Genomic DNA, 230686 nt, shown 5'->3' on the forward strand with positions numbered 1-230686 from the left:
TGCGACGAGCCGACATCGAGGTGCCAAACCTCCCCGTCGATGTGAACTCTTGGGGGAGATAAGCCTGTTATCCCCAGGGTAGCTTTTATCCGTTGAGCGATGGCCCTTCCATGCGGAACCACCGGATCACTAAGCCCGACTTTCGTCCCTGCTCGAGTTGTAACTCTCGCAGTCAAGCTCCCTTCTGCCTTTGCACTCTACGAATGATTTCCAACCATTCTGAGGGAACCTTTGGGCGCCTCCGTTACCTTTTGGGAGGCGACCGCCCCAGTCAAACTGTCCATCTGACACTGTCTCCCACCACGATAAGTGGTGCGGGTTAGAATGGTCATAACACAAGGGTAGTATCCCACCAGCGCCTCCATCGAAACTAGCGTTCCGATTTCTACGGCTCCTACCTATCCTGTACATGTGTCACAAACATTCAATATCAAACTACAGTAAAGCTCCATGGGGTCTTTCCGTCCTGTCGCGGGTAACCTGCATCTTCACAGGTACTAAAATTTCACCGAGTCTCTCGTTGAGACAGTGCCCAAATCGTTACGCCTTTCGTGCGGGTCGGAACTTACCCGACAAGGAATTTCGCTACCTTAGGACCGTTATAGTTACGGCCGCCGTTTACTGGGGCTTCAATTTTGAGCTTCGCTATTGCTAACCCATCCTCTTAACCTTCCAGCACCGGGCAGGCGTCAGCCCCTATACGTCATCTTTCGATTTTGCAGAGACCTGTGTTTTTGATAAACAGTCGCTTGGGCCTATTCACTGCGGCTGAACTTGCGTTCAGCACCCCTTCTCCCGAAGTTACGGGGTCATTTTGCCGAGTTCCTTAACGAGAGTTCTCTCGCTCACCTTAGGATTCTCTCCTCGACTACCTGTGTCGGTTTGCGGTACGGGTCATTTGTTTCTAACTAGAAGCTTTTCTTGACAGTGTGACATTGAGACTTCGGTACTTTATTTCCCTACTCATCACAACTTGTTCTTAAAGATAAAAGCATTTGACTCTTATCAAAACTCGTTGCTTGAACGTGCACTTCCAGTCGCACGATCTCATAGCCTCCTGTGTCCCTCCATTGTTCAAACAAAACAAACGAGTACAGGAATCTCAACCTGTTGTCCATCGCCTACGCCTATCGGCCTCAGCTTAGGTCCCGACTAACCCTGGGAGGACGAGCCTTCCCCAGGAAACCTTAGTCATTCGGTGGACAGGATTCTCACCTGTCTTTCGCTACTCATACCGGCATTCTCACTTCTAAGCGCTCCACCAGTCCTTACGATCCAGCTTCAACGCCCTTAGAACGCTCTCCTACCATAGAACCAAAGGTTCTATCCACAGCTTCGGTAACATGTTTAGCCCCGGTACATTTTCGGCGCAAGGGCACTCGACTAGTGAGCTATTACGCACTCTTTAAATGGTGGCTGCTTCTGAGCCAACATCCTAGTTGTTTGTGCACCCTCACATCCTTTTCCACTTAACATGTATTTTGGGACCTTAGCTGGTGGTCTGGGCTGTTTCCCTTTCGACAATGGATCTTATCACTCACTGTCTGACTCCCGGATATAAATGAATGGCATTCGGAGTTTATCTGAATTCGGTAACCCAAGACGGGCCCCTAGTCCAAACAGTGCTCTACCTCCATCATTCTCAAATCCGAGGCTAGCCCTAAAGCTATTTCGGAGAGAACCAGCTATCTCCAAGTTCGTTTGGAATTTCTCCGCTACCCACACCTCATCCCCGCACTTTTCAACGTACGTGGGTTCGGTCCTCCAGTGCGTTTTACCACACCTTCAACCTGGACATGGGTAGGTCACATGGTTTCGGGTCTACGACAACATACTCATTCGCCCTATTCAGACTCGCTTTCGCTACGGCTCCGCTTCTTCAGCTTAACCTCGCATGCTATCGTAACTCGCCGGTTCATTCTGCAAAAGGCACGCTATCACCCATTAACGGGCTCTAACTTCTTGTAGGCACACGGTTTCAGGTTCTATTTCACTCCCCTTCCGGGGTGCTTTTCACCTTTCCCTCACGGTACTGGTTCACTATCGGTCACTAGAGAGTATTTAGCCTTGGGAGATGGTCCTCCCGGATTCCGACGGAATTTCTCGTGTTCCGCCGTACTCAGGATACTCATAGGTGTGTTGTCAATTTCATCTACGGGGCTTTTACCCGCTACGGCTGACCTTTCCAGGTCGATTCGACTATCCACAACAGCTACCACAGCTGAGTCCTACAACCCCAATAAGCAAGCTTATTGGTTTGGGCTGTTTCCGTTTCGCTCGCCGCTACTAAGGAAATCGATTTTTCTTTCTCTTCCTGCAGGTACTTAGATGTTTCAGTTCTCTGCGTCTACCTTCTAATAGCTATGTATTCACTACTAGATAATATCCTATAAAAGATACTGGGTTCCCCCATTCGGAAATCTCCGGATCATAGCTTACTTACAGCTCCCCGAAGCATATCGGTGTTAGTCCCGTCCTTCATCGGCTTCTAGTGCCAAGGCATCCACCGTGCGCCCTTATTCACTTAACCTTTTCTAACCTTACGGTTAGCTTGTTTTTTCATTAACTATTAACTAGCGATAGATAATAGTTAATACATTTCACAGTTCTTTAAAAGAAACTGTTCAACGCGGTGTTCTCGGTTTATGTTGATGTCTAACTTCAACTATCCAGTTTTCAATGAACAATCTATTTGAGAGTAGACCTCTCAAAACTGAACAAAGTAAAAACGTAATGTGTTTTCCGTAATTATCCTTAGAAAGGAGGTGATCCAGCCGCACCTTCCGATACGGCTACCTTGTTACGACTTCACCCCAATCATCTATCCCACCTTAGGCGGCTGGCTCCAAAAGGTTACCTCACCGACTTTGGGTGTTACAAACTCTCGTGGTGTGACGGGCGGTGTGTACAAGGCCCGGGAACGTATTCACCGTGGCATGCTGATCCACGATTACTAGCGATTCCGGCTTCATGTAGGCGAGTTGCAGCCTACAATCCGAACTGAGAACAGCTTTAAGAGATTAGCTAAACCTCGCGGTCTCGCAACTCATTGTACTGTCCATTGTAGCACGTGTGTAGCCCAGGTCATAAGGGGCATGATGATTTGACGTCATCCCCACCTTCCTCCGGTTTGTCACCGGCAGTCTCGCTAGAGTGCCCAACTAAATGATGGCAACTAACAATAAGGGTTGCGCTCGTTGCGGGACTTAACCCAACATCTCACGACACGAGCTGACGACAACCATGCACCACCTGTCACTTTGTCCCCGAAGGGAAAGCTCTATCTCTAGAGTGGTCAAAGGATGTCAAGACCTGGTAAGGTTCTTCGCGTTGCTTCGAATTAAACCACATGCTCCACCGCTTGTGCGGGCCCCCGTCAATTCCTTTGAGTTTCAGCCTTGCGGCCGTACTCCCCAGGCGGAGTGCTTAATGCGTTAACTGCAGCACTGAAGGGCGGAAACCCTCCAACACTTAGCACTCATCGTTTACGGCGTGGACTACCAGGGTATCTAATCCTGTTTGCTCCCCACGCTTTCGAGCCTCAGCGTCAGTTACAGACCAGAGAGTCGCCTTCGCCACTGGTGTTCCTCCATATATCTACGCATTTCACCGCTACACATGGAATTCCACTCTCCTCTTCTGCACTCAAGTCCTCCAGTTTCCAATGACCTTCCTCGGTTGAGCCGAGGGCTTTCACATCAGACTTAAAAGACCGCCTGCGCTCGCTTTACGCCCAATAAATCCGGACAACGCTTGCCACCTACGTATTACCGCGGCTGCTGGCACGTAGTTAGCCGTGGCTTTCTGGTTAGATACCGTCAAGGTGATAACAGTTACTCTATCACTTGTTCTTCTCTAACAACAGAGTTTTACGATCCGAAAACCTTCTTCACTCACGCGGCGTTGCTCGGTCAGACTTTCGTCCATTGCCGAAGATTCCCTACTGCTGCCTCCCGTAGGAGTCTGGGCCGTGTCTCAGTCCCAGTGTGGCCGATCACCCTCTCAGGTCGGCTATGCATCATGGTCTTGGTAGGCTGTTACCCCACCAACTAACTAATGCACCGCGGGCCCATCCACCAGTGACACCGAAGCGTCTTTTATACTTTTGCCATGCGGCAAAAGCAATTATGCGGTATTAGCACCTGTTTCCAAGTGTTATCCCCCTCTGATGGGCAGGTTGCCCACGTGTTACTCACCCGTCCGCCACTCACTTCTTCTCGGTGGAGCAAGCTCCGGTGAGAAGAAGTGCGTTCGACTTGCATGTATTAGGCACGCCGCCAGCGTTCGTCCTGAGCCAGGATCAAACTCTCAATAAAAAGTTGATAACATCTTACGATGTTTAGCTCATTTGTTTTAAAACTTGCTAGCGAATTGTATTCACTAAATATGGTTTGTTTCTACATAGTAGAAACGCCCTACACATTTGGTTCGTCTTACTTTGTTCAGTTTTCAAAGGTCTAAACTTTGTTGCCGTAACAACTTTTATATCATAACAAGTTTATAACAACTTGTCAACACTTTTTAAAATTATTTTTTGAATTTTCTGAAAATTCGTTCGCTAGAAGAAAAATCCTATTAGCTAAACTTTAAAAGTTGTATTTTTTAAAAGCTGTGTCTCAAGGACATGTATTAATATAACAAGATTATAGAGAAAGGTCAACCTTTTTTTTAAAAAAAAATTCACAAACTTTAAATCAAAATTTTATAATTTTCATTCGGTATAAAAAATAATTTTTTAAATAAATCACTTTGAATTATCATTCATTTCTTTTATACCGAACTTTAAACATTTAATTATAGTTTTATAAACTATAAACAAAATAAAAAAGTGAAGAAATTCTTCACTTTTTTATCTCATTGTTGGAAATAACAGCACATCTCTAATAGATTGAGAGTTTGTTAATAGCATAACCAAACGATCTATCCCTATACCTAAACCGCCAGTTGGAGGCATTCCGTACTCTAGCGCTTCAATAAAGTCTTCATCTATTCCATGAGCTTCATCATTTCCTAAATCTTTTTCTTTCATTTGCGCTTCAAATCGTTCTCTTTGATCAATTGGGTCATTTAACTCTGTAAAGGCATTTCCATATTCTTTTCCTACTATAAAAACTTCAAAGCGATCTGTAAAACGTTCGTCACCTGGATTTTTCTTCGCTAATGGAGAAATTGAAACTGGATGACCATAAATGAAAGTAGGTTGAATTAATGTATCTTCAACAAATGCTTCAAAGAATTCGTTAATAACGTGGCCATAGTCCATATGTTCTTCTATCGTAACATTATGCTCTTTAGCAATTGAGCGAGCCTCTTCGTCTGATGTTACGTTCCAGAAATCAACACCTGTGACTTCTTTAATTGCATCAACCATATGAATTCTTTTCCATGGTCCTTCTAAGTTAACATCAATGTCGCCATATTGAATCTGCAATGTTCCTAATACTTTTTGAGCGACTGTTGTAATAATACCTTCTGTTAAATCCATAATATCTTTGTAATCTGTATAAGCAGTATATACTTCTAACATGGTAAATTCAGGATTATGTGTAGCATCTATCCCTTCATTACGGAATACACGACCAATTTCATAAACTTTTTCCATTCCACCAACGATTAATCGTTTTAAATGTAATTCTAATGCGATACGTAAATATAATTCCATATCTAGTGCATTATGGTGTGTAATGAATGGTCTTGCCGCTGCTCCACCTGCCATATTATGTAGAGTTGGTGTTTCAACTTCTAAATAACCATGGTCATTTAAATAGTTACGTACTTCGCGGATAATTTCGCTTCGTTTAACAAATTTATCAAAGCTATCGCGGTTACTGATTAAATCTAAATAGCGTTGACGATATTTTTGCTCCACATTTGTTAAACCATGATATTTATCAGGTAATGGTCGAAGTGCTTTTGTTAAAAATGTAAATTCTGTTGGTTTAATGGTCATTTCACCCATATCAGTTTTCATGACTTGACCTGTTACACCAACAAAATCTCCTAAATCTGCTTGTTTAAATAAATCATAAGCTTCTTCACCAATTGCATCTTTACGAACGTAAATTTGGATTTGTCCTTCTCTATCTTGTAAATGAGCAAACCCTACTTTACCTTTTCCACGCTTGGTCATAATACGGCCTGCAACTGTTGCTGTAAGATTTAACTCTTGTAATTCTTCTTTTGTTTTATCATCATATTTTTCATGCAATTCTTTTGCATTGGTTGTGCGCTCAAAACGTGTTCCAAATGGATCGAGTCCCTTATCACGTAAGTCCGCCATTTTTTCTCGTCTGACGATGAGTTGGTCATTCATTTCTTGATGCGCTTGATTATCTTTTGACACGCTACTTCCTCCTATACTTTTTTTGCCATTCTACTCTCTCTTATAATGCCACAAATAGCAAAAAAAAGGCAAGTTAATTTGCCTTTTTTATCCGACTAAACCTTTTTCTTTCACAACTAATACATACTCATCTAGTAATTGGTTCATTTCTTCTTGTGTTGTTGCTTTATTAACGGCTAATCTTGTTTTAGTGGCTCTTGGAGCCCCTTTTAAATAATAAGCGGCATGTTGGCGAAACTCTAAACAACCAATTTTTTCACCCTTCAGGCGAATCAAACGATCTAAATGCAACTTAGCCGTTTCAATTTTTTCAGCTGGATGTGGTTCTTCCAATAACTCACCTGTCTCTAAGAAATGTTGTGTGCGATAAATCATCCACGGATTACCCAATGCTGCCCGACCTATCATCACACCATCGCATCCAACATAATCAATCATGCGTTTTGCATCTTCTGGGGTTCTCACATCTCCATTTCCCATAAAAGGAATCGTCAAATGCTTTTTAACTTCTCTTAAGACATCCCAATTGGCTTTGCCTTCATACATCTGCACGCGTGTTCGGCCATGCATTGCAACCGCACTAGCTCCTGCTTTTTCCGCGGCTAATGCATTTTCAACAGCATACACATGGTCCTCATCCCAACCAATACGTTGTTTAACTGTCACCGGAACACTGACAGAACTCGCCACAGCTTCGACCATTTCGTATACTTTATCTGGATCAAGCAACCATCTTGCTCCTGCTTCTGCTTTAATAACTTTATTTACTGGACAGCCCATATTAATATCAATAATATCTGCTGTTGTATATTCTTCAACAAATTTAGCAGCTTCAACGAGATTTTCTTTATTACCACCAAAAATTTGTAAACTAAGTGGGTGTTCTGTTTCATCAATATAAAGCATTTCTAGTGTTTTTTTATTTCGTTGTTGAATGCCTTTGTCACTAATCATTTCACATACAACAAGTCCTGCACCAAACTCTTTGACTGTCACGCGAAAAGCAGAGTTACTCACTCCAGCCATTGGTGCGACAACCACTCGATTAGGAATCTCGACGTTCCCTATTTTCCACATCGGGTTTCCTCCTTTTAAGACTGCATAGCCTCGTCTCTTAATACGGATAACTCATCTGCGGAATAATGGTATTTCTCTCCGCAGAAATGACAAACTGCCTCAGCTCCATTATCTTCTTCTATCATTTGAGTCAACTCCTCTACCCCTAGAGTAATCAACGCTGAAGAAAAACGTTCTTTAGAACAGTCACATTGAAACTCGACTGGCATCGTATCTAAAATTTCAACATTCTCTTCCCCTAATAAACGGTAAAGAATTTCTTCTGGTGTTTCACCTTGATCTAATAAATTAGACACTTGCGGAATATCAGCTAAACGTTTTTCAATCTCAACGAGCGTTTCTTCTGACGCAAACGGCATCACTTGAATCATAAATCCACCTGCCGCTTTTACAACGTCATCATTTTCATTATCAACTAATACACTTAACCCGACTGCTGAAGGAACTTGTTCCGATGTGGCTAAATAATAAGTAAAATCTTCGGCCAACTCACCTGAAACTAATGGCACTTGTCCTGTAAATGGTTCTCTTAAACCTAAATCTTTCACAACACTTAAAGAGCCATTTGTTCCCACTCCGCCACGTACATCAATTTTTCCTAGTGCATTTGCAGGTAAATTAACTTGTGGGTTTTTAACGTATCCTTTAACATGACCCTTAGCATCGGCATCTACTACGATAGCACCGATTGGCCCATCGCCTTGAATACGAACTGTTAGTGTTTCATCACCTTTATGCATTGAACCTAGCATCAACGCACCTGTCAATGAACGACCTAATGCTGCAGTAGAAGTGCGCCATGTGTCATGACGTTGTTGCGCTTCACTTACTAACTCGGTTGTGCGTGTTGCCATTGCTCGTATTTCTCCATTAAAGCATAATGCTTTCACTAAATAATCTGTTGTTTGTTTACTCATTTTTCTTGCCTACTTTCTTTCTTTTATTCTTCCCAATTAAAAAGTGGGCTATACTTTCGTATATCCCACTTATCATAACGTATTTGATTAAATCTTAAAACTATTTTTACTCAGATTTATCGTCTTTCACAGCTTCTTCATCTTCTTTAATCGAATGTGATAATTCTTCATCACGTTCTTTTAAATCATGTTCCGCTTCTTTTTCTTCAGTAAATTCAGCTTTTTGTTTTTCTGCATCTTTTCTTTCCAAAGCTTCTTTTACTTCTTCAAAAGAACCATCTTTTTCACTTGGATACTCTTCAGGTTTATCATCACTTGGCATTTTACCTTCTTCAAACAATGATTTAATTTGTTTCGCATCAAGTGTTTCATATTTAAGTAATGACTCTGCGATTAACTTGTGTTCATCACGATGTGCTTCAATAATTTCAACCGCTTTTTGATGAGCACGATTCAAGATATTACGAACTTCTTCATCGATTTGGAACGCAATTTGTTCTGAATAAGTTTTTGTTTGTCCATAATCACGGCCAACAAAGACTTGATGGTTTCCTTCATATTGTACAGGACCTAGTGAATCACTCATACCATATTCAGTCACCATTGAACGAGCTAAGTTAGTCGCTTGTTCAAAGTCATTACTTGCCCCAGTAGATTTCACACCAAAGATAATTTCTTCAGCAACACGTCCACCAAGCAACCCAACGATTTGTTCGAACATTTCGTTTTGAGTCATTAAGAAACGATCTTCTTTTGGTAAAGCAATCATGTATCCACCAGCACGTCCGCGTGGAACGATTGTTACTTTATGGACAATTCTTGCATCACTTAACACCAATCCACAGATTGTATGACCTGCTTCATGGTAAGCAACCATTGAACGTTCTTTTTTACTAATCATGCGGTCTTTCTTAGCAGGACCAGCAATGACTCTATCCTGTGCTTCATCAATATCTGATGCATCAATTTTCTTTTTATTACGTCGAGCCGCTACAAGGGCAGCTTCGTTTAATACGTTTTCTAAGTCTGCACCGGCAAATCCTGGTGTTTGTTGTGCGACAACTTTTAAATCAACATCGCTTGCTAAAGGTTTGTTACGAGAATGAACTCGCAAAATTTGTTCACGACCTTTAACATCAGGTGTTCCAACAAGAACTTGTCTGTCAAAACGTCCTGGACGAAGTAACGCAGGGTCTAACACGTCTGAACGGTTTGTTGCGGCAATAACGATAACTCCTTCATTACCATTGAAACCATCCATTTCAACAAGCAATTGGTTAAGGGTTTGTTCACGTTCATCGTGTCCTCCGCCCATACCGGCACCACGTTGACGACCAACTGCATCAATTTCATCAATGAAGATAATCGCTGGCGCTGATTTTTTCGCTGTTTCAAATAAATCACGTACACGACTTGCCCCAACCCCGACAAACATCTCAACAAAGTCTGAACCCGAAATAGAGAAGAATGGTACGCCAGCTTCTCCGGCAACAGCTTTTGCTAGTAATGTTTTACCAGTTCCGGGAGGTCCTTCAAGTAACACACCTGCAGGAATTCTTGCCCCAAGTTCCACAAAACGACGTGGGTCTTTTAAAAACTCAACAACTTCAACCAATTCTTGTTTTTCTTCTTCAGCTCCTGCTACGTCAGAAAAACGAACGTTGATTGATTTTTTATCTGCTTCTTTTGTTTTAGATTTCCCAAAGTTCATGACACGGCCATTTCCACCGCCTTGCCCACCTTGTCCCATCATCATATAAAATAGGAATACCATTAGTAAAACTGGTAAGAAACTAAACAATAGTGATACCCAAACGCTGTTGTTAGATTGCTCTTTCACAACAAATTTGGTTCCTGATTCACTCGCTGTATCACTAATGTTGGCAATCGTTGCATCATTCGGTAAAACAGAGGTAGTAAATCGTTTTGATTTTACTTTTGTTTTACCAAATACTGGTAAGCCACCTGAATCAGTGATTTTTTGTTCTTCACGATACTCACCTGTAATTTTGTAAACGCCATTTGCTGGCTGTACGGTGAAATCTTTGACTTGATCATCTTTTAATTGTTGATAGAACGTTGAATAATTTATAGTAGGAGATTGGTCGCCGCCTTGTCCAAAGAAGAAGTATACTATTGTAATCATTGATAAAAATACAATAATATAATAAAGCGAGTTACGCATCCCTGAATTCTTTTTATTCATACATGTCCTCCTTCTCTATATTAAATTTTTAGTTTGTAATCATTACTAAGAAATTATTGTAACACTAAATGTTCGAAAAATTAAGCATTTTCGTATATTTCTGGTTTTAATACACCGATATATGGAAGATTACGATAATCTTCAGCATAATCTAAACCATATCCTACAACAAATTCGTTTGGCACTTCAAAACCAACATAGTCAGCTGCCATATCAACAACACGACCTTCTGGTTTATCAAGCATCGTTACAATTTTAACAGAAGCTGCTTTACGGTGTTTCAATAAGTCAACAAGGTATTTTAATGTACGGCCACTATCGATAATATCTTCTACTAAGATAATATGACGACCTTCAACTACCGTACTTAAATCTTTCAAAATACGAACTTCACCAGATGAGACAGTCGCATTGCCATAACTTGACACATCCATAAAATCCATTTCCATGTGAATTGGCATAGCACGAACTAAATCCGATAAAAACGGAACCGCTCCTTTTAAAATACCAACAACTAAAGGAAACTTATCCTGGTACTCACGACTAATCTCTTCACCTAAAACAGCAACTCGTTCTTGAATTTGTTGTTCTGAATAAAATGTTTTTTCGATATCTTTTTCTAACATTGGGTTCTCCTTCCAAACTTACTCATCCCTTTGATATAAGTAGACGAGCTTATACTGTATTTTATCAGTTTCATGATGAATACTCAAATAAGATTCTCTAAATGGTAAAAGCCATAGAAGATACCCTTTTTCATCGAAAACAAGCCAACTTAAATCACGTAATTTAGTTGGTATTTTTTCATCAATAAAATATCGTGATACTTTCTTAGTCTGACCTTTATAATTATATACGAATCTGTCGCCAGCTTCACGTTTTCTGACTCGAATCGTATGATTTTTTCCATGTGTGTAAATCATCTCTTTTAAGTGCCAGTTAATCAATTCAATTGGAATGTCCTCTTTACCCAATTCAAAAAATCCTAACCATTGATTATTAGACAAAAATACTCCCTGATTTTTTACCAAATCAAATACATCATATTTATTTAGTGACTCTTTTTTTTGATAGATAGTAAGTATTTCATAATTTTTTTCAACAATCCAATTGTTTCCTAATAATAATTGTTGATTTGGTTTATCATTATTAATCAGTTGTTGTATCTGATTCATATGCTCGTATCCTACAACCAGGCTAGTTTTTTCTTGAATATCTGTTAATATATATCGAATTACTTCAGATTGTATCGCTAAATTGTGTCTTTTTAACGAAATATAATCTAATTGCCATGTATTATTTTGATAACAAACCAGTAACTCAATTAAAGGCTGCAACAATTCATCAATGACTTGCCTTTGATTGGAAATTTCTTGAGATAAGCGTAATATTCCGTTACCAAAATTAGGGTTTTCTTTTTCTAGCATAGGACGGATGTGGTGACGAATACGATTTCGAAAATAATTATCGGAAAGATTACTACTATCTTCATAATACGGTATATTTTTTGCTTTAGCGTATGCATAAAGTTCTTTTTTAGAAAAACTTAATAACGGGCGAATAACTTCATTTACTCCTAGTGAGCGTGTTTTTTCAATCCCAACCAACTTTCTTAATTGACTTCCTTGAATCCATCGCATCAAAATCGTTTCGACAGCATCATCTTTATGATGAGCCGTTAATAAATACGTGCTATTGGTTTCTTGCATCACTTTTTCAAAAAAGGCATAGCGAAATGTTCTTGCTTGTTGCTCTACATTTGTGTCAACGGTTTTTCCTTCGTCCCATATACCGACAAAACAGGGTGTTTGGTACGTTTGGGCATAATTTTCTACAAATAATTGCTCCTCTTTTGACTCAGGTCTTAATTGATGGTTAATATGCGCTACATAAATCACCGGTCGCTTATCTTTAGGTAATTGACACAATAGATAAAGCAACACCATGGAGTCAACTCCTCCAGACACTCCTACCACAATATTGGTTTGCGGCGTCAACTGATACTCTGACTGAATAATCTTTTCAAATTTTTGATACACAAACTTTCCTCCACTTTTCCATATAAAAAAAGGATAAGAGAACTCTCTTACCCTTCTATCTATTTAGTTACGACGTCCGCCACGTCCGCCACGTTTTCCTTCAGTACTGCGTTTTAATGTACTTAATCTATCATCACTATCTTTTAAGAAGTTAGTCATTAATGAATCAAAACTTTCTTTTTGTGGAGTAGCTACTGCTGCAGGTTTACGATTATTTCTACCACGGTCATTTCCACCTCGGTTGTTACGATCAGACTGGTAATTATTTGATGAACGTTTGTATTCTTTACGCTCACGCTGTGCTGGGCGTTCTTCTTCGTTGGCACGCTTGATTGATAACCCAATTTTTCCGTCATCTCCAACGCTCATTACTTTTACTTCAACTTCATCATTCATCTTTAAAACATCGTTGATATCTTTTACAAAGCTATTAGATACCTCACTAATATGTACCAATCCTGTTTTTCCATCGCCTAAATCTACAAACGCTCCAAAATTAGTAATACCTGACACTTTACCAGATAACTTTGTCCCCACTTCGATTGACATAAAAAAATTTTTCCTCCTTGAATCCTCTTTATATATTATTTTTTTATTAACTTAATACTCGATTACCGCTGTTTTAATTTGCACCACTCAGTCCTGGAATACTGTATACTTGTTCGCCTTCTTTAGAGTAAAAATATTTGGCACGTGCAACTTTCTCAACATATTCGGGATCCTTTAACAATTTTACTTCGTTTTCCAAATCCTTCTTTTCTGTTTTTACTTTTGCATATTCCTTTTTTACCTCTGTGTGATTTTGTTGTAGTGATAACAGATGTTGTCCATTGCGAAATAAGTTAATTCCCATGAACGTAAATAAACCAAAGGCTAATACAAACATAACCGTTAAGCGTCGACGTTTGTAAATCATTTGTTTTTGTTCACGTTGAGCTTTCGCCATTTGCGACGAAGGTTTTTTTTCACTTGTCTCAAGGGCCAATAACGTTTTTTTCTCACTCATGATACACTAGACTCCATTTCTGTTTATACTTGTGTTCATTATACCAACTAGCCTCATTAATGTCTAATACTTATCGCTGATTTTAGTCTTGATTTTTGGTTTCGCTAATAATTTCGTATAAATCTTTTGCTTCATCTTTTTTAGTTGTGTCTTTTAAGTCTAATACTTTAACTTCTAATGTTTTATTACCAAACATGATTGTAATCACATCTCCTATTTTAACAGAAGTCGATGATTTAGCTAATTTGTGATTCACTTGAATCCGACCTTTATCAGCTATTTCTTTTGCAATTGTTCGACGTTTTATAATTCTTGAAATTTTTAAAAATTTATCTAATCTCATCATTGTCCTCCTAAATCTATTAATAAAAATGTTTATATATTTTTTGGCCAAATGGCAACATGTTCCATTCATCATAACTAAATAATTTTAATTTCACAATACTTATTAGATAGATAGTAACTCCAATACAGACACCTACTAGTGTTAAAGCAAACGTCACTCCTCGATGGGTCATGAGTAAACCGTTAGCTAAACAGATAACTCTAAATCCATAGACTCCAATAGTCATCAACCCTAAACTAATCAATAATTTCATTAAAAAAAGTTTGCCAACCGCTACGTCGAATTCCTTACGGATCAGGTAATGATGCAAGACAAGTAAACAACCTAACAACCCTAGTAACGTACTCACACTTGAACCCATTGTTCCAAAATAATAGGTTAAAGATGGTGTCAAAACACTCTTCAATAACACACCAAATATTGCAGCGACAAATTGATAATGTACTCGGTTTTGACTTTGATAAATTGTTTGATACGTTTGAATCATTGAGGCAATACTAACAGACAGTACAAATAGCGACAATGTTGATGCTCCATCATTGTTACTAAAAAGTGTCACATTAACAAATGGAATCATGATGGCTAATCCAATACCTGCTGCCATAGAAATACTCAATGACACTTTTAAATAGGATAACACCATTGATTGATAATCTGATTTCTTTTTACTTTTATAGTAATGAGTTAACGTTGGCATGAATGTAGCAGTCATTGCGATGGCCACAACCAATCCTAATTGTACCAATGGCTGACCTCTATCAAAGACTCCCTTTGCTATCTTAGCCGACAAATCGGGTAGTCCTGAAAAGACTAAATATTTTTTTATCGTAAATGAATCAATCAATTGAAAAATAACGAGATAAGCACTAAAAAAGCAAATCGTCCCACCTTCTAATACTAATCGTCTTAGCAACCCATTATCACGCTGCTCCTTTGAGGAAATTGGATAAAAAGATAACGGCTGCTTTCTTGCATAGTATATTAACACCACAATCGCACATATTCCACCCACAATCGCACCAGATGTGGCAATACTTCCTATTTGGTAAACATTTAAACTTTGCGTATAAAACAACCAACCAGAAAGTAAAATAATCCCCACACGAATCCCCTGTTCCACTAACTGAGACGTTGCAGTTGGTAACATATTCACCTCTCCTTGAAAATAACCTCTAAAAGTAGATAAAAATGGTACCAGTAAAAATACCAACGATACAACACGAATAAGTGGTATGAGCTCTTTGTCTCCCATCATCATGGCAATGAGTGGTGACCCAACAAATAACCCTAAAAACAAACAGATAGACAAGAAACTAACATAATAAAAAAATTGGGTGAGAATTTTCTTTCTTTCAATCAAAGACTCTTCACTAGCTAAAATTTTTGATAAAAATACAGGCATACCAGATAACGAAAATGTCATCGCAATACCATAGATAGGGTACACTTGTTGATACACATAAAACCCTTCGTCTCCCACTAAATTTTGAAATGGCACGCGATACACAGCGCTCAGTATCTTCACCACAAAAGAAGTAATCGTTAAAATCAACGTTCCTTTTAAAACAGTTTTTTCTACTTTAATTTTTTCCATCCGCATCATCCTGTACATCTTTTTTAGCATATCGCTCTTGCCTTAATGCTTCAATAAATGTAGACACTTCATGTAACCATGTTGCAATGGTTGTGTCTTTACCTAGTTTGAATGTCACAGCCAAATGCTCATCTGTACTAATTTCTGCTTTTAAAGTTGTTTTTGATAAAGCTTTAAACAATTGTTCGATTGTGTAAGCAGATGTCCCTTCTTTGCTTAATTCAATATAAATCGATTGCTTTTTCTTTTGAATTTTATCAATTAAGGCAAAATCAGCATTCATTTTTATCAACCCAATAGTTAATAAATTTGCGACTTCATCAGGGTATTCACCAAATCGGTCTAATAGATCAGCTTCTAATTCATCATACATCTCTTGATTTTCAAGTTGTCTAATTCGCTTATACATTTCAATTTTTTGACGTTCATCTTCTATGTAATCATTTGGAATATACGCATCAATGCCCAAGTCAATTTCAGTCATCGTTTTTGTCTCTTTACTATCGACACCACGCTTACGATTAACTGCTTCATTTAACATATGGGTATACATGTCAAATCCGACTGAGTCAATAAAGCCGTGTTGTTGAGCCCCTAGTAAGTTTCCAGCACCTCGAATTGATAGATCTCGCATCGCAATTTTAAATCCAGAACCTAGTTCAGTAAAATCTTTAATCGCTTGAAGTCGTTTCTCGCTCACTTCATTTAATACTTTTTGTGGTTCATACATAAAATAAGCATACGCCACACGGTTACTTCGACCAACGCGACCTCTTAACTGATAAAGCTGAGATAAGCCCATGTGATCGGCATTTTCCACAAACAATGTATTCACATTAGGAATATCCACGCCTGTTTCAATAATGGTAGTCGTCACTAAAATATCGTACTCTCCATTGATAAATTCCATCAACGCATTTTCTAATTGCACTTCAGTCATTTGCCCATGAGCATAAGAAATACGTGCATCTGGTAATAGCATTTTCAACTCATCGACTTTTTGTTCAATTGTATCCACACGATTGTACAAGTAAAAAATTTGCCCACCACGAGCAATTTCTCGTTCACACGCCTCACGTATCGCTCCTGGATTTTTTTCCATCACATATGTTTGTACTGGATAACGATTGGCTGGAGGGGTTTCAATCACAGATAAATCTCGCACACCCAACATGGACATGTGCAATGTTCTTGGAATCGGTGTAGCTGTCAGTGTCAACACATCAACTTGCGCACGTAATTGTTTTAATCGCTCTTTATGCTTCACTCCAAAACGTTGTTCTTCATCAATAATCAATAACCCTAAATCCATAAATTCTAAATCTTTTGACAAAATACGATGTGTGCCGACAATAATATCCACTTGACCTTTTTTTAATTGATCAATCGTTTCTTCTTGTTGTTTTTTCGTTCTAAATCGACTCATTAACCCAATACTGACTGGGAAATTTTTAAATCGGTCTAACATTGTTTCATAATGCTGTTGAGCTAAGATAGTCGTTGGGACTAAGAATGCAACTTGCTTGCCATCTCTTACCGCCTTAAACGCCGCACGCAACGCTACTTCGGTTTTCCCATAACCCACGTCCCCTACAAGCAAACGGTCCATTGGTCGTTTTTTCTCCATGTCTTTCTTAATTTCTTGGATACTTCGCAATTGGTCGTCCGTTTCTGCGTACGGGAAGGCATTGTCGAACTCATGCTGGTAATCGTCATCTGGTGAAAAAGCATATCCTACTTCAGCTTCTCTTGCTGCATATAATTGAATTAAATCATCCGCGATATCTTCAACTTTAGCCGATACTTTTTTCTTTGTCTTCGTCCACTCACTACCACCTAATTTATTAATACGTGGCGTCTTAGACTCAGATGCGACATATTTTTGAATCAAATCTAACTGGGTCACCGGAATAAATAATTTATCATTATTTTGATACAAAATGGTCATGTAATCTTGATGCGTGCCACCACTAAGCAATGTTTCCATTCCGATATATTTCCCAATACCATGATTAGCATGAACCACATAATCACCAGGACTTAATTCATTATAACTCTTTAATCGTTCCGCATTGGATATGGTTTGTTTACGTGCTTGGCGTTTAGTTCTGGTATGTAGAATTTCTTTTTCTACTAACACGATTAAGTTATCTTGTGGCAACTCAAACCCTGATTCTAATAAGCCAACTTGGATTTGTGCTTGCCCTTTTAATAACTCTTTTTTGTTATTGACGACAACAGAAATGTCTGCATCAATAAACAAGCGTTCTACCGTTTTACTACGTTCGTCATTTTCGACTAGTACCACGACCGTTTGTTTTTGTTTTGCCCAACGGTCCATCTCTGCTTTTAAGAGTGGCAATTGTCCAAAGAACTGTTGCATCGCTCGATATTCAAACGGATAAATTGAAGAAAAACGTAAATTCCCCATTCCTTTTTGAAATAGAGAGAAAAATGTCCGATTTTGAGGCATTTTTTTCATAATCTGTCTGAAATCACCACCCAATGTCCGATCTTCAAACACTGGATTGTCTTCTAACTTGATGGTTAACCATTCTGATTCTTCTCGTAAAATCTCTTTTTCAGTATCAATCATGCGACTGTAATCATCAACTAATACCAAATCATCATGAGATAAATAGTCACTTAAATGATATTTTTCCTCATAAATCATATCAATATATTGACTAATATCATCAGTCGGGTGACCACTACCCCACTCACCCACTGTATAATTTTTATAAGCAGTTAACTGATTTTTTCTATCAATATCTTTTATACCATCAATTTTTTTACTTAACGCATCGTCTAAAACACTAGCGGCGTTGGCTAATTCCTCTTTTGTTACCACTTGATCCATAGCCGGTGGAATTAATAACTGATTCACATCTGATAGGGAACGTTGGGTTTCTACATCAAACAAACGCAGTGAATCAATCTCATCATCAAACAAATCGATACGTACAGGATATTCACTAGTTAAAGGATAAATATCAATGATACTTCCTCTAATACTAAATTCACCTGGTTTACCTATCATTTGTTCTCTAACATACCCTAAAGAGACCAGGGTTTCAGGTAAAGAAGTTAAATCTATCGTGCCTCCTACTTCAACTGACCATACATTATCTTTCCAATTATTAGGAGCTGGTAAAAATCGACGTAATCCAGCTAAGGGTGTCACTAAAATACCCGGTTCATCATTATTTAAAAACACCATACTATTAATTCTCTCAGCCAAAGCTTCTGGAGAAGAGAACGACATTTCAACTGCTGCCACTTCATCAACAGGAAAGAAATGCAAATAAGACTCGTCAACAATGTGTTGCAAGTCATCCATCAATTTTGTCCCATAATATAAATTAGGGGTTACAATCATTATTTTTTTATTTTTTTTCAGTAATGTCGACATCACTAGTGTTTTAGCTGAACCAGCTAAACCTGTAATCAACTGTGATTTTTGTGTTTCACTATTATCAAGCCACTCTTTTACTTGTTTATCTTGTTCTATTATGGTCATTATACTTTGATTGAGGTACATATAATCATCCGACCTCCTTTATTTCTTACTATTGTATTGATTCATCGTGTCAACAAATGAATGCCCTTGTGCCCAATACAAACTTGCATCTGCCGCTAATTTCACTGCAGACAGCATGTCTTCATGTGTGTTTTTAGGAAAATCACCTAAAACATGAGCTATCACTTCTCCTCCGCGATTAGGACGATCAATCCCTATTCGTACACGATTAAACTCTGGTGTTCCAATATGTGAAATTAAGCTTTTAATACCATTATGTCCACCAGCACTTCCTTTTTGACGCAATCTTACTTTTCCTACTGGTAAATCTAAATCATCATAAATGACTAAAACATCTTCAGGTGAAATGTTATAGTAGGTCATCAACGGTCCTACACTACGACCAGATTCATTCATAAATGTTTGAGGCTTCACTAATAACACCTTTTCACCATCTACAAAAAACTCTGCAATGTCTGCTTCAAATTGCGATTTATTAAATTCAATATTTTCTTGATAGGCAATCTCATCCAATGTAATAAATCCAATATTATGTCGAGTTGTTCGATACTTCGCTCCAGGATTTCCCAATCCAACAATTAATTTCATAATCTATATCTCCTATAACATCAAAAAACACGGGTTAGAAGACACGTGTTTTCTCATTGTATTTAAACTAAAAAGCTCTAAAATAGTATACCATACCTTTTTATATTCTATGAATAAGAAACTATTAAGACTTTTAATTAACGTTTGATTAATAGACTATTATTTGTGAAATGACCTTTTTCATAGGTTTTTTCATAATTTAGTGTTATAATCTAACACGGAGTAAATAAAAAACAAGGAGCGATTGTAATGGAACACACAAGTATTGATCATCAAAAAATTATCGTTGTCGGCAATGGGGCTGTTGGTTCAAGCTATATTTTTTCCCTTGTGACACAAAACATCGCACAAGAAATTGGTATTATTGATATTGATGTAAAAAAAGCAGAAGGTGATGCCCTTGATTTATCTCACGCTCTAGCATTCACTTCTCCTAAAAAAATCTATGCTGCAACTTACGCTGATTGTAAAGATGCTGACATAGTGGTTATTACTGCAGGTGCTGCACAAAAACCTGGTGAAACACGTCTAGATTTAGTTAATAAAAATTTAAAAATTTTCAAATCCATTGTTGATGATATCGTTTCTTCAGGATTTAATGGTATCTTCTTAATCGCAACTAATCCTGTTGATATTTTAACTTATGCTACATGGAAATTCTCTGGATTTCCAAAACACAAAGTCATTGGTAGTGGGACTTCTCTTGACTCTGCTCGTTTTAGACAAACAATTGCTGAATTAGTAGACGTTGATGCAAGAAATGTTCATGGATATATTTTAGGTGAACACGGTGACACAGAATTCCCAGTTTGGTCTCATGCTAATATTGCTGGATTACAAATTTACGAATGGGTTTCAGATCATCCTGAAATTGATGAAGAAGAATTGGTTAATATTTTCTTTAAAGTTCGTGATGCAGCTTATACCATCATCGATAAGAAAGGTGCCACTTTCTATGGGATTGCTGTTGCTTTAGCTCGTATCACTAAAGCCATTCTTTATGATGAAAATGCCGTATTACCTTTATCTGTTTACTTAGATGGACAATATGGATTAAACGATATTTATATCGGTGCTCCAGCTGTGGTAAATCGCCAAGGAATCAGCCATGTTATTGAACTTCCCTTAACAGATGCTGAACAAGAAAAATTTGACTTATCTGCAGAACGTTTACAAGAAATACTAGATGAAGCATTTGAATAAATAATGTTCTTATTAATTAAAATAATGAAAGACTAGAATGATAAATTCTAGTCTTTTCTCATTATATAGGTGTTTTTAAAGCACTTATATTGTTTTTAGAAAAGAATATGTTACAATAATATTACAATTTTTATTATAGGAAGGGGCTTCACATGAAACGTAAGTCGTTGTTATTAGTGCCTTTAATTATGGTACTAGTTATTGTTAGTATCTATTCGTATTTTGCTATTACTTATCAGAATAAATTTTTGCCCAATACAAAGATTGGACAAATAGACGTCAGCCAATTATCTAGAAAAGAAGCAGAAAAAAAACTTGAGGATAATATTCATGAGGATGAATTCGTTGTACTAGACAATAATAAAACTTGGAAAGCCATTCCTAAACAACAACTAGGAATCACTTTTGATGTTAATAAAACTGTCTCAGATACTATTTCAAAACAAAATCCTTGGTTGTGGTTCATAAATTACATCAATCAACCTAAAAATGTGCCCATTGTGATGACAGATTATAACAAAGACGAACTAACTAAACAATCTAACGCTTTAAAAACAGCCTTAACTGAATTTAATAAAGAGCGCACACCCACAAAAAATGCAAAAATCGAAATGAAAGATGGTTCATTCCAAATTACGGATGAAGTAGCTGGAAATTCTATTGATGTTGATAAATTTATTTCAGCATTTGAATCTCATGTCAAAGAAGGTGAGGGATCTATAAACTTAGAATCCTATGTCCAAAAACCGACTGTTCTAGCAACAGATACTCAATTAAAAAAGGAATTAACGGACATAAATAAGTTGACAGAGGTCAATGCTACGTACCTTATTAATGGTCAAGAGGTCGCAATCCCTAAAGAGACAATTGCTAGTTGGTTAACAACAAATGATAAAGGTGATGTTACTTTAAATCAAGACCTAGTAAAAGAATATGTCACTCAACTTGGACAACAGTACAATACTAGTACTAATCCAACAAAATTTAATAGTACTAAACGTGGAGAAGTGAGTGTTCCAGCTGGGTCTTATAGTTGGACAATTGCAACTGATAGCGAAACAGAGCAACTGACAGAACTAATTTTATCTGGAAAAGGTTTCACTGATCGTGTTCCTGCCTATCAAGGAAGTGCCTCTCCTGGATCTGCCCTTCTATCAAATACCTATATTGAAGTGGACTTACAAGCCCAACACATGTGGTACTACAAAGATGGAAAAGTTGCTTTAGATACAGACATTATTTCTGGAAAACCAAGCACACCTACTCCTGCTGGGGTGTTCTATGTTTGGAACAAAAAGCGAAATGAAACTCTTCGCGGTGAAGATTACGCTAGTCCAGTTGATTATTGGATGCCAATAGATTGGACGGGAGTAGGAATTCATGATTCGCCTTGGCAAAACGCCAATGCTTACGGCGGCACATCGTATACAACTGTAGGTTCTCATGGCTGTATTAACACACCCCCTGATGTGTGTGCTAAATTATTTAACATGATAGATGTTGGTGTTCCTGTAGTTATCTTTTAGACAATAAATAAAAAACAAGATTAGAATAAAGGTCTAATCTTGTTTTTTATTTTTATAGTATCAACAATGTTAATACGCTTTTTTAAACAGCTCTCATATAACAAAATAAAAAAAACAAACTAACTACTACTATTAAATAGCCAGTTTGTTTTTTACTATATTATTCTGTGTAGGTATAATATTTTTCGATACATCATAGATAACAACCCTATTTTGTCGTTTAGTGCTATGCTATAGAGTTATATCTTTACTATAAAATCTCACCCCCTTTATTTCTAAGTATTTTAATAAATACTTGGTTTTTCTTGAAGCATAACTTTTATTTTTTCACCTTTATTTGTTGATTCCGTTCCTGCTGTTGTGATAACAGAAGCTACATACCCATCCCATGAAGATGGTCCTTCTAATTTATGATTCAATACGCCATTAACCCATAATTGAAACTCTGTATCATACGCTTCTTTAAAACGTGTCTGCCAATCAGGCGATATTGGTGTCTGATTAGAAAAATTATGTTTGACATAAGTATAGTGTGGATCAACTAATCCTAACTCTCCATTTTCGCATACTACTTCACATTTAATATCATAACCAAATTGACAATTAACGAAAATTTCTAACTGAATCACCACACCATTTTTTGTCTCTAATACTAAAATTTGTGGATCATGTAAATTGGTATGTGTCATTTTAGTTTGTTTTTTAGGCAGTATACTTTCAACTGAAACATAGTCGTCTTGTAATAACCAATGTAGTACATCAATTTCATGTACTGCCGTTTGGATAATAGACATTGGAGTTGTGTAGTGTAAGCCAGATTCTGGATTTCTATGCGCACAATGTAGCATTAATACTTCCCCATATGATTTAGATTCAATTAATTTTTTTAACTCCATATAACCTTTATCATAACGTCTCATAAAACCTACTTGTACCAGACGTCGACCGCATTTCACTTCTGCTTCAACAATTTTAGCGCATGATTGACTATCTATAGCTAAAGGTTTTTCACAGAATACATACTTTTCTTGTGCTAATGCTTTTAATACATAATCTGCATGTGTTTCATCAATGGAAGTAATCAATATGGCATCTACATCATCTGACGAAATTAAGTCCTCTCCACTGCCATAAAACATGATTCCCATTTCATCTGCTAATTGTTTTTTTTCTTCTTCTAAAACATCATAAATGCCAACGACCCTAGCACCTTTTATTTTATGATTAATCCTTTTTATATGCTCTGTTCCAATAGCTCCAACACCTATTACACCGATTCTTAATTCTTTATTTATCATTTTTTCACCCTTCTTCTAAGAAAAATTTTCATTATAAACCAGTAGTTAAATTAATATAATTACGAGCAGCTTTTGCATAAATAAACGGATTAGCTTTTGCTGGATCTTGTTCTGCCTCTACGACAATCCATCCTTCATAACCATCTTTTTCAATTTCTTTCCAAATTGGTGCAAAATCAATCATGCCATCTCCTGGAACAGTGAATACGCCTTTTTTTACGCCCTGTAAGAAACTATAAGATTCATGCTTCACATCACTCATTTTTTCTTTACGAATATCTTTAAAATGAATATGTTTAATACGGTCTTTGTGTGTTTGATACACTTCAATTGGATCTTCACCTGAGAAAACTAAGTGACCCGTATCATATAATAGTGATACTTTTTTAGGATCTGTCTCAGCCATCAAACGATTGATTTCATCAGTTGTTTGAACACCAGTCCCCATGTGATGATGATAAACAATGGACATATCTTTTTCATTTGCCAACTCGCCTAATTTATCTAACCCACTTGTTAATTTTTCCCATTCTTCTTCTGTAAATTCAGGTTTTTTATCAAAAACAGGTGTCTCCATTTGACCTTGTACACTATGTCCTTGTTCTGACACAACGATGACTTTTGCTCCCATTGCATGTAAAAAGTCACGATGTAACATAAAGGCTTCTTTTGTCTCTTCAAATGGTTTCGTTGTTAAAAAGGCACTAAACCATGCACTGGCTACTGATAATCCTCGTGGCTCTAAAAAGCTTTTCAATTCTTCTGGATTTTTTGGATATTTGTTTCCAATTTCTGTTCCTGTGTACCCTGCTAATGCCATTTCACTGATACATTGTTCAAACGTATTTTCCTTACCTAATTCCGGCATATCATCATTTGTCCAAGCGATTGGTGCAATCCCTAACTTAATTGTCATTTGTATTTCCTCCATTTATTATTAATTTTTTAAATTTTTGGATAAGTTGTATCTACTGCCACAGGTTTACCGGTAGCAATAGATTTTTGTGCTGCAACAGCTACTCTTTGCGCCATGATAACATCCATACCTGTTGCGACTAATGGTTGATTATTTAAAATAGCTTCTACAAATAAACGTACCTCAGTATCATATGCTTGATGATAACGTTCCATAAAGATTGGTAATGGATTTTCCATCTCTAACGACTGTTCTCCATACAACTCAACAGTTGAATCGCTTACATTTTCTGCTTTAAGCATTCCTTTAGAACCAAATACTTCTACCCGTTGGTCATAACCATACACGGCACGACGGCTATTATCAATTAAGCCAAATGAACCATTTTCAAATTCTAATACTATTGCTAATGTATCAATATCGTTTATATCTTTTAAAGTTGGATCAATAAGCGTGTTTCCTCTAGCATAAACTTCTTTAATGTTACTTCCAGCCATATATCTAGCCATATCAAAATCATGCATGGTAAAATCGAATAACAATCCTCCGATACGTTTTATTAACTCATGTGGTAATAAATCAGGATCTCTCGAAGTAATTTTTATTATTTGAGGATCACCTATTTTACCATCTCTAACATCTTGATAGATTTTTCTAAATTGACGATCCACTCGTCGATTGAATGCAATCTGCATTTTAACATTATTTTCCTTCACCGCACGTAATACTTTTAAACTTGATTCTTCATTTGTATCCATACTTAAAGGTTTTTCGCAAAAAATATGTTTTTTTGCTTTTGCTGCATCAATTGCTATTTTTTCATGTGAGTCTGTCGAAGAGAAAATGAATAACGCTTCTAATTCTTCATTACATAATAACTCTTGATAATCTTTGTAACAATGCTCAATACCTAACATATTCAATTCGTCTTCAACATTCTCAATAAACAAATCAGATACACCTAAGATATTTATACTTGGAATGTTCAGAAGATTCTTAATATGCATCATTCCTACCCTTCCAACACCTACTACACCACAATTTAATTTTTTCATTTACGTACTCCTTCATCAATATTTTTAACTAACATTATTTTATTTAAAACAATAGAAATTGTGTTTGTATTCACAATAAACTATTTAATGAAATGGCTTTCAATTTCTTCCAACGTTTTTCCCTTTGTTTCTGGTATTTTAAAATGTACCACTAAAATCCCTAATAATGCACAACCAGCAAATCCATAAAATGTAGCATTAATACCTACTGAATTGACAAGAACAGGGAAAAATAGCCCAACGAGAAAATTAGCTATCCATAAAACAAACACTGCAATCCCAGAAAAAGTCCCTCTATACTTAGCTGGAAATATTTCAGAGATTAAAATCCAGGTAACTGGTCCAATAGCTCCTTGAAAAGAAAATATATAAATAAAAATAATGATCATAATAATATATGGTGCTATTTGTGTTCCTGACAACAAATTAGATAGAACACCTACAGAAATTAACGATACTGCACAAATTGTTAATCCACTAATTTCCAATTTTTTTCGTCCCATTTTATCAACAATTGTCATTCCTACGATTGATGCAATAACTGAAACAACACCATTTAAAACATTGAATATCAATGCTGCACTAGCACCAAATCCATACATTGTTAAAATTTCAGACCCATAATACATAACTGAATTAATTCCCGAAAATTGTTGTATTATACCTAATAAACACCCTAACAAAAGAATCTTTATCGTCCAAGTTGGTATTTTTTCTTTATTTTTTTTATTTGTAACTACTTTAACAGGTATTTCTTTTATCTCTTGTATTTCTTTTTTCACCATCTCGTCATCATCTAGATAGATTTCTTTAATTATATGAATTGCACGATCTAACATACCATTTCTAGCATACCACTTAGGTGACTCTAATACTTTTGTCATACCAATTAACATAATAATTGCTGGTATAGCGGCTAACCCCATCATCACTTTCCAAATATGATTATTTTGAATAAACATATTACCTAAAATAGCATTTAATAAAAAGGCTAAGAACTGTCCACCCACAATCATTACCTGATTTAAACCAACCATTTTCCCTCTATGCTCAGCCGAAGAAATTTCACCTAAATATAATGGCACAACAGCTGATGATGCTCCTACAGCAAGTCCCAATAAGAACCGAAAAGAGACTAGAAAAGCAAAATTAAAAGATCCGCTACAACCTATTGCTCCAACCAGATAAATCCAAGCAATAATACGCAATGTCTTTTTTCGCCCAATCATATCACTTATTTTCCCACCAAAAACTGCCCCAAATGCTGCAGATAATGTTAAGGATGATGATACCCAACCTTTTTGTATAGGAGTTAACATAAAATCTTTACCGATAAAATTCAACGCGCCATTTACAACACCTGTATTATAGCCAAATAGCAACCCCCCGATAGTCACAATTAACGATATAGTGATAATCTTTTTATTAACTTTTGTCACACAAACACCTTCCCTTCTTCTTTACTAATTACTAAACATCAACATACCCAATAATAGATAAGATGTTACCAAATTCACAATAACAACTTACACACGAATTATACAACTCTTACTCTTTTTTTACAAGTAATTTTTTAAAAAAATATAAAAATCATAAAAAATCTTTATTTTAAAAGGTTTTTAAAATAAGCACATAAATAAAAAACAATAAAGTTACTCATTTTAAAAAATAAAATGAGTAACTTTATTGTTTTTTGTTTTTCATTGTTAAAAAAAGCACAAGTTTTTATATGATTAAAATTATCTATTCTTTTTTTTCGACTTTTTTTTATGCTTACTTTTCTTTTTTTGTAAATCAATTGCCTTTAATTGATTTGAAGCTTGAAACGAGAATATGATAGCTAATATTTTTAAAATCCATGCTGGAAGTCTAAAAATGTAGCTTACTATCGATCCCCCTATAAACGACCCCAATACAGCTCCTGTTTTATATGCACTATCTCCTTTTATCATCGATAGATTTCCTACTGATCCAAGAACTATTAATCCTCCTATTAAAGATAAAGTACATGAGATAATCATTAAAATAGCTCCACTTTTTTTTACTTTTTTTGGCTGTTTTGCTAAAACATAAATAGAAAAACTCAACAATAATATCGTTAATACTTTAAAGACATCAATCATACCACCTAATACTGGAACTGCTGTAATAATACCAATAATAGCCATTGTTACATAAAAACTAGCTAACCTTTTGTTCATAAAAACACTCTCCTTTTACATATATAATATAAGTGTCTTATAATTACATATTTTTTTCAAGTTATAAAAAATTAAATATTCAGTATCTTTATAAAAAAAGAGCCTTTATAAAGGCTCTAAAAATCATTTGATTATGTCAGTAAATTAAGCAAAATTACTTTTATAAATATCTGATGCCAAATCTGATAAGCTGTCTAGTTCATGACCATTACTAATTAACACAATAATATTTTCACCATCATCGTCAAGAAAAACTGAAGATTCATAATCTCCCAAACTACCGTTCGTTTGCATCAATCCATCAGTCTGCCAAAATGCTCCACTATAATCATTATCGGATTTTACCATATTAGAAAAGTCTTCTTTCGTTATTAATGTACCATCAGTCAATGCTTGAACAAAAGTCACTAAATCGTTTGCGGACATCAAAACATTTCCAGCCCCAATCAAACTAGAATATAAAGCTTTTGAACGAGAAAAATCTGAAGCACTCTCTGTATAATCTCCATACAATAATGAACTATTATAAGCTGTTGCAACATCCTCTTCAGCTACATTATCCCAAAAAAATGTATGAGATAGATTTAATGGTTCTATGATTTCTTTTGTGAATAATTCTTCATAACTTTCTCCTGTGACAGTTGATAGAATACCAGCTAATAAAGAATAATTAGCATTAGTATAATTAAATCCTGTTTCTCCAGTACTTTCCAGTGTATCTAATACATAATTAATTTGATCTTCTTGTGTTGTTAATACCTTTTCTGGTGCTACTTCATCCATTTTGATACCTGATGTTTGATCAATCAAATCACGTATGGTTATATCTGAACTTCCCTTAATATCTGGATAAAAATCTGATAGAGGCGTTTCATAGGTTAAATCTCCATTTGAAATAGATTTAGCAACCAATGCTGCTGTCATCATTTTTTGTAAAGAAGCAACTGGAAAAAGAGTATCCAAATTATTTACCTCATTAGCTTCATAATTACTATAGCCATATACAGCTGTTGAAGTAACCTTATCTCCCTCAACCAAGATAGCTACCCCATTGTAATTTTCTTCAGGAAAATAATCTTCAATAGTTTTATCAGAAGAGTCACTGTTAGTATTTCCTGCTGCGAAAACCTCATCATCAATCATATGTTTGTTTAAAAAGTATCCCAATCCTAATACAATAATGACTGTTGTTATACCTATCCACACGATTTTTGTTATTTTAACTTTTTTCTTTATCACAATCATACCTCCTTATTGCACTAACACTACTTAAATTTACTTATAGTATAAAATGTGATACTTAAACTAACCTTAAAACCATTTATTATTTCATATTAAATTATCTATTTCATAGTTTTTAATTATAAATAAAAAACCACACGAATCATGATAAACGTTACGTTGGTTTAAAAAAGCCTATTTACTTAACTACCAATACTGTATAATCATGGTGTTGTAACAAAAAACACGTCATTAATTGATAAATTTATATAGAATCTTCATTTTTTATAATACCACGATTATTTAATTTAGTATAATCATTCGCAATATTAAAATAGTATAATAAATAAAAATGGAGATGAATTAAAAGTGAAATATATTTACCATACGTCATCACTCGATTATTCATTGCTTGGTTCATTTATTTGATATACGACTTATACACCAAGTTCCAAGAAAGTATGGTCCTTGGATTGATTCAGTTAACTTTTATTATTGTCTTATTGGCCATCATTATTTTTGAACATAAAAAAATAAGTCAAAGATACACATCTCTTCGACTTATCAATGTAACTAAAATTCCTTGTAAAAAGCAACTGTACTCCCTCTATCACACGATTCAAATCCAAAACTTTCATAAAATCCTCTAACGTCTGGAGCATCTACGGTTAACAATACTTTTTGACGAACATGTTTGAATGTTTCTAATACATCACGCATTAATACTGTTCCTATTTTTTCTCGTTGAAAATCTGGATGAATCAAAATATCTTGTATATACAAAATCGTGTAGCCATCACCGACCACTCTAATTAATCCAACCAACTGATCTTTATACCAAGCACTCACTACATAAAGTGAATGAGTGATTGCTTTTTCTAAACCAATTAAATCTTGAGTATAAGCTGTCCATCCTACACTATCATATAATGCTTTCAAATTTTTACTATCTATCTGACAATCTTTTTTGTATTCTATCATTATCTATCCTCCTAATTTATTTTTTAAATTAAGAGTCAAACTTCAACCGATTATTCATCATAAAATTTCCTTTTAGGTGTTTCGTTCATTGTATCATACCTATAAAAAAAATCCTCCAGAAATTTTCTGAAGGATCACCTTTATTGTTTACTTTTTTGATAGTCTTTTGAGACCATCATGATTTGATTAAATGTTTCGACGATTGAATCAGCATAATCCTCATTGGAAACCATTTGTCGAATTTTTTCTAATACGGCTTCTTCTCTTATCGTATCAAAAACTGGAATATGATTGTCTTTTTTTATCTTCGCGATGTGCGACACACAATCATATCTTTCTTCCAATAATGATACGATTTGTTCATCAATTTCATCAATTCGTTGTCTATCTTGACTTAACATCTTATCTCCTCATTTCGTATAAGAGTCAGATTATATATCAGAGAAAAAGTCTTCACCTTTTTGTTGCACTAAAAGATGAGGCATCATTAATGAAATGGGTTCTTTGTTTACCACAATCACCTGACTATCAGGTTTGCGGTAATTAATCAGTCCACTAAATGGATACACTTGAAAGCTTGTCCCAACAATACACACAACGTCCGCTTTAGACAACCAGGAAATGGCTGTTTCTATATTAGACTCAGACAAACCTTCTTCATAAAGCACCACATTCGGACGAATGATCCCACCACATTCTTGATGATACATACTCTTCATATAGTCTGGAACAGAAACTGACTGACCACATGTTTGACAATAACAATCATACAAACTTCCATGAAACGACACCACATTTGGACTTCCTGCTTTATTATGTAAGTCGTCAATATTTTGCGTCACAATCCCAACTTGTTTCGTTTGGCTTAATTCTGCCATTTTTTCATGAATCACATTCGGTTTTGCTTCTGGGTGGTATAATTGTTGCACAAATTGATAAAAAACATCAGGCTCGCGTTTTAAACAAGTATGACTCAGCAAATATTCTGGATTCTCTACTCCATGATATACCCCTGTCATAGAGCGATAATCAGGAATACCTGATGCAGTTGATACTCCGGCTCCTGTCATAAATACTATATTTTTCGCTTGCTTTAATATCTCCATTGCTTGTTCTTCCACATTGATCACTCCTTTGCTTTATTATGACATTATTCGTCAAAAAAGCCTAATATAACTACAGAAATGATAATCGCAAAAATCATAACGTATTGTTTCTTTGTTAACTTCTCTTTTAAGAAAATTCTCGACCATAACACTGATACGATACTATATGATGCAATCATTGGTGCGACGACAATAGAATTGCTTGCGATTGCTCCAATATAGAAAAATTGTCCCAAGGTTTCAAAAAGTGCCGCAAAACCTTTATATTTTTCATGAAACACATCCATTTTTTCTCCTTTAATCGCTCGTAAATAACCCCACATTAGTAACCCGACGATTAAAAAAGTAAACTCATAACTCATGTTTGCTTGATTTTCTGGTAAAATCTCCGCATAATCCAAATAATACCCATCTAAAAATGTCCCTAGTCCATCAATCACACAGTACAGTATCGGAAAAATAATGGCCAATGCACTTTTCTGATATTTTTTATCGACCACATTGCCTGATACTTTTAACTCGTGATCAACTTCTTGCTTTTCATAAACAGACAACATAAAAATAGCGACTGAAATAACTGCCACAGCAATAAATTGAATCCACACCATTTTCGCTCCTAGTATCAGAAACATTAATAAAGCTGACACCGCTCCTGAAGAGTTACTAATGGGTGAAGACACACTCAGCTCTATATAACGAAGCCCCACATACCCGATCGCCATTGATAAAATATACATGGACGACACAGGTAAATAAATCAACATATTTTTCCATTCAAATCCCACACCTAAATATAAATAATAGTATAAAAAGGCGTGAAGCCCCATCACCAATCCCACAATGACCACTGTTTTTTGTGCACTATACTTGTCTTTTTCATTATTTCCTAACTTATAAAATAAATCAGCTGTCCCCCATGCAAAGACAGCCACCAATGCTGACATAAACCACATACTTTTCGTCTCCCTTATGTTTACTTTCACACTTACTTGTTTAAAAATAACTAATTGAAAGGCCTTGGTCAAATATTTTTTTATTAAAACTCATGACTTTTTGAAAAAGGTATGATATAGTGTTAGACATATTGAGAAAAAATAACCAAATAATATAAATCTAGAGGTTGCAATCTATCAATAACATTATTTGAGTAGAGGAGTACATTGACACTAATGCACAGGGAAGATTGCCGAAATGTGATAAAGTTCCTCGCTTATCATGTTGGGACTATAGTGAATAACTATAGGACTGTCTTAGTTAAGACTAAGATGCGCTATGATTGGATAACACTTCGTTAATCTGACTTCATCAAAAGCAACCTCTATTTACGGGGTTGCTTTTTTTATTTATCTAAAACAAAAGGAGAATTATCATGCAAACAAACAATCGTTCTACCAGTCATATCTTAATCGCACTATTATTCTTATTTATTAGTTTTATCATGCTCACACCAAAAGTGGAGGCAAATGACGATAAATTTGTCGTAGGAATGGAAGCTGGCTACCCTCCATTCAACTGGACACAACAAAATAATGCCGATGGAGCGGTCAAAATTCAAGGCGGAAGTGAGTATGCCAATGGTTATGATGTCATGATTGCCAAACGCGTCGCTGAAGGTTTAGGAAAAGAACTTGTTATTTATAAAACATCATGGGATGGATTAGCACCTGCGTTAACTTCTGGAAAAGTGGATGCTATTATTGCTGGAATGTCTCCCACTGAAGAACGAAAAAAAACCATTGATTTTACTAACGACTACTATCACTCAAACCTCGTCCTAGTTGTGGCAAAAGATGGAAAATATGCTAATGCAAAAAGTCTAAAAGATTTTGAAGGAGCAAAAGTCACTGCTCAATTAAATACATTTCATTACTCTGTGATTGATCAAATAGAAGGTGTCTCAAAACGAACTGCTATGGACGATTTTTCTGCTATGCGTGTGGCACTCCAATCCGGAAAAATCGATGCGTATGTTTCAGAAAAACCTGAGGGAATCACCGCCCAAAAAGTGAATCCAAACTTTAAAATGATTGATTTTGAAGATGGCAAAGGGTTTAACACGAATCGCGATGATACATCTGTTTCTATCGGTGTAAAAAAAGGTAGCCAAGATATTACAAAAATCAATGACATTTTAGCTGGTATCACTCAAACAGAACGAGACAATTTTATGGATATTGCCATTAGTGAACAACCCGACTCACAGTCAAATGAAAACTGGGTTGTCAAAATCGTCAAAGAAAACTGGCAAATGTTCTTAAAAGGTGCTGGGGTGACGCTTTTAATCTCGCTTATCGGAACAATTGTTGGAACATTCATTGGATTAGGTATTGGGTTGTTTAGAACCATTCCAACGCCAAAAAATATGGTGAATAAAGTCTTATTTAAATTATTAAACACTCTCTTTTCTATTTATATTGAAATATTTAGAGGAACACCCATGATCGTTCAAGCAATGGTTATTTACTACGGATCTTCTCAAGCATTTGGAATTGATATGAATCCACTTGCTGCAGCATTGTTTATTGTATCAATTAACACTGGAGCATATATGACAGAAATCGTACGTGGTGGTATTTTCTCAGTTGATAAAGGACAATTTGAAGCAGCTTCTGCTATTGGTATGACACATGGGCAAACAATGGTAAATGTGGTGATTCCACAAGTATTTAGAAATATTTTACCTGCTATGGGAAATGAATTTGTCATCAATATTAAAGACACCTCTGTATTAAATGTGATTGCTGTCACTGAGTTATTCTTCCAAGCGAAAACAGTCGCTGGAAGTAACTTTAGATTCTTTGATACCTTCTTTGTTGTTTGTGTGATTTACTTTGTCATGACCTTCACTGTGACACGTATCTTGCGATTTGTTGAACGAAAAATGGATGGTACTGGTGAATATGCTCCATATGCTAATCAAATGCAAACAGCTATTTTAGAAAGAAAGGATGACAAATAATGACAGACTTAATCCAAATCAATCATTTACAAAAACAATACGGCAATCATGAAGTATTAAAAGACATTAATCTATCTGTAAAAGATGGTGAAGTTGTAACGATTATCGGGCCATCTGGTTCAGGTAAATCAACTTTACTTCGTTGCATTAATTTATTAGAAGAACCAACTGGTGGGGAATTACTTTTCAAAGGTGACAATATCCTTGCTCCTGGTTATAACTTACCAAAATATCGTGCTCATGTTGGAATGGTATTTCAACAGTTCAATCTATTTGAAAATCACGATGTCTTAAATAACTGCATCGTTGGACAAGTAAAAGTATTAAAACGCTCACGAGAAGAAGCAGAACGTATCGCGATTGCAAATTTAGATAAAGTCGGGATGAAAGATTTTGCTCATGCTAAACCTAGCCAATTATCTGGTGGACAAAAACAACGCGTCGCAATTGCTCGCGCCATCTCTATGGATCCTGAGGTGATGCTATTCGATGAGCCAACCTCAGCACTTGATCCTGAAATGGTCGGTGAAGTATTAAAAATCATGCGTGAGTTAACTGGGACTGGTTTAACCATGATTATCGTAACGCATGAGATGGCTTTTGCCGAAGAAGTATCTGATCGTGTCATTTTTATGGATCAAGGAGTTGTTGCTGAAGAAGGTGCTCCGGAAAAAATCTTCCAACATCCAGAACAAGCTCGCACAAAAGAATTTTTACAACGTATTTTAGAAGGATAAAAAATAAGCTAGATTGAGCCAACTCAATCTAGCTTATTTTTATTTATCTAGTTTTTCTAATACATTCTTTGGAATATCACTTTTTGACACATCATTTGGTCCAGTAACAATGCGTTTTTTACTAAGAGATACTTTTACATAAGATCCTGGTTTGAATGGTGTCACATTATCACCACTTAATTCATAATCCATTTTTTGTGTACTACCATCTTCTTTTACAAAATTGAAATCGTATTTGTATGATTTACTGCCCGGTACGACCTCTCCAGTATCATCTTTAGTATTTTCTACTGTTGGGACCTCTTCTGGTATTTTTGCATATGCTACATCACCTTTATAAGTTGTTGAATAATATTCATAACCTTTATAACCAAATATAACAATTAATACTAATGCCACAACTAAAATAATTTTTTTTGCCATCAGATTCACTCCTTCATAGTTAACATTTAAATACAAAAAGTATCATATACATATAATAACATGGATTTTAGAATAATATAACTCAAATAATACTTTATAATCTAACCAAATCGTCATTTTTAGGACAAAGTCATTATCACTATTCCTATTTTAATAAATAGTCGTTGCCCTATTTCATTCTAACCTGTCTCATATATCATGCAATTCATTTGGATAATAACGTTTTGTTTGGTATCATAATAAAAAACAACATAGTTAATTCACTTTTTTTTCGTTAACTAAGTGTAAGATAATTTTATAAGCATTTAATAGATGCCATCAATTAACAAAATGAAAGAAGGTTATATCTATGACTACTGAACGTGATGGAGCAAAAGAAAATCGCCGTTCATTCGAACAAGCAAAAGCAAAAGAAATATTCGAAGCTGATACCGACAAAAATCGTGAAAAAGTAGCTGAGAAAAAAGAAGAAAAAGCTGAAAAACGTTTAATCCGCGAACACAAATAAAAAGTAGCCTAAGTATATCCAGTATGCTTAGGCTATTTTTTTATAATTCTTTATTAATAAAATGTTGCGTTTTTGTAGTTGCTTGTTTAACTAATTCATTTAATTGAGGTGGTCTTAAAGAGTGTGACGCCATAATATTTATCCACTCCATAGGCACTTCTCCTATAATAGATTGTATATCTTTTAAAGCAAATACTTCATAAACAAAAATGACTTGTTGGTACGGCTTTTCTTCGTAGATAAACATATTCTCAATAGTCGATAACAATGAACCAACTTCCACTTTCATGCCCGTTTCTTCCAAAAATTCTCTTACAACAGCTTCTTTAGAAGTCTCTCCTATTTTGACCGCTCCTCCTGGTAAGGTATGTGTCCCATCAGACTCCACTGTTGTTAAAACATTATCTCCTTGTTTTAAAATACCACAAGCTCTTACATCAAATTTACTTTCTCCTATTACGACACGAATATCTTCCATCATCACAATCACGATTCCTTTTAAGTTATTTTAAATATGTGGTAATAATTTGTTTATATTTATCAATCATATCTAAGTAATTATCTATATCAACATATTCATCCACTTGATGAGGTAACGTAGGTTCATCTGGGTCAAACACAACAAAATCAAATGAATTATCTGATTTAATAAATTCTTCTGTACCCGTTGTTGCTGAAATACCGATAAGTTGTAATGGCGTAGCAAATTGACTTTGAATGACTTGAACCAATTCTGAATCTTTTGCTGCTCTTACAGATAACTTGTTGTAGTCGATTATTAATCGTTAATTTATAGGGCTGATTTTTGTTTAATTCATCCACTGCTTCTTGCAATACATTAATCATTTCATCATTAGAAAACTCTGAAATACTACGAATATTCCCTTATAACGCAGCATAGTTTGGAATACTATTAACCTGGTTTCCTCCAGTCATGATTTTAATATTATGAATGGTTGAACCTAATTCTTCATTGGTATATTTTTTAGCAATATTATCCATTTTTTTATTAATATGATAAGAAAAATCGATCAAATGATTTAGAGCGTTGTACCCTTCTTGTGGCATCGAACTATGTGCCTATTTTCCGGCAGATGTTACGGTGTAATTAATTGAGCCCATATGTGTGTAAACAATATTATAATGACTTAGCTCTCCCACAATCAAACCATCTAGATCATCAACGTATCCTAGTTTTGTTAATTATTCTGCACCTAATTCTCCAACTTTCTCCCCAACTGTTGCAAGTAATTTGACAATGCCGTTAAATTCTTGCTGTTCTTCTTGAAGTTCCATCATTGCAATGACCATTGCCATTAAACAACTTTTCATATCTGTTGAGCCACGCCCATATAACTTATTATCTTCTATCGTTGCTGAAAATGGTGGGTATTTCCATGCATTTTCATCACCTGGATCCACAACATCCATATGTCCAGTTAGTCCAAGTACTTTTCCTTCTTGTCCTTTTTTTAACGTGGCTACTAAACTGCTATGATTATTTGCATATTGAATCAATTCTGTTGAAATCCCTATTTGTTTTGAGTGTATTTTGCTACCATTTCTTCATTTTCATTAATCGTTTTCATTTTTAAAATATCTTGTAATAATTCAATTTTTTGATGTCTATCCATGATTGTTCTCCCTCTTTTAATTTCCCTTTTTTATTAAAATAGTATCATTCCATGGTAAAATTAAAAAGAATATTATACCTATAATGAATAAAAAATAGATTACTCTTCTATGGAATTAAAGAATTAACTTTATCAAAAAATTCGTGATTTTCTTTTACTTAGATTCTACTAGCAAAAAAGTTTATTTAATCTTGTATAAATGATAAACTGACTATAAAAATGAAAAGAGGGATTGCTATGTCAGATAAATCAATGCCTGATCAACCCGTTATTCTTAATGATATGCCACTAGAGGCTGAAAATGAAATGGTTTTAAAAAGTGACTTTATCAAAGAAAGAATGACCTCTTTAAATCATGATGGATTTAATTTTATTCTGCCAGATACTCCACAAATTATTGAAGAAAAGAAAAAGAAAAAATAATATCTCGTTTTAAGATTAGATTAAGATTATAAGATTATGATATAAACAGTTAGATGATTATTTAACACATCCTCTTCCCCCACAACAGAGGAACTGCTAATAACATGCTAAATGATTTTTTCATTTTATTCCAAATTTGATTTAACTATTAATCCCGAAAATAGTTAGATTACCTACTTCCTCTAGTAATCCATTGCTAGAGGTTTTTTATATCAAAATTAAAAATATATAATTTGATAACATCTTTTTAAGCTTCATTTAAGGTTGACTGATTATTATATAGTTAACACATGAGTGACAAGCATATGGGCTTTATTATAAGTAGGTTCAAACCCTACCACTCATTTAACTTCCTCTACTCCCACAATAGAGGAAGTTTTCACAGAATAAATTTAACTTTTTTTATTCTATTAACTCCTAATCATTGCAATCTCTATCTTCCCACGATAGAGATTGCACTCCTTCCTCTAGCAACGATTTGCTAGAGGTTTTTTATCTTTTATCGTATTTTTCAATAATAAAAAGTTAATAGTAATGAAGGGTTTTCATTTGCTTATTATATACTTATTACGTTATAGTAAAAGTGTAACATTAATTAATAGGAGGAATTTAACATGACTGATAAAGGTAAAGTTGATAAAGCGGTAGGTAAAGTACAAGAAACTGCAGGTGACATTACAAGTAATGACAAGTTAAAAGGTAAAGGGCTTTTAAAACAAGCTGAAGGTAAAGTGAAAGAAGTATCCTCTGAAATTAAAGAAAAAACAGAAGAAATAGTTGATGATGTTAAAGACAAATTTAAAGAACATGATGATAAAAAATAATTAATATAAAAGGGAAATCTTAATGATAAGATTTCCCTTTTATATTTTTACACAAATTATTAATTATCAAATAACATCATTTTACATTTATAGTGTTTTTTTATACAATAGTAATATACATATTCAATCTATTTATATGTTAAAAAATAAAAAAGGAGCGAATATAATGAAAATTATTATGGGAGCAGATCCTTCTGGTTTAGCATTAAAAAATGAAGTAAAAAAACATTTATTGAACAAAGGACTTGAAATAACTGATATTACTGAGGATGATGATCAAGCATACTACTCTGTTGGTTTCGAAGTTGGAAAAGCGATAGCTAATAAAAAATACGATCGAGGTTTCATTTTTTGTGGTACTGGTATGGGCGTAAATATTGTAGCAAATAAGTTTAATGGTGTTTATTCTGCTTTATGCGAAAGTATTGAAACAGCAACCTTGTCTAGAAAAATAAATAATGCTAACGTGTTAGCAATGGGTGGCTTGATTATCACACCTTATTTAGCAAAAGAAATGGCGGATGCTTTCTTAGAAACAGATTTTTCTTATGGTTTTTCTGAAGGATCTCCTGAATATTTACAATCTGCATACAAAACTATACAAAATCTTGAACCGACTATTTTAAAAGAAAATAATTCTCTTTAGTGTTTCAACTAAAATTATCTTTAAAGCTTATCCTAATAACTTTATTTATTTGGGTAAGCTTTATTATTTTCTGTAAAGTAATTTCCATTGGCGAACAAAAAAGGCTATGTGGATATTTTAAGTTATCCACAGTTGCTTTATTCACACAAAAAAATAGTTATTTAGCAATGTTCTCAAAAGTTATTAACACTGTCCACAGACTTATCCACAGTTTTTATATTAAATTTGCACACGAACACTTAATTTCACTTAATTTACCTAAAATTGAAATTCTGATCCATCAACCTATATAAAGATAAAATGTGTCTATTAAAAAGTTATCCACACTTGTCCACAAAAAATGTGGACAAGTTATGTTTACATTGGGAATGAGAACATATCAATAGCATATCCACAAAATTTTGTTATAATAAAAGCTAGTTTATTAACAGATGTTTCATTAATAATATATTAATAAAAGAAAAGAGGGAATCACATGCTTGCATTAAGAAATATCAAAAAATATTATACTGTTGGTGGTACGACAACAAAAGCACTAGACGGTGTTTCTGTATCGTTTAGGCGACAAGAATTTGTTGCAATATTGGGAGCAAGTGGTTCTGGTAAAACGACTTTACTCAATGTCATTGGTGGGCTAGATAATTACGATTCAGGTGATATGATTATCGATGGAAAATCCACAAAAGATTTTAAAGACGGAGATTGGGATGCTTATCGAAATAATTCAATTGGTTTTGTCTTTCAAAGTTACAATCTGATTAGTCATCTTGGAATTATTGAAAATGTTGAATTGGGAATGACTCTTAGTGGTGTATCAAAAGAGAAAAAAAGACAACATGCAACAGCTGCCTTAGAAAGAGTGGGACTTGCTGAGCATATGCATAAAAAACCTAATCAATTATCAGGTGGACAAATGCAACGTGTCGCGATTGCCCGAGCGCTTGCAAATGATCCAGATATTTTACTATGTGATGAACCTACAGGAGCTTTAGATACAGAAACTAGTTTACAAATCATGAAGCTTATCAAAGAACTTTCAAAAGAAAAATTAGTCATCATGGTAACACATAACCCAGAATTAGCTTATGATTATGCCAATCGTATTATTGAATTTTCTGATGGAAAAATAACAAATGATTCAAATCCCTATACTGAAGAAATACATGATGCTAAATTTAAACTAAAACGAACTAAAATGAGTTTTTTCACTGCATTAAAATTATCCTTTAATAACTTACGTACAAAAAAAGGGAGAACTTTGTTAACTGCTTTCGCTTCAAGTATTGGAATCATTAGTATTGGAATTGTTTTGTCCTTATCTAATGGCTTTCAAAAGCAAATTGACAAAACTCAAACAGAAACACTGTCCAAATTTCCTATTACCATTTCACAAATTACAACCGATCAAACTATCAATCAAAAAAATGCTTTAGGCAGTGATAAAGGCTCTTATTCTAATAAAAAAGAGATTACTCCTAAACAAAGTGAACAAGATAAAGCACAACATGTTAACCATATAAATCAAGAGTATATTGATTATATTAAAAAGATTAATCCATCACTAACAAATAGTATTGGTTATTCTAGAACAGTTGCCATGAATATTTTAGGTGACGTTAATGGAGACATTAAACCTATCAGCTTTTCTAACGCCACACCAAACAGTGGTGGTTCTATGGAATCTGCTATGTCCTCAATGACAGGTATAGGGATTTCATCTTTTCCAACCAAACTTAACAATGACTCTAAAGATTTTTTAAAAGAAAATTATAATGTTATTGCAGGAGAATATCCAACCTCTGCAACGGATATTGTATTAATTGTAGATAGACAAAATGCAACCAATATCAATGCTTTGAAAAATATTGGATTAAATGTTAAAGAAAATGAACCACTCCCATTTGATGACATTGTTGGAAAAGAATTTAAATTAATTTCTAACAATACATATTATCAAAAAATTCCGACTGGTAATTTTATTCCAAATACTGATTATCAAAAAATGTACGACAATACTGGTAACACCACTATTCGCGTAAGCGGAATTTTACGTGTTAAATCTTCCTCTAGTATGAATTTACTCTCTCCAGGATTTGCCTATAGTAATGAACTAACAGCTAAAATTGTAGATGAAAATGAGCAATCAGACATTGTCAAAGCACAACGAGATAGTAACAAAAACGTGATGAATAATGAATCTCTTGATGCTCAAGCTAAAGATAATCTGCTTGCTTATCTTGGCGGTACTAGTATTCCGTCTAGTATTTTAATTTATCCAAATAACTTTAGTGACAAAGAACAAATTTTAACGTATCTAGATAAATACAATAAAGGTAAAGATAAAGAAGACCGGATTTTATACACCGATTTAGCTGGAACTATGACACAACTAACTGGTGGTCTGATGGATGCGATAACTTACGTTTTAATTGCCTTTGCGGGAATTTCCCTTGTTACTAGTATGATTATGATTGGTATCATCACTTATACATCTGTTCTTGAAAGAACAAAAGAAATTGGTGTCTTAAAGGCTTTAGGTGCTAGAAAGAAAGATATTACCCGTGTATTTGATGCTGAAACATGTATCTTAGGAATTGCATCAGGTTCTTTAGGTGTCTTTATTGCCTATGCAACCACATTTCCTATTAATAGTTTACTTTACAAATTAACTGATTTAAAAAATGTGGCACAACTCAATCCAAAACATGCGTTGATTTTAGTCATTATTTCGACAATTTTAACCATGATTGGTGGACATATTCCAGCGAGAATTGCAGCGAAAAAAGATGCTGCTATTGCTTTACGTGCAGAATAAATTATAAAAAAATAGATTGTAGTTTCCTTGAACATTACATTTTAAGGACAGCTACAATCTATTAATTTGTTCTTTTTTATTACTTAATTAAGTGTATTGCATTCATAATATAAAATAAATAGTATCATACACTCAACTAATCATTACTAGGAACACTTTCTAATTGCCACTCTAAAGTTCCTTCATATTCTCCTACTAATTGATTTTCAACTGGAATTCTTAACTCCAATCCTTTATTTTCCCCCCATGTATCTGATATATTTGAAATAGCACCTTGAAAGTTTAAACTAGATTCAATAATGGAAAATTGATCTGTTATCAGAATATTATTACCTATCTTATTTTTATATAGCCAACTACTTTTAGATAATACTTTACTTGAATCAGTATTATCAACAAATTGTTGGCCCGTTTTTAATAGCAATCTCCATTCACTTTTAACTTGTTCGTCTCTATCATCGTGAATAACTAGATTTCCTGAAACATATAAAGGGCTCAATTCCAATAATTTACCTGAGGTTTTAATAGTGCCAAAATTTATTTCAGCTGGTACAGATTGAAAAGATAAACTACCGCCAACTTTTAATTTAGGAGCACCGGAAAATATGGCATCGTGATACTTTAAATCTTCAGATGGGTTAATATTACCATCTATTGTATTTGTTATTGGTGGATCTGATATATTTAATTTCTTTTCTTGATCCCGTAAGAAAACTTGTATTATATCACCTTTTTTTAGTCCTCTAGGTAACTCTATTGTAAATTTCCCTTCGCTATTAACAATACTTGTATTATTTAACCATTCATTATTAACTTTTAATAATACTGTTGCTTGTGGTGTTCCAGTGCCAGATAATATTTCATCACTGCTTTGTATGAATTTGTTATTTATCTCTGCTAATTTTGGTGGAATAACATTTATAACTTCAACTGGGGGAGCAATTTTAATAGCCTCTATTTTTGTTTCTTCTTCGCCTCTATACGCTCGATCAATAACAATTTTACTTCCTTTTACTAAAAAATCACTTTTTGGCACACTTATTTTTGCATATCCCTTTTGATCTTTTTTTCCATAAATTTCCATAGAACTAGCTGTTTTTCCTTTAAATATAAACTCATCATCATTAGGAAGAATAATTCTACCTTCTACAGTGACTTCATCTTCAAAAGCATCACGTAATTCATCATATTTTTGTGGCACACTTGCATGGACAAAAATAAATTTATCAGCATTAGTAGGTTGAATAATATGATCAATAACTGGTTTAGAATTATTAGCATTTATTCGAGATAAATTATTCATTGATTTATAAATTGTAGAATTAAAATCTGAATTTGTAGTAGAAACGATATTTGAAAAATTAACGCCATTTAATCTTAAATTTAGTTTATTAAAACTTTTTAATGGGGTAGTAGTCATTATATCATTATTCTTATCCCATATACTTAGTAAACTATTTGTTAAATTCATTTCACTAGTTGCAGAATTAGTTTCAACAATTGATTTTCCTACATAAGTGTTGGAAAAATCAAAATAGCGTGGTGAATCTAGTATCATAGTCAATTCTGTCGCACTAAATGTTGTATAAGCTGCATGACCAACAGCAGAAAATGTTGTTTCTGGATGCATAATAATCTTAGCATCTCCTCTACTGGTTATTGCACCTCCATTTTGTGCATCTAAATCAACGGTACTTCCTTTATCTTGTAGCTCAAATAAATTTTTTTTTGCCCCATCACCATATTCAATGGCTTGTGAATAATTCCATCTTGTATCTCCAGGGGAACCTGCATTATATACTTTAAAACGAGAACCTCCAGCAACTAAAACTTTATTGTCATCATCGACCATCCTAATACCTGCACTTTGGCCTCTATTTTTTTTAATATACATTTCCGAATTATTATCAATCTTAAAAGTAGCTCCACCATAGAAGCCATAACGAATAGAAGGATATTTCCCTGATGCACCATCTTTAATCTCATCACTTTCAATAAATAAGTCGCTATTATTATTTAAATAAAATGATGAACTACGCCCCTTAAATACTAAAGCTGACATTCCCTTACTATAAAAATCAACTTCAGATGAATCAATAGTAAATGTCATCCCTGTATTTTCATAACTATTTCCTATTCCCCATATCATTCCTGAACTATCTATGCCAGCAGTTGAGCTAGATTCATTCCTAATATTAATATTAGAATTATTTAAAAATTTCATTTTTGTAGCAATACCTTCAATGTAAATATTAGTAATTGAGCTCTGCGATACATTGTTTAACTTACTATTATTCACTTCGAATTCAACATTATTTCTACCCGATGAATAAAAAAATGACCCTTTGTTCACATTAACAGATAAATCACTGTTTAATAGTAAAAAACTGCCTGAACTGAGCAAACTATTACTTGATCTATCAGTATTTGAGTCAAGATACCATTCAGTTGAATGTTTATTATTATTTAATATTTGTATTTTGCCATCTGTAATAGCTAATCCGACATTATTATTCTTAGTCGTAGTCACATCTTCTAAACTAAAATTTACCTGAGATGACTTTCCATTAAATAAATAATAACCACTCGCATTACCAACTGAACCAAGAATTATATCAGAAATTATCATTTGTTTATTTCCAGATAAATTGATAGAGTATCCTCTATCCGACAATAATCGATGGCCCTTTCCATCAATTATTAAATCTTTATTAATTAACTTAACAGTTAAATATTCATTAATAGTTATGTCATCATCTAATATTATTTTAGTAACTGATTGATCAGCAAATGCTGTCTTAAGCTCTTGTTTATTATTTACATGAACATCTGCAAAAACTGTCGTATTTATCATAAAAAAAAAACATATTGTACTAAAACAAACAATATTTTTAAATAACCTATCCACAACTCTCTCTCCTTTTTTATTGTAATAAAACCCAATTAATCTACTATCTTTTTTTCGTTTTCTGCTTTTTGTTTCGTTTCCTACTTTTGTTTTGTTTCCTACTTTTATTTTGTTTTCTATTTTTATAATAAAAAATCCATAAAAAAAATAAAATAAACAAAATAACTAAAATAAACAAAATAACCAAAGTAAATCCAGATTTTTTCTGATTAGTAATTTCTACCTCATTCAAATCTTTATTCACTACTTGATTCAAACTTTTTCTATTTACCGTAAAATCTTTAGAAAAATTCCACCCATAATTATATTTAACTTTTTCATGATTAGTTTCTTTTATAACTTTTCCATTATCATTTTGATCACTATAAACATTCAATTCAAGTTTATAATCCCCAGATTTTAACTCAACTCCCTCTAGATTAGTTAGAAACAGAAAAGTTGTATTAGGTGCAATCTGTAAATTATTTTTTTCATTTCTATACAATACCTGATTACTATCTTTTCTTTTTATAATAGATTCAATAACTACTTGATTTATAAATGTTCTTCTATCATTTTTTAATTTTGATACAATTATATTTTTAGAATCTATATAATTTTCCTTTACTTCTTTTAATTCTAAATTAGGAGCTACCTTTTCTGTATTTTGTCTAACCAACAAACCAATTACATACGAGTATTCATTTTTTATTGATAATCCTTGCTTTTTTGAGACATTATGAGAATCATGTGACACTTCTTTAAATGTAATTCCACCGGCTAGTACCCCATTAAATTTTTTATCCGGCATTTTTACAATAAATTTGACATTTTTTACACTTTTAGCTTTTAATTTAATTGATTTTGGATATTCTACATACTTTTCTAAATCATATACCAAACTGTCATCTTTCCCAATACTATTATTACCATACTCAACAATAACATTTGAATTAGTAGTAGCCACATTTAATGAAACATCCACCTCTAATTCTTCATTTGTTGTATTTCTCAACTCAACTTCTAATATTTCAGATTGATTAGGCAATAACTGAATATCAAAGTAATCTTGTTTATTGTCAATTTGACTTTTAGGTAAAATAGGAGTAATTATAATATTAAATTCATTAGCATAAATAGTTTGACAATGTATCATAAAAATAATACACAACATACAAATAGTAAAAAACATCCTAAATATTTTTCTCAATACCATTCCTCCCATTTGATACATATAACTATTACTTTTTTACACATACTCCGAATTTATAAAGATATCTAAATACCTACTACTAGAATTGCTATTAATTTTAAAAGCGAAAATAAAACAAACACAAATGAGTTATATTATTATGGCTTTAAAATTAATTCTAAAGGATTTCTAATTACTTACGAAGTTAACTTCTGCTTCTATTCATGGTATGAATATAGCCTATGATTTATAGTTAAAGTAAAAAAAGCACCTAACAATATTAGCAGATATATTCATTAGTAAGAAATTAAAACAAGCCTATAACACTATTGACATAAATTATGGATGCATCGAAAAAGGGGCAAAAATTACATAAGCAGGTACTTAATAACTTATAGTTTTATGTTAGAGAGAGAAAAAACTTATGATAACTGACAACATATTCAAATATTCCCTGAGTCGTTTTTTAAATTAACTAGCAAATCAAGTAATATCATTAATTATTTACTTTTTACCATAAATTTCACTAACAATAGAACAATAATAGCCTCATGATACTTTAAAACCCTTATACTATCTGAAATATATTTAGACCTTTAAATTTAATATAATGTTTTATTAAAAGAAACCAATGTATAGCAAGTCTGTTATAAATAATTGATACTTCATTTTTATTCAAAAATACAATTAAGACTAATAGAACAAATTGTTTATTTTATTACATAGTTCAATTAAACTACCAAATCTTAGTGAAAATAATAAAACATATATATTATACTATAACAAGCATAAAAAATCATTATTTGTTATATTAAACGAAAAATAAGGTATAAATCATACTAAACTATCAACATCGATTTAATAAACATTAAAGCTATTTACATATTGATAATGTTATTAATATAAAAAGATCTAGAAAATAAAATTTCTAGATCTTTTTTATATTAATAATTCACTACTTAATTAAACGGTAAATTGCGTCAGCATAAATGACTGTTGCATTAATTAAATCATCAACCGAAATGAATTCATTTTTTTGATGCATCGTGTCAATACTATCTGGGAACATTGCACCATAAGCAACACCACGTTCTAATAATCGACCAAACGTTCCGCCACCGATAACTTGTTCATGACCTTTAAGGCCTGTATGATCTTCATAAACTTCTAGTAAAGTTTTCACCAATGGATCTTCTGGAGACACGTAATGAGGGCCTTTTCCACCAGATTTTTGAACCACTTTAGCAGATGTATTCGCTGTTTTTTCAAAAATACGATCAAAAATCATCTCTTCAGTTAATCCTTTTGGATAGCGGAAGTTCAATGTGATAATATTATCGTCTCTTGACGAATCAAACTTAAACACACCCGCATTCATTGTTAAATCTCCCATAATATCATCGACATGGTTCACACCAAAGTGTTTACCTTCAGTATCAGTATGGACATAATCTGCAATCGTTGTTAGATAATCCTTAGCAGAACCTGAAAAATCATAGAAGCTTAAGAAGTTTGCTAAATAAGTACCTGCATTGATTCCTTTACTTGGCATAGCGCCATGAGCTGCTTTACCATGAACCGTTAATGTAGCAGTAGATCCTACCACTTCAATATCACCTGTTACTGGAGCTGTTGTTAAGTATTCTTCAAATTCTTTTTCAAATGCATTGATGTCACCAGAGATTTCTACCACTGCTGTTGCTGTTTCTGGTACCATATTATCACGCATACCTGAATCAAATTTAACTAATGTTAAGTTTCCTTCATTTTTACCAGAGTATTCAATTAAAATCGTTGTGTTTCCTTTTTCGCCATTAATAATTGGGAATTCAGCATCTGGTGAAAAACCAAAGTCTGGTGTCTCTTCCACTTCTAAATAGTGGTCCATACATTTCCATTCACTTTCTTCATCTGTCCCTAAAATAACACGTGTCTTTTTAGAAACTGGTAATCCCAATTCTTTGATAATTTTTAAGGCATAGTAAGCAGCCATTGTAGGCCCTTTATCATCACTTGCGCCACGAGCATAAATACGTCCATCTTTTTCTACTGGTTCAAATGGATCTGTATCCCAACCTGGGCCAACTGGTACTACGTCAACGTGACCAAATACGCCTAGTGTTTCATCACCTTCACCGAATTCAATGTGACCTGCAATGTTATCAACATTTTTAGTTAAGAAACCATCACGTTCTCCTAATTCTAAAAATTTTAATAACGCCGCTTTTGGTCCAGGACCAACTGGTGCATCTTCTGTAGCTAGTTCATCTTCTCTAACACTAGGAATACTTAGTAGCGTAAATAAATCTTTCATCAAGTCTTCGCGACGAGCTTCGACTTCTTTTCTCCAATCGATTGTCATACAAAAATACCTCCTGTTGATTTTATCTTACTTTATCATATCATTTTTTCATTCTTTTAGATAATATATTTTAATATTTAAGCCAGTTTATTCGTTATTTTTTAACTTTTCCTTCTCTATCTCAGTTAACGGACGGTATTTTCCCCGTACTAAGTTGGCATCTAATTTTAGATTAGCCATTTCAATCCTTTCAAGCTCTATCACTTTTTTTCCAACAGCACCTATCATACGTTTCACTTGGTGATATTTTCCTTCCATAATTTCTAATTTAATGGTACTTTGTTCTTTTTTCTCATCAACAGATAAAATGGTTAACTTAGCTGGCAAACACTCGTCCCCATCTAATCGAATCACTCCCTTAGAAAAAACGTTGATATCTTCATCTGTCATTTTTCCTTGAACTAATGCTTGATACAATTTAGGCACTTTCTTTTTAGGAGACAATAATTCATGTGCTAATGCCCCATCATTCGTCAATAATAACAGACCCGTTGTATCTTTATCTAAGCGTCCAACAGGAAATAATCCTTTTTTATAGTCTTCTTTTTTAATTAAATCAATAACTGTTCGAGATGAGGTATCTTCTGTTGCTGAGATAACACCTTTAGGCTTATTCAACATATAATAGACAAATTTTTCGTACATGACATTTTCTCCATCAACATAAATAGAGTCATCTAACTCATCTACTGAATATTTTGCCTCTTTTACCACATTTCCATTTACTGTCACGCGTTTCTTCTTTAACAACTCTTTCACTTCTTTACGACTACCAAATCCTGTGTGACTTAAAAACTTATCTAACCGCATCTTTTTTCTCCTAATGAAAGAAAGAACACCTGAAAAGATGTTCTTTCTGTTTATTTTATTCTAAATTTCCGACGAAACTTACGTGCTTTAGGCCCGAGTAATTGATCTGCCAAGCGAACACGCAATGCTAACCAACCATAACTAATAATTCCAAAGATCACACAAACCATAATAATAATGAAAGCTTGGAATTTTCTATCTGGATTTAAAATTGTGTATAATCCACTACGAACAAGCCATGTAATGAAAGACATCACTGCTCCTAGTATCCCAATTAATAAAATACGTTTAGCCGTCATTGCTAAATCAAACTTCGTAATACGATAAATAGAACGCGTCATCAATAATGCTGAACCCCCTAATCCAACTGCAGTAGATACAAGTGGACCATAAGTTTCAAACATACGAATCATTGGATATTGTAGAACTACTTTTATTATTAGTCCCACTCCTAACAGCAAGATAGCTTCTCGGTTTTGATACAATCCTTGTAATGTTGTCGAAATCAGGATAAAGTATCCCATCACAAGACCAACTAAACTAGCTTCAATCAGCACACTCACGCCTAGTGTTTCTGGTATATAAAATAAAGCGTACATTGGTCTTGCTAAAACAATCATTCCTAATGTCGCTGGTACCATGATGAAAAGTAGCAGCTGAATGTTATCACTAATTAACTTAGCTAATTCAGGTTTTTCATTTTTAGTATAAGCTTCTGTCACAAGAGGCAAACTTGTCATAGCCATACCTGTAGCCAAAGATACAGTAATCATAACCAATTTATCAGGGTTTGCACTAAAAATACTAAACAAAGCTTCCAATTGTTTCGGTGAATAATTTGTAAAACTTGCCATCATTCTTTCAAATGTGTATTGGTCAACCAACTTAAATAAAGTAATAGCAGAGCCCACGATAATAAACGGAATCGCTTGTTTAATCATCTCTTTAATTAAGTGATTTTCAGAGATTTGTACCTCATTATTACTATTTTCAACCAAGTAATTCATACGTGATTTTTGTTTACTATAAAACCAAATTAATGCAGCAAATGCACCAAGCATTCCGATAAACGCAGCAAAGGTTGATTGGATAACCGCGTCAACATAATCACCTGTTGTCACTTTCATAATAATAAACGTCATAAGTAGCATATAAAATACTCGGGCAATCTGTTCAATAATTTGTGATACCGCAGAAGGCATCATATTTTGATTCCCTTGAAAATACCCACGAATGACACTCATCATTGGAAAAATCAAGATAGCTGCACTTAGAGCTCGCATCACTGGAATTAAATCAGCGTTCCCATCCGCCAAAATTGGTGCAAACAAATACATGACTCCCGAACAGGCAACACCAAACACACCCATTATTACCATCGTCCGTCTAAATAAACGTCGGCTAATACCATACTCATTTAACGAATTATAATGTGAAATTTGTTTTGCAATCGCGCCTGGAATACCAGCTGTTGCAATCATTAAAAACAAGGCATAAATGTTATACCCTTTATTAAATAAGGCGTTTGCTATATTAGCATCCGTGCCCATCCATGCATACCATGGGATGACATACGCTGCACCCAGTAATCTAGAAAAAACATTTCCTATTGTCATCCATAAAGAGCCACGAACCATTTTTTCCTTTGCATTCAACTCTTTTTCAGTTGCATCAAAAGAAGCTTTTCTATTTGGCATGATTCTAACCAACTTTCTTCAATATACTGCCTTAATTGTATCGATTATTGTAGGTTTATGCAAACACTTTTGATGGATTTAAATGTATTCTTAACTTTAATTAGCTACAATGTTAACCAATTTATTTGGCACAACAATCACCTTACGAATCGTTTTTCCTTCAAGTTGATTTTTCACTGCGTCATTTTCCATAGCTAGAGTTTCCAATGCCTCTTTGGATAAATCACGTGCCACTACTTCTTTTCCACGAACTTTTCCATTCACTTGAAAAATCACTTCAATTGTGTCTTCAACTAATGCAGATTCATCATATGTTGGCCATGCAACATAACTAATTGATCCTTTATTTCTCATTCTCTCCCATAACTCTTCTGAAATAAATGGCGCAACAGGAGCCAATAATTGTAGGAATCCATTCATATATTCTACGGGCAAAGCATCTGCTTTATAAGCTTCATTAACAAACGTCATCAGTTGAGAGATGGCTGTATTAAAGTGTAAGTTAGCATAATCTTCTGTCACTTTCTTCACTGTTTGATGATACACTTTTGTCAAGGCACCATCATTGTGTTTTGTAATACGATCGCGTAAGACAAAGTTTTCATCGATAAACAAACGCCATACACGGTCTAAGAATTTACGACTTCCTTCTAATCCTTTTTCACTCCAAGCAATCGAGCCATCAAGTGGTCCCATAAACATTTCGTATAGACGTAATGTATCTGCTCCGTATTGCTCTACGATATCATCCGGGTTAACCACATTTCCTTTTGATTTCGACATTTTTTCATTGTTTTCACCTAAAATCATCCCTTGATTATATAACTTTTGGAATGGCTCTTTGGTTTCCACTACTCCAATGTCGTATAAGAATTTATGCCAGAAACGAGCATATAATAAATGAAGTACTGCGTGTTCTGCTCCACCTAAATAAACATCAACAGGCATCCATTCTTTTAGTTTTTCAGGATCTGCTAATTGTTCGTCATTATGTGGGTCAATAAAACGTAAATAATACCATGAGCTACCTGCCCATTGTGGCATAGTGTTTGTTTCACGACGACCTTTCATGCCGGTTTTTTCATCCACAACATTAATCCAATCCGTCATATTAGCTAATGGAGATTCACCTGTTCCACTAGGTTTAATGTCATTTGATTTTGGTAATACTAATGGCAATTCCTCTTCAGGAACAGGTGTCATCGTACCATCTTCCCAATGAATAATTGGAATAGGTTCACCCCAATAACGTTGACGAGAGAACAACCAGTCACGTAAACGATAACTTGTTTTTTGTTCACCTATACCTTCTTTTTCCAACCACTTAATCATCGTTGCAATACCATCTTCTTTATTCATACCATCTAAGAAGTCTGAATTAATATGATCCCCATCTCCTATGTATGCTTCAGTTGAAACATCTCCACCAGCAACAACGGGAACAATATCTAAACCAAATGTTTTCGCAAATTCATAGTCACGTTCGTCATGAGCAGGAACAGCCATAATCGCCCCTGTTCCATAAGTTGATAGCACGTAATCCGCAATCCAAATTGGTATCTCTTTACCATTCACTGGGTTCACTGCATAAGCGCCAGTAAAGACACCTGTTTTTTCTTTTGATAATTCTGTACGATCTAAATCTGTTTTCTTTTCAGCTTCTTTGATATAAGCATCAACTGCTTCTTTTTGTTCTGGTGTCACAATTTCTTGTACTAATGCAAGTTCTGGTGCCATCACAGCATAAGTTGCACCAAATAAAGTATCAGGACGCGTTGTAAATACTGTGAATTGTTTGTCTGTTCCTTTAATATCAAAATTAACATTCGCTCCTTCAGAACGACCAATCCAATTACGTTGCATCTCTTTAATACTCTCTGGCCAATCAATTAACTCTAAATCATCAATTAAACGATCCGCATAAGCAGTAATACGTAACATCCATTGTTTCATTGGAACTCGGTATACTGGATGATCCCCACGTTCTGATTTTCCATCAATGACTTCTTCGTTAGCTAATACGGTTCCTAAAGCTGGACACCAGTTAACCGGTACTTCGGCTTCATAGGCTAGTCCTTTTTCAAACATTTTAGTAAAAATCCATTGCGTCCATTTGTAGTATGAAGGGTCCGTGGTATTGATTTCACGGTCCCAATCAAAACTAAAGCCTAATGCATCAAACTGGCGTTTAAAGGTTTGAATATTTTTTTCAGTAAATTCAGCTGGGTCATTTCCTGTGTCTAGTGCATATTGTTCAGCAGGTAAACCAAACGCATCCCACCCCATTGGATGTAGCACGTTAAATCCTTGAGCTCGTTTCATGCGAGATAATACATCTGTTGAGGTATACCCTTTTGGATGCCCTACATGTAACCCCTGTCCTGAAGGGTAAGGAAACATATCTAGTGCATAAAAATTTGGTTTATCTGTTTCTTCACCTGTTTTAAACGTGTGATCTTTTTTCCAATAGTCGCGCCATTTTTTTTCAATTTGTAAATGATTGTAAGCCATGAATTTTCCTCCTAAAATTTTATGTAAAAAAACGCCCTACAAAAACACTCTTGTGTCTTCATAGGACGTTGACTGACGTGGTACCACCTAAATTTGTGCCTAGATATACTAGTGCACCTCTAATCCATGTTAACGAAAATAGATTTTCCGACAAGCAAATTTCTCATAAGACAAGTTCAAATAGTCCATTTGCATGTTTACACCAACCACATACTCTCTTAAAAACTTTCTATTTTACTACTTCTTAATTACTTGTTTTTATATTAGTTGGTTTCATCATATCAAATGAATACAAATTTGACAACTAGCTTACTCGTAAGACTTGATTCGCATAAATAATATTACCGGATAAGTTATTCCAATCTTTAATTTGAGACACGCTCACGTTATATTTTTGTGATAACAGCCATAGTGATTCACCTGGCACCACAGTATGTCGTATGTTTTTTGATGTTACAACACGTGTTATTCCCGGTAACGTTAAAACTTGACCAACATAAATGAAATCACTCGTTAAATTATTTGCCTGCTTCAACGCTTGAACAGTTGTTTTATTGTTTAAAGCTATTCGGTAAAGTGTGTCACCACTTTTGACTTGATAACTTGATACATTATTATTTGTTGATGTTGTTATAGATGTTGATGCATTTTTTTTAGTCCCTTGACCAATTTTTAAAGTTTGACCAATGTAGATTAAATCACTCGTCAAATTATTCCATTTTTTAATATCATTGATTGATACATTGTATCTCAAACCAATCCCATACAATGTATCTCCACTTTTAACTGTGTGGGTTGCTTGAGTAACAGATTGCTGTGTAGTATTTGTTGACGAATTTGACGACGTCACAGTCTGAGTCTGTTTCGTTATTTTTAAAGATTGACCAACATAAATTGTATCACTTGTTAAATTATTTAGTGATTTAATTTCTTGTACACTTAGTCCATATTTTAATCCAAGACCATACAATGTATCCCCGCTTTTAACCGTATACTTAGATGATGAATTGCTACTGCCACCGTTAGAAGTATTTGGTTTAGATTGATTATTAGAACCTGTACTTGGTTTATTAGAAATACTTGAAGTGTTTGATTGACTTCCACTAACTGTCAATTGTTGACCAACATGAATCATATCACTTGTTAAACCATTTAATCTTTTAAGCTCTTGAACTGTCATACCATGATTTAACGCGATTCTATAAAGTGTATCCCCGCTTTTAACTATATACTTAGATGATGAATTGCTACTGCCACCGTTAGAAGTATTTGGTTTAGATTGACTATTAGAACCCATATTTGGTTTATTGGAACTATTTGAGATGTTTGATTGACTTCCACTAACTGTCAATTGTTGACCAACACGAATCATATCACTTGTTAAACCATTTAATCTTTTAAGCTCTTGAACTGTCATACCATGATTTAACGCGATTCTATAAAGTGTATCCCCGCTTTTGACCGTATAGGTTCCTGAATTACTCGTTGAAGAACCTGATCCATTATTTCCAGCTGATGAACCAGGTGTTGTCACAGTTGGCGTTGTCACGGGACCACTATAATTTGCGTCATCGTACTGCGTTAAATTATATGTCACAATTAAATTATTTAATTTAGTATTATACGTAGGATCAGTTGCATATTTACCGGTCAACCATTTTGTCGCGTCTACATAAGAACGCGTATTCGATTTCCAAGCTCCAGCGTAAAAATATATTCCCGGAGAGAACGATGTTGTTTTTAATACTCTTGCATTATCTTCTAGAGATTCGCGATAAGAGGGATATTTTCTAAACGCATCATTAATAGTGACATACTGTCCACCATAAAATTCTTGAGTTGCCATTGTAACAGATTGACCATTGTAAGTGCCTTTAATTCCGAATAAGTTATGATTTGGTGGCGATGATAGTGTACTTGATCCATAACCACTTTCTAAAATAGCCTGAGCAATCATTACAGAAGCATATAGATCGTTTGCTGCTGCAACGCTTTGCGCGTGAGATGCGATACTATCAATAAAGGCTGCTTGCGGTGTTGCTGCCCTTAAAGTCGCTACTTTTGGAGTTGGCATAACAAAGTTTGCAGCTTTCACTGCTTCTTTTGGCTCGTCTTTAGATTCTTCTTTTACTTCTTCTTTTGATTCTTCTTTTACTTCTTCTTTTACTTCTTCTTTTGATTCTTCTTTTACTTCTTCTTTAGATTCTTCTTTAGATTCTTCTTTTGATTCTTCTTTAGATTCTTCTTTTGATTCTTCTTTTGATTCTTCTTTAGATTCTTCTTTTGATTCTTCTTTAGATTCTTCTTTAGATTCTTCTTTTGATTCTTCTTTTGATTCTTCTTTTACCTCGTCTTTTACTTCGACTTTTTTAATGACTTGAGTTGATTCTTTTGTATCGGACGAATCTGTTTGAGCATAATCAGTACCCTCTTCATGTTCAATTGACTGATTAGTCTCAAGCTGAGTTTGTGAGTCTTTGCTTAAAGAGCTATCTTCCAATTTATCTGATAAATTATCACTTACATCAGTCACACTTTCGACTGGTACTTCCTCTTTTTTTGGATTAGCGATGACTTTAATAGATTTTGTCATCACGCTTTTCCCAATAGAAATAGCCACTGTCTGATCTGATAAATCAGCTTTTTTAAAATCTACTGAGATAGATATGATAGCTTTAGTAAACTGTTTTTCTGTAAAAATTAAACGTAATTGATTCATATCATGATTTACTTCATAATGACCAATGGTTCTTCCTGTTTCATCTTTAATAGATACATCAGCGTTCTTCATGTTTATAATGGTATTAGCCGATACTTGAACAAGAGTATCCAGTTGTTCTGGCTGATGAGCTTCTAAAGTGAGTGTTAAATCAAGTGGCGAAGTATTTTCTGTCCACTCATTGTTTCCATTTAAAGATGACACTGTCCATGACGATGCCTCATCTAGTTCATTCTTACTAGACAACTCATCTTGCGTAGTGGAGGTATCATGATTTACATTTTCTGAAGCAAGAGCCGTGATACCTGGCAAAATAGTTGTAGAGGTTAACAAGACTGTTCCAAATAGCGATGCGTGACGAATCATTGGCTGATTTACAAGTAATTTATTTTTTTTCATTCTAGACTTTTTCTCCTATATTTTTTATTTAATTGTTCTAAAATCACTAATTTATTATTTGTACAGACAAAACACATTAAACGTATATTTATTATTTTTTTTAAAGCTCTTTTTTAATAACATTTATCCTATCAATACTATTAAATCATCAAAAAAAATTATTAGCAAGAAAAGTTACTAATTTTTTTTAAATGTAATATTTTTAACATAGCTTACTATATTTTTCTAAATCCTTATAAAAGACACTCATACTTTAGGCCGATTTTTATCTCTCCATCTTGTTATAGATAGGGTTTGACGGTATATTGAATTTAGCTATTATTAAAGAAGGAGATACGTATGAATAAAGAGCATTTTTTTATAGAGCTAAAACTCTATTTAAATCAATTATCTAAAGAAGAACAACAAGCCATTATTGATACTTATGAACGCATATTTGATGCAAAAACTGCTCAAGGGTTATCCGAATATGAAATCACACAAATCCTTCCGTCACCAAAACATATTGCTCAGTCCGTCCTAGAAGAGTTAGGTTTATCCTTTAATACTCAGCCAACTTATCATGATGATTGGGTCGAAATCACACACGATGTACCTTATCCATTTCACACATCTAATCAATATACCCAATCTGATTCTAAAGCTACACGCCTTTTTCAATTACTTGGTTTAGGTATATTAAATTTATTTTTTATGTTTTGGATTATTCTACTTATTGCTATTTTACTGATAAGTGGTTGGATTGTTATTTTTAGTTTTATCGCAAGCCCTCTTGTTAGTCTTTACTTAATGGGAATGGCTGTATCAACGTATGCTTGGTTTCAATTTTTTGTTACATTGATTTTATTGGGTGTCGGGCTTTTAGGTTTCATCATTGTCAAACCCATTACAAAAGGAGCGGTTAAGCTGTTCTTGATTTACCATAAATGGTGTTGGAGCGTGTTAAAAGGAGGGCGAGCATCGTGAAAAAACGAACTCTTTTTATTATCATTCTCAGTTTTATGTTTATCGTAATAGGTGGTATTGGTACTGTTGTTACACAAGGTAGATTAAATACTGAACGCGAGAACAATGCTATTAATAAAAAAATACCGACAAAACAAAATAAAAAATTAAATATTAATTTTAGCTCATCTACAATGGTGACCATAACAAAATCAGATGACAACAACATCTATATGAATAAACAAGGTGTAGATTTTAAATTAGACAAAAATAAACAAGCTGATTGTACTTTCTCTGAACAAGAAAATACATCTATTTTAACAATCAATAACCCAACAACAAATAATAATAGTCTATATCCTTTTTCAATTATTAATTTTAATCATTATACAGATGATACAGTCTATTTACGCATACCCCAACATTATGACTCAGTCAATATAAACGGTGAAAATATCACCTTATCTATGTATGATTTTTCTGCCAATACAATTGATTTTGACATCTCTAATGGAAATATCTCTTTAAATGATATTCGAGCAAATTATGTCTCACAAACAAAAAAAGACACTGATTTTATAATCGAAGAATCTAAAGTTTTAGAGGAATTAAGCGTAGCATCCAAACAGTATAGTATTCATGTATTAAACACTACAGCTAAACTAATGAAATTATCTACAGATATGGGAGACATTTTTACTGGAAATACAAAAGGAGAATTAGATATTGCTTCTGAAAATGGTGATGTTTCGGTCAATCATACAAAAGGAAAATCTGTCATCACAACAAAACATGGGGATATTTTATTCCATGATGATAGTGTTGATTTTGATACAACTCTTACTTCTACTAATGGGGATATTAATATAGAGACAGACAAATCCTCTATTGAAGATAATCAAATAGATTTTGAAACAATCTTAGGTGACATTTCAATTTTTAATAAAAATTTATCTTCTGATAAAAAGTATAAAACAAATAAAGGAAAAATAAGTCTTAAAGCCTCTACTAAAAATGGAGAAATTGACGTAGATGAGCTAGATAGTGAAGATACACATTATGGTTACGACTAAACCATGGTATAATTAACAGGCTTTGTTATTTCATTAATAAAGTCTGTTTTTGATTTTAGGAGGTTATTGTATGAAAACATCGAAATTATATTGGTCCTACGCGGCGAGTATTTGTTTACTTCTCTTTGCTGTTCTTGCTTATTTTGTCGTTTCAAATGAAACAATATTATTGGGAATTGACCACCCTATTCAACAACTAATACGTGGAACTATTACACCTGAAAAAACACTCATCTTTAAATATTTTACAAAATTTGGTAATACAGCGACTATTGGTTTTTTATTTATTATTAGCTTTTTAATCTTATTTTTTAAAGTACAAGATAGAATTGCTAGTTACTGGTTAGCCGTAAATACTATTCTTATTTCAGGTATTGGAAATATCAGTTTAAAATATCTATTCAATCGCCCACGTCCAGCTGTTGAGCATTTAGTAGCTGCAAAACACTCAAGTTTTCCAAGTGGACATGCTATGGGAAGCATGCTGTTTTACGGAACACTTATCTTCTTAGCTTATAAATATATTGACAATAAAGCGATGAGGCTTGTCATTCAAATTGCACTAGGAATTGTTATTTTACTCATTGGTATAAGTCGAATTTACTTAGGCGTTCATTACCCAACTGATATTTTAGGTGGATTCTTATTAGGTGGTTGTTGGTTAACCTTTAGTTACCCATACTTTAAAAAATATGATTTTATCCAACGATTTGAAGGGAAACGATAAACATGTTTACATATAAAAAAGGAGATTCAAAACGTTATTACACCTGGAATACTGCTCTTAGAGAAGTCTTTAATGAAAAAGTCTTTAAAGTTCCAATTGATGGTGGTTTTGATTGCCCAAACAGAGATGGTACAGTCGCTCGAGGTGGCTGTACCTTTTGTAGTGTGTCAGGTTCTGGTGATATGATTATCGCACCAAGTGATCCTTTACCTGTACAATTTCGTAAAGAAGTCGACCAAATGCATCGTAAATGGCCTAATACTACACAATACATCGTGTATTTTCAAAACTTTACCAATACTCATGCTCCTCTTGATGTCTTAAAACATCGCTTTGAACAAGTTATCAATGAAGATGGGGTCGTTGGTTTATCTATTGGGACTCGTCCTGATTGTTTACCTGACGATGTAGTAGAATATTTAGCCGAATTAAATAAACGATTATATTTATGGGTAGAACTTGGTTTACAGACAACCTTTGAAGAAACAAGTCAATGTATCAACCGAGCACATGATTACAAAACCTACTTAGATGGTGTTGAAAAACTTCGTAAACATGGTATTAATGTCTGCACTCATCTAATCAATGGGTTACCAGGTGAAACATATGACATGATGATGGAAAACGTCAAGCGAACTGTTTTAGATTCAGATATTCAAGGTATTAAGCTACATCTTCTTCATTTGATGTCCAATACAAAGATGGAGAAAGATTATCTTGAAGGTCACCTACAACTATTAACGCAAGAAGAGTACACCACATTAACCTGTGACCAATTAGAAATCATCCCACCTGAAATTATTATTCATCGTTTAACCGGAGATGCTCCAAGAGAGGCGATTATTGGACCAATGTGGAGTCTAAAAAAATGGGAAGTCTTAAATGGGATTGATAAAGAATTGGAGAAAAGACAAACCTATCAAGGTATCTATAATGTTAGAAATGGAGGTAAAAAAGATGCTTAAAACAGCACTTCATTTTAGTCACCAGCTTTTAACTGAATGTATTATCCCAGGTGATACAGTAATCGATGCGACAATGGGAAATGGACATGATACTCTATTTTTAAGCGAATTAGTTGGCTATACTGGACATGTTTATGCCTTTGATATTCAAGACAAAGCAATAGAAAGCACTCAAAAAAAGATAATAGCACAATCTATTCAAAATACAACGTTAATTAAAGATGGCCACGAACATGCAGTCAATCACTTACCGGAAAATACCAAAATTAAAGCGGCTATCTTTAACTTAGGTTACCTACCTCGTGGAGATAAACACATTACAACAACTAGTGATACCACACTAACTGCGATTAATCAGTTACTATCAATTTTAGAAGAAGATGGTAGACTAATTCTTGTCCTCTATTCTGGTCACGAAGAAGGAATGACTGAAAAATCAGACGTTTTAACATTTTCTCAAACACTCCCACAGGATATGTACTCTGTTTTAACCTATCAATTTATCAATCAACAGAATAATCCCCCTTCTGTACTATGTATTGAAAAAAAGAGAGCCTAACAATTAGGGCTCTTTTTTTTATGAATATCATCACAAATAGTCTATTGTAAGTTATAATGAATAATACGATTTATGAAGGAGCATCCTATAACCATGCAACAAAAAATTAGTCAATTTATGAGCCGGTTTTCATTAAGAGCCATTATTATATTTATCGTACTTCTAACAACACTTAGTTCGCTAGTACTGTCTTCTTTATATATTGAACACTATGTTGTTCAAAATGAATACAAACATGCCAAGGATAAAATGTCGACCATTGCCAAAGTATTTGCTACAGATGAACAAGTAAAAGATGCTTTAATTCAAGATAAAACATCCAAAGATATCCAAGCTCTTTCATTAGAAGTTGCTACTATTAGTAATATGGATTTTATTGTTGTATTAGATAAAGAACTCATTCGATTATCTCATCCAAATCCTGACGTTATTGGACAACCGTTCTCTGACTTGGATGATGCTAGAAAAACACTTAACGGAGAATCTCATTTTTCTCAAAAAAAAGGAGTCTTAGGTGATGGAATACGCTTTTTTGTTCCAGTTAAAGATGATAATAATCACATTATAGGTGTTATCTGTGCTGGGATTACACTTAATACGTTACAAGGTGAGATTAACAACCTACAAGCTAAAATAACACTTATTTTATTGATTGGGTTATTTGTCGGAATAATAGGTGCTATCATCAGTAGTACTGCCATAAAACGTATTCTACTTGGATTAGAACCACAAGATATTTCTAAATTAGTTCAAGAAAAACAATGGATTAATGATGAAATTAATGAAGGTATCATTGCCATTAATAAAGATCAAGAAATTACTCTTATCAACCAAGCTGCTTTTAATCTATTAACTTCTATTGATCCATCATTTAGACTGATTAAAAATGAGGTAATTGATCCACGATTATATACTATCTTTTTTAAAGAATGCTTCACTCTGCAACACAAACAAACTGATCAAGAACTACTACTGCACACAACTACTTTGATTGCCACTACATCACCTATTACTGTCAACAAAGTATTCAATGGAGCGGTTATCACATTTAGGGATCAATCAGAGATGAGTCAACTGATTCACACATTAAGTGGAAGCCAACAATATATTGATGCTCTAAGAGCACAAACACATGAGTTTATGAATAAGACTCATGTTATCATGGGACTCATTGAACAGAAAAAATATGATTTAGTTCAAGATTACATTCAACAAATTAGCCATGACTACCAAAAGGAAGTTGGCTATGTTACTGATATCATTAAATCTCCTGCTATTGCTGGTTTTATTCTTGGAAAAATCAATGAAGCAAAAGAACAAAACGTTAATTTAACATTAGACCCTTCATCTTTTTTACCTGACTTAACCATCGATGATACTGTACACCATATTATTCAAATATTAGGTAATTTATTGGATAACGCCATTGATGCGACTAAAGAAGAAACAATTAAAAACGTTAATCTCCTAATAACCTATGAAATGGAAGGAAGTATCCTAATTATTGAAGTGATAGATAGTGGTTGTGGTATTCAACATACTGATGTTGAACAACTCTTTCAAAAAGGCTTCTCTACTAAAGGGATAGGAAGAGGATATGGTCTCCATGCCATTTATCGCATCGTCAATGAACATGGTGGATTAATTGATATAACTAATAATGACGATATTGGTGCGACAGTCTACATAGAATTACCATTAATAGAATAAGGAGGAACCCATGAACGTTCTAATTATTGAAGATGATCCAATGGTAGCAAAATTAAACGAAGACTTTTTAAAAACTATCCCAACTATAAATATTGTAGGAAATTATCGAACAACACAAGATGCTAAGAAACTCTTACAAGAAAAAAGAGTAGATGCTATTTTATTAGATAATTATCTACCCAATGAAACTGGGATTGAATTTTTAGTTGAATTACGCAAAGAAAACAATCAAGTTCCAGTCATTCTTATTACCGCGGCCAATGATATTGAAACCATTCAACAAGCTCTAGCACTTGGTGTGATAGACTACTTAGTTAAACCTTTTACCGCAGAACGCTTTCTATCATCCATACAAAAAGTCATGAACCAAAAAAAATTATTCAGTCAACTTAAATACGCTAATCAACAAAATATTGATGCCCTATTCAACGAGCACTCTACTAATAACACATCTGCTAATTTTTCTTTAGGTAACGATCTACCTAAAGGACTAGCAAAACTAACAATGGAAAAAGTATTAGAAAAAATCAATGAAGAAACCACTTCTTTTTCAACTGAAGAACTGGCAAAAAAAATTGGCATATCTCGCATTTCGACTAAAAAATATTTAACATTTTTAGTTGAATCAAATTACTTAACAGAGGATATTGTGTACCAAGAAGTTGGTCGACCCACTATACGTTATAAAAGAACATAAGTTAACCCCCTCCAATTGTTATTGGAGGGGGTATTTTTTTATAAAACACTGTTAACTGTTTTTCCAGATTCTAATACTGAATGAAAGTTCTCAAAACTTGTTTCAATCATGTTTGTTAAAGCCTCATCTGTATTAGATCCTACATGAGGAGTTACCAGTACCCTAGGGTAAAGAGAAATTAACTCTTCAACTGTTGGGTCAGGTAAAGGTTGATTCTCACCAAATTGTTTAAAGAATAAATCTTTCTCATTAGCAAATACATCTGTTCCAAATCCTTCTAAATGATTTGTCTTTAACGCTTCTAAAATAGCTTGATTATCTTGTAATTCCCCACGAGCTGTATTAATCAAGATAGCTCCTTTTTTCATTTTACTAATAAATTCGGCATTAATCATTTGATCGTTTTCACCAGGAATATATGGTACATGAATGCTAACAATATCAGATTGTGCTAATAAATCGTCTAAATCTGTATAGGTCAAAATCTCTTTTGCCGCATCATTTTCATAAATATCATATCCTAGTACTGTCGCACCTAATCCTGCAAATAACTTCGCTTCTGTCAAACCAATTTTTCCAGTCCCAATAATCCCAACTTTACAATTTCTAATTTCTTTACTGAACATGGTATTATCAACAATAAAGTTTTTATGGCTTGTTCTCATTGTCATATAAGAAGTATGTCTTAACAACATCATAGCTAAAGTCAATGACAATTCAGCAATAGCATTAGGAGAGTATGATGGCACTCTCGCCACTTCCATGTGATAATCCTTTGCTGCTGCTAAATCAATATGATTAAACCCAACTGTACGTGTAAAGACATATTTCACACCATGTTCTGACATTTTCTCAATGTTTTCTCTATCAGCCACACAATTTCCTCTTAATAAGACTGCATCATGGTTATAAGCTGTTTTAATATTGTCATGTGTTAATAATTCTTCTATCAATGTTAAGTCATAGTTATATTTATTTAAATCATTGAAATAAGCTACCTCATTTGGTCGTACACCGTAACATGCTATTTTGAATGTCATCTCTATCCCTCTTCTTTCTTAATAATGTTGTATGTTAAAAAATACCCATTTTACTAATCATTTCTAGTACTACAATCCATACTGGTGTCATCACAACAGCTAATACTGTTGAAATAAGTGAAGCATTGGATGCCAAAATTGGCTTTTTATCAAAACTAATGGCATATGCCGCTGCGACTGTTGCAGTTGGTGCAGCCATCATAATAACAATAGTTGCTAATGCTTCATAACTTACTGGTAAGATATGAGTCATAGTTAATCCAGCTAATAAAACAATATTGATAACTGGTACAACGATTACCTTCATCGCACTGTAGTACCAAGATGTTTTATCTGAAGCTGCATCTTTAAAGCTTACTTCACCTAAAGTAGCCCCAATTGATAACCAAGCAAGTGGTGAAGCTAATCCAGCTAAATAAGTCATTGGTTTAAATAACCAAACAGCTGTTTGATCAATACGTAAGAACGCCACTTGATTCACAACACCTTCTGCATTGGTCACACTAACTTGTGGTAAGTACCCTTGGAAAATCCAGATGAATAAACCAGCAAACGTTGCAATAACAATTGGATTTAAAAACATTGTTTTTATATTTTTAAGCTCCATTTTTAATCCACTCATTTTAATGTAGCCATATGAGTATAAGAAAATTCGATAACCTATATTAAAGATTGAAGAAAACATCACACCAATTGGTCCATAAATGGCACTAACGATTGGTGTACCAAAAAATGTTGTTGAGCCAAAAATAGTTAATACACGTAGAGTATCCTGTTCGTCGCCTTTATATTTCATAAATAATGGCTTAGAAACAAAAATTAAAATAATATAAATGACAATACCCCAAATTAACACGTTCATTCCTTGTTTTAGTGTTTCACTTTTGATGTCTTGCATGAATGCGTTAAAAGCTAAAGCTGGTAAAGCGACACTTAAAACAACTTTTGATAAAATTTTTCCTACTTCTGAAGAAAAGATACCTTTTTTGCGACAAAAGAATCCTAATAAAATAATAAATACTGTTGATGTTATCGCACTGATAATATTCATATCAGTCATGGTAGTTTTAATTACTTCTCCGATATTCATATGTAAATCCTCCATTAATAATTGTGTGTTATATCACAAAAGGTTGCATGCTCCTTTGCTTTACATACATATCTTAACGACTATTTGTGAAAAAGTTAACAATTTGTAATTAATGATACTTTTGTAACTTATGTAAGTAAAAAAGAACCTAACATAAAATATGTTAGATTCTTAAAAAAGCTTATTTAACACTCTTTTCCATATACTCATCAACTAAATGATCAAAGGTTGATTCATTGTCTCCAATAATTTCAACTGTATAATCATTCACTTGTTCTTTTGTATGAACAATATTTATGATGTGCGGTAACACATCTTGAGCTTCCTCACTATCTTCTCGATGAATGACATCAATTAATAAATACTTATGACCATCTCTTGCTTCAACCACATCACCAATCTCTGGCGCTCTGTTTAAATGACTTAATTTTTTGACATCTTTTGGGATATACAACCCAACTAACGGTTCAACTATAGAAATTTTTTTCGTATCACTATCTAGCTGATCAATTAAATAAGCTACACCAATATTATGCCTCATAATATATTTCCCACCTTTCTCAAGTTAGTGTTTAGTTTATTACAAAATAATGGCTTTTATGTGTACAAAAAACAGTTTATTTTTTTAATTATTTTGAATTTATTCGTGTTTTATTTACAAAAAATTTTTATTTAACTACTATAATAAATTCTATAAACGAATGATTTTGAAAAAAATTATAGGAGTGATTAACATGACAGTATCAAAAGCCGAAACATTTAAAGGTATCACTATACATTTAAAAAAACTAAAAGAAGACTTACTAGTCATTCTTGAAAAAGATAACACCATTATGGAGTCACTAGAATCTGATCAGTATGCTGGAATTTACCAAAATGCCGAATCTTTAGTTAAACAGCTAAAAGAAGATTTCAAAAAACATCCTGAACAATTTTCTAGTGAAGAACTAAACTATGCTGAAACGATTGAACGTAATATCGTAAATCTTGGTCATAATTTACATGAAATTAATACCAATATTTCTTATGATAAGCGAAAAAAATTAACCGAAGATGCATATCTTAATGTTACAAAAGCTCTAGAAGCTGTTGAATCAATGTAAAAAAAAATACCCACATCGTTTAATGAACGATGTGGGTATTTTCAACTTACTCTTTTTCTTGAAAATAATTTAAAACATATGATGCAATCACTAAAAATAAGCCAATAAAAAAAACAGTATGGACACTATTATATAAAATATCCCTTAAGCCATCAATCAACTCTGTTGGTAAGCCTGATGCAGTATGTGGATTGATTAGCTCATTCATCATATCTTTTGTTGCTCCTGGAACCATGCTACTTTCTAGCTGTTTATCCATCGTCTTATTTAATGCTAAACCAAAAATTGAAATCATAATCGTTTGCCCAATGGTACGAGATAAAGTAAAAAATGATGTCGCAACACCTGTAAATTTCTCAGAGACAGAGGTTTGAGCTAAAACAGTTAATAAGGTCATCGTCATACCAAACCCTATCCCCATGATACCTGAGAAAACTAAGAACAGTCCATATGGTGTTCCTTTATCTACTAATGTTAAGAAAACAGAACCAATTAATATTGGCAACATACTAATGACAATCGCTAAACGATGGTGCCATTTTTTCATCGCCCGTCCTCCAGCAAATGAACCGAACATCCAAATAACTGACATAGGAGCCAATACAATTCCTCCTAAAGCAGCAGATTTCCCAATAACACCTTGCATCCACATAGGAATATAGACCTCTACTCCCATTAAAGATCCACTGATTAATGCTGCAATTAAGTTAACCAATACAAAGGTGCGATTTTTGAAAAGGTCGAGAGAAATAACTGGGTCTTGTGCTCTTTTTTCTGTTCTAACAAACAATCTCAAACTCAGAATAAAGATTGCAAAAATAATAATTGTAATCAAGTTAAAGCCATCATTAATTTTTTGAACACCATACAATAATGACAGTAACATAGTCATCATATAAAAACTGCCCATGTAATCAATCGGACTTTTTTCTATCTCTCTTTTATCTTCTATCAAATAAATCCAAACTAAAATCATTAAAATAATGCCTATTGGAACATTAATTAAGAAAATCCAATGCCAACTCAACGCATCCACTATAAAACCACCTGCAAGCGGACCCACAATACTCGCAATTCCCCAAGCTGCACTATTTAATCCCAATACACCAGCACGTTTATCAACAGGATAAATATCTGCAATAATTGTTAAAGATACTGGAACAATCGAGCCTGCTCCAATCCCTTGAATCGCACGGAAAATAATTAATTGAATCATGTTTTGACTCATTCCTGATAAAGCAGAACCAATAATAAAAATAAATACACCAATCAAATAAATCGGTTTTCTCCCAATTTTATCCGCTAATTTTCCATAAATCGGTGTCATCATAGCGTTGGTTAATAGATAAATAGAAAAAACCCAATTCATAATACTAATTCCTTTTAATGATCCAACGATTGTTGGCATAGCTGTCGAGACAATCGTTCCTTCAACTGCTGTCATAAAAGTAGCAATAAATACACATGCAGTGATAATTTTAACATTTGTTTCTCTTTTTTGTTGCATGATTTCCTCCCCAAAATAATAATCCTTATCAGCATAAATGGTTGCCTAATAAGGATTATTGATATTATTGTGTTTATTTAGTTAAAAATTGTTTTAATTCATCCACTTTATCCGTTTTTTCCCACGTAAAGTCTTCGTCATCACGACCAAAATGACCATATGCAGCTGTCTTTTTATAAATCGGACGTCTTAAATCCAACATGTTTATGATACCAGTTGGTGATAGATTAAACAATGACCTGACAGCAGCAATCAATTCTGATTCTTTATATGGACTTGTCCCAAATGTTTCAATTGAAATCGAGACAGGTTGTGCCACCCCAATGGCATAGGCTAATTGGACTTCACATTTTGTCGCCAGTTTTGCAGCAACAATGTTTTTCGCAATATAACGCGCAGCATAACTAGCTGAACGGTCAACTTTTGTCGCATCTTTTCCAGAAAATGCTCCACCACCATGGCGAGCGTATCCTCCATAAGTATCCACGATAATTTTTCGACCAGTTAAACCAGAATCTCCCTGAGGGCCACCAATAACAAAACGACCTGTTGGATTGATGTAATATTTAGTCTTGTCATCAAGTAATTCACTCGGAATTACCTCATTTATGACTAACTCAGTAACATCTTTTTGAATTTGTTCTAATGTTGTGTCTTCATCATGTTGTGTACTCACAACAATCGCATCAACACGTAATGGATTGCCTTCTTCATCATATTCAACCGTCACCTGAGATTTAGCATCTGGACGTAAATAAGATAGTGTATCATTTTTTCTTAATTCTGATAATTTTTGTGTGATTCTATGACTTAGAGCAATTGGTAAAGGCATTAATTCTGGTGTTTCATCAATAGCAAATCCAAACATTAAACCTTGGTCTCCAGCACCTAAATCTTCTTCACTAGTTGAGGTTTCACGTGTTTCAAGTGACGCATCAACTCCTTGTGCAATATCTGGTGATTGCTCATCAATGGCAACCATGACGGCACATGTGTCTCCGTCAAAACCATATTTTGCACGTGTATACCCTATGCTTTTTATTGTATCCCTCACTACTTTTTGAATATCAACATAAGCACTTGTGGTAATTTCTCCAAATACTAAGACCAATCCTGTTGTAACACTTGTTTCGCAAGCTACTCGAGCCATTGGGTCCTTTTCTAGTATCGCATCTAATATCGCATCACTTATTTGGTCTGCTACCTTGTCAGGATGTCCTTCCGATACAGACTCTGACGTAAATAATTTTCTTTCTTTCATCATTCATTCCCCCTAAATATAGTCGGTTACAAGGCATCTTTACACGAGATGTAAATCCTATCGGGAATCTTGCAACATAAGTTAGTATATCAGATTTTTCACTTTTTACCTACATAATTCAACCGATAATCTTGACCTTTTTATATTATTGCCATAAAGTATTATTATCAATAACATACAAGGAGATATATTTTGCAACCAAAACCTACTTTGTGGAAAAATATTCCACTAACCTTTCTTATTGCCATTTTACAAACAACCATTTCCCTTATACCTGGCATTTTATTTTTGAAAAATAGTAGCCATGGTGCCTTAATTTTAAATTATATGATTTTCTACTTATTATTAAGCGATTTTTTCCAATTAGTAGGAAAAAATACTTATAAAAAAGGAAAATCAATTCCCCTCGTTATTTACGGTGTAAAACTAATAATCAGTACTATTTTAATCTATCTCATTATTAAGCAAACAGCGATTCAATTTGGAATAATTTTATTAGCCTATGAACTCTTTCAAATGATGATTTTTTCAAAACAATTTTACTATGTTGACTCACTTTTTTATTCGTTTACCAATGCTTTCTTTAAAGGAATTGTATTTAATCAACTGCTGACCATTAGCTACCCTTTTGATTATGATTTTGAATTAATAAAGCCATTTGTCTTTTCATTTTTAATTGTGTTATTTTTAACGATTTTTACTCAAGGAATGTATTCATATCTATCAAGACAACCTATATTTCTTCTCCTTGGTTTACTGTCTCTAATAGGAACCTATTATTTAGTAGTGCAACATTATATGTCTCAACAACTTGATACATGGAAATTAATATCTTTTATTGTTGCCACAATAATTTCATTCTTTCTTTTTATGAAAACAAAAAAAGCTAAAAAGAAAGAGTTTATCCTCAACCTTTTTGCTTTAGCTAGTTTAATTATTTACTATATCCAATAAAAAACGAGTAAGACATTACCTCTTACTCGTTTTTTTATTTAATTTTCTTTAATTAATGTTTCTAGACCAACAATCATCATGTCATTAAATGTCGTTTGACGTTCTTCTGATGTGGTTTCTTCACCAGTAATCATATGATCGCTTACTGTCATCAAAGCAAGTGCTTGAACGTTGTATTTAGCTGCTAGATAGTAAAGCACCGCCGCTTCCATCTCAACACCTAACACACCGTACTCTCCAAGTTTAAAGACGTCTGAATTATCATCTGAGTAAAACGTATCATTTGATAACACATTACCTACATGAATGTTAAAGCCTTTTTCTTTTGCAATATCATAAGCTGTTGTTAATAAATCAAAATCAGCAATTTGTGGGAAATCAAAATTTGGAAAATCTTTACGAATAATCGCAGAATTGGTTGCTGCTGCTTGAGCTAACACTAAATCTCTCACATGCACATCTTTACGAATCGCACCACATGTTCCTACACGCAATAATTTTTTCACATCATACTCGCGAATTAATTCATTCGCATAAATGGCTGCTGAAGGCATTCCCATACCAGTTCCTTGAACGGATACTTTATGACCTTTATACGTTCCGGTATATCCTAACATCCCACGAACTTCATTATAACACTTAGGATCTTCTAAAAATGTTTCGGCAATATATTTCGCTCTTAATGGATCTCCCGGAAGTAAAATCTTATCTGCGATTTCTCCCTTTTTTGCTCCAATATGTACGCTCATTCTTCAGTCTCCTTTATTTATAATTTTTCTAATGTACGCTTCACTAGTTCTTTGAAATCTGCTTTTACTCGTTCTGTTGTTTCAACCACCTCTTCATGGTTTAAATTGGCTTGCATACCGGCAGCTAAGTTTGTCACACATGTGATACCTAGTACTTTCATTGACATGTGATTAGCTACAATCACTTCAGGAACAGTTGACATACCAACAGCATCCGCACCCATCACACGTGCCATGCGTACTTCTGCTGGTGTTTCATAAGTTGGACCAGAGAATCCCATATACACACCTTTTTGTAAGTGAATAGACAATTCTTGTGCTACTTTTTTCGTTACTTCACCATATGCTTTGTTGTAAGCTTCTGACATATCAGGGAAACGTGGACCTAAATCTTCTTCGTTTAACCCCATTAAAGGGTTGTCTCCTGTAAAGTTAATTTGATCAGTAATTAACATCAAATCGCCAGGTGAAAAACTTGTATTCACCCCACCAGCCGCATTTGTGACGATTAACGAGTCAGCTCCTAACGCTTTCATCACGCGTACTGGAAACGTAACTGTTTGCATTGAATGACCTTCATAATAATGGAAGCGTCCTTGCATTGCTAATACTTTTTTACCAGATAATGTTCCGTAAACTAGTTGTCCAGCATGACCTACAACTGTTGATACAGGAAAATGTGGGATGTCTGCATAAGGAATAACCACACGATCTGTAATCTCGTCAGCTAGTTCTCCTAAACCTGATCCTAAGATAAGACCAAAATCAACGGTTCCTACCCCTGCCTCTTTAATATATTGTGATGTTGCTGCTAATTTTTCGCTTAATGACATGTTATAGTCTCCCTTATTTCAATAATTCTAAAAAGCTTTTTCCGTTTTCTGTTGGTTTAACATCAAAATTATCTGCAATTGTCGCAGAAATATCTGAGTAATAACCTTGTGGCAATTGACCATGTCCTTGCATTTTTTTACTATAAGCAAGTAATGGTACATACTCACGAGTATGATCTGTCCCTGGGAATGTTGGATCATTTCCGTGGTCTGCTGTAATTAATAATAAATCATCTTCTTGCATATTAGCATAAATTTCAGGTAAGCGAGCATCAAATTCTTCTAGCGCTTTTGCATAACCTGGTGTATCTCTTCTGTGTCCAAATAACGCATCAAAGTCAACCAAGTTAGTAAAACTTACTCCTTCAAAATCTTGTTTCATCACGTCTAATAATTTATCTACGCCATCCATATTTGAAGCGGTACGGATTGCTTCTGTCACTCCTTGACCGTTAAAAATATCGTTGATTTTACCAACTGCGATAACATCTTTTCCAGCATCTTTTAATTCATTTAAAACTGTTCGACCAAATGGATCAAGTGCATAGTCGTGACGGTTAGCGGTACGTTTAAAGTTACCAGGTTCACCTAAGTAAGGTCTTGCAATAATACGACCAATCATGTAAGGATCATCTTTGGTAATCTCACGAGTATACTCACAGATTTTGTATAATTCTTCTAATGGAATCACGTCTTCATGAGCAGCAATTTGTAACACTGGATCCGCTGATGTATAGATAATCAAATCACCTGTTTTCATTTGTTCTTCACCAAAATCTTCAATTACTTGTGTGCCACTATATGGTTTATTGGCTCCCATAATAATACCACGACCCGAAAATTCAGTGATTTTATCTAATAAGTCTTGAGGAAATCCTTCTGGAAAGACTCTAAAAGGTGTTTGAATGTTTAATCCAGCAATTTCCCAATGTCCAGTCATTGTGTCTTTACCAACAGATACTTCTTCTAGTTTAGTCGCATAGCCTTTGTGATCTTCAATTGCCTTTACACCTTTTAGTGGTTCAATTGTTCCTAATCCCAATTCTTCCATATTTGGCACATGTAAGCCATGATCAGCGATATGACCTAATGTATGACTACCTACATCGCCAAATTTTTCAGCATCTGGTGCTTCACCAATTCCTACAGAATCTAATACTACTAAATGAATTCTTTTAAACATTACAATTCCTTCTTCCAAGTCATTTTTATATTTTAAAACCTTCCTCTGTTTAGAGGAGCTAGAGGAAGGTTTTAATTACTATTTAGATTTAATATATGTTTTACCGCCTGCTTTAGGACCTGTTGCTTTGCCTAAGAACAAGACTAACACAATGATTGTTAACGCATATGGAGCACTTTGTAAGTAAACTTTTGGAATACTTGAAATAAATGGAATACTATCCCCTACAATACTCAAGTTTTGAGCAAAACCAAAGAATAAGGCTGCTCCCATCGCACCAAGTGGGTTCCATTTACCAAAGATCATCGCAGCCATTGAGATGAATCCTTGACCAGAGATAGTTGTCACAGCAAAACGTCCAGCGATTGTTTGAGCAAATACCGCCCCACCAATTCCACCTAAAAAGCCAGAAATTAATACTCCAGCATATTTCATACCATAGACATTAATCCCTAATGTATCCGCTGCTTGAGGGTTTTCCCCAACAGAACGCAATCTCAAACCAAAACGTGTTTTATAAATAACAAACCACGCGATAATTGACACCAAAATAGCCACAAACGCAGGAGCTGACGTTTTTTCAAACAATAATGGTCCAATGACTGGGATTTTGCTTAATCCAGGAATTTCCCAATAACCAAACGTTTGAGGTACTTGGTCAGTTTGACCTTTACCATATAATACTTTAACTAAGAAAATACTTAAAGCAGGTGCCATCAAGTTAATCACAGTACCACTGATAATATGATCTGCTCGTAAATTAATAGTCGCCACTGCATGAAGTAAAGAGAAAATCATTCCGACAATTCCACCAACTAATAAAGCAATCCACGGGGTCCATACACCAAATACTCCAGCATATGTAATATTAAAAACTACCGAACTAAAAGCCCCCATCACCATGATACCTTCTAACCCAACGTTGACAATTCCGCCACGTTCTGAAAAGGTTCCGCCTAATGCTGTAAAAACAAGAGGTGTTGAATAAACAAGTGTTTGCGTAATAATTGACGCAACTGTTGACATAGTATCTGCTGCCATCACGCTTTACCTCCTTCAACTTTGCTAGCTTTTGTGTCTTTTTTTGTTTCAAGTTTTGTTAAAATCAATTTGATTAAATAGCTAATGCCGACAAAGAAGATAATTGAAGCAATAACTACGTCAACCAATTCAGTCGGAACGCCTGCTAAGATCGGCATACCTTGTCCACCAAGTTTCAAAATACTGAATAATAAAGCAGATAACAAGATACCAATGGATGATCCCCCACCTAATAAGGAAACTGCCATACCATCAAAACCAATGCTTAATGAATTACCTTGAACAAAGAAATTACCAAATGTTCCTAATCCATATACAACGCCACCCATACCAGCTAAAGCACCTGAGATAACCATAGATAGAACAATGATACGTTTACTACTCATCCCTGCATATTCTGAGGCAAATGGGTTTAAACCAACTGCTGTGATTTCATATCCTAATGTTGTTTTCTTCATTAAAAACCAAATTAAAATTAAGAAAATCAGTGCAAAGATAATACCTAAATTTAAACGAGAACCATTACTAATCGATGTTAAAAACTCTGTTCTTAATGATACGTTTGCTCCAACTAACTTAGTTGTTCCTTTTGTTGAAATAAATTTTTGAGGAATCACATTATTCACTATATGTGTACTGGTATAAAGTAAAATATAGTTCATCATGATGGTTACAATGACTTCACTTGTTCCAAAATAGGCTCTTAATAGACCTGGTATAGCTGCCGTAAGAGCTCCTGCAATCACACCCGCTAAAATAGCTGCAGTTAGGGCAATTAATCTTGGAGAATCTCCCATTGATAGACCGACCCAAATACTTGCCACCCATCCAGCTAAGGCTTGACCTGAAAGCCCGATATTAAAGAACCCTGCCGCACTTGCCACAGAAAAACCTAATGCCGTAAAAATTAATGGACCAGCTGTTACAAAAATTTCACCAATACTTTTTGGTGATTGAAAAGCAGTTGTTAACATGGCTTGATACCCTTGTACTGGGTTGTAACCAAAAATCAACATAATAATTGCACCTAATACAAATCCCATAATAACCGATAAAATAGGAACCAAGATTCCATTCATTTTACTAAACTTAAAATTACTCATTAGTTACACCTGCCTCTGTCCCTAATTCTCGTCGTGCCTCTTCCAACGTATATCCAGCCATTAATAATCCTAATTCATTTTCCGTTGTTTCTTTTGGATCTACAATCCCAACGATTTGACCAGCGTGGATAACCGCAATACGATCTGATACATTTAAAATTTCTTCTAATTCAAAACTAACGACTAAAACAGCATTTCCTTTGTCACGATGGTTAATCAGACGTTTATGAATATATTCAATCGCCCCAACATCTAATCCACGAGTTGGTTGAGATACGATTAATAACTCAGGGTCTCTATCCATCTCACGAGCAATGATGGCTTTTTGTTGGTTACCACCTGATAGTGATTTAGCTTGCGCATGCTCACTCGTTGTTCGAACATCATATTCTTCAATTAATTTTCTCGCATAAGAATCCATGTAACCATAATTCAATACACCATTCTTACTAAATGGTTCGTGATAATAAGTTTGTAAGGCAATATTTTCAGATAACGTCATATCTAAAACTAAGCCATATTTATGTCTATCTTCAGGGACATGTCCCACGCTTGATTCTGTAATCTGGCGAGGTTTCAAATTCGTGATATCTTTGTCACGTAACTTCACTTTACCTGATTCTATTTTTTTAAGACCTGTAATAGCTTGAATTAACTCTGTTTGACCATTGCCATCAATTCCTGCAATCCCAACAACTTCTCCAGCCCTAACATCTAAATCAAGTCCTTTAATGGCTTCAAGTCCACGATTGTCTTTTACATGCAAGTCTTGTACAGATAAAACCACTTCTTTCGGATCAGCTACTTCTTTTTCTGTTTTAAACGATACAGAACGTCCCACCATTAAATCTGCTAATTGTTGTGAACTAACGTCTTTTACGTTAACTGTTTCGATACTCTTACCACGACGAATAACCGTACATCTATCCGCCACTTTTTTAATTTCATCTAACTTGTGCGTAATAATAATGATTGATTTACCTTCTTTTACTAATTCCTTCATGGTTATAATCAACTCATCAATTTCTTGAGGTGTTAATACCGCTGTCGGCTCATCAAAAATTAAAATATTCGCGCCACGATACAATGTTTTTAAAATTTCAACACGTTGTTGCATCCCAACAGAAATATCACTAATTAAAGCATCTGGGTTAACTTCCATTCCATATTGCTCTGAAATTCGTTTTAAATCTTCCACTGATTTTTTCTTATCTAACACACCTGACTTTGTTGGTTCATCACCTAAAATAATATTTTCGGTTACTGTAAACGCATCAACCAACATAAAATGTTGATGGACCATTCCGATTCCTAATCGTTTGGCATCAGTTGGGTTAGCAATTGTTACTGGCTGACCATCCATATAGATTTGTCCGCTTGTCGGCTGTAATAATCCTGACAAGACATTCATCAATGTTGATTTACCTGCCCCATTCTCACCTAGCAACGCATGGATTTCACCTTTTCTAATTTGGAGATTGATGTTGTCATTTGCTTTGAAATCACCAAATTGTTTTGTGATATTCCGCATTTCTATGACATAGTTTTCCTCACTCATGATTTCACACCTCTTTATCATTATCACACTTCAAAGTTTAGACTTTGAAGGAAAGAGAAAACTTACTTTTCCCATTCCTTTAAAGCCTAAAAGAAAAACTTTATGGAAAAGTTATTCAGTTTATTTTGAACGTTTCCCATAAAGTTTTCTATCAACAACCTTCATTACAATTATTTTTTACTTGGTGCTTCTGGTACTTCTACTTTCCCATCAATAACTTCTTTACGAGCTTTTTCTACTGCTTCAAGTGCTTTTTCGTCTAAATGCCCTTTAGATAAATCAACTCCGCCTTCTTTAAGACCATATACTAATATGTCTCCACCAGGGAATTCACCTTTTTGAGCTTTTTCAGTTACGTCTTTAACAGCAGTTCCTACACCCTTAATACTTGATGTTAATGTGAAGTTTTCTTCTTTACCATCTTTATCTTTGTAGTTACCATCTTCTTCTTGATCTCTATCGACACCAATAACCCAAACGCGTTTGTCTGCAGGTTGTTTTTCATTTAAATCTTTTGCTTCTTGGAATACACCAGCACCAGTTCCACCTGAAGCATGATAGATAATATCAATACCATTTTGATACATATTTGCAGCTAGTGCTTTCCCTTTAGCTGGATCTCCAAATGATGCTGCATATTGTACATCAACTTTAATTTTTTTATCTAATTCTTTTGCTCCATCTTCAACCCCTTTGACAAATCCTGCTTCAAAACGGTCAATAACTGCTCCTTCTTCTCCTCCGATAAATCCAACTTTATCAGATTTTGTAGAATAAGCTGCTGCAATACCTGCTAAATAAGCTGCTTCGTTATCTTTAAATGTTAAAGATACCACGTTGTCTTTTCCTTCAATAACGGAGTCTACAATACCAAATTGTGTATCTTTATTTTGATCTGCTGCTGCTGAGATGGCATCTGTTAATAAGTAACCAATCCCAAAAATTGTTTCAAATTTACTTGCGACAGCTTGATCAATATTTGTTGTATATTGAGAAGCATCTGTTGATTGGAAATAATCATATCCATTAGCTCCTTTTTCAAGCTTGTTAGCTTCTCCCCATTCTTTCAAACCTTCCCATGCACCTTGGTTAAACGATTTATCATCGACACCACCAACGTCAGTAACAATTGCAGCCGTATGAACTGTTTGATCTGGTTTTTCACCTGAAGTTGATTTTCCACCAACATTACCAGCTTTATTACCCCCACAAGCTGTTAATGTCACTGCTAATCCCATAACTAATAGTCCTGCACCAATTTTTGTTGATTTTTTCATTTTTGAAAAACCTCCGCTTATAATTTTTAGTTGATAGTTATTTTTCTACTTCGACAAACGAATAAGGAAGTAGCTCTTGCATTGTTGTTTCTTTTGTATCACCATTTAAATTACATAATGTAATTGGCATATCTGGCTTACAAAATTCGACTAAAACTTGTCTACATGCCCCACAAGGAGAAATTGGTTCTTTAGTATTACCAATAACCACTAAATGCTCAAATTCTTTTTCACCTTCTGAGATAGCTTTAAAAATGGCTGTTCTTTCTGCACAATTGGTTAACCCAAATGATGCATTTTCAATATTACAACCTTCATACACTTTTCCTGATTTAGTCACAAGAGCTGCTCCTACAGGAAATTCAGAATAAGGAACATACGCTTGTTGATACGCATGTTTTGCATGGTCAATCCAACTTTTATCTACTGTCATAATATATCTCCTATCTTTATTACCTATGAACATTGCTTCTAGAGACCTCATCAGAAATTACTTGATATTACTCGCCCCCTCTTTTTTGATAAGAAAATATCTTTTACCTGCTCAATTATTACAACTATACCAATTATCTGAAGTTTTTTCACTTAACCTGACTTTAATGGTGAAAACTCTTACTTTACTAACATTAGTTAATAGACGAGTTATAAATCAGACAATCGTTATTTTATAATAAATTAGGTAAAAAAGACTTTAATCATTTATATTACCTCTAAAATTAAAGATACTATTTTTAAGAGAATTTTTCAATATTCATTAGAATAATATGAACATTTTTTTTATAAATATTTTTATTATTCGGTTATAATTTTATGAATTAAGACAGGTTCTTCTCCTACTTCCCCAATCTCAATGTTATCATAAATAACTTTTAAGACATCTTCTACATTTTCTCGATTTGATTGAATCGTCACTAAAGATTCTCCTTCAAATACTGTTTCGCCTACTTTTTTATTTAAAATCAACCCAACTGCATAATCTATGCTTTCTTCTTTTGTTCTTCTACCAGCCCCTAAAAGCATCGCTGCAACACCTATTTGATCAGCTACTATCTTAGAAATAATACCAGATTTTTTAGCTGGAACTTCGATGTTATAATTCGCTTGAGGTAATTTTTCAGGAAAATCGACAACCGAATCATCTCCACCTTGATTGCGAATCATTTCCTTAAATTTATCGGCTGCTTTTCCACTAGCTACACTATCCTCTAACAACTGTCTTGCTTCTTCAAGGGTATCAGCCTTTTCAGCTAACACTACCATTTGGCTTCCAAGTGTATAGACCATTTGCATCAAATCTTCTGGTCCATTACCTTTCAAAGCATCAATTGCTTCTTTGATTTCGTTAGCGTTCCCAATTGCGTTTCCTAATGGTTGTGACATATCCGAAATAATAGCCATTGTTTGTCGATTTGCTAAATGACCAATCCTTACCATTGTATGAGCTAACCTTTCCGCATCTTCTAAACTCTTCATAAATGCACCATCACCAGTTGTTACATCTAAAACGATTGCATCCGCTCCAGATGCAATTTTTTTACTCATAATAGAACTAGCAATCAATGGGATAGAGTCTACTGTTGCCGTTACATCACGTAATGCATAAATTTTTTTATCTGCTGGTGCTAAATCACCTGATTGACCAGTGACTGCTACATTACTTTCATTGACAAATTTAATAAATTCGTCATTTTCTAATTCTACTTTAAATCCAGGGATAGCCTCTAGTTTATCAATTGTTCCACCTGTGTGTCCTAATCCACGGCCACTCATCTTAGCCACTTTTGCTCCTACTGATGCAACAAGAGGAGCTAATACTAAAGTGGTTGTATCTCCTACACCACCTGTCGAGTGTTTATCTACTTTAATACCATTTATTGCTGATAAATCAATCATATCACCAGATTGACTCATTGCTGTTGTCATCCATGTAATTTCTTCATCTATCATATCATTAAAATATATTGCCATTAATAATGCACTCATTTGATAATCCGTTACATCACCAGTAGTATATCCATTGATAATGAATTCAATTTCATCTTTTGATAAAGGTAAACCGTCTCTTTTTTTCTTAATTAAATCTACCATTCTCATCTTTAAATCCCTCAATTTCCAATAAGTAAAACGATTTACTTCACTTAAAATATTTAGTAAATCGTTTTACTATCTATAGTATTTAACTAATAGCGCTTACAATTAGATTTTATCACATTTCACTTATTTGTCAATATTTATTGTACTCCCTCGTTCAATAAACGTAGTTTCGAACGTTTTGTTAGGAACGACTTTATTTGGTTGTTCTATTTCTTGCAATAAATACTGCGCTGCTGTATACCCTATATCAAAAGCTGGTTGATTAACTGTTGTTAATGGTGGATTTAGAAAAGACGAAATCTCTAAGTCATCAAAACCCACAACAGATAAATCATTTGGTATCGATAATCCTAGTTCGTAAGCTGCACGGTATGTTCCGATAGCCATTTGGTCATTCCCACAACATAATGCTGTTATTATTCTTTTTTCAAGTAGCTCTTTTGCCGCGAGATAGCCACCTTCAATTGTAACTGGTCCATCTGCTAAAAAAGTTGGATCATACTTTATCCCATTATCTTTCATACATTGGTAATAGGCTTCAAAACGTTCAGTCATTTCATAATATCCCGACTCATTAGTTAACATACCTATTTGAGTGTGACCATTATCAATCAAATGTTGAATGGCTTGGTAAACACCACTATACTCTTTTACTAATAAATTTCCTTCAGCTCTTGTATTAAGTCCTCGATCAATTAAAATATATGGACTTCCCTTTAAATCACTCTCTAACTTTAACGAATTTGGACTTGCTAATAAGATACCAGCAACTGATCTATTTTGTAATTGTTTTATATAATCTTTTTCTTTATCTGCTGAATGTCTGGAATTACATAATAAAATCATATAATCTTTTTTATTAAAATATGCTTCAACACCTTCAATCACCTTTGAGAAAAATAAATCTGTCACATCTGGAACAATCATCCCAACTGTTTTAGATTCTCTATGAACCATATTCTTAGCAAAATAATCTGGATTGTAATCGTATTCGCAAACCGCTTTCAAAACTCTTTTACGCGTTTCCTCACTAAATCGCTGTCCTTTATTATTTAATATTTGAGAAACAGTTGTAGTAGAAACACCAGAGATAGCAGCAATTTCTTTAATGGTTATTTTCATGTATTTCACCTCAATTTATCGACACTCTTATCATATCAAAGTAAACCATAAATAAATAGTGAAAATAATAAAAAATATATAAAAAAGACAAAGTATTGATAAATTTCGATACTTTGTCTTTTTTTGGTAAAGTAGAGAAAAGGAGTGACTATTAATGTTGAAAAAGTAAGACATGAGTAAACGTAATCAAATAGGTTTTTATTCATTAGAAGACTTAGTTCCACAGGAACATCTTTTAAGAGATATAGATAAATACATCGATTTTAGTTTTATTTATCAGCTTGTTGAGGATAAATATGATCAGTCTAATGGACGCCCTAGTTTAGACCCAGTTATGTTAATCAAACTCCCTTTGATTCAATACTTATACGGAATTAAGAGTATGAGACAAACGATTAAAGAAGTCGAAGTTAATATGGCTTACAGATGGTTTTTAGGTCTAGATATCCAAGACTCAATCCCTCACTTTTCAACTTTTGGTAAAAATTACTCAAGAAGATTTAAAGGAACAGATATCTTCGAACAAATTTTTTATGGTATTTTAGCGCAGTGTATAGAAGCTCATTTAGTTGATACGTCTGAGATATTTATTGATAGAACTCATATCAAAGCACATGCAAATAATAAAAAGTATGAAAGTAAAGAAATAACTGAAGACACATTATTTTATGTCAAATCACTTCAAAAAGAAATTGAAATAGATAGAGAAAAACAATTAAAAAAGCCCTTAAAAAGAAAAGAAGAGAGCGAAGAAAATAGAAAGGTTAAAAAGATTAGTAAAATCGATGCTGACAGTGGTTGGTTTCATAAAGGAGAGCATAAACAGGTCTTTGCCTATGCCACACAAGTGGCATGTGATAAAAACGGGTGTGTTGGATATACAATACATCCAGGCAATCAACATGACAGTCGTACTTTTATCTCTATTTACAATAAATTAAAAAGTCATTTTACTTTGGATAAATTAGTGATGGATGCAGGTTACAAAACACCAGGTATTGTCCATTTATTATTTCAAGATAACTTAACACCTGTCTTTCCATATAAAAGACCAATGACTAAGAAAGGTTTTTTCAAAAAATATGATTATGTTTATGACGAATACTATAATCAATATATTTGCCCCAATATGAAAACATTAGCTTATACTACAACTAATCGAGATGGTTATCGAGAGTATAAAAGTAACTCTTATGATTGTATGACGTGTTCTTTAATAAATAAATGTACGCAATCAAAGGATAAGAGAAAACAAGTCCAACGTCATTTATGGGAAGATGATATGGTCCGGTGTGAGAACATACGTCACTCCCTTGGAATGACATCTATCTATAATAATCGTAAACAGACGATTGAGAGATTATTTGGAACCGCCAAAGAATTTCATGGATTACGTTATACCAACTTAATAGGCAAAGAAAAAATGCACATGAAAATTGGGCTTACTTTTGCATGTCTTAGTATAAAAAAATTAGCAAAAATGCTTAAATCAAGAGACCTAGAGGGCTCTATTTTTTTGTCTATTTTTAATTATTTACCTAAATTAATCATAGAATATAAAAAAGACAAACCAATTACTCTGAATGAGTAGTTGGTTTGTCTTCACTCTGAGTAGGCAATTATCACCTACTTTTTATTATTCACTTATTTATTAATTCGAATTAGTACTAGACATTTCTTGATTTTGAGATTTTTTAATCTCTTCTAATTTATTTTCCAAGTCAGTCTTAACATCACTATTATCTAATTTTTTAATTTTATCACTTACGTGAGAAAATTCTTTATCAGTAATATCTGTTCTGTATTTTGTATGATCTCCATTAACAAATAGTGTTTTCATAGCATCTAAAGCAACCTGCAATTGTTTTGTATTATTACTTACTGTCGATGATACTTGAGTTTCCTTATTAGATACTTTTGCATTTGATTGAGGCCTAGAAAAATACCAAACACCTAAAACTAAAACAACGACAATAATAATAATTACAACTACCTTATTAACAAGTTTCTTTGGTTTCTTTGGTTGCTTGTTTCTTTGAGCTTCCATAGATAAATCCACCTAAAATCTTATTTTTTTCTAAAGAACATCATTGCTGATGATAACATTGCTGTTAAGCCACCTAAAACTAGACCTTTTTCTACAGAATCACCAGTTTGAGGTAAAACTTTTGTGTCATTATTAGCGTTAACAGTCTCTGTTTTGGTTGTTACTACCTTATTAGAAGCCGCTACTGGTTTTACTGTATTTTCTTTGTTGTCTTCTTTACCTGGTTTGGTGTTGTCTTCTTTACCTGGTTTGGTGTTGTCTTCTTTACCTGGTTTGTTGTTGTCTTCTTTACCTGGTTTGTTGTTGTCTTCTTTACCTGGTTTGTTGTTGTCTTCTTCACCTGGTTTGTTGTTGTCTTCTTCACCTGGTTTGTTGTTGTCTTCTTCACCTGGTTTGTTGTTGTCTTCTTCACCTGGTTTGTTGTTGTCTTCTTCACCTGACTTCACTAAAGCACGAACTTTATTCATAACTTCTTCTACTTCAGGAGCAGTTTTAACTGCTAAATGTTGATTAGTAAAATCTTTATATTGATCTTTTGTAATTTTGCCTTTTGATAAAAAATCTAATAACTCATCATCTGCTGCTACTCTTGCTTCTGATAAATCTTTTGCTGTAGCTACAAAATTATTAATATTATCTAATTCTGTTTCTGCATCAATTTTATTTGCAAAATAATAATAATCATCTAATGTTAGTTTGCCTGCATGTACTAAATCATTGATTGTATATTTTGCTTCTAATTTAGCATCATTTAAAGCAACTAAATTGTTAGCTGCATCTACCACAGATTGTACTTCTTCTAAACTTTTTGAAGCATCGATTTTTTCTTCAAATGCATAGTAGTCTTCTAATGTTAGTTTGCCTGCATGTACTAAATCATTGATTGTATATTTTGCTTCTAATTTTGCATCATTTAAAGCAACTAAATTGTTAGCTGCATCTACCACAGATTGTACTTCTTCTAAATTATTTGAAGCATCGATTTTTTCTTCAAATGCATAGTAGTCTTCTAATGTTAGTTTGCCTGCATGTACTAAATCATTGATTGTATATTTTGCTTCTAATTTTGCATCATTTAAAGCAACTAAATTGTTAGCTGCATCTACCACAGATTGTACTTCTTCTAAACTTTTTGAAGCATCGATTTTTTCTTCAAATGCATAGTAGTCTTCTAATGTTAGTTTGCCTGCATGTACTAAATCATTGATTGTATATTTTGCATCATTTAAAGCAACTAAATTGTTAGCTGCATCTACCACAGATTGTACTTCTTCTAAACTTTTTGAAGCATCGATTTTTTCTTCAAATGCATAATAGTCTTCTAATGTTAGTTTGCCTGCATGTACTAAATCATTGATTGTATATTTTGCTTCTAATTTTGTATCATTTAATTCTGCTAATGCTTGTGCTTTTGCTACTACTGCTTTTGCTTCATCAGCTGTTGTCGCTGCATCAATTTCTTCTGCAAATGGATAGTAATCTTCTTCTTTTAATTGACCAGCATACACCAAATTAGCTACTTCTTGTTTTGCATCTTTTTTAGCTTGACCTAACTCTGATGCTTGGTTTACAGATGATATAACTGATTGGATTTCTTCCGAAGAAGTTGCTGCATCAATTTGTGCTTCAAATGCATAATAATCTTCCAATGTTAAACTACCTGTATGAACGAATTCGTTCACTGTATGTTTTGCTGCTTCTTTTTCTTCATTCAAATTAACAAATGCTTTTACTTCTGCTACGATAGCATCAACATCTGCTACTGTTGTCGCTGCATCAACTTTTGGTGAAAATACATAGTAGTTATCTTCTGTTAATTTTCCAGCACGTACTAAGTCTGCAAGCTCTTGTTTTGCTGTTACTTGTGCTTTGTTTAAATCAGAATTTGCAAAAACATTCGCTGCATCTTCAACTGCTTTAATATCTGTAGCTGTATTTGCAGCATCAACTTGATCAGCAAATTCGTAATATTTATCTACTGACATCAAGCCTGAATGATATAATTGAGCAATATTAGCTTTAGTTGTTTCTTTCAAAGCTGCTAAATTTGCTGCTACAGTATTTTTGGCTTCCTCAGCTATTGCATGTGCTGCTTCTGAGGTTTGTGCTGCATCAATGCGTTTAGCATATGGAAAGTAATCGTCTTCTGACATTTGTCCTGCATAAAATAAATTAGCAACATCTTGTTTTGCATCTTTTTTAGCTTGTTCTAAATCTTCATTTGATGAATTAGTTCCTTCATTTGATGAATTAGTTCCTTCATTTGATGAATTAGTTCCTTCATTTGATGAATTAGTTCCTTCATTTGATGAATTAGTTCCTTTATTTACTAAAGCAGTTACTTTATTTACTACTGCTTGAATGTCTTCTGAAGAAGTTGCTGCATCAATTTCTTTTTCATATGTATAATAATCTGTTAATGATAATTTTTTATCAAGTACGAATGCATTAATAGCATATTTAGCATCTTGTTTTTTTGATGTCAAGTCATCTTGTTTAACTTCTTCCGTAGAATTTTGGACACCATCTTGATTGTCTTCCGCATGAGATACCATTGGGGCAACAACTGCTCCAGCTAACATTGCTAATGTTACTGTTGTTAACTTAACTTTTTTCATTTTATAAATCTCTCCTTAGTGTTAAATTATTATATAAACTACACAAATATTATAACATTAAACAACATTAATTCAATATTTATACATAAAATAGTTCTTTTTTTACATTTTTTTATCAAAAAAACACGTTTTATAAATTTTGTTTATTTTAATTTAATTATTTGATTATATTTAGTTCTTTTTTAGTTTATTATATTTTTATATTCAATTTATAACTATTTTTTTATTTTTAAAGACAAAAAAAACAAACGAAGTTACATCGCTTGTTTTTCGTCTATTTTTGATTATATTGTTTCTACTAAATTTTTTAATTCTTCAATAGAGTTCGCTGCATCTATTTTTTCTTCAATGACATAATAGTCTTCTAATGAAATTTTTCTATATGTATTAAATCATTTACTTCATATTTTACTTCCATGTAAAACCACTATAAAATGCTTTTAATCTATTTTCTTAATAATAACCCCAACAGTAAACCAATAATCTGCGATCCATTAAACAGCACTAAATTTTTTATTGCCACAGAAAAAGTGGTTGCTTTTTCTTGTTTTTGGTTGAATAATGACACATTCTTTTTAACTATAGGAAAGGTTAATAACACAACTAGCATGCTCCAATGGTAAATTCCAACTAAAATACCTAGTATAATCACAATATAACAACTATACATCAGCAAATCAAACAGATACACACCTTGTTTTCTACCTATATAAAAGGGCAATGTGTAGCGATGATTTAAAATATCTTGATCTAAATCACATAAATTATTGGCTAGCATAATATTGGCTATAGTAAACATCATAGGGACCGAAGCCCAGACACTAACGATTAACTCTTTGATATCACCTGATAATAAAAATTGTCCATTTAAAAAATTGAGTGATAAAAATCCTGTATCATAGATGTTTAAATACAATGTGATAAAAAATATCCCAAACCCCATTGTGACACCACTAAATAACTCTCCCAATGGCATTCTTGATAGCGGTACTGGTCCAAATGTATAAAAAATACCGATTAAAAAACATAAACCTCCCATAGGCAATAGTAACAAACTAGTCCGAAATACAAGCCACAACCCAATGATGCTTGAAAAAGTAATCATCGCAATAATCATATTTCGAACTTTCAATACTTCCAACCCAGCTTTTCCAATAATATTAGTTGATTGTTGATAACTATCATCTTTTGCTTTTAAATAATCCATTAAATTATTGATGGCAGTGGTTGCCATATCAAATACAAACATTCCGATAAAAAACAAACACATATTAAACCAATTCACTTGACCAAAATAATATAAAGAAAATAACAACCCAATAAAATAAGGAAAAACACTTGCCAATTTCGTCCGAATTTCTACCAACTCAAAAAATACTTGCATATATAAACTCCTCCTTTCAAATCTACTTCAAGTCCTTAATGTCTTTGATTTTATACGGAGAATCTTCATTTAGTTTGAAATTATTTTGCAGTCCTTTACTAATATATATATCATCTTCTTTAGTTATAAAAATCGCATCCACTCCATCTAAACTGTCAACATATGCCATCCCTTCTTTGACTCCTTTAGAAAAAACAGCCGTTGATAAAGCATCTCCTGCGATAGAGGTGTCAGACACAATTGTCACACCAGCAATGTCATTATCAAATGGATAGCCCGTTTTTGAATTGAATAAATGATGATACACATCATCACCAACTTTTAAATAGCGTTCATAGATACCTGACGTTACAAGTGATTTGTTTTTTTCTTCGACAGTCCCAACCACTGTGTTTCTTGCTTCATTAGGATCTTGAATACCCACTTTCCAATCTCCTGATTCACTCTTAGGATTATTTCCTAAAACATAAACATTTCCACCTAAATCAACGATAGCGCTTGTCACACCATTTTCTTTTAAAACATCCACTACTTCATCTGTGATATAGCCTTTAGCTATTGCTCCTAAATCCAAACTCATTCCTTTTTCTTCTAAATAAACAGTTTGGTCTTTATCATTTAAAATGACTTTTTTATAGTCCACTTTTTTTAGCTCTTGATCAATTTCACTTTGTTCTGGTTTTCTTGCGTCATCAAATCCAATGTGCCACAGTTGAGTAATAGGACCTATAGCTAAATCAAAGCCCCCATTAGAATCTTCTGTATAACCAACAGCTGCTTTAATTAAGTCATATACATCAGAACTTACTTTAACAGGCTTAATACCTGCTTGTTCATTAATTTCATCCACCTCTGAACCTTTTTCATTTACTGTTATTTCTCTATCCAACACACCAATGCGGTCAAAAGCTTTCTTTAAAACATCTTTTTTTCCTTCATTATATATTTTCACTTGGACATAAGTTCCCATTAAAAATTGTCGCTCAGAATAAGGCTCTTTAATAAGTTTTTCTTGTTTTATTTCGGTATTCTTTTCTGTTTTTTTATCTGAACAGCCTGCCACTAACAAACTGGTTAATGCTAATAATACAATACTAGTGGTTAATTTTTTTTTCATCTATGCTTCCCTCGCTAATAAGAATATTAAAAATAAAAATAGTGGCAAACTTAATAGCTTGCCACCCATTATTTTAACAAAAGTTAACTTTAGTTTTCTACTTGGTTGTCAATTTCAATTGTTTTAGTGTCACCTTTTTCAGCTGCTTCAATTAATTGTTTTGCATATTCTTTAAAGCTATCTGTTGAGTGAGTTGCTCCTGTAATTGTATCAATATCTGAAGGATTTTGTTTATCTAACAACTCTTTGTTTAACTCAGGAATGTATTTTTCTGGTGAAGTTTTAGCTACTTCTTCCATTTTTTTGTTGTATTCAGCATCTTCTACTTTAGATTTACCATCTTTATTTACGTTGTCGTAGTTAGATTCAGTAATTTTTCCATCTTTTACAACGATAGTAAATACAACACGGTAACCATTGTTATAATTTTTTTCTTCTAATTTGTATTCACCATCTTTTAATTCTCCAATTGTCATAGATGATTCTTCTGTTGTTGATGAATCTTTTGCGACAACTGAACTTGATGCTTCAGTACTTGATGAAGCTGCTGTATCATCTTTTTTATCTCCACCACAAGCAGCTAATAGGACTGTTGTTAACGCCAACATTGTGACACCTGACACTAATTTTTTAATTTTCATATGAATAACCCACCTTTTTAATATTCTTTGTGAACTTCTAATCACTTGTTATTTTATAACATAGTAACTAAAATTGCAACGCCTTTCAATAACTTTATTCAATTTTTCACATTTTTCTAATCCTACTCTTAATTCCTTTTGTTTTCAATAAAATCAAAGATTTGTTAGACTTTTATTTTGAAAAACTGTATAATTGTAAGTAATTGTGTAAATCTTTTCACGTTGTCATTATTTATTTATATTCTGCACAATTCACAAACTATGTTACATAAATAAAGGAGAGTATTTTATGACAAAAACTGAAATAGTTATTGTTGGAGCAGGTTATTCTGGGATAGCTGCCACAAAGATGTTATCAAAAAAATTGAAAAAAAATCCTGATGCTCATATCACATTGATTGATCGTCATTCCTATCAAACAATGATGACAGAATTACATGAGGTTGCTGGGGGACGTGTTGAACCTGAAGCAATTCAATATGATTTACAACGCTTATTTTGTAAACGTAAAAATGTAAGCATTGTAACTGATACTGTCACAACGATTGATAAAGAGAAAAAAGTGGTGAAAACACAGCAAGGTTCTTATTCTTTTGACTACCTAGTCTTAGGTATGGGAGGAGAACCTAATGACTTTGGTACACCTGGTGTGAAAGAACACGGGTTTACATTATGGTCAATGGATGATGCCATTAAAATAAGAGAACACATCGAGCGTACCGTTGCTTTAGCAGCAGTTGAACCTGATGAAGCAAAACGTAACGCCATGTTGAATTTTGTTGTTTGTGGTTCTGGATTTACTGGTATCGAGATGGTCGGTGAATTAATCGACTGGAAAGATAGATTAGCTAAAAACAACAAAATTAAACCAGAAGACATTAACTTAATGGTTGTCGAAGCAGCACCAACGATTTTAAACATGCTAGATCGTAATGATGCGGCTAAAGCTGAAAAATATCTAACAAAAAAAGGTGTTAGCATCTTAAAAGATATGCCAATCGTTGAAGTCAATGAGGATCATATCGTATTAAAATCCGGTGAAAAAATTCCAACACACACATTAATTTGGACTGCTGGTGTCAAGGCAAACAGTGACGCTGAAAAATTTGATATACCTGCTGCTCGTGCTAATCGTTTGGTTTCAAACGAATACATGCAAGCAAAAGGATTTGAAGACAAAGGAATTTATGTGGTTGGAGATTTAGTTTACTTTGAAGAATCTGACAAAGAAAACCGTCCAACACCACAAATCGTTCAAGCTGCTGAACAAACAGGTTTGTGTGCAGCAAAAAATATTTTAGCTACTATCAACGGCACTGAAAAAGAAGCTTATAAAGGAAAATATGATGGCTTCATGGTATCCATTGGTTCTAAGTATGCTGTTGCTTGTGTCTTTGATAAATATCATTTAAGTGGATTCTTTGCGATGTTAATGAAACACATCATCAATTTACGTTACTTCTTCGATATTCGCTCAGGATACTATATGTTCCAATACATCATGCATGAATTTTTCCGAATTAAAAATGAACGTAACATCTTCAGAGGTCATACTTCACGTAACAGTAACGTCTTATGGTCAGTTCCTTTGCGTATTTTCTATGGTTGTGTTTGGCTAGTTGAAGCTATGAAAAAAGTAGTTGGGAATGGTAAAGTATTACAACCTAGCACATGGTTTGGCGATGGATCATGGTTTACCAATACAGTAGCGTTTCCATTTGAATGGTTACAACCTACTTCTGATGCAACATCTGGGGCATCTCAAGCCGCCGAAACAGCCGCTACTGCAACACCTGATCCAACTTTTGGTCTAAGTTATGCATTTGGTGAAGAACCTATGCTAGTCTTTAAATCAATGCCTGATTGGTTTGGTTCAATCATGAAATTCATGATGCCAAATACTGAAGTCGCATTGTTTATGCAAAAATTTATGACATTATTTGAAGTGGCTCTAGCTCTTGCGATTATCGTGGGATTATTTACTTGGTTAGCAAATGCAACCACTATTGTTTTAGTTGTAATGTTCTGTTTATCAGGAATGTTCTACTGGGTAAACATTTGGTTCTTATTCGTAGCATTCGCCTTAATGAATGGTTCAGGTCGTGCCTTTGGATTAGACAAATGGGTTATACCATGGATCCAACGTAAATTAGGTAATTGGTGGTATGGAGATGTGAAATCTCGATACGGAGAAAAATCATAAACCTAAAATACGTCATAAGAAAGTTCTAGAAATTATTTTCTAGAACTTTCTTTTTATTCAAAGTATTGCACAATGAATAAATTGATAGTATTCTCACTATGATAGGAGAATAATCATGTCCAAAAATAAAAAAATTATCTATATTGCGTTACTTGTTGCTCAAGGTGTTATCATAGGATTACTTGAAAATATGATTCCCTTCCCTTTTGCCTTCGCTCCTGGAGCAAAATTAGGTTTAGCTAATTTAATCACCATCATCGCAATTTTTACTATGCCTATGAAAGATAGTTTCACATTAGTGGTTTTAAGACTATTTCTAACCACACTACTTGGAGGAACTGTTTCTACCTTAATGTATAGTGCTGTCGGTGCTTTTCTAAGTTATTTTGGGATGATCTTCCTAAAACAACTAGGACCAAAACGTATTAGCACTATTGGGATTAGTGCATTTGGCGGATTTTTACATAATGTAGGACAATTAATTGTGGCAAGTTGGATTGCTAAATCGTGGACGGTCATGTTATACCTCCCCATTCTATCATGGATTGGGATTTTAGCTGGAATTGCCATTGGGATTGCTGCAAATTATTTAATGCAACATGTTAAAACACTTCAAGAATTTCAATTAGCTTATGATAAACACACTCTAAAATAAGGAGACTATTGATGGAACCTCATGCTATGTGGACGTCATATCCGTCCTTAAAAAAAGATTTACAAAAAACACTTAATCTCATTTCAGATTCTATCTCACTACCTAATAAAGAAGTCGAAGAGGCTATATTAGCTATTTTTCATTCTGGCGGCAAATTATTACGTCCTGCGTATCTACTATTATTTGCTGAATTTGGTACAAAAATAGACAAAAAGAAAACCATCGCTCTAGCTGCTGCAATAGAAACCTTACATACAGCCACTCTTATTCATGATGATATTGTTGATGTAGCTGATACAAGACGTGGCACAGCAACCCTAAATTCAACCTTTAGCACAGACGTTGCGGTTTATTCTGGGGATTACCTTTTTATTATTTGTTTTAAATTATTAATTCAATATCAAAGTTCTCTAAAAAGTATTGAACTCAATACAACTAGTATGGAAAAAGTCCTACTTGGTGAATTAGGACAAATGAGTGAACGATATAATATGAACGTTACAATTGATGATTATTTAGCCAATATTACAGGTAAAACAGCTGAACTATTTGCCTTAAGTTGTTTTGTTGGTTGTTATGAAAATGGTGGTGGAAAAAAACTGGCAAATAAATGCCGCGAAATTGGTAAAGACATCGGTTTAGCCTTTCAAATTGTAGATGATATTTTAGATTATTCACAAAATGAAGAGACTCTTGGTAAGCCTGTTTTAGAAGATGTTCGTCAAGGTGTTTACAGCTTACCTCTGATATGTAGCATTACTGAACACCCGCTTCTTTTTGAACCAATATTAAGTAAAAAAGAAAACATGACGCAAGAGGATGCAAAACGAATCCATGAGTTAGTCATTGAATGTCATGGTGTTGAGAAGGCCTATGACTTAGCTTCTCACTATACTAATAGGGCACTAGACACTATCCAATCATTACCAAATAATCAACAACAGACTAAAGAAACCATCTATGAAATCACGAAATCGATTTTACAACGAACGTTTTAAACCTTAATCTAGCAACAGATTAAGGTTCTTTTTATTCATATGGTTGCACCAAGTGTTTAAACCCGATATAATCGGGGAGATACGATAGACATTACAACAACACTAATAAAGAAAAAGTGAGGGATTTATTTTGATTACTGTTTCAGATGTAAGTTTACAATTCCCGGATAGAAAACTATTCGACGATGTAAATATAAAATTCACACCAGGAAATTGTTATGGATTAATTGGTGCAAACGGTGCTGGAAAGTCAACTTTCTTAAAGATACTTTCAAATGAAATTGAGCCATCAACTGGTTATGTTGCACTAGGACCAGATGAACGTCTAGCTACTCTTAAACAAAATCATTTCGATTATGAAGATGAAACGGTTATAGACACTGTTATTATGGGACATAAACGTCTATATGAAGTCATGCAAGAAAAGAATGCCATCTATATGAAAGAAGATTTTTCTGATGAAGATGGGATTAAAGCTGCAGAACTTGAAGGAGAATTTGCCGAATTAAATGGTTGGGAAGCTGAACCAGAAGCGGCAAGTTTACTACAAGGTTTAAATATCACAGAAGACTTACATAGTCTAAAAATGAGCGAACTAACAGCCGGACAAAAAGTAAAGGTATTGCTTGCTCAAGCACTATTTGGCCAACCTGATGTATTACTACTAGATGAGCCAACAAATGGTCTTGATAGAGAGTCTATCGCATGGTTAGAAGAATTCTTAATTAACTTTGATAATACTGTTATTACCGTTTCCCATGACCGCCACTTTCTAAATAAAGTATGTACACACATGGCTGACTTAGATTTTGGAAAAATCAAACTGTATGTTGGGAACTACGATTTTTGGTTAGAGTCTAGTCAATTAGCAGCGAGACTTCAAGCTGATCAAAACGCGAAAAAAGAAGAAAAAGTCAAAGAATTACAAGCCTTTATCGCAAGATTTAGTGCCAATGCCTCTAAATCTAAACAAGCAACTTCTCGTAAAAAAATGTTAGAAAAAATCGAATTAGATGATATTCAACCATCATCTCGTCGCTATCCATTCGTTGGATTTAATCCCGAACGTGAAATTGGAAATGATTTATTGCAAGTTGAAAATATTTCTAAAACAATTGATGGCAAAAAAATTCTTGATAATGTCTCTTTCACATTAAGAAAAGATGACAAAGTAGCTTTTATCGCAAAAGATGATATTACCACAACGATTCTTTTTAAAATTATTATGGGCGAAATGGAACCTGATTCAGGAACAGTTCGCTGGGGTGTAACAACTTCTCAAGCTTACTTACCTAAGGATACAACAGATGAATTTAGTAATAACATGACCATCGTGGATTGGTTACGCCAATATGCTTCAAAAGAAGAAAATGATAATACATTCCTACGTAGTTTCTTAGGACGTATGTTATTCTCTGGAGAAGACGTACTAAAACCTGTTAATGTTTTATCTGGGGGAGAAAAAGTTCGTTGTATGTTATCTAAATTAATGCTATCTAAAGCAAACGTACTAGTGTTAGATGATCCTACAAATCATTTGGACTTAGAATCAATCACAGCACTAAATGATGGCTTAATTTCCTTTAGTGGTTCCATTTTATTCGCTTCTCATGACCATCAATTTATCCAAACAACTGCAAATCGTATCATTGCTGTTTCTGATCAAGGAGTAATTGATCGTGCTGATACCACGTATGATGAGTTTTTAGAAAATCCTACTGTGAAAGAACAATTAAAAAAGATATTCAAATAAAAAAATGAGTTATGCAAAAGCATAACTCATTTTTTTAATCATATAAACTAAGAATTAACTCACCATTTACCCATTCACCTAAGTAAACATTTTGGACTTCAGCTTCTTGTTTATTTAATTCATTAAATAACCAAGATTCATCTCGTTCAATCATTTCTAACACTTCCTGATTAATGTATCCATTCGTAATTATAGGGTATTTAACATTTTCTTCTCCATATAAAATAATAGTCAGCTGACCATTCTGTTCTTGGATTGCACGTTTTACTGAACGCGTTTCATAAACATTAGAGGTTCTTAACTTAAACATTAAATCTGTAGCAGAAATACCATGTTTTGTACACTCATCAACTAATACTTTACCATTTTTAATTAATGTTGTAGGATAACCATCTATCATTTTCTTCACAAGAGCGACATTTTCCTTAAGGTACTTAAATAACGTTACCAAAAATGTCCACATCACCAACACTAAAAAATATTGTAAGATTGATATTTGTGCATTATAGATCATCCCACCTATAATACCCCCTAAAACAAAGTTCTGTAATTGATCAAGAGGAGAGGTTGGTGCTAAATTAGCTTTTCCTAATAAATTCATTTGAAAAATTAACGTGATAATCCCAATAGCTAGTTTTATTCCTATATCCAAATATTCCTTCATGTCATCACTTCCCTGTTACTTTTATTGATTCATCATTTACTAATACTGTATCTTCTAACTTAAATGTCGTAAAATCACTATTAAAATTCACTTGATAATATTTATTATTGATTTTTAATACCATTTCATCTTTTAAATACTTATAATTAACACTAATTGTCTCAGGATCAACCAATTTCTTTTTACTAACAGCATCTAAAAAGAATAACATTTGAGAATAGTTCCCTTTTTCAGCTTTCCCCTTTTGATAATCATTTGTTTGTATTCCAATTAAAAAAACTAGTAATAAAGACAATAAAATAATTAAATCACGATATTTTAATCGACTTTTATTTTTAGACCGTCTTAAAATAAGCAATAGTACTATCAATAAAATTAATATAACTAATAAATATTGATAAATATGGCTATTACTAGACTGATTAACAAAATAATTATATGTAAAAAACTCCATTTAGCCCAACTCCCTAATTAATTATAATAATATTATACTATCTTTATTAACTAATAACACATGTAATATATAATAAAAGACGATTTAAATCGCAACATTTAAATCGTCTCATCTTTATTTAGTATGAATAATAGTGATTAATTTCCCTTTAATTTCGTCACGATGAATTAGACCATAATACCTACTATCATTGCTAAACGGTCTATTGTCACCTAATAATAAATACTCATCTCGAGGTATACTATTAAGCTCTCCAAAAGTACTCAACGTAAACGAATCAGTATATAATTGATTGTTATCATGTTTATAAACTGATTTATTAATAAGAAAAGGTTCTTCAAGTGGACTGCCATTAACATATAATACATCATCAGAATAAGATATAAATTCTTCTGGTAATCCTATTATACGTAAAAACACCAACTGACTATTTATTTGACATAATACTATATCAAAACGTTGTAATCTCATATTTTTTTTTACTAATACCACATCTTTTTTTTTTAGTGTAGGAGCCATTCTATTATCCGATACAATTGAGACTCTATAAAATAACTGAGAAAAGCATAGTAAACATATGACAGTGATCAAAACAGATAGGAATAAACGCCGATAAGACAGTCGTGTTATATACTTTTTTATCATATACTTCAACCCTTACACTTATTTTTTATGTATTCTACTTTCATCAATATTAAAATAATTAAAAACAGCTTTTTGATTTTCTTTAACTATATTTAAATTTTGAATACATTCATTTGATAACTCTTCATTTCCATAAAGTTGTTGTATAATAGGAACTGTGTTCATTCCGGCTTCTGATAAACTTTTATAATATTTATTTAATAATCGCTGACCATCTACTGATAACATATCACTAGGAGTTTCAGTCATGTAAGAAGCCATTCGATTAGAGTTATCAGTTATCTTTTTAGTCACATCTTCTTTTTTACCTTCAGATTTTTTTGCTTGAGTTACACTTTTTTCATAATTATCGACTAAAAAATAACCCGACATTACTATTTCTAAATCTTCCGAAAATAAGTGTTTTTCAACATAATTTTTAATCAAAAAGTATCCACTCATTACGACAATAGATATAAAAAACAGAACTAACGCTCTTTTTAAATAACGAGCTTGATTTTTTGATAATTGACGTAATTGTTTTCGATATTTTTTTTTATGACGTTTTTTTTTATTAAGAGATAATATCTTTTTTTTATTGATGAAGTAAATTATTGTATTAAGTAATGAAAAGGCTAGAAACACAATAGAAAGAGAAATCAAACAAATAAACAATATTTCGATTATATTCATTATTCAATACTCCTATTTACTCTTCTTTTTATTTTTTTTATGTGATAAATTTCTAGATTTCTTTTTATTATTTATTTTTGTTAAAATAAAATAAATAATAATAACTAAGATAATCACTGATAAAGTAATTATAATAATGAGTTTCCAATTAATTTTTCTTTCCTCATATAAACCAACATCTCGTTCATTATATTTATCTGCTTCATCTTTTGAAATCTTAAAATCTTCTTTCCAATGCTCTATAATACCTTTATCTCCTCTTACCGTAATATTAGCAGTATAATTTCCTGGCTCCATCTTATCTCCTTGCATGCTTACAGGAAAGTTAATTAATGAATTAGGAGCCATCCTCATATTATTTTTTCTTGTTTGGTATAAAACAGTATCCTTACCTTTTTTCGAAATGCTAACTTCTACAGACATGTCATTGAAGAAAGTCGCATTAATATTAGAATAAGTAATAAATATAGTATTTTTAGCATTTAACTGTTCTGGATAAATATTACGGAATTCTAATTTAGGTAAAACTTCGTTTTTGTTAACCTGTAACACCACTGGTGCTACATAACGATATCTATTTTTAATCTGCGTACCTTCAACTTTTTCATTTTTATCATCTTTAGTACTTCGTATCATAGAAATACCACCAACTATTTGACCATCAAAATCACTATCTGGCATCACTATGTCAAATTTGACATCTTTTGTTTCGCCAGGTTTCAATAATACTTGATTAGGACCAGTCACAATTTTTTCAAATGGAAATTTTAAAGAATCATCGTTTTTGATATCATTTGGTGTGTATTCAATCACACCATTTTTATTCGTTTTCGCACCTGTAATACTAATATCAACATTAACATCTTCAGAAGAAGGATTGACTAAATTAAGAGTAAAAGATGATTTTTGATTAGGTTTCATCAATAGGTCTAGATAACCTTTATCTGATAGTTGATTATCTGGATAATTAATACTGAATGAAAAACCAGCTGTTCCTATATTATCTTCTGCGATACTTATAGTTTTACCAAAACTAAAAATACAAAAAATAATAATAAATAATAACCATATGCTACTAATTTTATTTTTTTTCATAAAAATAACCTTTCTATCAATGTATTTTATTAACACAAAATAGGTTGATAAAATATATCAACCTATTTTGCACAATATTAAGTTTTATGTCTAATAATTAAGGTTGGCCATCTGTTAAAGTCCAAGTAATCTCTGCTAGATAGTTTCCTTTTTTCATATTAGTAGCTGTTCTAGAAGGAACTTTTAACGCAATAGATTTATCTTCTGTTTCTTTTTGAGCTGTACCTTTGACTGTGTATTTGTCATCGTACTCTTTAGTTTGTCCATATTCAACAGATAAGATACCTTTAGCTGGGGCTTTTCCAGAAGGTAAGTTAACAACTTGTTGAGCTGTACCTGAATCTTGAACTAATTCCATAGTAGAAGTTAAATCTAAGCCCTCAATTCCACCAGTAATATTTGCACCATCTTCGTGAGTTAAAATTCCGTTAGTATAGTTTATAGAAGCATTCTCTAAAGTACCTAGTGGAGTTTGCCCATCTTTATCATATAACGTAAATTGTTTAGTTAATTGAGCAGTTAAAGTATAACCAGTTTGTTCTGAACGAATATCACCAAATTGAACGTAGTTACCAACTGCTTTATTAGTTCCACTAGGAGTTAATGCTCCCGTTGTTGGATCTTGAGTAGCACCCAATACTTTCGCTGGCGCTGCATATTTTTGAATATTATTTGAACTAATATTAATAGTTCCAAATTTCAAGTTTGATGCACCTAAAAGAGTTAACGCCCCACCATCTGGATTACCTGGTGTAAACCCACCATTTCCTGGATCTTTAGGATCTACATCCGGAATAACTGGGTCTGTTGGTTTTTCAGGGTCTTTATCATTTCCTCCTTCACCTGGTTTATCTGGATCTGTTGGTTTGATAGAACCTTCATCAACGTTCACTGAACCAGATGATTTAACTGTATCTGCAGTTGCAGCACTAACGCTAACCGCACTACTTAATAGTAAAGTTGATAATAAAATTGTTCCTAAAACTTTGTTTTTCATTATATATTCCTCCATTTATATTTATCTATTAAGGCAATTTGGCAATAGTCCAAATTATCTCCGTATTATATTCCTTTGGTAAAATAGTTGTCTTATCCGGAATGGATAGTGAAATAGCTCTATTTCCAAAGTCTGGTTGATTCCATTCAGGGTTGATAAGCGGTTGATTATTACTATCAATCAAAGGATACAATGTTGATTTTTGTCCATCTTTATTATTTTGTGATGCACCAAATTCAACTGTCCAGACGCCCCACCCTTTATTTTTTTCTGCTTGAGCGACAATAGCTGATTCACCGGGTACTAAAGATAAAGTTTCTCTAGTTACTTGCGGCATAATTTCTTCTGTTTTATGACTAGCATTTGCCCATGCATGATCAAATGATAATACAGCCCCAGAAAGTTCCTGTCCATCAGCAGTTTTAAATTGGTTTTTTTGCTCCATCATCAAAGTCCATCCTGTACTTTCACTTCGGACATCTGTAAGTTGAACATAACTTCCTCTAGGATCAGTACCTTGCTTAAAAAATTGTGCTTTAGCATTAATTTCCTTATGATTACCAATTCTAACGCGTCCAAAATCTAAATTAGAAACAAAATCTAAACGTAGACTACCTTTAGGTTGTTTAGATGGTCGATTTGGATCAACATCCGTTGGTGGATTTTCAGGATCAACTGGTGGCGTAATTCCATTATCGATAACTTCTGTACTAGCATTTGGATTAACCGTCTGTGATACTGCTAAAACAGTATTACCTGATAATAAAATACTAGATAACAATATAATAAATAAATAGAATCCATGATTCAGTAATCGTTGATATATCATACTACTCTCACACTCCATTTGGTTCTATACATAATAACAACTCCTAATATTAGTATTAAACCAATAGCTGTAGGAAAATAAGAGCAATAATCACTCGTTTGAGGTAGGAGTCCTTTTGTTGTTTTTTTATTACTTACAGGATACTGATTAGAATTAGATTGTGTTGGATGGTTATCCTTATTTGACGTTGAAGAACTCGTTTCAACATCTTCATAAAAAATTATCCTACCATGCGTTACTTCAGAATCGGTATCAGGCTCAGCAGCTAGGAAGGATGATGATGAACAAAAACTAATAACATAAACAAAAATCAACGTAACAAATAAGTGTTTGATAACATATTTCATTTTTTTGCTCCTTTCTCCTAGCCTCATGGTTCTTCACCTGGCATTAAATCCCATTCAATTTCACAACTGTAGCGACCTAACTTTTTAACTTGACCAGGACCTATAGTTAAACCTAAACCACTATCATACTTTTTCCAATCATCATTTAGGGTGTAATCCCCACCTGTTTTACTATGATATGCTGTCATTGCATCTGACGTAACAATAAAACGATCAGAATCACTTAACCGATATTCCATAATATTAGGTAACTCTGTTCCATCATTCGTAAAAGTTTTAACCATTTTTAATTTTAAATTCCAACCAGTTGACTTATTTGAACGATTATCAACGATTTTTAAAGGTGGCTGTTCATCTAAATTTTTAGCTTGTCTTATATGTACATCATCAACTGAAGTTTTGATTTCACCATAATCAAACAATCTAGGAGCTGATTCAATCAATAAATTTCCTTTTAATTTATAAGTTACACTCATCTTTGAACTGTTTAATAATAAATTAGTTTCATCGTTTGGTCTTTCGATAATAGTATACCCACCATTAGTAGTATATTTGTCTAATACGGATGTTACTTCTTTGATAGCTGTTAAATCAACTACTTGATTAATCAAATAGTCATTTAATTCTACTTTATCAAGCAATTCATCTGCTTCATTTACAATGTTCACAGTTAATTGACTTTTAGCTTCTTTAACAACTAATGTCGCATCTACATCTGTTGTGACACCTAGTTTTGATGTTAAACGAATAGGAACTTTTAGTTTTGTACCAGGCATCAATTTTGTAGTATCTGGTAATTTATCCTTATTGACATAATCTGCCTTGATAGGAGTATCTTTCGCTATATTATTGGTATCAATAGATGTTTGATATCCTTCTTCTAATAATTCAGAAGCATCAGGGTATTGACTTAAAATACTTTTTCCATACTCTAATGGTACATTTTGTTTTGCTTCACCTGTTGGCGTTCCTTCATAGTTAGTCTTAGCGATTGATCGATCATCGACTTTATATGAATATTGTTTCGTATCAATATTATTACTTGCATAGTGTGTATACGTCATTACTGCAGTTGTCGCTAAGTCAAAATGCATATATCCATTAAATTTATCATCCTCTTTAATAAGATAACCATTGTTTGATAAGTTAAATGACTCATTTGGTGTGGCTACTACTGAAATTTTATATTGTCCGTTATTAAATTCTTCGCTTTTAGTATCGTTAAAAGTTACGGTCGCTTTCGCTTTATTTTCAGGATTCAATGTAACCGTATATGAAATTTTATTATCCACTTCTTCACTGTTTTCAGCAACGTTATATACCTTTATCTGTGATGGGTCTATGTTATAGCCATCTGGAGCTGTCGTCTCTATGGATAATTTGTCAGTTCTCTTATCTATACTGTTATTTCCTACACCAAAAATAATATCATAATAGACATCTCTATAATTTTCTTGATCATGAGTTGCATTATTTACTCTACCTATAACCGTTTGAATACTTGGTGCCACCCGAGGTATAGCTTGCCTTAAATAATCTAACCCCATAGTCTGATTATTCATACTAAGACGAAATTTTAAAGTATTCGTTCGTTCGAATAAGCCTGTAAACGATGTTTCATATTTGCTCATTGTAGCTACAGAGTTAGAAAACTGTAATATATTATTATAAAGATAGTTATACTCAATATTATTCGTATATTTATTTGGATAAACATTATAATTTGAATAAGTATAATACTTAGACAAATCATTTAGTGGACTATACACCTCTAAAGTTTTTAGCTTATTTAAATTTGACACATTCCATAAACCAACAATTTCTATTTTTTCTTTAGTTAACGAATCATAAAATTCATAATGATAGTCAATATAATCTTTACCTGATGTAAAAGGATATCTGGGTCTTGTTTTATTTGGTATATTAGTATGTTTGTCACCTAACCCAGATCCTATTGACATAAATATATCTCCCCATTCAGCTTTTGTATCCACTGAAGGAATATAATATTTTGAACCACTCAGATGTTGTTCAGAAGGATCAACAGCAAAAAAACGAAACACGCTACCTGGAATATCTAGATACAAATCATCTATTACCCATTTCACATCAACAGATCGACCTTGGTAAAACCCTACGTTAGATACATATACTGACTGTTCTTCGGATTTTCCAGACTGAAAATAATAAATTTGAGACTTACTTCCAGGAAAAGCTTCGTTATAAGGTCTATTTTCTATTTGTGGATTTCTCCCTGAAAACACTGTATTTCCTTTTGGTCTATATGTTGTTTTCGTATTCTCATCTTTCCCATTTATTAATTGCATTGAGAAATTATACTTACCATTAATCTCCACTGATCTTTCTAAACCTGGCCTAACTAATGTAACATTAGGATTATTAACTAATTTATTCACAGCTAGTACCCTATAATCAGTTACAAATAAAAATAATAAACAAGTCAATAAAAATAATACTATTTTATTCTTTTTCATTAACCCCCACCTCTTACTTGATATAACTAATTTCACAAACGATTACTTTACAAGTATAACACATTTTTCAAAAAAATAAACAGATTACTATCACTTATATCAACTTTAATAACAATTATTATAAAAAGAGAGTCTAATTGTAATTTTAATACATTTAAGGTTTTTATTATAATTTAATTAAAAAAAGTAGACAAAAGAAATATATACAACACATTTTTTATATAATCGCCGATTGTAAAATTAAGCTAGACAACTAAAAAATCATTTGTGATACACTCAAATTGTATTTCCAACCAAAGAAAACAAGGAGAGTGATCACAAATGACCTATACACATCTTACTACAGACGAGATAATTTTGATAGAAGCTTATTATCATCAAAATAAAAAAGGAACATACGTTGCGAAACAATTGAAACGAGCAAAACAGACTATATATAATGTTTACAAAGCTTTTGACGAGGGGGTATCTGCACTAGATTACTATAAAAGGTACAAAAATAATAAAAAGAATTGTGGCAGACGTCCTATTTCTTTATCTGATAATGAAACAGAATACATTCAAAAGAAGGTTGTTCAAGGATGGACTCCAAACGTCATGATTGGTCGTGCTGAGTTTCCTATTTCATGTTCTATCAGTACTTTTTATAGATTATTTAAGCAAGGACTGTTTGATTTGACTGCATTACCTATGAAAGGTAAAAGGAAAGCGAATGGTTATAACGAAAAAAGAGGCAAACAAGCCTTTAAAAGAAACATCCATCAACTCTTTAATAATGAATTTGGTCACCTTGAAGGTGATACAATTGTTGGGAAAGACCATAAAAGTGCTGTTATCACACTCGTTGAAAGACTATCGAAAGTGATTATTACGTTAAAACCAATAGGCAGACGAGCAATAGATATCGAAAATAGTTTAAATAATTGGTTTAAAAAGTTTCCATGCCATCTATTTAGATCAATCACATTCGATTGTGGTAAAGAATTTTCTAATTGGAAATCAATCAGCAATCTAAATGATATTGATATTTATTTTGCAGATCCAGGAACACCATCACAACGAGGCTTAAATGAAAACTCTAATGGGTTATTACGTAAAGATGGATTACCTAAACAAATGGATTTCAACAAAGTTGAGGAATCTTTTATCCAATCTATCGCTTCTAAAAGAAATAATATTCCTAGAAAATCATTAAACTATAAAACACCATTGGAAGTATTTTTGAGTTATGTAGACAACGATATTTTGTCTAGTTTAATTTGACAAATAAAAAATTATTAGATATATATTAAATAAATTTAATATATAATTAAAAATACTAAAAACAAATAAAAATAATCAAAACTGTTATAGTTAATAATTTTTATCTGTTCCACATTGTATGTGAATTTTTATTCATAATAACCACAAAGTAATATAACCTTATAAACTTATATAAAACTATAAACAAGTGTTAAATAATTTCAATACTTTGTCTTTTTTATTGTCTAGCTCAATTTTACAATTGGCGTATCTAAAAAAAACAAACCAACCACTCTTAATGAGTAACTAGTTTGTCTATAGTCTAGATAATCTTATAAATTTATGTTACTTTATGAAACCAAATGAAAAAATAGCTAATGCGCCATATCCTGTATGACTAGCAATGGTTGGTCCCATAGGTTTTACAGAAATACTTTTTACCGATACTTTATCTTGTAAAATATTTTTTAATTTTTCACCAGACTCTTTATCTCCAGCATAAGCAATTAAGATATCTTGTTCTTCTTCGTTTTCAATCGTTTCTTTGGTTAATTCAACAATTTTTTCCAATGAATGCTTACGTCCACGTACTTTACCAGTATTAATTAATTTTCCTTCCGCATTCATACAGATAATTGGTTTCACTTTGATCATACTACCAATCATCGCAGACGTTTTAGATATCCTACCTCCACGCTCTAGATGTTTTAAATCATCAACTGTAACCCATGAATGTAATCTTGGTATCATTTCGTTTAACCATAATACGACATCTTCAAGTGTTTTTTCTTGTCTCCTAAGATTTAAGACATTCCTTATAAGTAGTCCTTCTCCCAAACATGCCGCTAAAGAATCAATAATCATAATCGGTAGTTTACCATGCTCTTCTTCTAACATAGATAAAGCTGTCATCGCATTATTATATGAGCCACTTAAACCTGATGAAAAACAAACATATAGCAAGGGTTGGCTCTGACCGACATATTCTTTAAAAATATCTAAATAATTCCCGATATTAATTTGTGACGTACTAGGCGTTGCTCCATTTTTAAGTTCTGTCATAAACCAATTGTAGTCAAAAGTTTCCTGAAAGTCATCAATATATTCTTTGTTGTCTAATTGAATCGTCATACTAATTTTTTTAATGCCTGGTTCCTCTAATTCATCATGTGTTAAATCACAACAGGAATCTACCAACAAATCAAATTTATAAGTCATTTTTATTTTCTCCCTATCATTGGTTTAACTTTATTATATAATAAAAAAATAGAGAGTTCGATAACTCTCTATTTTTTTTATATTTATTGGGTATTTAAATTTGTTCCCAAACATTTTCTAAAATGTTTGTTTGTGTTCTATCAGGACCAACAGAAAATGTTGAAATTCTAACATCTACTAACTCAGAAACACGTTTAACATAATTTCTAGCATTTTTTGGTAATTCTTCTAATGTTTTACAACCAGTAATATCTTCCGTCCACCCTGGTAATTCTTCATAAATTGGTTTACATCTCGATAATTCTTTCAAACTTGCTGGGTAATGAGTGATTTCTTTTCCATCTAACTCATAAGCCACACAAATTTTAATGACAGGTAAACCTGTTAAAACATCGATTGAATTTAATGATAGGTTAGTAATACCTGATACACGTCTAGAATGTCTCATCACAACACTATCAAACCAACCAACACGTCTTGGTCGACCAGTTGTTGTACCATATTCACGACCAACTTCTCTAATTTGATGACCTGTTTCATCAAATAGTTCAGTTGGGAATGGTCCGTCACCTACACGAGAGGTATAAGCTTTACAAACACCCACAACTTTATCAATTTTAGAAGGTCCTACACCTGTGCCAATTGTCACGCCTCCAGCTAATGGATTTGATGAGGTAACAAATGGATAAGTACCTTGATCAATATCCAACATAACACCTTGAGCACCTTCAAATAGTACATGTTTTCCATTATCTAAGGCTTCATTTAAGATAACTGATGTATCAGTTACGTATTCTTTAATTAATTGACCATACTCATAGTATTCTTCAAACACTTCTTCAAATGAAATAGGGTCTACTTCATAGATTTTAGTAAATAATTTATTTTTTTCTTCTAAATTTATTTTTAATCGTTCTTCAAAAATCTCTTTATCTAATAAATCAGCTATTCTAATACCCACACGAGCTGCTTTATCCATATATGCAGGTCCAATCCCTTTAATCGTTGTGCCGATTTTTTGATCACCTTTGGCATCTTCTTGTAACTGATCTAAAAGAATATGATAAGGCAAAATAACGTGTGCTCTATCTGAAATTCTTAAATTAGTAGTTGGAATATTATGTTCTTTTAAATAATTTAATTCTTTAATTAATGATTTTGGATTAACAACCACACCATTACCAATCACGCTTATTTTATCTTGATAAAAAATACCTGATGGAATTAAGTGAAGTTTATAGGTTGTTCCATCAAATTGAATAGTGTGGCCTGCATTGTCTCCACCTTGGTATCTTGCAATGATTTCTGCATTTTCGCTTAAAAAATCAGTGATTTTCCCTTTACCTTCGTCTCCCCACTGAGTTCCGACTACTACAACTGATGACATATGAACACTCCGTTCTTCTCTTTTATTCATTACCTAACTATATTATCAAAAAAAAGAATCTAACACAACTAAATCAGAACATTAAATTAAAAAAAACATATTTTTATCACAAATTACGAATATTAAAATTCTTCTCTTGGGGAAATAGAAGTAAATTTATTATATTCTTTAATAAACATTAACTCAACTGTCCCTCTTGCACCACTTCTATTTTTTTCTATAATAACTTCAATAATATTATTAGATTCTTGAGCGGGTTCATCATCATCGTCTTCACCATCACGTTGATAATAATCATCACGATATAAAAAGGCTACTATATCTGCATCTTGCTCAATAGAACCTGATTCACGAATATCACTTAATACTGGACGTTTATCTTGCCTTTGCTCCACCCCACGAGATAATTGTGATAAAGCAATGACAGGTACTTTCAATTCCTTAGCAAGTTTCTTTAGTTGACGAGAAATTTCAGATACTTCCTGTTGTCTATTTTCTCGCCCAGTCCCCTCTATCAACTGTAAATAATCAATTAGAATAAGACCTAAATCGCCTTGCTCTTGAGCTAATTTCCGACACTTCGCCCGAATTTCAGATATTTTAATACCTGGTGTATCATCTATAAAAATATTAGCTCTTGATAAACTTCCCATTGCGACAATTAAACTATTCCATTCTTCATCTGTTAATTGACCTGTTTTTAAATGACTTGCTTCAATAGATCCTTCTGAACATAACATACGATTCACTAAAGACTCTGCACTCATTTCTAGACTAAAAATAGCGACTGATTCATCCGTTTTTGTTCCTACATTTTGCGCAATATTTAAAGCAAATGCTGTTTTTCCCACAGCTGGACGTGCAGCTAATATAATAAGTTCTTCTGATTGAAGTCCTGCAGTCATTTTATCAAGTGCATGATATCCAGTTGGCAGCCCAGTTATCTCATCCCCTTGTTGTGAGAGTTGTTCTATTTGAGCAATCGAATCACTCAATACATCTGAAATCGCTAAAAAACCACTTCTATTTCTTTTTTCAGAAACTTCTAAAATTTGACGTTCTGCTTCATCTAAGATAAATTCAACATCTTCGTCTTGTTCAAAGCCTTTTGTTACGATATCTGTTGCTGTTTGTATTAAACGTCGTAATAACGATTTTTGTTCCACAATTTTTGCATAGTGGCCCACATTGGCTGCTGTTGGAACGCTTGTTGTTAATTCAGATAAGTAACTAATCCCACCAACATCTTCTAGCAATTGCTTTTGTTCCAACTCTGTTTTCATCGTAATCACATCAATCGCTTCATTACGATTGTTTAAGTCTAACATCGTTTGAAAAAGTAATTGATGTGAACGACGATAAAAATCAGCTGAATCAATATATTCCATCGCCTCAATCAAAGCATCTGCATTTAAAAAGACAGAACCTAAAACTGCTTGTTCTGCCTCGATACTTTGAGGTGGCACTCTATCTTGTTGAATAAGTTCCATAGACTAAATCCTCAATTTTCCGGTTACTCAACCACTACATGTACACGTAGTTTGGCTACCACTTCTTTATGTAATTTAACTGGAACAGTTGTATATCCTAGTGCTTTAATTGGCTGTTCCATTTCAATTTTGCGTTTATCTACTTTTATTTTATGTTGCTTTTGAAGTCCATCTGCTACTTGTTTCGATGGAATAGAGCCAAACAAACGACCATCCTCTCCAGCTTTTGATTTTATAACCACTTCAAATCCTTCAGTTTCAAATGTTTCTTTTAATTTTTTAGCTTCTTCTAACACTTCTGCATCTTCTTTAGCTTTAGCTTTTTCTTTTCCTTTAAGTTCGCTTAAACTTTGAGCAGTTGCTTCTTTAGCTAATCCTTTTTTAATTAAAAAGTTTTGAGCATATCCTACGGCGACATCTTTCACTTCACCTTTTTTCCCTTTACCTTTTACATCTTCTAAAAAGATAACTTTCATCTATATCCACTCTCCTAACGATTCTAGTCATGTACTCTCTATATTTTACCATAATCCATAGTATTTCTAAACTATCTTCATAGTTTCACGTGAAACAAAAAGAGACATTCATACGAATGTCTCTTGGATTTCTAGTCTTCACTAACGAATGGTAATAATCCCATAATTCTTGCACGTTTAATTGCAATCGTTAATTTACGTTGATGTTTAGCACAAGTCCCTGTTACACGACGAGGTAAAATTTTACCACGTTCTGAAACAAAGCGAGATAATAATTCAACATCTTTGTAATCGATATGATCAATATGGTTAGCTGTAAAGTAACATACTTTACGACGACGGCGTCCGCCTCTTCTTTGTTGAGCTGCCATTATATGCCCTCCTCTATATTAGAATGGTAAATCGTCATCCGAAATATCTATCGATGATGAGTTTCCAAAAGGATTACTATTATCACGATCGAAGTTCGGCATGTCATTACTTGAAGATTGGCCAAATGATGATTGTGTATTTTGGTTATCTTGAGAAAAATTATTAAATCCACTAGTTTGCTGTTGTCTTTGACTTGATGCATTCTTAGATTCTAATAATTGGAAGTTCTCACAAACCACTTCAGTTACATACACTCTTTGTCCCTGTTGATTCTCATAGTTTCTAGTTTGAATACGTCCAACTACTCCTAATAGAGTCCCTTTTTTAGCATAATTAGCTAGAGTTTCAGCTGGTTTTCTCCAAATAACACAGTTAACAAAATCTGCTTCTCGTTCTCCACTTTGATTAGTAAAATTACGATTAACAGCTAAGTTAAAAGTGGCTACGGCAGAACCATTTGACGTATATCTCAAATCTGGGTCTCGAGTAAGTCTACCTACCAATACAACATTATTAATCATTGGTTAATCTCCTTTCGTTATAAATGTTTCACGTGAAACATTATTAATTTTCTTCTTTAACAATCATGTGACGTAAAATGTCATCATTGATTTTTGCTAAACGATCAAATTCATTGATTGCTGCAGCATCTGTAGAAGAAACTTTAACGATATGGTAGATTCCTTCACGGAAATTTTGGATTTCGTAAGCTAAACGACGTTTTTCCCATTGTTTAGATTCCAAAACTTCTGCTCCGTTATCTTTCAAGATTGAATCGAAACGATTTACTAGAGCATTTTTTGCTTCCTCATCAATGTTAGGACGAATTATATACATGATTTCATAATTTGATACCTGACTCATTGATTTTCACCTCCTTATGGACTAAAGGTTCCTTAATTATAAGGAACAAGGAGAGTAAATTTTCATTTACTCACAGTAATAAATTATACTCTTTTTTATATCGTATTGCAACATAAATTTATAATAGCTTTATTTTAATCAACCTTTACCAATAATATATTTCTTCAAATTATTTAATATCAAAGGTTTCTATAAATCCCCCTTACTATTACTAACCCTAGTAAATAGATAGTTATCTAGAATATCTCCTTAATTAAATTTTTTTATAAAAAAATAACTCAAAATAGTTGTCTACTTTGAGTCATTTATCATTTTATTCTTCAAAATTCTTTTCTTGTTCATCCGCTGTTATGTTAACATCGATTTCCTCTGACACAATAGTATTTTCTATTTCATCTTCATCAACATCAATAGTTGCCATAGTTGATACCAAAGCATCTTCTTCTAAACGAATTAAACGGACGCCTTGGGTTGAACGACCTGTCTGAGAAACAGAATTCAACTCAAAACGGATGATGACACCTTTATTAGTGACTAACATAATGTCTTCTTCACCACTAACCGTTGTTAATCCAACTAAATGACCATTTTTCTCAGTAATATTAACGGTTTTAATCCCTTTACCACCACGGCCCTTGATTGGATATTCTTTAGCATGTGTTCTCTTACCATACCCATTTTCAGTAATAACTAATACTTCCATGTCTGGTTTTAAGATATCCATGCCAATGACATAATCATTTTCTCTTAAACGAATACCACGAACACCTGCTGCACTACGTCCCATTGAACGCACTGCTTCTGCTTTAAAGGTTACAGAATACCCTAGATTTGTCCCAATAATAATTGTATCATCATCATCTGTTAATGCTACATTAATCAGTGAATCACCATCTTTTAAACCAATAGCTTTTAAACCATTGGTGCGAATATTCGAAAATTCTTTAACAGAAGTACGTTTTACTGTTCCTAACTTAGTTGTGAAGAATAAATACTGATCAGAATCAGCTTTTCCTTCCACATTAATAATGGCTTCAATTTTTTCTGAAGAATCAATACCTAATAGATTGATGACTGGAATCCCCTTAGCTGTACGACCGTACTCAGGGATTTCATATCCTTTTGCACGATATACTTTACCTGTATCTGTAAAGAATAATAACGTATCGTGTGTTGAACATGATAATAAATTCTCAACAAAGTCATCATCATGAACGCCCATTCCTTGAACACCACGTCCGCCACGATTTTGGGTACGGAACTCCGTACTTGGTAATCGTTTAATGTAACCATTATGAGTTAACGTAATAACCACATCTTCTTCTTCAATTAAATCTTCATCTTCTAGACTTAATACTTCTCCTACAAGCAATTCCGTACGTCTTGCATCCCCATATTTTCGCTGAACTTCATCCAATTCTTCAGAGATAATCTCCAATACTCTATGATGGTTAGCTAATATATCTTTTAAATCTGCGATTAATACCAATAAATCTTGGTATTCTGCTTCAATTTTTTCACGTTCTAAACCTGTTAAACGGCGTAAACGCATATCTAAAATAGCTTGAGATTGTCTATCTGACAACTCAAATTTTTCCATTAACGTCGCTTTTGCAACGTCATCAGAAGCTGAAGCACGAATAATTTTAATAATTTCATCAATGTGATCTAATGCTATTCTCAAGCCTTCTAATATGTGCGCACGCGCTTCTGCTTTTTGTTTATCAAATTCTGTACGGCGAACAATGACTTCTTCTTGATGTTCCAAATAATACTCTAGAATTGGTTTTAATCCTAAAACTTTTGGTACACCTTTAACGATTGCTAACATATTAAAGCCAAAACTTGTTTGTAACGACGTTAATTTATATAAATTATTCAACACAACTGATGCGCTTGTATCACGACGAATCTCGATGACAATACGCATCCCTTCGCGTGAGGATTCATCTCTTAAGTCAGTAATCCCCTCAATACGTTTTTCACGATGCAACTCAGCGATACGTTCAACCAGTTTTGCTTTATTCACCATATATGGTATTTCAGTTACAATAATACGTTCACGACCATTTGATTTTTCTTCAATATCGACTTTCGCACGAACAATGATTGATCCTTTACCCGTTTCATAAGCTTTACGAATACCCGTTTTCCCCATGACAAGTCCACCGGTCGGAAAGTCAGGTCCAGGTAGTACCTCCATCAATTCATTTGTTGTCACATCTTTATTTTCCATCAATAGTTTTAACGCATCAATTACTTCTGACAAATTGTGTGGTGGTATATTAGTTGCCATACCTACTGCAATCCCTGTTGTCCCATTAACTAAAAGATTAGGAAAACGTGCTGGTAATACTTCTGGCTCTCTTTCTGTTTCATCGTAATTTTTTTGAAAGTTAACGGTATTTTTATTTATATCTCGCAGCATTTCAACCGCAATTTTACTCATACGAGCTTCCGTATAACGCATAGCAGCAGCCCCATCACCATCGACAGAACCAAAGTTACCATGTCCATCAACTAGCATATTACGATAACTAAATGGTTGTGCCATACGTACCATTGATTCGTAAATCGCACTATCGCCATGAGGATGGTATTTACCCATGACATCCCCAACGATACGAGCTGATTTTTTATGTGCTTTATCAGGTGTCACACCCATTTCATTCATTCCATACAAAATACGACGATGAACAGGTTTTAACCCATCTCTTACATCTGGTAACGCACGAGACACAATAACACTCATGGCATAATCAATAAAGGATTCTTCCATTTCCTGTGTCAAATTAACATCTTGAATATTTTCTCTGATTTCTTCAGACATGAACGTTTCTCCCTTACTTAAATATCTAAATTCTTAACATAATGTGCATTGGCCTCAATAAATTCACGACGAGGTTCTACTCTATCTCCCATCAACATATCAAACACTGCATCTGCCTTTGCAGCGTCTTCCACAGTCACACGTAACATAGTTCTTTTTGCCGGATCCATCGTTGTATCCCATAATTGATGGTCATCCATCTCTCCAAGACCTTTATAACGTTGAATACTAGGTTTTGGTGTTGCAGGAAGATCTGCTACTGCTTGAGCTAATCGGTCATCGGCGTCTTTGCCAGGTTGGATATAGGTAATATTTTTCCCTTGCTTTACTCCATATAATGGTGGTTGAGCAATATAGACATACCCTGCTTCAACGATTGGACGCATATAACGATAAAATAGGGTTAACAAAAGGGTTCTAATATGTGCCCCATCGACATCGGCATCAGTCATAATAATTAATTTATGATAACGTGCTTTTGATACGTCAAAATCGCCACCAAACCCTGTCCCCATAGCTGTAAATAATGAACGGATTTCCGCATTAGCTAATATTTTTTCCATACTCGCTTTCTCGACGTTTAAGATTTTTCCACGAATAGGTAAAATGGCCTGATACTTACGGTCACGACCAGTTTTAGCTGAACCTCCCGCAGAATCCCCTTCGACGATATATAATTCACTTTTCTCAGGATCACGGCTTGAACAGTCTGCTAATTTACCAGGTAAACTACTAATTTCTAGAGCTCCCTTGCGTCGTGTGACTTCACGTGCTCTTTTGGCTGCTAAACGTGCTTTAGAAGCTAAAATACCTTTTTCAACCACACGTTTTGCCACATCAGGATTTTCTAATAAGAACTTGTTAAAGGCTTCTGAAAACAATCGATCAGTAACCGTTCTTACTTCAGAGTTACCTAATTTTGTTTTTGTTTGTCCTTCAAATTGTGGTTCTGGATGTTTGATAGAAATAACAGCCGTCATTCCTTCACGAACATCATCTCCACTTAAATTTTCATCGTTTTCTTTTAATAATTTTTGACGTTTAGCGTAATCATTAATCACACGGGTTAAAGCGGTTCTAAACCCAAACTCATGCGTCCCACCTTCGTACGTATGAATATTATTAGCAAAACTTAATAAGTTTGTATGATAGTCATCGGTATATTGAATCGCAACTTCTACACTAATATCTTGTTGTTCACCTTCTGTGTAAATTGGATCAGGAAAAAGAACGTTTTTATCAGCATTTAAATACTCAACATAGCTCTTAATCCCACCTTCATAGTGATATGACTCTTCTCGGATTGGATTTACCCGTTTATCCGAAATACTAATACGTAATCCACGGTTTAAGAAAGCTAATTCACGAATACGTGTTGCTAGCTTATCATATTCAAATACGGTTGTTTCCTTAAAAATCTCAGCATCTGGTTTAAAGTTCACAACTGTCCCACGGTGGTCTGTTTCGCCAACAATTTCTAAATCATCAGTAACTTTTCCACGTTTAAATTCTTGATGATAAATTTTTCCGTCCACATGTACTTTTACATTTAAAGATTCAGATAATGCGTTTACCACAGATGAGCCCACGCCATGTAGACCTCCAGATACTTTATATCCACCACCACCGAATTTTCCTCCGGCATGTAAAACGGTAAATACTGTTTCAACTGCAGGTCTTCCTGTTTTTTCTTGTATTCCCACTGGAATACCTCGACCATTATCTTTTACAGTAATACTATTGTCTTCTTCAATCGTCACGTTAATCTCAGTACAAAAACCAGCCAATGCCTCATCAATTGAATTGTCAACAATTTCCCATACTAAATGGTGTAAACCTTGTGGTCCTGTGGACCCAATATACATACCAGGCCGTTTTCTAACAGCCTCAAGCCCTTCTAATACTTGAATTTGGCTGGCATCATATGATGAAGCCTGCCCTCCGTTTATTTGTTTATCCGTCAACGTCTTCACTCGTCCTTTCTACTTTTCCATTTGTTACATAGAATATTTCGGGATTTATTTTTAATTTATCGTTTAAATGTACGATACTGGTTGTCGTCAAAAATGTTTGAAGTTTATTATCAATAAATTCCATTAACTGTACTTGTCTTTCATCATCCAGTTCGCTAAGAACATCATCAAGAAGTAAAACAGGGTATTCCCCAATCTCTTCATTAATTAGCTCAATTTCTGCTAATTTAACACTTAAAGCTGTTGTTCTCTGCTGTCCTTGCGAACCATATGTTTGAACATTTTGTCCATTCACCATAAAAATCAAATCATCTCTATGAGGTCCTACACTTGTTGTAAATTGAGATAGATCTCTCTCTTCATGTTTTTTAAACTCTTTCATCAATAAATAATATAACTCTTCTTGCGTTTGTGCTGAACCTAATTGGATGGAGGATTTATAAGAAATACGTAATTCTTCTTTTCCGTAAGAAATGTTCTCATGAATACTATTAGCCCATTTTTCAAGTAAATTGACAAAATACAAACGTGAAAAGAGCACAAAGCTTCCTTCTTGTGCTAATTGCTCATTTAACACTTCTAAATAAAGAGAATCATATGATTTATTAAAAGCAGTTTTTTTTAAATATTGGTTTCGCTGTTTAAGCACTGTTTGATAATTGCTTAGGTGATATAAATAGTGTGAGTTGATCTGGCCAATTTCCATATCTAGAAATTTTCGACGATGTTGTGGTGACCCCTTAACTAAAGATAAATCTTCTGGAGCAAATAAAATAACATTCAAATAACCTATATATTGACTTAATTTAATTTGTTCTAAGCCATTTACCTTTGTTTTTTTCCCTTTATTAGAAACAATCATTGTTAAATCAATATCACCATTCTTTTTGCTTATTTGACCTTCAATTCTAGCAAACTCTTGATTCCATTGAATTAATTCTTTTTCATGATTGCTTCGGTGACTTTTTGTTAACGATAAAACATAAATACTTTCTAATAAATTAGTTTTTCCTTGGGCATTATCTCCAACAAATACATTCAATTTTGGTGAAAAATTTAAAGTAAGTTGATTATAATTTCGATAATTCGTTAATTCTATTTGATTAAGTTGCATAATTATTTAGCATCCGATGCATTTGTTTCCATAAAAAAAGTACCTAACTCAGGTATTTCAATCATCATGTCTTTATATAATTTTCTACCGCGACGATTTTCAGGTTCTCCATTAACAAATACAGCATGTTCCTGTAAATACCATTTAGCCATTCCACCGCTAGAAATAACATCAACTTCTTTTAAAAACTGACCAAGAGTCATATACTCTGTCTTTAATATAAATGTTTTTTTCACAAATTTTCACCTTCTCTGTTTCAAATTACCATTGCTATCATTATACCCTTTTTAAGTCTTAAAAACAAATTTTCTTTGCTAAAATCGTTTTTTACGCAATATTATAATGAATCGATACTTTTTTCATTTTTTATACTAAACCTCTTAGAACGTAAAATAAGGAATAATTTAAATTTTTTTGTAAATAAATAAAAAGGAATGATTGATTTTTCTCAACCATTCCTTTCATTTCATAATTAATTTAATAGTTTTTCAATATCTGGTACCATTTTTTCAGGTTTATCTGTTGGGGAAAATCGTTTAACTACTTCCCCTTTTTGGTTAATTATGAATTTAGTGAAATTCCATTTAATTTTGTCACCCAGTACTCCAGGTGCTTCATTTATCAAATAGCTGAAAATAGGATTAGCATCTTTACCATTAACCTTAGATAATTGATGCATAGGAAATGTCACTCCATAAGTCATTTGACATGCTTGACTAGCTTCTTTACTCGTTTTTACTTCCTGATGAAACTGATTAGATGGAAATCCCAATATCACTAATCCTTTATCCTTATAGGTTTGATAAATAGTCTCCAATTCCTTAAATTGTGGTGCTAGTCCGCATTTGGTTGCAGTATTGACAATAATCATTACTTTCCCCTTATAATTTTTTAAAGAGTAGGTTTCTCCAGTATCCAGTGTTGCTTTATAATCATAAATATTCATTAATCATTTCCTCCTATCTATAACTTATATTAACTTAATTAAACAACATCTTTAATATTTTTGCAGAAATGAAAACTCAAAAAGTATTTTATTTATAAAAAAACTCACCCATCAAAAGATGGATGAGTTTTTTTAATTTGTTCTAACTGGCGTTATTAGTTGAATAAATTCAATATCACCATCTTTAGGTTGGAGTGTAAATGGACGAATCGGTGAAATAAAACGAATTGTCACATCAATATCTCCAAATGATTTTAATGATGCTTTCATATAATCGGGGTTGAAAGAAATCGTAATAGGATCACCTTCAACTTCGAGATAATTTAATTTTTCCTCTACATTACCAATTTCAGGTGAGTTTCCATAAATAATCACTTGTTCAGAATCAATTGCTAACTTGACAATATTATTACGTCCCTCATGAGATAGTAATGATGCTCGATCAATCGCTGCTAATAAACTAGAGACATTGAAACTAATTTCAGTATTAAAATTTGTCGGGATTAAACGATTGGTATCAGGATAATTTCCTTCCAATAATCTAGAATAAAAATTCATCGTTTCCGTTCTAAATAAAATTTGATTTTCCATAATAGAAATGTCAACTTGCTCTTCTTCATCTTTAAATGAACGTGATAATTCTTGTAAGCTTTTTCCAGGTATCACGACATCAAAAGTTTGATTGACATTATCTAGTTCCATTTTACGTTGACTTAAACGATGACTATCTGTTGCAACTGCTAATAAATTATTATCATTTAAAGTCATATGTACCCCTGTGAGTATTGGTCTACTTTCTTGTGATGATACAGCAAAAACTGTTTCACTGATTAATTTATTCAATACCCTTGCAGGTAATTTGAAATTGGTTTGATCCTCAATAATTGGTAACTGAGGATAACTATCAGCATTTAATCCATTAACATTAAATAAAGCTTTTCCTGATGAAATAATAACTTGATTATTCTCAATTAACTCTAGAGTTAATGTTTGTTCTGGCAATTTTTTTATAATTTCATTAAAGAAACGTGCTTGAATAACTATTGATCCAGTGGATTCAATTAGCATACTAGCTTTATCATTATCAACACTTAAAAAAGTTTCAATAGAAATATCAGCATTACTACCTGTAAGTGTTAAGCCAACATCTGTGATACTTAATTTAACCCCTGTCAATATAGGAATGGTTGTTTTACCAGAAATAGCACGTTGAACTGTAGCTAATTCATTTAAAAATGCAGATCGATTTAATGTTACTTTCATTAGTTAGTCTCCTTTTAATTAATATATAAAAAAATAGTAGTAGTAGTAGGTACTGTTGATACTGTGCATAAGTCTTTTCTTTTTATAACTGATAAGGTGTTTTTCTTGTTAATAACATGTGGATAACTTAATGATATTTTTTTTGTTTTCCACAATTAAGAAAGTAATGTTTGTTTGATATCATTTACTTCTTTTTGTATGGTAACATCTTTTTCAATTAATTGTTGAATTTTTTCATGAGCATGTATAACAGTGGTGTGATCTTTACCACCAAATTCTGCACCAATTTTTGGCAGGGAATTATCTGTTAGCTCTCTTGAGAGATACATTGCTATTTGTCTTGGAACGACTATTGTTTTGACACGTTTTTTTCCTTTTAAATCTTTTAATTGTAAATGATAATATTTACAAACTTCTTCTTGAATACTTAGAATGGATAATTCACTTTTTTCTTTAATTGGTTTTAAACTTTTTAAAGCATCGGCAGCTAAACTAGTTGTAATATCTTGCCCTTTCATTGTAGAAAAAGCTTGGACACGGACAAGAGCCCCTTCAAGTTCACGTATATTTGAATCAATTTGGCCTGCAATGTATGATAATGTGTCATCAGGAATTTCCAAACCTTCAGCATCAGCTTTTTTTCGTAATATGGCAATTCGTGTCTCTAAATCAGGAGGAGTAATATCTACTGATAATCCCCAAGCAAATCTTGAAACAAGTCGTTCTTGTAATTTCGGAATCTCATTTGGTAATCGATCACTGGTTAAGACAATTTGATGCCCTTCATTATAAAGAGTATTGAACGTATGGAAAAATTCTTCTTGTGTTCCCTCTTTGTCAGCAAAAAATTGAATGTCATCCACTAATAATAAATCGACGTTTCGATATTCTTGTCTAAAATCTTCGGATTTATTATTTTTAATTGAATTAATATAGTCATTTGCAAAGGATTCACTTGTGACATATTTTATTTTAGCATCAACATTATTTGAAAGCATTTGATGTCCAATTGCATGCATTAAATGTGTTTTTCCTAGACCAACGCCACCGTAGAAAAATAAAGGATTATATGTAGCTCCCGGATCTTCTGATACTACTAACGCAGCAGCATGGGCCATCTGATTACCTTTACCAATAACAAATGTATCAAATGTGTATTTTGAATTAAGTAAAGCTTTTTTGCTATTTTTTTTTACGATATTTGGTAGTTCGGTTGGAGATTCTTTTTTTGATTCATTTATTTGTGGTTCATCATCTTGAATAATAAAAATAGGCGTAATTTCTTCACCTGTTAATTCGAAACCTGTTTCTACAATTTTTGCAGCCAAGTTTTTTTCCCAGTAGTTTTTGTGTAAATCTGATGGTAGCTCAATTGTTAATATATTATTTTGCAATGTTATTGGTTTTGCAGGACCAATCCAAGCGCTAAAACTTGGAGGAGTTAGTGTTTTTCTATAGTTTTCAACAAGTTCTTTCCAGATAAAATTAAAATCGGGCATAGTTACCCCCCTAACTTATATAGTCTTTTCTATTCTATCACTTAAAAAAAAAGTTTTCCACTGAATATTTTACTTGTGGATATTTTATTTTTATATCTTAATAAAAGTTATCAACAAGATGGGAATAATTGTGGATATTCTTTAAGCTAGTTTCATTTTTCCACAACTTATCAACAAGTTATAAAGTTTGTTCTTAAAACTTTAAAAGAGTTTTTAACAGTTTTTTTTAATAATGCTAATAACTTTTTAACAAGTTGTTATTTTGTTGATAACTAGTACCAAAGTTATGAATAAAAAATAAGATATGTCTAACTTTTAACAGGAGTGTGAGTAAAAAAAAGTTAATGTGGATAACTATATAATGAGAAAGATTTTAAATAAAGTTGACAAAATGACTGTTTTATTTGTATAATGTCATAGTCTGTCTAATGTGATTATTTAGAAAGCATATTAGTTTATAGGAGGTGTATGAGAATGAAAAGAACATATCAACCAAAAAAACGTAAACGTCAAAAAGTTCATGGTTTCCGCAAACGTATGAGTACTAAAAACGGTCGCCGTGTATTAGCAAGTAGACGTCGTAAAGGAAGAAAAGTATTAGCAGCATAAATCACTGACTCTACGAATCAGTGATTTTTTTTTATAATAAATTAAAAAAAAAGCGAACTTTATGCTATGATAAGAGTGATTTAATATGAAAAAAGCGTATCGAATTAAAAAAGAAAAAGAGTTTCAAAAAATTATTGAGAATAAGCAATCTTTTGCAAATAGAAATTTTATAGTGTATGTCTATGAGTCGCCTGAAAATGTTCATTTTCGTGTAGGATTATCTGTTGGCAAAAAAGTAGGAAATGCTGTTATGCGTAATCGGGTGAAACGATTAATGAGAACATCTCTGTATGATATGAAGGAGATGGTTCAATCGAATTACAATATTGTATTAATTGCAAGACCTCAAGTCATTAATTTATCTTTAGATGAAGTAAAGAAAAATATTCAGCATGTGTTTAAATTAGCTAATTTAATGAAATAAGAGAGGGTTAGTCAGTGAAAAATAAGAAAAAATGGCTGTTTATTCTGTCCATGTTTGTTCTTGTCTTTATTTTGACAGGATGTGGTACAGGTGAAATCAATCAAAGTAGTGCCGGTTTATGGGATCGATATATTGTTTATTATTTCGGTCAAGCGATAAAAGCGTTATCTTTTGGGCATCCTGGTATTGGGATTATTCTATTTACGATTATTGTTAGGATTATTCTATTACCTTTAATGCATTATCAGACAAAAAGCATGCGTAAAACGCAAGAATTACAACCAAAATTAAAAGAATTACAAGAAAAGTATGCTTCAAAAGATTCTGAAACGGTTAGAAAATTACAAGAAGAGCAGCAACGGTTATACAGTGATGCAGGAGTTAATCCGTTATCAGGCTGTTTACCTTTAGTGGTACAACTTCCAATCATGATGGCATTGTGGCAAGCAATTTCTCGTATTCCTGCATTAACAGAAGGAACATTTTTATGGTTAGAGTTAGGTAAACCCGATCCAACGTTTATTTTACCAATACTTGCCGCAATCTTTACTTTTATTAGTACAAGATTAACAACAATGAGTCAGTCAGATGTTCAAGGTACAATGAAGGCTATGAATTATGTTATGCCTGTCATGATCTTATTTATGGGAATTAATTTGGCCAGTGGATTATCATTATATTGGGTAATATCAAATGCATTCCAAGTAATTCAAACATTATTGATTAATAATCCATTTAAGATTAGACGTGAACAAGAAGCAGAAGAACAACGAAAAAAAGAATTAGAAAAAGCACTGCGTAAAGCAAATGCTCCAAAAAAACGAAAAAAATAAACTGAGGGGGTTCGTATCATGCCAACATTTACGGGAGAAACTGTTGATCAAGCTATAAAAAAAGGTTTGGCTTCACTTGGTATAAATCGTGTCGATGCGGATATCTCCATTATTGAAGAGGGTAAAAAAGGATTTCTAGGAATTGGTAAAAAAGAAGCGATTGTGTCTATTAATGCCAAAGAAAAAGAGATAGAAGAAGTTGAAGACATTCAAGTAACGACAGAAATTATCGAAGAACCAAAAATAGACTCTGAAGTAATGGTAGAATATCAAGAGCCAGTTAAAGAAGAAATAAAAGAAACTCCATCTGAATCACAAGACATATCACTTGATGAGGCTATTACGGAGTTATCACTGTATTTAACAGATATAACAACGGCTTTAGGAGCACCAGCAATGGTGAGAATCCAACGTGATGATAATCATGTGGTATTACATTTAGACACAGATAAAAAAGGTTTGTTGATTGGTAAACATGGCAAAGTATTAAATGCTATTCAGTATTTATCACAGGTTTATATTCATCGTTTAGTTAAAAATCGATTAACTATTATAGTGAATGTTGGAGATTACCGGGAAAGACGAGAAGCAATCATTAAACGATTAGCTAATCAAGCAGTTCATAAGGTAAGAGATACTGCTCAACCTGTATTTTTAGAGCCAATGCCTGCGTTTGAACGAAAACAAGTTCATTCGATTTTATCAAATGAAAAGGACATTAAAACGCACTCTGAAGGTAACGAACCTCATCGTTATTTAGTCGTTGAATTAAAAAAATAATTTTATTGAGTCATACATCCCTTGTATGGCTTCTTTTTTTGTTATCATATCCATTGTCAATAGCTATAAAAGTATGCTATTATTTCTATGATTATAAATGAGATAGCAGTCAAAGTGCTTATCTACTTTTTTATTTATGCTTAAGGGATAAATGAAGGGGTGGAGTGGGCACTTTTTTATATGCATTTTTTAAGAAAGGAAGGTAAAAATGAATATTACAAAAGAGTTTGATACGATTGTAGCGATATCAACACCACCAGGTGAGGGAGCCATTAGCATTGTTCGCTTAAGTGGAGAAGATGCAGTAAGGATTGCTCAAAGCGTGACAAATTATACAGAAAAAGATTTAACTAAAGTTGACACCCATACGATTCATTATGGGCATATTAAAGACCCAAAAACGAATCAAGTGATTGATGAAGTGATGTATTCTGTTATGTTAGAACCCAAAACATTTACGCGTGAAAACGTTGTTGAAATAAATTGTCATGGTGGAATGGTTGTAGCTAATCAAGTATTACAGTTGTTATTGAGACAAGGAGCAAGATTAGCTGAACCAGGAGAATTTACCAAGCGTGCGTTTTTAAATGGTCGTATGGATCTATCTCAAGCAGAAGCAGTGATGGACTTAATACAAGCTAAAACAAGTGAATCAATGGACTTAGCTTTAGGTCAACTTGATGGACGATTATCACAATTAATTCATTCGTTAAGACAAAAATTATTAGTTGCGTTAGCACAAGTAGAGGTAAATATAGATTATCCAGAGTATGACGATGTAGAAGAAATGACCACTATACTGATGAAAGAAAAAGCTTTGGAAGTAAAAGAGGATATTTCTCATTTGTTAGAAACAGCAACGCAAGGGAAAATCCTACGAGAAGGATTAGCAACAGCGATTATTGGGCGTCCTAATGTAGGAAAATCAAGTCTATTAAATGATTTATTACGAGAAGATAAAGCCATTGTAACAGATGTAGAAGGAACAACAAGAGACGTTATAGAAGAGTTTGTTAATGTACGTGGTGTGCCGTTAAAATTAATTGATACGGCAGGTATTCGTGAAACAGAAGATATTGTTGAAAAAATAGGGGTAGAACGAAGTCGAAAAGCATTATCTGAAGCAGACTTAGTGTTACTTGTGTTAAATCAAAGTGAATCTATGACAGAGATGGATCGTGAGCTAATCTCTCTAACAAAAGATATGCAACGTATTGTCTTACTAAACAAAAATGATTTACCAAACAAATTAGATAAAAATGAGTTACAAAATCTATTAGGTGAAACACCATTTTTACCAATATCTGTTTTAGAAGGTAGAGGTATTGATTTATTAGAACAGTTAATCAAAGACACATTTTTTGCTTCTAATACATCTGAAAAAGATGCAACATATATTTCTAACACAAGACACGTAGCATTGCTAGAACAAGCTGATATGGCTCTTGATGAAGTGTTAGAGGGAATAGAGTCTGAGATGCCTGTAGATTTATTACAAATTGATATGACAAGAGCTTGGGACTTATTAGGAGAAATTATGGGTGAAAATGTTCAGGATGAATTAATCACCCAGTTATTTAGTCAGTTCTGTTTAGGAAAATAAGGAGATTAATATTAATGAAAAATACTGAATTGAGAGATTATGATGTCATTGTCGTTGGTGGAGGGCATGCAGGTTCAGAAGCCTCTTTAGCCGCGGCAAGAATGGGCATGAGTACGTTACTTGTGACACTGAATTTAGATATGATTGGTTTTATGCCATGTAACCCATCAATTGGAGGACCGGCCAAAGGGGTGGTTGTCCGTGAAATTGACGCATTGGGTGGTGAGATGGGACGTAACATTGATAAAACGTATATTCAAATGCGTATGCTAAATACTGGTAAAGGTCCAGCTGTAAGAGCCCTACGAGCGCAAGCAGATAAACATGCTTATCAATCTGAATTGAAACACACATTAGAAAAAGAAGATAATCTAGTCGTTAAACAAGGTATCGTTGAGAAATTACTAGTTAAAGATGACGTTTGTTATGGTGTTGAGCTGAGTACAGGGACACGATACACAAGTAAAGCAGTTATTATTACTGCTGGTACAGCGCTACGTGGTGAAATTATTATTGGTGAATTGAAGTATTCTTCAGGCCCAAATAACTCATTGCCGTCAATTGGTTTAGCAAATAACTTAAAAGAAATTGGATTAGAGATAGAACGATTTAAAACAGGGACACCGCCACGAGTAAAATCAAGTACGATTGATTATTCAGTGACAGAAGAACAACCAGGGGACAAACAACCCAACCATTTTAGTTTTGAAAGCACAGATGATCAGTACCGTACCGATCAATTACCATGTTGGTTAACTTATACAAACTTAGATACACATACAGTTATTCGCGACAATTTACATCGTGCGCCAATGTTTACAGGGATTGTTGAAGGTGTAGGGGCAAGATATTGTCCATCTATTGAAGATAAAATCGTTCGCTTTAGTGATAAACCTCGTCACCAAATCTTTTTAGAACCAGAAGGAGAACATACTGAAGAAGTCTATGTTCAAGGTCTGTCAACTTCATTACCAGAAGATGTCCAAAAAGAGATGGTTCAAAGCATTGAAGGATTGGAAAAAGCGAAAATTATGCGTAGTGGTTATGCGATTGAGTATGATGTCGTTGTGCCCCATCAATTACGTCCAACACTTGAAACAATGAAGATTTCAGGTCTTTATACAGCAGGACAAACTAATGGAACATCAGGGTATGAAGAAGCGGCTTGTCAAGGATTAATGGCAGGAATAAATGCTGCTTTAAAAATACAAGGCAAAGAACCATTTATTTTAAAAAGAAGTGATGCGTACATTGGAGTATTAATCGACGATTTGGTAACGAAAGGAACAAATGAACCTTATCGACTGCTAACATCTCGTGCAGAGTATCGTTTACTATTACGTCATGATAACGCTGATTTACGTTTAACAGAGATGGGACATGAGATTGGATTGGTTGATGAATTACGTTTCAATCAATACCAAGAGAAAAAAGAGATGGTAGAAAGTGAATTGAAACGTTTAGGAAAAATTCGTTTGAAACCAACAAAAGACATTCAAGCATTTTTAGAAGAAAAAGAATTGGCTCCACTAAAAGATGGAATTTTAGCACGCGATTTTCTAAAACGCCCTGAAATTACTTATCGTGATTTGAGTCAATTTATACCAAAACCTGAAAAACAATTACCTCGTTATGTGATTGAACAAGTAGAAATTCAAGTGAAGTATGAAGGATATATTAAAAAAGCAAAAGATAAAGTTGAAAAATTAAAGCGTATGGAAGCAAAACGTATCCCAGAAAATATTGATTATAAAGCAATAAACAGCTTAGCAACAGAAGCAGTTCAAAAATTAGAAAAAATCCGCCCAGAAACAATTGCACAAGCAAGTCGAATAAGTGGCGTTAATCCTTCAGATATAAGCATTTTGATGGTTTATATCGAACAAGGGAAAATAGCAAAAATCAAAGAATAAACGTTGATTTATCAATGTTTTACAAGCGATATAAACCATCAGAAACTAATTGACTACGATATTGACTACGGTTTTAGAAATTCATATAGCTAGCAAATAATTCTGTTGTTTCATTCTGTTTAGTGGGCGTGACCATTACGTATATATCAGTCGTAACTTTTGTGTTTTTATGTCCCAATCGTTGAGACACGTCTTTAATGCTGGCTCCTGATTCAAATAATAAAGATGCATTTGTTTTTCTAAAATCATGAACCTTGATTATTTTCATTTTTGGAAAATTCCTTTTAACCTTATTCATAACTTGATTTGGATAAGACTTATATAGATATTGTTGTTCACGATCTAATACAGAATTACAAAATACCACATTGTCTGAAAAATTATCTTCTCTAATTCCTAGAGCGAATTTTTCTCTGATGATGTGGTTTTTCCATTCTCTGAGTATCTTGCTAGTCCTATCGTCCATTTTAATGATTCTATTGGAAGATTCTGTTTTGGTTGAGTTGACCACTAAACTACCATCTTGCAGCTCTACTAATGTTTTATTGATGGTAATAGTTTTATTAATAAAATCTATATCTTTCCAAAGCAGAGCCATACACTCGCCTTTCCTTAGTCCTAAAAATGCTAATATTCTAAAAAAAGTATATGCTCGTTTATCATTTAGCTTTTCTAAACATTTAAAGAATTGTTTTAGTTCTTCTTTAGTATAAAAGCTCTCTGACACGTCCTTAGGTGCTTTGTTTTTCTGTTTAGGTGTAATAGTCCTAATCATGGGGTTATCGTCTATTACGTTGATTAGAATGCCATATTTGAATACCATGTTTATATAGGTTTTCATTTGCTTGTATGTAGCTAGTTTTTCAGACCATTCATTTAAACATTTTTGACAGAATAACGGTGTGATTTTAACGAGCGGCATTTCTCCCATTTTTGGTAGTATATGATTAGTAAAGTATTGCCTTATTCTTTGTATAGTGGTATTTTTTATATCTTTTGAGTGTTGTTCAAACCATACTTCATATAATTGGTTAAATGTCTTTATACCCTTAATATCATTGTTTTGTTGAAGTCCATTTTTTTCTATATCAAGTAAAAGTCTTGATATAGAAATTTGGGCTTCTTTTTTTGTAGAGAAATTTCTTCTTGTTGTTCTTTTTTCTTTACCAGTAATTGGATCAATACCAAGATATACTTTATACATGTATGCCTTAGTACCGTCTTTTTTTGTATATGATTTTATTTGTGCCATTCTAAATTAATTCCTCCTCATGTTACAGCTGAGGGGCATGAGTGGAGGTAATTTAATTAGTCTAAGCTATCAATATATTTATTTAATTCATTTATAATTTTATCTCTTGCTTGAATCAAATCATCTTTATCAGATTCACTATCAATAAAGTCTGTTAAGACGTTTGTAACATCTTTAAAAAATTGGTATTTATAATCATTATTAGATTTATCAAAACTCTTTAAAAAAATAGCAATATCGTATAAGTCTAGAGTATTGAGTGTAGAGAAATCAAAATTAGATATGTAATTTACACTGTCTATATATTGTTTATTTGCTTCATTATTTAGATTGTTAACTACATCATTTAATTTATCATTTAGACCAGAAAAAACATCAAGTTCTTTACCATATAAGAGATAACTCATGGAGACTTTTCCTATTTCTGCTATTTGTTTTAGACGTGAAGTATTTGGTACAGAGATACCCCTTTCCCATCTGGACACAATACTATCGCTAGCCACAGGATCAAATTTTTTTCCGAAGTCTTTCATAGTCATACTATTTTGAATTCTAATTGCTTTAATTCGTTGACCTATGGATTTTTTATCAAGATTATTTTTCATTATTTATATATCCTCCTGAGAATAAAATAGCATACATTATAAAAAAAATCTACGCAAAACGACGAAAAAGTATTGACAACCAATTATAAAATCATTATACTCGATTTATAACCGACGTAAAACGACGCAAAAAGAAAAGGAGTGTAATAATGAATAAAATAAAAGGTTATAGAAATATGGCAGGATTAACACAAAAAGAAATGAGTGAAGTATTAGGTATTGCTGAAAGCACTTATAGAAAAAAAGAGAAAGGTTATAGTAATTTCAAAGATTATGAAATAAAAAAATTTTCAGAAGTTATAAACAGGATAAATCCTGATGTTAGCGTTAAAGATATATTTTTTTAATTTAAAACCGACGTAAAACGACTTGATGGAGGTTATTATGAATTTAAAAATTGACCAAATAGAGTTAACCAAAGAATTTTCAAAAAAATTTGTAAGTGATGCAGTAATAGAGTTAAAGCCATTTATTCAAGAGGAAATAAAAAAGACTAACCTACCTGAATATATGAGTTTGGGAGAATGTTGCCAGTATATCGGAGTTAGTCGTAATACATTGAAGAAATTTATTGATATGGGTTTAAAAGTATTTTCTGTTGATGGTATTCAAAAAATTAGCAAACAAGAAGTAAGAAAATTTATCGAAAATCATAGTATATAAACGAATGCTGAGGGGCATGATTGGAATATGAAAAGGGAGATTATAAAGATGAATAATAAGAAAATTGGAAAAGAATTAGAAGATGCGTTAATGAAAATATCGTTTATTCAAAATAATTTGTTTTTTGCAGCAGAAGTATTTGATGATGTCAAATCAAAAGAAAGTGATACACGAGAACAGTGCAATTTAAAACTTTATGATTTTGAAAGAATAGGCAGAAAAATGGAAACTACATTTAATTATGTTGATTTTGAATTAGAAGAATTATTTCAAATATTGAATGAATGTATAAACTCACTAGATTAGGAGTGATAGTATGAACGATTTTAGCACATTAGATATAGCTTTAAAATACGCTGAATTAGGTTTTCCCATTTTGCCATTAGTCCCAAATAATAAGATGCCAGTAAAGAGTGAAGATTTTTCTAGAGGTTTTCACACTGCGACAACTGACCAAAGTATCATTGCAGATTATTGGTTGAGTAGTGAACAGGCTATTTCTTCCAATATTGGTATTAGAACAGGAAAAGAAAGTGCGTTGGTTGTTTTAGATATTGATGTCCATAAAGAAGATGGATTTAAATCATTGGAAACTTTAGAAAATCATTTTGGCAAGCTACCCGAAACTTTTAGAGTAAAGACAGCATCAGGAGGGGAACATATCTATTTTAAATATCCTGATGGCGTAACAATAGATAGGCAGATAAATAGATTTAAAGGAATAGATATTATTTCTGATAACTCATATATAGTAGCTCCACCAAGTATTGTAAAAAATAGTCCTTACCAAGTTATTAGTGGGGATATAACCATATTGGCAGAATTACCTGATTTTTTATTAAAAGCTCTGTCAATTTCTAGGGATAATCATTCAACTCAAAAAAATAGAATGCCTCAGAATGCTCCTGAGAACACTCGAAAAGTGAAGTACACTGCAACATTTTTAAAAGATATGGTAGCAGGGGCAACTGAGGGAAACAGGAATGATTTTTTAATGAGATTTGTTGCTAAGTGTTTGTCTTTAGGAACAGATTTAGAAACGATTTACACGTTACTTTTGGTAGTAAATGAAAATTTTATAGACGCTCCTTTATCTGATGATGAAGTAAACACCATATTTAAAAGTATGGTTAAAAAAGAAACTAGGAGGGGGGTTATTGTTTGAAACACATACCTGATGAAACAAAAGAATTTATAAAAGAAAATCAAGAATTATTAAATCAAAAAAAAGAGACGGAACCTGATTGGATATATTTTAAAGAAAATGGCGATAGTAAAGTACTACCTAATAAATTAGGCTATGCCGTTATGAAAGAAATACCAATTATTAGAACTGGTTCATTGACTTATGGAGCAAGATTTCAAGCCGATAAAGGTATTTGGCGAGTAGATGATTTAAATGACTTTTTAGATGCTTATATCACTGAGAAATTAGAAAGTGTTGGTAAATGGAGTACAAAAACATTATCTGATGTTAAACGATTTATCTTGATAAAAAGTTATGACACAACTACCAAAGATAATCCATTTAATAATAGCAATCCTAATCTAGTTAGTTTTCAAAATGGAACATACAATTTTAAAACCGACAAATTAGAGCCACATGATCCACAGAATTATATTTTTCAGTCTCATCAATATGCGATTGACACAGAGGACAAAAAAAGACCAGTCAAGACTTTAGAATGGCTTAAAGACTTAACTGGAGACGATTTATCAGTAATACATTTATCCGAAATGATAGGTTATTGCTTTTACAGAAGCTATGAACCTTTTCAAGCTATCTTTATTTTACATGGAAAAGGTAAAAACGGCAAGAGTGTATTTATTAATCACATTATAAAAATGTTGAATGATGAAAATGTATCGACAGTTAATTTATCAGATTTAGCTAATAAGCAAAATAGATTTGCAACAAGTCAATTATTTGCAAAAAATGCCAATCTGTTTGCAGAGATTGAAGATAGTTTTATTTCTCAAACAGGTCTCATAAAGTCTTTGACTGGTGGTGATTATTTGATGGCAGAAAGAAAAGGTAAAGATGGCTTTAATTTTAAAAACTTTGCCAAATTGATATTCTCTGCGAATAAATTACCAAGTTGGTCAGACAGTACAGACGGTTGGTTGAGACGTTTAAATGTCATTCCTTTTACAAGAGTTATAGATGATGAATTTAAAAATAAACATGATTTAAAGGCGATAGAGGAAGAAATACCAGTGTTTACTCTTTATTGTATGCGAATGTTTTATAAAGCCCTAGAGCGTGGCTATTTCACGATTTCAGAGCCTATGAAGATAGCCAAAGATGATTGGATAAAAGATATAGATCATGTTTCTAGATTTATAGAAGAATATTGCATCATTGATAAAGAAAGTAAAGCAGGAGAATCAAGTAAGAAAATTTACGATAAATATACTGATTTTTGTTTTGATGAAAATTTAAAAGCACTGTCTCAACCTAAATTTACTAAAGATTTAGAAAAATATGGCATCTATAAAAAGAAACAAAGCATTTCAGGTATCAGGGTATGGCGATATATTGGGTTAATTTTACAAGAAGAATAATTTTTCAGTGTCAGGAATTACAAAAACATTGGACACATTGGACAGGTGTTTAAAAATGTTGATATATCAAGGATAACAGGGTATTGAAATTAAAAATTATTGACAAAAGGTTGGACACCTAAATATAAAAAGTTGGACAGGTGTCCAATGGTGTCCAAGTAGGTGTCCAAGTAAATGTCGAAAATAAAAGAAAAATATAGTCTACAAACCTTTATATATCAAGGTTTAAAAGATAGTGTCCAAACTGTCCAATGATTTCTAAGTTGTTACTACTAGAAAAAAAGGAGGACAGCTAAATTAATTTAATTCGAGATAAACCTTATAACTATAAAAATAAACAAATTGAAAGGAAATGAGTATGAAAGAAAAATTTTATCAGATAGAAACTGAGGGAGCAAAAGCCACGCTATACATATATGGAGATATTGTTGATGATAGTCTCGAATATAGTAACGAGGTTAGTGCAAATGATATAAAAAATGAGTTGTTAGGACTTAGGGATATTAAAGAAATAGAGGTAAGGCTCCAAAGTTATGGAGGTAGCGTGTTTAGTGGTGTAGCAATATACAATATGCTAAAAACTCATAAAGCCTTTATAACAGTTCATATAGATGGTGTAGCTTGCAGTATAGCCACAGTTATAGCAATGGCAGGGGATAAGGTTATCATGCCACAAAATAGCATGATGATGATACATAATCCAATGATAGGTGCATCTTATGGAAATGCTAGTGAGTTGAGAAAGATGGCAGATGATTTGGATAAAATAAGAGAAAGCTCTGTATCTGCTTATTTAAATAAATCAGGAGGAAAAATTAATCGTAATGAGTTGATAGATTTGTTAGATAAGGAAACGTGGTTGTCTGCTGATGAATGTTATAGATATGGTTTTTGTGATGAAGTTGTTCAAAGTGTTGAATTAGTAGCAAAATTTAAAGAATCAAAAGTAGTTAATGAATTAAAAAATAATCCAATAAAATTAATGGAACAGAAAGAGGAAAATAATATGGTAATGAAATTGAATGAAAAAAGTGAAGATATCAAAAATAAGATGATGGAATTTATTAATGAGCACAAAGATATTCCTGAAACAAAATTGATAGAAGAATATCCTTATTATAAAGAATTAAAGGAAAAATATGAGAATAAACTGGAAGATGAACAATTATGGGAAAAAGAAAAAGAAAGAGAGTTGGAACAAAAAGGTATGATCAATATTAAAAATAAAGAAGAACAACATTTTTATCATAATGGCGAGAAAGTACAAATATTAGCACCTGAACAAAAATATTTTACTAATCAAAGTGGATATGAAAGAAAACAATTTTCTAATATGAGCATCGGTAAACTGGTTAAAGGTATGGCGACTGGTAAATGGCAAGGGGCAGAAAAAGAACAAGAGGTAGTTGCTGCTAATCGAGATGGTAGTGGAGGTGTATTAATTCCAGCTCCTTTATCTAATGAGTTAATTAATATGGTTCGTGCACAATCTGTATTAATGACTGCAGGAGCAAGAACAGTACCGATGGAATCATCTACTCTTGTATTTGCTAAACAAGTGGGAGATATTCAACCACATTGGAAAGCAGAGGGAGAAAAGATTAATGAGACTGATGCCGACTTTGTTCCAGTTAAATTTGAAGCAAAAACTTTAGTTGGTATGTCTGATATAACTATTGAGTTATTAGAAGATGCATTGAACATTGATGAGATTGTTACTCAAAGTATCGTAAACTCATTAGCATTAGAATTAGATAGAGCAGGTCTGCTAGGAGCAGGGACAGAAGTAGAGCCTTTAGGAATCTATAATCGAGACGGTATTCAAAAACAAAAAGTAGGAAAATCATTAGATAGCTATAAAGACTTTAGTCAAGCAGTAACATCAATTCTATCTGCTAATGGTACACCAAATGGAGTTATCTATTCACCTAGAACTTATGGCGAGTTAGATGCGTTAGTAGATGCTAGTGGGCAACCTTTAAACGCTCCTAAGAGTTATGATAATTTAACTCATAAATTGACCACTACACAAGTACCAAATGATTTAGGAGATAAAAAAGATGGAAGTTTTGCCATTGTGGGCGACTTTACTAAGTTATGGTACGGAGTTAGAACAGGAGTAACTTTAGAAGTAACTAGAGTGGGTGGAGATGCATTCAGTAACCTTAAATTTAAGATTAGAGCGTATTTACGTGCAGATGTACAAACAATTCATGAACCGCACTTTGTTATCTTAGATGATATTAAATAGATATAATATAGTAGGGAGACGACTTTAAAGAGTTGTCTCTTTTTTTTATCCCCCCCTCGGAATAAAATGGTTTATTTTTTCTAATCTGGGAACCGGTGCTGGGGGTCTTTTTCCCAGATTTAACCTCGCACGTGAGAGTTTTTCCTGAGAGGAGATAAATTTGTTATAATTTTATATAAAAGGAGGGGGTAAAAACTATGGACTTAGACACAATAAAAGAGACATTAACATTTTTAGGAAGCTCAGGAGCAATACTATTTATCCCAAAACTGTATTTAGATTATAAGAAACAGAAGAGATTACAAGAAGATCAGTTACAGGATAATAAAGTATTGCAGGAAAACCAACACAGATTAGATAAAGAATTATCTGAATTGAAAAGTAAACAAGATAGTATGATTTTTATGACAAACAGGCAATATGAAAAAGAGTTTGATATATATTTAGAGATATTTCAATCGATAGGAAATTGTCAGAAATATTTATTAAAAGGGATTGACTCATTTGAAATGTTTGAGGAAAATATTGAACAATCAAATGTATTAATGAAAAATGCTGGTAATAAATTAGAATCAGAAATACACGAATTAAATTATTTAAACAAACGATATTCTCCTTTCATAAAAAAAAGTGTTAGTAATTTATTAAGTGAATTGATTATAGTATTTAGATCACTTTTAAAAGAAATAGAAGAAAAGCATCGATTATTAGGCTTGGAACAAATTTTAAATTTCGAAGCACCCAATCAAATAGATGAATTGATACAAAAACAAAATGAATGTATAGAAATGTTGGAAAGTAATATTAGAGATTATTTAAATCAAATAAGAACAATATAATTAAAAAATACCTACCTGATTAATCAGATAGGTCATGCCCCAAAGCTAAGTTTTTGACTACGATATTGACTACGGTTTTATTTAAATAAATGATAATCAATGAGTAGTGTTTTTTATAAATCTTATTAAATCAACATGTATGACAACTAAAAACAATGATTGATAGTGAAAAATTGTATATATCGAACAAGGTAAAATAGCAAAGATAGACAGTGAAAAGGCCTAATATTAGGTCTTTTCTTTTTATATAAATAGTTAAGGAAAAGCGATAAAATTTAAGGGGAGTTTTGGTATAATTGAGAAGAGGTGACTATTATGGCATATTTGACAATAGGATTGGCTATATTAGCAGTAATAATTAGTGGTGTATCAATTTATTTAACCTATCAAATGCAGCGAACAATACAAAGCAAACAAATAAAGCAAGATAGAGAACTAGCCAAAATGTTAGCAAAACAAGATAGTTTTATTTTTATGACACAAAAGCAGTATGAAAAAGAGTATCATTTGTTTTGGAATTTATTTGATTTATTGCAACAAACGATAGATAGGACAAGGAGCATCAAAGGAAGCTTACAGTTGTTAAAAGAAAATAGTGAACCAACGTTAGAAGAAACATACGTTAAATTAATTCAAGATGGAGTAGTCAGAAGTAGTGAATCACTTAATGAGTTAGATAATCAGTTGAATCAATATGAACCATTTATCCAAGAAATGCTATTTAATGAATTTAAGCAAATAATTGAAGACTTACGTGATTTTCAGCAACGACGTTTTAATTATTTTAGCTATGAATCAGTAACGAATGAAACAATTGAAGACTTTTTAAATGATACATTATCTAGTATAAATGAAAGTGAAGCAATTCGTAAAAATATAGTTATTTTTTTACGCAAGTATTTTGAAAACAGTCGTGTAAATTAGAAATGTTTCACGTGAAACATTTTATAAATAAAAAACAAGAAAAAGTAAACTTATTCGGTATTTAAGTTTACTTTTTTTTATTAAAACTGACGTATTTGCATTGAACTTTTAAGATAGATACGATAAAGTGGACATATCCGTGAAACACTGATTGTTTCACATGAAGGAGAATAAAAATGACACCAGAAGAGTTTAAAAAGAGTTTGGAAAAACAGGGTATCGTGTTGAGTGATAAACAAATGAATCAGTTTGAATTGTATTTTAAACGCCTTGTTGAATGGAACGAAAAAATAAATCTAACCGCAATTGTAGACAAAAAAGAAGTGTACTTAAAACACTTTTATGACTCATTAACGTTAGCGTTTGAACGTGATATGACAAAAGAGGAAGTAACTTTATGTGATGTCGGATCGGGTGCAGGGTTTCCAAGTATTCCTTTGAAAATTGTTTTCCCTAATATGACTATTTCGATTGTTGATTCGTTGAATAAACGTATTAAATTTTTAACGGAATTAACAACAGAATTGGGGTTAGATAATGTTAATTTGTATCATTCAAGAGCGGAAGACTTTGGACAAAATAAATTATATCGAGAGTCTTTTGACTTAGTGACAGCTCGAGCTGTTGCAAGATTGAATGTGTTGGCAGAGTTGTGTTTACCTTTAGTTAAACAAGGTGGACAATTTTTAGCAATGAAAGCAGCTAAGAGTGAAGAAGAATTATTAGAAGCTAAAAAAGCAATAGCAACACTAGGTGGTAAAGTTGTATCAGAACATGAGGTTAGTTTACCTATAACAGAAGATGAACGCTTTATTATTGAAATAGATAAAAAGAAAGTCACACCAAATAAATATCCTCGTAAAGCCGGATTACCTAATAAAAAACCATTAATATAAAAGATGCCTGATAAGTCATTAGACATAGTGAGAAAAAAGGAGGGATCTATTATGGCTAGGATTATTGCCGTAGCAAATCAAAAAGGTGGCGTAGGAAAAACGACCACAACAGTTAATCTAGGAGCGTGCTTAGCATACTCAGGTAAAAAAGTATTATTAGTTGATATGGATGCACAGGGAAATGCTACAAGTGGTATCGGCATTAGAAAAGCAGATGTATCCCAAGATATTTATGATGTGTTAGTGAATGAAGTTCCTATTAAGGAAGTCATTCAACCAACTAATCGAGAAGGAATGGATATTGCTCCAGCAACGATTCAATTATCGGGAGCAGAAATTGAATTAACGTCTATGATGGCAAGAGAGTCACGTTTAAAATTAGCGTTGCAAGAAGTAGAAGACACTTATGATTACGTTTTAATTGATTGCCCACCATCATTAGGACATTTAACGATTAATTCATTTACTTCCAGTGATTCTATTTTAATTCCCGTGCAATGTGAATATTATGCATTAGAAGGTCTTAGCCAACTATTAAATACTATTCGATTAGTACAAAAACACTTTAATCCAGATTTGCGAATTGAAGGAGTTTTATTAACGATGTATGATGCCAGAACCAATTTAGGCTCAGAAGTAGTAGAAGAGGTTAGAACTTATTTTAGAGAACGTGTATATGATACTATTATTCCAAGAAATGTTAGGCTGTCTGAAGCACCAAGCCATGGGAAAGCGATTATTGATTACGATCCAAAATCAAGAGGTGCAGAAGTGTATCAAGCATTAGCAAAGGAAGTGATGAATCGTGAGCAAGCAGAATAAAGGATTGGGACGAGGAATTGATGCATTATTCCAAGATTTATCGACAATTGAAGAAGTAGATATTCAGTCAGAGGCTGTTCAAGATATTCCGTTAGCAGAATTAAGACCTAATCCTTATCAACCACGTAAAACATTTGATGAAAAAGCTCTAGAAGAGTTAGCTTCATCGATTAAACAGTCTGGTGTATTTCAGCCAATTATTGTGAGAAAATCATCAGTAAAGGGTTATGAAATTATTGCGGGAGAACGTCGTTTTAGAGCGTCTAAATTAGCAGGAAAAGAAACGATACCTGCCATTATTCGTGAGTTTGATGAAGAACGAATGATGCAGATTGCCGTATTAGAAAACTTACAACGTGAAGATTTAAATCCTCTTGAAGAAGCAGAAGCATATGAGATGTTGATGAAAAATTTGGATTTAACACAGGTAGAACTGTCTGAAAAATTAGGTAAGAGTCGTCCATATATCGCAAATTATCTACGTTTATTGACATTACCGAAAGTAGTTAAAGAATTAGTACAAAAAGAGTCACTTTCAATGGGACAGGCGAGAACATTACTTGGATTGAAGAAAAAAGAAGATATTTTAGTCGTAGCCAATCGCGCGATTAAAGAGGGGCTCACAGTCCGACAATTAGAACAAATTGTCACACAAATGAATGATATTCCTAAAAAAGAGCTTGTTAAAAAGAAAGAGCAGCAACCGAAGCCATATTATATCCGTGAAAGTGAAGAGCGGTTAATGGATAAGTTTGGCACAAGTGTTCATATCCAAGAAAAAGAAGGCAAGGGAAAAATAGAAATCGAATATCTTTCTTCTTCAGATTTAACACGTATTTTAGATTTATTAGATATTGAATTTGATTAATTGTACCTATAAAAATAGGATAAATGAGTATGAATCTGATAAAATTATGTTAAGATATATCACGTAGAAAATGAATCAAGGAGGGACGTTTAGTATGTACGATTTAGGCTATATAGTCGAAATGAAAAAACCACATGCGTGTCAAACAAATCGTTGGGAGATTATTCGTATGGGAATGGATATCAAAATTAGATGCTTAAACTGTCAGCATATTGTGATGATGCCCCGACGTGAATTTGATAAGAAGATGAAAAAGGTATTAGTGAAAAAAGAAGATTAATTTAAAGATTAAAAAGAAAGAGTGGAAAATAACTATGTCATTAACGGCAGGAATTGTTGGATTGCCAAACGTTGGGAAATCAACTTTATTTAATGCAATAACAAAAGCAGGTGCAGAAGCTGCAAATTATCCTTTTGCAACAATCGATCCAAATGTAGGAATGGTAGAAGTACCAGATTATCGATTGGAAGAATTAACAAAACTAGTTAAACCGAAAAAAACAGTTCCAGCGACATTTGAATTTACTGATATTGCGGGAATTGTTCGTGGAGCTAGTAAGGGCGAGGGACTTGGAAATAAGTTTTTAAGTCACATTCGACAAGTAGATGCGATTTGCCATGTTGTTCGTTGTTTTGATGATGATAATATCACTCACGTTGAAGGGCGTGTGGATCCGTTAGCAGATATTGATACCATTAATTTAGAACTTGTGTTAGCAGATTTAGAGTCAGTTGATAAACGTTTTGCACGTGTATCAAAAATTGCTAAAACAAAAGATAAGGAAGCTGTCGCGGAATTAGCAGTATTGGAAAAAATTAAGCCTGTTTTAGAAGAAGGTAAATCAGCCAGATCGATTGAATTCACTGATGAAGAACTTCCTATTGTTAAAGGATTATTTTTATTAACAACAAAACCTGTACTGTATGTTGCAAACGTAGCGGAAGATGAAATAGCAGATACAGAAAATAATGACTATGTCAAAAAAGTAAAAGAATTCGCAGCAACTGAAAATGCTGAAGTCATTACTGTATGTGCTAGAGCAGAAGAAGAAATAGCAGAGCTTGATGAAGATGATAAAAAAGATTTCCTTGAAGCGTTAGGCATTGAAGAATCTGGTTTAGATAAATTAATTCGTGCAGCATATCATTTACTAGGGCTAGCTACTTATTTTACAGCTGGTGAACAAGAAGTGCGAGCTTGGACATTTAAGGTGGGGATGAAAGCACCAGAATGTGCTGGTATTATTCATACTGATTTTGAACGAGGATTTATTCGCGCGGAAACAGTTTCTTACACTGATTTAAAAGAATACGGAAGCATGCATGCAGCTAAAGAAGCTGGTCGTGTGCGTTTAGAAGGAAAGGATTACGTTGTTCAAGATGGTGATGTAATGCTCTTCCGTTTTAATGTTTAATGGAAAGAATAGGTGACAACAATGACTGAGTTAACAAATGAAGAGTTACAACAAAAAGTCGCAGAAAATCGTGAGTTAGAAAAACAATTAACAAAAAAAAATAATCAATTTATGTTTGATTTAAATAAATTATTAGATGATGGTGTAGTGATTGATGAACGTCAAAAAATAGAAGCCTTGAACACCATGTTAAAAGCATTAGTTGAGGGACAAAAAACAGGAATAACTGCTAAACAATTATATGGGACACCAACGGAAGCTGTCGTGTTTGTTACCACAAAACCAGCAACGCCACCGAAAACTAATTTTGCTTCGATGTGGCTAGATAATAGTTTATTGTTGTTTACATTTTTAGCTGTTATGACCGGTGTATTAACGATGATTTCTAAAACACCGCAACCAACTCAAGGTATCTTGAGCATTATTATTGGTGCCATGTCAGGTGGTTTATCGTTTTATCTTATCTACCGTTATATTTATATTTACGATATGCCTGGTGCGGATAAAAGTAAACGTCCTGGGGTTTGGAAAACAGGTGGAATCATGGCACTATGTTTTATTCCGTGGTTAATGATCTTTTCACTTTCGGCATTTATTCCAAGAGCAATCAACCCATCTCTTGATCCTGTTATTACAATTGTACTAGGTGCAGCAGCATTTGGTGTTCGCTATTTATTAAAGAAAAAATATAATATTCAAGGAAGTTTATTTTTACGTCCTTAATGGCTAATAGTAAGCTAAAACAATTTTATTAGAAAAATTGTTTTAGCTTTTTTTCATTTTATAACATTGACGAATAGCAGATTATTTGGTAAGTTTGTTAATAAAACAAAATTAAAGGAGTGCGAATTTCTAATGTCAAATTGGGAAACTAAATTTTCAAAAAAAGGGTATACATTTGATGATGTTCTATTAATTCCAGCAGAAAGTCATGTATTACCAAACGATGTCGATTTAAGTGTTGAATTATCATCTAAGATTAAGTTGAATATTCCAATTATGAGTGCCAGTATGGATACTGTGACAGACAGTAAAATGGCTATTGCTATGGCTAGACAAGGTGGTCTAGGTGTTATCCATAAAAATATGAGTGTGGAACAACAAAAAGATGAAGTACGCAAAGTAAAACGTTCTGAAAGTGGTGTGATTATTGATCCATTCTTTTTAACTCCAGAACATAAAGTAAGTGATGCAGAACATTTAATGGCTAAATATCGTATTAGTGGTGTACCCATTGTTGATACATTAGAAAATAGAATATTAGTTGGTATTTTAACAAACCGTGACTTACGTTTTGTGACGGATTATAATTTAATGATTAGGGATGTTATGACTAAAGAGGGACTAGTCACAGCGCCAGTTGGAACGTCTTTAAAAGATGCAGAAAATATTTTACAACAACATAAAATTGAAAAATTACCTATCGTGGATGCTAAAGGACGTTTGAGTGGCTTAATTACGATTAAAGACATTGAAAAAGTGATTGAATTTCCTAATGCCGCAAAAGATGAGCATGGTCGTTTATTAGTTGCTGCAGCTGTTGGTGTAACAAGTGATACATTTGAACGTGCTGGCGCTTTAATTGAAGCAGGCGTTGATGCGTTAGTTATTGATACTGCTCATGGACATAGTGCGGGGGTAATCCGTAAAATTAAAGAAATTCGTGATGCTTTTCCAGATGTGACATTAATTGCAGGAAACGTTGCGACTGCTGAAGCAACACGTGCATTATATGACGTTGGTGTAGATGTTGTAAAAGTCGGAATTGGACCAGGTTCAATTTGTACAACACGTGTTGTTGCAGGTGTTGGTGTCCCACAATTAACAGCTATTTACGATGCAGCAGGTGTCGCTCGTGAATATGGTCGTACAATCATCGCTGATGGTGGTATTAAGTACTCTGGAGATATCGTAAAAGCATTAGCTGCTGGTGGATATGTTGTTATGTTAGGTTCAATGTTAGCTGGAACAGATGAATCTCCTGGTGAATTTGAAATTTTCCAAGGTCGTCGTTTTAAAACATATCGTGGAATGGGTTCTTTAGGAGCTATGGAAAAAGGATCAAGTGATCGTTATTTCCAAAGTTCTGTCAATGAAGCAAATAAATTAGTTCCAGAAGGCATTGAAGGTCGTGTCGCCTACAAAGGTAGTGTTCAAGATATTATTTTCCAAATGCTAGGTGGTTTGCGTGCTGGAATGGGATACGTAGGTGCAGGAAACTTAAAAGAGTTAAGAGATAATGCGCAATTTGTTGAAATGAGTGGTGCTGGTTTAAGAGAATCTCATCCTCATGATGTTCAAATTACTAAAGAAGCACCAAACTATTCAATTTCATAAAATGGATTAAAAGAGGTAGGGAGTTTCCTGCCTCTTTTTTTAGAAAGAAGGGATTATATTTGAGTAAAGTTGGAATTATTGGATTAGGGCACGTTGGATCAGATATTGCTTATACCTTATGTACAAAAGGTCAAGTAGATGAATTAGTGTTAATTGATAAAAACAAAGAAAAAGTAATAGCAGAATATTTAGAACTCACAGATAGCATGATGATGACAGAGGTAAAAACAACTATTTTGTTAAATGAGTATCGCCATTTAAATGATGCGGATATTATAGTCATTAGCGTAGGAAGTCAGTCTATTGATAACGAAGATAGGGTGTCGGAATTAAACGATAATAAGCAAGCAGTAAAAGAGATTATCCCACAAGTTGTTTCTAGTGGATTTAAAGGAATATTCTTAGTGATTACTAATCCTTGTGATGTGATTACAACTCTTGTTCACCGAGAAAGTGGTTTTCCAGCATATCGAGTGATTGGAACCGGTACGAGTTTAGATACTAATCGTATGAAACGTATTGTTGGGGAAAAATTAGGTGTTTCTGGTCAATCTATCAATGGTTATGTGTTAGGTGAACATGGAGAAAGTCAGTTTGTCGCATGGTCTACAGTGATGGTAGGCACACAAAAATTATTAGATGTTGTGTCATTATCAGAAGACGAATTAGAAGAAATGAAAGAGGCTACTCGTTTAGGGGGATGGGAAATCCATCAACGTAAAAGTTGGACAAGTTATGGGATAGCTTCAACTACATCTAGGTTGATTCAATCTATTTTAAAAGATGAAAAAAAGATTTATCCTTTGTCGATTTATCAAGAAAAAGATAATATTCATATAGGCTATCCCGCAGTTTTAGGTAAACGAGGTATTGTTAAAGCACTATCTTTAGACTTAACGAAAAAAGAAGACCTATTATTTAGACAATCTGTTGAGCAAGTAACACAATATCTTGAACAATAAAAAAATTTCCCCCGTTGAATTCATTTAAAATGAAACTAAACGGAGGAGCTTTTTTATTATTTTGTAATTTTAGTCATTCCGCCCATGTAAGGAACAAGAGCTTCAGGTATTGTTACACTGCCATCTTCATTTTGATAATTCTCTAAAATAGCTGCAACGGTACGACCAACAGCCAAACCAGAACCATTTAGAGTATGGACGTATTGAACTTTTTCTTCCTCATCTCTGTAACGAATTTTTGCACGTCTAGCTTGGAAATCTTCACAATTAGAACAAGAGCTGATTTCACGATAGGTTTCTTGAGCTGGAATCCAAACTTCAATATCATATGTTTTCGCAGCTGAGAATCCCATGTCACCAGTACATAATACAATGACACGATATGGTAAGTTTAATTTTTGTAGAATGGCTTCAGCATTATTGGTCATTTTTTCTAATTCTTCATAAGATGTTTCCGGTTTACTAAATTTAACCATCTCTACTTTATTAAATTGATGTAATCTAATTAATCCACGAGTATCTCTCCCGGCACTTCCAGCTTCAGAACGAAATGCTGGACTTAAAGCAGTAAAGTAAACAGGTAGGGCATCATTATCTAAAATCTCGTCACGATAATAGTTTGTTAATGGCACTTCAGCCGTGGGGATTAATGTATAGTTTGAATTTTCTAGTTGGAAAACATCTTCTTTAAATTTAGGAAATTGTCCTGTACCAAACATAGATTTGTCATTCACGATATATGGTGGAATCATTTCTGTGTAACCATGTTCATAGATATGAGTATCTAACATTAAATTATATACTGCGCGTTCTAGTCTAGCGCCAGCACCTTTATAGAAAAGGAAACGGCTACCAGATACTTTAGCCCCACGTTCAAAATCAAGAATATCTAATTCTTCCGCTACTTCCCAATGCGGTTTTGGTTCAAAATCAAATTGTCTAGGAGTATCCCATTTTCTTAATTCAATATTTTCTTCTTCATCTTCCCCAACAGGAACACCTTCAGCAGGAAGGTTAGGAAGTGTATGAGCAATATATTCTAACTTTTCATCAATCGCATTGATGTTTTCATCTAAAACTTTGATATCCTCTCCGACTTGTTTCATTTCTTGAATTTTATCATCAGCATTTTGTTTTTCTCTTTTTAATTTTGCAATGTCTTGAGACACATCGTTACGATGTTTTTTAAGTGTTTCAACTTTTACTAAATTATCACGACGCTCTTGATCTAAATGGATAAATTCATCAATTTTTTCTCCATCTACTCCGCGAGTCATGAGTTTTTCCTTAACTAATTCAGTATTTTGACGTATAAATTTTAAATCTAACATGATATTTCCTCCTTAAATTTTTAAAATAAAAAAATCTCTCGCCCCAGAAAATTAATTGATTTTCTGGGGCGAGAGATTGAATTCGCGGTACCACCCAAATTTTAGACAATAGATATTGTCTCTAAGTAAGTATGTTAACGGATTACTTTTCCCGTTCCAGCTTAGTGCATAGAGTTCACTAGAAATGCTTTGAAAGTGGATTCTTTATCTGTTGTTATTAGCTCACACCAACCGCTAACTCTCTTAAAACAAGCAATATAAATACTAGTCTTTCACATTTAGTCTATTTATCAGAAATTATAGCTATTTTTGGTATCTATGTCAACTAATCTTTGACTTGCATATGCTTTTCCCATTTGTCAGCTTTTATATTAATGATATTGTTTAGTTCATCTATAGAACTATCTTCTAGTTGAAAATATAAGGAAAGAGCCACAAGTAAAGTATCCGCACACTCTTCCTTCAAATCATCTAACGTACCACATTTGTATTGACTTCCACTGGATTTGTTATATTTTAAAATGGCTTCAGCTACTTCTCCAGTTTCTTCTGATAATTTTAAACCCATTTCTTCAAGAGATTTTGGTTCTTTTTTTGCTAAATTAATTAAACGTATTAAATCCATTGATATGAATCTCCTTTATTGATTGAAGGTGATATTTTGAGAAATGATATCATAAAATTCTTTTGTTGCTATAGTATTCGATTTATTGGTTAAGTATTGATTGCTGAAATAAATAACCATGTCACTGGCATCATTATTAAAAATAACAGTGGGTTCATAGCCCCTAAAGATACCGTGTCCCCAAAAAATGGTTGGTCCATTTTCATCGAGTACTTTTCTGTAAAGACCGGATTTATAATAAGTTGTACCGTAAGGTGAGTCTTTCAACCACATGGATTTAACTACATTTAAATCTCCAAATTTACCATCCATAGTAGCTTGGACGACAGTTGCAAAATCTTTTGGTGAAACAAACATGTTTCCAGTACCTAGTTCTCTAACATAAGCATAATTAGGAATATCTTTTTTTCTTAGTGTTCCATTTTCTTCATATACAGGGACAAGATGAGTGTTATCTGATAAATCGGTATAAAAACCTGTTTGTTTTAAATTAAGTGGCTCTTTTACTGTCTTCTTAAAATATTCTTCATATGTTTGTCCAGTTATTTTTTGAACAATCATAGCAAGCAAATTAAAATTAACTGGAGAGTAGTCCCATTTATTTGAATTTTGGTGTGTTGTGTTTTTTAAGACATATTCCTCCCATTCAGTTTGTTCCTTTATGGAAGTAGGGATTTTACTAGAATCTAATTTCAGTCCGGAAGTCATTGATAGAAGGGCATCTATCGTAATTTGATTACTTCCAGGTATTTCTGGATAAAATTTATCTAAAGTAGTATCTAATGTCAATTTTTGTTCAGAGATTAAAGTTGAGATAAGTAATGCAGTATAAAATTTTTGAATAGAAGCAATCATGTAGGTACTATCTTGAGCTTCCCATGATACATCTTTAGCAAATCCAAAGGAATTATACATCACAACTTGATTATCTTTAATTGCTAATAAAGTTCCTGAGAGTTCTCTTGTAGCAATATTTTGCTCTAAAGCTTGTTTTAATGGTTGATATAGTAAAGGAGTCGATGCTGTTTGATCAAAATTTGTTCTAGGAACAAAAGCTTCTTCTTTATTTTTGTCAGATGACTGGGTAGTCGGTTGACTTGATTCTTTTGTTTCGGAAGATATAATTGTTTGCGTGGTTGTTTTATCACTCTTTATGATAGACGTTAACTCATCGGGATAGATAACCAATAGAGTAATTAATATACTAATACTCATAAGGACACCAACGATAAAGAATAATAAGCCAATCCATTTCTGTTTTCTTTTAAGTTTGTCATATGCGATACGTGATTTTTTCATAAATTATTCTCCAATTTCCATTTCTAATAATTAATAATATAAAAAAACAGCATTAATGTATGCTGTTTTTTAAAGAACGCCATACTCTTACAAAAATATTTGCTTTTTGTACGTCTGTTTTTGTGACCACTTTACCGGTGGCGTCATGTTTGTCTGTGTCGCTTAGATAACCTAGTTTATCTGCACTATCTGATACAATTTGTTGGCCTACTACTTCATTTTTTTTAAGAGGAGCAGAGACTGTATCTTTAGTTGAAGCAAAAACTTGTTTTAATTCAGTTGTCTCTTTATTGACCCATAATGATATGGGTTCAGCTAAGATTAGAGGGACAGTTTCTGTTTTCCCATTTGGTATATCAATACTGTTAACCACAGCACTATCGTTTTTACTCACTACGGTTTTATATTCCCAATTTGAATTTACGTAGTTAAGTAAATTTTTAGTGACTTCAAATCGATCATATTCTTCGTCTACGTTCATTACAACTGTAATGATACGGCGTCCATTTTGTATGGTTGAACCGATAAAGCACGCTCCAGCATTTGGTGTTGTTCCTGTTTTTAGTCCATCGACACCTTCCGTATAGTAATACAAATCTGGTAACATTAAATTAGATGACCAGAAAGTTTCTTCATTATCAGTCCCTTGAAATAATGTGTAGTGAGATTGTTTCGTAATATCTAATACTTCAGGGTAATCAGAAATGAGATGTCTAGCTACGATGACCATGTCTTTTGCTGATAAAATATTATTATCTTCAGGTTTAGAATTTGGATAACGGTCAGCTTTTGCAAGATCTTGTGTATCTAAACCAGAGGCAGAAATAAATGTTGCATCATTAATCCCCCAGTCTTTAACATGTTGATTCATACTATCAACAAAAGCTTGTTCACTACCAGAAATTAGTCTAGCTAAAGCTGTCGTTGAAACATTTGAAGAAGAGATCAGCATTGCTTTTACATTATCTTCAACAGTATAGGTTAATTCTTTTTTTATTGGAATGTTAGATAAATCTGGGTCTTCAGTTAGTTTGATTAAAGCATCATCGAAAGGTACTGTATCATTCCATTTTATTTTTTTTGTATCAATTGCTTCATATACTAAGTATGCTGACAACAACTTGGACATTGAAGCAATAGGAAGAGGGGTTTCGCTATTTTTTTCATATAAAATTTTTCCTGTATCAAAATCAACAGCAATTGCAGCTTTTGCAGGAACATCAAAACTGTTTTGTTCAGCAAAAATTGGCACAGGAAGAATGAATAAAAAAGATAATAGTAGAAAAAATAGAACACGTTTTTTTTTTAGTAATGTCATAAATAATCTCCTAATATTTAACTGAAATTAATTTAACAAATTAACCAATAGAAAACAATAGATTTTATTAAAGAACACAAAAAAATCAAGAATGGCTAGTTGTTTCTAATGGTAAATGTATGGTAAATGATGTCCAGTTATTATTTGATGTAGCATAAATATATCCACCATGCAGTGCGACAATACTTTGAGCGATAGCCAAACCAAGTCCAGTCCCACCTGTTTGTTGAGATCTAGATTCTTCTACTCGGTAAAATCGATCGAATAAGTGGTCTAAAGATTCTTGGGGGATAGGGTCGCCATCATTTTTAACAACGATAATGGCTTCACTACCAATTTTTTCTGATGTGATGATAATCTGTGTTCCATTCACACCATATTTGAGTGCATTAGATAGAAGATTATCAAAAACACGTACTAGTTTTTCAGTATCACCATTCATCATTAAGGTATCCTCTTGCGGTAAAAAATCAATGACACGATTCTTTTTTGATGCTTCTAATTCGTAATCAACTGTTAATTGGCCAATGAGTTGGTTCATATCAAAAGTCATAGCATTTAGTGGGACATTTGATTGTCTCACTTTGGTGTATTCAAATAAATCATCAACCAATACTTTCATTTGTCTAGATTTTAAATAGGCAGTATGTGTGTATTTCAATAAATCTTCTTTATTATTGTATTTTCCTTCTTCAATTAGTCCAAGGTATCCGATAATTGATGTGAGTGGTGTTCTAATATCATGGCTAACGTTAGTAATTAATTCATCCTTTGACTGTTCGATACGACGCTCTTCCTCTAGTGCTTCCACAGTACTATCTACCAAAGCATTTATACTTGTAATAAGTCTACCTAAGTCCCCTTTTAATTCAAATGGAATACGGTGGTCGTAATGTCCGTTTGATATATAGTGTAGTTCGCTAATAATATGTTGTTGTTGCATCTGCTTGTAACGCCTAATTAATCGCCAATATAATACAATAACGTCTGCAACTATCATCATAAAAATTAAAGGGCGTTGCCAAAACATGGGCGGACGAGGATCATAAAATATATTGTATTGAATGTGCCACAGAAATTGATCGATAGGTAATGATGTATTCACAATTTGATCAATTAAGATAAATAAGGCTAAATTAAGAAGAATAAGCAAGATGACTGTAATAATACCCTCAATAATTAACTCACTAGTTTCTTTTGAGGTAAGTTTAATACGTGTCTTTTTTTCATCATCCTTCAATTTTGTATCCTACCCCCCAAACTGTTTGAATAACTTTTTCTCCATTAGTTGCTTCTTCAATTTTGTCACGCAAATGACTTACATGAACCATGACAGTTTTAGCAGAAACTAAACTTTCCTGTTGCCAAACTCTTTCGAAAATTTCTTCAGCGCTAAAAACACGGTTAGGGTGACTTGCAAGTAAGTAAAGAATACCAAACTCTAAAGCAGTTAATTGAATTTTTATTCCTTGATCAGTCTCAACCTCATGAGAATCTTTTTTTATAATAAGTGGACCCACTTCTAATAAGTCTGGTATATCTGTTTGGACTTGCATGTTAGTTCGTCTTAATAGTGATTTTACACGAGCCATAATTTCTAGAGGGTTAAAAGGTTTTGTAACATAATCATCAGCTCCAGTAATTAAACCTTGAATTTTATCCATGTCAGTTGTTTTAGCAGTTAACATAATGATAGGGATTTGTGAGTCTTTTCTTAATTCTTTTACGACTTCTAGTCCATCCATTTTTGGCATCATGATGTCTAATATAAGTAAGTCTATATCAGGGTTTGTAATAATTTTGCTAAGAGCTTCCTTTCCATCATAGGCCTGTATAACATCATAACCTTCATTCTTTATATAGATACTTAATAGTTCTACAATTTCTTTATCATCATCTGCTACTAGTATTTTCATGTTATTTCCTCCTAATATATCAAATATATTATTATTGTACCAAATAAATTGAAATAAAAAATTGTTTAAAAATATGTTTACTTTTTTTTAAATAAGTAGTATATTAATTTTGTTGTTATTTTATATCAATGACTCAAACGAAAAAAATGATAAAAAATGTTGACTAATTATATATTGATATGTTATCATCATTAAGTTGCGTCGGTAACAGAAAAAATATTATGAAAATAATTTTTAAAAAATGTTGACAAGTCGTTGTAAGCTTGTTATGATATAAAAGTTGTTACGGCAACAAAGTTTAGACCTTTGAAAACTGAACAAAGTAAGACGAACCAAATGTGTAGGGCGTTTCTACTATGTAGAAACAAACCATATTTAGTGAATACAATTCGCTAGCAAGTTTTAAAACAAATGAGCTAAACATCGTAAGATGTTATCAACTTTTTATTGAGAGTTTGATCCTGGCTCAGGACGAACGCTGGCGGCGTGCCTAATACATGCAAGTCGAACGCACTTCTTCTCACCGGAGCTTGCTCCACCGAGAAGAAGTGAGTGGCGGACGGGTGAGTAACACGTGGGCAACCTGCCCATCAGAGGGGGATAACACTTGGAAACAGGTGCTAATACCGCATAATTGCTTTTGCCGCATGGCAAAAGTATAAAAGACGCTTCGGTGTCACTGGTGGATGGGCCCGCGGTGCATTAGTTAGTTGGTGGGGTAACAGCCTACCAAGACCATGATGCATAGCCGACCTGAGAGGGTGATCGGCCACACTGGGACTGAGACACGGCCCAGACTCCTACGGGAGGCAGCAGTAGGGAATCTTCGGCAATGGACGAAAGTCTGACCGAGCAACGCCGCGTGAGTGAAGAAGGTTTTCGGATCGTAAAACTCTGTTGTTAGAGAAGAACAAGTGATAGAGTAACTGTTATCACCTTGACGGTATCTAACCAGAAAGCCACGGCTAACTACGTGCCAGCAGCCGCGGTAATACGTAGGTGGCAAGCGTTGTCCGGATTTATTGGGCGTAAAGCGAGCGCAGGCGGTCTTTTAAGTCTGATGTGAAAGCCCTCGGCTCAACCGAGGAAGGTCATTGGAAACTGGAGGACTTGAGTGCAGAAGAGGAGAGTGGAATTCCATGTGTAGCGGTGAAATGCGTAGATATATGGAGGAACACCAGTGGCGAAGGCGACTCTCTGGTCTGTAACTGACGCTGAGGCTCGAAAGCGTGGGGAGCAAACAGGATTAGATACCCTGGTAGTCCACGCCGTAAACGATGAGTGCTAAGTGTTGGAGGGTTTCCGCCCTTCAGTGCTGCAGTTAACGCATTAAGCACTCCGCCTGGGGAGTACGGCCGCAAGGCTGAAACTCAAAGGAATTGACGGGGGCCCGCACAAGCGGTGGAGCATGTGGTTTAATTCGAAGCAACGCGAAGAACCTTACCAGGTCTTGACATCCTTTGACCACTCTAGAGATAGAGCTTTCCCTTCGGGGACAAAGTGACAGGTGGTGCATGGTTGTCGTCAGCTCGTGTCGTGAGATGTTGGGTTAAGTCCCGCAACGAGCGCAACCCTTATTGTTAGTTGCCATCATTTAGTTGGGCACTCTAGCGAGACTGCCGGTGACAAACCGGAGGAAGGTGGGGATGACGTCAAATCATCATGCCCCTTATGACCTGGGCTACACACGTGCTACAATGGACAGTACAATGAGTTGCGAGACCGCGAGGTTTAGCTAATCTCTTAAAGCTGTTCTCAGTTCGGATTGTAGGCTGCAACTCGCCTACATGAAGCCGGAATCGCTAGTAATCGTGGATCAGCATGCCACGGTGAATACGTTCCCGGGCCTTGTACACACCGCCCGTCACACCACGAGAGTTTGTAACACCCAAAGTCGGTGAGGTAACCTTTTGGAGCCAGCCGCCTAAGGTGGGATAGATGATTGGGGTGAAGTCGTAACAAGGTAGCCGTATCGGAAGGTGCGGCTGGATCACCTCCTTTCTAAGGATAATTACGGAAAACACATTACGTTTTTACTTTGTTCAGTTTTGAGAGGTCTACTCTCAAATAGATTGTTCATTGAAAACTGGATAGTTGAAGTTAGACATCAACATAAACCGAGAACACCGCGTTGAACAGTTTCTTTTAAAGAACTGTGAAATGTATTAACTATTATCTATCGCTAGTTAATAGTTAATGAAAAAACAAGCTAACCGTAAGGTTAGAAAAGGTTAAGTGAATAAGGGCGCACGGTGGATGCCTTGGCACTAGAAGCCGATGAAGGACGGGACTAACACCGATATGCTTCGGGGAGCTGTAAGTAAGCTATGATCCGGAGATTTCCGAATGGGGGAACCCAGTATCTTTTATAGGATATTATCTAGTAGTGAATACATAGCTATTAGAAGGTAGACGCAGAGAACTGAAACATCTAAGTACCTGCAGGAAGAGAAAGAAAAATCGATTTCCTTAGTAGCGGCGAGCGAAACGGAAACAGCCCAAACCAATAAGCTTGCTTATTGGGGTTGTAGGACTCAGCTGTGGTAGCTGTTGTGGATAGTCGAATCGACCTGGAAAGGTCAGCCGTAGCGGGTAAAAGCCCCGTAGATGAAATTGACAACACACCTATGAGTATCCTGAGTACGGCGGAACACGAGAAATTCCGTCGGAATCCGGGAGGACCATCTCCCAAGGCTAAATACTCTCTAGTGACCGATAGTGAACCAGTACCGTGAGGGAAAGGTGAAAAGCACCCCGGAAGGGGAGTGAAATAGAACCTGAAACCGTGTGCCTACAAGAAGTTAGAGCCCGTTAATGGGTGATAGCGTGCCTTTTGCAGAATGAACCGGCGAGTTACGATAGCATGCGAGGTTAAGCTGAAGAAGCGGAGCCGTAGCGAAAGCGAGTCTGAATAGGGCGAATGAGTATGTTGTCGTAGACCCGAAACCATGTGACCTACCCATGTCCAGGTTGAAGGTGTGGTAAAACGCACTGGAGGACCGAACCCACGTACGTTGAAAAGTGCGGGGATGAGGTGTGGGTAGCGGAGAAATTCCAAACGAACTTGGAGATAGCTGGTTCTCTCCGAAATAGCTTTAGGGCTAGCCTCGGATTTGAGAATGATGGAGGTAGAGCACTGTTTGGACTAGGGGCCCGTCTTGGGTTACCGAATTCAGATAAACTCCGAATGCCATTCATTTATATCCGGGAGTCAGACAGTGAGTGATAAGATCCATTGTCGAAAGGGAAACAGCCCAGACCACCAGCTAAGGTCCCAAAATACATGTTAAGTGGAAAAGGATGTGAGGGTGCACAAACAACTAGGATGTTGGCTCAGAAGCAGCCACCATTTAAAGAGTGCGTAATAGCTCACTAGTCGAGTGCCCTTGCGCCGAAAATGTACCGGGGCTAAACATGTTACCGAAGCTGTGGATAGAACCTTTGGTTCTATGGTAGGAGAGCGTTCTAAGGGCGTTGAAGCTGGATCGTAAGGACTGGTGGAGCGCTTAGAAGTGAGAATGCCGGTATGAGTAGCGAAAGACAGGTGAGAATCCTGTCCACCGAATGACTAAGGTTTCCTGGGGAAGGCTCGTCCTCCCAGGGTTAGTCGGGACCTAAGCTGAGGCCGATAGGCGTAGGCGATGGACAACAGGTTGAGATTCCTGTACTCGTTTGTTTTGTTTGAACAATGGAGGGACACAGGAGGCTATGAGATCGTGCGACTGGAAGTGCACGTTCAAGCAACGAGTTTTGATAAGAGTCAAATGCTTTTATCTTTAAGAACAAGTTGTGATGAGTAGGGAAATAAAGTACCGAAGTCTCAATGTCACACTGTCAAGAAAAGCTTCTAGTTAGAAACAAATGACCCGTACCGCAAACCGACACAGGTAGTCGAGGAGAGAATCCTAAGGTGAGCGAGAGAACTCTCGTTAAGGAACTCGGCAAAATGACCCCGTAACTTCGGGAGAAGGGGTGCTGAACGCAAGTTCAGCCGCAGTGAATAGGCCCAAGCGACTGTTTATCAAAAACACAGGTCTCTGCAAAATCGAAAGATGACGTATAGGGGCTGACGCCTGCCCGGTGCTGGAAGGTTAAGAGGATGGGTTAGCAATAGCGAAGCTCAAAATTGAAGCCCCAGTAAACGGCGGCCGTAACTATAACGGTCCTAAGGTAGCGAAATTCCTTGTCGGGTAAGTTCCGACCCGCACGAAAGGCGTAACGATTTGGGCACTGTCTCAACGAGAGACTCGGTGAAATTTTAGTACCTGTGAAGATGCAGGTTACCCGCGACAGGACGGAAAGACCCCATGGAGCTTTACTGTAGTTTGATATTGAATGTTTGTGACACATGTACAGGATAGGTAGGAGCCGTAGAAATCGGAACGCTAGTTTCGATGGAGGCGCTGGTGGGATACTACCCTTGTGTTATGACCATTCTAACCCGCACCACTTATCGTGGTGGGAGACAGTGTCAGATGGACAGTTTGACTGGGGCGGTCGCCTCCCAAAAGGTAACGGAGGCGCCCAAAGGTTCCCTCAGAATGGTTGGAAATCATTCGTAGAGTGCAAAGGCAGAAGGGAGCTTGACTGCGAGAGTTACAACTCGAGCAGGGACGAAAGTCGGGCTTAGTGATCCGGTGGTTCCGCATGGAAGGGCCATCGCTCAACGGATAAAAGCTACCCTGGGGATAACAGGCTTATCTCCCCCAAGAGTTCACATCGACGGGGAGGTTTGGCACCTCGATGTCGGCTCGTCGCATCCTGGGGCTGTAGTCGGTCCCAAGGGTTGGGCTGTTCGCCCATTAAAGCGGCACGCGAGCTGGGTTCAGAACGTCGTGAGACAGTTCGGTCCCTATCCGTCGCGGGCGTTGGAAATTTGAGAGGAGCTGTCCTTAGTACGAGAGGACCGGGATGGACATACCTCTGGTGTACCAGTTGTTCTGCCAAGGGCATTGCTGGGTAGCTATGTATGGACGGGATAAACGCTGAAAGCATCTAAGCGTGAAGCCCCCCTCAAGATGAGATTTCCCATTCCTTTAAGGAAGTAAGACCCCTGAAAGATGATCAGGTAGATAGGCTAGAAGTGGAAGTACAGTGATGTATGGAGCGGACTAGTACTAATCGGTCGAGGACTTAACCAAGATAGCGGTGGACAATTATATTGATACTAACTTAACATCCAGTTTTGAGTGAATCATCACTCAATAAAAAACAGATAAGTGCGGTGACGATGGCAAGAAGGATACACCTGTAACCATGCCGAACACAGAAGTTAAGCTTCTTAGCGCCGAGGGTAGTGAAGGGTTTCCCTTTGTGAGAGTAGGACGTTGCCGTGCTTTTTGTATTGATGGAGGTTTAGCTCAGCTGGGAGAGCACCTGCCTTACAAGCAGGGGGTCAGCGGTTCGATCCCGTTAACCTCCATACATTTTTGACTCGTTAGCTCAGTTGGTAGAGCATCTGACTTTTAATCAGAGGGTCACTGGTTCGAGCCCAGTACGGGTCATTACTATATTAAGCCATAATACGAAAATTAGTCTTTTTTTATTGTTTAAAATTCGTATTGATAGAACATGCCGGCTTAGCTCAGTTGGTAGAGCATCTGATTTGTAATCAGAGGGTCGAGGGTTCAAGTCCTTTAGCCGGCATCTATAAGCGGAAGTAGTTCAGTGGTAGAACATCACCTTGCCAAGGTGGGGGTCGCGGGTTCGAACCCCGTCTTCCGCTTTTTATAAGTTCTAGCCGGGGTGGCGGAACTGGCAGACGCACAGGACTTAAAATCCTGCGGTGAGTGATCACCGTACCGGTTCGATTCCGGTCCTCGGCATCATTAATAGCGCCCATAGCTCAACTGGATAGAGTGTCTGACTACGGATCAGAAGGTTAGGGGTTCGACTCCTCTTGGGCGCGTTTAATTTAATACGGGAAGTAGCTCAGCTTGGTAGAGCACTTGGTTTGGGACCAAGGGGTCGCAGGTTCGAATCCTGTCTTCCCGATTTTGAGATTTTTCTCAAAAAAAATTAAAAAAGTGTTGACAATAAGATAACAACTTGTTATGATATAAAAGTTGTTACGGCAACAAAGTTTAGACCTTTGAAAACTGAACAAAGTAAGACGAACCAAATGTGTAGGGCGTTTCTACTATGTAGAAACAAACCATATTTAGTGAATACAATTCGCTAGCAAGTTTTAAAACAAATGAGCTAAACATCGTAAGATGTTATCAACTTTTTATTGAGAGTTTGATCCTGGCTCAGGACGAACGCTGGCGGCGTGCCTAATACATGCAAGTCGAACGCACTTCTTCTCACCGGAGCTTGCTCCACCGAGAAGAAGTGAGTGGCGGACGGGTGAGTAACACGTGGGCAACCTGCCCATCAGAGGGGGATAACACTTGGAAACAGGTGCTAATACCGCATAATTGCTTTTGCCGCATGGCAAAAGTATAAAAGACGCTTCGGTGTCACTGGTGGATGGGCCCGCGGTGCATTAGTTAGTTGGTGGGGTAACAGCCTACCAAGACCATGATGCATAGCCGACCTGAGAGGGTGATCGGCCACACTGGGACTGAGACACGGCCCAGACTCCTACGGGAGGCAGCAGTAGGGAATCTTCGGCAATGGACGAAAGTCTGACCGAGCAACGCCGCGTGAGTGAAGAAGGTTTTCGGATCGTAAAACTCTGTTGTTAGAGAAGAACAAGTGATAGAGTAACTGTTATCACCTTGACGGTATCTAACCAGAAAGCCACGGCTAACTACGTGCCAGCAGCCGCGGTAATACGTAGGTGGCAAGCGTTGTCCGGATTTATTGGGCGTAAAGCGAGCGCAGGCGGTCTTTTAAGTCTGATGTGAAAGCCCTCGGCTCAACCGAGGAAGGTCATTGGAAACTGGAGGACTTGAGTGCAGAAGAGGAGAGTGGAATTCCATGTGTAGCGGTGAAATGCGTAGATATATGGAGGAACACCAGTGGCGAAGGCGACTCTCTGGTCTGTAACTGACGCTGAGGCTCGAAAGCGTGGGGAGCAAACAGGATTAGATACCCTGGTAGTCCACGCCGTAAACGATGAGTGCTAAGTGTTGGAGGGTTTCCGCCCTTCAGTGCTGCAGTTAACGCATTAAGCACTCCGCCTGGGGAGTACGGCCGCAAGGCTGAAACTCAAAGGAATTGACGGGGGCCCGCACAAGCGGTGGAGCATGTGGTTTAATTCGAAGCAACGCGAAGAACCTTACCAGGTCTTGACATCCTTTGACCACTCTAGAGATAGAGCTTTCCCTTCGGGGACAAAGTGACAGGTGGTGCATGGTTGTCGTCAGCTCGTGTCGTGAGATGTTGGGTTAAGTCCCGCAACGAGCGCAACCCTTATTGTTAGTTGCCATCATTTAGTTGGGCACTCTAGCGAGACTGCCGGTGACAAACCGGAGGAAGGTGGGGATGACGTCAAATCATCATGCCCCTTATGACCTGGGCTACACACGTGCTACAATGGACAGTACAATGAGTTGCGAGACCGCGAGGTTTAGCTAATCTCTTAAAGCTGTTCTCAGTTCGGATTGTAGGCTGCAACTCGCCTACATGAAGCCGGAATCGCTAGTAATCGTGGATCAGCATGCCACGGTGAATACGTTCCCGGGCCTTGTACACACCGCCCGTCACACCACGAGAGTTTGTAACACCCAAAGTCGGTGAGGTAACCTTTTGGAGCCAGCCGCCTAAGGTGGGATAGATGATTGGGGTGAAGTCGTAACAAGGTAGCCGTATCGGAAGGTGCGGCTGGATCACCTCCTTTCTAAGGATAATTACGGAAAACACATTACGTTTTTACTTTGTTCAGTTTTGAGAGGTTTACTCTTAATAGGGGCCTTAGCTCAGCTGGGAGAGCGCCTGCCTTGCACGCAGGAGGTCAGCGGTTCGATCCCGCTAGGCTCCATTGATGAGAAATCATCATATAGATTGTTCATTGAAAACTGGATAGTTGAAGTTAGACATCAACATAAACCGAGAACACCGCGTTGAACAGTTTCTTTTAAAGAACTGTGAAATGTATTAACTATTATCTATCGCTAGTTAATAGTTAATGAAAAAACAAGCTAACCGTAAGGTTAGAAAAGGTTAAGTGAATAAGGGCGCACGGTGGATGCCTTGGCACTAGAAGCCGATGAAGGACGGGACTAACACCGATATGCTTCGGGGAGCTGTAAGTAAGCTATGATCCGGAGATTTCCGAATGGGGGAACCCAGTATCTTTTATAGGATATTATCTAGTAGTGAATACATAGCTATTAGAAGGTAGACGCAGAGAACTGAAACATCTAAGTACCTGCAGGAAGAGAAAGAAAAATCGATTTCCTTAGTAGCGGCGAGCGAAACGGAAACAGCCCAAACCAATAAGCTTGCTTATTGGGGTTGTAGGACTCAGCTGTGGTAGCTGTTGTGGATAGTCGAATCGACCTGGAAAGGTCAGCCGTAGCGGGTAAAAGCCCCGTAGATGAAATTGACAACACACCTATGAGTATCCTGAGTACGGCGGAACACGAGAAATTCCGTCGGAATCCGGGAGGACCATCTCCCAAGGCTAAATACTCTCTAGTGACCGATAGTGAACCAGTACCGTGAGGGAAAGGTGAAAAGCACCCCGGAAGGGGAGTGAAATAGAACCTGAAACCGTGTGCCTACAAGAAGTTAGAGCCCGTTAATGGGTGATAGCGTGCCTTTTGCAGAATGAACCGGCGAGTTACGATAGCATGCGAGGTTAAGCTGAAGAAGCGGAGCCGTAGCGAAAGCGAGTCTGAATAGGGCGAATGAGTATGTTGTCGTAGACCCGAAACCATGTGACCTACCCATGTCCAGGTTGAAGGTGTGGTAAAACGCACTGGAGGACCGAACCCACGTACGTTGAAAAGTGCGGGGATGAGGTGTGGGTAGCGGAGAAATTCCAAACGAACTTGGAGATAGCTGGTTCTCTCCGAAATAGCTTTAGGGCTAGCCTCGGATTTGAGAATGATGGAGGTAGAGCACTGTTTGGACTAGGGGCCCGTCTTGGGTTACCGAATTCAGATAAACTCCGAATGCCATTCATTTATATCCGGGAGTCAGACAGTGAGTGATAAGATCCATTGTCGAAAGGGAAACAGCCCAGACCACCAGCTAAGGTCCCAAAATACATGTTAAGTGGAAAAGGATGTGAGGGTGCACAAACAACTAGGATGTTGGCTCAGAAGCAGCCACCATTTAAAGAGTGCGTAATAGCTCACTAGTCGAGTGCCCTTGCGCCGAAAATGTACCGGGGCTAAACATGTTACCGAAGCTGTGGATAGAACCTTTGGTTCTATGGTAGGAGAGCGTTCTAAGGGCGTTGAAGCTGGATCGTAAGGACTGGTGGAGCGCTTAGAAGTGAGAATGCCGGTATGAGTAGCGAAAGACAGGTGAGAATCCTGTCCACCGAATGACTAAGGTTTCCTGGGGAAGGCTCGTCCTCCCAGGGTTAGTCGGGACCTAAGCTGAGGCCGATAGGCGTAGGCGATGGACAACAGGTTGAGATTCCTGTACTCGTTTGTTTTGTTTGAACAATGGAGGGACACAGGAGGCTATGAGATCGTGCGACTGGAAGTGCACGTTCAAGCAACGAGTTTTGATAAGAGTCAAATGCTTTTATCTTTAAGAACAAGTTGTGATGAGTAGGGAAATAAAGTACCGAAGTCTCAATGTCACACTGTCAAGAAAAGCTTCTAGTTAGAAACAAATGACCCGTACCGCAAACCGACACAGGTAGTCGAGGAGAGAATCCTAAGGTGAGCGAGAGAACTCTCGTTAAGGAACTCGGCAAAATGACCCCGTAACTTCGGGAGAAGGGGTGCTGAACGCAAGTTCAGCCGCAGTGAATAGGCCCAAGCGACTGTTTATCAAAAACACAGGTCTCTGCAAAATCGAAAGATGACGTATAGGGGCTGACGCCTGCCCGGTGCTGGAAGGTTAAGAGGATGGGTTAGCAATAGCGAAGCTCAAAATTGAAGCCCCAGTAAACGGCGGCCGTAACTATAACGGTCCTAAGGTAGCGAAATTCCTTGTCGGGTAAGTTCCGACCCGCACGAAAGGCGTAACGATTTGGGCACTGTCTCAACGAGAGACTCGGTGAAATTTTAGTACCTGTGAAGATGCAGGTTACCCGCGACAGGACGGAAAGACCCCATGGAGCTTTACTGTAGTTTGATATTGAATGTTTGTGACACATGTACAGGATAGGTAGGAGCCGTAGAAATCGGAACGCTAGTTTCGATGGAGGCGCTGGTGGGATACTACCCTTGTGTTATGACCATTCTAACCCGCACCACTTATCGTGGTGGGAGACAGTGTCAGATGGACAGTTTGACTGGGGCGGTCGCCTCCCAAAAGGTAACGGAGGCGCCCAAAGGTTCCCTCAGAATGGTTGGAAATCATTCGTAGAGTGCAAAGGCAGAAGGGAGCTTGACTGCGAGAGTTACAACTCGAGCAGGGACGAAAGTCGGGCTTAGTGATCCGGTGGTTCCGCATGGAAGGGCCATCGCTCAACGGATAAAAGCTACCCTGGGGATAACAGGCTTATCTCCCCCAAGAGTTCACATCGACGGGGAGGTTTGGCACCTCGATGTCGGCTCGTCGCATCCTGGGGCTGTAGTCGGTCCCAAGGGTTGGGCTGTTCGCCCATTAAAGCGGCACGCGAGCTGGGTTCAGAACGTCGTGAGACAGTTCGGTCCCTATCCGTCGCGGGCGTTGGAAATTTGAGAGGAGCTGTCCTTAGTACGAGAGGACCGGGATGGACATACCTCTGGTGTACCAGTTGTTCTGCCAAGGGCATTGCTGGGTAGCTATGTATGGACGGGATAAACGCTGAAAGCATCTAAGCGTGAAGCCCCCCTCAAGATGAGATTTCCCATTCCTTTAAGGAAGTAAGACCCCTGAAAGATGATCAGGTAGATAGGCTAGAAGTGGAAGTACAGTGATGTATGGAGCGGACTAGTACTAATCGGTCGAGGACTTAACCAAGATAGCGGTGGACAATTATATTGATACTAACTTAACATCCAGTTTTGAGTGAATCATCACTCAATAAAAAACAGATAAGTGCGGTGACGATGGCAAGAAGGATACACCTGTAACCATGCCGAACACAGAAGTTAAGCTTCTTAGCGCCGAGGGTAGTGAAGGGTTTCCCTTTGTGAGAGTAGGACGTTGCCGTGCTTTTTGTATTGATGGAGGTTTAGCTCAGCTGGGAGAGCACCTGCCTTACAAGCAGGGGGTCAGCGGTTCGATCCCGTTAACCTCCATACATTTTTGACTCGTTAGCTCAGTTGGTAGAGCATCTGACTTTTAATCAGAGGGTCACTGGTTCGAGCCCAGTACGGGTCATATATGCGGGTGTGGCGGAATTGGCAGACGCACTAGATTTAGGATCTAGCGCTTAACGGCGTGGGGGTTCAAGTCCCTTCACCCGCATTTATATTTGCCGGCTTAGCTCAGTTGGTAGAGCATCTGATTTGTAATCAGAGGGTCGAGGGTTCAAGTCCTTTAGCCGGCATCTATAAGCGGAAGTAGTTCAGTGGTAGAACATCACCTTGCCAAGGTGGGGGTCGCGGGTTCGAACCCCGTCTTCCGCTTTTTATAAGTTCTAGCCGGGGTGGCGGAACTGGCAGACGCACAGGACTTAAAATCCTGCGGTGAGTGATCACCGTACCGGTTCGATTCCGGTCCTCGGCATCATTAATAGCGCCCATAGCTCAACTGGATAGAGTGTCTGACTACGGATCAGAAGGTTAGGGGTTCGACTCCTCTTGGGCGCGTTACAATACTTATATTTTATAGTAATTGTTCATTTCGCGGTGTAGCTCAGCTGGCTAGAGCGTCCGGTTCATACCCGGGAGGTCGGGGGTTCGATCCCCTCCGCCGCGATAATTCTACGACCTTTGGACCTTTAGCTCAGTTGGTTAGAGCTCCCGGCTCATAACCGGGCGGTCGTAGGTTCGAGTCCTACAAGGTCCATTGAAATTTATTTTTATTATGGAGGATTACCCAAGTCCGGCTGAAGGGAACGGTCTTGAAAACCGTCAGGTGTGTAAAAGCACGCAAGGGTTCGAATCCCTTATCCTCCTTATTAATATCGCGGAGTGGAGCAGTTAGGTAGCTCGTCGGGCTCATAACCCGAAGGTCACAGGTTCAAATCCTGTCTCCGCAATTAGGTTCCGTGGTGTAGGGGTTAACATGCCTGCCTGTCACGCAGGAGATCGCGGGTTCGATTCCCGTCGGGACCGTATTTAATGGCGCAGTAGCTCAGTTGGTAGAGCAACGGATTGAAGCTCCGTGTGTCGGCAGTTCGATTCTGTCTTGCGCCATTTATATTAGCGGGTGTAGTTTAGTGGTAAAACTACAGCCTTCCAAGCTGTTGTCGCGAGTTCGATTCTCGTCACCCGCTTTAGAATTAAATAGGGCCTATAGCTCAGCTGGTTAGAGCGCACGCCTGATAAGCGTGAGGTCGATGGTTCGAGTCCATTTAGGCCCATTAGTTTTAAATAGTAGTTCTGGCCCGTTGGTCAAGCGGTTAAGACACCGCCCTTTCACGGCGGTAACACGGGTTCGATTCCCGTACGGGTCATATTTTATTATGGAGGATTACCCAAGTCCGGCTGAAGGGAACGGTCTTGAAAACCGTCAGGTGTGTAAAAGCACGCAAGGGTTCGAATCCCTTATCCTCCTTATTAATATCGCGGAGTGGAGCAGTTAGGTAGCTCGTCGGGCTCATAACCCGAAGGTCACAGGTTCAAATCCTGTCTCCGCAATTAGGTTCCGTGGTGTAGGGGTTAACATGCCTGCCTGTCACGCAGGAGATCGCGGGTTCGATTCCCGTCGGGACCGTTGTTTTATATTAGGCGGGTGTAGTTTAGTGGTAAAACTACAGCCTTCCAAGCTGTTGTCGCGAGTTCGATTCTCGTCACCCGCTTTAGAATTAAATAGGGCCTATAGCTCAGCTGGTTAGAGCGCACGCCTGATAAGCGTGAGGTCGATGGTTCGAGTCCATTTAGGCCCATTAGTTTTAAATTTTTTGGAGAAGTACTCAAGTGGCTGAAGAGGTGCCCCTGCTAAGGGTATAGGTCGGGTAACTGGCGCGAGGGTTCAAATCCCTCCTTCTCCATAGCTTTTTTTATTAGGCCCGTTGGTCAAGCGGTTAAGACACCGCCCTTTCACGGCGGTAACACGGGTTCGAGTCCCGTACGGGTCATAAACTTGAAATTGTACATACAATTTCAAGTTTTTTTTTATACAAAAATAGGAGGGAAAGGAAATTAAGGTATATGAAAGAAAAGTTATCATATAAAGAAAAGTTATATATTGGAATGATGGTATTTGGATTATTTTTTGGAGCGGGTAATTTAATTTTTCCAATTCAAATGGGCCAAGAAGCAGGCCAAAATGTATTATTAGCAAATAATGGATTTTTATTATCAGCGATAGGGATTCCCTTTCTAGCTATTGTATCTTTTGGCGCAACTGGAACGAATAAAGTATTTGAGTTAGCAAGTAAAGTTTCTTCAACTTTTGCTTATTTTTTTACTATTGTTTTATATTTAATTATAGGTCCTATCTTTGCAATGCCGAGATTAGCGACAACTTCGTATGAAATGTCTTTTGCTCATTTTATACCAGAAGATAAATCAACGTTACCTCTTCTTATTTTTAGTATTGTATTTTTTTCATTTGTTTTATTATTTTCGTTTAAACCAAGTAAAATTTTAGATTATATTGGAAAGTATTTAACGCCATTATTTTTAATTTTATTAAGTTGTCTCATTTTAGTAAGTTTTATAAAACCTATGGGCTCGATAGAAAATGCTTCCGTGCAAGCTTCATATCAATCTACTCCTTTTATAAAAGGTTTTTTAGGCGGATATAATACATTAGATGCTTTGGCAGGATTAGCATTTGGGGCTATTATTATTGAAAGTGTTAAAGGATTTGGGATTCAAAAAAAATCAAGAATTGCAATTGAAACAATGAAATCTGGAGTTTTTGGTATTGTCCTTATGGGTGTTATTTATACATTGTTATCAATTATGGGAGCGATGAGTTTAGGGACTTTATCATTAAATAAAAATGGCGGTGTAACATTGTCCCAATTAGCTGATTATTATTTAGGTGTACCTGGTAATATTTTGTTAGGTTTAATCGTGATTGTAGCCTGTTTAAAAACGGCTATTGGGTTAGCAACTTCATTTGGTAAAGCTTATTCAGAAATGTTTTCTGAAAAACATTATTTATCATTTGTATTAGGATGTTTATTTGTCGCTTTGATGATTTCTAATGTAGGACTAAATGCGATTATCACAGCATCTATTCCTGTGTTAATGTTTATTTATCCTTTAGCAATGGTTTTAATTTTATTATCATTGTTAAGTAAGTGGACAGATAATATTAGAAATTGTTATAAAATAGTGATAGGATTTACGGTTATCTCATCTGTTTTAGATGCAATTCGGGCACTGCCGGAATGGATGCAGCAACATAGTTTGATTTCATCTATTTTGAGTTTTTCTGAACAATCTATTCCGTTCTTTAGTAGTGGTTTAAGTTGGATTATTTTTGCATTTGTTGGACTGATTATTTCGTTACTATTTAATATTAAAAGAAACCCATCAAGCGTCTAAGCTAGATGGGTTTTTGGTTTATAAATAATATTTTTTAGCGACACTTAAGTCATCGTTCAATTCATAAACTAAAGGTTGACCGGTTGGGATTTCTAGAGCCATGATATCGTCATCAGAAATATTTTCAATGTGTTTTGCTAAAGCGCGTAGTGAGTTACCATGTGCGGCAACTAATACGACATCATCTTTCAATAATGATGGAGCAATATGATCATTCCAAAAAGGTAAGGCACGTTCAAGTGTTACTTTTAAATTTTCTCCTTCTGGAATTGCTCGTTTATCTAAGTAACGATATTTTGGATCGTGTGTGGATGATTCAGGACTACTTGGGTCAAGTAATGGAGGTAGTGTGTCATATGAGCGTCTCCACAATTGAACTTGATCTGCCCCATATTTTTCAGCCGTTTCAGTCTTGTTTAATCCTTGTAATGCCCCATAGTGACGCTCATTTAAACGCCAAGATTTAAATTCAGGTGTTGAGAGTTGATCTGATTCTTCTAGAACATAATGAGATGTTTTAATAGCCCGTTTTAAGTATGATGTATACGCAACATCAAATAAAATGCCAGCTTCTTTTATTTTTCTACCAGCTTCTTGAGCTTCTTTTACTCCTTGCTCACTTAGATCAACATCTACCCATCCAGTAAATAAGTTAAGAGAGTTCCATACGCTTTGTCCATGTCGAATAAAAACTAATGTTTTCATCTGATTCATCTACCCTTCGTATATATAAGTTATCATCTAGAAACGTCGATTGTTTTAACCCCATCATTTTGTGTACCAATAATTACTCGGTTCACCATATTTAAGAATAAGCCATGCTCAACAACACCAACTTGAGTATCTAGCCAAGCAGCTAATTCTATAGGATTCTCAATTTTTTCTAGGTGTAAGTCTATAATATAATTTTTACTGTCTGTTAGCAAAGGATTACCATCGTTAGTTAGACGTAAAATTGGATTTAACTTATTTTCATTAAATACTTTAAATAGTTGAGCACTTCCATAAGGAATCACTTCAATAGGAAGTGGAAAAGCGCCTAAGTGTTTCACCATTTTTGATTCATCAACTATCCAAATAATTTCTTTTGAATAAGTTCCGACAATTTTTTCAAATAGAAGGGCAGCACCTCCACCTTTTATTCCTTGGAAGTCATCAGAGATTTCATCAGCACCATCAATCGTTAAATCAACGTAGTCTACTTCATCGATACTTTTTAAAGGGATATCTAAAGCTAAAGCTTGTACTTGTGTTGCTTTGGATGTGGTTACCCCAGTAATATTTAATCCTTCTTCCTTTACGCGACGTCCAATTTCTTCTACCATATAGTAAGCTGTTGACCCTGTACCAAGACCTACAATCATACCATCTTTTACATAATTTGCTGATTCAATGCCAACTAATTTTTTAAGATTCATAATAAAAAAATTCCTCCTAGTATTCTATAAATTTATTGTAAGCATTATCTTAAAAAAAAGATACACTAAAAAATTAAATTTTATAAATTAAAGTATTGACGTTTATTAATAGAGTGTGTTACTATTACAAAGGTGCTTGAGAACAAGTCTTTTTAAATGTATCGACTGTATTAAAGCCTATTTTACGATGCAGGATTTCTTGCATTAATTTTTTTAAATTTGAAAAAGAACCACCTGGATGTGTGGCTCTAGAAAAGCTCTATAAGGAAGGAGGAACTTTATCATGCCTACAATTAATCAATTGGTACGTAAATCTCGTAAATCAAAAACAACTAAATCTGGCTCACCTGCTTTAGGTAAAAGCTATAATAGTTTCAAAAAATCTCAAACTAACGTGAACTCTCCACAAAAACGTGGTGTTTGTACACGTGTGGGTACGATGACACCGAAAAAACCTAACTCTGCGTTACGTAAATATGCCCGTGTTCGTTTGTCAAACTTAATTGAAGTGACAGCTTACATTCCAGGTATTGGACATAACTTGCAAGAACATAGTGTGGTTTTAATCCGTGGAGGTCGTGTAAAAGATTTACCAGGGGTTCGTTATCATATCGTGCGTGGTGCTTTAGATACTGCTGGTGTTACTGATCGTAAACAAAGCCGTTCTAAATATGGTACTAAAAAACCTAAAAAATAATTAAACTGATTAAATAAAATTTTTGGAAGGAGGAGTTACACATGCCAAGAAAAGGTCCTGTTGCAAAACGTGATGTATTACCAGATCCGATTTATAACTCAAAATTAGTGACTCGTTTAATCAACCGCGTAATGGTTGACGGTAAGCGTGGTGTTGCTTCTAGCATTATTTATGATGCATTTGATATTATTAAAGAATCTACAGGGAATGATCCATTAGAAGTTTTCGAACAAGCAATGGAAAATGTTATGCCTGTTCTTGAAGTTAAAGCTCGCCGTGTTGGTGGTTCTAACTATCAAGTACCAGTTGAAGTTCGTCCAGAACGTCGTTCAACTTTAGGATTACGTTGGATTGTTAACTATTCACGTCTACGTGGAGAGCACACAATGGAACAACGTTTAGCAAAAGAAATTATGGATGCAGCTAATAACACTGGTTCTTCAGTTAAAAAACGTGAAGACGTGCATAAAATGGCTGAAGCCAACAGAGCGTTTGCTCACTATCGTTGGTAAGATCCTCTTTTTAAAACGAAGAGAATACAGTTGTATTTAAATCAATCAAGTTTGAGAGGAGTTAGAATAGAATGGCAAGAGAGTTTTCATTAGAAAAAACTCGTAATATCGGAATTATGGCCCATGTTGATGCTGGTAAAACAACAACAACAGAGCGTATCCTTTATTATACTGGTAAAATCCATAAATTAGGTGAAACCCATGAGGGAGCTTCACAAATGGACTGGATGGAACAAGAGCAAGAACGTGGTATTACGATTACATCTGCGGCAACGACTGCACAATGGAAAGGTTACCGTGTAAACATCATTGACACTCCTGGACACGTGGACTTCACAATTGAAGTTCAACGTTCACTACGTGTATTAGATGGTGCTGTTACCGTACTTGACTCACAATCAGGTGTTGAGCCTCAAACAGAAACTGTTTGGAGACAAGCAACTGAATATAAAGTACCTCGTATTGTATTTTGTAATAAAATGGATAAAACTGGTGCAGATTTCTTGTACTCAGTTAAAACTATCCATGATCGCTTACAAGCAAATGCTCACCCAATTCAATTACCAATTGGTTCAGAAGATAACTTCACTGGAATTATCGACTTAATCAAAATGAAAGCTGAAATCTATACAAATGACTTAGGAACAGATATTCAAGAATCAGATATTCCTGAAGAATATGTAGATATGGCTAATGAATGGCGTGAAAAATTAGTTGAAGCTGTTGCTGAAACTGATGAAGAATTAATGATGAAATATTTAGAAGGTGAAGAAATCACTGAAGAAGAATTAAAACAAGGGATTCGTCGTGCGACAATCAATGTTGAGTTCTTCCCTGTATTAGCTGGTTCTGCCTTTAAAAATAAAGGTGTCCAATTAATGTTAGATGCTGTTTTAGATTATTTACCTGCTCCAACTGATGTTGAAGCAATTAAAGGTATTGATACTAAAACTGATGAAGAAACTGTACGTCCATCTACTGATGACGCACCATTTGCTTCATTGGCATTTAAAGTTATGACCGACCCATTCGTTGGTCGTCTAACATTCTTCCGTGTATATTCAGGTACATTGGATAGTGGATCATACGTTTTAAATGCGTCTAAAGACAAAAAAGAACGTATTGGTCGTATTCTACAAATGCATGCCAATTCACGTCAAGAAATCAGTACAGTTTACGCAGGAGATATCGCAGCAGCTGTTGGGTTGAAAGACACAACAACTGGAGATACATTATGTGCATTAGATGCACCTGTTGTTCTTGAATCAATTGAGTTCCCAGAACCAGTTATCCAAGTAGCGGTAGAACCTAAATCTAAAGCCGACCAAGATAAAATGGGTATTGCTTTACAAAAACTTGCTGAAGAAGATCCGTCATTCCGTGTTGAAACAAACGTTGAAACGGGTGAAACTGTTATCTCAGGTATGGGTGAGTTACACTTAGACGTTTTAGTAGACCGTATGAGACGTGAATTCAAAGTAGATGCGAACGTAGGAGCTCCTCAAGTTTCTTATCGTGAAACATTTAGAGCACCTATGACTCAAGCGGAAGGTAAATTTGTTCGTCAGTCTGGTGGTAAAGGTCAATACGGTCACGTATGGATTGAATTCACACCAAACGAAGAAGGAAAAGGTTTCGAGTTTGAAAATGCTATCGTTGGTGGTGTAGTTCCTCGTGAATACATCCCAGCTGTTGAAAAAGGATTGGCAGATTCTATGGCTAATGGTGTTCTTGCTGGATATCCATTAGTGGACATTAAAGCTAAATTATATGATGGTTCTTACCATGATGTTGACTCAAATGAGACAGCATTCCGTGTTGCGGCATCTATGGCTTTACGTGCAGCGGCTAAGAAAGCACAACCAGCAATTCTTGAACCAATGATGAAAGTAACGATTACTGTTCCAGAAGATAACTTAGGTGATATCATGGGACACGTTACAAGTCGTCGTGGACGCGTTGAAGGTATGGAAGCACATGGTAATTCACAAATTGTTAACGCAATGATTCCACTTGCTGAAATGTTTGGATACGCAACAACATTACGTTCTTCAACTCAAGGACGTGGTACATTCATGATGGTATTTGACCACTATGAAGATGTACCTAAATCAATTCAAGAAGAAATTATTAAGAAAAATGGTGGATCTCAAGATTAGTTATTTTGACTAGGATTTTTTCTGAATTTCATGTAGAATGATGATGAATGAGGGCAAGAATCTCATTAATTGATTTTCTTCCTTCATCATTATAATATAAATAAATAACTTTTAAATTTTAGGAGGATATATACAAAATGGCAAAAGAAAAATTTGACCGTTCGAAAGCCCATGTAAACATTGGTACAATCGGACACGTTGACCACGGTAAAACAACTTTATCTGCAGCAATCGCAACAGTTTTAGCTAAACACAATGGTGGAGAAGCTTATGACTATGCTGCAATTGATAACGCTCCAGAAGAAAAAGAACGTGGAATTACAATTTCTACTTCTCATATTGAATATGAAACTGATACTCGTCACTACGCACACGTTGACTGCCCAGGACATGCTGACTACGTTAAAAACATGATTACTGGTGCTGCTCAAATGGACGGTGCGATCTTAGTAGTATCTGCTGCTGATGGTCCAATGCCTCAAACTCGTGAGCACATTCTTTTATCTCGTAACGTTGGTGTTCCATACATCGTTGTTTTCTTAAACAAAATGGATATGGTTGATGACGAAGAATTATTAGAATTAGTAGAAATGGAAGTTCGTGACTTATTAACTGAATATGACTTCCCAGGAGATGATACTCCAATCGTTGCTGGTTCAGCATTAAAAGCTTTAGAAGGCGACCCTGCTTATGAAGAAAAAATCTTAGAATTAATGGCTGCTGTTGATGAATATATTCCAACACCAGAACGTGATACTGACAAACCATTCATGATGCCAGTTGAGGACGTATTCTCAATTACTGGTCGTGGTACTGTTGCTACTGGTCGTGTTGAACGTGGACAAGTTCGCGTTGGTGACGAAGTAGAATTAGTAGGTATCGCTGAAGAAACTGCTAAAACAACTGTAACAGGTGTTGAAATGTTCCGTAAATTATTAGATTACGCTGAAGCTGGAGATAACATTGGTGCTTTATTACGTGGGGTAGCTCGTGAAGATATCCAACGTGGACAAGTATTAGCAGCTCCAGGAACAATCACTCCACATACTAAATTTAAAGCTGAAGTTTACGTTTTATCTAAAGAAGAAGGTGGACGTCATACTCCATTCTTTACAAACTACCGTCCTCAGTTCTACTTCCGTACAACTGACGTAACTGGTGTATGTAACTTACCAGAAGGTACTGAAATGGTAATGCCTGGTGATAACGTAGCTATGGACGTTGAATTAATTCACCCAATCGCAATTGAAGACGGAACTCGTTTCTCAATTCGTGAAGGTGGACGTACTGTTGGTTCAGGCGTTGTAACTGAAATCGTAGGTTAATTTTTTAATCTATTCAAATAAAGCATTGTTGTGTAAGGACGTAAGGTTGAAAACATTTGTTTTCAACCTTTTTTTATGTAATAAAATAGAATTTAAAGCATAAAATAAAAAAATATCTAATAAGATGAAAATAAAAATAATTAAATGTAAAAAAGGGTTGCTAATAACATTCTTTTTTAGTATAATTCTAGAGGTGCTGATAAAAAAGTGTATTAGTACCTCGTATGAAAATACGGAGGCGTTGAATCGAGAGGTTGCGACACGCCAGGAAGCATTGCCATGGTGGCGTGTTGGATATTTTCGAGGAGCTATGTCTACTTTTAAAATAGGCGAAGGAGGGAACAAAATGGCAAAACAAAAAATTCGTATCCGTTTAAAAGCGTATGAACATCGTGTATTAGATCAGTCTGCAGAAAAAATTGTAGAAACAGCAAAAAGAACAGGTGCTGAGGTTTCTGGACCAATTCCATTACCAACTGACCGTTCAGTTTATACAGTAATTCGTGCGACACATAAATACAAAGATTCACGTGAACAATTCGAAATGCGTACTCACAAACGTTTAATTGATATTGTGAGCCCAACACCAAAAACAGTTGACGCTTTAATGAAGCTAGACTTGCCAAGTGGTGTAAATATTGAAATTAAATTATAATAACAAAAAGATGGAGGTGTACTCATGACCAAAGGAATCTTAGGTAAAAAAGTAGGTATGACACAAATATTTACAGAAAACGGCGAATTAATTCCCGTAACAGTAATCGAAGCAACTCCAAACGTTGTTTTACAAGTTAAAACTGTTGAAACTGATGGATACGAAGCTATCCAAGTTGGTTTCCAAGATAAACGTGATATTTTGTCAAACAAACCTGCTAAGGGTCATGTTGCAAAAGCAAATACGACTCCTAAGCGCTTCATTAGAGAATTCAATGATGTTGAGCTGGGAGAATATGAAGTAGGTAAAGAAATCACTGTTGATGTTTTCCAAGTAGGAGACATTGTTGATGTCACAGGTACAACTAAAGGACACGGCTTCCAAGGTGCTATTAAGCGTCATGGACAATCTCGTGGACCAATGGCACATGGTTCTAGATATCATCGTCGTCCTGGTTCAATGGGTGGAGCGTCTGATCCATCACGTGTATTTAAAGGCAAAAAACTTGCTGGACGTATGGGTGGAGATCGTGTTACAGTTCAAAACCTTGAAATCGTAAGAGTAGATGCAGATAAAAATGTTATTTTAGTAAAAGGTAATGTACCTGGTGCTAAAAAATCATTAATTGAAATAAAAACAGCTGTTAAGGCTGCTAAATAATTGTGGGAGAGGAGGAACTAAGAATGACATCTGTAGCATTATTTAAACAAGATGGAACTCAAAATGGCGAAATTGAATTAAATGAAGCTATTTTTGGTATCGAGCCAAACGAAAGTGTTGTCTACGATGCAATTATCATGCAACGTGCTTCTTTAAGACAAGGAACTCACGCTGTTAAAAACCGTAGCGCTGTACGCGGTGGTGGTCGTAAACCATGGCGTCAAAAAGGAACAGGTCGTGCGCGTCAAGGATCTATCCGCTCACCACAATGGCGTGGAGGTGGAGTTGTCTTTGGACCAACACCACGTTCTTACAGCTACAAATTACCTAAAAAAGTTCGTCGTTTAGCAATTAAATCTGTTTTATCAGAAAAAGTTGCTGAAAACAAACTAGTTGTTGTTGAAGGATTGGCTTTCGACGCACCAAAAACAAAAGAATTTAAACAAGTTTTAGCAAACTTAAGTGTTGACACTAAAGTTTTAGTAGTACTAGAAGGTGGCAATGATTTTGCTGCTTTATCAGGACGTAACTTACCAAACGTTTCTATTGTAGAATCAAATAACGTAAGCGTACTTGACGTAGTTGCTGCTGACAAACTATTAGTAACTAAAACTGCTCTAACTCAAATAGAGGAGGTGCTTGCATAATGGAATTAATCGACGTAATTAAACGTCCAGTTATTACAGAAATGTCTGTAGCAGCTATGGACGAAAAAAAATACACGTTTGAAGTTGACGTAAGAGCCAACAAAACATTAGTTAAGCAAGCTGTAGAATCAGTTTTCGACGTTAAAGTTAAAAAAGTTAACATCATGAACGTAAAACCTAAACTTAAAAGAATGGGTAAACATGCTGGTTATACTAAAAAACGCCGTAAAGCAATTGTACAACTAACAGAAGATTCAAAAGAAATTCAAATTTTTGATGCTGAATAATTACAGCATCAACTAAAGTAGGAGGGAAATCACGTGGCGATTAAAAAGTATAAACCTACCACAAATGGTCGTCGTAACATGACTGGTTCTGATTTTGCTGAAATCACAACATCTAAACCAGAAAAAACGTTATTACAACCATTAAGTAAAAACGCTGGACGTAACAACCAAGGTAAAATTACTGTACGTCATCAAGCTGGTGGACACAAACGCCAATATCGTTTAATTGACTTTAAACGTAATAAAGATAATGTGGTTGGTACTGTAAAAACAGTTGAGTATGATCCAAACAGATCTGCTAACATTGCATTAATCCATTACACTGATGGTGTGAAGGCATATATCTTAGCACCAAAAGGCATCCAAGTAGGTGCACAAATTTCTTCAGGTCCAGATGCGGATATCAAAGTAGGAAATGCTCTACCATTGAATAATATCCCAGTTGGTACTGTTATCCATAACATTGAGTTAAAACCTGGTAAAGGTGGACAATTAATTCGTTCAGCTGGTACTAGCGCTCAAGTTTTAGGTAAAGAAGGTAAATATGTATTAGTTCGTTTGAATTCAGGAGAAGTTCGTATGATTTTAGGAACTTGTCGTGCAACAATCGGTACTGTAGGTAACGAACAACACGAATTAATTAACATCGGTAAAGCTGGTCGTAATCGCTGGTTAGGTAAACGTCCTACTGTACGTGGTAGCGTAATGAACCCTAATGATCACCCACACGGTGGTGGTGAAGGTAAAGCACCTATCGGACGTCCATCTCCAATGAGTCCATGGGGCAAACCAACACTTGGATACAAAACACGTAGCAAAAAAGCTAAATCAGATAAACTTATTGTACGTCGTCGTAAAACTAAATAATTTGATAGCTAATATGAAATATGTGAGAGGAGGTTCACCATGGGTCGTAGCTTAAAAAAAGGACCTTTTGTCGATGAACACTTAATGAAAAAAGTGGAAGCACAAAAAGATCAACCGAAAAAGAAAGTAATTAAAACTTGGTCACGTCGTTCTACAATTTTTCCAAACTTTATAGGATATACTATCGCAGTATATGATGGAAGAAAACATGTCCCTGTTTACATTCAAGAAGACATGGTAGGCCATAAACTAGGTGAATTCGCACCAACAAGAACTTATCGCGGACACGCTGCTGACGATAAAAAAACAAATCGCTAATTGAGGGGAGGACACGAATATGTCAGAAGAAAGAATTACTTCAGCTAAAGCAACTGCTAAAACAATTCGCACTTCACCTCGTAAGACAAGACTTGTTGTTGACCTAATCAGAGGAAAACAAGTAGGGGAAGCAATTTCAATCTTGAAATTCTCACCTAACAAAGCAGCAGGTATTGTTGAAAAAGTGCTTATGTCAGCTATTGCTAACGCAGAAAACAACTTTGATTTAGATGTTGAAGATTTAGTAGTATCAGAAGTATTTGTAAATGAAGGACCAACAATGAAACGCTTCCGTCCTCGTGCAAAAGGATCTGCTTCACCTATCAACAAAAGAACAAGTCATATTACAGTAGTAGTATCAGAAAAATAAGGAGGGACAACCAGTGGGTCAAAAAATTAATCCAATTGGAATGCGTGTCGGCGTCATTCGTGACTGGGATGCGAAATGGTATGCAGAAAAAGAATACGCTGAATACCTACATGAAGATTTGAAGATTCGTAAATTCATTTCGACTAGATTGGCTGATGCTTCTGTTTCAACCGTTGAAATCGAACGTGCTGCAAATCGCGTGAACGTTTCAATTCATACTGCTAAACCTGGTATGGTTATTGGTAAAGGTGGATCTGAAGTTGAAGCTTTACGTAAAGAATTAAATAAATTAACTGGTAAACGAGTTCACATTAACATCGTTGAAATCAAAAAACCAGATTTAGATGCTAAATTAGTAGCAGAAGGAATTGCACGTCAATTAGAAAATCGTGTAGCATTCCGTCGTGCTCAAAAACAAGCTATCCAACGTACAATGAGATCAGGTGCTCAAGGTATCAAAACTCTTGTATCTGGACGTTTAAATGGTGCTGACATGGCACGTTCTGAAGGTTATTCTGAAGGAACTGTTCCATTGCACACATTAAGAGCAGATATTGATTATGCTTGGGAAGAAGCAGATACAACATACGGAAAACTAGGAGTTAAAGTGTGGATTTATCGTGGAGAAATTCTTCCTGAAAAGAAAAACACTGAGAAAGGAGGGAAATAATCATGTTAGTACCTAAACGTGTAAAACACCGTCGTGAATTTAGAGGTAAAATGCGTGGTGAAGCTAAAGGTGGAAAAGAAATCGCATTTGGTGAATATGGCTTACAAGCTATAGATTCTCATTGGATTACTAACCGTCAAATTGAAGCTGCCCGTATCGCAATGACTCGTCACATGAAACGTGGTGGGAAAGTATGGATTAAAATTTTCCCTCACAAGTCATATACATCAAAAGCAATTGGTGTTCGTATGGGTTCTGGTAAAGGGGCTCCTGAAGGCTGGGTTTCACCAGTAAAACGTGGAAAAATCTTGTTTGAAGTTGCTGGCGTTCCAGAAGATGTAGCTCGTGAAGCATTAAGACTTGCTTCTAACAAGTTACCTATTAAAACAAAAATTGTAAAACGTGAAGAAATGGGTGGTGAATCGAATGAAGGTTAAAGATATCAGAGAGTTAACCACTACCGAAATGATCGCTAAAGAGAAAGAGTATAAAGAAGAACTTTTCAACTTACGTTTCCAATTAGCAACAGGTCAATTAGAAAACACAGCGCGAATTTCAGAAGTTCGTAAATCGATTGCACGCATCAAAACAGTTTTGCGTGAAGAAGCTGCTAAGTAATAGTGGAAGGAGGCCATTGATAGATGACTCAAGAAAGAAATGAACGTAAAGTCTACACTGGACGCGTAGTTTCCGATAAAATGGATAAAACTATCGTTGTTGTAGTAGAAACAAAGAAAACTCATAAGATTTATGGTAAGAGAGTTAAATACTCTAAAAAATATAAAGCTCATGATGAAAACAATGTAGCAAAAACGGGAGACATCGTTAAAATTATGGAAACTCGTCCATTATCTGCGACAAAACGCTTCCGTTTAGTAGAAGTTGTAGAAGAAGCAGTAATTATTTAATTCGAATTTTCCTATAGAGAAACCTGAAAGTTTGAAAGGAGGATACTCAAGTGATCCAACAAGAAAGTCGTATGAAAGTTGCTGACAACTCAGGAGCTCGTGAAGTACTTACAATTAAAGTACTTGGTGGTTCTGGTCGTAAAACAGCAAATATCGGTGACGTTGTGGTTTGTACGGTTAAACAAGCAACACCAGGTGGAGTTGTTAAAAAAGGCGAAGTAGTTAAAGCTGTTATCGTTCGTACAAAATCAGGAGCTCGTCGTAGTGACGGTTCTTATATCAAATTTGATGAAAATGCATGTGTGATTATTCGTGATGACAAGAGCCCACGTGGTACTCGTATCTTTGGGCCAGTTGCTCGTGAATTACGTGACAACAACTTTATGAAAATAGTCTCACTAGCACCAGAAGTGTTATAATACATACTCATGTTTAAAGGAGGTGCGAAACAAGATGTTCGTTAAAAAAGGCGATAAAGTAAAAGTTATCTCAGGTAAAGATAAGAATAAAGAGGGAATCGTACTCCAAGCATTTCCGAAGAAAGATCGCGTCATCGTAGAAGGTGTTAACGTTATGAAAAAACACCAAAAACCTAGCGCGACAGCTCCACAAGGTGGAATTATCGAAATGGAGGCATCTATTCACGTTTCTAATGTAATGGTGGTTGATCCATCTAATGGTGAACCAACACGCGTAGGATACAAAGAAGTAGATGGTAAAAAAGTACGCGTTTCTAAGAAAACTGGAGAAGTTTTAGATAAATAAGAATATCAGGAAGGAGGCAATGTTGAATGAACCGCCTAAAAGAAAAGTATCTTAATGAAGTAACACCATCATTGGTGGAAAAATTTAATTACTCTTCTGTTATGCAAACACCTAAAGTTGATAAAATCGTTATTAACATGGGTGTTGGTGATGCAGTATCAAATAGTAAAAACTTAGATAAAGCTGTTGAAGAACTTGCTTTAATCTCTGGACAAAAACCAATTATTACAAAAGCTAAAAAATCTATCGCTGGTTTCCGTTTACGTGAAGGAATGCCAATCGGATGTAAAGTAACTTTACGTGGAGAAAGAATGTACGAATTTTTAGATAAATTAGTATCTGTCTCTTTACCTCGTGTACGTGACTTCCACGGTATCAGCAAAAAATCATTTGACGGACGTGGAAATTACACTTTAGGTGTAAAAGAACAATTAATTTTCCCTGAAGTTGATTATGATTTAGTAGATAAAGTTCGAGGAATGGACATTGTTATTGTTACAACAGCTAATACTGATGAGGAAGCTCGTGAGTTATTAGGTCAACTTGGAATGCCATTCCAAAAATAATTTAAGGAGGCGAACTACGTGGCTAAAAAATCAATGATTGCTAAAAATAAACGCCCAGCAAAATTCTCAACTCAAGAATATACTCGTTGTGAACGTTGTGGACGTCCACATTCAGTTTATCGCAAATTCAAACTTTGCCGTATTTGCTTCCGTGAACTTGCCTATAAAGGACAAATTCCCGGCGTGAAGAAAGCAAGCTGGTAAAAAAAGTAAACCGCAAAAGGAGGTAAAGGACTCAATGGTGATGACAGATCCAATTGCAGACTTCTTAACTCGTATTCGTAATGCGAATATCGTAAAACACGAATCATTAGAAGTGCCTGCATCAACAATCAAACTTGAAATCGCAAAAATCTTACAACGTGAAGGTTTTGTGCGTGAAGTAGAATTCATCGAAGATGACAAACAAGGAATCATCCGTGTTTTCTTAAAATATGGTAAAAACGACGAACGCGTTATTACTAACTTAAAACGTATCTCAAAACCAGGTTTACGTGTTTATGTAAAAGCTGATGAAGTGCCTAAAGTATTAAATGGTTTAGGTATAGCTATTATCTCAACTTCAGAAGGAATCTTAACTGATAAAGAAGCAAGAGAGCGTAACACTGGTGGAGAAGTATTAGCATACGTTTGGTAAAAAATTATTAATCAAGGAGGTGGCCTAGAGTGAGTCGTATCGGAAATAAACCAGTCGTAGTTCCTGCAGGTGTTACAGTAACACAATCAGGAAACACTGTTACGGTTAAAGGTCCAAAAGGTGAATTAACTCGTGAGTTTTCACCAAATATTACGTTAAACATTTCAGAAGGTGAAGTTGTCTTAACTCGTCCTGATGATACTAAAGAAAACAAAACCTTACATGGTACAATGCGTGCTAACTTAAACAACATGGTTGTTGGTGTTAGTGAAGGGTTTGAAAAAGCTCTTGAACTAATCGGGGTTGGTTACCGTGCTCAATTACAAGGTAAAAAACTTGTTTTAAACGTTGGATATTCACATCCAGTTGAGTTTGAAACACCAGAAGGCATCACAATTGAAGTTCCTTCAAATACACAAGTTGTTGTTAAAGGGTCTAACAAAGAAGTTGTTGGTGAACTTTCAGCAAACATTCGTGGAGTACGTCCTCCTGAACCTTACAAAGGTAAAGGTATTCGCTATGTTGGCGAACACGTAAGACGTAAAGAAGGTAAAACTGGTAAATAACAAATAAATTAATGAGGTGACAAGTGTGATTTCAAAACCAGATAAAAATAAAGTGCGCCAAAAAAGACATCGTCGCGTACGTAGTAAAATCTCTGGTACTGCCGAGTGCCCACGCTTGAACGTATTCCGTTCTAACAAAAACATCTACGCTCAATTAATTGATGACGTAGCGGGTGTGACACTTGCAAGTGCCTCTACTGTTGATAAAGATATCGCAGGAGAAAACAAAACTGAAGCAGCTACAGCTGTAGGAGCTTCAATCGCTAAAAAAGCAACAGAAAAAGGTATTAAAGAAGTAGTCTTTGACCGTGGTGGATACCTTTACCATGGACGTGTAGCTGCATTAGCTGAAGCAGCACGTGAAAATGGACTAGAATTTTAGGAAAAGGAGGAACACCATTCATGGCTAATTTAGATGCTAGACAATTCGACTTAGAAGACCGCGTAGTAGCTATTAACCGCGTATCTAAAGTTGTTAAAGGTGGACGTCGTCTACGCTTTGCTGCTTTAGTAGTAGTTGGAGATAGAAATGGTCACGTTGGATTTGGTACTGGTAAAGCTCAAGAAGTACCTGAAGCAATTCGTAAAGCAGTAGAAGATGCTAAGAAAAACTTAATCGAAGTACCAATGGTAGGCTCAACAATTCCTCACGAAGTGATCGGATCATTCTGTGGTGGACGTATCCTTATGAAACCTGCTGTAGCCGGTTCTGGGGTTGCTGCTGGTGGACCAGTACGTGCCGTCCTTGAGTTAGCGGGTATTTCTGATATTACAAGTAAATCTTTAGGATCAAACACACCTGTCAACGTTGTTCGTGCAACTGTTGAAGGATTAAGTAGACTAAAACGTGCAGAAGAAGTGGCTGAACTTAGAGGCATTTCTGTTGACGAACTAATCGGATAAGGGGGACCAAAAATGAGCGAATTAAAAATTACTTTAAAACGTAGTATCATTGGACGTCCTCAAAACCAACGCGATACAGTGAAAGCTTTAGGCTTGAAAAAAACTAATTCTACAGTTGTTAAACCAAACAACGAAGCAATTAAAGGAATGGTTAACACTATATCTCATTTAGTGGACGTTGAAGAAATTTAAGTGTAATTTGTAGGTAGACTATTTTTAAGGAGGTGCCGAATATATGAAACTTCATGAGTTACATCCGGCAGAAGGATCAAGACATGTACGTAATCGTGTAGGTCGTGGATCATCATCTGGTAACGGTAAAACATCAGGTCGTGGACAAAAAGGTCAAAAATCACGTTCAGGTGGTGGTGTACGTTTAGGTTTTGAAGGGGGACAAACTCCTTTATTCCGTCGTTTACCAAAACGTGGATTTACTAACATTAACCGTAAAGATTATGCAGTAATCAACTTAGACGTGTTAAATCGTTTTGAAGATGGTACTGAAGTAACACCAACTACTTTAATTGAAGCAGGAATCGTTAAAAACGAAAAATCAGGAATCAAAGTTTTAGGTAATGGTGAATTAACTAAAAAATTAACTGTGAAAGCAGCTAAATTCTCTGAATCTGCAAAAACTGCAATTGAAGCAGCTGGTGGGTCAGTTGAGGTGATCTAATGTTTAAGCTGTTGAAGGATTCGTTTAAGATAGAAAATATCCGTAATAAGATATTTTTTACACTTTTCATTCTCTTCGCGTTTAGAGTTGGAGCACATATTACAGTACCTGGTGTTGACGCAAAAGCATTAACAAATCTTAATGATTTAGCTTTAATGGCGATGTTCAACACGGTCAGTGGTAATGCCATGGAGAGATTCTCATTGTTCGCAATGGGGGTATCGCCATACATTACTGCATCTATTATTGTTCAATTACTTCAAATGGATATCGTACCGAAATTTGTTGAATGGTCAAAACAAGGAGAGGTAGGACGTAGAAAATTAAACCAAGCAACACGTTATATTACGTTGGTGTTAGGTTTTGTTCAATCTATTGCTATCACAGCTGGTTTTAACCTGTATGCAAATGCCGGACTAGTGAAAAGTCCAAGTGTATTTACGTATGTAAGTATCGGAATCATCTTAACAGCTGGTACCATGTTAGTTACTTGGATGGGGGAGCAAATATCTGAAAAAGGAATTGGAAATGGTGTCTCAATGATTATCTTTGCTGGGATCATCGCCAGATTCCCATCAAGCATCAAAGAAATCTATGTAGACTATTTTGTCAATATTGATAAATCTGATATGTGGAAATCTGTATTATTCATACTTGCTTTAGTTATTGCTATTCTTTTAGTAGTAGTTATGGTAACTTATGTGCAACAAGCAGAAAGAAAGATACCAATTCAATATACAAAACGCGTAGCTGGCGCACCACAAAGTAGTTATTTACCATTAAAAGTAAATGCGGCAGGAGTTATTCCTGTAATCTTTGCCAGCTCAATTATTGCAACACCACAAGCTATTTTGACTGCCTTTAAAACAACACAAGGTGGAAAAGGTTGGTTTGACGTGTTGACAACATTGTTTGATTATTCAACTATCCCAGGTGGAATACTTTATACAATTATGATTGTTGCTTTTACATTCTTCTATGCCTTTGTTCAGGTTAATCCTGAGAAAGTAGCTGAGAATTTGCAGAAGCAAGGAAGTTATATTCCAAGTGTACGACCTGGCCAAGAAACAGAAAAATTCATTTCGTCTTTATTAATGAGATTAAGTGTTGTTGGATCTGTCTTCTTAGGATTAGTGGCAATTCTACCAATTATTGCGCAAAATATTTGGGGCTTACCTCAATCAATTGGATTGGGAGGAACAAGTTTACTGATTGTCATTAGTGTGGCTCTTGAAACAAATAAACAGCTTGAAGGGTTATTGTTGAAGCGTCAGTACACTGGTTTTATCAGAGAGTAAGAGTGTGTGTTGAGGTTTTACCTCAGCACTTTTCTCGAACTTAAGGAGGAAAACAAATGAATCTCATCCTAATGGGGTTGCCAGGAGCAGGTAAAGGTACTCAAGCGGAAAGAATCGTCGATGTTTATGAAATCCCGCATATTTCTACTGGAGATATGTTCCGTGAAGCAATGAAGAATGAAACACCTCTTGGTAAAGAAGCAAAATCTTATATCGATAAAGGTGAATTAGTTCCGGATTCTGTGACAAACGGGATTGTAAAAGATCGTTTATCACAAGCTGATACAGAAAAAGGATTTTTATTAGATGGATTTCCTCGTACACTAGCTCAAGCAGAAGAATTAGATACAATTTTAGAGGAGTTAGGTAAAAAAGTAGATGATGTTCTAAACATCCATGTAGCAGAAGATGTATTAGTTGACCGTCTTGCTGGTCGTATCATTTGTAGAAGTTGTGGCGCAACTTATCACAAAACAAACAATCCACCAAAAGTGGAAGGTACTTGTGATCGTTGTGGTGGTCATGATTTTTATCAAAGAGAAGATGACAAGCCTGAGACAGTTAAGAATCGTCTAGAAGTTAACATTAAAAATAGCGAACCAATTTTATCGTATTACCAAGATAAAGGTGTATTACACACTATTGATGGAGATCGCGATATTGATGCTGTTTTTGAAGATGTGAAATCAATCATAGATAAAGCCAATTAGAATGCTCATCTAGTTATCTATTCTATGTCACTCACTATTTCTTACCCGCATTTTTTTCATTGAATTGATGTAGGTATCTTTTCTTTGTATAGCTTTTATGCTATAATACAAAAGTTGAAATGAAATAGGTGTGAGTACTATTTTTGTCAATTGTCAGATGCAAACACTGTATAAGGAGGTACTAGTTGTGGCGAAAGAAGATATGATTGAAATCGAAGGTACAGTCGTCGAAACTTTGCCGAATGCAATGTTTAAAGTTGAATTAGAAAATGGCCATGTTATTTTGGCTCACGTATCAGGAAAGATCAGAATGCATTACATTCGTATTTTACCTGGTGACAAAGTAACTGTTGAGTTATCTCCATATGATTTAACTCGCGGTCGTATTACTTACCGCTTTAAATAATTGTACTCCGTAAAATTCAAGGAGGTATAATCATGAAAGTAAGACCATCAGTAAAACCAATTTGTGAAAAATGCAAAATAATTCGTCGTAAAGGTCGAGTTATGGTTATCTGTGAAAACCCAAAACATAAACAACGTCAAGGATAAAGGAGGTGTAACGAATAATGGCTCGTATTGCAGGTGTAGATATTCCTCGTGATAAACGTGTTGTTATTTCGCTTACTTACATTTACGGTATTGGAAAGAAAACTTCTCAAGAAATCTTAAAAGAAGCAGGAGTTTCTGAAGATATTCGTGTGCGCGATTTAACTAACGAACAAACTGATAGCATCCGTGCTGCAGTAGATAAATTAAAAGTTGAAGGTGACTTACGTCGTGAAGTGAACTTAAACATCAAACGTTTGATGGAAATTGGTTCATATAGAGGTATGCGTCATCGTCGTGGTTTGCCAACTCGTGGTCAAAACACAAAAAACAATGCTCGTACTAGAAAAGGACCAGCTCGTTCAATCGCTGGCAAGAAAAAATAAGATTAGAGTGAAGGAGGTTTAAAGCTTCATGGTAGCAAAAAAAGTTTCAAGAAAACGCCGAGTGAAAAAAAATATTGAAGCAGGTGTGGCACATATCCACTCTACATTCAATAATACAATCGTAATGTTAACTGACGTACATGGAAATGCAATTGCATGGTCATCTGCAGGTTCATTAGGATTTAAAGGTAGTAAAAAAGCAACTCCATTCGCAGCTCAAATGGCAGCTGAAACTGCAGCAAAAGCAGCTATGGAACATGGCTTGAAAACTGTTGACGTAACTGTAAAAGGACCTGGTTCTGGTCGTGAAGCAGCTATTCGTTCATTACAAGCAACAGGATTAGAAGTGACAGCAATTCGTGACGTTACTCCAGTTCCACATAATGGATGTCGCCCTCCAAAACGCCGTCGTGTTTAGTGAGAGTTTATTCATTGGATAGGAATTATAGCGACATTGAACAAGACACTTTCGTTTTGAAAGGGGTATAGACAAGAATGATTGAATTTGAGAAACCAAGAATCACAAAAATCGATGAAGATAGAGATTATGGCAAGTTCGTCATCGAACCACTTGAAAGAGGATATGGTACGACTTTAGGTAACTCTTTACGCCGTATTTTATTATCGTCTCTACCAGGGGCTGCCATCACTAATTTACAAATCGATGGTGTGTTGCATGAATTTTCAACTGTCAAAGGTGTACGTGAGGATGTCACTCAAATTATTCTAAATATCAAGGGACTTGCTTTAAAGCTTTATGCTGATGAAGAAAAGACACTTGAAATTGATATAACTGGCCCAGCTGACGTGACTGCTGGAGATATTCTTACTGACAGTGATGTTGAAATTATGAATAAGGATTTATTCATTTGTAGCGTTGCTGAAGGTGCGACTTTCCGTGCAAGCTTAACTGTTAAGCCAGGACGTGGTTATGTACAAGCAGAAGAAAATAAAAGTGAAGATATGCCTATTGGTGTATTACCAGTGGACTCTATCTACACGCCAGTTAATCGTGTAAACTATCAAGTAGAAAATACACGTGTTGGGCGTCGTGATGATTACGACAAACTAACTTTAGATGTCTGGACAGATGGATCTATCGCTCCACAAGAAGCTATCAGTTTATCTGCTAAAATCTTGACTGAGCATTTAGATATTTTTGTTAACTTGACTGATGAAGCAAAAAATGCCGAAATCATGATTGAAAAAGAAGAAACACAAAAAGAAAAAATGTTAGAAACAACAATCGAAGAGCTTGATTTATCAGTTCGTTCTTATAACTGTTTGAAACGCGCAGGCATCAACACTTTACAAGAATTAACAAATAAATCAGAAGCAGAAATGATTAAAGTTCGTAACTTAGGACGTAAATCACTTGAAGAAGTTAAAGCTAAATTAGCCGATCTTTCTCTAGGATTACGCCAAGAGGACTAATCTAAACCGATTAAAGGAGGGAACACGACGTGAGTTATCGTAAATTAGGTCGCACAAGCAGCCAACGAAAAGCAATGTTACGTGATTTAACAACTGATTTAATTATCAATGAACGCATTGAGACAACTGAAGCTCGTGCAAAAGAAATCCGTTCAACAACTGAAAAAATGATTACTTTAGGTAAACGTGGGGATCTTCATGCTCGTCGTCAAGCAGCAGCATTCGTAAGAAACGAATACTTAGATGATCGTTTAGACGAAAAAGAAGAAACTATCATTGAAGAAAGTGCTTTACAAAAATTATTCAATGACTTAGGACCTCGTTATGCTGACCGTCAAGGTGGTTACACACGTATCCTTAAAAAAGGACAACGCCGTGGAGACGCAGCACCAATGGTTATCATTGAACTTGTTTAATTTTGATAATTGCATCACTTTATAGATGATCTTTTTAGAGTGTTATGATGTTGGAGAGTTTTCTCCGAGTCTAGCTCGGTGCAGTCCTCTGTCTTTTATGATAGAGGACTTGCGCTCATCATATAAAGTGCTTTTTTTATATCATCATTTATGATAAATGGTTATTATACATAAAAATGTTTCTTTGTATCCTCAAAAAGTTTGAGTTTAGAAAGAAGCATTTTTTAAAAATTAATATGACGTTATTTAAGGAAGGCAGTAAAATGAAAAATCCCTTAATTGAATTAAATAATATATCCTTCCAATATTATGGACAGGAACATAAAGCGTTAAATGATGTATCACTTACCATTAATAAAGGTGAATGGGTAGCGTTAATTGGTCATAATGGATCAGGTAAGTCTACCTTAGCAAAAACCATTAATGGTTTAATTTCACCGGAATCTGGTGAAATAAAAGTAAACGGTGAATTATTAACGGAAGAAAATATTTGGGATATCCGTAAAATGGTTGGGATGGTGTTCCAAAATCCTGACAACCAATTTGTCGGCTCAACCGTTGAAGATGATGTGGCTTTTGGTTTAGAAAATCAAGGGGTACCTCGTGATGAGATGATTGTAAGGGTCAACAACGCGCTTGAGAGAGTTCGGATGTCTGATTTTAAGATAAAAGAACCAGCTAGATTGTCTGGAGGACAAAAGCAACGTGTTGCTATTGCGGGGGTGATTGCCTTAGCGCCTGACGTGATTATTTTAGACGAGGCAACATCTATGCTTGATCCACAAGGTAGACAAGATGTGATTGAAACGATTCGTGCATTGAAAGAAGAAACAAATTTAACAGTTATCTCGATTACACATGATATTGATGAAGCTGCTTATGCTAATCGTGTTCTTGTAATGAAGCAAGGTGAGATTATCCATGAAGGAACACCGGAAGAAATATTTTCTCATGGTGAGGCATTAATTGGGATGGGGTTAGATATACCATTTCCCGAAAAATTAAAAGCGTCATTGCGTAAAAAAGGAATTGATGTACCAAATGAGTATTTGACAAGGGAAGGATTGGTGGAATGGCTATGGACATACGGTTTGAGAAAGTAGATTTTACATATCAACCTAATAGCCCTTTTGAGCAACGTGTTTTGTTTGATATTAACTTAGACATTCCAAGTAATAGCTACAGTGCGATTGTTGGTCATACTGGTAGTGGGAAATCAACCTTGTTGCAACATTTGAATGCATTACTAAAACCAACAAGTGGGAAAGTATTTATTGGAGACCGAGTGATTACTCCTGAGACTAGCAATAAAAATTTAAAGCCAATTCGTAAAAAAGTAGGAATTGTGTTCCAATTTCCTGAATCACAATTATTTGATGAAACAGTTGCTTTAGATATAGCCTTTGGACCCAAAAATTTTGGTGTGTCTGAAGAAGAAAGTGCACGTCTAGCTAGTGAGATGTTAGAGCTTGTCGGTCTAGATGATAGCTATCTTGAGCGCTCCCCGTTTGATCTTTCAGGAGGACAAATGCGACGTGTGGCAATTGCGGGAGTGTTGGCAATGGAACCTGAAGTGTTGATTTTAGACGAACCAACAGCTGGACTTGATCCAAAGGGTAGAAAAGATATGATGGATATGTTCTATAGGTTACATAAAGAAAAAGGCATTGGCATCATATTAGTAACACATTTGATGGATGACGTAGCTGAATATGCTGATTTTATGGTCGTTTTAGAAAAAGGAAAAATTCAAAAACAAGGACATCCACGTGATATTTTTAATGATGTAGAATGGTTACGCGAAAAACAATTAGGCGTTCCAACAGTGACAGAATTTGCTTTTGATTTAATGAAAAAAGGGATGGAATTTAGTCGCTTACCATTAACCGCAGAAGAATTATCTGAAGAGCTTTTACCGATACTTGAAAAAAGGCAGGTGCTTTCAGATGATGAATAAATTGATTTTAGGTCGATACATACCAGGTGACTCTGTCGTACATCGTATGGATCCCCGGGCTAAGTTATTAGCGAGTTTTTATTTTATTGGCATTATCTTTATTTGTAATAACTTTTTATCATTCGGTGTGATGTTTGCTTTTACGCTGTTTTGTATCTGGTTGTCGCAAATTAAATTAAGCTTCTTTCTTAAAGGGGTTAAACCATTATTGTGGTTAATTTTATTTACAGTTGGGTTGCAAGTCCTCTTTACCAGAGGAGGACATGTTTACTTTGAGTGGGGTTGGATAAGTATTAGCCAATTTGGTTTGGTTAATGGGTTCTTTATTTTTACTCGTTTTGTGTTAATTATTTTCATGTCAACACTCTTAACGTTAACCACACCACCATTGTCCCTCTCAGATGCGATTGAGTATTTACTTAAACCATTGGAAAAAGTAAAATTTCCAGCACATGAAATTTCATTGATGTTGTCTATTGCGTTACGTTTTGTGCCAACATTGATGGATGAGACAGAAAAAATCATGAATGCGCAACGTGCTCGTGGGGTCGATTTTGGCGAAGGAAATTTAATGGATAAGATGAAAGCTATTGTCCCACTCTTAATTCCGTTATTCGTCAGCAGTTTTAACCGGGCAGAAGAGTTAGCGATTGCGATGGAAGCACGTGGTTATCGTGGTGGCGAAGGACGTACGAAATACCGTGTTCTAAATTGGGATAAAACAGATACACTAGCTATGTTATCGTTCGTCGTATTGACGATTGTACTATTATTAGTTAGAAATTAAAACACAAACAGCGAGGACTTGTGCCTCGTTTTTTCATTGGAAAAAATAAAGGAGATAAAGTGAATGACAAGATACAAAGCCATTATTAGTTATGATGGAACCAATTATGCTGGTTTCCAGATTCAGCCAAATGCTGTGACCATCCAAGAAGTCATAGAAGCCACTCTAAAGAGATTGAACAGTGGTAAGCCTGTGACAATCCATCCATCTGGTAGAACGGACTCAGGGGTTCATGCAGTCGGTCAGGTAATCCATTTTGATTTGCCACAAAAACGAGATGTTGAAAAATTACGTTTTGCATTGGATACTCAAACGCCAGAAGATATTAGTATTTTAGCGATTGAAGAAGTGACAGAAGATTTTCATGCGAGATACTTGGCGACAGGCAAAGAATATCACTATCATGTTGATACAGGTAAATCACCTAATCCATTTAAACGGTTGTATGCAGCACACTATCATTATGAGCTCGATTTAGACGCTATGAGACGTGCTGCTCAGTTTATTGAAGGAGAACATGACTTTAGTGTATTTTGCGCGACAGGAAGTTCTGTAGAAGATAAAACACGGAATGTCTATAGCGTGACAATAGAAGAAATCGGCGAAGATGAACTATTATTTGTGTTTAAAGGAAATGGATTTTTATATAAAATGGTGAGAATGCTTGTTGGGACGTTATTAAAAATAGGTAATGGGCAACTGCCAGAAGACGCTATACAACGTGCCCTAGCGAACCAAGACAAGAAAATGACAGGTCCAACAGCTCAACCTGAGGGGTTATTTTTAATGAAAGTCGATTATAGTGGCGAGAAAAAGTGTCATAAATAATGTGAATTTTGTTGACATATCAACAAAATAAGGATAATATGGTTAGTGGTATTGTTTGCCCCACGATGAGCCCCGGAAACTTATTGTGTTATGTCAAACAACAGAAGAAAATTGGAGGAAAAACACCCATGCGTACAACATATATGGCCAAAAATGGCGAAGTAGATCGTAAATGGTATGTAGTGGATGCAACAGATGTTCCTTTAGGACGTCTATCAACAGTTGTAGCATCTATCTTACGTGGAAAAAATAAACCAACATTCACACCACATGTGGATACTGGTGATTATGTAATTGTAATTAATGCTGATAAAGTAAAATTAACTGGTAAAAAAGCAACTGACAAAGTATATTACCGTCACAGCCAACATCCAGGTGGTTTGAAATCTATCACTGCTGGTGAACTACGTGATAAAAACTCTCGTCGTTTAGTTGAGAATTCTATCAAAGGTATGTTACCAAAGAATACTTTAGGACGTAAACAATGGTCTAAATTATTCGTTTATGGTGGAAACGAACATCAACAACAAGCTCAAAAACCAGAAGTATTAGACATTACAAACCTAATTTAAGGAGGAAAATAGATTGGCTAAAGTACAATATATCGGCACAGGCCGTCGTAAAAAATCTGTTGCGCGCGTACGCTTAGTACCTGGAACAGGTAAAGTAGTGATGAACAACAAAGACATCGAAGAATATATTCCACATGCTGATTTACGTGAAGTAATTATGCAACCTCTTGTTTTAACTGAAACAAAAGGTGCATATGACGTTTTCGTAAACGTTGATGGTGGTGGATATGCAGGACAATCTGGCGCAACTCGTCATGGTATTGCTCGTGCATTATTACAAGTAGATCCTGACTTCCGTGGAGCGCTTAAACGTGAAGGATTATTAACACGTGACGCTCGTATGGTTGAACGTAAAAAACCAGGTCTTAAAAAAGCTCGTAAAGCATCACAATTCTCAAAACGTTAATTCGTTTTTATACAGAATATCAAAGCACTCTCCATTTTGGAGGGTGTTTTTTTGTAATTTATTTTAAATGACTGTATCAAAATAAAGTAGTGTTACTTGTTCTGACAACAAAATCCAAGTAAACTTAATCTACATAAATAATCGAAAAGAAAATACTGGATTAAATTGAAAATTAAGGAGAAAAAGATGGAAACTATTTATTTGGCAGGAGGGTGCCTTTGGGGTGTACAGGCATATGTCAAGACGTTACCTGGCGTGATTGAAACTGAAGCAGGAAGGGTAAATGGCCTAACTAATGCGTTAGATGGCGAATACGATGGTTATGCGGAGTGTGTTAAAACAGTGTTTAATTCTAAAATATTGACTGTCACTCAGTTAGTTGAGTATCTGTTTGAAGTGATTGATCCATATAGTATCAATAAACAAGGAATAGATGAAGGTGAAAAATACAGAACTGGGATTTACAGTGAAATAACGGCACATTTGAATGAGGCATCCTGTTATATAAATAATCGTCAGGACAGAGATAAGATTGCTGTTGAAGTAAAGCCTCTTACTAATTATGTTAGAAGTGCAGATGAACATCAAGATAGATTGGATAGATGTCCAAATGATTATTGTCATATACCTAAAGAATTGTTGGTAAAATATAAATAAATCGAGATAACAAAAACGAGAGAATGACACATATATGACATGTCTTACTCGCTCGTTTTTGTGTTTATTCATATTGATTCACATAATCATCTGACCAAAAGTTTTTCGCGATTTTTTGTCCTTGGTCAATTTTTGCCCATTGCTGTTCTTGCGTTAATTCATTTCCACAATCACATGAAGCAAACCCACATTGATGAGAAAGTAGCAATCTCTCTTTAGGCAAGATTTGACTTGCTTTTTCTAGTAATTGATAAATTCTTGCTTCATCATCCAAAGTAGCTGTTTTACTTGATAGTAAACCCAATACCACTTCTACATTTTGTTTGTCTTTTAATGCTTCTAGTGCTGAAATATCTCCCGCACGTTCATCGTCCCACTCTAAAAAGAAGCGATCATAATGTTGTTCACCTAAGAATTTTTTCGCAATGGTTTGATAACTTCCACCAGCTGCATGGCGACTTTGATAATTACCGCGACAGTTATGTGTCCACACTTTTAAACCTAGTGAATGTCCGAAATCTGCGACTTCATTGTTAATTGCGATAAATGTATCGGCTAAATCTTCTAAACTGTCATTACCATCAGCATAGAAGCTATCTTGATTATCTGATGAGAAGAGAGTCCATAAACAATCATCAAATTGGACGATTTCACCACCAATTTCTTTGAATTCAGTTAGAAACTCTTTATAAGCATTGATGAGCCCTTTTTTTAAATCATCTTGTGTTTGATACACTTGTCCGTCACCGTAAAGTCCATTAAATACAGTTAATTCAGTAAAAGCATGAGCTGCTCCCCAAACAGTTAACTTAGCTTGCGTTTTACCAGCGTCTTGTTTCACTTTTTTAAAGATATCGAGGAAATGATGATGTTTTCCAGATAATGGTGCTACAATGCGAATACCAATATCTTTACGTGTTTCAAAGTGATCACCGTCATGATCTTTAAAGGCGTAGCCGTGGTCTGCGATAAAACGTTCAACACCACCTAATCCCCATAAAAAATCAAGATGCCACAATGATTTTGAAAATTCCCCGTCTGTGACGATATCAATACCATGGTCGATTTGTTCTTTTACCACCTCTTTAATTGCTTTGGCTTCAACGTCTTGATAACCTGGAAATTCTTCATAAAAAGGATAGAAAATATCATCTCTCACTTCGATTTGTTCTTTATATTCTAATAGCTCTTTTGGTCTAAGTAACGATCCTACTAATTGAAATTTTGATAATGTCATAAAAAATCCCTCCGTTTTTTTAAGTGTTGAATGTATTGTAACAACAATCATTAAAAATAGATAATACATAATAGTTTAATGATATAATAGGTAAAACCTATAACGTACAGGAGGTAACTATGCGTATCCAACAATTAGAATATTTAGAAAAAATTGCAGAAACAGGCTCAATTAATGAAGCTGCCAAACAGTTGTTTATCAGTCAACCTAGTTTATCACAAGCCATGAAAGAGTTAGAAAAAGAGTATAATATCCAATTATTTTATCGAAGTAAGACAGGGATCACGCTTACAAGCGAAGGACGTGAATTTATGAATTACTCGCGGATGATACTGGATCAAGTGAATTTGTTGAATGGACGGTTTAAACAAGATACAACTAGGAAAAGAACGTTTAGCGTGTCGGCACAGCATTATGCGTTTGTGGTTCATGCGTTTGTCGAGTTAGTTAGAGAAGTCGGGAAAGATGAATATCATTTTACATTGCGTGAAACCATTACAGAGAATACATTAAATGACGTTCAAACATTTCGCAGTGAAGTGGGCGTGATTTACTTAAATGATTTCAACAAAACGGTATTAAAGCGACTGATTTCTGAAAAAGATTTAGAGTTCATCCCACTATTTGACGCGAAACCGCATGTTTTTGTTGGACGGGATAACCCATTAACTAAAAAATCACGTTTGTCATTAGAAGATTTGGAAGAGTATCCTTATTTGTCATATGAACAAGGAGATACCAATTCTTTTTATTTTTCAGAAGAAATATTGAGTACTTTAGCTCATAAAAAACATATACAAATTAGTGACAGGGCCACTATCTTTAACTTAATGATTGGATTAAATGGTTATACGATTAGCTCGGGAATTATCAGTAGTGAGTTAAATGATGAAAAAATTGTCGCTATTCCACTTGATGTTGATGAAACGTTGACATTAGGGTATCTGAAGCATAAAAAAATAGACTTGAGTCAAGTGGCTCAAACTTATATTGATATGCTGAAACAACATATTCGCCATTTTGGTTTTGACGTTTATGATTCATTATATTAATCGTGCGAATAAAACAGAAATATGATAGACTATTAACCATTAATCAGGAGGAGTTAGTATGACAAAGAAAGGGATGTTGTTGGTCAACCTTGGAACACCAAAAGAGCCCACACCCAAAGAAGTCAAAAAATATTTGCGAGTATTCTTATCAGATCGACGAGTGATTAAGACACATCCACTATTGTGGCAACCCATTTTACAAGGGATTATTTTAAATACAAGACCTAAAAAATCAGCAGAGTTGTATCAATCTATTTGGACAGATGAGGGATTTCCATTATTAAATTATACATTGGCTCAACGGGATAATGTGTCCAAGTTATTTCCTGATTGGGAAGTAGAGATAGGGATGTCTTATAGTGAACCAACAATTGAGCAGGCACTGGATTGTTTACGTCAAAAGGGAGTGGATGATTTGACGATTGTGCCAATGTATCCACAATATTCTGGCACAACAGTCGGATCTGTTTTTGATAGTGTAATGCGATATTTTATTGGGACGGATAAAGTCATTGATATGAGATTTATTCGTTCATATTATGATAATGAGTTATATATTTCCTATTATGCTGAAAAAATCAAAGAAAGCTTGTTGCATCATAAGGTTGATGCTGTCGTGTTATCTTATCATGGTATTCCGGTTTCATATGTATCTGATGGGGATACTTATCCCAAAGAGTGTGAGATAACGACGCAAAAAATCAAAGAAGAAGTTGGGGATGATGTGTCGTTTATTCAGACTTATCAATCAAAATTTGGACCAAATGAATGGCTAACACCAGCAACAGATGCAACGTTAAAAGACTTACCACATCAAGGAATAAAAAATGTGTTAGTTGTCGCACCAGGGTTTGTGGTAGATTGTTTGGAAACTATAGAAGAATTAGAAGAAGAAAATAAAGGATACTTTTTAGAAAATGGTGGTAAAGAGTTTATTTATCTACCACCGTTTAATGCTGATATGGCTTTTGCGGAAGTTGTTAAAGACATAATAAACAAGTAATAGAAGGGGGTTATTTATGGGTGTAACATTTTCATATGCCATACGCGAAGAGTTACCAAGAATTATAGATATATACAATCAAGCTGTACCAACACGTATTTCAACAGCTGATACATCCCCTGTAACTGTGGAATCGAAAATCATTTGGTTTGAGTCATATAATCAGACGACACGTCCAATATGGGTGATGAAAATAGAAAATAATATCGTAGGTTGGGTAGCAGAAGATTTTTATGGAAGGCCGGCATTTAAATCGACGGCTAAAATTAGCTTGTATATAGATGAAAACTATCAAGGACAAGGATTAGGACAGCAAGCATTAGATTGGGTATTTTCACAATTAGAGAACTGTGAAGTCACAACTATCATGGCATATATATTTCATCATAATGAAGCCAGTCAAAAAATTATTTTTTAAAAATGGGTTTGAACGTTGGGCACATTTACCTAGTATAGCCAATATGGATGATGAATTGTATAGTTTGGGTATATTAGGGCGAACATTTAGTCATTGATAAATAATAAAAATCGCATGGGTTTGATCCACCATGCGATTTTTATGAATTGGGTTGTAATTGATGGTATGAGCCCGATTGTGAGTGTTATTATACTTGTCAGAATACGGTTTATTTAAGAATAGCAGTTACTCCACTTTAAAAGGCTTTCCAAAGTCTTTCGTCAAATCAATAATCGTTTGATTAAACTCTGTTTGAAAGGTGTTGGCTTGATGTATTTTTTTATTAACAATTAGGCTGATGTAGATTTGAGGTGGTTGTTCCAAAGCTACTTTAGTCAAACCAGGATGTTCACGCACTAAAATATCACTTAAAAAAGCAATCATGTTAGTTGAGCTAGCTATGGAAAGAGCTGTTTGAATTTCTTTTGTGTAAATCGTCTGGATAGAATTTAAATGGTGAGAGCGAACCCAGTCATCAAAAATACGGTGGTGCATGTAGCCTTTTTCAAGTGAAATAAAGACATCTTCCTTACAATCTGTAGGGGAGATGATTTTTTTTGTAGAAAGAGGGTTGCTTTTTGAAACCCATAAAGCCATATCTTCTTGTTTTAAAGGAATTTGGATGAGTGAGTTATCGTTGAATGTTGGTTCGTCACTCCCAATAATCGCAATAGGAACCTTACCAGTTTTAACTAGTTCTAACATCGTGTCGGAACTTTCTTCTTCAATAAATTTCATTGAGGAAGAAAATTTCTCTAAATGAGGTAAAAGGCGGGACATAAAATATCCACCAATCGTTGGTAAGAACCCAAAATAGACGATTTGATGTTTAAAATCATGAATTTCTTCTTCGGCTTGTTCAACTGACTTTAAAATTTGATGAGAATAACGATATAAAATGTCACCGGTTTCAGTTAAACTAAGCTTCTTGTGAATTCTTTTTCTATCGATAAGGATGGTGTCTAGTTCGTTTTCTAGTCGTTTTATAGCCATTGAAATGGATGGCTGAGAAACGTAAAAGTGTTCCGCCGTTGCTGTGAAGCTAAGTGTATGAGCCAGGTGATTAAAGTATAATAAATCTTTTAAATTCATGTGAAATCCCTTTCTAATATTGTGAAAAAACACTCATAAATAAAATGTATATAAACACTATTTACATAAGCAATAGTTATAATATCATAAGTAAAAAATATTATCCAAAGAATTTTTCTCATGCTATATTAGTCTCACTAAAACGTTTACAAAACGAAAGAGAGTTGATTTTTATGAAGCAAATCAAACAACTTTTCTGGATTTTTTTATTTTCTTTATTGGGTGAAGTAATCTCAGCATTACTGTCTCAATTCATTGCAATTCCAGGAAGTGTGATTGGTATGGTGCTATTATTCTGTGCTCTTCATTTCAAATGGATCAAGATGGAACAAGTAGATGAAGTGGGAACATGGTTAACAAATAATATGGGCATCTTTTTTGTCCCAGCAGGTGTTGGATTGATGTCAAACTTTGGTGTATTAGCTAATACATGGTGGCAATTACTTGTTATCATGGCGATTACAACGATGTTAATGATGGGATTTGTTGGACGCATCGTTCAAGTTATTAAGTCCAAAGAAGTGAAAGCGGAAACAAATATAACAGGTTCCCTTGAAGAAATTGAGGTGGAAGTTGATGTTATCTAATGTGTTAGAAAGTCCGTTTTTATGGATTAGTTTGACGGTAGGGCTATACTTGCTAGCAGGAAAATTAAAAGAAAAGTGGCCGAAAAATCCATTATTTACACCATTAGTATTTGCGATTGTTGCGCTTATTTTAATACTCGTTTTTATGGATATTCCACTAGATACTTATAAAAAAGGTGGACAGTTTTTAAGCCTCTTTGTCACACCGGCAACAGTGGCTTTAGCCATTAAATTAGAACAAAATTTCGTGTATTTGAAAAAATATTATCCAGCGATTTTAACCGGGATTTTTAGCGGTGTTATTTTTCACACTGTGATGATTTATGCGTTTAGTTTATTATTTGGATTTGAACAAGAGATGGGCGCAACATTGATACCAAAATCTATTACGACAGCGATTGCCGTTGGTGTATCGGATTCATTAGGGGGCATTGTCTCATTAACGGTTGCGGTAGTGGTATTTACAGGGGTTATTGGAGCGATGATGGGACCAACGATTTTTAAATGGTTTAATATCACGGATCCAGTGGCACAAGGCGTCGCATTAGGAAGTTCGTCTCATGCGATGGGAACAGCAAAAGCAATTGAACTGGGAGAGGTTCAAGGTGCAATGTCAGGCCTGTCAATCGTGGTAACAGGGTTAACGGTTGTAGTATTAGTACCATTTACCGTACCAATCACCAATATTTTATTTTAATTAGGTAACAACACTTAAAAAAACAAAAAAACTTTTAAAAAGGATGAAAAAACATGACAGAACAACAAACATATAACGCACCAACAATTGAGCAAGAAATTGACGTAATTAGTACGTATAGATTAGAAGAAGCAGCAAGTAAAGTCGTTCCTAAAGGTGGATTTGACTACATTTCAGGTGGTTCAGGAAAAGAATTTACGCTACAACGTAATGACGAAGCATGGTTAAGTAAAGGGATTTTACCTCGCGTTTTAGCTGACGTAGAAAATCCAGATACCTCAACAAAAATTTTCGAACATGACTTGAAAGTACCATTTATTATGGCTCCGATTGCAGCTCACGGATTAGCTCACGCAACAAAAGAAGCTGGAACTGCTAAAGGAATTTCAGAATTTGGTGGCACCATTATGTCAATTAGTGCTTATTCTGGTGCAACATTTGAAGAAATCGACGCTGGTTTAAATGGCAATCCTCGTTGGTTCCAAATTTATATGAGTAAAGACGAAGAGATGAATAAAAACATCTTGGATGAAGCAAAGGCAGATGGGGCAACAGCTATTATTTTAACAGCAGATGCAACGCTAAGTGGTAACCGTGAACGCGACTTAGAAAATAAATTTGTTTACCCATTTGGTATGCCAATTGTTTCTCGATACTTAACAGGTTCTGGAGAAAACATGTCATTAAATAATATTTATGCTCAATCTAAACAAAAAATTGAACCAGCAGACGTGAAATTTATTGCTGAGTACTCTGGTTTACCTGTTTTTGTTAAGGGAGTGCAAACACCAGAAGATGCTGTATTAGCGATTGGTGCAGGAGCAGCAGGTATTTGGGTATCAAATCATGGTGGACGTCAATTAGATAATGCACCAGGATCGTTTGAAGTGTTAGCTGAAATTTCAGAAGCTGTAGCAGGGCGTGTTCCAATTGTCTTTGATAGTGGTGTTCGTCGTGGAGAACATATCTTTAAAGCACTAGCAAGTGGAGCAGATATTATTGCTTTAGGTCGTCCAGTATTATTCGGACTTGCTTTAGGTGGATGGAAAGGTGTTAAATCTGTCTTAGAATACTTTGAAACAGACTTAAAACGTGTGATGCAATTAGCAGGAACACAAACGATTGAAGATGTAAAACATGCACGATTATATGATATGAAAAAGTAGTATAGGCACTTTAAACCATCTAACTAAGTTATATTAGGTAGGTGGTTTTTTATTATTAACATTTTATTTAGGTAGGTGTACTTCAGTATAATGATAAGAGCTATTACTTTCATTCTTATGGTGTATTTATCTAGTGTAAATTAGGAAGGGAGTTTTCTGCTTTGCGTCTTTTTGTCATTATTAGTATAATACCAAGTGACTTAGTAAAAGGATTTAGAACGGAGAAACTTATATGACAACCAACTTTTGGCAAGAATTACCGAAGCCATTTTTTATTTTAGCACCAATGGAAGACGTGACGGATGTAGTATTTCGTCATGTCGTGAAAGAGGCAGGCGCACCAGATGTATTTTTTACAGAATTTACTAATTCTGATAGTTTTTGTCATCCAGATGGTAAAGAAAGTGTTCAAGGAAGATTGTTCTTTGAAGAAGATGAGCAACCTATCGTGGCACATATCTGGGGAGATAACCCTGTGTATTTTAGACAGATGAGTAAAGAATTAAAAGAGATGGGATTTAAAGGCATTGATATTAATATGGGATGTCCGGTTCCTAATGTGGCGACACGAGGGAAAGGCAGTGGATTAATTTTACGTCCAGATGTAGCAGCAGAATTAATCGCCGCAGCAAAAGAAGGTGGACTACCAGTTAGTGTGAAAACACGTATTGGGTATCACTCACAAGATGAGATGATAGATTGGCTGACACATATTTTAAAACAAGATATAGCGAACTTGTCGATTCATTTAAGAACTCGAGATGAAATGAGTAAAGTACCCGCTAAGTGGGAATTAATTCCAGAAATATTGGCATTAAGAGATGAGATAGCACCTAATACACTCATTACTATTAATGGAGATGTGCTTGATCGACAGATGGGACTTGAATTAGTAGAAAAATATGGTGTGGATGGTGTCATGATAGGAAGAGGGATATTCAAAAATCCCTATGCCTTTGAGAAAGAACCTAAAAATCATTCAACAGAAGACTTATTAGGGCTATTGAGACTTCAATTAGATTTACAAGATGAGTATGCTAAACAAGTGCCACGTTCCATTGTTGGTTTGCACCGATTTTTTAAAATTTATGTTAAAGGCTTTCCAGGGGCGAGTGACCTGCGTGTTAGTTTGATGAATACCAAATCAACTGATGAGGTACGAGCCTTATTAGATGATTTTTTTCAAACAGGTAACTAAATAATCGCTAAAAGACATTGTTTCTTAACTTTAAGAAGCAATGTCTTTTTTAAGTGTTTAAGTTGTTTAGAAAAAAAGAAAAGTGTTTAAACAGTATAATTTACCTAAAAACCTTTTGTAACCGTATTCTATGGCTTTGAAAAAGTTGGCATCATACTTGCTTATATAAAAGTGAAGAGGTGAAAAGAATGGAGAGAAGTTATTTAATTGCAACGCATGGCAAGTTTGCTAGTGGGTTACAAAACTCGTTGAACATCTTAACAGGTAGTGGAGACAACGTCCAAGTAATAGATGCTTATGTTACGGATGATGATTACACACCAAATGTTCAACAATTTATTCAAGAGGTTAGTGAAGATGGTCAGGGGATTGTATTCACAGATTTGTACGGTGGAAGTGTGAATCAAAAAATTGCAGCAGAGATTATGACATCAGGGAAAGACAACATTATATTAGTATCAAATTCAAATTTAGCTATTATTTTATCGATTATGTTTCATGAAAATACTGGTGTGTTGTCAAAAGAAGATATACTGGCTGTAATTCAAGAATCACAGGTTCAACTGGTTCCAACCACAATAGAAGAAGAGGACGATATTTTTTAGGAGGAGAAAAAATGATTACACAAATTAGAGTAGATGACCGATTAATCCATGGGCAGGTAGCTGTTGTATGGACAAAAGAATTAAATGCCCCACTTTTAGTTGTGGCAAATGATGATGCGGCAAAAAATCAAGTGATGCAAATGACATTAAAAATGGCTGTACCAAATGGGATGAAGTTGTTAGTTCGTTCAGTAGATGATGCGATTGAATTATTTAATGATCCTCGTGGGAAAGATAAACGCATGTTTGTGATTGTAAACTGTGTGTCTGATGCGAATAAAATTGCGCAACACGTCGATGCTGTTGAAACAGTGAATGTGGCAAATGCAGGTCGTTTTGATAAGTCAGATCCAAAAGACAAAACAACGATTTTTCCAAGCGTGTTACTTAATCCAGATGAGTTAACGGCTGCCAAAGAATTATCAGAATTAGAACGTGTGGATAGCTACAATCAAGTTTTACCAACTAATCCAAAATTAGAATTGAAAAAAGCATTGAAAAATGTTTAAGGGGGATAAAAAATGTTAATGCATGCACTTATGGCAGGACTTAGTGTGTTTATCTGTTTTGCTGGTAACTATTTAACAGGTCAAAGTATGTTGGAACGTCCGTTAGTTGTGGGTCTTGTGACAGGACTATTGATGGGGGATTTAAAAACAGGTGTCTTGATGGGAGCAGCACTTGAAGCAGTGTTTATGGGAAATGTGAATATTGGTGGTGTGATTTCTGCTGAACCAGTGACAGCGACAACTCTTGCGACAACATTCGCGATTATTGCTAACGTTGAGCAAAAAGCGGCGATTACATTAGCGATTCCAATTGGGATGTTAGCAGCATTTGTCGTGATGTTCTTGAAAAATGTCTTGATGAATATTTTTGCACCAATGTTGGATCGTGTTGCACGTGAAAATAATCAACGAAAAATTGTCGCACTTCATTATGGGACATGGATTTTCTATTACTTTATTATTGCCGCGATTTCATTTGTTGGGGTTTTACTTGGAAGTGAACCTGTTGCCGTTATGGTAAATAACATTCCACAAAATGTGATGAATGGATTGAGTGCGGCAGGTGGCTTATTACCAGCTGTTGGGTTTGCAATGTTGATGAAATTACTTTGGGATAATAAATTAGCAGTATTTTACTTATTAGGGTTTATTTTAACAGCTTACTTGAAACTACCAGCTGTTGCAGTCGCGGCAATTGGTGTGGTTATTTGCGTGATGATGGTTCAAAGAGATGTACAAATGATGAATTTACCAACCACACAAGGAAAAGTTGCCAGTGGTGAAATGAGTAAAGAAGAGGAAGAGGAGGACTTTTTCGCATGAAACTAAAACAAGATATGTCAGTTGAAGATAAAAAAATGATGCGCTCAGTCTTTTGGCGCTCATGGACAATGAATGCCAGTCGTACAGGAGCAACACAATATCATGCGTTAGGTGTTATTTATACCTTACTTCCTGTGATTAATCGTTACTACAAAACAGATGAAGAACGTGCCGACGCGATTGTTCGTCATACCACATGGTTTAATGCTACTATGCATATTAATAACTTTATTATGGGTCTTGTTACCTCAATGGAAAAACAAAATAGTGAAGATGAGAATTTTGATGCAAGCTCAATCACCGCAGTTAAAGCATCATTGATGGGACCGTTGTCAGGCATTGGGGATTCATTCTTCTGGGGGATTTTACGTGTTATTGCTGCTAGTATTGGTATTTCAATTGCAAGTACTGGATCAGTGATGGGAGCTATCGTTTTCTTAGCACTTTATAATATTCCAGCTTTTATTATTCATTATTATGCTCTTTATACAGGCTATTCAGTTGGGGCGAACTTTATTCAAAAACTATATGAAAGTGGCGGTATGAAAATACTGACTAAAGCATCTAGTATGGTTGGGTTACTGATGATGGGAAGTATGACTGCTTCGACTGTAAAATTCAAAACGATTTTAGAAGTAACAGTCAGTGGTTCTGATCCAATTAAAATTCAAGATTATTTAGATCAATTATTTGTTGGGATTGTGCCGTTAACTGTGACATTGATTACGTTCTGGTTATTACGTAAAAAAGTAAATATCAATGTTGTGATGTTTGGCATTATGATTTTAGGGATTATTTTAGGGTTACTTGGTATTTGTTAATCAATTTATTACACAATACATAGGATTTTGGTAATAAATCATGATACATTAATCAGGTAAACTATGCTAAAATTTAACAAGAAAAGTAACTATGTGTCGTTATATTATCGGTATGTAAGAGTGAAACGCATGGGCAATACGTGCCATGCGTTTTTTAGTATGTAGGGGGATTGGTAGAATGAAGGAGTCGACTAGAAGACATTTGCTTCAAGGTATAGGGGAAGAACAAGTTGGGATTACGACAACTGAATTAGCTAAAAAAATTGGGTTAAGTCGCTCAGTCACGAGTTTATATTTAAATGAGTTAGCCAAAGATAAAGAGGTTATTAAAAGTGAAACATATCCAATCGTTTGGCGACTAACTAGTCACGAGTACCATACGTCACAAGATGTGTTTGAACAATTTATCGGCAGTAGTGGCAGTGCCAAATCTATGATAAAAACCTGTAAAGCTGCGATGTCTTATCCACCAAAAGGACTACCTGTTTTAATTCATGGGAATAGTGGCGTGGGAAAAACTTATTTAGCCCACTTAATTTTTGATTACCTTAATCAACAACAGGCGAATTGCTCAGATAATATCGTAGTATTTAACTGTGCGGATTACGCGAATAATCCTGAATTGTTGTCTTCAACATTATTTGGTCATAAAAAAGGGGCTTATACAGGTGCTGACAAAGATAAAAAAGGGTTACTTAGTAAAGCGGACAACGGTATTTTATTTTTAGATGAAGTCCATCGTTTGTCATATGAAAATCAAGAGAAACTATTTCAGTTTATGGATTCAGGTCAGTTTCGTTTAATCGGAGAAGAAGATAAAGTAGAAACAGCTAACGTTCGCTTGATTTTTGCGACAACAGAAGACCCTAAAGAGGTATTATTACCAACCTTTTTACGTCGTATTTCAGCTGTATTGGAGTTAGCAGATTATCATCTACGGCCATTACAAGAGCGAGAGACGATTTTAAGAGTCTTGTTTTTAAAAGAAGCGAAACTGTTGAAAAAGGACATGATGATTGATCGTTTGATTTTTGATCGCTTTTTACATGAAAAAATGTCAGGAAACATTGGGCAATTAGCCAACAAGGTCAAGTTATATTGTGCTGATGCTCTTCACTATCAAGAAGATAAAGACGTGTTATATATAGGGGACAACCATAATGATGTGGTGAAAGTGATTTATGATGAACCACTTAATCAACTAGTGGATGTGTCAAAAGAGATGCTAGAAAAACTAAATGTGCTACTTCATTCCACGAGTGATGTATTGGAGTTACGAGAAACGCTACTGGGTTTTCCGCTATCCAAAGATGATTTTGGTGGAGAAACCTATGTTTTAAAACAAATTAGAGAAAAAATACTTGCTAATACTAAACAAATAATGGGTAAAGTAGATAGTGTGACACCTTATCTTGAAAAACTCACAACATACCTATTATTAAAAGATTGTGTTAAGTTTGATCATCAACCAATAAAACAAATGATTATTATGGACTATCCACGTACGGCACTTTTTGCAAAAAAAATTACGTCTAAATTACCGGTTGAATATAAGAAAGAAGCTCGTTTTCTATTGAGTCTATTTTTAATTGGATCCATCAAAGAGCAAATTGCCTATCATGCTCTTCTTGTAGCACATGGGGATACAACAGCGAGTAGCATTCAAGCTGTATCTAATCAACTTTGTGGAAATTATGTGTTTGATGCAATCAATATGCCGTTAGACGCGTCAATTAAAGATATTGTCTTAGAAGTAAAGGCTTGGTTAGCTGAACGTGATACATCTGAGGGTGTGATTATGTTGGTTGATATGGGATCCTTGGTTCACTTTTATAAAAGCTTAAAACCAGAGATTATGGGAGAGTTACTGGTGGTGAATAATTTGACGACATCATTTGCTTTGGAAATAGGACAACAGTTGTTAAATCATCACACATTTTATGATATCACAAAAAATATTAAGCAGAAATTTATTACGGATATTCAGTATTTTGAGGGATTTTCAAATGATCGCAATGTCATTATTTCGAGTATTTTAGGTTATGATATTGCTAAAAAATTAAAAAAGTTATTTGAACCATTTATTAATCCAGAAATCAAAATGATTGTGATGCATTTTAATGAGCTACTTGATATTTTAGACCGTGAAAATTCAGATAAGGGCTATCTGGATACAACAGAATTAATTATGACCACGTCTTATTTGGATAATAAAACTGATGTGTCTTCTGTTAATCTACTAGATATATTAGATGAGGATACGGAACATCAAGCGATGAAATATACGTTTCGTAATACAATCCATGAAAAATATATGCCCGATTTAACGAATAAATGTATTTATTTCTTTTCTAAAGAAGGTTTATCTGAAAAATTAAATTTCCTAAACCCAGAAATTATTATCAAACAAGTTGAATTGATTATTGAAAAATGTGAACGTCGATTTGGCATAAAGTTTAATGTAAAAGTAAAATTTAATCTAACGATGCATTTAGCATTGATGATTGAACGAACCATTTTGGGTTCAGTTGATTATCCTGTTCCAACAGATTTATCGCAGTTAAAAATAAATGATAACTATTTTTATGGTAATATAAAAGACTTATTATCCTCTATTGAAGATTTTTATCGCATTAGTATTTCTGATTGGGAATTATATGTCTTACACGAAATTATTGCCAGTTAATCAGTTTTTAAGTGTAATATTTATATATTATTTGTTTTTTTGATGTTTATCATTTAACAAAAATACTTTTTTTATGCTAATATTCTAATTGTAGTTATATTAAAACAATGAGTGTATTTTTTACTAACGTTGGTTTAGAAAAGGAGAGATATCATTGGAACATAAATTAAGAACACCTAAAGAAGATTATCATCAAAAAGACAGTAATGAATTCATGTCAACAGAAGTGTTGGTTGAAGATCCTAATTACTTGTCAGCGAATAAGTTAAAAGGTAAAAAAGCTATTGTTACAGGTGGAGACAGTGGGATTGGAGCAGCTGTTGTTATAGCGTATGCACATGAAGGGGCAGATATCGGAATTGTCTACCATGAAAATGATGCTGATGCGTTACAAGTAAAACAACGCGCAGAAGAATTAGGTGCAACTGTTTATCTTTACAAGGGAGACGTTGGACATGAACATGTTGTAAAAGAAGCCGTTGATTACTTTATTGATAAGTTTAAATCAATTGATATACTAGTTAATAATGTTGCTGAACAGCATGAACGTGATAGTATCGTTGATATTACAGAAACCGAAGTTCAACGTGAATTTGCGACAAATATTTATAGTTTTATGTATTTTACAAAATACCTTTTCCCATATTTTAATGAGGGAGCAGCTATTATAAATAACGCGTCTGTCAATGCTTATCGTGGACATCCTTATTTATTGACTTATTCAACAACTAAAAGTGCCGTTGTAGGATATACTCGTTCATTATCAGTGCGTGAAGAGTTTATTAAGAAAAAAATCCGTGTAAATTGCGTAGCGCCAGGTCCAATTTGGACACCTCTTATCCCCTCTACAATGAAGGGGATGACTCATGAAAAATTTGGGTTAGATACACCGATGAAACGTTGTGGTGAAGCTTATGAGGTAGCACCTAGTTTTGTCTTTTTAGCTTCAAACCAAGATAGTAGTTACATGAGTGGTCAATGTTTACATGTTAATGGTGGAGCAGTATTAAACGGTTAAAAAAGTACCCCTCAGAATGTGTGGAAAATGCATTCTGAGGGGTTTTTATTTATGACTTGGAAGAGATCTCTTTTAAATTAATTGGTATTTATTAAATCTTTTTTTTGGATTGTTCGATAATTCGTTTATTTCCTTTATATAAATCCCATATGGTCCATGCAAGAAGCAGTAAGACACCAATAATAAGTGTATAAGCAATGCCATGAGCTAAGGTTAATTCATTATCTGATGGTTCATCTCCAAAGAAAGCTTCCATTTGTCCTGGCAGTCCAGTTAAATTTAGATAGGTTAATGCAATAACTGAAATCCAACCAAAAAATTTTACGAGCCAATTATTTTTAAAGCGATGTCCCATTTCAGCTTCACTGTTTGTCATCATGAGTAATGGAATCATAGAAAAGGGTAAAGCAAACGCTAAAAAGACTTGAGAATTATTCATCAGATTATTTAGAGCCTCATGTTCTTCGAGTGTTCCTTTTTTACTCGTAATTAACACGCAGATGACAACAGGAATGACAGAAATTAATCTGGTAACCAGTCTTCTTAACCAAGTTGGTAGTTTCATATGGATAAAACCTTCCATGATGACTTGTCCAGTTAGAGTTCCAGTGATAGTAGAGTTTTGTCCAGATGCCAGTAGTGCTACCGCAAATAGTGTTGATAGAACACCAGATTTAGCAACAGAAACAAGTAAACCGTTACTTAATGTTTCTGGATTAGATAAAGCTTCATATAATCCAAAGAACGATGGATCTTTCACTGTACCAGACTTAAACACTGCAACTCCCATAATTAAAAGTAATGCATTAACAAAAAATGCCATAGTTAACTGGATGTTTGAATCCCAAGTTGAAAATCGGACAGCTTCTGCAACATGATTTTCATCTGAGTGATCAATTTTTCTTGTTTGAGAGACAGCAGAATGGAGATATAAATTATGTGGCATAACTGTTGCACCGATGATTCCTAGCGCTCCTGTTAATGGTGTTTGTCCACCAATTCTTGGTGAGTCTGAAAAGGTATCTTTTGTTGGGATTAACCCCTCAAAAACAGCGCTCCATGATGGATTAGATAAAGCTATTTGATAAATAAAAACAAATAGAATGACAAAAATTAAACAGACAACTAACGCTTCGATTTTTCTAAACCCAATCTTTGTTAAAAGTAATAAGAGCAAAACATCAAATACTGTAATTAGAACAGCATAAAGTAATGGAATGCCAAATAGTAAATATAAAGCAATCGCAGCCCCAATTACTTCAGCAATATCTGTTGCCATAATAGCCAATTCAGTTAGAATCCATAAAACAATTCCTAATTTTTTACTCGTTCTTGCCCGGATAGCTTGGGCTAAATCCATTTGGGTGACAATCCCTAATTTAGCAGCCATATATTGTAATAGCATAGCAACTAAACTAGACATTAAAATAACAGACATCAAAAGATACTGAAAATTTTGTCCACCTGTAATGGAAGTTGACCAATTACCAGGATCCATATACCCAACTGCGACAAGAGCCCCTGGACCTGAATAGGCAAATAAAGTTCGCCAAAATCCTTTTCCTGTAGGGACTTTGACTGATCCATTTATTTCTTCTAATGAGCGGCCGTTTGTATGAGCAATAAGCTTATGTGGTTCATGATTATTATGTGGTTCACCCATTTTCATCCCTCCTTTATTTTTCTGTACATATCATACACTTAAACGTCTAAATGTGAAAGCAAAGTTTATTAAAAGATTTATATCTGAGAAATAGTGGGACATAAGATATTCCATTAAAGATGAGAGTATTTTTTAATTATAACCAATATCATATTTCAGTTATTTTATAATCCATAAAGAAAGAACGATATAATCGACTAATTGTGATAGTATCATATAGACAAACCTTATTAGCTAAAACTATGAGGTGATAAAATTGTAGGTATGAGGCTGACCCAAAAGTAATTTTTTAAATAAAAATCACTCGACTAATAACATATAAATACCATGAAATCAACGTTTTAATTAACGGATTTCATGGTATTTTTTCTATTTTAGGGCTTTTTAGTCAGCCTCATTTTTTTCTATTTATTTGCAATACAATGAGTAGTTTATAAAGTCATGATAAATTAATTATCTGATGATACTGAGATTAGTGTATAAAAAGACTTTTTATACAAAATATTGAAATAAGTTAGTTATTTTTTTGACGAAAAAAATATATATGATGAAATGATGAATAAAGAATTAGTAAGGCAAAAAAAATAAGCATTCTATTCTTACTTAGAACATAACATTCACTAACTGATTACAAATAAATAAAAGATAATCCATAAATAATTAACTTTTAATCCATAAAGGTATTTAATTACTCTAAAAATAATATATAATATGACGTTTTTATTGTTAATGTATCAAAGATTGTTTTTGAAAAAAAAAAGAGTTATGATTTACTCACAAACGATATTAAAAACGAATTCATGAGAAATGGATGAAGAGGAGAGATGATATGTCATGAGTGCGAAAACAGCAACACCTAATAAAAAGTTGACGTTTACGTCAATTTATTTTTTAGGTATCAATGCAATTGTCGGGTCAGGAGCGTTCTTATTACCGCAACAGATTTATAAAAATATTGGGGTAATGAGTATTCTGGTTCTCCTTACTGCAGCATTAACAGTAAGTATGGTTGCATTATGTTATGCGGATTTATCAAGTCGATTTTCAGGATCAGGAGCAGCTTGGTTGTATTCGTATAATGCATTTGGTAAATTTACTGGGTTTCAAATTGGATTATTTTCGTGGTTTTTAGGATGCCTGACATTTACAGCAGAATCTGTTGCCTTACATCGAACATTAAAAAGCATGTATCCGGCGTTAGATAACCCAATTGCGAAATATGCTTTTCCGATTGGTGTGATAGTTCTATTAAGTATTATTAATCTATTTGGTACCAGTATTGTTAAAAAAATCAACAGTGTGTCTTCAATTATTAAAATTGCTACGCTATTATTCTTCCTTGTTGTCGGTGTGTTCTTTATCAAAACAGCACACTTTACACCAATTGTCCCTGAAAATGTGAAAACAACAGGTAGCTTCTTTGGTCACTTTGGTCAAGCATTTAGTGTGGTATTTTACATGTTTACTGGATTCTCATTTATCCCAGTAGCAGCTGGACAAATGAACAACCCAGAAAAAAATATTCCAAAAGCATTAATCGCCGTTATGTCTAGTGTGACTATTATTTATGTGTTAGTACAAGCAACAGCGATTGGTATCTTAGGACCAAGTATTGCAAAATTTGATATTCCTATCGCTCAAGCACTAAATTCTTCTATTGGTCATTGGGCATATGTACTGATTGTCATTGGTATGATTATTTCAATTTTTGGTGTGGCATTTGCCGTATCATTTAATACACCAGTTTTAGCAGCATCTTTATCAACAGAACATAATCTATTACCATCAGCTGTTGGTAAAAGAAATAAAAACGATGCACCTTACATTGCTGTCATTATTACAATGATTATTAGTATTTTCTTAGTGTCATTTAGCTATATCTTCTTAGTAGCAGCAATCGTGCTAGCATCATTTATCCAATATGTTCCATCAATTTTAGCCGTGATTAAATTTAAACATACAAAACAATTTCCAAATAATGGGTTCTCTTTAAAGGGAGGAGACACCATTCCAATTATTGCCTTGATTATCTCAATGTATCTATTAACTAACTTTAGAATGGATGTTTTATTACTAATCCTTGGTGTGTTCATCGTTGGTTTGATTATGTATTACACAAGTATCAAAAATAAACCAGATTCACCATCAGCACCACAAGCACCAAAAGGTAAAGTCGCTCAAGCAACCACTAAATTGGCTGACAAAGTCGCAACAACTACTCAAAGTGCACCAACTCATGTATCAACAAAATAAATTAACTGAATGGAGTGTTTTATTATGACAAACGAATTAACTTTTGATCAAATTAATAACATGCAAGAACTTTTTACAGGTGACAGAGCAAATGAAATCGCCCAAACAGCAGCAACAACAAATGGTATTTTTAAAGCATCTGAAAATATTCGTGCAATTGATGATGCGAATTTTAACTTTTCGATTGATATCGACTCACATAAAGTGACCAATCAAAATCAAAGTGGTCGTTGCTGGATGTTTGCTTGTTTAAATGTCATTCGTTTCCAATTAGAAAAACAATACAACATTGAAAACTTTGAATTATCACAAAACTACTTATTTTTCTATGACAAATTAGAAAAAGCAAATTACTTCTATCAAAATATTCTTAATACAGCAAATGAACCTATTTCTAGTCGTGATGTCCAATTTTTAATTAACTCACCACAACAAGATGGTGGGGATTGGAATTTAATCATTTCACTAGTTGAAAAATATGGTGTCGTACCAATTTATGAAATGAATGACTCAAGCTGTAGTGTCACATCAGCTGAATTAAATACGATGTTAAATCGTAAATTACGACGTGATGCTGTTGAGTTAAGACAACTTGTTAAAGATAATGCGACAGAATCTACTATTAAAGATTACATCGAAAAAAGTCTATCTGAAGTTTACAGACTATTATCAATTGCTTTAGGGACACCACCAAAAACAATTGACTTTACATTCAGAGATAAAGACAAAAAATACACTTCTTATCAAGGGTTAACACCTCAACAACTATACACTGACTACATTGATATTGATGTAACGGACTATGTTGGATTAATCAACGTTCCAGCTGAAAACATGCCTTTTGGTAAAGTTTACGAAGTGGCTTTATCAGGAAACATGATAGGTGGCACACCAAACCGTTATTTAAACATTAAAATGGATGAGTTAAAACAAGCCACAATTAAACAATTAAAAGCTGGTGAACCAGTTTGGTTTGGTTGTGATGTGTTAAAACATTTTGACCGTCAAAAAGGGATCATGTCACATGATTTATATAAATTTGAAGATTTGTTTGATATTGATTTTTCAATGACAAAAGGTGATCGTTTCAACTACAAAGAAAGCTTACCAACGCATGCTATGGTAATTGGTGGCGTGAATCTTGTGGGTGATATGCCAACTAAATGGAAAGTTGAAAATAGCTGGGGAGAAAAAATTGGTGACAAAGGTTACTGTGTGATGGATGACAGATGGATGGAGGAATTTGTCTTTGAAGTCGTTGTGAAAAAAGACTATCTAACAGAAGATTTAAAACAAGTCTTAGTAACAGAACCTGTCGAATTACCATTTTGGAATCCTATGAATCCAATTGCCTAAGCGTTTATTAATAGAAAGAAGGAAATAGTATGTGTACAACCGTTGTCGTCGGAAAAAAAGCCTCTAGAACAGGCTCAACATTGATTGCTAGAAACTGTGATTCTGAAGAACCTATCCAACCTGTTCGTTTTATTACCGTTGCTGAAGATGCTCATGTGAATGGCACTTATAAAAGTAATATGACGAAATTTACTGAAAAATACCCAAACAAATCATTGAAATATACAATGGTGCCATTTTTGGATGAAAGTAAACTTGGTATTTTTGGTGAAGCTGGAATTAACTCAAAAAATGTGGCCATGAGCTCAACAGAAAGTATTTTCTCAAATACGGATGTTTTAGCGATTGATCCATTAACCTCAGCAGGTTTAGGTGAAGATTCTTTACTTAATATGGTCTTACCATACATTGAATCAGCAAGAGATGGTGTAACTTATTTAGGCCAACTCATTAAAGAGCATGGTTCTCATGAAGGAAATGGTGTCATTTTTAGTGACAAAGATGAAGTGTGGTATATGGAAATCCCATGTGGACATCACTGGGTAGCACAACGTGTCCCTGATGATTGTTGTGCAGTGATTGCCAATCAATCCATCATTGAAGAAATAGATTTCAACGACCCAGAAAACTTTATGTACTCTGAAGGCATTTGTGAATTTGTCGATGAATATCAACTTAATCCAGATTATGAAGGATTTAATTTCCGTCATATCTTTGGAACCAGTACTAAAGAAGATAGACAATACAATACTGCTCGCGTGTGGTATGGTCAAAACTACTTAGGTCATAAAATAGAAGATCCTAGAAGTAGTGATATGCCGTTTGTCTTTAAACCAAATCGTTTACTGACAGTCAATGATGTGGCTGCTGTACTAAGTTCACACTTTGATGAAACAATCTATGATCCATTTAATCCTGAGAGCGATGTAAATCGCAATATATTTAGACCAATCTCTATGAACCGTACGGCTGAATCTCATATTTTAGAAATCAGAAACAACGTACCTGAAGAAATTGCTGGAATCATTTGGTTAAATAGTGCTCCAACAGCCTTTAACCCATATGTGCCATTCTTCGCTAATAGTCTAGATACACCCAAAAGCTACCGTGATACGACAGATAGCTATGATATTAACCAAGCCTATTGGATGTATCGTACGTTAGCAGTATTAGTGGAACGTGATTACAACAAATTATCTTCTGTAAACTTTGACTATTTAACAGCTGCTAAAACATTAGCAAAACATCTTGTCTTAGAAACAGATAAAGCTGTTAAAGAAGGCAATATTAAAAATATTGAAGAGTTCTTAACTGAACAAAATAATAAAAATATTGACCAAATGAACGAATTAGCTATGAAACATATAGGTGATTTGGTCCAAAAAGGTTTGGGATTATCTAAACTGACATTTGATATTACTAAAGACGTTTAGTAAGTCGCTAGAGAGGATAATCTTTTAGGATTATCCTTTCTAACTTTAAAAATACGGAAATGAAGGAAGAGGGAATAATATGTGTACAACTGTCGTAGTAGGAAAGAAAGCAACCAAGAATGGCGCAACATTAATCGCAAGAAATTGTGACGCTGAGATTGTTATTGAACCAGTAAAATTTATTGTGGTTCCTGAAAATGATGTGACTGAAGGTGTGTATAAATCTTATTTAACTCATTTTAAGGAAAATTATCCAAAGAAATCACTAAGATACCAAATGGTACCTTACATTCAATATAAAAAATATGGCATCTTTGGTGAATCTGGTATCAACTCAAAAAATGTGGCAATGAGTGCGACTGAAAGTATCTTTAGTAACACACAAGTTTTAGCAATTGATCCTTTAACAGATGGTCTTGGTGAAGACTCATTAGTTAGTGTGGTATTACCTTATATTTCTTCTGCTAGAGAAGGCGTTACTTATCTCGGAAAACTTATTGAAGAATATGGTTCTCATGAAGGAAACGGCGTTATCTTCAGTGATAAAAATGAGATTTGGTATATGGAAATTCCATGTGGTCATCACTGGATCGCTCAACGCGTGCCAGATGATTGCTGTGCAGTGATTGCTAACCAATCGATTATTGAAGAAGTTGATTTCAATGACCCAGAAAACTTTATGTATTCAGAAGGATTAAGAGAATTTGTTGAAACCTATCATTTAAATCCCGACTATGAAGGATTTAACTTCCGTCATATTTTTGGTACAAGCTCAAAAGAAGATAGAGAATACAACACACCACGTGTATGGTACGGTCAAAATTATTTAGGTCATAAAGTAGAAGACCCAAGAAGTAGTGATATGCCATTTGTATTTAAACCAAATCGTAAATTGAGCTATGAAGATGTGGGCGCTGTATTAAGTTCTCACTATGATGAAACCATTTATGACCCATTTAATTCAACAGATGATACGTCTAGAAAATTATTTAGACCGATTTCAATGAATCGTACCTCTCAATCACACATCTTAGAAATTAGAAATGATGTGCCAGAAGAGATTGCAGCGATTACTTGGATTAATAGTGGTCCAACAGCCTTCAATCCGTATGTGCCGTTCTACGCAAATAGTAACGATACTGCACCATCTTACAACAATACAAGTATGACTTATGATATCAACCAAGCTTACTGGATGCATCGGACACTCGCTGTGTTAGTAGAACGAGATTATGACGTACTAAAAACAGTTAACTTTGATTACCTAAGTGCTGCTAGACAGTTAGCAAATCACATGGTATTAGAAACAGATCGAGCGTATAAAGCGATGCAATCTGGGGATGTAACAGACTTTTTAACAAAACAAAACAAACAAAATATAGAAGAAATGAATCATTTAACCATGACTCATATCGGCGAATTGGTTAAGAAAGGGCTAGCCTTATCTAAACTCACCTTTGATATAACCAAAGACGTATAAAAATAAGTGAGGAGAACGTATTATGGAAAACAAAAGTGGTAGTAAAGCACCTGTATCAGCAAGTGTTAAACCAGTAGCAAGTAAAACGCAAGCTACTAACACTGCAAGTAAAAAAGGTGCTTTATCAAAAATAACATTAGCAACATTTATTGGGTTAACATTCTCTCTTGTAGCAGGTCCATATTATTCAACATTGACGGCAACAGGATGGAACATGTTTTTATTCATGGGTATTGCCGTGATTGGATTTGCTTTACCAATCGCTTTAATATCTGGAGAGTTTGGGACAACATTTCCTGGCCAAGGTGGTCCAGAGTTATGGGTTAAAAACACCCTGGGACCTAAGTGGGGATTTGTGACCTCTTGGCTCATTTGGGCAGCGATGTTCCCTTCTATGGTTGTAGTAGGAACTGGGTTTGCGCCAATGGTTGCGCTACTGTTGAAGAAAGAAAGTTTAATCGAGAATTCGATGTTTACATTGGCGGTTATTTTAGGATTAGTTTGGTGTATGACACTGTTGAATTTAAAATTCGACATGGCAAAAGTAAATGGTAAATTCGGTATTTGGTTAGGTTTGTATATTCCTGTCGTGATGTTATTTATACTTGGTGTGTTTACCTTTATAAAAATTGGTTTAAACCCAGATAGCATTTTAGGAACATTCTCATGGTCAAAATTAGTTCCTAAATCGTTCACAAGTGGTTCTGGAATGTACTTTAGTGGGATTATCTTTATCTTCTTAGGAATAGAGATGTCTTCTGTGTTTATTACTCGTCTGAAAAAACCATCTCAACAATATGCTAAAGGTGTTATTACATCTCTTATCTTATTAGCATTGTTCTCATTGGTTAACTCATTTTTAGTAGCAAATGTTATCCCAGCAGGTAAAATCCAATTAAACAATGGTGCTCAACCATTACAATTGTTTGCCGATCGTTTAGGATTACCATATTTTGTTGTCCAAATCTTCTGTTTACTTTCTATTGTGAGTGTATTGACTAATATGTCTACATGGTTCATTAGTGCTCAAAAAACAATCACTGCAAGTGCAAGAGAAGGGGACTTCCCAGAAAAATTCAAATTCTGGAGAACAAATAAATTTAACTCATCAAATACCTTATTATTTGTGCAAGCTATTGCGATTACTATTTTGTCAGGTGCTTATGTTATTATCCCTGGAATTAACAAAGTATTCGTTATTATCACAAATAGTGGAACAATGATCTATTGTTTAGCTTATACATTAATGGCTTTAGGATTCATTGCGATGAGAAGAAAATCACCTGATACAGAACATCCTTTCCGTGTAGGTAAAAAAGGAAATGGTCTTGGATTCTTCTTTGCAGGGTTACTGATGGTAACCATTGTGTTTGCTTTAACATTAACTTTTATGAGTAATACGATTGAAAACTTAGTCTTCGTTTTAATCTTTGTCGGTATTCTATTTAGTATCCCATTAATCATCTATAATAAGAAAAAAGCTAGCTGGTTAACTGACGTACAAAAAGAAATGGCAAAAGATAGTACACAAACAATGAATAAATAATTATGAAGGAACTGTTTATCTTTTTAGATAAACAGTTCTTATTTTATACAAAAATTTATTTAACTTACCATAAAAAAATTGTGAGACATTCACAAAAATGACGCGAGATATACATAAAAAAGGAGTTATATATAAGTGTACCAACAAAACAATAAATTTAGGAATGGAGTGTTTTATATGTCTAGACCACTTACTAGTGAACGAATCAATGAAATGAAGAAAGAATTCAACTCAAACCGAGGAAATCAAGTTGCCCAAACAGCTGCGACAACTAATGGATTATTTAAAGCAGCAGAAAATATCCGATCAATTGATGATAATAATTTTAACTTTTCAATTGATGTGGACACTCACCAAGTAACGAATCAACGTCATAGTGGACGCTGCTGGATGTTTTCATGTTTGAATGTGATCCGATTCCAAATAGAAAAACAATACAACATTGAAAACTTTGAATTATCACAAAATTATCTATTTTTCTATGACAAATTAGAAAAAGCAAACTATTTTTATCAAAATATTTTAGACACATCAGGCGAAGAATTATCAAGTAGAGATGTGCAATTCTTATTAAACTCACCACAACAAGATGGTGGTGATTGGAATTTAATTATTTCGTTAGTTGAAAAATATGGCGTTGTACCAAAATATGAAATGGACGAGTCAAGCTGTAGTATGGATTCAACAGAATTAAATACTTTATTAAATCGTAAATTACGTGCGGATGCGATTGTGTTACGTCGCATGATGAATTCAAATAAAACAAATGATGAAATAAAATCGTTTATTGATGAACAATTAGTAGAAGTGTACCGTATTCTTTCTATCGCTTTAGGGACACCACCTGAAACAATCAATTTTACATTTAGAAACAAAGATAAAAAATATACCTCTTATCAAAATTTAACACCAGTAGAAATGTATCAAAAATACGTTGATATTGATTTAAATGACTATGCGATTATTATCAATGTCCCAACAGAATCTATGCCGTTTGATCAAACATTTGAAGTAGAATTATCTGGCAACATGGTAGACGGTAAACCCAATCGTTATTTAAATGTTGAAATGGATGAATTGAAAAAATTAACCATTAAACAATTAAAATCAGGTGAACCAGTTTGGTTTGCGTGTGACGTGTTAAAACATTTTGACCGTCAAAAAGGCATTATGTCAGATAGTCTATATAAATTTAAAGAATTATTTGACTTAGATTTTAACATGACAAAAGGTGAGAGATTTAACTACCGTGAAAGCTTACCAACTCATGCGATGGTCATTGCGGGGGTAAATATTGTCGATGACAAACCAACTAAATGGAAAGTAGAAAATAGTTGGGGAGACACTATTGGAGATAAAGGTTTCTGTGTCATGGATGATAAATGGATGACAGACTATCTATTTGAAGTAGTGGTTAGAAAAGAATTTTTAACTGATACTCAACGTGCTAATTTAGACAAAGACGCGACAGTATTGCCATTCTGGAATCCAATGAACCCAATTACACCAATGATTTAATTTTTATTATTATAAGAATGTTTCTCCTAGATAATATTTATCTGGGAGAAATATTTATTATAAAACGGTATCTGTCATTTAGTAAAAGAAAGGTAGGAGATCCATATGAGTAGTAAACCAGATAGTACGACCAAAAGTACCAATAAACAAGGTCAAGGATATATTTCAACGTATGCGTTGATTATGATGAATGTTGCGATTGTTGCTGGGCTAGGAAATGATGCCCAACAAGCGTTTTATGGATTGTCGTCGGTGACGTTATTTGCAATTGGTGCACTTGTATTCTTTGTTCCAACAGCTCTTGTAGCAGCCGAACTTGCGGGTGGTTGGTCTGAGCGTGGCGGTATTTTCCGTTGGGTTGGTGAAGGTATGGGGAAAGGCTGGGCATTTACATGTTTGCTGATTCTATGGTTCCAAACGACGTTTAACCTCGGAGCAGGGATGCCTAACTTTGCAGCAACGATTGGATTTTTTACGCCTAATTATGATTGGGCTGTAAAATTTGCCAAAAATCCGTCTCATGAATTAATTATTATGTGTTTGTTTTTAGCTGTATTTTGGCTAGTAACCTGGTTAGCTACTCGTGGAGCTAAGACGTTTTCTAACATTTCTAAATACGGTGTCACAATTGGGACGATTATTCCTTTAGCAACGATTGTGATTTTAGCGATTGTTTGGTTAGCGCAAGGACACACGCCAGCTATCAAACTAGAACCAAGTGGACTTGTTCCTAAATGGCATGGTATGAGTACCTTAGCACTTGCAGCAGGGGTATTTTTCTCATATGCAGGGATTGATTTAAATGCCGCTCATATTAAACAACTAAAAAATCCTAAAAAACAATTTCCAATTGCCATGCTAGTTGCAGGGTTAATAGCCTTTTTAGTGTTTGTTGTCGGAACATTGATTATTGCGATTGTTATTCCAGAAAAAAATATTAATATTATCTATGCACTATATTCTTTATATCACGAATTAGGTGCGACGATTGGGGCGCCTTGGATGTATATGATCTTTGTCTATGTTGGATTCTTTGCGACACTTGCTATGTGGATTACCAACTTAGCTGGTCCATCATTTATGTTAGGTCAAGCTGGACGTAGTGGTTTTTTACCAAAACAATTACAAAGTAACAACAAACATGGTATGCCATCAAAAATGCTTTATTTACAAGCTATCTGTGTAACGGCTATTGCATTTGTCGTTAAACTTTTACCAAACGTTGAAGGATTCTTTGTTATGATTACTCAAACTGTCACCATTCTTTACATGTTATATTATGTGTTGATGTTTGTCTCATTCTTACGTTTACGTTACACGCAACCAAATCGTCCGAGAACATTCACTGTGCCTGGTGGAAAAGTAGGAGCTTGGTTAGTGTCTATTATTGGGTTAGCAGCATGTGTCTTTGGTATTGCGTTATCACTTTACCCACCAGCTCAAGTTAAAAAAGAAGTTGGTTCTGGTACAGTGTATGTTGTGACCATTTTAGTGTTACTTGCGATTGTATTATTACTTGCGTTTGGTATTTACCAAGCCTCTAAACGTCATGATTGGGTAGATAAAGATAACCAATTTGCACCATTCACATGGGAAATAGAAGGCTTTGACAAACCTAAAAAAGCATTGTCTAATATTCCAACAGAAATTTTATCACACTATCAAGATCCAATGGGTATGCCAATAAAGACTCAATTTGATCCAAATGAAACATTGGATAGTTTTAATCAAAAGAATCAAGATCAAAAAGTTGTTAATAAAACAAGTAATGTGAAATAAACCGATCCAATTTTAGCTAAAAATAATGGTGATTCTAACTCCTTAAAATGATAATTAAGCAAAAACTCTATTTATTAAGATAAGATTAGTATCTCAATAAATAGGGTTTTTAATGCTTTTAAGCTAATATACCACCATCAACAATGAACTCACTTCCTGTTGAATAGGAAGAATCATCAGAAGCTAAAAAGAGAACTAATTGAGAAATCTCTTCAGGTTCAGCCATTCGTTTTAGAGGTATGGTATTTTTAAATTTTTCAATACTATTTTTCATTTCACCTGTTGCTTGTGATACCATTGGTGTCATAACACCACCAGGATGAACAGAATTTACACGAATATTTTTATCAGCAAATTCTAGAGCAGCACATTTTGTTAATCCTCTAACTGCAAATTTCGAACTAACATAGCCATATCCACCAGTGCTACCTCTTAAACCTTCGATAGATGATATATTGATAATTGATGCAGAATCACTTTTTTCAAGTAAAGGTATAGCGACTTTCATTCCTAAAAATACAGATAATTGGTTAATATTAATCACTTGCATATAGTCTTCGACAGATGTTTTTTCCAAACTATTAAATTTACTAATGCCCGCATTATTGACTAAAACATCTAATTTATGATGTTTTTTTTCAATGATATTTATCGCGTCTATCCAAGATTGTTCTTTTGTGACATCTAAGTGAATAAAATTCGCCTGAGTACCTAACTCACTTTCAGCTTGATGGCCTGCGTCATCATTAATATCCGCAATATAAACAATTGCTCCTTCTTTAATAAATGTAAGGGCATGTTCTTTACCCATTCCCATGGCTCCACCAGTAATTAAAGCAACTTTATTTTCTAATTTCATAAAAAAAAACCTCCTAAAATGATATTGTGAACATTTAATCTAATGATGATTAATTAGTTATAATTTATATAAATAAAAAACATTTTATTGATTGAATGTTATGTACTAATGAAATTGTTTCTAGTCTAATCCAACGTGACGAAAAAATAAAGGATAGTGTACTTTAAGTTAAAAATTAATACTTATGGCACAATATGGTATAATAAACCATATAGTTGTAATGTTTAATTAAACACTTTATTGATTAAAAGTAAACGTCATTCAATGTAATTAATGGAGAGTAGTGGTTAATATGGATAAAAAGCAATCGAATTTAAAAAATATGAAACATTTTAATCAGTTTATTGGGTCTGTAGGTGCCTTATTTGGTATTGTGGTATTTATTGCTTATATACCTCAAATTATTTCCAATCTTCAAGGGGTGAAAAGCCAGCCGTGGCAACCATTAGTTGCGGCGATATCTTGTTTTATTTGGGTTTTATATGGTTTGACAAAAGAACCTAAGAAAGACATCATCCTCGTGATCCCAAATTTATTTGGTGTTGTATTGGGGTTTATTACTTTTATTACTTCATTATAATGTGAGTATTCTCACTTAGCCGTGTTGACAAGATAAGAAAAACTAGACTAGAATAGGAGTTAACATTATAGTCTAGTTTTAATTGTCACAAATAACAAATGGATGATGGTGATGGAAAATGGATGAAAAAAGTTTACAAGTAATGATGGGATTAATTATGCATAGCGGAGATGCTAAAAGCCATGCAATGGAGGCCATACAGGCTGCAAAAGAATATGATTTTGAATCAGCTGAACAAAGCTTAAATGACGCTAAAGAGTCTCTAATAAAGGCACATCAGTCTCAAACAGAGATGTTAACAAAAGAGGCACAGGGCAATTCAACAGAAATAACACTTCTAACGATTCATAGTCAAGATCATTTGATGACAGGGATTACTTTTACAGATTTGGCCAAAGAGATAGTTGATTTATATAGAGTAATTGATAAAAAATAATGAATTAACCGGAGAAATTTTTTTCTTCGGTTTTTTTATGGTGTGAATGATAGTATAGTGGGTAGAAGAGAAATCTACGATAGAAAGAAGGAACTTTTATGCCATCCTATGCTATACCACTATCCACAGCATTTATTTGGTTTACTGTATTATCATTTCTCGGTACAGTACCATGGACAATTTATCAGTACCGAAAATATGGATATTTTAATATTTGGCGAAATTTAGTATTTTTTAGTTTTATTTACTATTGCTTAACCGCATTCTTTTTAGTCAGTTTACCATTGCCTAAAAATAGAAATGATATTGAATTTAAACATCATATCTATATACAGCTTAAACCATTTAACTTTTTAAGTGATTTTAACACAATCCCAGGATTTAATCCTTATCAACTAAAAACATATCCTAAACTATTAAAGTCTTTTATTTTTTTACAAGTACTATTTAATGTGGCTTTATTATTTCCATTGGGTGTCTATTTAAGATTCTTTTTTAAAAAAGCTAAAAAATGGTATATCGCTTTGCCAATTATATTTGGAGTCACATTATTTTTTGAAGTCTCTCAATTAACAGCTTTATTTGGATATTACACTTATCCATATCGTTTGTTTGATGTAGATGACTTAATGATGAATACATTAGGAGGGATGATTGGTTTTTTCTTAGCACCAATATTCCTGTTCTTTATCCCTAGTCGTGATCAACTACATCAAAAGGATGAGGTTTATTCTTCGGATAAAGTGGCATCCTATGGTTCCCAATTACTGGAAGTGATATTGACTATTATGGCATCACAATTAGTTGGATCTGTTATTTCAATATTTTTGTTTCAGGGAAATTATACTTACCTTTCACAGTTAGTTATGGGGGGGATATTTATGATTGTTTTACCATTTATGGGAAGTAAAACCACTATTGGAGGGAAAATTATTAAGTTAAAATTGTTATTACCAGATAATAAACGACTTCAATCTCTCATATATCGTTTTATTTTGATTTATGCCCCTTCGATTGTCAGTCATACAGTACAAAGTATAGATAGTTTTTATTCTGATAGAACATCTGTTATTTTCTTTCAATTATTGTTTTTTTTCATAACATTGATTGTGTGGATTGGCCTAAGTGTTATCATCATAAAGGATTGGGTTCAAAAAAAGAATACTGTATTTTTTAATTATTTATCCAGAGTGACATTTATCAGAAAATAATAAACTATGTAAGAAAGTTGGGAATATATGATAGTAAAAGAAGGGTATATGCCATTTTTAGAGTATCAAACCTATTACCGAATTGTGGGAGAGCCTTCTGATAAAACACCTTTGTTGTTATTACATGGAGGGCCAGGATCAACACATAATTATTTTGAATTATTAGATGATTTATCTTTAGATAACAGACAAGTCATTATGTATGACCAATTAGGTTGTGGCTTATCATCTATGCCTGATAACCCAGAATTATGGATAGCTGACACATGGTTAGAGGAATTAATTGCTCTTAGAGAATACTTAAAATTAGATAAAATACATATCTTAGGACAATCATGGGGAGGAATGTTACTCATTAAATATATGTGTGACAAATCGCCTGAAGGTGTTGAAAGTATTATTTTATCAAGTACGTTATCTTCAGCTAAATTATGGAAAGAAGAACAACATCGTTTGATTAACATGATGAGTTTAGCAGATCAAAAGGCCATTGAAAAGGCAGAAAAAACGAATGACTTTTCTCATCCTGATTATTTAAAAGCCAATGAAACATTTATGCTACGTCATGCAGGAGATGCGCCAAGTGAAAACTCTCCAGAGCCTTTAAGACGCCCTAAAAAACGAGGGGAGCAAGCCTATTTACATGCTTGGGGACCAAATGAATTTTTTCCAATGGGAACACTATCAACATTTGATTATACCAGTGAGTTGAAACATATTTTAACACCAACGTTGATTATTAGTGGAGCAGATGATTTAAGTACACCTCTAATAGCCAAGACGATGTATGATGAAATACCTCATGCCAGATGGGAATTATTTCAACATAGTCGTCATTTGTCTTTAGTGGACGAAGAAATAAAATATAAAACGTTATTAATTGATTGGCTGAATCAATACGATAAATAAGAAAAACGCCTTGAATATTTAATTCAAGGCGTTTATTTTAACCGAAATGTTGATAAATAATGGCAGAAATAATAAATAAAATCCAAATGTGTGCTGGGTAAAAAACATAGAAAAATGATTTCATGCTGCGTCCTTTTTGCACATTATTTTTGGTCATTAAAAAAGAAGATGGAAATTAATGAAAAAATCATCATGTCGCTTTCTGTGGTCATACCAGAAAAGATAAGAAAAATAAAACGTGCTACATTGGTGGGTACAACTGTAATCAGTGATAAGATAACAAAATAATCCTAGTAATAAGGTTGATATGCTTTTTGTTTGCTTAAATTGATTTAACATATCAATCTCATATATTGCTAGAAAAACTAAAAATAGATTATTGGAGATATTATTTTGAAGTGCCATATCTCCAATTGAGAAAACGTATGTTATAAGAATCATACCTAAAGTTATAACCTATAATCCGATAAGCAACTGTCCTAAGTATTTTGATTTATTTCACGTGTAAACCCAAGGAAATCGACTAAAAAATAATGCCGCAACATGTCTACTACATCATGCCACCCATTCTAGAACATCTGTCTAGTAAGGTATTTGATGAAGAGGTTTAATAAACATGAAAATAATACTGATTATTTTAAAATCAAATGTTGTAAGGCCTTTTGTTTTAGTCATTAAATTACCTTTCTTTTTATGAAATTAACTATTTTGTAATTTTTGAGAAAATTTGTGTTGTTTTTATCCATCTAAAGACTGAATGTTATTAATTATATTAAGCTCTTTTTTTAAACAAAAAAGATAAAATAAAATTAATTAACTCACTAATTTTAAAAAAAATAATTACACTAAAATAATAATATAAAAAAATAAATTAAGTACAAAATATGAATAATTAAGATGATTATGTTTTTTTTGTTAAAAGAAAGTAAAATAATTTAGAAAAATAAGGTGGATGAATTTAACTATAATGTTTTTTAAACGACTGTTTTTGTAATAAATAAACGAATAAAAATATCGTTAATTTTTTAAACGAATATTTAGATGAGGAGTTATAGATAGTTGCCAAATAAATATTTAGTTTTACTATTACAGAAAATTTTTAAAGATATATAGATAATGTTCTTTAATTATTCTTGTTCATTTAAATAATATTATTAAAATTTATAAAAGTTTATATATTGATAGAATATGATTAATTTACTATAATTAAGTTAATCTTCTTATTGATTAGGGAGAAAAACGTGTTATAAAGGAGAAGGATAGTTATGAAAAAAATTATTACAAGTTCAGCACTAGCTTTAATTGCTTTAGGTGCAGGATTAAGTGTTTCAGCAAGTAGTATTAGTATGGATGGTCAAAAAGGAAATACTGATGTTCGTATTGGTTTTGAAAATGACTCAACAGTAGATCCAGTTGAACCAGGAACAATTGGTTTATCAAGAATTCCTACAGCATTTGACTTTGGCCAATCAAACCGTGTTATCGATCAACCACAAATTATCAAAACACACAATGCTAATTCACAAGCTCCTCAATATTTAGCAGTAAATGATTTGAGAGCTGAACAAAAAGGAACATGGGAAGTAAACGCAACAGCTTCTGAAATTGTCAACATGGACCAAGATAAATCAACTGACAAATTAACAGGAGCAAATATCTCGTTTACATCTAATGGCATGTCATTTGCTGATACAACTGCGGATGGAAAAGCATTCTCAAATGACGCATTTGGTGTATCTTCAGTATCTAAATTAGGCGCTGGACAAACTCAAAAAGTGTTAAATACAAAAGATGCCTCAGCATTAGGAAGCAAAGAAGTTGGTGCTCAAATTACTGATGTATCTTTATATGTTCCTGCAAACGTTGGAACACCTAATGCTTTATATACTGGTACAGTAACTTGGACATTAGATAACGTAACTCAAGGTTAATCTATCTATGAGAACTGAGCAATAGTTTATTGCTCAGTTTACATACAAAAGCAAACAACTTAGTTTGTTTGTTTTTGTATGTAAATAGAATGGACATAATCCTTGAGCTGTTTATATAAATTTAAAATGCTTAGGAGTGGATAGGATGAAGAAAAAATGGTCGATATTCTTAACGGCGAATTTATTGTCTGCTTTGGTGAGTCCATTGATGGTTCATGCCGTAACACCAACAACAGAATCTGAAGAAATTTTGAAAAATATTTCTCAAACATCTCAGACTTATGCAAGTGAAAGTATCGCACAAAGTGATACTATTAAGCAGACGTTAAAAAATATACAAGAAACGTATGACACACAAAAAAACACAGACGATACATCATCAACTGAAGAAACAACTGATACAACTAGTACGACTCTGTCAGAGGAGTCAACACAGCCAACAGAAAAAGAAATGACAGAGAGTAATGCCTCAAATAATACTCTCCAGAGGGTTAGTGCCCGAAGTGCTATTCAACCACGTGCGGCACGTGCTACGCAAAGTGGAACATGGGGTAGTGTGTCATGGAATTTCAATTCGTCTGATGGTATATTAACGTTTACTAGTGGAGGAACTCTAGGTAGTTATAAACAATCTCCATGGAAAACGGGGGGGAAAGTTAATTCAGAAGCCATAAAGAAGATAGTTTTTACACAAACAGTTAAGGCGCCTACAAACTCACAATATCTATTTTCAGGAGACGCAGATTCTAATAATTATTTGTATTATTGTGAATCAATTGAAGGGATTGAAAAAGTAGACGTTAGTTCTGTAACTAATATGTATGGTATGTTTTCATATATGACTAGTCTAAGTTCCCTTGATTTATCATCATGGAATGTATCAAAGGTAACAGATATGCAATGGATGTTTGAAGCCTTATTTGTAAATTCAAAAAGCGAAATAAGAGAACTAAATATTTCAAGTTTTGTTTTAAGAGCCAATAGGCCGGATAAAGATTCTATGTTTAAAAATGCTAACTTTAATAAGATTACTATAGGTTCAACATTTGATGTTCATGTTACAGATACAGTTGACCCAGGATTTTTACAAAATTCCCATTGGTACGACGAATCTGGTAAGGATGTTGGATCATCAATTAAAGTCAAGCCCACTTTTCTTGATTATGTATCTAGTGGACATCCTGGTACTTATACGACTTATAAACCTGAACCGGTTCCTGAAGTAGTAAAATGGGGGACAGTTCCTTACCAATTTGATAAAAATACTGGTGTTTTAACTTTTGTCGATACAGGTACATTCAGTGAAGCTAAGGAATCTCCGTGGAATCGTAGTACAACTGATAAAGGATATGTAAGTGCGTTAGATATTAAAAAAATAGTCTTTACTAAACCAGTTAATGCTCCAGTTAACTCTAAAGACTTATTTTCAAGGTCGTCTAATGACAAAAATTATTTAGAAAATTTACAATCTATAGAACATTTAAATTATTTAAACACCTCTAATGTTACTAGTATGGATTCATTTTTTTCTGGCTTATACAATGTGAAAACGTTAGATTTATCTAATATGGATACGCGAAAAGTTACTACTATGCATGGTATGTTTTATCATAATCGAAGTTTAACGGAACTAAATCTTAATTATTCTAATTTTGATACAAGTAATGTAACGACTATGATGGAAATGTTTAGTAATACAAGAAGTTTAAAAACATTAAATTTAAATACAGCTACATTTAAAACAACTAAAGTTAAAAAAATGAATCGAATGTTTGAAGATATGTCTAATTTAACAAGTTTAGACATTACAAATTTTAGCACGTCTAACGTTCAAACTATGGAAGGAATGTTTTCAGGGTTAAGTGCTTTACCTACTTTAAGCATTAACAATTTTGACACCAAAAATGTTAATGACATAAGTAGTATGTTCTATGGTATGAAATCTTTAAAATCTCTAGATGTTTCAAATATGAATACGTCAAAAGTAACAAATACGAGTTTTACTTTTGCTTCTATGACAGGAATTAATAAACTAAATTTAGGGAACTTTGATTTCACAAAAGTAACAAACAAAGACTCTATGTTTTTAAACGATATCCTGAAAGAAATTACGTTACCAAGTACCTTTTCTGATACTAAAAACACAACAAAATTAATTGATGTGCCTACGGATGATACGTATAATGGTAATTGGGTCAATATTAACAATAAATCGAAAAAGTTAGGACAAACTAAAGATTTCTTGGTTAATGAGGCAGGAAAAGCTGGTACGTATGTATGGGGAGAAAAAGCAGAAGATGTCTTGAAATGGGGAGAAGTGCCTTATACCTTTGATGAACAAACAGGTAAACTAACCTTTGTTGATGGTGGAACGTTGGGAGATTATACTGTGTCCCCTTGGAATAGAACAGATGGCAAAGCAATTAGTGCCTCAGCTGTGAAAACAATAGAGTTTACAAAATCTGTTAAAACACCAGCTGATTCAAGTTATTTATTTTCTGATAAAGGAAGCCATAAATTAACACAGCTAAACAGTTTTACAGGAATAAGCAATATCAATACATCAAATGCGACAGACATGAGTTACATGTTTTCAGGAATGTCTGGTATAACCAATTTAGATTTATCAGGATTTAACACATCATCTGTGACAAAGATGTATGCTATGTTTATTGACATGGCGAAGTTAAATAAATTAACGATCGCTTCTTTTGATACATCTAAAGTGACAAATACAGCTTTTATGTTTTCTAATTGTAATGCTTTAGAAGAAATTCAGTTACCTAAATTTAGTAATGTCACTTACGCAGTCTCAATGTTTGCTAACATGAGTGCTTTAACAAAATTAGATCTTAGTGGATTTGATTTTTCTAAAATAGCTGAAGGTAAAAAGAATTCAATGTTTTCAAACGATACCCTGAAAGAAATTACGTTACCAAGTACGTTTTCTGATACTTCAAACAATACTAAGTTAAATCCAGTACCAAAAAAAGATGGTTATAATGGTCAATGGCAAAATAGTAATGGTAAATTAGTTGGTCAAACTGATAAGTTTTTACAAAATTATAACGGAATAACCGATGCAGGTACTTATACATGGGGGAAATATCTTACTTGGGGAGATGTGCCATATGAGTTTGATGAAAGTACGGGAACATTAACGTTTGTAGATGGTGGAACATTGGCAGATTATACTAAGTCTCCTTGGAATAGAACAGATGGAAAAGCTATCAGTACTTCAGCAGTGAAAACAATTGAGTTCACTAAATCAGTAAAATCATCTAAAAATTCAAGTTATTTATTCTCATCGCCTGTGGACTCCAACCTATTGAATCATGTTGTAGATATAAAAGGATTACATCATTTGGATACAGCTAATGTCATCGATATGTCATCGATGTTTTATGGGCTAAGAAAACTAGGTAACCTAGACATATCTACTTTCAATACATCTAATGTGAGGGACATGAATAGTATGTTTTATAAAGATGATAATCTAACAATGTTAACTTTTGGAGACAAATTTGACACAAAAAATGTCACTAATATGTATAGGATGTTTAGAAATGTTGAACTTTTAACTACTTTAGACTTATCATCTTTTGATACATCTCAGGTTACTAATATGAGTGAAATGTTTTCATCAATGGTAAATTTGAAAGAATTGAACATTAAATCTTTTGATACGCGAAATGTTCAATTGATGAAAAATATGTTTCAAACAAATGAGTCTCTTGAGGAATTAGATATCTCCTCATTTAATACATCAAAAGTAACTAGCATGTATGCTATGTTTGATGGTGTGTCAACTGTATCAAACTTAGATGTATCTAATTTTGATACGTCAAACGTTAAGGATATGACAAAAATGTTTAGTGGAATGACAAAGATCTCGTCTTTAAGTTTATCTAATTTTGATTTTTCAAGTGTCTCAAATAAGAGTAAAATGTTTTCAGGCGATACATTACATGAAATCACCTTACCAACAACATTCTCTGATCCTAATAACACAACTAAACTAAATGATGTTCCAACGACTGATGGCTACAATGGAAACTGGGTAAACATTGATAATAAAAATGTGAATTTAGGTCAAACATCTGACTTCTTAAAAAATACAGCTGGAAAAGCAGGAACCTATATTTGGGGACGTCAAAGTGCACTTCATTTAGTAAAAGTGCCAGATTTGTATGATTTTGGTAGTAAAAATGCAGTTAAAGATATAACACAAATTTTAAAACCTCAGACAACGGATAAACAATCAGTGGAAATCAGAGATGATCGTGAGAAAAAAGATGCTTGGAGTTTGAGTGTACAGGCAAGCCAGTTAACAAGTAGTAATCTAAATAACTTAAAACAAGCACGTTATCAATTTGACATCACTTCTACAACGGATGCTAATTTGCCAATCAATGGTATTGATTATGTGAATAGACAAGTGGTGTTGCCAACAGACAATTCAAGCCAAATATTGTATAGTGTTACAGATAAAAATCAAAGTCCGACATCTTATAATACATGGATTAATGACATGAAATTGGTCGTACCTGAAAGTGCTGGAAAACCAAATGAACAGTATGAAGGAACAATTACTTGGTCACTAGATTTGACGCCGAAAGATTAATGATTCTCAATCACTTCTGTTTATAGGAGTGATTGAGTCTTCGTATTTTAAAGGAAAAGAATGATGTTTCAGGAGGACGTACATGAAAACGAGACGATGGATAAGACGACTGTTAATGATTATAGGAGTATTAGTGATGGGCGTACAGTTTGGGCTATTAACTGTTCATGCAGCCGATGAATCTCAATCACAGATTGGTTTTACTGTAGAACCTATTATACCAGATAATCAGATTGATAAAGATGCTACATATTATCATTTAGCAGTAGAGCCAAATAAGGAACAAGAAATCAGCATCAAAGTTAAGAGTTTAGCAAAAGAAGCGGTAACAGTTGACATAGGTGTGACAAATGCCGTAACTAGTACGTCAGGGGTTATTGATTACGGACAAGAAAAGCCGGTTCTTGATGAGTCGTTAAAGGTTCCTTTAACGACAATGGTAAGTGTTTCTAAAGATGAGGAACATGTGACTGTACAAAATTTTGAGGAAAAGACAGTTAAAATAACCATTCATCCACCAAAAGAAGATTTTTCTGGGATTAAATTAGGGGCTCTGACGTTTATGAAAGCAGAAGATGAAAATGCTAAAAAACGTGCCGGAATTTCTAATCGTTATGGCTATAAAGTAGGATTAATTTTATCTGAGGATAGAACAACTTATAACGAAGGAGCAGATTTAAAACTTAAAAAAATTCAACCTGGATTAGATAATGGTATGAAAATGATTAATATTAATTTTCAAAATCCTGAACCTAAAATTTTACCTAAATTAAAAATTGAAGCAAAAATGACGAAAAAAGGTTCAAAAGAAGTTTTAAAAGAACATGAGTTAACAGACCGTTCTTTGGCTCCTAACTCAAATTATAATTTTGGTGTTCCATGGGGAATGGACCCTATAACTCCTGGTGATTACACGATGCATATTGTTGCTCAGTCTGGTGATAAAACTTGGAAATGGGATGAAAATTTCACGATTAGTGCAGCAGACGCTGATAAGGTAAATAAAAAATCAGTGAATAAATATACTCTTTCTAAAAAAATACTTGCTTTAATTATTACTATTTTAGTTTTAAATTCTATTCTATTGATGTTGAGATTAACTAAATATCGTTGGCAAAAAAATTCTACTATTGATGAAGTACCCGTTATTATAAAAAAGAAAAAGCGTAAAATAAAAGATAAGTAGGTGGTGATAAAAATGAAAAAATTACATATTCTACTCACTGCTCTTACATTAATGCTCTCACTAGTTATTGTTGATCATTCTGTTCTTGCAGTGGATACTGGTCAAACGGACATACGTATGGGCTTTGTTAAAGACACAGAAGTGAAACCTGACAAGCCAAATGTTGTTCCGCCAAATGGTGGAGAAACACCAGGTGGGACGACGAATAAATTACCACAAACGGCTGGTCGCTTACCACAAACAGGTGAATTGATTAACTACTGGTTGATTTTTAATGGGATTTTATTAATTATATTGATGTTATTTATCTTTGGTATCAGCAAACAAAGAGGTGAGAAGGATAACGATATTTATCTCATATAAGGAGGATACATATGGACGCAAGAATATGGGTTTATGTATTAGTAATTGTGGGTTTAGTCAATTTAGCGATTGGTTTGTATTTACTCTCAAAAGATTTAAAAAAAGAAAGAATACACTGGCAAAGAAGTACATTAGTAATGGATGGATTATTTTTCTTTTTCTTCATATTAGAAATAGGGCTAGCCGTTGTTTTATGGATTAATTTTCAATCACAAGTACAATTTTTCTTATAATTGAATAAACAGACACTTACTTGAAAAGATCTAAATTTTTTAGATCTTTTCTTTTTTAGTATAAGGGAGATTAGTTAGTATCTGAATGATAAGCGACTAGATAAATACCCATTATTCATCAAATCAGCTGTCTATCGTGAAAAATTGTCGAGTAAAACAGAAAATGTCATTATTTTTTGCTATAATGACAATAGATTAAAGGATAGGTACCTAACTAGGAGGATGTTTATATGACAGAGTTAAAACGATTACAAAATGGTTCTGATATTCGAGGTATAGCAATTTCTGCTGAGGAGTTTGAAGCTAATTTAGAAGCAAAGCAAGCGAAACAAATTGCTAAAGGGGTAGTTGCTTGGTTAAGAAAAGAAAAAAAAGTGACACATTCACCTATTAGAATTGCTATTGGGCAAGATAGCCGTTTGTCTGGAGACTCGATAAAAGAGGGACTGATTCAGTCGTTATTAACAGAAGATGTTCATGTGATAGATACAGGATTATCAACAACTCCAGCTATGTTTATGGCGACGCAATTTGACTCATTCAATGCAGACGCTGGCATCATGATTACAGCAAGCCACTTGCCTTTTTATTATAATGGAATTAAATTATTTACCAAAGATGGTGGAGCAGAGCATGAAGATATCGCGTTCATTTTAGAACATGCTCCTGTACACATGGAAGACACTAAGATAAAAGGAACGCTTGAAAAACGAGAAGTGATATCAGCGTATGCAAATGATTTAGTAGAGAAAATACAAAAAGAAACTGGAAATAAACAACCGCTTAAAGGGTTTCACATTGTATTAGATGCTGGAAATGGGGCAGGAGGTTTTTTTGCTGGAAAAGTATTAGAAGTATTAGGAGCAGACACAATAGGTAGTCAATTTTTAAATCCTGATGGTCATTTTCCTAATCATATCCCAAATCCAGATAATAAAGAAGCTATGGAGAGTATTAAACAAGCTGTTTTAAATCAACAAGCTGATTTAGGTGTGATTTTTGATACGGATGTTGATAGAGCAGCTGTGGTGGACAAAACAGGTGAAGTGATTAATCGTAATAATTTAATTGCGGTATTATCACATATTGTGTTAGAAGAATCTCCTGGGGCAACGATTGTAACGAATTCACCAACGTCTAGCCATTTAAAAGATTTTATTGAAAGTTTAGATGGAAAACAAGTTCGTTACTTATGTGGGTATCGTAATGTTATTAATAAAGGAATTGAATTAAATAATCAAGGGATCAATGTACCACTATCTATTGAAACAAGTGGTCATGCTGCGTTTAAAGAAAATTATTTCCTAGATGATGGGGCTTATGTTGTAGCAAAAATCTTGATGCTATTGCCAAAATTAAAAGAAAACAATCAAGAATTGAGTGACCTGATTGCGAATTTAAAACAACCTGAAGAGACAATTGAAATTCGATTTAAAATTAATGGTGAAGACTACCGAGTATC

At 34.5% G+C, this 230686-nt stretch carries 204 protein-coding genes, 31 tRNA genes, 8 rRNA genes, 2 pseudogenes, 2 riboswitches and 2 other annotated features (2 of these 249 running past the window's edge); of the genes and pseudogenes, 154 read left to right on the top strand and 91 right to left on the bottom strand.

Annotation, left to right across the window (positions count from 1 at the left end):
* From G314FT_RS02010 to pth, 14 genes are all read right to left on the bottom strand, one after another.
* Positions 1-2530, bottom strand: a 23S ribosomal RNA gene (locus G314FT_RS02010) (it extends 382 nt beyond the left edge of the window).
* A gap of 228 nt (positions 2531-2758) precedes the next feature.
* Positions 2759-4316: ribosomal RNA gene (locus G314FT_RS02015) — 16S ribosomal RNA — on the bottom strand.
* 533 nt (positions 4317-4849) lie between these two features.
* Positions 4850-6313 (bottom strand): lysine--tRNA ligase, encoded by a 1464-nt coding sequence (lysS, locus tag G314FT_RS02020; RefSeq protein ID WP_257702480.1) that lies wholly within the window; start codon positions 6311-6313, stop codon positions 4850-4852.
* A 117-nt stretch (positions 6314-6430) separates the two neighbouring features.
* Positions 6431-7420, bottom strand: a complete 990-nt coding sequence (dusB, locus tag G314FT_RS02025; protein WP_257701860.1) for a tRNA dihydrouridine synthase DusB — start codon at positions 7418-7420, stop codon at positions 6431-6433.
* Positions 7421-7434: 14 nt separating this feature from the next.
* The gene (gene hslO, locus G314FT_RS02030; RefSeq protein ID WP_257701861.1) at positions 7435-8337 is read right to left on the bottom strand and encodes an Hsp33 family molecular chaperone HslO; all 903 of its coding nucleotides are present in this window, start codon (positions 8335-8337) and stop codon (positions 7435-7437) included.
* 106 nt (positions 8338-8443) lie between these two features.
* Positions 8444-10543 carry an ATP-dependent zinc metalloprotease FtsH gene (gene ftsH / locus G314FT_RS02035; RefSeq protein ID WP_257701862.1) on the bottom strand — a complete coding sequence of 700 codons (2100 nt, stop codon included), beginning with the start codon at positions 10541-10543 and terminating at the stop codon, positions 8444-8446.
* An 80-nt stretch (positions 10544-10623) separates the two neighbouring features.
* Positions 10624-11169 (bottom strand): hypoxanthine phosphoribosyltransferase, encoded by a 546-nt coding sequence (hpt, locus tag G314FT_RS02040; protein ID WP_071456009.1) that lies wholly within the window; start codon positions 11167-11169, stop codon positions 10624-10626.
* A gap of 18 nt (positions 11170-11187) precedes the next feature.
* A complete protein-coding gene (gene tilS / locus G314FT_RS02045) occupies positions 11188-12582 on the bottom strand; it encodes a tRNA lysidine(34) synthetase TilS (protein WP_257701863.1) in 1395 nt (464 codons plus the stop codon).
* Positions 12583-12645: 63 nt separating this feature from the next.
* Entirely contained in the window at positions 12646-13131 is a 486-nt protein-coding gene (locus G314FT_RS02050) for a S1 domain-containing RNA-binding protein (protein ID WP_117974101.1), read from the bottom strand.
* Positions 13132-13204: 73 nt separating this feature from the next.
* A complete protein-coding gene (locus G314FT_RS02055; protein WP_257701864.1) occupies positions 13205-13588 on the bottom strand; it encodes an FtsB family cell division protein in 384 nt (127 codons plus the stop codon).
* 82 nt (positions 13589-13670) lie between these two features.
* On the bottom strand, positions 13671-13931 hold the full coding sequence (locus G314FT_RS02060) for an RNA-binding S4 domain-containing protein (protein WP_257701865.1): 261 nt from the start codon (positions 13929-13931) through the stop codon (positions 13671-13673).
* Positions 13932-13950: 19 nt separating this feature from the next.
* The gene (locus G314FT_RS02065) at positions 13951-15528 is read right to left on the bottom strand and encodes a putative polysaccharide biosynthesis protein (protein ID WP_257701866.1); all 1578 of its coding nucleotides are present in this window, start codon (positions 15526-15528) and stop codon (positions 13951-13953) included.
* On the bottom strand, positions 15515-19069 hold the full coding sequence (gene mfd, locus G314FT_RS02070) for a transcription-repair coupling factor (protein ID WP_257701867.1): 3555 nt from the start codon (positions 19067-19069) through the stop codon (positions 15515-15517). Before mfd ends, G314FT_RS02065 begins: the two co-directional genes overlap by 14 nt.
* A gap of 18 nt (positions 19070-19087) precedes the next feature.
* Positions 19088-19657: an aminoacyl-tRNA hydrolase gene (gene pth, locus G314FT_RS02075; protein WP_257701868.1), complete on the bottom strand. Its 570-nt coding sequence runs from the start codon at positions 19655-19657 to the stop codon at positions 19088-19090.
* Positions 19658-19906: 249 nt separating this feature from the next.
* Here pth and G314FT_RS02080 point away from each other — a divergent pair, with 249 nt between their 5' ends.
* Together G314FT_RS02080 and G314FT_RS02085 are read left to right on the top strand one after the other, a co-directional pair.
* Positions 19907-20860, top strand: coding sequence for an L-lactate dehydrogenase (locus G314FT_RS02080; protein WP_257701869.1), 954 nt, complete (start codon positions 19907-19909; stop codon positions 20858-20860).
* A 152-nt stretch (positions 20861-21012) separates the two neighbouring features.
* Positions 21013-22386, top strand: coding sequence for a L,D-transpeptidase family protein (locus tag G314FT_RS02085; RefSeq protein WP_257701870.1), 1374 nt, complete (start codon positions 21013-21015; stop codon positions 22384-22386).
* A 284-nt stretch (positions 22387-22670) separates the two neighbouring features.
* Here G314FT_RS02085 and G314FT_RS02090 read toward each other — a convergent pair whose 3' ends face one another.
* The 10 genes from G314FT_RS02090 to G314FT_RS02135 form a co-directional block, all read right to left on the bottom strand.
* Positions 22671-23684 carry a Gfo/Idh/MocA family protein gene (locus G314FT_RS02090; protein ID WP_257701871.1) on the bottom strand — a complete coding sequence of 338 codons (1014 nt, stop codon included), beginning with the start codon at positions 23682-23684 and terminating at the stop codon, positions 22671-22673.
* A gap of 31 nt (positions 23685-23715) precedes the next feature.
* A complete protein-coding gene (iolE, locus tag G314FT_RS02095) occupies positions 23716-24600 on the bottom strand; it encodes a myo-inosose-2 dehydratase (RefSeq protein WP_257701872.1) in 885 nt (294 codons plus the stop codon).
* Between the two features lie 29 nt (positions 24601-24629).
* Positions 24630-25655, bottom strand: a complete 1026-nt coding sequence (iolG, locus tag G314FT_RS02100) for an inositol 2-dehydrogenase (RefSeq protein ID WP_257701873.1) — start codon at positions 25653-25655, stop codon at positions 24630-24632.
* Between the two features lie 80 nt (positions 25656-25735).
* On the bottom strand, positions 25736-27094 hold the full coding sequence (locus G314FT_RS02105; protein WP_257701874.1) for a sugar porter family MFS transporter: 1359 nt from the start codon (positions 27092-27094) through the stop codon (positions 25736-25738).
* Positions 27095-27394: 300 nt separating this feature from the next.
* A complete protein-coding gene (locus G314FT_RS02110) occupies positions 27395-27856 on the bottom strand; it encodes a hypothetical protein (protein ID WP_257701875.1) in 462 nt (153 codons plus the stop codon).
* Between the two features lie 144 nt (positions 27857-28000).
* Positions 28001-29095, bottom strand: a complete 1095-nt coding sequence (locus G314FT_RS02115; RefSeq protein WP_257701876.1) for a serine hydrolase domain-containing protein — start codon at positions 29093-29095, stop codon at positions 28001-28003.
* 555 nt (positions 29096-29650) lie between these two features.
* Positions 29651-30058: a GNAT family N-acetyltransferase gene (locus G314FT_RS02120; RefSeq protein WP_257701877.1), complete on the bottom strand. Its 408-nt coding sequence runs from the start codon at positions 30056-30058 to the stop codon at positions 29651-29653.
* A gap of 140 nt (positions 30059-30198) precedes the next feature.
* Entirely contained in the window at positions 30199-30459 is a 261-nt protein-coding gene (locus G314FT_RS02125; protein ID WP_257701878.1) for a chorismate mutase, read from the bottom strand.
* Between the two features lie 30 nt (positions 30460-30489).
* On the bottom strand, positions 30490-31164 hold the full coding sequence (locus G314FT_RS02130) for an NAD-dependent protein deacylase (protein WP_423837525.1): 675 nt from the start codon (positions 31162-31164) through the stop codon (positions 30490-30492).
* Between the two features lie 44 nt (positions 31165-31208).
* Positions 31209-32117 (bottom strand): EamA family transporter, encoded by a 909-nt coding sequence (locus G314FT_RS02135; RefSeq protein ID WP_257701880.1) that lies wholly within the window; start codon positions 32115-32117, stop codon positions 31209-31211.
* 153 nt (positions 32118-32270) lie between these two features.
* Positions 32271-32445, top strand: a riboswitch (Lysine riboswitch).
* Between the two features lie 88 nt (positions 32446-32533).
* Between G314FT_RS02135 and G314FT_RS02140 the strand changes: the two genes are divergently transcribed.
* Both G314FT_RS02140 and G314FT_RS02145 read left to right on the top strand, forming a co-directional pair.
* Positions 32534-34123 (top strand): ABC transporter permease subunit, encoded by a 1590-nt coding sequence (locus G314FT_RS02140; RefSeq protein ID WP_423837521.1) that lies wholly within the window; start codon positions 32534-32536, stop codon positions 34121-34123.
* Positions 34123-34860, top strand: a complete 738-nt coding sequence (locus G314FT_RS02145; RefSeq protein WP_257701881.1) for an amino acid ABC transporter ATP-binding protein — start codon at positions 34123-34125, stop codon at positions 34858-34860. The genes G314FT_RS02140 and G314FT_RS02145 overlap by 1 nt, the downstream gene beginning before the upstream one ends.
* A gap of 39 nt (positions 34861-34899) precedes the next feature.
* On the opposite strand, the gene G314FT_RS02150 is transcribed toward G314FT_RS02145, so the two are convergent.
* Positions 34900-35283: a YxeA family protein gene (locus tag G314FT_RS02150; RefSeq protein WP_257701882.1), complete on the bottom strand. Its 384-nt coding sequence runs from the start codon at positions 35281-35283 to the stop codon at positions 34900-34902.
* A gap of 349 nt (positions 35284-35632) precedes the next feature.
* Between G314FT_RS02150 and G314FT_RS02155 the strand changes: the two genes are divergently transcribed.
* Complete coding sequence (locus tag G314FT_RS02155) at positions 35633-35791, top strand: hypothetical protein (RefSeq protein ID WP_257701883.1); 159 nt, start codon at positions 35633-35635, stop codon at positions 35789-35791.
* A 40-nt stretch (positions 35792-35831) separates the two neighbouring features.
* Here G314FT_RS02155 and G314FT_RS02160 read toward each other — a convergent pair whose 3' ends face one another.
* Both G314FT_RS02160 and G314FT_RS02165 read right to left on the bottom strand, forming a co-directional pair.
* Positions 35832-36272: an NUDIX hydrolase gene (locus G314FT_RS02160; protein ID WP_279348167.1), complete on the bottom strand. Its 441-nt coding sequence runs from the start codon at positions 36270-36272 to the stop codon at positions 35832-35834.
* A 22-nt stretch (positions 36273-36294) separates the two neighbouring features.
* Positions 36295-37425: pseudogene (locus tag G314FT_RS02165) on the bottom strand (ArgE/DapE family deacylase).
* Between the two features lie 237 nt (positions 37426-37662).
* On the opposite strand from G314FT_RS02165, the gene G314FT_RS02170 reads away from it, so the two are divergent.
* The 4 genes from G314FT_RS02170 (at position 37663) to G314FT_RS02185 (ending at position 42133) form a co-directional block, all read left to right on the top strand.
* On the top strand, positions 37663-37848 hold the full coding sequence (locus G314FT_RS02170) for a hypothetical protein (protein ID WP_257701884.1): 186 nt from the start codon (positions 37663-37665) through the stop codon (positions 37846-37848).
* 614 nt (positions 37849-38462) lie between these two features.
* Complete coding sequence (locus tag G314FT_RS02175) at positions 38463-38672, top strand: CsbD family protein (RefSeq protein ID WP_257701885.1); 210 nt, start codon at positions 38463-38465, stop codon at positions 38670-38672.
* Positions 38673-38838: 166 nt separating this feature from the next.
* Positions 38839-39318, top strand: a complete 480-nt coding sequence (locus G314FT_RS02180) for an RpiB/LacA/LacB family sugar-phosphate isomerase (RefSeq protein WP_257701886.1) — start codon at positions 38839-38841, stop codon at positions 39316-39318.
* A gap of 475 nt (positions 39319-39793) precedes the next feature.
* Complete coding sequence (locus tag G314FT_RS02185) at positions 39794-42133, top strand: ABC transporter ATP-binding protein/permease (RefSeq protein ID WP_257701887.1); 2340 nt, start codon at positions 39794-39796, stop codon at positions 42131-42133.
* A gap of 136 nt (positions 42134-42269) precedes the next feature.
* Here the strand turns inward: G314FT_RS02185 and G314FT_RS02190 are convergent, their stop codons facing one another.
* From G314FT_RS02190 to G314FT_RS02220, 7 genes are all read right to left on the bottom strand, one after another.
* The gene (locus G314FT_RS02190) at positions 42270-45041 is read right to left on the bottom strand and encodes a pectate lyase-like adhesive domain-containing protein (protein WP_257701888.1); all 2772 of its coding nucleotides are present in this window, start codon (positions 45039-45041) and stop codon (positions 42270-42272) included.
* A 43-nt stretch (positions 45042-45084) separates the two neighbouring features.
* Positions 45085-46230, bottom strand: coding sequence for a WxLIP family cell surface protein (locus G314FT_RS02195; RefSeq protein ID WP_257701889.1), 1146 nt, complete (start codon positions 46228-46230; stop codon positions 45085-45087).
* A gap of 937 nt (positions 46231-47167) precedes the next feature.
* A complete protein-coding gene (pepV, locus tag G314FT_RS02200; protein WP_257701890.1) occupies positions 47168-48574 on the bottom strand; it encodes a dipeptidase PepV in 1407 nt (468 codons plus the stop codon).
* Between the two features lie 87 nt (positions 48575-48661).
* A complete protein-coding gene (locus tag G314FT_RS02205) occupies positions 48662-49384 on the bottom strand; it encodes a pseudouridine synthase (RefSeq protein WP_257701891.1) in 723 nt (240 codons plus the stop codon).
* Positions 49385-49434: 50 nt separating this feature from the next.
* Positions 49435-51081 (bottom strand): putative polysaccharide biosynthesis protein, encoded by a 1647-nt coding sequence (locus G314FT_RS02210; protein WP_257701892.1) that lies wholly within the window; start codon positions 51079-51081, stop codon positions 49435-49437.
* 96 nt (positions 51082-51177) lie between these two features.
* Positions 51178-53592, bottom strand: a complete 2415-nt coding sequence (gene leuS, locus G314FT_RS02215; protein WP_257701893.1) for a leucine--tRNA ligase — start codon at positions 53590-53592, stop codon at positions 51178-51180.
* 58 nt (positions 53593-53650) lie between these two features.
* Positions 53651-53853 (bottom strand) — a binding site (T-box leader).
* Between the two features lie 43 nt (positions 53854-53896).
* Positions 53897-56710 carry a muramidase family protein gene (locus G314FT_RS02220; RefSeq protein ID WP_257701894.1) on the bottom strand — a complete coding sequence of 938 codons (2814 nt, stop codon included), beginning with the start codon at positions 56708-56710 and terminating at the stop codon, positions 53897-53899.
* A 339-nt stretch (positions 56711-57049) separates the two neighbouring features.
* Between G314FT_RS02220 and G314FT_RS02225 the strand changes: the two genes are divergently transcribed.
* The 7 genes from G314FT_RS02225 (at position 57050) to G314FT_RS02255 (ending at position 63386) form a co-directional block, all read left to right on the top strand.
* Entirely contained in the window at positions 57050-57676 is a 627-nt protein-coding gene (locus G314FT_RS02225; protein ID WP_257701895.1) for a DUF1700 domain-containing protein, read from the top strand.
* The gene (locus tag G314FT_RS02230; RefSeq protein ID WP_257701896.1) at positions 57673-58728 is read left to right on the top strand and encodes a DUF4097 domain-containing protein; all 1056 of its coding nucleotides are present in this window, start codon (positions 57673-57675) and stop codon (positions 58726-58728) included. The genes G314FT_RS02225 and G314FT_RS02230 overlap by 4 nt, the downstream gene beginning before the upstream one ends.
* 70 nt (positions 58729-58798) lie before the next feature.
* Positions 58799-59455, top strand: a complete 657-nt coding sequence (locus G314FT_RS02235) for a phosphatase PAP2 family protein (RefSeq protein WP_257701897.1) — start codon at positions 58799-58801, stop codon at positions 59453-59455.
* Positions 59456-59457: 2 nt separating this feature from the next.
* Positions 59458-60420, top strand: coding sequence for a tRNA modification radical SAM protein MnmL/YtqA (gene mnmL, locus G314FT_RS02240; RefSeq protein WP_257701898.1), 963 nt, complete (start codon positions 59458-59460; stop codon positions 60418-60420).
* Positions 60413-60979, top strand: a complete 567-nt coding sequence (gene mnmM / locus G314FT_RS02245; RefSeq protein WP_257701899.1) for a tRNA 5-(aminomethyl)-2-thiouridylate-methyltransferase MnmM — start codon at positions 60413-60415, stop codon at positions 60977-60979. The genes mnmL and mnmM overlap by 8 nt, the downstream gene beginning before the upstream one ends.
* 93 nt (positions 60980-61072) lie before the next feature.
* Entirely contained in the window at positions 61073-62689 is a 1617-nt protein-coding gene (locus G314FT_RS02250; RefSeq protein ID WP_257701900.1) for an ATP-binding protein, read from the top strand.
* A 10-nt stretch (positions 62690-62699) separates the two neighbouring features.
* Positions 62700-63386, top strand: a complete 687-nt coding sequence (locus G314FT_RS02255; protein WP_257701901.1) for a response regulator — start codon at positions 62700-62702, stop codon at positions 63384-63386.
* A 38-nt stretch (positions 63387-63424) separates the two neighbouring features.
* Here G314FT_RS02255 and G314FT_RS02260 read toward each other — a convergent pair whose 3' ends face one another.
* The 3 genes from G314FT_RS02260 to G314FT_RS02270 all read right to left on the bottom strand — a co-directional run bounded on the left by G314FT_RS02260 (position 63425) and on the right by G314FT_RS02270 (position 66057).
* Complete coding sequence (locus G314FT_RS02260) at positions 63425-64426, bottom strand: 2-hydroxyacid dehydrogenase (RefSeq protein ID WP_257701902.1); 1002 nt, start codon at positions 64424-64426, stop codon at positions 63425-63427.
* 34 nt (positions 64427-64460) lie between these two features.
* The gene (locus G314FT_RS02265) at positions 64461-65516 is read right to left on the bottom strand and encodes an AEC family transporter (RefSeq protein ID WP_257701903.1); all 1056 of its coding nucleotides are present in this window, start codon (positions 65514-65516) and stop codon (positions 64461-64463) included.
* Positions 65517-65697: 181 nt separating this feature from the next.
* On the bottom strand, positions 65698-66057 hold the full coding sequence (locus G314FT_RS02270) for a hypothetical protein (RefSeq protein WP_257701904.1): 360 nt from the start codon (positions 66055-66057) through the stop codon (positions 65698-65700).
* A 193-nt stretch (positions 66058-66250) separates the two neighbouring features.
* Here G314FT_RS02270 and G314FT_RS02275 point away from each other — a divergent pair, with 193 nt between their 5' ends.
* A complete protein-coding gene (locus tag G314FT_RS02275) occupies positions 66251-66619 on the top strand; it encodes a hypothetical protein (protein ID WP_257701905.1) in 369 nt (122 codons plus the stop codon).
* Positions 66620-66665: 46 nt separating this feature from the next.
* Here the strand turns inward: G314FT_RS02275 and G314FT_RS02280 are convergent, their stop codons facing one another.
* Positions 66666-68126: an MDR family MFS transporter gene (locus tag G314FT_RS02280; RefSeq protein ID WP_257701906.1), complete on the bottom strand. Its 1461-nt coding sequence runs from the start codon at positions 68124-68126 to the stop codon at positions 66666-66668.
* A 73-nt stretch (positions 68127-68199) separates the two neighbouring features.
* Positions 68200-69387 carry a methionine adenosyltransferase gene (metK, locus tag G314FT_RS02285; RefSeq protein ID WP_257701907.1) on the bottom strand — a complete coding sequence of 396 codons (1188 nt, stop codon included), beginning with the start codon at positions 69385-69387 and terminating at the stop codon, positions 68200-68202.
* Positions 69385-69467: riboswitch (SMK box riboswitch) on the bottom strand. (Overlaps the previous gene by 3 nt.)
* A gap of 112 nt (positions 69468-69579) precedes the next feature.
* Here metK and G314FT_RS02290 point away from each other — a divergent pair.
* On the top strand, positions 69580-70341 hold the full coding sequence (locus G314FT_RS02290) for a hypothetical protein (protein WP_257701908.1): 762 nt from the start codon (positions 69580-69582) through the stop codon (positions 70339-70341).
* A gap of 38 nt (positions 70342-70379) precedes the next feature.
* Here the strand turns inward: G314FT_RS02290 and deoD are convergent, their stop codons facing one another.
* From deoD to G314FT_RS02340, 10 genes are all read right to left on the bottom strand, one after another.
* On the bottom strand, positions 70380-71090 hold the full coding sequence (gene deoD / locus G314FT_RS02295; protein ID WP_257701909.1) for a purine-nucleoside phosphorylase: 711 nt from the start codon (positions 71088-71090) through the stop codon (positions 70380-70382).
* Between the two features lie 17 nt (positions 71091-71107).
* Positions 71108-71923, bottom strand: coding sequence for a purine-nucleoside phosphorylase (locus G314FT_RS02300; protein ID WP_257701910.1), 816 nt, complete (start codon positions 71921-71923; stop codon positions 71108-71110).
* A 13-nt stretch (positions 71924-71936) separates the two neighbouring features.
* Positions 71937-73106, bottom strand: a complete 1170-nt coding sequence (deoB, locus tag G314FT_RS02305) for a phosphopentomutase (RefSeq protein ID WP_257701911.1) — start codon at positions 73104-73106, stop codon at positions 71937-71939.
* Positions 73107-73184: 78 nt separating this feature from the next.
* Positions 73185-74147 carry an ABC transporter permease gene (locus G314FT_RS02310; protein WP_257701912.1) on the bottom strand — a complete coding sequence of 321 codons (963 nt, stop codon included), beginning with the start codon at positions 74145-74147 and terminating at the stop codon, positions 73185-73187.
* Positions 74147-75250 (bottom strand): ABC transporter permease, encoded by a 1104-nt coding sequence (locus G314FT_RS02315; RefSeq protein ID WP_257701913.1) that lies wholly within the window; start codon positions 75248-75250, stop codon positions 74147-74149. Before G314FT_RS02315 ends, G314FT_RS02310 begins: the two co-directional genes overlap by 1 nt.
* Positions 75243-76808 carry an ABC transporter ATP-binding protein gene (locus tag G314FT_RS02320; protein WP_257701914.1) on the bottom strand — a complete coding sequence of 522 codons (1566 nt, stop codon included), beginning with the start codon at positions 76806-76808 and terminating at the stop codon, positions 75243-75245. Before G314FT_RS02320 ends, G314FT_RS02315 begins: the two co-directional genes overlap by 8 nt.
* A gap of 170 nt (positions 76809-76978) precedes the next feature.
* Positions 76979-78085: a BMP family lipoprotein gene (locus tag G314FT_RS02325; RefSeq protein WP_257701915.1), complete on the bottom strand. Its 1107-nt coding sequence runs from the start codon at positions 78083-78085 to the stop codon at positions 76979-76981.
* 37 nt (positions 78086-78122) lie between these two features.
* Positions 78123-78521 (bottom strand): cytidine deaminase, encoded by a 399-nt coding sequence (locus G314FT_RS02330; protein ID WP_423837526.1) that lies wholly within the window; start codon positions 78519-78521, stop codon positions 78123-78125.
* A gap of 356 nt (positions 78522-78877) precedes the next feature.
* Positions 78878-80179 (bottom strand): pyrimidine-nucleoside phosphorylase, encoded by a 1302-nt coding sequence (locus tag G314FT_RS02335; RefSeq protein ID WP_257701917.1) that lies wholly within the window; start codon positions 80177-80179, stop codon positions 78878-78880.
* A 123-nt stretch (positions 80180-80302) separates the two neighbouring features.
* Positions 80303-81301, bottom strand: coding sequence for a LacI family DNA-binding transcriptional regulator (locus G314FT_RS02340; RefSeq protein ID WP_257701918.1), 999 nt, complete (start codon positions 81299-81301; stop codon positions 80303-80305).
* 172 nt (positions 81302-81473) lie between these two features.
* On the opposite strand from G314FT_RS02340, the gene G314FT_RS02345 reads away from it, so the two are divergent.
* Positions 81474-82892: an IS1182 family transposase gene (locus G314FT_RS02345; protein WP_423837522.1), complete on the top strand. Its 1419-nt coding sequence runs from the start codon at positions 81474-81476 to the stop codon at positions 82890-82892.
* Positions 82893-82952: 60 nt separating this feature from the next.
* On the opposite strand, the gene G314FT_RS02350 is transcribed toward G314FT_RS02345, so the two are convergent.
* The 5 genes and pseudogenes from G314FT_RS02350 to G314FT_RS02375 all read right to left on the bottom strand — a co-directional run.
* Positions 82953-83348, bottom strand: a complete 396-nt coding sequence (locus G314FT_RS02350; protein ID WP_257701919.1) for a hypothetical protein — start codon at positions 83346-83348, stop codon at positions 82953-82955.
* A 20-nt stretch (positions 83349-83368) separates the two neighbouring features.
* A complete protein-coding gene (locus G314FT_RS10485; protein WP_279348161.1) occupies positions 83369-85966 on the bottom strand; it encodes an LPXTG cell wall anchor domain-containing protein in 2598 nt (865 codons plus the stop codon).
* A gap of 445 nt (positions 85967-86411) precedes the next feature.
* The gene (menA, locus tag G314FT_RS02365; protein WP_257701920.1) at positions 86412-87350 is read right to left on the bottom strand and encodes a 1,4-dihydroxy-2-naphthoate polyprenyltransferase; all 939 of its coding nucleotides are present in this window, start codon (positions 87348-87350) and stop codon (positions 86412-86414) included.
* Between the two features lie 22 nt (positions 87351-87372).
* Positions 87373-88467 carry an FAD:protein FMN transferase gene (locus G314FT_RS02370; RefSeq protein WP_257701921.1) on the bottom strand — a complete coding sequence of 365 codons (1095 nt, stop codon included), beginning with the start codon at positions 88465-88467 and terminating at the stop codon, positions 87373-87375.
* Between the two features lie 104 nt (positions 88468-88571).
* A pseudogene (locus tag G314FT_RS02375) lies at positions 88572-89108 on the bottom strand (FMN-binding protein); the annotation flags it as partial.
* A gap of 289 nt (positions 89109-89397) precedes the next feature.
* Between G314FT_RS02375 and G314FT_RS02380 the strand changes: the two are divergent.
* From G314FT_RS02380 to G314FT_RS02395, 4 genes are all read left to right on the top strand, one after another.
* Positions 89398-91311: an NAD(P)/FAD-dependent oxidoreductase gene (locus G314FT_RS02380; RefSeq protein ID WP_257701923.1), complete on the top strand. Its 1914-nt coding sequence runs from the start codon at positions 89398-89400 to the stop codon at positions 91309-91311.
* 115 nt (positions 91312-91426) lie between these two features.
* Positions 91427-91966 carry a Gx transporter family protein gene (locus tag G314FT_RS02385; protein WP_257701924.1) on the top strand — a complete coding sequence of 180 codons (540 nt, stop codon included), beginning with the start codon at positions 91427-91429 and terminating at the stop codon, positions 91964-91966.
* Between the two features lie 11 nt (positions 91967-91977).
* Positions 91978-92964: a polyprenyl synthetase family protein gene (locus G314FT_RS02390; RefSeq protein WP_257701925.1), complete on the top strand. Its 987-nt coding sequence runs from the start codon at positions 91978-91980 to the stop codon at positions 92962-92964.
* A gap of 130 nt (positions 92965-93094) precedes the next feature.
* Positions 93095-94717, top strand: a complete 1623-nt coding sequence (locus G314FT_RS02395; RefSeq protein WP_257701926.1) for an ABC-F family ATP-binding cassette domain-containing protein — start codon at positions 93095-93097, stop codon at positions 94715-94717.
* A gap of 34 nt (positions 94718-94751) precedes the next feature.
* Here the strand turns inward: G314FT_RS02395 and G314FT_RS02400 are convergent, their stop codons facing one another.
* The 9 genes from G314FT_RS02400 to G314FT_RS02440 all read right to left on the bottom strand — a co-directional run bounded on the left by G314FT_RS02400 (position 94752) and on the right by G314FT_RS02440 (position 102915).
* A complete protein-coding gene (locus G314FT_RS02400) occupies positions 94752-95381 on the bottom strand; it encodes a DUF421 domain-containing protein (protein ID WP_117973773.1) in 630 nt (209 codons plus the stop codon).
* Between the two features lie 4 nt (positions 95382-95385).
* Positions 95386-95835: a DUF3290 family protein gene (locus G314FT_RS02405; RefSeq protein WP_241699635.1), complete on the bottom strand. Its 450-nt coding sequence runs from the start codon at positions 95833-95835 to the stop codon at positions 95386-95388.
* A gap of 114 nt (positions 95836-95949) precedes the next feature.
* Positions 95950-96480: a signal peptidase I gene (lepB, locus tag G314FT_RS02410; protein WP_257701927.1), complete on the bottom strand. Its 531-nt coding sequence runs from the start codon at positions 96478-96480 to the stop codon at positions 95950-95952.
* A gap of 18 nt (positions 96481-96498) precedes the next feature.
* The gene (locus G314FT_RS02415; protein WP_257701928.1) at positions 96499-97152 is read right to left on the bottom strand and encodes a hypothetical protein; all 654 of its coding nucleotides are present in this window, start codon (positions 97150-97152) and stop codon (positions 96499-96501) included.
* Positions 97153-97164: 12 nt separating this feature from the next.
* Positions 97165-98247, bottom strand: a complete 1083-nt coding sequence (locus G314FT_RS02420; protein ID WP_257701929.1) for a WxLIP family cell surface protein — start codon at positions 98245-98247, stop codon at positions 97165-97167.
* Positions 98248-98344: 97 nt separating this feature from the next.
* A complete protein-coding gene (locus tag G314FT_RS02425) occupies positions 98345-99244 on the bottom strand; it encodes a WxL domain-containing protein (RefSeq protein ID WP_257701930.1) in 900 nt (299 codons plus the stop codon).
* A 28-nt stretch (positions 99245-99272) separates the two neighbouring features.
* Entirely contained in the window at positions 99273-100073 is an 801-nt protein-coding gene (locus G314FT_RS02430; RefSeq protein WP_257701931.1) for a WxL domain-containing protein, read from the bottom strand.
* Complete coding sequence (locus tag G314FT_RS02435; RefSeq protein WP_257701932.1) at positions 100070-100420, bottom strand: EF2685/EF0750 family sortase-dependent surface protein; 351 nt, start codon at positions 100418-100420, stop codon at positions 100070-100072. Before G314FT_RS02435 ends, G314FT_RS02430 begins: the two co-directional genes overlap by 4 nt.
* Positions 100421-100443: 23 nt before the next feature.
* Positions 100444-102915, bottom strand: a complete 2472-nt coding sequence (locus tag G314FT_RS02440) for a hypothetical protein (RefSeq protein WP_257701933.1) — start codon at positions 102913-102915, stop codon at positions 100444-100446.
* Positions 102916-103236: 321 nt separating this feature from the next.
* Here G314FT_RS02440 and G314FT_RS02445 point away from each other — a divergent pair, with 321 nt between their 5' ends.
* Positions 103237-104178, top strand: a complete 942-nt coding sequence (locus G314FT_RS02445; RefSeq protein WP_257701934.1) for an IS30 family transposase — start codon at positions 103237-103239, stop codon at positions 104176-104178.
* A gap of 324 nt (positions 104179-104502) precedes the next feature.
* On the opposite strand, the gene G314FT_RS02450 is transcribed toward G314FT_RS02445, so the two are convergent.
* From G314FT_RS02450 to dnaA, 14 genes are all read right to left on the bottom strand, one after another.
* Positions 104503-105375: a DegV family protein gene (locus tag G314FT_RS02450; RefSeq protein ID WP_257701935.1), complete on the bottom strand. Its 873-nt coding sequence runs from the start codon at positions 105373-105375 to the stop codon at positions 104503-104505.
* A gap of 94 nt (positions 105376-105469) precedes the next feature.
* On the bottom strand, positions 105470-106762 hold the full coding sequence (locus tag G314FT_RS02455) for an adenylosuccinate synthase (protein WP_257701936.1): 1293 nt from the start codon (positions 106760-106762) through the stop codon (positions 105470-105472).
* A gap of 122 nt (positions 106763-106884) precedes the next feature.
* Complete coding sequence (gene dnaB, locus G314FT_RS02460) at positions 106885-108252, bottom strand: replicative DNA helicase (RefSeq protein ID WP_257701937.1); 1368 nt, start codon at positions 108250-108252, stop codon at positions 106885-106887.
* Between the two features lie 23 nt (positions 108253-108275).
* Positions 108276-108728 carry a 50S ribosomal protein L9 gene (gene rplI, locus G314FT_RS02465; protein ID WP_125958308.1) on the bottom strand — a complete coding sequence of 151 codons (453 nt, stop codon included), beginning with the start codon at positions 108726-108728 and terminating at the stop codon, positions 108276-108278.
* Between the two features lie 131 nt (positions 108729-108859).
* The gene (rpsR, locus tag G314FT_RS02470) at positions 108860-109099 is read right to left on the bottom strand and encodes a 30S ribosomal protein S18 (protein WP_071455937.1); all 240 of its coding nucleotides are present in this window, start codon (positions 109097-109099) and stop codon (positions 108860-108862) included.
* Between the two features lie 18 nt (positions 109100-109117).
* On the bottom strand, positions 109118-109621 hold the full coding sequence (gene ssb / locus G314FT_RS02475; RefSeq protein ID WP_257701938.1) for a single-stranded DNA-binding protein: 504 nt from the start codon (positions 109619-109621) through the stop codon (positions 109118-109120).
* Between the two features lie 43 nt (positions 109622-109664).
* Positions 109665-109964 (bottom strand): 30S ribosomal protein S6, encoded by a 300-nt coding sequence (gene rpsF / locus G314FT_RS02480; protein WP_125958310.1) that lies wholly within the window; start codon positions 109962-109964, stop codon positions 109665-109667.
* Positions 109965-110277: 313 nt separating this feature from the next.
* Positions 110278-112794, bottom strand: a complete 2517-nt coding sequence (gene gyrA / locus G314FT_RS02485; RefSeq protein ID WP_257701939.1) for a DNA gyrase subunit A — start codon at positions 112792-112794, stop codon at positions 110278-110280.
* A gap of 17 nt (positions 112795-112811) precedes the next feature.
* On the bottom strand, positions 112812-114758 hold the full coding sequence (gyrB, locus tag G314FT_RS02490; RefSeq protein WP_257702484.1) for a DNA topoisomerase (ATP-hydrolyzing) subunit B: 1947 nt from the start codon (positions 114756-114758) through the stop codon (positions 112812-112814).
* Entirely contained in the window at positions 114748-115881 is a 1134-nt protein-coding gene (gene recF / locus G314FT_RS02495) for a DNA replication/repair protein RecF (protein ID WP_257701940.1), read from the bottom strand. Before recF ends, gyrB begins: the two co-directional genes overlap by 11 nt.
* Before the next feature lie 2 nt (positions 115882-115883).
* Entirely contained in the window at positions 115884-116117 is a 234-nt protein-coding gene (gene yaaA / locus G314FT_RS02500; RefSeq protein WP_117973751.1) for a S4 domain-containing protein YaaA, read from the bottom strand.
* 236 nt (positions 116118-116353) lie between these two features.
* On the bottom strand, positions 116354-116827 hold the full coding sequence (locus G314FT_RS02505) for a glutathione peroxidase (RefSeq protein ID WP_257701941.1): 474 nt from the start codon (positions 116825-116827) through the stop codon (positions 116354-116356).
* Positions 116828-116959: 132 nt separating this feature from the next.
* Positions 116960-118090, bottom strand: a complete 1131-nt coding sequence (dnaN, locus tag G314FT_RS02510) for a DNA polymerase III subunit beta (RefSeq protein ID WP_257701942.1) — start codon at positions 118088-118090, stop codon at positions 116960-116962.
* Positions 118091-118245: 155 nt separating this feature from the next.
* Positions 118246-119589 (bottom strand): chromosomal replication initiator protein DnaA, encoded by a 1344-nt coding sequence (dnaA, locus tag G314FT_RS02515; RefSeq protein WP_257701943.1) that lies wholly within the window; start codon positions 119587-119589, stop codon positions 118246-118248.
* A gap of 474 nt (positions 119590-120063) precedes the next feature.
* On the opposite strand from dnaA, the gene rpmH reads away from it, so the two are divergent.
* The 6 genes from rpmH to mnmG all read left to right on the top strand — a co-directional run bounded on the left by rpmH (position 120064) and on the right by mnmG (position 125751).
* Complete coding sequence (gene rpmH / locus G314FT_RS02520) at positions 120064-120198, top strand: 50S ribosomal protein L34 (protein WP_071457793.1); 135 nt, start codon at positions 120064-120066, stop codon at positions 120196-120198.
* An 85-nt stretch (positions 120199-120283) separates the two neighbouring features.
* Positions 120284-120622, top strand: coding sequence for a ribonuclease P protein component (rnpA, locus tag G314FT_RS02525; protein WP_257701944.1), 339 nt, complete (start codon positions 120284-120286; stop codon positions 120620-120622).
* Between the two features lie 50 nt (positions 120623-120672).
* Positions 120673-121455 carry a YidC/Oxa1 family membrane protein insertase gene (locus G314FT_RS02530; protein WP_257702486.1) on the top strand — a complete coding sequence of 261 codons (783 nt, stop codon included), beginning with the start codon at positions 120673-120675 and terminating at the stop codon, positions 121453-121455.
* 18 nt (positions 121456-121473) lie between these two features.
* Positions 121474-122235, top strand: a complete 762-nt coding sequence (jag, locus tag G314FT_RS02535; RefSeq protein WP_257701945.1) for an RNA-binding cell elongation regulator Jag/EloR — start codon at positions 121474-121476, stop codon at positions 122233-122235.
* Positions 122236-122443: 208 nt separating this feature from the next.
* Complete coding sequence (mnmE, locus tag G314FT_RS02540) at positions 122444-123838, top strand: tRNA uridine-5-carboxymethylaminomethyl(34) synthesis GTPase MnmE (protein WP_257701946.1); 1395 nt, start codon at positions 122444-122446, stop codon at positions 123836-123838.
* Positions 123839-123852: 14 nt separating this feature from the next.
* The gene (mnmG, locus tag G314FT_RS02545) at positions 123853-125751 is read left to right on the top strand and encodes a tRNA uridine-5-carboxymethylaminomethyl(34) synthesis enzyme MnmG (protein WP_257701947.1); all 1899 of its coding nucleotides are present in this window, start codon (positions 123853-123855) and stop codon (positions 125749-125751) included.
* Positions 125752-125824: 73 nt separating this feature from the next.
* Here the strand turns inward: mnmG and G314FT_RS02550 are convergent, their stop codons facing one another.
* Both G314FT_RS02550 and G314FT_RS02555 read right to left on the bottom strand, forming a co-directional pair.
* Positions 125825-127003, bottom strand: coding sequence for a site-specific integrase (locus G314FT_RS02550; protein WP_257701948.1), 1179 nt, complete (start codon positions 127001-127003; stop codon positions 125825-125827).
* Positions 127004-127059: 56 nt separating this feature from the next.
* The gene (locus G314FT_RS02555; RefSeq protein ID WP_257701949.1) at positions 127060-127608 is read right to left on the bottom strand and encodes a helix-turn-helix domain-containing protein; all 549 of its coding nucleotides are present in this window, start codon (positions 127606-127608) and stop codon (positions 127060-127062) included.
* A 149-nt stretch (positions 127609-127757) separates the two neighbouring features.
* Here G314FT_RS02555 and G314FT_RS02560 point away from each other — a divergent pair, with 149 nt between their 5' ends.
* The 16 genes from G314FT_RS02560 (at position 127758) to G314FT_RS02635 (ending at position 142150) form a co-directional block, all read left to right on the top strand.
* The gene (locus G314FT_RS02560; RefSeq protein WP_257701950.1) at positions 127758-127955 is read left to right on the top strand and encodes a helix-turn-helix transcriptional regulator; all 198 of its coding nucleotides are present in this window, start codon (positions 127758-127760) and stop codon (positions 127953-127955) included.
* A gap of 37 nt (positions 127956-127992) precedes the next feature.
* On the top strand, positions 127993-128271 hold the full coding sequence (locus G314FT_RS02565; protein ID WP_257701951.1) for a helix-turn-helix domain-containing protein: 279 nt from the start codon (positions 127993-127995) through the stop codon (positions 128269-128271).
* Positions 128272-128319: 48 nt separating this feature from the next.
* On the top strand, positions 128320-128577 hold the full coding sequence (locus tag G314FT_RS02570; RefSeq protein WP_257701952.1) for a hypothetical protein: 258 nt from the start codon (positions 128320-128322) through the stop codon (positions 128575-128577).
* Positions 128578-128587: 10 nt separating this feature from the next.
* Positions 128588-129436 carry a bifunctional DNA primase/polymerase gene (locus G314FT_RS02575; RefSeq protein WP_257701953.1) on the top strand — a complete coding sequence of 283 codons (849 nt, stop codon included), beginning with the start codon at positions 128588-128590 and terminating at the stop codon, positions 129434-129436.
* The gene (locus G314FT_RS02580; protein ID WP_257701954.1) at positions 129433-130836 is read left to right on the top strand and encodes a DNA primase family protein; all 1404 of its coding nucleotides are present in this window, start codon (positions 129433-129435) and stop codon (positions 130834-130836) included. Before G314FT_RS02575 ends, G314FT_RS02580 begins: the two co-directional genes overlap by 4 nt.
* 358 nt (positions 130837-131194) lie before the next feature.
* A complete protein-coding gene (locus G314FT_RS02585) occupies positions 131195-133087 on the top strand; it encodes a head maturation protease, ClpP-related (RefSeq protein ID WP_257701955.1) in 1893 nt (630 codons plus the stop codon).
* A gap of 197 nt (positions 133088-133284) precedes the next feature.
* The gene (locus tag G314FT_RS02590; protein WP_257701956.1) at positions 133285-133926 is read left to right on the top strand and encodes a hypothetical protein; all 642 of its coding nucleotides are present in this window, start codon (positions 133285-133287) and stop codon (positions 133924-133926) included.
* Between the two features lie 315 nt (positions 133927-134241).
* Entirely contained in the window at positions 134242-134850 is a 609-nt protein-coding gene (locus G314FT_RS02595; protein WP_257701957.1) for a hypothetical protein, read from the top strand.
* Between the two features lie 176 nt (positions 134851-135026).
* Entirely contained in the window at positions 135027-135746 is a 720-nt protein-coding gene (gene rsmG, locus G314FT_RS02600; protein ID WP_257701958.1) for a 16S rRNA (guanine(527)-N(7))-methyltransferase RsmG, read from the top strand.
* Between the two features lie 51 nt (positions 135747-135797).
* Positions 135798-136568 carry a ParA family protein gene (locus tag G314FT_RS02605; protein WP_257701959.1) on the top strand — a complete coding sequence of 257 codons (771 nt, stop codon included), beginning with the start codon at positions 135798-135800 and terminating at the stop codon, positions 136566-136568.
* Entirely contained in the window at positions 136552-137436 is an 885-nt protein-coding gene (locus tag G314FT_RS02610) for a ParB/RepB/Spo0J family partition protein (protein WP_257701960.1), read from the top strand. Before G314FT_RS02605 ends, G314FT_RS02610 begins: the two co-directional genes overlap by 17 nt.
* 94 nt (positions 137437-137530) lie before the next feature.
* A complete protein-coding gene (locus G314FT_RS02615; protein WP_257701961.1) occupies positions 137531-137716 on the top strand; it encodes a DUF951 domain-containing protein in 186 nt (61 codons plus the stop codon).
* A gap of 34 nt (positions 137717-137750) precedes the next feature.
* Positions 137751-138851 (top strand): redox-regulated ATPase YchF, encoded by a 1101-nt coding sequence (ychF, locus tag G314FT_RS02620; protein ID WP_257701962.1) that lies wholly within the window; start codon positions 137751-137753, stop codon positions 138849-138851.
* A gap of 21 nt (positions 138852-138872) precedes the next feature.
* On the top strand, positions 138873-139574 hold the full coding sequence (locus G314FT_RS02625; protein ID WP_257702488.1) for a DUF1129 domain-containing protein: 702 nt from the start codon (positions 138873-138875) through the stop codon (positions 139572-139574).
* Positions 139575-139706: 132 nt separating this feature from the next.
* Complete coding sequence (gene guaB, locus G314FT_RS02630) at positions 139707-141188, top strand: IMP dehydrogenase (protein WP_079346431.1); 1482 nt, start codon at positions 139707-139709, stop codon at positions 141186-141188.
* 59 nt (positions 141189-141247) lie between these two features.
* On the top strand, positions 141248-142150 hold the full coding sequence (locus tag G314FT_RS02635) for an L-lactate dehydrogenase (protein ID WP_257701963.1): 903 nt from the start codon (positions 141248-141250) through the stop codon (positions 142148-142150).
* A 56-nt stretch (positions 142151-142206) separates the two neighbouring features.
* Here G314FT_RS02635 and serS read toward each other — a convergent pair whose 3' ends face one another.
* The 6 genes from serS to croR form a co-directional block, all read right to left on the bottom strand.
* Positions 142207-143481, bottom strand: a complete 1275-nt coding sequence (serS, locus tag G314FT_RS02640) for a serine--tRNA ligase (RefSeq protein WP_257701964.1) — start codon at positions 143479-143481, stop codon at positions 142207-142209.
* Between the two features lie 61 nt (positions 143482-143542).
* Positions 143543-143763: a binding site (T-box leader), on the bottom strand.
* Positions 143764-143806: 43 nt separating this feature from the next.
* Positions 143807-144106: a MazG-like family protein gene (locus tag G314FT_RS02645; RefSeq protein ID WP_257701965.1), complete on the bottom strand. Its 300-nt coding sequence runs from the start codon at positions 144104-144106 to the stop codon at positions 143807-143809.
* A gap of 15 nt (positions 144107-144121) precedes the next feature.
* On the bottom strand, positions 144122-145405 hold the full coding sequence (locus G314FT_RS02650) for a serine hydrolase domain-containing protein (RefSeq protein ID WP_257701966.1): 1284 nt from the start codon (positions 145403-145405) through the stop codon (positions 144122-144124).
* A 52-nt stretch (positions 145406-145457) separates the two neighbouring features.
* A complete protein-coding gene (locus G314FT_RS02655) occupies positions 145458-146723 on the bottom strand; it encodes a D-alanyl-D-alanine carboxypeptidase (RefSeq protein WP_257701967.1) in 1266 nt (421 codons plus the stop codon).
* An 85-nt stretch (positions 146724-146808) separates the two neighbouring features.
* Entirely contained in the window at positions 146809-147963 is a 1155-nt protein-coding gene (locus tag G314FT_RS02660) for a sensor histidine kinase (protein WP_257701968.1), read from the bottom strand.
* Positions 147953-148639 carry a response regulator transcription factor CroR gene (gene croR / locus G314FT_RS02665; protein ID WP_257701969.1) on the bottom strand — a complete coding sequence of 229 codons (687 nt, stop codon included), beginning with the start codon at positions 148637-148639 and terminating at the stop codon, positions 147953-147955. The genes G314FT_RS02660 and croR overlap by 11 nt, the downstream gene beginning before the upstream one ends.
* A gap of 443 nt (positions 148640-149082) precedes the next feature.
* Between croR and G314FT_RS02670 the strand changes: the two genes are divergently transcribed.
* From G314FT_RS02670 to brnQ, 38 genes are all read left to right on the top strand, one after another.
* Positions 149083-150640 (top strand): 16S ribosomal RNA (locus G314FT_RS02670).
* Positions 150641-150868: 228 nt separating this feature from the next.
* Positions 150869-153780, top strand: a 23S ribosomal RNA gene (locus tag G314FT_RS02675).
* Between the two features lie 79 nt (positions 153781-153859).
* Positions 153860-153975, top strand: a 5S ribosomal RNA gene (gene rrf / locus G314FT_RS02680).
* A 13-nt stretch (positions 153976-153988) separates the two neighbouring features.
* Positions 153989-154061 (top strand) — tRNA-Val (locus G314FT_RS02685).
* Between the two features lie 9 nt (positions 154062-154070).
* Positions 154071-154143, top strand: a tRNA-Lys gene (locus G314FT_RS02690).
* A 69-nt stretch (positions 154144-154212) separates the two neighbouring features.
* Positions 154213-154285 (top strand) — tRNA-Thr (locus tag G314FT_RS02695).
* Positions 154286-154292: 7 nt separating this feature from the next.
* Positions 154293-154364: transfer RNA gene (locus G314FT_RS02700), tRNA-Gly, on the top strand.
* A gap of 14 nt (positions 154365-154378) precedes the next feature.
* Positions 154379-154464, top strand: a tRNA-Leu gene (locus G314FT_RS02705).
* A gap of 9 nt (positions 154465-154473) precedes the next feature.
* A tRNA-Arg gene (locus G314FT_RS02710) sits at positions 154474-154547 on the top strand.
* A gap of 12 nt (positions 154548-154559) precedes the next feature.
* A tRNA-Pro gene (locus G314FT_RS02715) sits at positions 154560-154633 on the top strand.
* Between the two features lie 234 nt (positions 154634-154867).
* A 16S ribosomal RNA gene (locus G314FT_RS02720) occupies positions 154868-156425 on the top strand.
* Positions 156426-156493: 68 nt separating this feature from the next.
* A tRNA-Ala gene (locus G314FT_RS02725) sits at positions 156494-156566 on the top strand.
* 180 nt (positions 156567-156746) lie between these two features.
* Positions 156747-159658: ribosomal RNA gene (locus G314FT_RS02730) — 23S ribosomal RNA — on the top strand.
* 79 nt (positions 159659-159737) lie between these two features.
* Positions 159738-159853 (top strand): 5S ribosomal RNA (gene rrf, locus G314FT_RS02735).
* Positions 159854-159866: 13 nt separating this feature from the next.
* Positions 159867-159939: transfer RNA gene (locus tag G314FT_RS02740), tRNA-Val, on the top strand.
* Positions 159940-159948: 9 nt separating this feature from the next.
* Positions 159949-160021: transfer RNA gene (locus G314FT_RS02745), tRNA-Lys, on the top strand.
* 5 nt (positions 160022-160026) lie between these two features.
* Positions 160027-160108 (top strand) — tRNA-Leu (locus tag G314FT_RS02750).
* Between the two features lie 9 nt (positions 160109-160117).
* Positions 160118-160190: transfer RNA gene (locus tag G314FT_RS02755), tRNA-Thr, on the top strand.
* Positions 160191-160197: 7 nt separating this feature from the next.
* Positions 160198-160269: transfer RNA gene (locus G314FT_RS02760), tRNA-Gly, on the top strand.
* A gap of 14 nt (positions 160270-160283) precedes the next feature.
* Positions 160284-160369 (top strand) — tRNA-Leu (locus G314FT_RS02765).
* A 9-nt stretch (positions 160370-160378) separates the two neighbouring features.
* Positions 160379-160452 (top strand) — tRNA-Arg (locus G314FT_RS02770).
* A 35-nt stretch (positions 160453-160487) separates the two neighbouring features.
* A tRNA-Met gene (locus G314FT_RS02775) sits at positions 160488-160561 on the top strand.
* A gap of 16 nt (positions 160562-160577) precedes the next feature.
* Positions 160578-160651 (top strand) — tRNA-Ile (locus G314FT_RS02780).
* Between the two features lie 20 nt (positions 160652-160671).
* Positions 160672-160761, top strand: a tRNA-Ser gene (locus tag G314FT_RS02785).
* Between the two features lie 9 nt (positions 160762-160770).
* A tRNA-Met gene (locus tag G314FT_RS02790) sits at positions 160771-160844 on the top strand.
* A 3-nt stretch (positions 160845-160847) separates the two neighbouring features.
* Positions 160848-160920 (top strand) — tRNA-Asp (locus tag G314FT_RS02795).
* 8 nt (positions 160921-160928) lie between these two features.
* Positions 160929-161001, top strand: a tRNA-Phe gene (locus G314FT_RS02800).
* Between the two features lie 9 nt (positions 161002-161010).
* Positions 161011-161081 (top strand) — tRNA-Gly (locus tag G314FT_RS02805).
* Positions 161082-161094: 13 nt separating this feature from the next.
* Positions 161095-161168: transfer RNA gene (locus tag G314FT_RS02810), tRNA-Ile, on the top strand.
* A gap of 21 nt (positions 161169-161189) precedes the next feature.
* Positions 161190-161261 (top strand) — tRNA-Glu (locus tag G314FT_RS02815).
* Positions 161262-161272: 11 nt separating this feature from the next.
* Positions 161273-161362: transfer RNA gene (locus tag G314FT_RS02820), tRNA-Ser, on the top strand.
* A gap of 9 nt (positions 161363-161371) precedes the next feature.
* Positions 161372-161445: transfer RNA gene (locus tag G314FT_RS02825), tRNA-Met, on the top strand.
* Positions 161446-161448: 3 nt separating this feature from the next.
* Positions 161449-161521, top strand: a tRNA-Asp gene (locus tag G314FT_RS02830).
* A gap of 14 nt (positions 161522-161535) precedes the next feature.
* Positions 161536-161606 (top strand) — tRNA-Gly (locus tag G314FT_RS02835).
* Positions 161607-161619: 13 nt separating this feature from the next.
* A tRNA-Ile gene (locus G314FT_RS02840) sits at positions 161620-161693 on the top strand.
* Positions 161694-161710: 17 nt separating this feature from the next.
* Positions 161711-161798 (top strand) — tRNA-Ser (locus tag G314FT_RS02845).
* A gap of 15 nt (positions 161799-161813) precedes the next feature.
* A tRNA-Glu gene (locus G314FT_RS02850) sits at positions 161814-161885 on the top strand.
* Between the two features lie 73 nt (positions 161886-161958).
* A complete protein-coding gene (gene brnQ, locus G314FT_RS02855) occupies positions 161959-163308 on the top strand; it encodes a branched-chain amino acid transport system II carrier protein (RefSeq protein WP_257701970.1) in 1350 nt (449 codons plus the stop codon).
* An 18-nt stretch (positions 163309-163326) separates the two neighbouring features.
* Here brnQ and gpmA read toward each other — a convergent pair whose 3' ends face one another.
* Positions 163327-164013, bottom strand: coding sequence for a 2,3-diphosphoglycerate-dependent phosphoglycerate mutase (gene gpmA / locus G314FT_RS02860; protein WP_257701971.1), 687 nt, complete (start codon positions 164011-164013; stop codon positions 163327-163329).
* Between the two features lie 32 nt (positions 164014-164045).
* Entirely contained in the window at positions 164046-164726 is a 681-nt protein-coding gene (gene rpiA / locus G314FT_RS02865; RefSeq protein ID WP_257701972.1) for a ribose-5-phosphate isomerase RpiA, read from the bottom strand.
* Between the two features lie 283 nt (positions 164727-165009).
* Between rpiA and rpsL the strand changes: the two genes are divergently transcribed.
* The 40 genes from rpsL to G314FT_RS03065 all read left to right on the top strand — a co-directional run bounded on the left by rpsL (position 165010) and on the right by G314FT_RS03065 (position 188914).
* The gene (gene rpsL / locus G314FT_RS02870; protein ID WP_071457771.1) at positions 165010-165423 is read left to right on the top strand and encodes a 30S ribosomal protein S12; all 414 of its coding nucleotides are present in this window, start codon (positions 165010-165012) and stop codon (positions 165421-165423) included.
* Positions 165424-165464: 41 nt separating this feature from the next.
* On the top strand, positions 165465-165935 hold the full coding sequence (gene rpsG / locus G314FT_RS02875; protein WP_071457770.1) for a 30S ribosomal protein S7: 471 nt from the start codon (positions 165465-165467) through the stop codon (positions 165933-165935).
* A 71-nt stretch (positions 165936-166006) separates the two neighbouring features.
* Complete coding sequence (gene fusA / locus G314FT_RS02880; RefSeq protein ID WP_257701973.1) at positions 166007-168094, top strand: elongation factor G; 2088 nt, start codon at positions 166007-166009, stop codon at positions 168092-168094.
* Between the two features lie 137 nt (positions 168095-168231).
* Positions 168232-169419, top strand: coding sequence for an elongation factor Tu (gene tuf, locus G314FT_RS02885; RefSeq protein WP_257701974.1), 1188 nt, complete (start codon positions 168232-168234; stop codon positions 169417-169419).
* A gap of 346 nt (positions 169420-169765) precedes the next feature.
* On the top strand, positions 169766-170074 hold the full coding sequence (rpsJ, locus tag G314FT_RS02890; protein WP_071457767.1) for a 30S ribosomal protein S10: 309 nt from the start codon (positions 169766-169768) through the stop codon (positions 170072-170074).
* A gap of 24 nt (positions 170075-170098) precedes the next feature.
* On the top strand, positions 170099-170734 hold the full coding sequence (gene rplC, locus G314FT_RS02895; protein ID WP_257701975.1) for a 50S ribosomal protein L3: 636 nt from the start codon (positions 170099-170101) through the stop codon (positions 170732-170734).
* 23 nt (positions 170735-170757) lie between these two features.
* A complete protein-coding gene (gene rplD, locus G314FT_RS02900; protein ID WP_117973952.1) occupies positions 170758-171381 on the top strand; it encodes a 50S ribosomal protein L4 in 624 nt (207 codons plus the stop codon).
* Positions 171381-171668, top strand: a complete 288-nt coding sequence (gene rplW, locus G314FT_RS02905) for a 50S ribosomal protein L23 (RefSeq protein WP_117973950.1) — start codon at positions 171381-171383, stop codon at positions 171666-171668. Before rplD ends, rplW begins: the two co-directional genes overlap by 1 nt.
* Positions 171669-171701: 33 nt before the next feature.
* Positions 171702-172535 carry a 50S ribosomal protein L2 gene (gene rplB / locus G314FT_RS02910; protein ID WP_071457763.1) on the top strand — a complete coding sequence of 278 codons (834 nt, stop codon included), beginning with the start codon at positions 171702-171704 and terminating at the stop codon, positions 172533-172535.
* 39 nt (positions 172536-172574) lie between these two features.
* Positions 172575-172853 (top strand): 30S ribosomal protein S19, encoded by a 279-nt coding sequence (gene rpsS, locus G314FT_RS02915; protein WP_071457762.1) that lies wholly within the window; start codon positions 172575-172577, stop codon positions 172851-172853.
* A gap of 19 nt (positions 172854-172872) precedes the next feature.
* Entirely contained in the window at positions 172873-173223 is a 351-nt protein-coding gene (rplV, locus tag G314FT_RS02920; RefSeq protein ID WP_071457761.1) for a 50S ribosomal protein L22, read from the top strand.
* Positions 173224-173236: 13 nt separating this feature from the next.
* A complete protein-coding gene (gene rpsC, locus G314FT_RS02925; protein ID WP_117973948.1) occupies positions 173237-173893 on the top strand; it encodes a 30S ribosomal protein S3 in 657 nt (218 codons plus the stop codon).
* Between the two features lie 2 nt (positions 173894-173895).
* Positions 173896-174330, top strand: coding sequence for a 50S ribosomal protein L16 (gene rplP, locus G314FT_RS02930; RefSeq protein ID WP_257701976.1), 435 nt, complete (start codon positions 173896-173898; stop codon positions 174328-174330).
* Positions 174320-174511, top strand: coding sequence for a 50S ribosomal protein L29 (gene rpmC, locus G314FT_RS02935; protein ID WP_071457758.1), 192 nt, complete (start codon positions 174320-174322; stop codon positions 174509-174511). The genes rplP and rpmC overlap by 11 nt, the downstream gene beginning before the upstream one ends.
* 23 nt (positions 174512-174534) lie before the next feature.
* On the top strand, positions 174535-174801 hold the full coding sequence (rpsQ, locus tag G314FT_RS02940) for a 30S ribosomal protein S17 (RefSeq protein ID WP_117973944.1): 267 nt from the start codon (positions 174535-174537) through the stop codon (positions 174799-174801).
* 50 nt (positions 174802-174851) lie between these two features.
* Positions 174852-175220 carry a 50S ribosomal protein L14 gene (gene rplN / locus G314FT_RS02945; RefSeq protein ID WP_071457756.1) on the top strand — a complete coding sequence of 123 codons (369 nt, stop codon included), beginning with the start codon at positions 174852-174854 and terminating at the stop codon, positions 175218-175220.
* 34 nt (positions 175221-175254) lie between these two features.
* Entirely contained in the window at positions 175255-175566 is a 312-nt protein-coding gene (rplX, locus tag G314FT_RS02950) for a 50S ribosomal protein L24 (protein WP_257701977.1), read from the top strand.
* Between the two features lie 26 nt (positions 175567-175592).
* Positions 175593-176132: a 50S ribosomal protein L5 gene (gene rplE / locus G314FT_RS02955; protein ID WP_071457754.1), complete on the top strand. Its 540-nt coding sequence runs from the start codon at positions 175593-175595 to the stop codon at positions 176130-176132.
* 18 nt (positions 176133-176150) lie between these two features.
* Positions 176151-176336, top strand: coding sequence for a type Z 30S ribosomal protein S14 (locus G314FT_RS02960; protein WP_016184192.1), 186 nt, complete (start codon positions 176151-176153; stop codon positions 176334-176336).
* 34 nt (positions 176337-176370) lie between these two features.
* Positions 176371-176769 (top strand): 30S ribosomal protein S8, encoded by a 399-nt coding sequence (gene rpsH / locus G314FT_RS02965; protein WP_071457753.1) that lies wholly within the window; start codon positions 176371-176373, stop codon positions 176767-176769.
* 29 nt (positions 176770-176798) lie between these two features.
* Positions 176799-177335: a 50S ribosomal protein L6 gene (gene rplF, locus G314FT_RS02970; RefSeq protein WP_257701978.1), complete on the top strand. Its 537-nt coding sequence runs from the start codon at positions 176799-176801 to the stop codon at positions 177333-177335.
* A gap of 25 nt (positions 177336-177360) precedes the next feature.
* A complete protein-coding gene (gene rplR / locus G314FT_RS02975) occupies positions 177361-177717 on the top strand; it encodes a 50S ribosomal protein L18 (RefSeq protein ID WP_071457751.1) in 357 nt (118 codons plus the stop codon).
* A 20-nt stretch (positions 177718-177737) separates the two neighbouring features.
* A complete protein-coding gene (gene rpsE, locus G314FT_RS02980) occupies positions 177738-178238 on the top strand; it encodes a 30S ribosomal protein S5 (RefSeq protein WP_071457750.1) in 501 nt (166 codons plus the stop codon).
* Positions 178239-178250: 12 nt separating this feature from the next.
* Positions 178251-178430, top strand: a complete 180-nt coding sequence (gene rpmD / locus G314FT_RS02985) for a 50S ribosomal protein L30 (RefSeq protein WP_117973938.1) — start codon at positions 178251-178253, stop codon at positions 178428-178430.
* A 43-nt stretch (positions 178431-178473) separates the two neighbouring features.
* The gene (gene rplO / locus G314FT_RS02990) at positions 178474-178914 is read left to right on the top strand and encodes a 50S ribosomal protein L15 (protein ID WP_117973936.1); all 441 of its coding nucleotides are present in this window, start codon (positions 178474-178476) and stop codon (positions 178912-178914) included.
* Positions 178914-180212, top strand: a complete 1299-nt coding sequence (gene secY, locus G314FT_RS02995) for a preprotein translocase subunit SecY (RefSeq protein ID WP_257701979.1) — start codon at positions 178914-178916, stop codon at positions 180210-180212. The genes rplO and secY overlap by 1 nt, the downstream gene beginning before the upstream one ends.
* Positions 180213-180268: 56 nt before the next feature.
* Positions 180269-180922 carry an adenylate kinase gene (locus tag G314FT_RS03000; RefSeq protein ID WP_257701980.1) on the top strand — a complete coding sequence of 218 codons (654 nt, stop codon included), beginning with the start codon at positions 180269-180271 and terminating at the stop codon, positions 180920-180922.
* Between the two features lie 187 nt (positions 180923-181109).
* A complete protein-coding gene (gene infA, locus G314FT_RS03005) occupies positions 181110-181328 on the top strand; it encodes a translation initiation factor IF-1 (RefSeq protein ID WP_071457745.1) in 219 nt (72 codons plus the stop codon).
* A 32-nt stretch (positions 181329-181360) separates the two neighbouring features.
* A complete protein-coding gene (rpmJ, locus tag G314FT_RS03010) occupies positions 181361-181474 on the top strand; it encodes a 50S ribosomal protein L36 (protein ID WP_071457744.1) in 114 nt (37 codons plus the stop codon).
* A gap of 17 nt (positions 181475-181491) precedes the next feature.
* A complete protein-coding gene (gene rpsM, locus G314FT_RS03015; RefSeq protein ID WP_071457743.1) occupies positions 181492-181857 on the top strand; it encodes a 30S ribosomal protein S13 in 366 nt (121 codons plus the stop codon).
* 28 nt (positions 181858-181885) lie between these two features.
* On the top strand, positions 181886-182275 hold the full coding sequence (gene rpsK, locus G314FT_RS03020; protein WP_071457742.1) for a 30S ribosomal protein S11: 390 nt from the start codon (positions 181886-181888) through the stop codon (positions 182273-182275).
* A gap of 77 nt (positions 182276-182352) precedes the next feature.
* Positions 182353-183291 (top strand): DNA-directed RNA polymerase subunit alpha, encoded by a 939-nt coding sequence (locus G314FT_RS03025; RefSeq protein ID WP_071457741.1) that lies wholly within the window; start codon positions 182353-182355, stop codon positions 183289-183291.
* A gap of 29 nt (positions 183292-183320) precedes the next feature.
* Positions 183321-183707, top strand: a complete 387-nt coding sequence (gene rplQ, locus G314FT_RS03030) for a 50S ribosomal protein L17 (RefSeq protein WP_257701981.1) — start codon at positions 183321-183323, stop codon at positions 183705-183707.
* 263 nt (positions 183708-183970) lie between these two features.
* Positions 183971-184810 carry an energy-coupling factor ABC transporter ATP-binding protein gene (locus G314FT_RS03035; RefSeq protein ID WP_257701982.1) on the top strand — a complete coding sequence of 280 codons (840 nt, stop codon included), beginning with the start codon at positions 183971-183973 and terminating at the stop codon, positions 184808-184810.
* Entirely contained in the window at positions 184786-185664 is an 879-nt protein-coding gene (locus G314FT_RS03040) for an energy-coupling factor ABC transporter ATP-binding protein (protein ID WP_257701983.1), read from the top strand. The genes G314FT_RS03035 and G314FT_RS03040 overlap by 25 nt, the downstream gene beginning before the upstream one ends.
* The gene (locus tag G314FT_RS03045) at positions 185654-186451 is read left to right on the top strand and encodes an energy-coupling factor transporter transmembrane component T family protein (RefSeq protein ID WP_257701984.1); all 798 of its coding nucleotides are present in this window, start codon (positions 185654-185656) and stop codon (positions 186449-186451) included. Before G314FT_RS03040 ends, G314FT_RS03045 begins: the two co-directional genes overlap by 11 nt.
* 63 nt (positions 186452-186514) lie before the next feature.
* Complete coding sequence (truA, locus tag G314FT_RS03050) at positions 186515-187279, top strand: tRNA pseudouridine(38-40) synthase TruA (RefSeq protein ID WP_257701985.1); 765 nt, start codon at positions 186515-186517, stop codon at positions 187277-187279.
* A 128-nt stretch (positions 187280-187407) separates the two neighbouring features.
* Positions 187408-187851 carry a 50S ribosomal protein L13 gene (gene rplM, locus G314FT_RS03055; RefSeq protein ID WP_257701986.1) on the top strand — a complete coding sequence of 148 codons (444 nt, stop codon included), beginning with the start codon at positions 187408-187410 and terminating at the stop codon, positions 187849-187851.
* Between the two features lie 13 nt (positions 187852-187864).
* The gene (rpsI, locus tag G314FT_RS03060; protein ID WP_257701987.1) at positions 187865-188257 is read left to right on the top strand and encodes a 30S ribosomal protein S9; all 393 of its coding nucleotides are present in this window, start codon (positions 187865-187867) and stop codon (positions 188255-188257) included.
* A 186-nt stretch (positions 188258-188443) separates the two neighbouring features.
* Positions 188444-188914 (top strand): peptide-methionine (S)-S-oxide reductase, encoded by a 471-nt coding sequence (locus G314FT_RS03065; RefSeq protein WP_257701988.1) that lies wholly within the window; start codon positions 188444-188446, stop codon positions 188912-188914.
* Between the two features lie 64 nt (positions 188915-188978).
* Here the strand turns inward: G314FT_RS03065 and G314FT_RS03070 are convergent, their stop codons facing one another.
* Entirely contained in the window at positions 188979-190151 is a 1173-nt protein-coding gene (locus G314FT_RS03070; protein ID WP_257701989.1) for a cobalamin-independent methionine synthase II family protein, read from the bottom strand.
* A gap of 119 nt (positions 190152-190270) precedes the next feature.
* Here G314FT_RS03070 and G314FT_RS03075 point away from each other — a divergent pair, with 119 nt between their 5' ends.
* The 3 genes from G314FT_RS03075 to G314FT_RS03085 are packed head-to-tail and all read left to right on the top strand — an operon-like array spanning position 190271 to position 192624.
* Positions 190271-191203 carry a LysR family transcriptional regulator gene (locus G314FT_RS03075; RefSeq protein ID WP_257701990.1) on the top strand — a complete coding sequence of 311 codons (933 nt, stop codon included), beginning with the start codon at positions 190271-190273 and terminating at the stop codon, positions 191201-191203.
* Positions 191204-191261: 58 nt separating this feature from the next.
* On the top strand, positions 191262-192206 hold the full coding sequence (gene hemH, locus G314FT_RS03080; RefSeq protein ID WP_257701991.1) for a ferrochelatase: 945 nt from the start codon (positions 191262-191264) through the stop codon (positions 192204-192206).
* A gap of 16 nt (positions 192207-192222) precedes the next feature.
* On the top strand, positions 192223-192624 hold the full coding sequence (locus G314FT_RS03085; protein ID WP_341481164.1) for a GNAT family N-acetyltransferase: 402 nt from the start codon (positions 192223-192225) through the stop codon (positions 192622-192624).
* 225 nt (positions 192625-192849) lie between these two features.
* On the opposite strand, the gene G314FT_RS03090 is transcribed toward G314FT_RS03085, so the two are convergent.
* Positions 192850-193755 (bottom strand): LysR family transcriptional regulator, encoded by a 906-nt coding sequence (locus G314FT_RS03090; protein WP_257701992.1) that lies wholly within the window; start codon positions 193753-193755, stop codon positions 192850-192852.
* Between the two features lie 173 nt (positions 193756-193928).
* On the opposite strand from G314FT_RS03090, the gene G314FT_RS03095 reads away from it, so the two are divergent.
* From G314FT_RS03095 to G314FT_RS03140, 10 genes are all read left to right on the top strand, one after another.
* Positions 193929-194342, top strand: coding sequence for a CidA/LrgA family protein (locus G314FT_RS03095; protein ID WP_257701993.1), 414 nt, complete (start codon positions 193929-193931; stop codon positions 194340-194342).
* Positions 194332-195039: an LrgB family protein gene (locus G314FT_RS03100; protein ID WP_257701994.1), complete on the top strand. Its 708-nt coding sequence runs from the start codon at positions 194332-194334 to the stop codon at positions 195037-195039. The genes G314FT_RS03095 and G314FT_RS03100 overlap by 11 nt, the downstream gene beginning before the upstream one ends.
* A gap of 53 nt (positions 195040-195092) precedes the next feature.
* Positions 195093-196205, top strand: a complete 1113-nt coding sequence (locus G314FT_RS03105) for a lactate oxidase (RefSeq protein WP_257701995.1) — start codon at positions 195093-195095, stop codon at positions 196203-196205.
* A 232-nt stretch (positions 196206-196437) separates the two neighbouring features.
* Complete coding sequence (locus G314FT_RS03110; RefSeq protein ID WP_257701996.1) at positions 196438-197403, top strand: tRNA dihydrouridine synthase; 966 nt, start codon at positions 196438-196440, stop codon at positions 197401-197403.
* 188 nt (positions 197404-197591) lie between these two features.
* A complete protein-coding gene (locus G314FT_RS03115; RefSeq protein WP_257701997.1) occupies positions 197592-198008 on the top strand; it encodes a PTS sugar transporter subunit IIA in 417 nt (138 codons plus the stop codon).
* An 11-nt stretch (positions 198009-198019) separates the two neighbouring features.
* A complete protein-coding gene (locus G314FT_RS03120; RefSeq protein WP_257701998.1) occupies positions 198020-198517 on the top strand; it encodes a PTS sugar transporter subunit IIB in 498 nt (165 codons plus the stop codon).
* Positions 198518-198529: 12 nt separating this feature from the next.
* Positions 198530-199339, top strand: a complete 810-nt coding sequence (locus G314FT_RS03125) for a PTS mannose/fructose/sorbose/N-acetylgalactosamine transporter subunit IIC (RefSeq protein WP_257701999.1) — start codon at positions 198530-198532, stop codon at positions 199337-199339.
* Positions 199336-200160, top strand: coding sequence for a PTS system mannose/fructose/sorbose family transporter subunit IID (locus tag G314FT_RS03130; RefSeq protein ID WP_257702000.1), 825 nt, complete (start codon positions 199336-199338; stop codon positions 200158-200160). Before G314FT_RS03125 ends, G314FT_RS03130 begins: the two co-directional genes overlap by 4 nt.
* Before the next feature lie 178 nt (positions 200161-200338).
* Entirely contained in the window at positions 200339-202846 is a 2508-nt protein-coding gene (locus G314FT_RS03135; RefSeq protein WP_257702001.1) for a sigma 54-interacting transcriptional regulator, read from the top strand.
* A gap of 154 nt (positions 202847-203000) precedes the next feature.
* Positions 203001-203864 carry an SDR family oxidoreductase gene (locus G314FT_RS03140; RefSeq protein WP_257702002.1) on the top strand — a complete coding sequence of 288 codons (864 nt, stop codon included), beginning with the start codon at positions 203001-203003 and terminating at the stop codon, positions 203862-203864.
* A 91-nt stretch (positions 203865-203955) separates the two neighbouring features.
* On the opposite strand, the gene G314FT_RS03145 is transcribed toward G314FT_RS03140, so the two are convergent.
* Positions 203956-205527, bottom strand: a complete 1572-nt coding sequence (locus tag G314FT_RS03145) for an Nramp family divalent metal transporter (protein WP_257702003.1) — start codon at positions 205525-205527, stop codon at positions 203956-203958.
* Positions 205528-206361: 834 nt separating this feature from the next.
* Here G314FT_RS03145 and G314FT_RS03150 point away from each other — a divergent pair.
* The 7 genes from G314FT_RS03150 to G314FT_RS03180 all read left to right on the top strand — a co-directional run bounded on the left by G314FT_RS03150 (position 206362) and on the right by G314FT_RS03180 (position 216892).
* Complete coding sequence (locus tag G314FT_RS03150; RefSeq protein WP_257702004.1) at positions 206362-207780, top strand: APC family permease; 1419 nt, start codon at positions 206362-206364, stop codon at positions 207778-207780.
* Positions 207781-207804: 24 nt separating this feature from the next.
* Positions 207805-209136, top strand: a complete 1332-nt coding sequence (locus tag G314FT_RS03155) for a C1 family peptidase (RefSeq protein ID WP_257702005.1) — start codon at positions 207805-207807, stop codon at positions 209134-209136.
* Positions 209137-209165: 29 nt separating this feature from the next.
* Positions 209166-210569, top strand: a complete 1404-nt coding sequence (locus tag G314FT_RS03160) for a C69 family dipeptidase (RefSeq protein WP_257702006.1) — start codon at positions 209166-209168, stop codon at positions 210567-210569.
* A gap of 79 nt (positions 210570-210648) precedes the next feature.
* Positions 210649-212049 (top strand): C69 family dipeptidase, encoded by a 1401-nt coding sequence (locus G314FT_RS03165; protein WP_257702007.1) that lies wholly within the window; start codon positions 210649-210651, stop codon positions 212047-212049.
* A gap of 22 nt (positions 212050-212071) precedes the next feature.
* Positions 212072-213595, top strand: a complete 1524-nt coding sequence (locus G314FT_RS03170) for an APC family permease (RefSeq protein ID WP_257702008.1) — start codon at positions 212072-212074, stop codon at positions 213593-213595.
* A 177-nt stretch (positions 213596-213772) separates the two neighbouring features.
* Entirely contained in the window at positions 213773-215113 is a 1341-nt protein-coding gene (locus G314FT_RS03175) for a C1 family peptidase (protein WP_257702009.1), read from the top strand.
* Positions 215114-215218: 105 nt separating this feature from the next.
* Complete coding sequence (locus tag G314FT_RS03180; protein ID WP_257702010.1) at positions 215219-216892, top strand: APC family permease; 1674 nt, start codon at positions 215219-215221, stop codon at positions 216890-216892.
* A 118-nt stretch (positions 216893-217010) separates the two neighbouring features.
* Here G314FT_RS03180 and G314FT_RS03185 read toward each other — a convergent pair whose 3' ends face one another.
* On the bottom strand, positions 217011-217751 hold the full coding sequence (locus G314FT_RS03185; RefSeq protein ID WP_257702011.1) for a glucose 1-dehydrogenase: 741 nt from the start codon (positions 217749-217751) through the stop codon (positions 217011-217013).
* A 322-nt stretch (positions 217752-218073) separates the two neighbouring features.
* On the opposite strand from G314FT_RS03185, the gene G314FT_RS03190 reads away from it, so the two are divergent.
* The 10 genes from G314FT_RS03190 to G314FT_RS03240 form a co-directional block, all read left to right on the top strand.
* Positions 218074-218331 carry an SWEET family sugar transporter gene (locus tag G314FT_RS03190; protein WP_257702489.1) on the top strand — a complete coding sequence of 86 codons (258 nt, stop codon included), beginning with the start codon at positions 218074-218076 and terminating at the stop codon, positions 218329-218331.
* Between the two features lie 118 nt (positions 218332-218449).
* On the top strand, positions 218450-218767 hold the full coding sequence (locus tag G314FT_RS03195) for a PTS lactose/cellobiose transporter subunit IIA (RefSeq protein WP_257702012.1): 318 nt from the start codon (positions 218450-218452) through the stop codon (positions 218765-218767).
* Positions 218768-218865: 98 nt separating this feature from the next.
* Positions 218866-219978 carry a VanZ family protein gene (locus tag G314FT_RS03200; protein WP_257702013.1) on the top strand — a complete coding sequence of 371 codons (1113 nt, stop codon included), beginning with the start codon at positions 218866-218868 and terminating at the stop codon, positions 219976-219978.
* A gap of 27 nt (positions 219979-220005) precedes the next feature.
* Positions 220006-220887, top strand: a complete 882-nt coding sequence (pepI, locus tag G314FT_RS03205; protein WP_257702014.1) for a proline iminopeptidase — start codon at positions 220006-220008, stop codon at positions 220885-220887.
* Between the two features lie 1265 nt (positions 220888-222152).
* The gene (locus G314FT_RS03215; protein ID WP_257702015.1) at positions 222153-222818 is read left to right on the top strand and encodes a WxL domain-containing protein; all 666 of its coding nucleotides are present in this window, start codon (positions 222153-222155) and stop codon (positions 222816-222818) included.
* 145 nt (positions 222819-222963) lie between these two features.
* Positions 222964-227442, top strand: a complete 4479-nt coding sequence (locus G314FT_RS03220) for a BspA family leucine-rich repeat surface protein (protein ID WP_257702016.1) — start codon at positions 222964-222966, stop codon at positions 227440-227442.
* Positions 227443-227524: 82 nt separating this feature from the next.
* Entirely contained in the window at positions 227525-228628 is a 1104-nt protein-coding gene (locus G314FT_RS03225; RefSeq protein ID WP_257702017.1) for a WxLIP family cell surface protein, read from the top strand.
* 12 nt (positions 228629-228640) lie between these two features.
* Complete coding sequence (locus G314FT_RS03230; protein ID WP_257702018.1) at positions 228641-228991, top strand: EF2685/EF0750 family sortase-dependent surface protein; 351 nt, start codon at positions 228641-228643, stop codon at positions 228989-228991.
* Between the two features lie 11 nt (positions 228992-229002).
* Positions 229003-229224, top strand: coding sequence for a hypothetical protein (locus G314FT_RS03235; RefSeq protein ID WP_257702019.1), 222 nt, complete (start codon positions 229003-229005; stop codon positions 229222-229224).
* 230 nt (positions 229225-229454) lie between these two features.
* Positions 229455-230686, top strand: the 5' portion of a protein-coding gene (locus G314FT_RS03240) for a phosphohexomutase domain-containing protein (RefSeq protein ID WP_257702020.1). It continues 280 nt past the right edge of the window; 1232 of the gene's 1512 nt are visible here — the first part of the coding sequence; it begins with the start codon at positions 229455-229457; its stop codon lies off the right edge, out of view.

This window comes from Vagococcus luciliae (assembly GCF_024637875.1).
Classification (GTDB): Bacteria; Bacillota; Bacilli; order Lactobacillales; family Vagococcaceae; genus Vagococcus; species Vagococcus luciliae.

Bases quoted from the DNA above. Each gene is read 5' to 3' on its own strand.
- rpsJ (WP_071457767.1), top strand. From the start codon at position 169,766: ATGGCAAAACAAAAAATTCGTATCCGTTTAAAAGCGTATGAACATCGT.
- rplX (WP_257701977.1), top strand. From the start codon at position 175,255: ATGTTCGTTAAAAAAGGCGATAAAGTAAAAGTTATCTCAGGTAAAGAT.
- rpsG (WP_071457770.1), top strand. From the start codon at position 165,465: ATGCCAAGAAAAGGTCCTGTTGCAAAACGTGATGTATTACCAGATCCG.
- G314FT_RS02150 (WP_257701882.1), bottom strand. From the start codon at position 35,283: ATGGCAAAAAAAATTATTTTAGTTGTGGCATTAGTATTAATTGTTATA.
- G314FT_RS03100 (WP_257701994.1), top strand. From the start codon at position 194,332: ATGTTATCTAATGTGTTAGAAAGTCCGTTTTTATGGATTAGTTTGACG.
- G314FT_RS02280 (WP_257701906.1), bottom strand. From the start codon at position 68,126: ATGCAACAAAAAAGAGAAACAAATGTTAAAATTATCACTGCATGTGTA.
- G314FT_RS02220 (WP_257701894.1), bottom strand. From the start codon at position 56,710: ATGAAAAAAAATAAATTACTTGTAAATCAGCCAATGATTCGTCACGCA.
- hslO (WP_257701861.1), bottom strand. From the start codon at position 8,337: ATGAGTAAACAAACAACAGATTATTTAGTGAAAGCATTATGCTTTAAT.
- G314FT_RS03225 (WP_257702017.1), top strand. From the start codon at position 227,525: ATGAAAACGAGACGATGGATAAGACGACTGTTAATGATTATAGGAGTA.
- rpmJ (WP_071457744.1), top strand. From the start codon at position 181,361: ATGAAAGTAAGACCATCAGTAAAACCAATTTGTGAAAAATGCAAAATA.
- G314FT_RS02225 (WP_257701895.1), top strand. From the start codon at position 57,050: ATGAATAAAGAGCATTTTTTTATAGAGCTAAAACTCTATTTAAATCAA.
- G314FT_RS03110 (WP_257701996.1), top strand. From the start codon at position 196,438: ATGACAACCAACTTTTGGCAAGAATTACCGAAGCCATTTTTTATTTTA.
- gyrA (WP_257701939.1), bottom strand. From the start codon at position 112,794: ATGTCTGAAGAAATCAGAGAAAATATTCAAGATGTTAATTTGACACAG.
- G314FT_RS03150 (WP_257702004.1), top strand. From the start codon at position 206,362: ATGAGTGCGAAAACAGCAACACCTAATAAAAAGTTGACGTTTACGTCA.
- G314FT_RS02505 (WP_257701941.1), bottom strand. From the start codon at position 116,827: ATGAATATTTATGATTATAAAGCAACACTGGATACTGGAGAAACCTAC.
- deoB (WP_257701911.1), bottom strand. From the start codon at position 73,106: ATGTTTAAAAGAATTCATTTAGTAGTATTAGATTCTGTAGGAATTGGT.
- serS (WP_257701964.1), bottom strand. From the start codon at position 143,481: ATGTTAGATTTAAAATTTATACGTCAAAATACTGAATTAGTTAAGGAA.
- menA (WP_257701920.1), bottom strand. From the start codon at position 87,350: ATGCAAGTATTTTTTGAGTTGGTAGAAATTCGGACGAAATTGGCAAGT.
- G314FT_RS03025 (WP_071457741.1), top strand. From the start codon at position 182,353: ATGATTGAATTTGAGAAACCAAGAATCACAAAAATCGATGAAGATAGA.
- G314FT_RS02275 (WP_257701905.1), top strand. From the start codon at position 66,251: ATGACAGTATCAAAAGCCGAAACATTTAAAGGTATCACTATACATTTA.
- G314FT_RS03175 (WP_257702009.1), top strand. From the start codon at position 213,773: ATGTCTAGACCACTTACTAGTGAACGAATCAATGAAATGAAGAAAGAA.
- G314FT_RS02550 (WP_257701948.1), bottom strand. From the start codon at position 127,003: ATGGCACAAATAAAATCATATACAAAAAAAGACGGTACTAAGGCATAC.
- G314FT_RS03000 (WP_257701980.1), top strand. From the start codon at position 180,269: ATGAATCTCATCCTAATGGGGTTGCCAGGAGCAGGTAAAGGTACTCAA.
- G314FT_RS02570 (WP_257701952.1), top strand. From the start codon at position 128,320: ATGAATAATAAGAAAATTGGAAAAGAATTAGAAGATGCGTTAATGAAA.
- dnaB (WP_257701937.1), bottom strand. From the start codon at position 108,252: ATGGAACTTATTCAACAAGATAGAGTGCCACCTCAAAGTATCGAGGCA.
- G314FT_RS03105 (WP_257701995.1), top strand. From the start codon at position 195,093: ATGACAGAACAACAAACATATAACGCACCAACAATTGAGCAAGAAATT.
- G314FT_RS02120 (WP_257701877.1), bottom strand. From the start codon at position 30,058: ATGATAGAATACAAAAAAGATTGTCAGATAGATAGTAAAAATTTGAAA.
- G314FT_RS03200 (WP_257702013.1), top strand. From the start codon at position 218,866: ATGCCATCCTATGCTATACCACTATCCACAGCATTTATTTGGTTTACT.
- G314FT_RS02205 (WP_257701891.1), bottom strand. From the start codon at position 49,384: ATGCGGTTAGATAAGTTTTTAAGTCACACAGGATTTGGTAGTCGTAAA.
- G314FT_RS02055 (WP_257701864.1), bottom strand. From the start codon at position 13,588: ATGAGTGAGAAAAAAACGTTATTGGCCCTTGAGACAAGTGAAAAAAAA.
- rpsM (WP_071457743.1), top strand. From the start codon at position 181,492: ATGGCTCGTATTGCAGGTGTAGATATTCCTCGTGATAAACGTGTTGTT.
- rpsE (WP_071457750.1), top strand. From the start codon at position 177,738: ATGGCTAATTTAGATGCTAGACAATTCGACTTAGAAGACCGCGTAGTA.
- G314FT_RS03035 (WP_257701982.1), top strand. From the start codon at position 183,971: ATGAAAAATCCCTTAATTGAATTAAATAATATATCCTTCCAATATTAT.
- G314FT_RS03215 (WP_257702015.1), top strand. From the start codon at position 222,153: ATGAAAAAAATTATTACAAGTTCAGCACTAGCTTTAATTGCTTTAGGT.
- G314FT_RS02415 (WP_257701928.1), bottom strand. From the start codon at position 97,152: ATGAATATAATCGAAATATTGTTTATTTGTTTGATTTCTCTTTCTATT.
- fusA (WP_257701973.1), top strand. From the start codon at position 166,007: ATGGCAAGAGAGTTTTCATTAGAAAAAACTCGTAATATCGGAATTATG.
- truA (WP_257701985.1), top strand. From the start codon at position 186,515: ATGACAAGATACAAAGCCATTATTAGTTATGATGGAACCAATTATGCT.
- G314FT_RS02430 (WP_257701931.1), bottom strand. From the start codon at position 100,073: ATGATATATCAACGATTACTGAATCATGGATTCTATTTATTTATTATA.
- G314FT_RS03195 (WP_257702012.1), top strand. From the start codon at position 218,450: ATGGATGAAAAAAGTTTACAAGTAATGATGGGATTAATTATGCATAGC.
- G314FT_RS02125 (WP_257701878.1), bottom strand. From the start codon at position 30,459: ATGTTAAGTCAAGATAGACAACGAATTGATGAAATTGATGAACAAATC.
- G314FT_RS02300 (WP_257701910.1), bottom strand. From the start codon at position 71,923: ATGTCATTAAGCGAAAAATTAGCAGCAACATCACAATATATTAAAGAG.
- iolE (WP_257701872.1), bottom strand. From the start codon at position 24,600: ATGACAATTAAGTTAGGGATTGCACCAATCGCTTGGACAAATGATGAT.
- G314FT_RS02605 (WP_257701959.1), top strand. From the start codon at position 135,798: ATGGCTAGGATTATTGCCGTAGCAAATCAAAAAGGTGGCGTAGGAAAA.
- G314FT_RS02155 (WP_257701883.1), top strand. From the start codon at position 35,633: ATGACTACTGAACGTGATGGAGCAAAAGAAAATCGCCGTTCATTCGAA.
- deoD (WP_257701909.1), bottom strand. From the start codon at position 71,090: ATGAGCGTACATATTGGAGCAAAAAAGGGAGAAATCGCAGATAAGATT.
- lysS (WP_257702480.1), bottom strand. From the start codon at position 6,313: ATGAATGACCAACTCATCGTCAGACGAGAAAAAATGGCGGACTTACGT.
- G314FT_RS02345 (WP_423837522.1), top strand. From the start codon at position 81,474: ATGAGTAAACGTAATCAAATAGGTTTTTATTCATTAGAAGACTTAGTT.
- rpsS (WP_071457762.1), top strand. From the start codon at position 172,575: ATGGGTCGTAGCTTAAAAAAAGGACCTTTTGTCGATGAACACTTAATG.
- G314FT_RS03130 (WP_257702000.1), top strand. From the start codon at position 199,336: ATGAAACTAAAACAAGATATGTCAGTTGAAGATAAAAAAATGATGCGC.
- G314FT_RS02530 (WP_257702486.1), top strand. From the start codon at position 120,673: ATGTTTGTTCTTGTCTTTATTTTGACAGGATGTGGTACAGGTGAAATC.
- rplC (WP_257701975.1), top strand. From the start codon at position 170,099: ATGACCAAAGGAATCTTAGGTAAAAAAGTAGGTATGACACAAATATTT.
- G314FT_RS02315 (WP_257701913.1), bottom strand. From the start codon at position 75,250: ATGAGTAATTTTAAGTTTAGTAAAATGAATGGAATCTTGGTTCCTATT.
- G314FT_RS02140 (WP_423837521.1), top strand. From the start codon at position 32,534: ATGCAAACAAACAATCGTTCTACCAGTCATATCTTAATCGCACTATTA.
- rplO (WP_117973936.1), top strand. From the start codon at position 178,474: ATGAAACTTCATGAGTTACATCCGGCAGAAGGATCAAGACATGTACGT.
- G314FT_RS02400 (WP_117973773.1), bottom strand. From the start codon at position 95,381: ATGAAGGAATATTTGGATATAGGAATAAAACTAGCTATTGGGATTATC.
- rpsR (WP_071455937.1), bottom strand. From the start codon at position 109,099: ATGGCAGCTCAACAAAGAAGAGGCGGACGCCGTCGTCGTAAAGTATGT.
- G314FT_RS02380 (WP_257701923.1), top strand. From the start codon at position 89,398: ATGACAAAAACTGAAATAGTTATTGTTGGAGCAGGTTATTCTGGGATA.
- G314FT_RS02560 (WP_257701950.1), top strand. From the start codon at position 127,758: ATGAATAAAATAAAAGGTTATAGAAATATGGCAGGATTAACACAAAAA.
- G314FT_RS02235 (WP_257701897.1), top strand. From the start codon at position 58,799: ATGAAAACATCGAAATTATATTGGTCCTACGCGGCGAGTATTTGTTTA.
- G314FT_RS02575 (WP_257701953.1), top strand. From the start codon at position 128,588: ATGAACGATTTTAGCACATTAGATATAGCTTTAAAATACGCTGAATTA.
- G314FT_RS03120 (WP_257701998.1), top strand. From the start codon at position 198,020: ATGATTACACAAATTAGAGTAGATGACCGATTAATCCATGGGCAGGTA.
- G314FT_RS02405 (WP_241699635.1), bottom strand. From the start codon at position 95,835: ATGGAGTTTTTTACATATAATTATTTTGTTAATCAGTCTAGTAATAGC.
- G314FT_RS02170 (WP_257701884.1), top strand. From the start codon at position 37,663: ATGTCAGATAAATCAATGCCTGATCAACCCGTTATTCTTAATGATATG.
- mnmL (WP_257701898.1), top strand. From the start codon at position 59,458: ATGTTTACATATAAAAAAGGAGATTCAAAACGTTATTACACCTGGAAT.
- G314FT_RS03190 (WP_257702489.1), top strand. From the start codon at position 218,074: ATGAAACATTTTAATCAGTTTATTGGGTCTGTAGGTGCCTTATTTGGT.
- G314FT_RS02555 (WP_257701949.1), bottom strand. From the start codon at position 127,608: ATGAAAAATAATCTTGATAAAAAATCCATAGGTCAACGAATTAAAGCA.
- rpsK (WP_071457742.1), top strand. From the start codon at position 181,886: ATGGTAGCAAAAAAAGTTTCAAGAAAACGCCGAGTGAAAAAAAATATT.
- G314FT_RS03165 (WP_257702007.1), top strand. From the start codon at position 210,649: ATGTGTACAACTGTCGTAGTAGGAAAGAAAGCAACCAAGAATGGCGCA.
- rpsH (WP_071457753.1), top strand. From the start codon at position 176,371: ATGGTGATGACAGATCCAATTGCAGACTTCTTAACTCGTATTCGTAAT.
- jag (WP_257701945.1), top strand. From the start codon at position 121,474: ATGCCAACATTTACGGGAGAAACTGTTGATCAAGCTATAAAAAAAGGT.
- G314FT_RS02645 (WP_257701965.1), bottom strand. From the start codon at position 144,106: ATGGATTTAATACGTTTAATTAATTTAGCAAAAAAAGAACCAAAATCT.
- secY (WP_257701979.1), top strand. From the start codon at position 178,914: ATGTTTAAGCTGTTGAAGGATTCGTTTAAGATAGAAAATATCCGTAAT.
- G314FT_RS10485 (WP_279348161.1), bottom strand. From the start codon at position 85,966: ATGAAAAAAGTTAAGTTAACAACAGTAACATTAGCAATGTTAGCTGGA.
- G314FT_RS02420 (WP_257701929.1), bottom strand. From the start codon at position 98,247: ATGAAAAAAAATAAAATTAGTAGCATATGGTTATTATTTATTATTATT.
- G314FT_RS02370 (WP_257701921.1), bottom strand. From the start codon at position 88,467: ATGAAAAAAAAATTAACCACTAGTATTGTATTATTAGCATTAACCAGT.
- G314FT_RS03230 (WP_257702018.1), top strand. From the start codon at position 228,641: ATGAAAAAATTACATATTCTACTCACTGCTCTTACATTAATGCTCTCA.
- G314FT_RS02435 (WP_257701932.1), bottom strand. From the start codon at position 100,420: ATGAAATATGTTATCAAACACTTATTTGTTACGTTGATTTTTGTTTAT.
- G314FT_RS02325 (WP_257701915.1), bottom strand. From the start codon at position 78,085: ATGAAAAAATCAACAAAAATTGGTGCAGGACTATTAGTTATGGGATTA.
- G314FT_RS02385 (WP_257701924.1), top strand. From the start codon at position 91,427: ATGTCCAAAAATAAAAAAATTATCTATATTGCGTTACTTGTTGCTCAA.
- G314FT_RS03235 (WP_257702019.1), top strand. From the start codon at position 229,003: ATGGACGCAAGAATATGGGTTTATGTATTAGTAATTGTGGGTTTAGTC.
- G314FT_RS02260 (WP_257701902.1), bottom strand. From the start codon at position 64,426: ATGACATTCAAAATAGCATGTTACGGTGTACGACCAAATGAGGTAGCT.
- G314FT_RS02145 (WP_257701881.1), top strand. From the start codon at position 34,123: ATGACAGACTTAATCCAAATCAATCATTTACAAAAACAATACGGCAAT.
- G314FT_RS02425 (WP_257701930.1), bottom strand. From the start codon at position 99,244: ATGAAAAACAAAGTTTTAGGAACAATTTTATTATCAACTTTACTATTA.
- dusB (WP_257701860.1), bottom strand. From the start codon at position 7,420: ATGTGGAAAATAGGGAACGTCGAGATTCCTAATCGAGTGGTTGTCGCA.
- dnaN (WP_257701942.1), bottom strand. From the start codon at position 118,090: ATGAAAGTAACATTAAATCGATCTGCATTTTTAAATGAATTAGCTACA.
- rpmC (WP_071457758.1), top strand. From the start codon at position 174,320: ATGAAGGTTAAAGATATCAGAGAGTTAACCACTACCGAAATGATCGCT.
- G314FT_RS02130 (WP_423837525.1), bottom strand. From the start codon at position 31,164: ATGGAGATATTAAAGCAAGCGAAAAATATAGTATTTATGACAGGAGCC.
- G314FT_RS02135 (WP_257701880.1), bottom strand. From the start codon at position 32,117: ATGTGGTTTATGTCAGCATTGGTGGCTGTCTTTGCATGGGGGACAGCT.
- G314FT_RS03160 (WP_257702006.1), top strand. From the start codon at position 209,166: ATGTGTACAACCGTTGTCGTCGGAAAAAAAGCCTCTAGAACAGGCTCA.
- dnaA (WP_257701943.1), bottom strand. From the start codon at position 119,589: ATGCCCGATTTTAATTTTATCTGGAAAGAACTTGTTGAAAACTATAGA.
- rpsQ (WP_117973944.1), top strand. From the start codon at position 174,535: ATGACTCAAGAAAGAAATGAACGTAAAGTCTACACTGGACGCGTAGTT.
- G314FT_RS03220 (WP_257702016.1), top strand. From the start codon at position 222,964: ATGAAGAAAAAATGGTCGATATTCTTAACGGCGAATTTATTGTCTGCT.
- G314FT_RS02455 (WP_257701936.1), bottom strand. From the start codon at position 106,762: ATGTCATCAGTTGTAGTAGTCGGAACTCAGTGGGGAGACGAAGGTAAA.
- guaB (WP_079346431.1), top strand. From the start codon at position 139,707: ATGTCAAATTGGGAAACTAAATTTTCAAAAAAAGGGTATACATTTGAT.
- G314FT_RS03070 (WP_257701989.1), bottom strand. From the start codon at position 190,151: ATGACATTATCAAAATTTCAATTAGTAGGATCGTTACTTAGACCAAAA.
- G314FT_RS03180 (WP_257702010.1), top strand. From the start codon at position 215,219: ATGAGTAGTAAACCAGATAGTACGACCAAAAGTACCAATAAACAAGGT.
- G314FT_RS02060 (WP_257701865.1), bottom strand. From the start codon at position 13,931: ATGAGATTAGATAAATTTTTAAAAATTTCAAGAATTATAAAACGTCGA.
- G314FT_RS02595 (WP_257701957.1), top strand. From the start codon at position 134,242: ATGGCATATTTGACAATAGGATTGGCTATATTAGCAGTAATAATTAGT.
- pepV (WP_257701890.1), bottom strand. From the start codon at position 48,574: ATGACAATCGATTGGAGAAAAGAAGTCGAAGCTCGTCGCGAAGACTTG.
- rpsF (WP_125958310.1), bottom strand. From the start codon at position 109,964: ATGAGTCAGGTATCAAATTATGAAATCATGTATATAATTCGTCCTAAC.
- G314FT_RS02440 (WP_257701933.1), bottom strand. From the start codon at position 102,915: ATGAAAAAGAATAAAATAGTATTATTTTTATTGACTTGTTTATTATTT.
- brnQ (WP_257701970.1), top strand. From the start codon at position 161,959: ATGAAAGAAAAGTTATCATATAAAGAAAAGTTATATATTGGAATGATG.
- G314FT_RS02650 (WP_257701966.1), bottom strand. From the start codon at position 145,405: ATGAAAAAATCACGTATCGCATATGACAAACTTAAAAGAAAACAGAAA.
- G314FT_RS03045 (WP_257701984.1), top strand. From the start codon at position 185,654: ATGATGAATAAATTGATTTTAGGTCGATACATACCAGGTGACTCTGTC.
- G314FT_RS03145 (WP_257702003.1), bottom strand. From the start codon at position 205,527: ATGGGTGAACCACATAATAATCATGAACCACATAAGCTTATTGCTCAT.
- G314FT_RS02350 (WP_257701919.1), bottom strand. From the start codon at position 83,348: ATGGAAGCTCAAAGAAACAAGCAACCAAAGAAACCAAAGAAACTTGTT.
- rplM (WP_257701986.1), top strand. From the start codon at position 187,408: ATGCGTACAACATATATGGCCAAAAATGGCGAAGTAGATCGTAAATGG.
- pth (WP_257701868.1), bottom strand. From the start codon at position 19,657: ATGAAATTAATTGTTGGATTGGGAAATCCTGGAGCGAAGTATCGAACA.
- rsmG (WP_257701958.1), top strand. From the start codon at position 135,027: ATGACACCAGAAGAGTTTAAAAAGAGTTTGGAAAAACAGGGTATCGTG.
- rpiA (WP_257701972.1), bottom strand. From the start codon at position 164,726: ATGAATCTTAAAAAATTAGTTGGCATTGAATCAGCAAATTATGTAAAA.
- G314FT_RS02175 (WP_257701885.1), top strand. From the start codon at position 38,463: ATGACTGATAAAGGTAAAGTTGATAAAGCGGTAGGTAAAGTACAAGAA.
- G314FT_RS02450 (WP_257701935.1), bottom strand. From the start codon at position 105,375: ATGACTTATAAATTTGATTTGTTGGTAGATTCCTGTTGTGATTTAACA.
- metK (WP_257701907.1), bottom strand. From the start codon at position 69,387: ATGAAAGAAAGAAAATTATTTACGTCAGAGTCTGTATCGGAAGGACAT.
- pepI (WP_257702014.1), top strand. From the start codon at position 220,006: ATGATAGTAAAAGAAGGGTATATGCCATTTTTAGAGTATCAAACCTAT.
- G314FT_RS03185 (WP_257702011.1), bottom strand. From the start codon at position 217,751: ATGAAATTAGAAAATAAAGTTGCTTTAATTACTGGTGGAGCCATGGGA.
- G314FT_RS02390 (WP_257701925.1), top strand. From the start codon at position 91,978: ATGGAACCTCATGCTATGTGGACGTCATATCCGTCCTTAAAAAAAGAT.
- G314FT_RS02625 (WP_257702488.1), top strand. From the start codon at position 138,873: ATGACTGAGTTAACAAATGAAGAGTTACAACAAAAAGTCGCAGAAAAT.
- rplW (WP_117973950.1), top strand. From the start codon at position 171,381: ATGGAATTAATCGACGTAATTAAACGTCCAGTTATTACAGAAATGTCT.
- hpt (WP_071456009.1), bottom strand. From the start codon at position 11,169: ATGTTAGAAAAAGATATCGAAAAAACATTTTATTCAGAACAACAAATT.
- G314FT_RS02080 (WP_257701869.1), top strand. From the start codon at position 19,907: ATGGAACACACAAGTATTGATCATCAAAAAATTATCGTTGTCGGCAAT.
- rnpA (WP_257701944.1), top strand. From the start codon at position 120,284: ATGAAAAAAGCGTATCGAATTAAAAAAGAAAAAGAGTTTCAAAAAATT.
- G314FT_RS02050 (WP_117974101.1), bottom strand. From the start codon at position 13,131: ATGTCAATCGAAGTGGGGACAAAGTTATCTGGTAAAGTGTCAGGTATT.
- G314FT_RS02250 (WP_257701900.1), top strand. From the start codon at position 61,073: ATGCAACAAAAAATTAGTCAATTTATGAGCCGGTTTTCATTAAGAGCC.
- G314FT_RS03085 (WP_341481164.1), top strand. From the start codon at position 192,223: ATGGGTGTAACATTTTCATATGCCATACGCGAAGAGTTACCAAGAATT.
- G314FT_RS02160 (WP_279348167.1), bottom strand. From the start codon at position 36,272: ATGATGGAAGATATTCGTGTCGTAATAGGAGAAAGTAAATTTGATGTA.
- G314FT_RS02110 (WP_257701875.1), bottom strand. From the start codon at position 27,856: ATGAACAAAAGGTTAGCTAGTTTTTATGTAACAATGGCTATTATTGGT.
- G314FT_RS02065 (WP_257701866.1), bottom strand. From the start codon at position 15,528: ATGGAAAAAATTAAAGTAGAAAAAACTGTTTTAAAAGGAACGTTGATT.
- rplD (WP_117973952.1), top strand. From the start codon at position 170,758: ATGACATCTGTAGCATTATTTAAACAAGATGGAACTCAAAATGGCGAA.
- rpmD (WP_117973938.1), top strand. From the start codon at position 178,251: ATGAGCGAATTAAAAATTACTTTAAAACGTAGTATCATTGGACGTCCT.
- rplP (WP_257701976.1), top strand. From the start codon at position 173,896: ATGTTAGTACCTAAACGTGTAAAACACCGTCGTGAATTTAGAGGTAAA.
- rplE (WP_071457754.1), top strand. From the start codon at position 175,593: ATGAACCGCCTAAAAGAAAAGTATCTTAATGAAGTAACACCATCATTG.
- rplI (WP_125958308.1), bottom strand. From the start codon at position 108,728: ATGAAAGTTATCTTTTTAGAAGATGTAAAAGGTAAAGGGAAAAAAGGT.
- G314FT_RS03170 (WP_257702008.1), top strand. From the start codon at position 212,072: ATGGAAAACAAAAGTGGTAGTAAAGCACCTGTATCAGCAAGTGTTAAA.
- ssb (WP_257701938.1), bottom strand. From the start codon at position 109,621: ATGATTAATAATGTTGTATTGGTAGGTAGACTTACTCGAGACCCAGAT.
- rplV (WP_071457761.1), top strand. From the start codon at position 172,873: ATGTCAGAAGAAAGAATTACTTCAGCTAAAGCAACTGCTAAAACAATT.
- tuf (WP_257701974.1), top strand. From the start codon at position 168,232: ATGGCAAAAGAAAAATTTGACCGTTCGAAAGCCCATGTAAACATTGGT.
- recF (WP_257701940.1), bottom strand. From the start codon at position 115,881: ATGCAACTTAATCAAATAGAATTAACGAATTATCGAAATTATAATCAA.
- G314FT_RS03115 (WP_257701997.1), top strand. From the start codon at position 197,592: ATGGAGAGAAGTTATTTAATTGCAACGCATGGCAAGTTTGCTAGTGGG.
- G314FT_RS02445 (WP_257701934.1), top strand. From the start codon at position 103,237: ATGACCTATACACATCTTACTACAGACGAGATAATTTTGATAGAAGCT.
- G314FT_RS03075 (WP_257701990.1), top strand. From the start codon at position 190,271: ATGCGTATCCAACAATTAGAATATTTAGAAAAAATTGCAGAAACAGGC.
- G314FT_RS02265 (WP_257701903.1), bottom strand. From the start codon at position 65,516: ATGAATATCGGAGAAGTAATTAAAACTACCATGACTGATATGAATATT.
- mnmE (WP_257701946.1), top strand. From the start codon at position 122,444: ATGAATATTACAAAAGAGTTTGATACGATTGTAGCGATATCAACACCA.
- mnmG (WP_257701947.1), top strand. From the start codon at position 123,853: ATGAAAAATACTGAATTGAGAGATTATGATGTCATTGTCGTTGGTGGA.
- hemH (WP_257701991.1), top strand. From the start codon at position 191,262: ATGACAAAGAAAGGGATGTTGTTGGTCAACCTTGGAACACCAAAAGAG.
- ftsH (WP_257701862.1), bottom strand. From the start codon at position 10,543: ATGAATAAAAAGAATTCAGGGATGCGTAACTCGCTTTATTATATTATT.
- G314FT_RS02180 (WP_257701886.1), top strand. From the start codon at position 38,839: ATGAAAATTATTATGGGAGCAGATCCTTCTGGTTTAGCATTAAAAAAT.
- G314FT_RS02340 (WP_257701918.1), bottom strand. From the start codon at position 81,301: ATGAAAATAACCATTAAAGAAATTGCTGCTATCTCTGGTGTTTCTACT.
- G314FT_RS02320 (WP_257701914.1), bottom strand. From the start codon at position 76,808: ATGAGTGAGGAAAACTATGTCATAGAAATGCGGAATATCACAAAACAA.
- G314FT_RS02270 (WP_257701904.1), bottom strand. From the start codon at position 66,057: ATGAGGCATAATATTGGTGTAGCTTATTTAATTGATCAGCTAGATAGT.
- G314FT_RS03040 (WP_257701983.1), top strand. From the start codon at position 184,786: ATGGACATACGGTTTGAGAAAGTAGATTTTACATATCAACCTAATAGC.
- G314FT_RS03095 (WP_257701993.1), top strand. From the start codon at position 193,929: ATGAAGCAAATCAAACAACTTTTCTGGATTTTTTTATTTTCTTTATTG.
- G314FT_RS02565 (WP_257701951.1), top strand. From the start codon at position 127,993: ATGAATTTAAAAATTGACCAAATAGAGTTAACCAAAGAATTTTCAAAA.
- G314FT_RS03155 (WP_257702005.1), top strand. From the start codon at position 207,805: ATGACAAACGAATTAACTTTTGATCAAATTAATAACATGCAAGAACTT.
- G314FT_RS02590 (WP_257701956.1), top strand. From the start codon at position 133,285: ATGGACTTAGACACAATAAAAGAGACATTAACATTTTTAGGAAGCTCA.
- G314FT_RS02615 (WP_257701961.1), top strand. From the start codon at position 137,531: ATGTACGATTTAGGCTATATAGTCGAAATGAAAAAACCACATGCGTGT.
- G314FT_RS02210 (WP_257701892.1), bottom strand. From the start codon at position 51,081: ATGCCAAATAGAAAAGCTTCTTTTGATGCAACTGAAAAAGAGTTGAAT.
- G314FT_RS03090 (WP_257701992.1), bottom strand. From the start codon at position 193,755: ATGAATTTAAAAGATTTATTATACTTTAATCACCTGGCTCATACACTT.
- G314FT_RS03135 (WP_257702001.1), top strand. From the start codon at position 200,339: ATGAAGGAGTCGACTAGAAGACATTTGCTTCAAGGTATAGGGGAAGAA.
- rpsL (WP_071457771.1), top strand. From the start codon at position 165,010: ATGCCTACAATTAATCAATTGGTACGTAAATCTCGTAAATCAAAAACA.
- iolG (WP_257701873.1), bottom strand. From the start codon at position 25,655: ATGAAAAAATTAAATTGTGGTGTAGTAGGTGTTGGAAGGGTAGGAATG.
- croR (WP_257701969.1), bottom strand. From the start codon at position 148,639: ATGAAAATACTAGTAGCAGATGATGATAAAGAAATTGTAGAACTATTA.
- rpmH (WP_071457793.1), top strand. From the start codon at position 120,064: ATGAAAAGAACATATCAACCAAAAAAACGTAAACGTCAAAAAGTTCAT.
- leuS (WP_257701893.1), bottom strand. From the start codon at position 53,592: ATGGCTTACAATCATTTACAAATTGAAAAAAAATGGCGCGACTATTGG.
- G314FT_RS02090 (WP_257701871.1), bottom strand. From the start codon at position 23,684: ATGATAAATAAAGAATTAAGAATCGGTGTAATAGGTGTTGGAGCTATT.
- G314FT_RS03065 (WP_257701988.1), top strand. From the start codon at position 188,444: ATGGAAACTATTTATTTGGCAGGAGGGTGCCTTTGGGGTGTACAGGCA.
- ychF (WP_257701962.1), top strand. From the start codon at position 137,751: ATGTCATTAACGGCAGGAATTGTTGGATTGCCAAACGTTGGGAAATCA.
- G314FT_RS02310 (WP_257701912.1), bottom strand. From the start codon at position 74,147: ATGGCAGCAGATACTATGTCAACAGTTGCGTCAATTATTACGCAAACA.
- lepB (WP_257701927.1), bottom strand. From the start codon at position 96,480: ATGATAAAAAAGTATATAACACGACTGTCTTATCGGCGTTTATTCCTA.
- G314FT_RS02585 (WP_257701955.1), top strand. From the start codon at position 131,195: ATGAAAGAAAAATTTTATCAGATAGAAACTGAGGGAGCAAAAGCCACG.
- G314FT_RS02655 (WP_257701967.1), bottom strand. From the start codon at position 146,723: ATGACATTACTAAAAAAAAAACGTGTTCTATTTTTTCTACTATTATCT.
- G314FT_RS02185 (WP_257701887.1), top strand. From the start codon at position 39,794: ATGCTTGCATTAAGAAATATCAAAAAATATTATACTGTTGGTGGTACG.
- G314FT_RS03125 (WP_257701999.1), top strand. From the start codon at position 198,530: ATGTTAATGCATGCACTTATGGCAGGACTTAGTGTGTTTATCTGTTTT.
- mfd (WP_257701867.1), bottom strand. From the start codon at position 19,069: ATGTACCTCAATCAAAGTATAATGACCATAATAGAACAAGATAAACAA.
- mnmM (WP_257701899.1), top strand. From the start codon at position 60,413: ATGCTTAAAACAGCACTTCATTTTAGTCACCAGCTTTTAACTGAATGT.
- G314FT_RS02085 (WP_257701870.1), top strand. From the start codon at position 21,013: ATGAAACGTAAGTCGTTGTTATTAGTGCCTTTAATTATGGTACTAGTT.
- G314FT_RS02335 (WP_257701917.1), bottom strand. From the start codon at position 80,179: ATGAGAATGGTAGATTTAATTAAGAAAAAAAGAGACGGTTTACCTTTA.
- gpmA (WP_257701971.1), bottom strand. From the start codon at position 164,013: ATGAAAACATTAGTTTTTATTCGACATGGACAAAGCGTATGGAACTCT.
- G314FT_RS02255 (WP_257701901.1), top strand. From the start codon at position 62,700: ATGAACGTTCTAATTATTGAAGATGATCCAATGGTAGCAAAATTAAAC.